Raw genomic sequence first — 228,573 nt, forward strand, 5'->3', positions numbered from 1 at the left:
TGTCATCAGGAATTATTGGCAGATCAAGCTGAGTGATAACATTGTCAGGCAGAACTAGCGAGCCTACACGTATCTTGCTTCGGAACTTGCCCACCTTCGACGCGGTTTTGTAGTCGACTGGAATGTTTTCTCCCTCCCAATAAGGTACCGTGATTCCACCTGAGCGAATTGGTTCCACGTTTACTTTTAGTGAGGATTCATCTACATTGATGATTCTCCACTGGGAGCCACGCAAGACAAATACATTTCCAGGATCGCCAAAATCCCCTACAAATCTCTGATCAAGGCTTCCGATTATCTTTTTTGACACAGTATCGATTACCTTGAATTTTAGAATGTCAGGTATAGTGGACAGATTTTCAAAATAATATCTATAGCACTTGGAGGTTTTCTTAAAGGTCATCTTTTCCTTGTCAAAAAATATCAGATAGTTAGATTCCAGCAGCTCAAGGACGCCAACCAGATCATCTAGTGTGAGGTTTCTGAAGAGGAATGAGTTTCTGAAGAGATCCAGTGCATCACTAACAGACATGGAGCCAAGCTGCATCGATAGTCCCACCAAGTGATGTGCGAGGACATCAAGGGATCCATCATGGATCAGTTGATCCTCAATAGATCCTTCATGAATTCGCTCCAGAATTGCTTTTGTTTCTAGTTCGTCATCCACATTGTTTGTTACGATCAGGCCTTTTGCGGAAGAATGTTTGTTGTGTTTGCTTCGGCCTATTCTTTGCATAAATTTGGAGACCTGCCTTGGGGAGCCATAGTGTATCACAAGCTCAACTGAGCCAATGTCCAGTCCAAGCTCAAGAGATGATGTGCATACGACTAGTCGCGATTTGCCGGACTTGAGGTTGTCTTCTGTCTCTTCACGTACTTGTTGTGACAAAGAGCCATGGTGTAATTCAACTGAGACGGGGGATTTTTCACGCAAAACTGATGCTAAAAATTCCGCTTCGCCACGCGTGTTTGTAAAAAGCAACACGGGAGAATCTAGATTCAGTTTGGCAAGATATTCTACTATAAAATCAGCCACATCGCTAATGGTTCCATTTACGTGCTTGATCTCTACATCATATTTTCGAATGGTGTTGTCACGGATTATTTGGTATTTCCTTTTGGTTCCAACTAGGAATTTCGCCGCATCATCAGTATTGCCAACTGTTGCGGAAAGGCCTATCCTTGTGATTGGATGATTTGTGTTTATTTGCAGTCTCTCAAGACTAAGCGACAGCTGAGATCCCCTTTCATTGGATAGCAAATCATGGATTTCATCAATTATGACCCATTCCAGCTCTGATAGTGCATTTAGCATTTTTTCCTGCGTCAGTAAAATCACCAATGTTTCTGGTGTAGTAATCAGAATGTCTGGAGGCAGAGCAGTTATTCTTTTTCTGGCTGCCTGTGATGTGTCACCATGGCGAATCTCTATTGACAGGTTTTCTGATTCTGCATACCTGATTATTCTTTTGAATACATCTCGATTTAATGCCCTAAGCGGAGTAATGTATAATGCCTTTATCTTGCCTGTCTGCCTACTTGATGATACAAACGAAAATACTGGGATCACGGAACACTCGGTTTTTCCAGAACCCGTTGGCGCTATGATTAATGAGTCTTTTTTCTGAATGATTAGTGGTACTGCCTTTTTTTGGATCTCCGTTAGATGCGTAAAACCTAGGCTATGGAATTTGTCTAAAACAGAGTCAAGTAGTTTGTTGTGTGTTTTTTCTTGACTTTGCTCGCTCATACACCATTATTCCGACAACTCCAATTGCAAACAGCACCACAGAAATTATAGGTATGGAGTCGAAAATTCCTGCCATGGTTTGTAGATATATGCCAGAGTTAAATAGCTTAAGGCAGATCAGACAAGCCTTGTTTTGTTATTGTATATAGAAAATGATTTTTTTTCATCGGGTTAATTACTTGGCCTTCATAGTTTGCTTGCTTTCTAGCAAGCTTGATCTTGATGTGCGTGTATAATGATATAATGGAATCCATGTTTTCTTGTTCAAGTTCGTCAACTTTGCGCATCATGTTTGTAATTACAATTGGAATTTTTGTTTGCGATGTAATTTGAGATAGTTTTTTCATGTATGTGGAAAATTGTATTGTCTTTTCGAGAATTTGTTCCTCTTTTGGATATTCAAACGAGAACAGATCAGTAACATTGTCAATTATTATTAGGGAAAAATCAGATTCCTGAATTTTATCAAGACTGTTTTGTTGTTCCATTACATTTGTTATTCTTCCAACAGTAATTTTATCAAGAAAGTCTGCGTTCATTTCTTTGCATTTTGCCATTTCCACTAATCGTTCGGGCCGAAAGTTTCCCGTTGTGTCTTGATAGAAGACTTTGTTGTTCTCAGACATAGAGTTTAAGATAATTTGTAGTGCAAGCTGGGTTTTGCCTGTTCCACTTGCACCAAAAATATCAGTAATTGTCGAGCTTTTCAATCCGCCACCAAGAATTTGATCCAATTTTTCAAGTCCGGTTCTGATCATGCCAATAAAATCTACAAAAATACAAAAAATAAACGAATCCAGCATTTTTGCTATAAAATAGGCAAGGCTTTTATTCTGGTTACCAAGCTAGCAACTCAAGAGAACAACCATTGTCACAAGTAAGCGCAAAAAGACCTTTAACAACACTACAAAAAAGCACTAAAAAGAAAGTCACCGTACGACTAAAGAACGAAGTAGAGTACAAAGGCAAAATGGACAATGTCGATTCATACATGAACCTGATTATGACTGATGCTGAAGAACTACACGACGGCAAAATTGTTGCAAATTACGGCAGAGTCATAGTTAGAGGAAATAACGTACTATTCATCAAACTAGAAAACGACCTGTAGGTAATCTCAATGGCACGAAGTTTCCTTTTTACTTCTGAATCAGTAACAGAAGGACATCCTGACAAGATTTGTGATAAGGTTTCAGATGCACTGCTTGACGAGTTTTTGCGACAGGATCCAAACTCACGAGTCGCAGTAGAAACAATGACTACAACAGGAATTGTAGTAGTTGCAGGCGAGGTAACAACCAAAGCAAAATTCGATATTCAAGATGTGGTCAGAAGAACAATTAAAGAAATTGGATACGACAAACCGGAATATGGTTTTGATGCAGACACATGTAGCGTCATGGTTTCAATCCATGCACAAAGCCCAGATATTTCACAAGGAGTAACCGCAACTGAAAACAAGGACCAAGGCGCAGGAGACCAGGGATTGATGTTTGGTTATGCAGTAAACGAATCAAATGAACTAATGCCACTGCCAATACTACTTGCACACCAGCTTACGCGAAGACTATCTGAGTTGAGAAAAAGCAAGGAATTACCATGGGTAAGACCAGACGGCAAGTCCCAAGTCACAGTAGAATATGAGGACGGCAAGCCAAAAAGAATAGAGGCCATAGTGATTTCGACTCAGCATGCCCCAGAAGTCAGCAATGATGAGATAAGAAAGCAAATCATTGAAAAGATCATCAAACCAGTTTGCGGCAAATGGTGGAACGACAAGATCAAAATTCACATAAATCCAACAGGACGATTCGTAATCGGAGGCCCACCTGGGGATTCCGGCCTAACAGGAAGAAAAATCATAGTAGACACATATGGTGGTGCTGGTAGGCATGGTGGTGGAGCATTTTCTGGCAAAGACCCCTCCAAAGTAGATAGATCAGCTTGCTATATGTGCAGATACATTGCAAAAAACATTGTTGCCGCAGGCTTGGCTGAAAAATGCGAAGTCCAAGTTGCATATGCAATTGGTGTTGCAGAGCCAGTCTCCTTAATGGTAAATACTTTTGGCACAAGCAAAATTCCAGAGGAAGAAATCGAAAATCTAGTGCGTAAGCATTTTGACATGAGGCCGGCAGCAATCATTTCCCAGTTAGATCTAAAGCGACCAATCTACAAGGACACTGCAGCATTTGGTCATTTTGGAAGAACCGATGTTGCCTTGCCATGGGAAAAAACTGACAAGGCAGATACTCTCAAAAAGGCAGCAGGCCTATAATACAGGAAATTCTAGTTTTATTCCAGAGAGCTTTTCGAGTTTTTTGTGACTAGACGTAAAGTCGCCAATCATAATATTGAGATCATCAATTCCATATGGGATCTTTTTTGGGTTATTGAGTGCGGCAAAATAGGCCTCTTCCAGAGGGATTTTTTTGATTTTAGCTTTTTTACCTCTGATAAACTTTTTTACATAGCTTTCAAAGCTGATTGTCCTTGGGCCAACCAGATCAACTATTTGGCGTGAGAGTTTTTTGTTCGTAACACAATTAAAAATTATTTTACAGACATCACGTATTGCGATAGGCTGTAGCCTATACAGTCCAGAGCCAGGTATTTGTATCGTCCCTTGCTTGATTTGCTTTGAGAGGTTTTTTGTCAGAGGATCATCCGTCCCAACAATATATGATGCTCTAAGAATTGTGTAATCAAGGCCTGATTTGATGATTAGTTGTTCTGCCTTTAGCTTTGATATGAAATATCCAAATGTTGTAGAATCGCTAACGCCTAGGCCACTTATGTAAACAATTTTGTGTATGTGCGATCTTTTGCACAAATCAACAATTTTTTGTGTTTGCCTGACATTAACCAGTTCATAATTGGCATCCTTGGTTTGAGCACCGATGCCAATTAAGTGAATTAGTGCATCACATTTTATTTTTGGAATATCATCCAAATCTGAAAAAACAATGTTTTTTTCTGATTTGAAATGCTTGTGTTTTTTTCTAGACAAGGAAATTACCGAAATGTTTTGATCTGCGAGGAATTGTCTGAGATTTTTCCCTACAAATCCAGTAGAGCCAGAGATCGCAATTGTGAGTTGTTTTGCCACAAACTTGGAAAATCAAATATAATTTTAAATGTTAAATCAGACTAGAACACACATTGAATGTAGCTCAGTGCTATGAAATTCTTGAACTACAAAAAGATGCATCGCACAAGGAGATAAAGCAAGCGTATAGAAAACTATCACTTAGGTATCACCCGGACAGAAACAAAAACAGCGATGCTGAGAAGAAATTCAAGGAAATAACGCACGCATATCAAATCCTAAAACTAGAGCAGAAAAAGAGCAACTCTACACATAAAGACGTAGAAACAGCGCAGGCCGAGTTTTGGAAATATTATGACAAAAAGACCTCTGAAGAAGTCCATTTTGGCTATGAGGCATATAGAGAAGGGCTCAAACGTAATTTTGGAGTCAACGTCGACGAGTTAAGAGAGGCGCAAGAGAGGCCGGTATCACACAAGATGACTCATTTGCTGCTATATGGAGGTCTTGGCGCAATAGCAATATGGATAATCATTTCAGAGATACTCAAATAATCCAACAAGAGTTATTATCCAAAAATAGAATTATTCATTGTGAGTGAGACAGAAAAGCCTCGCCAAAAACTGAGAACGGGTTTTACTACAGGCACATGTGCAACAGCAGCTGCAAGGGCAGCACTGATATCAATAATTACAAAAAAGAAGATCAATTCCATCAAGGTTTCACTGCCAAAAGAAAAAGAAATAACAATCAATGTTGCAAGCTGCAAATTTAGCGATACCACATCAAGATGCTCTGTAATTAAGGATGGGGGAGACGATCCAGACGTTACACATGGTGCAGAAATATTTGTCGATTTGGAAATTACAGATAACATAGGCCAGATCGAAATTGACGGTGGAGATGGGGTTGGGCGGGTGACAAAGCCAGGACTAGGCCTCGAAATCGGTTCTGCTGCAATAAACCCCACACCGAAGAAAATGATAATTCAAAATTTGACAGAAGTTGGAAAGGAAGTTTTGCGAAAAAATGGAATTAGGGTTGTGATTTCTGTTCCAAAGGGAAAAGAGATCGCGCCAAAGACAGACAACCCAAGACTTGGAATTATAAATGGAATATCGATTCTTGGCACCACTGGAATAGTAATTCCATATTCTACAGCATCGTTTGCTGCTTCAATACGTCAAAGCCTTGATGTCACCATTGCAATGGGAGACAATACCGTAGTTCTGACAACAGGTGGAAGATCTGAGGATTTTGCGAAAAAAGAGATCAAACTGCCAGACCATTGTTTTGTTCAGATGGGTGATTTTTCCGGATATACAATTCAGCAATGTGCCAAAAAATCAATCAAAAAAGCACATGTTGCTGGATTCATAGGTAAGCTAACCAAGATCGCAATGGGTGTAAAGCAGACTCATGTAAAGGGCTCCAAAGTAGACATGGATTTTTTGGCAAAAATGGCGCAGAAATGCAATGCAGGCCAGGAAGTCATACAAGAGATAAAAAAAGCAAACACCGCAAGACATGCCCAAGAAATCATAATCAAAAACAAGATAGATGGCTTTTTTACTGCCATTTGCAAGGAGGCCCATGAGCAGATGCGTGCTCACTCTGAAAATAAAGTTGAGATTGACGTAATTCTCTTTGACTTTGATGGTTGCGCACTAGGTAGATATCCCTAGCAAGAAATTTTATCTAGCAACAAAAAACGGCAAGACATGGACAAGGTTGCAATTTTGGCAATTACAAAAAACGGCATCAAAATTGCATCTACAATCAAACAGCTTTTTCCAGGCTGGGAAATCTTGGCGCCATCAAAATTCCAAGACAGCGCCATTTCTGCGACATGGTATGAAGAGCAAACGTCAGTCAAGATGGCAGAACTTTTTAGGAAATTCGATGGACTGGTTTGTCTATTTTCCCTTGGTGCAGTAATAAGGCTGATCGCGCCATTTCTCAAGGACAAAAAAACAGACCCGGCGGTAATAGTAATTGATGACAAGGCAAGCTTTGTGATTTCCGCCTTGTCCGGCCACCTAGGGGGGGCAAACGAGCTAACAGAAGAGATTGCCAAAAAGATTGGCGCAACACCAGTAGTAACTACGGCAGCAGATGTAAACAAGACCATACCAGTAGACTTGGTTGGCCGAGAGTTTGGCTGGGAAATAGAAGACGACTCTAATGTTACCAGAATCAGCGCTCTTATGGTAAATGAGGAAAAAATCGGAATATACCAAGATGCTGGAGAGAAAAACTGGTGGAAGTCAGAGCTACCAAAAAACGTCACAATCTACCAATCAATCGAACAACTCACGCAATCAAATTCCAAGGCATATTTGATCATATCAGACAGAATAATAGACGAGGTTATTGCAAGAAATTCTGTAATATACAGACCCAAGACACTTGTTGCCGGCATCGGGTTACATGGAGACACCTCAAAAGAAAAGATCAAAGAATGTCTGAGCCTTACTCTGGCAAAACACAATCTTGGTGCAAAATGCATAGCAAGACTTGTTTCAATCAAAAAACCAAAAGACGTTCAGGGATTAGTTGATGCTGCAAAAGACATGCAAGTACCACTAGAATATTTTGATAGGGAGGAGCTTGCCAAAGTTACCATTCCAAACCCCTCACAGATGGTGGAGGCCTATGAGGGAACCCCAAGCGTATCAGAAGCTGCTGCAATCAAGAGCTCAGGTGGAAGACTAGTCGTTGAAAAGCAGAAATTCCCACCAGATCTTACAATTGCAATAGCAAGGATTGAAAAATGAAGCGCGGACTATTACTAATTGACAGAGGAAGTAGGGAACAAGAGGCAAAGGACGAGCTAGAATACATTTGCAAAAAGGTCCAGCAAAAGGGAAACTATGTCTTTGTAAATTATTGCTTTTTGGAGGTGGTTCCGCCGTTTATTGAGGAAGGAATCACAAACTGTCTCAAAGAAGAAATCGATGCACTGACTATAGTTCCATATTTTCTATATCCAGGAAAAAAAGTCAAAATTGCAGTAACAGAGGCAGCAAAACTCCAGGCAAAGACCAAGGTCAAGTTCGCAGTGACAAAACCAATGAGCATGCACAAGACCATGGTAGACATTGTCAACTCCAAAATAGAATCGGCCTTGAAGAAAAACAACATTACACTATCAAACAATAAAGTAGATGTTTTGGTGATAGGCCATGGCAGCAAGGACCCAAACGCCCAGATATCAATGAAATACGTAATTGATAATCTCAAGCCAAGCTACAGAAATGTCGAATATTGTTTTTTGGAAATAGAAGAGCCAAACATTGCGCAGGGAATACAAAAATGCGACAAGAACAGTCCAGAAGTCCTAGTAATTGTGTTTTATTTCCTGCACGAGGGCGCACATGTAAAAAGAGACATTTACCAAGATCTCAATCCGGCACTGGAAAAATCCAGTCTGAGAAAAACCATCATAACAGAACACATTGGAACAGACGACAAGATGATCGATTTTGTTTTAGAGCGAGCACGTGAGGTAGAGAATGCAAACTAGGAAAGGCCAGTCTATAGAAGACGAAAGCATGGAGATAATAGAACGTGAGATCGGCCCTCATCCCTACAAAGGACACGAGTGGAAAATAGTGCGCAGGGTGATTCATTCTACTGCTGACTTTGACTTTGCAGGCAAAAATGGATTGGTGTTTCATAAAGATGCGGTATCGTCGGGTCTTGACGCCCTAAGGTCAGGCAAGAACATCATAGTTGATGTAAATGGAATAATCGGCCTTCTCAACAAGCAAAACCTGACTGACTTTAAGACAAATGTAATTTGTGACATTTCAAATCCAGACGTTGTAAAAGAAGCAACAAGACTGGACAAGACTCGTGCCCAGACAGCCATGCGAATTAGGGCAAAAGAGATGAACGGTGCAGTGGTGGTGATCGGTAATGCCCCTACTGCCCTCCTAGAAGTAATTCAGATGATAAAAGAAGGAATAACAAGTCCGGGCCTAATAATTGGCGTACCAGTCGGATTTGTCTGTGCAGCAGAATCCAAGGATGATCTGCAAAAGATAGACATTCCGTTTATTACAAACAAGGGTAGAAAAGGTGGAACTCCTTGTGCTTCTGCAATTGTCAATGCCCTCTTCAAGATAATTCGAGAAGGTTAGGTTCTAGAAAATTTCACGCAATTATTTACAAAGTTTTGAGCATGTGCTGCCCTATCAAAATAAAGGTGCATGTATGACGCCAGAGTATTATCTTGAATCAGTCCGTCTTTTTTGTTTTTGATTCCAACTCCAATTGAAAGATCATATGCAAATTTGGCATCCTTTGGTATTGAGCTTATCTCGGAATAATGGAATTCATGGCCAAACAGCCTTGTCGCACTTTTTGCAATTACACAATTTGAGATTACATTTGCCCTAGTATAGTTTAGTGTCATTTTCTTTTCCATGCTTGTTGTGGCGTCAAATAGGCCTACCATTGGATATTTTTTAGAATCATATTCAATTGATTTTGTAAGATACATCAGTCCTCCACATTCGCCGTATATCGGCATGTTTTGCTCTGCCAGTTTTTTTATTGATTTTTTCATTGATTGGTTTTTTGCAAGTGGCTGCCCTAGCACCTCTGGAAATCCTCCGCCAATGTAAATTCCAGAACATTCCGGTGGAGAATCATCAGAAATTGGGCTGAAAAACTCTATTTTTGCTCCATTTCTGCGCAGCGAATCAAAATTATCATAATAATAGAAATTAAACGACTTGTCAAGGGCAACGGCGACTGTCACCTTGGGCTTTTGCGGTTTTTGCCTAGATGGGTTTGATATTGCGCCGGCACGATTTGCAATGGAAATTATCTTTTCAATGTCCAGATTAGCACAGATTGTCTTTGCTATTTTTGTGATTTTCTGCTTGAGATGTGCTTGCTCTACTGCAGGAATTAATCCAAGATGACGTGACTCTAATGATAGTTCGGAATTTTTTGGAATGCAGCCAAGAATTGGGATTTTTAGTGGTCCAAGTGCTGCCTTGCACATGTCTTCGTGTTTTTTGCTTCCAAGCTTGTTAAGGATTAGTCCCGCAATTCTAGAGTTTTTATGAAATTTGACATAGCCTAACACAGTTGCCGCAATAGAGCGAGCCGTCCTGCTTGTATCCAATACCAGAATAACTGGAGATTCCAGAATTGTTGCAATGTGATGAGTGCTGGACTGGTTTGTTGTCCCGGAAAAGCCGTCATAATACCCCATCACCCCCTCTATAACAGAAACATCTGATTGGGAATTTTTTGCAAAACTCTCAAGTGTTGCATCCTCTCCCATTATCCAAGAGTCCAAATTTCTTGCAGAATTGCCTGATATTGCGGAAAGATATGTCGGATCGATGTAATCTGGGCCAACCTTGAACGGTTGGACTGAATATCCCTTTTGTTTGATTCCATAGATAATTGAACATGTAATCGAGGTCTTGCCAACACCACTTGTGGCACCCGCAATTACTATTCTGGGAATATTCATTTTCTTTCCCTTAAAGTTGGAACTATACCAATCTTTTTCTAGCCTAAAATGGTTTTTCGATTATGGATGAAGGTCTTGTTATTGTATATACAGGCAAGGGTAAGGGAAAAACCACTGCCGCACTAGGCATGGCACTAAGAGCAATAGGCCACGACTATACAATCTGCATGATCCAGTTCATCAAAGGATCTTGGCATTATGGCGAGATGAGCTCATCAAAAAGACTAGAACCAGAGTTTGAACTAACGGCGGTAGGAAAGGGCTTTGTCGGTATTTTGGATGACAAGACACCAAAAGAGGTACACCAAAAAATAGCAAAAGAAGCAATAGAGATTGCCAGGCAAAAAATTCTCTCAGAAAAATACAACATCATAATTCTGGATGAGATCAACTATGCAGTAAACTTGGAACTAGTCGATGTGGATAATGTGTTGGATTTGATAAGAATTAAGCCACAAAAAGTAACCTTGGTGCTGACTGGAAATCATGTAAAACAGCAGATAGTTGATGCAGCAGACTTGGTGACCGAGATGAGAGAAATCAAGCATCCGTTTCAGAAAGGAATTCGCGCAAAAAAAGGCATTGACTTTTAGACAACATTAAATTATGTAGCCCAAGCCAGAGCTGCATTGGTCACTCAAACTCAGGAGCTTCCAGAAACAGGCGAGATTGTTCTTGCAACAATCACCAAGCTGACTGATCACGGTGCATACGTAACCCTAGACGAATACGACAATATGCAGGGCTTTTTGCACGTATCTGAGATTGCTCCAGGATGGGTTCGTTCTGTTAGCAAGTTTGTGCGTGAGGGCGAAAAAAAGGTTCTCTTGGTAAAAAAGGTAAATCCAGGCCGATCCGAAATTGATCTTTCACTAAAACAGGTATCAAAGGAACAACAAAAGAAAAAGCTCCTTGAGGTAAAAAGAATTGAAAAAGGGAAAACACTGCTGGATGCGGTAAAGACATCGGCAGAGCTAACAGACAAGGACATTGAAAAGCTAGAGGATGCGATTTTCTCAAAATATGATTTTGTTTATGACGCGTTTTTGGATGTAGCAACAAAGGGAATTACTGCATTAGATGAGCTCAAGCTGGCAAAAAAGACCGCATCTGCAATACAAGAGACAAGCTCCAAGATAAAGCCGCCATCTGTTGAGATACGCGGAATTTGCGAGCTGACATGCAGCCAGCCAAACGGTGTTGAAGTAATCAAGAACGCAATCTTGGATTCTATTGGTGACCAGACAGCAAGTATTTCTGTTACCTACATTGGCGCGCCAAAATACAGACTAAGTGTCACAGGTCCCGACTTTAAGACAGTAGAAAGAATGCTCAAGCCGGTTCTTGACAAAATTCAGAAGATCATAGAAAAGAGCAACGGCACGTTTAGCTTTACCAGGGAAGAGTCAAAAAAGACCAGGGAGGGTTAACTTGAAGTTTCAGCTTCGCAAGTGCCCAGAGTGCAAAAAATACACACTAAAGGAAGAATGTCCCGCTTGTCAGGCAAAAACCGTGACGGCTCATCCTGCCAAATTCTCGCCAGACGACAAGTACGCTCGCTACAGAATAATGAACAAATTCAAGGACTAGGAAATTCTAATACTCTTAATTCGTGCCGCCTCAAAGTCAACCGGCCTATCATTTAGATCAGTTTGTAGTGATGCTATTTTGTCAACTACTTCTTGGCCTTGGATAACTTTACCAAATATCGTGTACTTGCCATCTAGGAATGGCGCATCGCCAGTCATGATAAAGAACTGCGAGCCTGCGCTGTTGATGTCGGTTCCACGCGCCATCGACACTACATATTTTGTGTGCTTGAGATTACTGATTTCTGCATCGATGGTATAGCCAGGTCCGCCTGTTCCCCATGTTCCCGGTGGCTGGTCCTTTGTGTTTGGATCTCCTCCCTGTATTACAAATGTGGATATGATTCTGTGAAATAGGGTTCCGTCATAGAACTCCGAGTCGGCCAATTTTACAAAGTTTGCAACCGTGTTTGGCGCAATTTCTGGATTTAGCTCAACTACAATATCACCAAAGTTTGTAGATATTGTCGCAATTGGATTAGTTGATTCTGTAGTTTCAGTTGGGGCTACTGGCGTCGTGGCCGGTACGGCTGGAGCTTCTGACGACACATAGTTCTTGTTTATTTCATAAATCAGAACACCATTGATTGCCCCAGTTTCCTTTATGAAAAAGCCAGGAGACATGTATGCTAGCTTTAATGGGCCATTTCCTTCTTTTGGATACTTCATGTCATCAATATACACTGGTGTGAATCCTGAAACATAAGCGTCGGCTTGTCTTTGGCTTGCAAGATCAACATAGCCATATACGGTAAATGGAATCATTCTACCAAGTAGAGTGTTATTCCAAAACTCTGGGGTAGAGCTTACACCATCATCGTACAGGAATTGTTGTACATCGAAACCGCCAATTCTCATAAACCATTGTTTTTTGCTCTCATCTCCACCACCATTTACAAAGAACAGTGGAGGATCTTCCGTGTTGATTCTCTGTGCTGCTACATAAATCAGGACATAGTCTGCGTCCATTTCTTGCAGTATCTTCCATCCTTGGTCAGGCGTGCTCAAAAACGCCTGAGCCATCTGCTCTATTCTCCAGTCAATCAAAGTAGCATTGTCTGCAATGGATCTTCTCTCGCCTAGTGTCGTAATCCAATAACCATAATCCCACCACGACGCCACAACTGCATCATCTGGAGTGTTTTCCCTAAGCCAGGCCATGGCATCAAGCCAGTCACTTGTTGCAATGTTGTAGTTGCTTCCGCCGTTCAGTATTGTTGGCGGTGCCTTTCCACCGTTTATCCAATTTGCGCTTGCCGGCACCATCATTGGTGTGATCAGAAATATTGTAATTACAACCAAAAATGAAATCTTGATTGTTTTTGGATGAGATTTGACTAGTTTTTTGCTTTCCTGCCTTGTGGGTTTGAAGATTTCTTTTGTCAATAACGCAAGGCCTACAGAACCCAATATCACAAGTGCAAGAGATGAGAACAATTCCAGTCTGATAAATGCGGAGCTAATGTATACGCCAAGCAGGCCAAAGATCAGTGCAAATACTTGGACGTCTCTTCTCTGGTTTGCGTCATTTGTGAGATTCTTAAAGACAAGCCAGACTCCGATTCCAGCAAACACCATAAAAACAGAATTGAACAAAAATGACTGAAATACCGTGGTTGTGGCGTGCTCTGCTACAGAGTCAGTTAACGGATCAAGTGTGGTCAAAAACGGATTTACTGCATTAAGGTATCTAAAGCTAGGCAGGCCAAACACGTTTGCAGAGAGTATTCCAATTCCGGCAAGTATTATTGCAATTAAAAACAACGCAGTATAGCGTCGCGCCTTTTGCTCACCAGTAATTTTTTGGATAAATGACGATGCTATCAGGAATAATGTCGGGCCGATTATCATAAGGCCGCTTGCCTTGCCAAAGAACCCAAGGCCTGGTCTTTCAAGAGGTGCAAGTGAGATCGCCAGGCCCAATATGAATAGAGGTATTGCCCATCTCAGAAAATTGGTATCCTTTCTGGTAAATGGCAATGATAAAATGAAAAGTCCTATTGGAAGGACAAAAAAGTCGGTTCCGCCCCACGCTGAAAATGCAAAGCCAAGAAGTATTCCTCCGCCAACTAGTTTTGCTGCGGCTATTTTGTGCGAGGATGATTTTATTCCGCTCAAAAATAGGTATACCGCAAGCAATCCATAGAACAGTCCCAATGGTTCAGACTTGAACCAGCCAAGCGAGCCCCTTGAGATTATTGGCAACGATACAGAATACATAAGTGACGCAAACAAGCCAGCGGTGGTTCCGCCAATTACCCGAACAAGTGCAAATACGACAATCGCAGTAAGCGAGCCAACAATCAGAGGAAACACAATTGTAAATCCATACAAATCCCCGCCAAACGCGCCATAAAGCACTGCAGTGGTTATATGCAACATGACCTGGGATGTTCCTGCAACATCTCGTCCAAACGGATACCAGCTCATGTCGTCGTGCCATTCAAAATATGCAGGGATTCCGTTTTCTACTATAAACTGGGTTGCCCGGTAGTTGAAATACGGATCAAACTCGTTTAGCTGAAACCCATAGTCTGCTGGCTGGCCTCGAATCATTGCAGATATGGAAAACGATAATGACAAAACTCCAATTATGAGTAAATGGTGTAGGTAAAACTCAAAGCTGCCTACAGAAAACAGTCTTTTGTTAGAAAGCAATTGTGTTTTTTGCCCAAAGTGTGTTTATTACTCTTTTGTGGGTATTTGAACTTGGCATGTACTAACAAGTTTTTTGAACGACTCTGCATCATCTTTGTTTCCAATAATGCTTCCATAATGCATCGGTATTGCAAGCTTGGGCTTTACTCCAAGAACAGAGCTTGCCGCCTCCTTTGCAGTCATGACGTATGTTCCACTCACTGGCACAAAGAACACATCTGGTGCCAGTCCATTCATTTCAGGGATATAGTCAGTGTCTCCCGCATGATAAAACGTCGAATTGTTAATTGTTATTATGAATCCGACCTTTTTGTCCTGCTTTGGGTGAAACGGCTGGTTTGTTTGTGGGTTTATCTTGTCAAGATTGTACGCAGGAACAGCTCTTATCTTGATGCCTGAAACAGTCTTTTCCTCGCCTGGTTCTATTCCAATTATCTGATTGTTTTTTGCCTTGATTTGACCTAGGCATTCCTTTGCTGCAATGATTGTGGTTTTCTCGGTGGATATTTTTTTCAGATCGTCATTGCTTAGGTGATCAAAATGATTGTGTGATACTAGAACAATGTCAGCGTTGATTTTTTTTTCTAGCTGGTATGGATCAATGTAGATAGTCAGGCTGCTATATGATAATGTAAAGGTGTCATGGCCGTACCACTTGATTTGCACTCCATTGTACTCCATGGGTATTATTCTGGAATAATCAAGTTAAACCTTTGCTGGCTTCAAGCACTATTCTGTTGTTTGCTATGGATATGACAGAGCCGCCGTGGTTTTTTATTTTGTGTTTTAGGGCCTTGTCTATTGTTGCGATTACTCCACCTGTATCTTTGACATAAGACAAAATAGAGTCATCTGCAAAACTTCCGCCAATTTTGATTGTCTGGAAATTCCTGATGTATTGTATGGTAGCGGTTGCCTCCTTGGTCTTTTCTTCTTTTTTTGCTAGATTTTTTAGCTCTGCAAGAACAATATCTGGCACCAAAAACTGGATTTCCCCAATGTCTGTATCAAGTGTGGCTAGATTTTTGATTCGGTGATTAGCTAGATGGATTAGAAAGCTCGTATCGCATATTACCTTAACCAACTATTCCTGCACCAATTAGTCTCCATCTGTCCTCTATTTTGCGGCTCAGTGCAACATTGCTTTTCTCAAAAAGGCATACTGGTCGCTTGAACTGGACCTCGATTTTTTCTGATTTGACTTTGGCTACTTTTGCCAAGACCGGGGCTGTGCCAATGTTTAATCGCAAGGATTCTCCTACCTGTATTGGCAGTACTTTGATGTCATTCATTGTTCCAACTGCAGAATCAAAGAGGCTTACCTCCAGTCGTGCATCGGATGCATTCTCTGGTAGTGTTTCTGGCTTGCCAATAACGCTTCCGACAAACGAGTCGCTTCGCGTCATTGATGGATCAAGTTTTGTGCCAATTGCCACTAGGCCTCCAGGCTTTACATTATCTACAATTCCTGCAGCCGTGCCCAAAGAGATGATTTGGGTTCGGATTGGCTCGTAAGAGTTCTTTTTGGGATTAAGGATTCCTGGCTTTATCTCGATTTCATCACCTATTGAGAATGTTCCCTGTGTGAGGCTTCCTCCAATTACACCTCCTTTGATGTCTTTTATTTTGGTTCCAGGCTTGTTTACATCAAATGATCTTAACACGTGCATTACCGGCTCTTTGGATTCTGCCCTAGCCGGAGTAGGAATTGTTTCCTCTATTGCGCCAATTAAAGCATCAATGTTTAGTCTTGATTGGGCAGAAATTGGAATTATTGGGGACTTTGCTGCCTTGGTTCCCTTGACAAACTTTACAATGTCGGCATAATTTGCAGTCGCATCCTGATATGATATTAGATCAACTTTGTTTTGAATAATGACAATTTGCTGGATTCCAAGAATTTGCAATGCTAGGAGGTGCTCTTTTGTCTGGGGCTGAGGGACCTTTTGGTTTGCCGCAACTAGCAATAGTGCGCCATCCATTAGTGCAGCGCCAGAGAGCATGTTTGCCATGAGGCTTTCGTGTCCAGGACTGTCCACAAAACTGACTACTCGGGACAGCTCGCTTTCCTTTCCGCAATTTGGACAGGTCGGCGTTGTGGAATAGCCTAGCGGCACCTCGCACTTTTTGCACTTGTAAAATGCTGCATCGGAATAGCCAACGCGAATAGTGATTCCTCGTTTTAGTTCTTGACTGTGAACGCTAGTCCACTGACCTGTAAGTGCCTGGATTAGCGTTGTTTTGCCGTGATCTACATGTCCTGCAGTGCCAATGTTGACACATGGTTGGTAACCATATTTTTTTACATACCAATCAGGTAAAGTTTCACGCCAATGCAATGAAAAACTTCGAAAACTGTACTATGTTAAGTTATGCCTTGTTTTCTGCCGGAGGTGCTTCTTCTATTTTGAGCTCGCCATCATAGGAGCAGTTCAGCTGATAGATCTCTTCGGAAATTGTGTTTCCTCGCATTAGTCGTCTTTTGCGTTGGCCGTCGCTGACTCGCTTGAGGCCGACTCCCTTTGAGATGAGGACTTGCTTTCTTGCAGAGCCATAAATGTCTGCGCGCATTGGAATTCCGGACTTGTCGCTGCCTCCTGTGATTTTGAGTTTTCCTGCAAGGCCTGCAATTGCCGCGTCAACCTCTCCGCCAAGATGCAGTCCAATGAAGGCATTTGCCTCTTTGTCCTTGATTTCTTTGGAGACTGACTTTCCCTTCTTGTCCGATATTGTTAGCTTAAAGTTAGCCAAGTATTGCTCAGTTTTTTTGGCCTGCTAATAAACCATGTGAAAAAATAAAAGCAAATGATCCACAATAAACACCATGAAAGAAGAAATCGCATGCCCCAGATGCAACAACAAAATGGACGACATGCAAGCATGCCACATGGTTTGTAGTAATTGTGGTGCTCACCTTGACTGCTCAGACAAGGGCTCTTTCTGGTAGATTATAGTCCTGGCCTTTTTGGCAGATAATCAATCGACATGTTGACTGCCTTGTCCTTCATTATTTCCAAATAAGTGTCATAGTCTGCTTCAAAATTGCAGTGCGGGCATTTTACCTGCGTTACATCATCGTCTAGCTTTGCAACCCTGTCGCATTCTGGGCACTTTGCATCCATGGTAGTGTAATATTCTCAAAACTATATTAACGCTAATTAGAAAAACTCGATCTGCGCGGTGTTAGTCCAGCCTGGCAGGACGTCAGCTTCCCAAGCTGAAGGTCGCGGGTTCAATTCCCGCACTCCGCACTAGAGTTCCTTTATTGCTTGTAGTATGTCTGCTTTGTCTTTGGCGTTTGGGGAATATTTTAGATAGTTTTCAAAGTCCTGTTTTGCTTGCTTGTTTTTGTTTTGCGACATGTACACAATTCCGCGGTTTTTGTAAATTGGGCCAAACCTGCTTTCGTTTATTTCTATTGCGGAAGAATAGTTTGATTCTGCCTTGTCGTACTGTTTTGTTTTGAGGTAATAGTTGCCTAGGCCCCTATACGCCAGATAGCATTTTTTGTTAGAGTCTATGCTTTTTTGGTAATATGAGACGCACTCTGCCAAGTTTTTCTCATTGTATATTCCGCCTAAAAGGCACAATGCAGTAGAGTTAGAGGCATCAAGTGTGATTGCCTCCTTTAGTGATTTTATTGCCTCGTCTGGTTTTGCCTGCAAGTTTAGCTTCTCAGATACAAAGCAGAGCCGGTTTGATTTTTCCTTGGACTTGTTTTCTACATGTATTTTGGATATGATGTCTGGCGGGGCAAGCAGTATCATCAGCATGCCGTCTTCTTGCCAGAGTTTTTCAAATTGTTTTTGAGGTATTGCGCCAATTTGGTCCTGCTGTGGGATATAATGGATGATTGTCTTTTCAGAATCATCATAGCCGGAAATCACTGATGCGTGCTGGACTGTCTCGTACAGTCCTGGTAAAATAACAATTGGTGGAATTCCCATGTCGATTATTTTTTTTAGCTCTGGTATGGTAGAGTGCAGAATTAGGCTGCCTAGGCCGTGTCGCTCTGCAAGCTCGATTCCCTCAATTAGAATACTTCCCCGGACGTTTGGGTATTTTTTTGCAATTTCCTTTGCCTCCGATATTGGCAGGTTAACGTTCCAATATTTTGAGACAGCACTTATTGCCAAAGGAAGACAAATGTTTTCCTCGGTTACCTGTGGAAGTAAGAGTTCGTGCTCACTCATTATTTTTTGAGCCTGGTGTTTTGTATTAATACTGATCAGAGTTTGATGAATTTCTCAATTAGGAATAGTCCGTCGTGGGTCATTTCTGGATGGAATTGTGTTCCATAGATTTTGGAATTCTTGTATTGGATTATCTCATATTTGCAGGAATCAGAGTGTGCTAGCTGTATGAGTGATTTGCCTAGTGTGGATATCTCATAGCTGTGGCTTTGGTACACTTGCACCATACCACTACACAGAGGATTTTGCTGTGTTACTTGTATGGTGCTTGGTCCCTTTTGTATTGAGGACATTTTACGAATGGTGCCACCTACCGTTAGTGCAAGAATTTCTGCTCCGTAACAGATCCCAAGCATTGGTTTGTTTTGTACTATACAATGGTTGATGATTTTGGAGTTTAGTGCATTCATTTTCTGGTCGTTGTGTCGTCGCCCGGAAAGAATTATGGAATCAGATTTGTTAAGATCATTTGGGTTTATTTTATCAAATGGCGAGGAAACATGATCTGTTTTTGCAAAATCCAAAAACTCGACAATCTTTTTTGTAAATACGGATCCATTATCCACTAGTAATAACATTAGAGAAGTTTAGGAAAATACTTCTTTTATTTGTGATTACTTGCCTACAATCACAGAGATATAGTGGAGCTCAGGCACGCCTTCGACTGTGGATAGGACACCAATGTTGATGGTGTCTTGTTCTTGCCATATCAGGACTCGCCTTGTCTTTTGCAGGACAAATTCGTCTAGGAATTTATCTAGTAGCTTGTCTGTTGCCTCGGCGTCAATTTGTGAGAACAGTGATACTTCACCCTCCTTAAACGACAAAGGAACAGATAGGCTTGTAGGTGTGACTATCTCCAGTCCTTTTTCCTCAAATGCTGACTTTAATTTCGCAATTCTTGCCTCTTTGTCAAATCCTGGCTCTGGCTTGGATGCTGTAGATGACGGAACTACTCCTGCCAGCTTTTGCAAATATGCCTCAAAGGCCTCTTGTTGCGTACTGCCCAACCCGACATAGTATTCTCCGTTAAATGCGGCGCCGACTGCGGCAATTGTTCCTAGCTGGGCCACTACTCCTTCTCCAGAGCCTGCTGTATACACCGGAATGAAATACACGTCATGCTCACCCACCTTGTACAAGATGTTGTCGCCAATTCTTGGGGTTCGAAGCAATGTCTTTAGCTGTGCAAAATTATTGTCTTTTTCTAGCGCTTCTCTTACTGCTGTTGGGCCGATAAGCTTTGTAGTAGAGTTGAGCGGGACTTGATAGAAATGCATGTTGCCAAGTGTTGGCAAGTCATTTTCCACTATCATGTATCCAGAGAGGTTTTTTCCTCTAGAATCTCGGAGCTCCAAAGACAATAATCCTAGGAATTGAGTACTGTCAAATCCCGGCGGTTTTGCCTGAATATAGTATGCGTCTATTTTTTCTGGAATCTGGAAGAACGTGTTTGCCTGGATGAACGTCTCAGTGTCAGTTACGTGGTAAATGTTGAACATCTCTGTCTTCCACGTGAATAGTTCCTGCGGATAGCGAATCTGCTCGGTAAGCCAAGACGGAATTGGCAAAAACTTGTCTCCATATTGGGATTCCAATATATCTGCAAAATAATCATCGCCGTGCTTGAGCAGAGTAATGTCGCCGTCGTATGTATCAACAAGGGCAAAGCCTACCAATCTGAGATACGGATTGCCCATGGACCAAGGTACCGAATGAGTGTCAAATCCGATTATTAGCGGCACTAGCCAATATGTGCTTGTGCCATCGGTGACTGGATAGATGTCTAGCTTTTGTCCAAATAGATTATACAGGAAATACGGATATAGTGTTTCCATTCTGTCATAGACGTCCTTGTATCTCATGACATGGACTGATGTGTTTGGATATGAGAGCAAAAAGTTTGGCTCAAAGACCCAGCTTAGTGGCGGAGCTAGTGTTATTCCGCCTGCGCCTGAGTACAAGGCATTGGTAATTTCTGCACTTGTGCCTTCACGATTGGTTGGAAATGCAGACCATGTTTCTTGGAACAGGCCGCCCTCTCCATAATAGATGGACCTTTGTGAAAAGAGGTCCTGAGCTTGAACCGACTGGCCCGTCGTTGCCTCCAGAGTAAGGAATCCTTCTGGTACGTGTGTGTAAACTAGGTGTTCGTTGTACCACCGATTTTCAAGACTTACTGTGCTAGGTATTACTGGCTTCATTGATGCAGTCCAGTACAGGGTATTGTTGAATCGCAAAATGTCATTGTCTCCAAATGTGATATACGGGATTAGACCGATTTCCGGCTTTAGCTTGGCAAACGCAGCCTCCCAGTCCCAGATCCTAACAGAATCCAAGACATCTCGGTTTTGCTCCATGTAGGACTTGATGTTGTTTGGAGAAATTGATGTAAGCTTGACATCATTTGTTGTTACAGTAATTTTGTCTAGCTCTCCTAGGTATCTGTTGAGTGTGATTTGTTGCTGGGTGTATGGGCCTAGGTACTCGATTTTGCGGGTATCTGCAATACTGTTGTTTACCGCCATTATTGTTCCAGCGATGATTCCAATCGCAATTAGCGCAAAAACCCTGATGTAGATGTCGCGCTTGATTGGGTGAGTCAGGACCTTGGAGCGAATCTTATCATAGATTGCAAATGCAATTAGGATAAAGCCTGCACCTAGTGTTCCGCCAATTACATATTTTGTGTTGTAATCGATTTGTTCTGTAAAGAACATGTTGATTCCGGCCCAGATTATGCCTATTCCTATGACTGCCTCTATAGTGGAAACATAATTGAGGAACTTGGGCTTGCCTTGGGACGAATCAGAAATGTAAGACGTAATTACCTTGACTATAGAGTGTAGCCCGACGTATAGTCCCAGCCTTATTCCAATTACTCCTAAAAGGGGTGGGACTAGAATCGTTAGTGCCGGAATTAGTTCTATTACTGTGAGTGCGGCATTGGATGATTGCGGGGTATTAAACGGCAGTGAAAACAGATTTGGAAGCTTGTCTACTCCAAGATCGTTTCCATCTAGGAGATGTGTCAGTGCAAGGCCGAACATGATATTGACAAAGAATGCGCCAAAGAGGAGGATCTTGGTGATCTGCCAAATTGCAAACTGCGGGACACTTAGCTTGTAATCCCTAAAACTGGAAATGTTTTTTGTTACCGGATCGTGTGTTGTTCTGTTCAGGAATGTCACCATCACATGAATTGAATACCATACAATTGAGGAGCGGTTCTTGGCATCTACGTTGACTAGCGCTATTGCGGCCAAGACCACCGCAGAGATCAAGGAATATTGGAGTGGTTTTGTGAACTGGTCGCCAAACTCTGTCATGTTCATTGACAATATGACGCCCTGATTTCCAACCATGACTAGCACAATAATTCCAATTATGCCGACTATGCCAAGTCGGATTAGCTTGCCTGCGCCTGGGGGCGATGAACTAGACTGCGAGGAACTGTACAAATTCAAAATTTGCTCAATTTTAGATAAATTAATGTCTTGGGGATAGTTTTGCGCCTAGGAAACACTGGCACAGCCCTTGCAAATCATGTAGACTGCGGCGTATTTTGGCACGCTTGTCCGCTCTTTGTGGTAGGGCCCGAACTTTTTGTTTCTGAGCCTAAACGATACTGGACAGTCGGCAAGCACGGAAACTTCGCTTTCGTCAATAAAGCAGGCGTCCATACCTGGATTGAATTTGGCAATATCCGTGCAAAGCGTCTTGGTTAGTCCTGACTTGGAGTTGATTGTGCCGCCCAGTCGAAATATTCGGTGAACATCGATTGTGACATTTGGGTCTATTTGCGCACCCAACTCTTTTTGTAGTGACTCTATCTTTTTTTTGAAAGGGAAATATCCTTCAGATATTATCTGCTTTGATATTTTGGCCTTGTTTGATTTTGCTCCAAAGACTGCCTTTGATACTCGGCCCAGCCAGCCCTTGTCGTCAAGGTCTGGGAATACTGACTTTGCGAAATTTGTCCGGGCGCCAAAGGTTTCTGGAATTGCTCCGCGAAATGTCAGATAATCTACGAGCTCTGCTCTGTGCCTGGAATCTAGGGTTTCATATGCTGAAGTGACATGGACATGAAACCCCTCGTTTCCTGAAAAATACACAGTAATGTTTTGCCTTGGTATGCCAAGATCATTTGTCAGAATTGTAATCAGCTTGTTGAGCTCTTTTTTTGCCCCGGCAATGCAGTCATTGCACAACACCGATACTGTGTCAAACTTGGTTGCATTGCATTGTGTGCATGATTCGGAATTGCCAATATTACCGCAAGAGGTGCATTTTTTGATGGTGTGGTTTTGCCTGCAAGGCAGCTGCAGGTCTTTTGCGTCAATGTCAAATATTAGATCGGCATTTTGCCAGTCTTTTTCTGCCATTGGCAAATTTGGGAATGAATAACGCGCATTGGAGCAATACACATCAGACGGAATGTTTTTCATCAACAACAGATGCAGTTCCTTGTCTGATTTTAGCGAGATGTGCCTAGTCATGCCGGAATTGAATTTTTGATAGCCAAACTCGCGCATCTCGGGGTTTTTTGGCGTATGAATCAGATCAAAATGATCAAAATAATATTTCTTGAATGCATCCTCTAGGAATTTTACGTCTTTGTCATGCATTTGGGATCTTTTTCCTCCCAAACTGTAATGGATTGATTATGCCTGCGCATTCTGGCGTGGCAAAGCAAAGATTTTCGCTTTTTAGCTTTTCGCATGAAGGGCATGCGTATTTGGTGCCACTTCCAAAGTTTCCTGCCAGGTGCTTTAGCTGGTATAGTGTGATTTTTTCGTTATAGTCTGGCGCATTTTTGAAAAGCGGTGCGATCTCCTCTATTGTTTGGCCCTTGTTGAGAAGATACGTTGCGAGCATGAACCTGCCGGAATGCGGTAGGTTTTCACTCTTGTGTAGTATTTCTAGGGCGTGCTTGATGCATGGAGGCTGTTCTGTCGTTTCCACAATTTGGACTGTGAATTTTTTTGCCAGTGTCAGTAATGTGTCAATTGGTTTTCTAAATGACTCTGGTATACTAGGAATGCTTGCGGATTGGATTTTTTTTGCAATAAAATTGTCAAGCTCTTTTCGTATCAAGCGGACGGTTTCATGTGCGGAAAGGAAGACCTTGCCGCCATCGACTAGCCTGTTGACCAGCTTCCATTCTTGTTCGTGAAAATGCACCGAATGCATCAGATAATCAGATGCAGGTATGACAAAATAATCTCCGGACTTTGTGACATTCATTGAGAACAGATCTTTGATTATTTTGATTGCAAGCTCCTCGTTTGTATGGGAGTTGATTAGGTCTTTTTCTAGGAATTTTTCTGCACGTCTTGCCTCTGCCAGAGAGAATCTTTTGATTAGCGTATTCATGTTGGTCTGCTTGAGCAGTATTACTGCTACAAGAAAGGAAAAGACTTCAATGTCTAGGTTTTTGATGGAAAAATCGGAATTGAATATTTTGCCGTCTGCTGCTGTCTGGATTCGAGATAGCGCCAGATCAATTATTGGCTTGAGATCCGCATCATTACCAAACTGCTCTAGTGTGAATCCTTTTTCGCGCAGGTAATTTCCTGCCTCTGTAAGAAACGGATATTTTGCAATCTCTTCTGTTCCGAGCTTCACAAATGATATAACATAATTTCTAGTTAAAAATCAGAGCCTGATTTTGGTTTAAATTATGATGGTATAGGAAAACAATATGCGAGTGGGACTTCATGTATCCATTTCTGGCTCGCTTTCTGCAGCAATTGATAATGCAGTAGAACGTGAGTGTTCTGCATTTCAGATATTTACTCGCAGTCCAAGAATGTGGACTGCAAAAGACATTTCAAAAAAAGATGCTCAGGAATTCAAGGACAAACTATCTGCAAGCAAAATAGACAGACTTGCAACCGTTGCTCACATGCCATACTTGCCAAACTTGGCATCGCCAAACTCTGCTACACATGCAAAATCCGTTTCTGTCTTGGTAAAAGAAGTACAGAGATGCGGGGAGATTGGTATTCCATATTTGGTTGCACATTTGGGAAGCCATATGGGTGAGGGAGAGGAAAAAGGGATTTCTCAATTGGTGAAAGCATTTGAAAAAGCAGCCGAGGTGAAAAACGATGTCACCATACTACTAGAAAATACCGCGGGGCAGAAAAACTCTGTTGGCTCTGAGTTTGCCCAGTGGTCGGAAATATTTTCCAAGTTAAAGCCAAAGAACAGATTTGGAGTTTGTCTTGATACGTGTCATGCGTTTGCATATGGGTATGATCTTCGAACAGAAAAAGACGTGTCTGAGACATTCAAAAAATTTGATGAAACAGTAGGATTTGAGAACTTGAAGATCTTGCACCTAAATGACTCCAAGGGCGAACTTGGATCAAATCTGGACAGACATGAGCACATTGGCTTGGGCAAAATAGGCGAGCGTGGAATGGCGGCTGTAGTCAAGCTTGCAAACAAAAAAGACATTCCAATAATTCTGGAAACTCCGATTGATGGTACACGTGATGATTTTGGCAATATTAAAAAGGTAAAAGAGATTGCATAGCTTGAAATTTATTCCGACATAGGATAGTATAGCAATGAATTATGATAGTGTAATGCAGCTTGCGCTGGAGCGTGGATTTTACTTTCCTAGCTGTGAGATTTATGCAGACGCACAGGCCGGATTTTGGGAATATGGTCCGTCTGGCGTATCAATGAAGACCAAGTTCATTGAATTGTGGAGACGAGAACTACTAAGGCGTGATGGAATGCTGGAAATAGATGGCTCGCAGATAATGTCAAAGTCTGTCTTTGAGGCATCAGGTCATCTGGCAAGCTTTGCAGACCCTGTTGTACGCTGTATTAGCTGCAAGCTGAATTACAGGGTGGACAAGCTTATCTTTGAGCAGACAAGAATAGAGATTCCGGAAAGCGCTGACCTGCCAGAATTCGACAAGGTTGTAACAGAGAAAAACATTCGATGCCCAAAATGCAAGGGCGAGTTTGAGCGGGCACGAAAGTTCAACATGATGTTCAAAGTAGAGATTGGTCCTGAGGCAGAGGCTGCATATCTACGACCAGAGACATGTCAGTCCATTTTTGTAGATTTTCCAAGACTCTTCAAGACAATGAGGGGTAAATTACCACTAGGTATTGCCCAAATTGGGAAAAGCTTTCGAAACGAGATCTCTCCTAGACAGTCATTATTGAGATTGCGCGAATTTTATCAGGCGGAAATTGAGGTGTTTTGCAATCCCGCCAAGCTGAACGACTTGGATAGATTCACCCAAGTACAAAACACCACGATTCGACTATGGATTGACAATTCGCTCAAGGCGATGACATGCCAGGAGGCAGTTGATTCTGGAATTCTGCCAAACAAGTTTGTTGCGTATTATCTTGGCTTGCTGACAGAATTCTACGAAAAAACTGGAATCGATATGACCAAATCAAGATTCCGTAGACTGGGAGAAAAGGAAAAGGCGTTCTATGCTACAGTTGCCTTTGACTTTGAGGTGCAGACCACAATAGGCTGGCTGGAGCTTGTTGCATGCAACTATAGATCTGACTATGACTTGACCAGTCATGCTACAAAATCCAAGGAAAAATTCGAGGTGCTAGACGATGAGCAAAAGGTCTTGCCGCATGTGTTTGAGATATCAATGGGGATTGACCGTTCCTTGTATACGATACTAGAGCATGGTTTGCGAGAGGAAAAGGAAAACGACAGAATTGTGCTTTCTATTAGGCCGTACTTGGCGCCAGTCCACGTAGGGGTTTTGTCTTTGGTCAAAAAGGACGGTTTGAAGGAGAAAACTGACGAGATATTTCTTGCAATAAAACGAAAGTATGATGCGTTTTTGGATCATTCTGGTGCTATAGGCAGAAGATACCGGAGGTTAGACGAGGTTGGAGCCCCATTTGCAATAACAATAGATCATCAAACATTGGAAGATGAAACAGTAACTTTGAGAAGACGTGACTCTATGAGTCAAGATAGAATAAAGATTTCAGAGCTTGACTCAGTATTATTAAAAGAGACCGCGTTTCCTTAGCTCATTCCAAATGATGTATCGATTCTAAAGTTAGACTCGGTAGTTTGTCTTTCTGCAAAGAAGATATCCATTTGGTATGTTTGTCCAGGAGTTAGGCCTAATGCTACTAGATTAGCAGAGGTAATTGTTTTGGAGCTCTCTGGATGTACACCACCAAGATCCATTACAAGTTTTTTGTCTACAAAGACCCACAGATCATCGTCTCCTGTGAACTTGAACATTTGTCCATTTTGGAACTGGAATGTAGAGTGCAATTCTAGAGTAAAGTGATAATTATGGTTCCTTCTCTCATTTCCAAACAATTCATCATCTATTGGGAAGAATCCATCACCGGAATCGAATGTGTAAATGTTAGGATCTGAGTTTGATTGTTTGAGCGTTACTGTAAATGGCTTTGCCATGTTGGTTCCAGAAACATCATTGTACCATTTGTTAAAGTTCGTAGCTCCGTTTGTTGACGGTTTTTCTTGGTTGAACACTGGTTTGTTGTCTGAGCCAAGGGTATTCTTGACTATTCCGAGTTCAACTCCATCACACAATAAACCACTACATCCTTGTTCCATGTCTGGGAAGGATGCCTTGAAATCCCTAATTGTTCCTGTCAGTCTTTTTGTGCTTCCAGTATTCTGATCTCCCTTTTCACATTGCAGTATGGTATTGTTGCCATTTCCACCCTTGCACTCGTCCTTGTTGTTTCCTCCATCAATTAGGTCGTCTCCATTTCCGCCTTCTATTTTATCGTCATTGTCTTCACCGTACAAACTGTCATCATCATTATTTCCTGAAATGTTGTCTTTGCCAGATCCGCCATAAATCGTATCGTTTCCATTGTTACCGTTTAGTTTGTCATCTCCATCTCCTCCATAGATACAGTCATCTCCTCCAAGTCCTTCTATGTTGTCCTTGCCTCCATTTCCTAGGATCAGATCATTTTGTTGTGTTCCAACTAGGTTGTCGTTACCGTTTGTTCCTCTTATTACCTTAAAGTATGATGATTCTGGTAATCCACAATAGAGCTGTACTGGTGGTCCCACAGTGATTATGATGGTTGCAGTGTCTGATGCACCACTGGTGTTGACACCCTCGTAAGTAAGATATTCAGTTCCTGCAAATCCTGAGGCTGGAGTATAAACTATTGATGTTCCAGAGATTACTGCAGTACCACTTGTTGGAGCAGTAATAGAGTTGATTGTAGTTATTCCAGAATCATTGGATAATGCATTAATTGTTACTGGAATTCCATTAGTAGTTGCGCTGTCATTTACAGCATCTACTGCCTTGCATTGTCCTGCTGGGACTGGTGTAAACTGGACATTAGTAGAGACCCCAAGATCTGACTGTGTAGTCTGTCTTTCTGCAAAGAATAGTGCAAAGTCATAAGTTTGTCCAGATGTCAATCCTAGTGTATCAAGTCGTATTGTAGCTGACTGAATAGGATGAACCCCTCCCAAATCGATGACTCGATTTCCATTGATAAAGACCCATATGTCATCATCACCGCTCAGTGTGATGAATTGATTCTGGCCTGACTGGTATGTGAATTTGGCATTTACTTGGTATGTGAAATGGTAGTTGTGTGGTTTTCCTTCATTGCCAAATAGCTGTCCATCAATTGGGAAGAATGAAGTGTTGTTGTAGACAAATATGTTTGGATTGGAAGTTGAGCCGTTTAGTGTAATGTCGTATGTAGTACAGTCATTTATTGTATTTACGTGGTTATACCATTGATTATAGTTGACAAGTCCAGATGTGGTTCTTGTGCCAGTTGTTGGGTTTCCATTGTAAATTGGTTCTTTATCTGTGGCAAGCGCAGTTTGCACTATTCCAAGATCAGTAAAGATTTCATTTTCTTCAAAGTCTGGGTGTGAGATCTTAAAGTCGCGGATTATACCTGATAATACAATATTGTTTGGTACTGAGATGATGGTCAACAGAACCGGTACGGATGGCAAGCTTGTATTTCCTGCTTGATCAACTTGGGTTGCCGTAAATGTATGTGTACCATCAGGCAAGGTCGCGGTGATAAACGACCAAGTTCCATCTGGTTGTACTATAGTTGTACCAAGAGATATTGTTCCGTCAAAGACATTAATTGTTGCGCCTATTTCTCCAGTTCCAGTGATTGTTGGGGTGTTATCAGATGTAGTTGTTCCATCAATAGGACTTGTTATAACTGGTGCGCTTGGCGGAATAGTATCCAGTGTTGAGGTGACCTCGACTGATATTTCGTTGCCGTTGGTGGCAGCATCAATAGCCGAGCCGGCTGGAAGCGATACAGAGTTGAATCCTTCTGTCAGTGTTACTTGGATTTGGTAGGTGGCGCCAGAGCCGGATAAGCTGTCAATTGTCAGTCCTAATGTTGCAAAGTCGGATGCGTCTAGTCCTGTTACCGGCTCGCTAAATGTAACATCAAGTGTGTGAGATATGATGCCTGTTATGGCTGGGAGTGACTCTATTATGACGGTGGGGGCTGTAGTGTCTATTGTTAATGTGATGAATGCAGGAGATTCGTCAATATTGCCTAACGAGTCCTCGCCTGCTGCCTCAATTGTATAAGTATCATCAGAAAGCGGCGTGGTTATTGGAAATGACCAAGAGCCATCAGGTTCTGCGATAGTAGTTCCGATTTCGGTGTTGTCAACAAATACGTGTACTATTGCATTAGGTTCGGTCAAACCTGTGATGGTAGGTGTGGAAATATTTGTAACAGAATTATCTGCAGGTGATGTTATCGTAGTGTCAGGTGCCTGTGTATCTATTGTAACTGTTACAAAATTAGATTGTGGGGATTCGTTGTTTATTGCATCATATGCTCTTGCAACGAATTGATAGGTGTTATCTGCCAGCGAGAGATCCAATTCCCATGTTCCGTCTGGTTGAACTGTTGTAGTGCCATGAGATATTCCATTTACAAATACATCAATTGTAGCTCCTGGTTCGTTATGAGTTCCAGTTATACTAACTAGATTAGTTCCAAGAAATGCACCATTACTTGGAGTCGTGATTACTGGTGCGCTTGGCGGAATAGTATCCAGTGTTGAGGTGACCTCGACTGATATTTCGTTGCCGTTGGTGGCAGCATCAATAGCCGAGCCGGCTGGAAGCGATACAGAGTTGAATCCTTCTGTCAGTGTTACTTGGATTTGGTAGGTGGCGCCAGAGCCGGATAAGCTGTCAATTGTCAGTCCTAATGTTGCAAAGTCGGATGCGTCTAGTCCTGTTACCGGCTCGCTAAATGTAACATCAAGTGTGTGAGATATGATGCCTGTTATGGCTGGGAGTGACTCTATTATGACGGTGGGGGCTGTAGTGTCTATTGTTAATTCATTTAGTGTATTATCAGTTCCAACATTTCCAATAGAGTCTGTTGCTGTTACTTGTACATCATAAGTACCCTCCAAGAGAGATGTTGCAAAGTCAATTGTCCATGTGCTGCCTTCATTGGTGGCTGTATGAGTATTGCTATTTATTGTAACTGAGATGGTAGCTGATGGATCATTAATTGTGCCAGTAAGAGTTGGGGTAGAATCATTTGTGAAGATATAGTCCACCGTTACTACTGGTGGAGTAATGTTTACAGTAAACGATTGTGGTGTTGCAGTACCAATATTTCCCGCCTGATCTACTGCTGATGCGTTTATGGTAAATGTGCCATCACCAAGCGGTGCAGTTGGTCCTACTGACCATATGCCTGATGGGGCCACCGTTATTGGTCCAAATATCTGTGTTCCAACCGTCACTGTGAGTATGGAGCCAGGTTCTGCAGTACCAGTGATTGTCGGGGTTTGGTTGCTTGTTGGGGACGTCACTGGATCAATTGTTACTGATGGCTGGATGGTATCTACAGTAAACGATTGTGGTGTTGCAGTACCAATATTTCCCGCCTGATCTACTGCTGATGCGTTTATGGTAAATGTGCCATCACCAAGCGGTGCAGTTGGTCCTACTGACCATATGCCTGATGGGGCCACCGTTATTGGTCCAAATATCTGTGTTCCAACCGTCACTGTGAGTATGGAGCCAGGTTCTGCAGTACCAGTGATTGTCGGGGTTTGGTTGCTTGTTGGGGACGTCACTGGATCAATTGTTACTGATGGCTGGATGGTATCTACAGTAAACGATTGTGGTGTTGCAGTACCAATATTTCCCGCCTGATCTACTGCTGATGCGTTTATGGTAAATGTGCCATCACCAAGCGGTGCAGTTGGTCCTACTGACCATATGCCTGATGGGGCCACCGTTATTGGTCCAAATATCTGTGTTCCAACCGTCACTGTGAGTATGGAGCCAGGTTCTGCAGTACCAGTGATTGTCGGGGTTTGGTTGCTTGTTGGGGACGTCACTGGATCAATTGTTACTGATGGCTGGATGGTATCCAGTGTTGAGGTGACCTCGACTGATATTTCGTTGCCGTTGGTGGCAGCATCAATAGCCGAGCCGGCTGGAAGCGATACAGAGTTGAATCCTTCTGTCAGTGTTACTTGGATTTGGTAGGTGGCGCCAGAGCCGGATAAGCTGTCAATTGTCAGTCCTAATGTTGCAAAGTCGGATGCGTCTAGTCCTGTTACCGGCTCGCTAAATGTAACATCAAGTGTGTGAGATATGATGCCTGTTATGGCTGGGAGTGACTCTATTATGACGGTGGGGGCTGTAGTGTCTTCTATTGTTATGATTTGAGTAGCCGTCGAAGAATGGCCCGAAGTATCTGTTGCGGTCCATGTTATTGTTGTATCGCCAAGCGGGAATTCTGATGGAGCATTGTTTGTTATGGTTACTGGTAGAGCATCTGTTGCTGTTGCAGTGCCATAATCTGTCTCGTCAAGTGGAGTTAGTATGTCGGTTGCTTGGAATGTTTGATCTGGGGGCGCCTGAATGATTGGTGGTTGTGTATCTTCTACAGTTATTGTGAACGATATGGTTGCTTGGTTTCCGGCAGCATCCTCCGCAGTACAGCTCACTGCGTAGTCCCCTAATGCAGATACTTGGACTGGTGGTGCTGGGATGCTTCCTTCAACTAGGATACATGCTACTGGGACTAATCCATCAACATCATCATTAGCTTCTGGAGTTACAAAGATTACTTCGTTATTTGGTGGAAATGCCTCTACTGTAAAGCTTGCAGGTACAGTTAGAGGATCAAACACTGGAGGAGTTACATCAACATCGCAATCATCTTCTTGTGGTGCAGAGCCAATTATGTTACCACCTATTGGGCTATCACAATCTACGCTAATTGTTCCATTATTTTCAATGGTACCATCATTTACAAAAGTACCTTCATTTCTCATGTCACCGCTATTGGTAATTGTGCCAAAATTGTTAAAGATTCCATAATTATTTAGATTATCCAAGTTGGTAATGATGCCATAATTATCAGTAGTCGAAGTATTGTCGTTATCAAAAGAACCATTGTTATTGTTTAATTGCGCGGTATTGATAAAATGAATGCGAACTACAAAGTTTTCTTCGTTTGTTATCACACCATGGTTGATAATATTATCGACGGTAAGATCGGTGAAAATATTCACAGTACCATAGTTGAGGATCTCATCAGCAGTCACCTGTCCCTGTATTTCTATTGTACCATCATTTGCCAAGTCACCGTTTGATAATACAAGATTGTTTACTGTCAGAATAGCTCCACTATCAACGTTAAGGGTAACGCCTGGATCAACTTCAAGAATACTGTCTACTGTAAAATCTGAAGTCATGTTGACAATTGGACTTGAAGGAACAAATGGGATTCCAATTATTTCTCCACTATCTGGAAGTCGGCCTAGATCCCAGTTATTGACATTAAACCAATCAGTGTCACCACCTGCTCCAGTCCAGATTATATCGGGATCTTCGTTTAGAGCAAAGACATTATGAGCTGGCATTACAAATGCAGAAGATAATATCAAGTAGAGTAACGCCCAAGACTTCATTGTATGTGAGCTCCTACGGAATCTATTAAATCTGTGTTATCAAATCCCAGAATTGGAAATGCCAAATTGGGCCAGTCAGACCTCATTACGCACGATTACAACCTAGGTAATATAGGATCTACGGAATTGCGACTAGATTTTTGGTTCCAAAACGGAAAATTTAGGAGCCATAGTCCGAGGTCAGCGTGATCGGCTTGGCAAACAATGTCCTGTACTTTATCTTGATTTGAGTGTCCTCTGAGGCATGCGCTTCAGGTACAATGCTATCCGATTCTAGTGATACACTCCAGACTCCCTCGATTGGGTCAACTGAGGTGATGCTGAATCTCTCCAGCGGGCTGTTTTGGCCGGAATATCTTACTCTGAAGATTTGGCCGTCAATCTCGATGCTTTCTGCATTTCCTCTCTTGCCTAGAGTGGAGTGTTTTACCATGCAAGAGTCAGAATCTCCAATGACACACTTGCCGTCTGGTGATACTACTCTATAATGCAGATTTGGATTTGCATCTGATGAGTATAGCAATCCAGCTCTTGCCACTAGCTTTTGCTGCTCATCTACTATAGACTGGACATTTATCACATCAGATATGGAATATGACTTTGTAGACTTGAATGTGTTGACTGTTGTGGATCCAGTGTCAATCTCTTTGTCGTAGAGGTTTAGTCTTGCCTTGATGTCATAGCTTGTCTGTGAATCTAGTTCCGGTACGTTCCATGCAAGGTCAATTGCAGTGATATCTTTAAAGACATATTCGCTTGATGTGAATTCTACCTTGCCATTTACTAATAACGACACTGAGCCAAAGAGTGGCTTGCCTTCATTGTATACATATGCAGATGGTCTAAGAGTTGATCCTTGTGACTTTGCAATTGGTGTGTCTAGCTCTAGTCTTGCATCTAGTGGATAGGTTGGCTTGACGCCTAGATAGTATTTTTCTGATGCTTGGATCTTTTCTTCCTGATTCACTACATGTATCCAGTAGATTATAGCTGGAGTTTGCAGGAATGTTGTTGGCAATTCTGCAGATACAATGTACGTGTTTGCAACACCAGCTAGTGGTGCAACATCCATCTTTACTGCCGCATAGTCGGTATAGTTGTTTCCGCCTGTGACTACACGTAGTTCTGCACGTCTAAGCTCGGTTTGTGAGTCAATTATGCCTGTTACTGTGACTTTTTCGTTGCCTTGGATGTACTGGTTTACTGCAGTGGATGGCACTGGCTTGCCAGATTCTATCTGGAATTTAACATCAAAGATGTTTGGTCTGCCCTCTTCGACGACAGTATCCACACGTATTTTATCCAAGTCAGTCATTGGGTTGATGATTATTGTGTCAGAACAACCATAGATGTTTACCAAGTATGATGTAGATGTTGCAATTCTTCCGTTGACCTGCTCTGCGGTAATTACAAAGTATTTGAGGTCTCTATTGATTGGTGCTTCATAGACATATCTGCTTACTTGGAGTATCTTGTTGTGTTCTAGGTATGGCTGGTCCTTTGCTAGTGTTGCTGAATATACCTCTCTGTCTGGGGTTCTTATCTTGACATGTGGTGGTGGGGCTTCAGAGCCATAGACACCTGCGATGATTCTGACCATGTTTCTATCACAAACATCGTATTGTGCTTGGTAGAGTACAATTGGGTTTGCAACTGTTCCTGGAGCACCAACTGTGCCTATAGATCCACCACTTGTTCCTCCTCCACCTCCGCTTCCACCTGCATCTCCTCCCGATGTACTTGCTCCACTTGATGTGCTTGCCTTTGTCTTTGATGATAATGCAAATTCGCTAAAGTGTGGAGTTGATAGGATTACATCACAGCTGTTCGAGTTTACTGAAGATGGTGTTGTAATCGATATTCCAGTTTGTATCCAAGTGCTAGTTGCTCTGTTCAGAGTGTATGCAGTCATAATTGGACATCCATTTGCATCAGATTCTACTGTGCTTGATTTTGCAACTCTCAATGTGAGTGTTGGTTTTGTAGCAAAATTGTTTTCAACACTCCAGTTGAATCCTTTATTGCTTATTTCGTATTGATAGCTAACATCCACAAATAGATTAATGCGATCATTTGAAATTCCTGAGGTTCCAAGTGTACTTGGAATTGTTGATGCAGTTTCTACTACAAACCAATCGTTTTTGGCATTTCCAATTGAAGATGATCCATCAGCTGCATCAACTGAAAGCTGGACCAGTCCACCATAGGATGGTAAAAGAGATGTTTCTACCGGTACTACTACTGCCTGACCAGGTACGAAACCAGTCAATGGTGGAGTTGCCACAAATTGTGAAGATGTCCCTGAGGGTGCTGTTACCATACTTGGAATTACTGATGTAGTAAATGGTGAGGTTGAAACGGTGTAATTTTGTACGCCCAAAGAATTGATGATTGTTTGGCCTGATGTCTGTGATGTAAATGAGGTACTGAGCCTAATTGATGCTTGTTTTGTGATTGCGTCACTTAGTTGACTAGTTGCATTTCCTACAGAGACAATTGGTGGCAGTTGATTTACTGCGTTAATGGTTGTAGTAGATGAGCCATTAACTATGGTTGCACTAAATGTGCTAGTCCAAGCAGTGTAGGTAGTACTGTTTAACATTGGAGCGGTTGTAATTACAGTTGGCGCCAATTGAGATAGTGAAGAGCTTTGTAGTGCTACTCTGAATACAGATGTTCCATGAATGTTTGTTGCATGTACTTCGTGCATGGTACTGTTACCAAGCACATTGTATGCCGAGGGTATTATAGTCATGGTTATGTTATAGGTGCCAAGAGGTGCTTGCGAGAATCCAACTCTACCTACGGTAGAATCAAGATCATTTGAGTCATTGTCTGTTACAATGAATGCTGAGCTTCCACCATTTGGATTTGGAGATATTCTGTATGTTGCTCCGCCGATTAGTGCATTTGTTGTATTTCTTGCCTCAATTTCCCATCCTCCCTTAAATGCAATTGTATCTTTGAAGCCAAGTTTTTCTGTTAATGATTTGACTGTAGTTCTTGTTATAGTGTCTGTGAATCCTAGGTTTTCTGTTAGTCGCTTGGTTGCTGTCCTTGCGGTGTTGTCAGTAAAGCCGAGGTTCTCTGAGAGTGTCTTGGTTGCTGTCCTTGCGGTGTTGTCTGTGAATCCTAGGTTTTCTGAGAGGATCTTAGTTGGGGTGCGAGCTGTGTTGTCTGTGAATCCTAGGTTTTCTGTTAGTCGCTTGGTTGCTGTCCTTGCGGTGTTGTCAGTAAAGCCGAGGTTCTCTGAGAGTGTCTTGGTTGCTGTCCTTGCGGTGTTGTCTGTGAATCCTAGGTTTTCTGAGAGGATCTTAGTTGGGGTGCGAGCTGTGTTGTCTGTGAATCCTAGGTTTTCTGTTAGTCGCTTGGTTGCTGTCCTTGCGGTGTTGTCAGTAAAGCCGAGGTTCTCTGAGAGTGTCTTGGTTGCTGTCCTTGCGGTGTTGTCTGTGAATCCTAGGTTTTCTGAGAGGATCTTAGTTGGGGTGCGAGCTGTGTTGTCTGTGAATCCTAGGTTTTCTGTTAGTCGCTTGGTTTGTGTTTTTCCTGCAATGTCTTGGAAGCCAAGTTTTTCGGAGAGGGTCTTAGTTGGAGTTTTTACTATGGTGTCTTTGAAGCCAAGTTTTTCTGACAATAGCACTAGTTTTGTTTTTATTCGTTGAGTGTTGTCTTTGAGGCCAAGTTTTTCGGAGAGGGTCTTAGTTGGAGTTTTTACTATGGTGTCTTTGAAGCCAAGTTTTTCGGAGAGGGTCTTACTTTGTGTTTTTCCTGCAATGTCTTTGAGGCCAAGTTTTTCGGAGAGGGTCTTAGTTGGAGTTTTTACTATGGTGTCTTTGAAGCCAAGTTTTTCGGAGAGAGATTTTGTCAAAGTCGTTCTTATAGTGTCTTTGAAACCTAAATTCTCTGATAAAGCAGCGTATTTTGGCTGATTCCTAAAAGCAAGAGAGTACAGATCAAATGTAGATGTTTGAGTATTAGTTGTGATACTTCCATCCCCATAGGTCGTGGCATTTAGATTGAAGTTGATTCTAAATCCAGACAGAACGTTTACACTGTTTAGTCGTATGCCTAAGATATTTGCGTTAGAATCACCTGCATCATAGTTTGTATATAGGGACATCCATCTTCCAGTACCAGAATACGTAGCATTCGATTGTTGTGTTGCAGTACATTTAGGAGAACAGACTACGAATTCAACGTTTGTTCCAGTTCCATCGGTTTCCCATGCAAGAATACCTCTATTCAAAGTCGGCATCCAAGCAAAGTCTGCAACTCTTGTACCTGCATTATCAACCGCATTGTCATGTCCAGCAAGACTTGTTGGAATTGCAGTCCACGCTCGACCATCCCAATATGCCGTAGCCAAGTCAGAACCGGTATATTGCAACACGGCCATTACATCATCAGAATTCGGATCTGCCTTTAGTGTAACCCATTGTAAGTCTAATGTGCCACTGAGAGGATCAAAGCCAGAGTGAACTGACCATGTGGATCCGTTCCATGTAGCATTGACTATGTTTCCACTAGCACCAGAACCTGCAAGAACTATGGCATTTCCACCATCAGACTCGTACTCTACTGCCTGGCCTTCTCCCCTTGTAGCTGGATCAGTTGCAGCGTTTGTTATTTCTTGTTGATTGCCCCAGCTGTTTCCATTCCACACCCATGCATTTACATCATCATTAGTATTATCAAATCCCACCAAAGTTAACTCCTCACTGTTTGATATAGGATCTCTTGCTACATCAAGCCAGGTATATTGAACATCTGCTGCCTCTGTAGAATCATTGATGTATTGTTCTGAACCCCATGTTGTAGATCCTGCAGGAAGAATCCTATAGGCCAGATCCCTTGATGCATTAGTACTTACTAATGAATAAACGAGGATGGCATCTCCAGTGGCACTCTCAAATGCAAAATCAAATTTCTTTGCTGACACAGATGTTGCGGCTCCGATGTTATTTGTCACAGACCAGTTACTGGATGTTGTACAGTTTCCGTCACAAACATATGCATCCAAGTTATCATCCGCGCTAGAAGTAATTAGTACTAGCCTGTTTGCAGCAGGTGAATATTTGAGCTCCACAAATTCAATATTAGATCCAGTAGTGGGAAGCTCTACCTCATTTCCCCATGTTCCTTTATTATCCGAAGTCCATGCCCTGATTTTGGGAATTGCTCTGGAAGATGCTGCACTTGATCCATATGCAATAAATGCGTCGTCGTTTGATATTATGGGTGGATCAGCTGCGACGTACCAGTTTCTTGCCTCTGTGAATGCGACATTTTCTTGTTTGATTTCCATTTTGCCTAATGCATATAATCTTGGGAATTCAAGCGGTATGGAATATTCGTACGAAACACTGGTCTTATTTTGATCTAGGTTTCTAGTCCAGGCGATTATCTTGGTACCGTTGATTTCTTGTACTAGTCCATCAGTAGTTACATTCAGTTGTGCTGGAACAAATTCACGAATGGTTACTTGTTGGCCCCCAACAAACGATTCAATGTCGATTTTCACTGCAAAAGAGTTGGGATTTGTGATTGGATCGATTTTGCTTTGTGCAGTTCGGATTATGTCATATTCATAGAGTGATTTTACCGCAAAGTCAGTCTCAAATGTAGTTATTCCAGATGGCGTGGTTGCTGAGATTTCTATTTGGTGTGTTCCTTCTAAGGATGTTTGATATTTAGCATCATAAACTCCGCAATCTTCATTTGGAATAATTCCATCATGACTGGTTAGTGTTTGATTGTTCAGTAATGGATCAGTTACTATCAATGAAATATTTGCGTCACATACTGGATGTCCTTCGTTATCGAGTACAACAATTTCCAAATTGGCGATTTCACCAGGCTTGTAAATGCTCTTTTTGGTGTTTAGTGATACAAGACCCCAGGCAAATTCGCCATACACTACAAACTGTTGATCATCTACCTGAAGAATTGTTGCTATTTTGTATACTCCAGGAGTTATGATTTGTTCAGGATTTAGTTTAATGTTGAATTTGCCATCTCTGAGTTTTTCGTATTTTGTACTAGTCTGTATGAGCTGTCCCTGTGGTGAATAGATCTGGGTTGTAATGGTGCTGTTGTCTTGCTGCCATATTTCATACTGGACTTCTTTTACTGTTTCGGTAGTGTTGAGATATTCATTGAGATCATCTGTTCTTTCTGGCAAAACAGAATCTGTGACATTTTGGTTTATGATTGTCAAGTCATTTGAGATTTCCTTGATTTCATCCTTAAGATCCGATACCACGGTGTTGTTTTGTTTTGTTTGTACTAGTTTTTCACGCAGTTGTTTGAGTTTTTGTTTTGTCTGTACAATTTGTTCCAATACCGCGTCTTTTTCAGTTTGTTCTGCGTCGGCGAATGGCAAAAATGCCGCAATCAAGTATCCGATTGGGTCTATTGCAGTATTGTTTTGACTTGACACAGCATCAGTAGAGTTTGCTTGTTGTTCTACTGAGGTTGTAATGTCATTTGATGTTGAATTTGTTTGCGGCAATACAATGACGTTATTTGTGGGGTTGGTGTCAATCTGCTCACTGTTATCTGTTTCTTGTTCTTCAATAAGCTCAGCTAGTGTGTTTTCAAGTTCTGCTATCTGCATAAGCAGGATTTCAGATTCATCATAGTATTCTAGCTGGAATTCAACTTCCTCGTTGATTAGATAACTTGGTTTTGTTTGTGTAAGTGTTGGATCTGCAATAATGTCTACGCTGGTCTTGTTCGTATCCAGCATGATATCGGTTTGATTGACATCTTGGATTCCAGTAACATTGTATAACTTGACATAGTCTTCTGTGATGTCAATTGATTCCAGAAGATCAAGGTTGTGGTTTTGTGCAAATCTGATGTTGTACATCAGTCTGATCTCATCAGCGCTTAGTGCTCTTGGATAGACTGTTGTAGTGTCTATTATTCCTGCAAATTTGTTTTCCAGTTTTGGCTCTGAACGCAGTGTAGACTGATACGCGCCTATTATAACTTGAGAATCAGAGTCAGCGACTCCACCCACTCTTGGTTGAATTCTATGTTCCGTTATCTCAAAGATGTCATCAAGAATTTTGTTGTTTTGTTTTGTGCCGTTCACGTACAGCATAATTTCTGTTCCATTGATAACTGCGGCCAGATGACTGGTGCTTTGAATTTCATCCAAACCAAAAATGTCAGTCCATTTGAAACCATCAAAGACGGAGAATTTTGCGACATGTGTTGGCTCCAGAATGTTGTTTATGGATAGTACAAATGATTTTTCTTTTGATACTATGGTCATTTCGTCTGATGCTGCAGAATAATCCGGATCAACCCATGCAGTTATGGTTAACTCATTTGTGACATTCACTTGTGGAGCTGTGATTATTTGTGTAGCGTTGGCGTTCAGTGTTCCATTGATGTTTAGTGTTCCATTAAACGAAGTGTTGTTGAGCAGATTAATTGGAGCTAATTCAATTGTAGGGATTGTTGCATTGATTATTGGGTTTGTGAGTTTGGTAGCTAGCATTTGATTATAAATTTGGAAGATTTGTTCTTCTGTTAGATGTTTATCATAGATTTGCAGTTCATCTATCTTGCCTGAGAATAATGCATTTCCAGTATCTACTGTTCTTGAGTCAAGAGAAGCGCCCACTATGATGTCAGCATTCGAATCTGGAATTTGTACAAACATTTCTTCTACCAATCCAGTAGTCGTGTTTAGTGACTTGATTTTTTCTGATTTTGAGAGCGTTCCATTTGTGAATATGGAAATGTCGGAGCCGTTAAATGAAGCACCTATGTGCGACCAACCGCTTCCCAACTTGTCATTTCCTTCTATGCTATGCCATTTTATGCCATCAAATATAGAAAATGATGCTATTTGTTGTGGATCAAGTATGTTGTTTAGTGTAAATTTGAATTGTCCTTCTTTTGAGATTATGGTAAATGTAGACGAGCCAGAAGTATAGTCTGGCTTGATCCATGCTGTGATAGAAAGTGATGTGGAGTTTGTTTCAGTCGTGTTTGATTTGACAAATCCTCCGTCTAGGATGATGCCTGTTTCATTTACAAAAACGTCTCCAATCAGTTCGGAGCCATTAACAGAATCCCAAATCGGCGTTGTAGGTATGATTGTGATATCAAATACATCATCTAGGTTCAGATTTTCGGCTAGTATGATGGTCTGAGTGGAGTTGGTGGCTGGGATGGTCTGAGTGGAGTTGGTGGCTGGGATGGTCTGAGTGGAGTTGGTGGCTGGGATGGTCTGAGTGGAGTTGGTGGCTGGGATGGTCTGAGTGGAGTTGGTGGCTGGGATGGTCTGAGTGTCTAATTCAAGAACAGTCTCAATATTTTCAATGGCAGGCTGAGCATCAGGAATTAGTTCTAGCGGCATAACAGGTTCCAGTGTAGTCGACTCTTCAGTGTCTATAGAGGCCGGTTCTTGCGGACCAAACGAGGTGGAGGATGATCCCATAGCCTCAAGAGAATCTTGAGCCTCCTGGGCATACGCATAGTAGCTATCAGATATTGATAGAGGAATAGTAACGGTAGACGAGAGCAGAATTACCACAAATGCAAGACAGAGAATCTGTCTGTAACTTTGAATTTTGATTTTATGATCTTCAGATCTAATAATTAGATAACAGGCCGAAAGGGCAAAAATAAACAACACCGGTGATGTCGGATGTAGTGTTTTTTGGATTAGCTCCAACTGCGGTCCGATAATAGATAGATCATCAATATCGACAGATATGAGATTGTAAAACGAGGGTTGCAATGCAGCAACATGATTAGTTAAAGCTAATGAAATACCCCATAGAGACTCTATGTTGGTATCACGGTATACACCCATACCATCATCAGATTGCATGGGTGCATCATCAAAGGATAGATCAATTGGACCAGTATACTGTGATATACCAATAACATTGTCCAGTTGATCCTTTCTCTTACCAAAGATTCGATCAAGCAATGCAAGATTGTTTTCTTTTTTGATTAGGTGTAGTGATGTTTCACCATCTTTGGTATTTGTCATCGTCATTTTCTCCGTTACAAAAATTGTTTTTGTGATTTGAGGTTTTTTGACAATTGAAAGTGTTACTTCGTTAAATCTAAACTTAGTAGGCTTTTCTTCCAGGTTGATCATTGTGTTGATTGTCGGTTTTTGTGTTGAAATCACTGAATCAGAAATTTCAGTTTTTTCTTGATTAGTTATTTCAATAGAGGAATAGGCCGGGTTAAGGAATTGTATTGCAAACATTGCAAGTAATGCAGCTACCACAAGTTTTTGTCTAGTCAATTTTTACACCGCAGAAATTACTAAGTCAACAGAAAGTATCTGATGTTTTGAGAATAGCAAAAGCTGGGACAGTTTCGTCGAAATTTTCGTCAAATGATGTTGTAACATTATTAGAATAACTTTACAAAAAATTCAGATAAGAAGTGAGGAAATTATATGCAAATGTCTCTTCCATGTTGGCAAAACACCTAACCAACACTTGCCAACATGGTTCTATCGATTAGCTACAATAAGATCGCAATTTTTTACAAAAATCTGCAACACGTAATCAAATTAGAAAATTAAAATGTCAATGATCTTACTTTGGTTTTAATTTTTAGTTTCATAAGATTTTTTTCTAGTTGTTTCGTATCGCCAGATGAAAATACTCGTAGTGAGTTTTTTGTTGATGCAGAAAAAAATTTGTTATTTACAAGCTCAGTGGCCACCTGTATAGATGGATCCAGAAACATTATTTTTGGAAATAATTTTTTCAAGATAGGCAACAAGAATGGGAGATGTGTGCTGGATAATGTAACAACATCGATGCTATGTTGTAAGATTTTCTTTGTAAGTGTTTGATCAATTATTGCTTTACAATATTTTTTATCAGAAAGGAATTTGCCTGATTCTACAAGATCAATAAGCTTGCTTGCATCAATCATAATAACACAGATTTTTTTTACGAGATTTTTTTGTATGAATTTTTTTGTTTCCTTGCTTGTTATTATGGCCCTACTGCCCAATATTGCAATAGAGTTTGTTTTTGTTTTATTTTGTGCATCAGCAATAGGGGGCAACACCCCCATGATGGTCTTATCATCAAACAAGCTAGGAAATAACAATGTAGGTGTGTTTGAACCAATCACAATTACACTTGGATTGAATTTTTTCTTTAGTGATTTTATAGTGTGTTTTATTATCTTCAATAGTTCGGCATTTGTTTTTGTTCCATATGGATAGTTTTTTTGATCAGCAAAATAGATGACATCTACTTTGGTTGTTTTCATAATTGCTCTAACAATTGATAACGATCCTAGGCCAGAATCAAAGACAACTACTTTCCTCATGACACCCACTACCTCCCTGAGGATTTACATTTTGTTAGCTAAATTTACTCTATAGTTGATTATTCTGCACTACCCCAATTAAGAATTAAATCCTAAACGGTTCCGCATGACCGGCTTCGAGAAAAATTGGGCACGTCAGGACACTGCAAGTGTGGCAGACAGACTTCGAGACTCTGTTAAACCACAGGGTGCATTGAAACCAAGAATTCAAACCGCAGTCAACAAACTGCAATTGCAAATCTCAAAAATGGATTCAATGTTAAACAAATTGCACGAACGTGACGCTCAACTATTCAAACGAATCGTAGCTGCAATGCAACAGCATGACACCAGCGCAAGTCGTGTCTTATCAAACGAACTAGCTGAAATACGCAAAGTCACAAAGATGCTAGGCAATGCAAGAATGGCACTAGAGCAAGTACAGTTGCGCCTGACCACCATCCATGACCTGGGTGATGCTATGGTAGCAATAGGTCCAGCAATGTCGACAATGAAGGGCCTCAAGTCCTCACTAGGACGCTTTATGCCAGAAGCAGATGCAGAGCTAAACTCTATGACACAAACACTCAGCGGTCTGATGATGGACTCACTGGCAGGCGATGCATTCAATGTCGGATCTGACATTTCAAGCGAAGAAACTGAAAAGATCTTGCAGGAAGCATCAGCAGTTGCTGAACAGCAAATTGGCGACAGATTCCCATCTGTTCCTTCACCATCTGGACTTTCGTCCCAATCAAGCTCCTCTACTTACGAGTAGGTTGATCGGCGAAATTCTTTTTGTTTCTTTAATTACACATGTTTTTTGCTAGTTTTTTAGCTGCAACAAATATAGAATTCCACTGATCCCACTGTAGCCTACCTGTCTGAGTGTTCTGCCTACTTGGATGATAACTACACACGACAACACAGTTTTGTGCATTCACCACATTCCCATGAGCAAACTTTGCCCTTTTTATGCCTAAAATCTTGCATACCGCATCAAATGCAATTTTTCCTAGGCATACAATCACACGAATACTTTGTAAATATTCAATTTCTTTTTCTAGATAGATAGAACAGTTTTGCATTTCTTCTCCAGTGGGCTTGTTATCTGGAGGCGCACACCGAACTGCTGCTGTGATATAGCAATTAATTAGAAAAAACCCATCATTTAGATCTTGACTTGTCGGCTTTGTCGCAAGCTTATTCTCGTATAATACTTTGGCTACCCAATCACCTGAGCTGTCACCTGTAAACATTCTACCTGTCCTGTTTCCACCGTGCGCGGCAGGCGCTAGGCCAACAATCAGTATCTCGGCATTGGCATCACCAAAACTTGGTAGCGGCCTACCCCAGTACACCTTGTCTGAGAACCGCCTGACTTTGGTTTTGGCAATTTCCCTAGTATAGTGATAGAGTCGCGGGCATTTTTTACATTTTATTACTTTGTCGTTTAACTCCAGTAATCTTGATTTTTTCATTGTCAGGCATATTGTCTGAATAGTTTTGATCTATTCATAGATATCACAAGTGCAAACCCAAGGACAATTATCAAAAATGGCACATAGAACTCAGGGAGGGATTTATCTGGAGAATATATCTCACCCCAAGTGTCCGGTGTAGAGATCTCGCCGTCGGAAGACAGTTGGATTGGATATGAATAGTATTTTTGAGTATGAGCGTCATAAACTAGAAAATAAAATCCATAAATGTTATTTCTTCCTATCAAGTCGGTTGGAATTCTGAACTCGTAGCTTGCATGCGGCACGCCTGAGTATCTGTCATTTTGATCAGAAGTTCCACCTATTGCTATAAGATCAGGATGGTTTTCTACTTGCTTGAATTCTTCTTTCTGATCCCCCTGCAGTGTCACAGCAGTACTACTGCCAAGTATTGCCGTAAAACAACGATCATCAGAGTCCGGAATTGTATTTTTATCATTTTTTGAGTCAAAACATATTGTTGCATAGTCCAAATTTTTATCCAGTGACTCATCCGTTACTACATCAATGAAAAAATAAACATAGTTTTCTTGATGTGCAGATCGCAATATGATGTTCTTGTTTTGGTTTTCATACCAGTATGTATTTAGGCTTGATTGTTTCCATTCCTGCTCAAAGGTCCATTTACCATCAAAGATGATTTTATTCATGGTCCCAGAAAGTGTGATTTGGATGGACTCCTCTGCATCTGCAAAAACAGATCCAAATCCAATCAACAATACAAGTATTGATACGAGTTCTATCATATTTCCGTCATGCGGCATATTTGAATAAAAACTACTTAGTCGTATTTCAATATACCAACACACGCGAATTCAAGGTGATTTTTGCCAAAAATTACCAATTTGGAGCTATTTGTCAATAAAAAATTCCATCATTTCTATATACAGGAATTGGATCTGATGAATAATGAAAACTAGTAGGAATACTCTATTTCTTGGAGTTGCCTTAGCAGTAGTTGCAGGAATGTTCACAGCCAATGTTTCAGGCTTAATGAGTATCAGCCCAGTCCAAGTATCAACTAATACACAGACTGGTGCTTACATGATGGGACATGTTGAAACTATACTAAGAGATTCTGAAGGAAATGTTAAAGAGTATAGACAAAGCGACAACGTGATTACCAATGTTGGTGAGAACTGTGTTGCCAAGCTCTTGTTCCAAGATGACGGCGCAGGTGCTGGTCTAGGTTCTGGTACAGGCACAGGTGCATGCACAGGTGCACTGAGTCAACCATGGCATGTAATTGCTATTGGTGTAGGTACTACAGCTGCAAACGGCACAGATGTTGTTTTGGGCACGGAACTAACTTCACCAGCAGGACTTGCAAGGGGAGTAGCTACAACCAAAACATGGACAAACTCAACAGGAACAGCAGGTAATACAGCTGCCACAGTAGTTCTGGCTAAGACATTTAGCAATACAGGATCTTCTGTTTCAGTTTCCGAGTCTGGATTGTTCAACAGCACTACTGTAGCTGGAAGCGGATTGTTTGCAAGACAACAATTTACTGGAATCACAGTAGGTAACGGCGACTCTTTGACAGTACAGTGGACTATCAACATAGGCGGAACTCAGTTCAACCTAGCACAATAGTCACATATTTTTTCTTTTTATTTTTGATATCTCGAGCTAGTCAAGTGACTAGTTCTTTTTGGCCTTTCTGTATCCATGGCTAAATGTCTTATCATAGAGCTTGGAATATTCATACGACTTGGGCTGTATCACATCACCAATTATAACAATTGCAGTTCGCGTAATTTTTTGCGCCCAGACCTTTTTGGTTATGTCTTCTAGTGTTCCTGTAATGATTTTTTGGTCCGGCCAGCTTGCCCTGTACACAACGGCCGCAGGCGTAGTTTTTGGATAACCCCCCTTGATTGCCTCCTTTACTATGTCAGATAGCAAATGCACACTCAGATAGAAAATCATGGTGGACTTGTGCTTGGCCAGTTCAGATATTTGCTCTTCCTTTGGCACCTTGGTGCGCTTTTCTGCGCGTGTTATAATCATAGTTTGAGTAACACCCGGCAGTGTCAGCTGCAATCCCAAAGCGGCAGATGAGGCCAAAAACGACGTCACGCCTGGAATCACAACACACTCTATTCCTTCTTTTTGCAAATTGTCTGTCTGCTCGCGAATGGCACCATAAATTGCAGGATCGCCGTCGTGGAGTCGTATTGTAAGTTTTTTTTGGATGGCGCCTTGCTTTAGGATCTCAAATATTTCTTCGCGCACTAGGCCAGCTGCGTCGTGCATCTTTGCCTTTTTGCAAATCTTCAGTATTGCATCCGGAATCAAAGAACCAGAATACACCACAATGTCTGCCCTTTGCAGTAATTTTTTTGCCTTGACTGTTATGAGATCGGGGTCGCCTGGGCCGCACCCAACAAAGTAAACCCTAGACACGCTTTACCACCATTATGGAAAAATATTTTGTAGTCATGGTATTTTCGTTTACCTCGCCTAGCGTCATTTTGCGGACTATTTCATTTGGTGTTCCCAAGTCTTGGCCTATTGCAAATATTGAATTATCTGAAAAGCCAGCCTCCTTGAGTAATTTTATTACCTGATCAAAATATCTGCCATCCTTGAGAAATATCATAGTGTCACAGTTCCTTGCTGTCTCTTTAACTCGCGACAGATCATAACAAGATGGGATTACCGCCATGGTCTCCGCTCCTTCTGCCAGACTTATTCCGGCCTTTGATGCAAACGTAAACATCGATACTATTCCAGGAATGACATTGATCTTGATGTTCGGATATTTTGTCTGCAATTCCCGATGTAGGTAAATCCAGGTGCTGTACAGGTACGGGTCGCCCACTGTCAGATATACGACCTTTTTTCCCTCCATGACTTTATTGGCTAAAATTTTCGTGTTTTTCTCCCAGGTTGTTTCAAGTGTGTCCTTGTCCTTTACCATTGGAAAGACCAGATTCACAATTTCTGGCATTTTTGATTTATCTAGTAGTGATTCTACTACCGAAAGCGCAATGCTTGGCTTGTCTTCTTTTGCAGTGGGACACGCAATGATTTCTGCGTCTTGAATTGCCTTTACTCCTTTGACTGTAAGCAGCTCAGGATCGCCAGGCCCGCATCCAACACAAATCAAGTCATGCATGTAAGACCAAAAAATTTTCCTAGTTAAAAGCGAATCTAGGTCTTTGTTGCAGAAATTATTGTCACCGGATTTCTTGCAAGCATCATTGTTCCGGTGCTGGTCTTTTTGCTTTTGGATATTGTGACTTGAATAATATCAACATCAGATAATCCCAGCTTGTATATTACATCCAGCACAGCATACAGGGTTTCAATCAGTATTACTCCGATTACTATTCTTGCACCTGGCTTTAGTTTATCATTGCACAATGTTACAATATCCTTGGTGTCGCCTCCCGTTCCCCCGATGAAGATTGCGTCAGCTGGTGGTAATTCTGGGATTTTCTGCTTGGCATCAGATAGTATTAGCTCCACATTTGCAACTCCAAATTTGTCAAGGTTTTTTCCGGTAAGCTCTATTGCGTTTTTGTCAATGTCTATTGCGTAAATTTTGCCGGACTTCCCTATTTGGATGCCGGCCTCTACTGTTATGGAGCCACTGCCGCACCCAATGTCATAGACAGTATCCCCCTCTGACAGCCGTGCCTTGCTGATCTGTATTGCGCGCACCTCTTCTTTTGTTATTGGGACATCTTCTGTTCTGAAAAATTCCTCGTCAGGTATTCCGTGGGTCTTGTGGTTCCACATGTTAAATTGGGTTTAGCGGGGCAGCGCCGGTTGCCGGCAGGTGTACCAGTGTATATGATAAAATCCACATGAACAAGTACAAGAACACGTACGTTCCCATGCCTGTAGTCACTAGTTTTTTCCTATCAGAGGATGGTAGGCCTATCTTCATGCTTTTGCCAATTACGGCAGATGCAATAAACACTATAATCATAAATCCAATTGAGGCCCATCTTCGCTCCTCGCCCTCGATTGACTCGAAGAGAAATGTCGCAATCACGCCGCCAATTGCAGCCATCCCTATTCGTATCCAGAATAATTTGTCCAATAGTTTTTTGCGCCTGTCAAGCTCGTCTTGGCTGTCTGTTGGCGATGCGACCTCTGGTTTTTTATCGTCAGCAGGATCCGAAGGATTTGGCGATTTCTTTTTTGGATGCTTCAATGAAATTTCTAAGGGTGACTCGAGCAGGTCTGGTTTAAAACGTTTGGTCGCACTCAGTTCATTAGTGGAGCACGGCTGGGATATACATGGGACTAGCTGGAATAGAGCTTGCGTTTTTGGTCAAGGACATTGCTGAGAAAACTCGAGATTACTATGTCAACAACATTTATTCAATAAACCAGAACAGTGTACTGTTCAAGCTGCACCATCCCGAAAAGCCTGACTTGTTCTTGGTGGTCTCGTCAATTGGGATGTGGTTTACTGGAATTAAAATCGAGGCATTAGAGGAAAACAAGCTTGTAAAAAGGCTGCGCGATGATCTCTTGCGGCTAAAGCTGGTTAAAATAGAGCAGATTGGCGTTGAGCGAATCGCATATCTGACGTTTTCCGGATTTGACAAAGAGTTTGTCCTGATTTGCGAGTTTTTTGGTGACGGAAATATTTTGCTTTGCAACAAAGACCTCAAGGTTTTGGCACTACTTCATTCAATACAGGTGCGACACAGGGAGCTCCGTGTAGGTACAATCTATACACCTCCACCGCAAAAAGGCCTCAACATTTTTGAAATCAGTCCAGAGAATTTTGCCGAATTAAAATCAATTACGACGCCGATTGCAAAATGGTTTGGCAGAACATTCGGCCTGCCGACAAAATATGCAGAGGAAATACTGCGCACGGCAAATGTAAGTCCTGATCTTGCTGCAAACGCAGTCACGGATCAAAACATTGCAGATTTGGTGTCAGCTGCAAAAACCCTAATTGATACAATAATTTCCGGCAACCACACGCCTACAATTGTAAAAACAGAAGACGGTCTAGACGTGTATCCAGTTTCCGTTGCAATACCAAATTCTGAGCAAGAGCCGGCCCCAAGCTTCATGGAAGGCCTAGACAGAATATTCTCAAAGATAATACTGGAAAAGGGTAAGGAGATAAAATCCGGCTCGTTGGACAAAAAAATTGCAGACATCCAGTCCACAATAGACGAGCAAAGCAGGGCAATATCGCTGGTAAAGGAAAAGGCAGAAAAGATCTCCAGCGTAGCAAAATCCCTGTACACATTTTCCTCTCATGGTATAACAAACATCATGGATCCCGCGGCATCTGAAATCCTAAAGTCACAAAACGCAGAACTAGTCAAGGACAGGGGAATATTGTTCCTCAAAATAGACGACGAAAAAATCCAGATAAGGGCAGACTCATCATTTCCTGCACTAGCATCCACTTTATTTAACGAGGCAAAGAGGCAGTCTTCTGCAATAGAATCAATTGAGTCACTGAGAAGAAAAAATCAAAAGGAGATTGACAAGCTCAGGTCCAAGTCGCAAGAGACCAAAAAGGCAGTCTTCTTTACGGAATTTAAGAAAAAGGAGTGGTTTGAGAGGTACAGATGGTTTTACACCTCTGACGGCCTGCTGGCAATCGGCGGCAGGGACTCGTCATCAAACTCTGCCATAATACGAAAGCAGCTTGCAAAAAACGACAAGGTCTTTCATGCAGAGATCTTTGGCTCGCCTTTTTTTGTTCTAAAGGATGTTCCAGAGTCGTTGCCGTTTGATTCACTAAACGAAGTAGCTCAGGCGACTGTCTGCTTTAGTCGGGCATGGCGCGAGGCAATGTACGGCATGAGCGCATACTGGATAAATCCGGATCAGGTAAAAAAGGCGGCACCAAGCGGACAGTTCCTCTCCAGAGGATCGTTTGTCTTGGAAGGCCACAAAAATTTCATCAAGGCGCCAAACCTGAAGCTGGCAGTTGGGATATTGTATCACGATGAGCGATACATCATAATGTGCGGCCCCCCAGAGCCTGTCAAAAAAATCTGTATCTGTTATGCAGTAATAGAACCTGGACTAGATGAAATGACAGAATGCGCAAAGAGATTGCGAGTGGAATTCATCAAATTGCAGGAAGACATTGCAAAACAGTTCACCATTGACGATTTTGTGCGGGCGCTTCCTGCAGGCGAGAGCCACATTACGGAATCAGGCAACAGCAAAGTTGAATCGCCCTAGCTTTTTAGCGGATGCAATGCTTGGAACAATAGCAAAAAAGCTACGAATTTTTGGCTTTGACTGCAAATATCACAGCACAATGTCTGATGATGACCTGATACTTGCTGCAAAAAAGGAAAACCGCATCATAATAACCAAGGATTCCAGGCTTGCGACAAACGCAGTCCAGCATGATATCACAACAATAAAGCTGGAAACCAGTACAGAAAAAGAACAGCTAGTCGAGATTGCCCGCAAAATAGGCTTGGAGGAATTTGCTATTGACTATTCCAGATGTTCATTATGTAATGGTATGCTAGAACAAATAGAAAAACACACAATATTGAAAAAAATTCCTCCAAGAATTGCAGAATCTGTGGAAAAGTTCTGGCAGTGCAAGGACTGTAACCACATCTATTGGGTGGGAACTCATATTAGAAACTTGGAAAAATTAATTGCAGAAATAAATGGCATCATTTAACATAACAGACCAGGACGGCCAGCTTCTAGTATCTAGTGCAAGAAAAATTGTAACGGAATTTGTCACTACTGGCCACAGACTAGCTCTGGGCAAAGACATTGAAGCAAAACTGTCCTTTGATGCCGGGATCTTTGTCACACTAAACTCTAGAAATGATCTGCGGGGTTGCATTGGATTTCCCCTGCCAAGAAAGATCTCCGAGGCATTGCCAGAGGCGGCAATTGCAGCTGCAACAGAAGACCCAAGGTTTCCTCCTGTACAAAAAACAGAGCTTGATACCATCACATTTGAGGTGACGGTGCTTACCCCTCCAGAGCAAATACACGTAGATGATCCTGCCACGCTTCCAGACAAGATCAAAGTGGGGCGACACGGCCTGATAATAAAACAAGGATACAATTCTGGGTTGTTATTGCCGCAGGTACCGGTGGAATATGGTTGGTCAGAAAAAGAATTCCTAGATCACACTTGCCAAAAGGCAGGCCTGCCCTCAAAATGCTGGATGCAAAAACAAACCAGAGTATTTGCATTTGAGGGAATAATCTTCAAGGAAACAAAGCCAAATGGAATAATAATTAGAGAAGAGCTATAGCTTGCCAGAATCAGTATCCAGTGTAAGGCTAGAGCCGTTTTGCAGTCTGTCATATTCCTGCTCGCTTGCAATTACAAGCGGGATGTTTGCAAGAGCACATCCAGAGGCAACAGTCAGGTCGACTTTTTTGCAGATCATGGCAGCCGGCGCAGAATGGTTTGATTTTATTGAATATATTGTATAGGCACCGACACTGCTTCCAACTCCGTTTGGAAAAACAAGAATAGAGTCCTTCATTGGCATGTTAAACAAGTCATGCTTTGAATCATGAATTATTCCTGTTTTTTTGTCGACTGTGCCAAGAAAGTTAATTGGAGTGTTTGTCTTGAGAATTTTCCCCTGTGCCTTTCCTGCAACGATAACCTTCATCTTGTTTCATCTGATATTATTTGCGACAGTGGCTTGAGGTTTACGCCAACGCCATTAGAATTATTCAGATAGTATGCTCCCTTGATGCTGTTTGTAGTAACAGAGTCTATCTCGTTTTTGTCTACAAGTGGAGACAGACACGTACAACAGTCAGAGAGAATTTCGCAGCCTGCCCTCTCTATTTCGTTTGTGTATCCTAGCTTTCTTGCCTGCTCTTGGACTGACCTTGGGCAAAAAACCATGCAGCGCTTTGAGAACTCTCGTCCCTTGAGCATTGAGGAAAGATCGGCAATTTCCTGCAGTCCTAGCTGCGGGCTACCCAGAGTTATGATATCTCCCTTGTCTGCTGTGTTTAGCTCATCATGGATTTTTTGCATTTCCTTTTTGTCAAAGTCGACTTTTTCTGCGCCCGGCTTTTCCTCTCCTAGAATGAACTTGCCGCACCTGCCGGATGTGCCCATGCCACCGCACAATGCCTTGCATTTTCGCCTGTCCATGTCTGAAATACCCGATAGTTGCACTGCATTATCAGCTGTTTTGCCTGCAAAATAGCCAAGCATTCCAAATTCAAGCTCGTTTGGGTTTTCTAGCTTCATTCGTATTGTAAGATTTGGTGTATCGTCAATTCTAAGATCCGAATATGGAGATTTGCCTGTCAGTGCGCTAGCTAAAGCAGAAAATGCGCTTTCCTTGTTTGTCTTTAGGTTGCCAATCGAATTTGCATAGATTGCCGCATTGCTTTCCGCAAAAGAGACCTGTGTTCCCTTTTCCGGCAGATCAAATATTTCGTATGGGATGCATGAAAAAGAAGGGATAACTCCCATTTTCTTGTACGAGTCTGCAATGCTTTTTTGTTTTTGCACAAATTCGTCTGATAAATTATATTTTGATACGGAATCAAAGTCAAAGCCCATTGGGTTTACTGTAGTCATCACTTTTACCTTGGCGTCTTGCGATAGTTTTGATAGAAATTCTTCTCCTGCATCGCCTATGGTGTTATAGTTGACGCCAGAAAGGTGCGCCCACTGGATTGGAACTAGTTTTTGCGCATTTGTTGCCTGGCCTGTTGCAACCAAGATTCGATATGCAGTCTCTAGTGTTTCTCCATATTCTCCCTTTAGTGCAAGCTCTTCTTCTTTTGTTAGCTCCATGGTATGAATTGCGCCTTAGCAGTATAATACTTGTTGCAGGTTTATTATTGGATTTGCACAAAAAAAATCATGCAAAAGATTCTCTCCGGCATGATTCAAACCATGAATGCAGTCAAGCCCCCAAGAATGACTGCACTGCGGGAGTTGCGCGAATCCGAGCAGGGAGATCCGTTTGCAATATTGATTGGCACCATTTTGTCGGCAAGGACCAAGGATGAAAATACTGCTAAGGTAGTAAAATCACTGTTTTTGCGCTACAAAAACGCAAAGGAATTGGCAGGGGCCAAAGTAAAGGACGTTGAAAAAATAATCCACTCCATTGGGTTTTATCACGTCAAGGCAAGGCGAATCATACAAGTAGCAAAGATAATTCATGCCCAATACAAGGGCAAGGTCCCAGAAAACATGGATGCACTGGTGGGCCTGCCAGGGGTAGGCCGAAAGACAGCAAACTGTGTCTTGGTGTATGCGTTTGAGCAGCCGGCAATACCCGTAGACATTCACGTGCACCGAATCTCAAACAGGTTAGGGCTCGTCCAGACCAAGACGCCAGAGCAGACAGAGCAAGAACTAATGGAGAAAATCCCAAAAAAGTTCTGGCTTCAGATAAACGATACCTTTGTCATGTATGGCCAAAACATTTGCAAGCCAGTTTCCCCAATGTGCAATGTCTGCAAAATAAAAAATCTCTGCAAGTATTATTCTATGAAGAACGGCGCTTAGTCAGCAATAGCACGCCGATCAGGGCGCCAACTCCGCCTGCCACAAAGAACGGATAATAATGAAATGGATTCTTTGATGCGTCACCAGACATAATATCCATAGTAAACGTTCCAGAGTTTATTGCCGGAGGATCGGTTGGCTCGTTCATTCCATATACGGAATAGCTTCCAATTACAAAGTTTTTCAGATCAATTCCGCTGACTACAACTCTTTGGCCGTTGTTCACCGTGATTCCCTGCGAGTCGCTGTATGCTGCAACCACTTTGGCTCCATCAAACCATCCGTTCTTGTCCAGTCTTGTTGCTGGCAGATATCCTTCTTCTGGAAAGTTGAGTGCAACCCAGAACTTTCGCTCAGGCGGACTTCCCATGCCTATTTCGACGAACTTGTTTTCTATTTTTGCATCGTATAGCCGCAGTATGGCGTTTCCGTTTGGATTTGAATAAAGAAGATCATTTTTGATGGTGACTTGCCAAGACACAGGATGTTCTTCTTTTAGTGGAATTATTGTAATGTCTTCTTGTATTTTGTTAAAATCACTTGCTGGAACGCTGATGTTTTCTAATAACAACGATGGATTGCTGTGTTCCTGTGCATATGCAGGAATGACCAAAGACATTGCAAGGAAAGATAAAGCTAGGAGTTTCATTCTACAAACGGCTTTTTGAATGACTGGATTACCTTGACCACTTCGGGCCTCATGATAAATTCGGATGGAGACTTGCCCTCATCTATGATTTGTCGGAGCTTGGTTCCGCTGATTTGCTCATGAAAGTCTGGTGAGTGAGGGCATGCGCGCTCATTTGTAAATGCAAGGCATTTTTTGCAATAATAAAATGCCGGGAAGAACAAGGGCTTGATGTCCAAGTCTGGATAGTCAGAGAAGATTTCTTGTGCTGCAAACGGGGAATAGTATTTGCCTACTCCTGCATGGTCTCGGCCGATTATGATATTGGTGCAGCCATAGTTTTGTCTCATTATGGCGTGGTGAATTGCTTCTTTTGGCCCTGCATATCTCATTTCTGTGTGCAGGGTTGCAAGCGTGCACCTGTTCTTTGGGTAATAATTCTCAATCATGGCAATGTATGACTCCAAAATAACTTCGTCTACAAAGTCACCGGATTTTTTCTTGCCTATCAGTGGATTTACAAATACGCCGTCGCATGACAAAAACGACTCTTTTTGAAGCATTTCGTGCGCAACATGTGGTGGATTTCTTGTCTGAAATGCAGCTATGGTCTTCCAGCCAGCGTCTGAGAATGCCTTTCTTGTATCAGTTGGAATTAGTCTGTATTTTCGAATTGGGTCTGCGCTTGGTCTTTTGATATAGTCGATTTTGCCGCCGACAAGATAGTCATTCATGGACATTGTTTTTGCAACGCCTGGGTGATTCACATCAGTTGTGCCATAGACTGCCTGTGACGTTTTTGTTTTATCAAAGGTGTAGATTTCCTCTACGTGCAATACGGCAAACTCGCCATGAGTTGTCTTTAACGCAACATCGCCTGAATCCTTTGCCTTTTGCGCGGTTTCCTTGTCCACATCAAGCACTATTGGAACGGTCCATGCAAGATCACTTGCCAGCCTTCCCTTTGATACAACACCATCAAAGTCTGATTTTACCAGAAATCCCTCCAGTGGGCTGAAAATTCCGTCTGCAATGTTTTCAACGTCGTTTGCCAGATCTTCGCTGACAGAAATGGAAAATATTCCTGCCGTGTTTTTTTGCGAAATTCGGCTTACCAGTCTTCCGCCGTGTGGTCGTATTGCGTCCATGTCTTCAGTGTTTCATGTGCAAGCCACACTCTTTATGTGTATCAGACTCCCACCACCACCTCCCTGCACGGAGGTCCTCGCCTGGCTTGATCGCTCTGGTGCACGGCTCACAGCCAATGCTGGTGTAGCCGCGGTCTAGGAGTTTGTTATATGGCAAATTGCGCTCTTTGATGTACGATAACACTTGGTCCCATGTCCACTCTATGATCGGGTTTACCTTTACTATTCCGCCATGAAGGTGGTCTAGCTCCACCATTGCTGCATGGGATCGGTTTTCGTTTTGGTCCCGTCGCAGGCCTGTAACCCAGGCATCCAGCGTTGAGAGAATTTTGTTCAAGGGGCGGACCTTTCTTATTTCACAGCAGAGCTTTCTGTTTTCTACCGAGTCATAGAACAGGTTGATCCCCTTTGTGCGGACCATTTCTTCTACTGCTGCCGTCTCTGGGAACATTACCTCAAAATTGATATTGTATTTTTTTGCTATGGCGTCCATCACGTCATAGGTTTCCTGGTTTAGTCGGCCAGTATCCAGTGTGAAAAATCTCGCCTTTGGGTTTATTTTTATGATCATGTCGGTGACAACGCTGTCTTCTGGGCCAAAGCTTGATGCTTTGGCAATTTTGTCGCCAAATGTTTCATACGCCCACCTTAGTGCATCTTCTGGAGTTTTGAGTCGGGCGTTTACCTTGTCGATTTCTTCTTGCGTGTACAACTGTAGGTAATGGTCGAAATTTGTCTTATAATTATTTGGAGGGATCATTGAGAATTATAAGCAGGGTTTTGGCATGAAAAAAAATGAACGAGCCTGCATTTGTCGTTGTTTTTCCGTCGATTTTTGCCAAAAACAAACAAAGCCTGCTAGTATCAAACATTAAAAAAATTCTCAAAATTCAGAACCAGAGATATTCCACAATTACAAAGGACGATGATCTCATAATAATAGATGCAAACGATCCAGTCTTTGCATCGTCTGCAATAAATCAGCTTTTTGGTGTAGGCCAAGTCTCCATTGCAAGACGAACTGAGAACAAGTTCAATGGAATAGTGTCCACTGTTGCAAAAATCGGTACCAGCCTTTTGTTGCGTGGTGAGGTTTTCTATGTCAAAGTGGAAGGCCATGCATCTGGTTATTTGCCAAAAGACGTAGAGATTGCTGCAACATCTGCACTAATTGAAAAGACTGTAGACATGGACTGCAAGCCGGGAACTGAGGCAAAACATGACAAGTTAATCCATTGTTATCTTACCAAAAAGAATGCATATGTTTCGATATTTTTGGAAAAAGGCCACGGCGGAGTTCCATACAATTCCCAAGAGGAACAGATTTTGTGTTGTATTTTTGATGAGCTTTCTGCGATTTCCTGCCTTGAGGCAATAAAGCAGGGATTTGATGTTAGAATCTTGGTTTGCTACACCACGGATGCAAACTTGATGGAGCTAGTCAAGATGACAAATAGGATCATCCCAAGACTGCCAAGCTCGTCAGTAACACTTGACTTTTGCCAAATTGCAATAAAAGATACTGCAAAGACGCTGCAGCAAAAAATTCTTGTGACATCTGGAGTTTTGTGCCAGCTTGCAAAAAAGCAAAAGATCCAGCGGGTTTGCCTTTCCCTATCGCCACTTGTGTTTCCAGTTTGGCTAATTGAGCAAAGCCTAGACATTGTGACAAAAAGCAAGTTGATTCCGTGGATTGCGCTTGCCGGGCTGGATCAGGCAATCATAGACACTGCAAAAGAAATCGGCCTTGGAAAATATCTGTCCAGAATAGAAAAGCTTGGCTCACTCAGATTCACCAAGAGCAAAGACGATGTATCTGGAATCATACAAAAGGCGGTCAAGTCACACCAATCAGTCACAGTCAAGATTGGCCCAAACAATATTCACGACATTTTGGATTCTCTTGAGCACTGAAAATTTATTGTGCAGAATTTGAGGTGTTGCAATGAAAAAGATAGGCCAGTTCATCTATTCGTGGGGAAACGGTCACTATTCCCGGATGATGTCTCTAAATGAGGAGCTGCCAAACTTTATTCCACAGTATGAGGCTCATTTTGCAAGTAAGGACGAAATCTACCAAAAACTGCTGCAAAAATTCCCCAAGGAAAATGTGCATAAAGCACTTGCCCCGACCCCAATTGACGGCAAATATGGGCCTGACGTGTTCTTATCAATGGTTAACGCATTATTGCCAGTACGAGGCAACCCACCAGTAGTAAAACAGGTTGCAAGCTACCTAAAAGAAGAGCGCGCACTTTTTGATTCGCTAAAATTTGATCTTGTGATTAATGATGGAGATATGGGCCCAAACGTTTTAGCAAAAAACAGAAACATTCCCTCCATATTCATAACAAACCAGTTTAGGCCAAGGCTTTGGAAGTCCAGATTTTACTTTTATCCAGGAGTATGGTACGTATCAAAACAAATTGCCAAGGCAACAAAGATAGCAGTTGCCGACTCACCGCCTCCATATACCATGTGCGAATATAATCTCAATTTTCCAGAAAAACTCAAAGAAAAAGTAGTGTATGTGGGCCATTTTGCATCTGACAAAAAGAAAAAATCCGACGTAAAATCTGATCTTGAAAAGCTGATTGAAGGCCATAAGTTTGGTTATTGGATGAGAACTGGCAACAAGAGCACAAACGACATCACCGGAAAAAAATATGAGGAAGCGTTTTCCCAGATGAAAAAGGAAAAGCGAATCATCTCGCATGCAAGAGCAGACCAATCAATTGACAAAGTAAAGGATGCAGACGGCAAGACACATTCCATTTCAGAGGCGCTGGAAAAGAAAATAGACTGGATTCAAATCGACGTAGGATTCCTATCAGAATCGCAAAAAGAAACAGTCTTGGAAGAATGTGACTATGCAGTAATCAACGGCTCACATACCGTGATGGGCGAAATTATTGGAATAAAGGCAAAGCCAATAATCGGCATCCCTGTGTATGACGAGCAGACAAACCAGATCCAGTGGGCGCAAGAGCACAGACTTGGCATATTGGCAAACAACACAAAGCAGCTTGTTTTTGGCATTTCGCATCTAAAGGAAAACTATGATTCCTTTGTGGACACAGTAAAACAATACCAAAAGAACTTTGTGGCAAACGGCGCTAGGACCACTGCCAAGCTAGCTGCAGAGATGCTAGAATCACGATAAGAGATAATAGCTTTTTTGATCGCAGTAGAATGGTCTGGTACGCGGTATTTCGATGGGCGAAATGACCGAAAGGGATGATGATAATGATCCGCGTACCAGATTTTGGCTTTCCAGTGGGAACGCTTTTATGGAAAAATTTTCTGGCAAACTCATTGGTTAATTGCCCAGAATGTGTAGCAAGAGAACGCAAAGCAGTAATTGAGCGAGAGGCTGCCAGTGGAAGCCAGGAAGGAGTCCAAAAGCTCCTAGAGCAAATAGAAATCCCCATGAAGTTTGATCCAGTAACAAAGCACTACATCTGCAAAAGATGTGGTCTGTATGCCACACGAGAGCAAGTAGGCGACATTCGCGAAAAGGTGAACAGACGAGATCCAACCAAAGAAGACAAGCACTATGACTACTTGGATTGGTGGCAAAAAAGTAAAAAAGACAAGCTATAGGATTGGTGTTTCTTGGTAAAAAAGAAGGACGAGCTCCCAGACTGGGTTTTAGATGACATAAAGAATGCCAAGTTTGCCAAGCCAGAACTGCTAACAAGAATTGGCTATATTCTTGAGGTGTATGAGGCTGACAAAAAAATTGATGCGCAATTATACGAGGCAGTAGAGGACGGTCGCCACATAGTGACGCTTGATTTGCCAAAAAATGTCAAGCCGGCTGAGTGCCAGACAGGAGTCGTGTATGAATTTGCAATAAACATGCTCAAGGCGCCACTTGCAAAAAAGACAGTTGAATTTCTAAAAAAGGAAAAAGAAATTGAAATGTCGGCAATATACCAGTTTGAGCTGCAAAAGCTAACACCGATGGATGTCGCATCAGATGATTCTGGCTCGGAAGAATCAGAAGAATAGGATTATTTTTGCAGTTTTCTAAATGCCGCACCCATGACTGGATTTATCACAAACGGAATTGTGTGTTTTAGCCAGACTCCGATTCGCACTATATTTGGTACAATGATTTCCAGTCTTGATGATTCGGATGCTCTCAGAATTGCCTTTGCCACTATTTTTGGATCTAGCGAGGTTGGGGAATATTTTGGCATTTTGCTAAATGACTCATGATCAAAGAAATGGGTTCTAACCATTATTGGGCTGACTACAGTTACACCAATGTTTGTTCCCTTTAGTTCGTGTTTTAGTCCCTCAGAAAAGCCAAGCATTGCAAACTTTGATGCGCAGTACGAGGCAATCCCTGGCAGGCCAAACGAAGCTGCAACAGATGCTACATTCACAATACGGCCGGAATTTTGCTTTTGAAATATTGGAAGAAAATTCTTTGTGCAGTATACCATTCCTAGATAGTTTGTCCTCATTTGGGATTCAATTTCTTCTATGGAAAGATCCGATACTGTCCCGTAGATTGCAAAGCCTGCATTGTTTACTAAAATGTCGACTTTGCCGAATTTATCCAAGACTTGGGCTGCCATTGTCTTGACTTGGTCCTTATCAGAGACATCGCATGGACAGACTAAGGTATCAGATTTTAGCAATTGTTGCAGTTCTTCTAGCTTTTCCTTTCTTCGCGATACCAGAACTAGCTTTGCACTCTTGTTTGCAAACTCGATTGCAGCTGATCTGCCAATCCCACTTGATGCGCCGGTAATCACTACGACTTTGTCTTTGAATGGCATGTTTTGTGGAATTATACAGTAACGATATGTTGCTTTCTATTCAGATGGTTTTTGGTATTTGCGCAGCGCCATCTTCATTAGCAAAAACCATGCAATCGGAATTGGCAATTGATATGTCGCAATTCTCCAAGCAATGATTGCGTCCCATTCTACGCTGTCGCTTGGCAGCTCCAGCTTGAACTCATCTAAATGCGATAAATACGCCCACGTTCCAAATTCCGCAAGACCCGAACCCCCAACCGTGATAGGCATGTTTCCAATTGCGTTGCCTGCCATTACTGCCAAAATAGAGTCTATTGCGCTTACTGTCTGCTCGGTTCCAAATGAAATGAACATGAACGAGATTCCAAAGACGAGCCAAGACGCAAGTGAGATCAAAAACGATATCACAAATGCCTTTTTTGCGTGTGGTGCACGAATGTTTTGGCGCGTCATGGTACATACATCGGCCATCCACTCGTTGGTCTTGTCCAAATATTCCTGGCCTTTTTCCTTGCGTAATCGCAATACCAGATTTACAAAGATTTTTGGCACCTGAAAGTCTCGCTTGGCAGTCAAAAAGAATAATCCCGTCCACAATCCAACAACTGGAATCGTGGTGCCTAGGACAATTGCGCCAATTATTGCATGTCCAGCTAAAATGGCTACTATTCCAGCAGTCAATGACAAGACGCCTGCTGCCAAGACCTCTGTTACAATCTCAAATATTCCAAGCCAGGATGCCTTTGATGTGGGCATGCCACGCTTGTTCATCCAGTAGATTCTGACCACTTCTCCACCGACAAACATAGGTGTAGTCATTGTTACAAATTCAGAGCCAATTCTCACAAAGATGGTTCTCCAAAGCGATTCTATTTTTCCGTGAAACACACCTATGATATAATGGAACTTTATTCCCTGCAGGAATAATTTTCCCATCATTGCCGCAAAGGCTGCAAGAAAGTTCACAATTCCTACCGCAAAGACGTCCTCCGGCTTTACATCAAAGGATATGGCAATTATCAAAAACGGAACAAGGCTAGCTGCAAATGCAACGATTCGCCATTTCATTTTAGCAGGTTTCTAACTGAATCAAATATAAGCCAACAACTCTGACATTTACAAATTGAAAGCAATTTTTGTTGCGGGAACTGCAGGCTCTGGAAAATCACTGCTCACATCTAAAATTCACGAATATTACACCAGAAACGGAGCGTTTACCGCTATTTTGAATTTGGATCCAGGTGTGATCTCACTACCATACACGCCAGATATTGACATCAGGGATTCTGTAGATATTGTATCCATAATGAAGCAGTACGATCTTGGCCCAAATGGTGCACTGATGATGGCAAACGATTTGATTGCGTCCAAGCTTGACGAGCTGCAAGAGGAAGCGGACAAGATAAATCCGGATTATTTGATTGTTGACACACCAGGACAAATTGAGCTGTTTGCATATAGAACAAGCGGCCCGTATTTTGTGAATAATTTTATGGCAGATCAAAAGTCGGCATTGTTTTTGTATGACGGAGTCCTAGTCACAACTGCGGTCAATTTTGTGTCCATGGCACTTCTTGCCACATCCATCAGACTGCGAATGGGAATGCCGACAATCAATGTACTAACAAAAACAGACTTGATTGCAGACAAGATTTCCGAAATATTGCGCTGGACTACAAATCTGAAAACGCTGGAAAATGCTATCTCTGCAGAAGCAGACGGTGAGACCTATGTGCTTGTGACAAACATTTTGCGCAGCTTGAACCTGTCTGGCTTTGCGCAGGGGCTGATTCCAGTATCCAATGCAACAGGTGAGGGAATGGTGAACTTGGAAGGCTCGCTGAGCAGAATTCTTAACCAAGGAGAGGAGATTGAAGACTGATGAACTCTATTACTGCTAAAGCGCCATCATCTACTGCCAATTTGGGCCCAGGCTTTGACGTGTTTGGCCTTGCACTGGATGCATTTTATGATACGGTTACTTTGACTAGGCAAAAAAATGGCATTTCAATAATTACTGGCGATTCCATTCCTGTTTCCCCAAGCAAGAACACCGCAGGACTGGTAGTCCAGTACATGAAGAAAAAATTCAAGATAAAAAGCGGAATCCAAATCAAGATCAAAAAAGGAGTCCCGGCCGGATTTGGGATGGGAAGTAGTGCGGCCTCTGCAGCCGCCACTGCGATTGCGTTTGATAGGTTGTTTGGCCTAAAGCTGGACGGAAACACCTTAGTAGAATGTGCAGGGGTTGGCGAGCGTGCAAGTGCAGGCTCTATTCACTATGATAATGTGTCTGCGTCTGTTTTGGGTGGATTTGTCATAGTTAGGACCAAGCCTCTTGATGTGCTCAAAGTTTTGCCTCCGTCCGATCTGAGACTGGTTGTGGCTGTGCCAAAGATGGTGGTTCCTGCAAAAAAGACCCAAGTCTCCAGAAGCGTTGTGCCAAAGCAAATAGCGCTTGCAGATTCGGTGGTTAATCTGTCAAATGCAGCTGCAATCGTTGCGGGATTTGTGAGTAAAGACTCGGAGCTGATTGGTCGATCAATTCAGGATATCATAGTAGAGCCCGCAAGAGCACACCTGATTCCGGGGTTCAATTCGGTCAAGAAAAACGCTCTGAGGGCAGGAGCACTAGGCGTTACAATTTCCGGCGCTGGGCCTTCTGTTATTTCATTTGCCACAAAAAAAGCAAACTTGGCCAAAATATCAAGTGCAATGAAAAAGGGATTTGCTTCTGCAAAGACAGATTGTACGGTTGTGATTTGCAAGCCAAGCGGCGGCGCAAAGACGATCTAAATTGAAAAAAGCAGTCCTGGTTCTCAGTGGCGGACTGGACTCGTTATGTCTTGGGGCTCATCTGGCCAAAAAATATGACTTGTATGGAATCACGTTTTCATACGGACAAAGAGCATCAAAGGAGCTAGAGGCGGCAAAAAAAGTAGGAAAGACACTTCACCTCAAAGAACACAAAATAATTCCACTTGACTTTATGAAATCACTCTATGGGACAAGCAATGTACTTACCAGCTCCAAAAGGGCGCTCCCATCAAAATTTGAATATTCCATTGTGGTGCCAATCAGAAATGCAATTTTTGTAACAATTGCAACTGCGTGGGCTTTTTCACTCAAGGCATCCCTTGTCGCATATGGCGCCCACACAGACGATACAAAATACCCAGACTGCAGGCCTATATTTGCAAAAAAACTGGAATCTGCCCTAAATCAGGGAGAAATTGATGGAATCAATCTAGGAATTAGAAACAAAATTCAGATCTGGTCGCCGTATTCCACAGGCATATCAAAGAGCACGCTAATCAAGTCAGGCTATGAAAAATTTGGCGGCAAGATATTTCAGACGTGGAGTTGTTATGCAAACGCAAAACATCATTGCGGAAAATGCGAGTCCTGCAATAACAGAAAGTCTGCATTTGTGCAGGCAAAAATTAAGGACAAGACAAAATATCTAGTATCTGGTTTCTAGGACTTTTTTGCGCAAAATTCCGTGTCGTATTCCCATGTACCAGCCAAGAACAATTGCCGCAATTATTCCAAAAAAGTACCAGTTTTGCATTGCAGGAGCTGCATCTTTTGCTATAATATTTGTAAGCTCACGTGAACTCAGGGCTGCTATTGCCAGAACGACAAAGAACTCTATTGCAAGCCACGTAAAGTGAGGCCAAGATTCCCCTGGAACATGAACGTTGTTGTGTACTCCCACAAAAAGCTAACCTCGCACTTGATTATTTATCTTTTTCAAAGAAGCGATGATTTAGAATTGCGAATTATGGCGACAACATCCTCGCGGTTTTCCTTTCTTTCATAGTATCCTCGATATGCAGCCGAAGTCATTGTTGCATCGTTTTTGACTCCTCTCATTTTCATGCAAAAATGTTCTGCATCGGATAATACCATTACTCCCTTTACTCCCTGAGCATATAGCTCATCTGCAATGTCTTTTGTCATGCGTTCCTGAATTTGGAGACGTTTTGCGTATTTTTCCACAAGCCTTACTAGCTTGGATACGCCAAAGACTCGGCCATTTGGAAGATACGCGATGCTGATTTTGCCAAAGAATGGAAGCATGTGATGCTCGCACATGGAATAGAACTTGATGTCTTTTACTACAACTGCGTCCGAGTCCTCTGAGAATTGGACAGATAGTTCCGAATCTGAATCATAGCCTGAAAAGATTTCCTCATACATGTCTGCAATTCTTTCTGGTGTTCCTCGTAGTCCTTCGCGTGTTGGATCTTCGCCTAATTCTATGATTAGCTCGCGGACTAGCTTGCGCACTCGTTCTTTGTTCATGGTGCACCTATCAGCTTGTGTAGTTGCGGTACGACACGTACGTCACTATAGTAAGAATAAACTGCATCGTAAAAGCTCAAAAGTTTCTGCAATGTTGGTTCTGCTATTCCGTAGGTCGGTTGTATTATAAAACCCTTAAGATCCCTAGTGCCAACAGTTTTGAAAATTTTCTTCACTAAATCTGAAAATGTTTCCAGTTCTGTTTTTGATGAAACGACAATTTTGATGTATGTTGGTTTTTTTGCTACAACTGATTGTCTTAGGCAATCCAGTGCATTTTCTATGAGCGTAGAATAATGTTTTGCATCGACAAATTCCGAGTCTTTGGTTTTGAGCTCAATTTTGATGTAATCAATAAACGGCAGAACCTTGGCAAATTTTTTTGAATCAAAGCATGATGATTCCAGATATGTTGGGATTTTTTTTGACTGGATGAATTTTGCCATTTCTGAAACTGCCTCTGCCTGCACTAGTGGATCACCTCCTGTGAAATTGACCTTGTAGGTGTTTTCTGCGAGATTTTTTTCAATCAGTGCGCAGGCATCTGCAATTTCGTATTCTTGCCCAGAATCCATCGGAAGTGATTCCTTGGTATCGCAGTAAAAGCAGGTAAAGGGGCATCCTGCCAGCCTTACAAAGAGGGTTTTTGTTCCGTAAAGAATTCCTTCTCCTTCAAGGGATGTGAATATCTCATAGAGCCTTACTTTCAAGTAGACGATCTAATTACAATCATTATTTAATTCAGACTAGGTCAGAACAGGCTGCTTTGTATACATGAGGCCTGCCACAAAAAAGATAACGCCAAGAATTCCAATTAGGCCGCCGACAAACTCGATTGTCTCAATCCATTCTGCGTTTGTTGGTGCCCACAAAAATGCCATCAATGCGCCCACTATTATCATCGGTATGCCGACGCCAACAGAGATCTGCTTTGATGCCATGCAAATTTGCTGTTCTTCAAAATCTATATGAAGTTTTGTTAGGGTCTGTCAGAGTCTTCAGAATCTGCCGACTCGATGTGCTCTACAATCTCGTCAATTAACGCGTTGATTGCCCGGATTGTCTTTTTTGACTCTGCACCGGTCTCCTTGAGCTTAGCAAGCATTGATTTCGCAGAATCGAACTTTGGTTTGATGGAATCATCTATTTGTGGTTCTAGTTCAGCTAGCTTTGCCTCTAGCTTTGATATTTCGGCTGCGTTTCTTTGCGATTTTTGGTCCTTTGCCTTTTGTTTTTCTTGTTTTAGGGCCTTTTCTTGCTGCTTTGTGTCTGCTTTTAGCGCTTCAGGTTCTGATTTTGGCGTCTCTGATAACTGGAATGTTTCCTGTTTTGGTGTCTCTTTTGGCGCCTCTACTTGTTCTGATGCACTTTGTTCTGATGCAGCACTTGTTGGCTGGGTTTGTGATAAAAAGTACGACTCGATTGATTTTATTGTAGAGTCTAGCGCCCTTAGTAGTTTTATTGGATTCTCATTGGATGTTGGGTCTTTGAGTAATGCCAGAATTGATTTTGCTTCATCAAACTTGGGTCTGATGGTATCATCGATTTTTGGCTCTAATAGTAATAGTCTGCTTTCAAGCTTGGATATCTCTGAGATAATTTTTTGGTTCTTGGCGTCAAGCAGGTCCAAGTTGATTTGGTAGACTCGCTTTATTTTGATGACGATTTGGGATGGATCGCCTCCACTTGATGCCAATTCTTCTTTTGCCTTTTGGAGTTTTGTAATTTGTTCCTCAGATAGGTTTAGCTCCTTGGCTTGTGCGAGAACTGCGTCAATTTTGGTTATGTACTTGTTTGCAAAAGAGACTGCCCTTGTGTTGGAGCGCTCTGTTACCATGTTTTTGATGGTTGCTTGGAGCTCAGTTCCGGTTGTCTTTAGTTCTACGAATGTTTTTTCAAGTGAGGCCATATCTCCATTTGCGAGATGTGTTTTGGCTGTCTGCAAAAGACTGTCGAATTTGGTAAAGTCAATTGGTAGATTATTTTTGTTGGCACTTGCTTTTAGTATGTTGATGTTTGACTCGAATCTTTTGAGTGCATTACTATAATCAAAATCAGCTACTGGTGCTGCCATCTTTGATGCTGCTGGTTCAGGGGTTGGGATTGTTTCAGAGAATACTTGGGTTACTTGTCTGAATGCCTTCATTGCAGCCAAAAAGTGCTTTTTTGCATCTACGGCATCATCTGCCTTGACAGCTGCGATTAGTTGCTCAGTTTCTGAATCACCTTGCGCATACAATGCCTTGGCCTCTTCTGATACAGAAGGCATTCTGTCTAGCTGGATCTTTACTTGGTCTCTTGCCTTTGTTGCTAGATTTACAAACGAGTCTAGTTTGGAATCTGCAAATGCAGGTGCTGCAATCATGCTAGCAACTAGGGCAAACAATGCAAGTGTCAGTACGGTTTTCATGCGGATTCCTCCTTTTTCTTTAGTCGAACCAAATTCTGAAAGTCTTTTTTCTCTATCTCTATAACACCTTGTCGTTCAAGTCGTTTTACTGCTCGCCACATTGTGGTTCTAGGTAAGAGGAATTTCTTTCGCAGGTCACGCTCAAAGGCTTGGCCTCCGTTTTTCTCCAAATACGCTACTAGCTGCTTGTCGTCTTCTCTCATTTCCTGGGTTACTAGCTCGTCTGAATCTACCTCTGGTTCTGGCTCTGAATCCTCCTCGTCTTTGCTGAGCAGTGGTCCCATTGTCTTTTTGACTGCGCTCTTGGTCTTTTTGAGAAGAAGTGTAAGTACAGAGACTGCGCCGCCTATTGCCACAATCGAGGTTGCGATTCCTGCGATATTGTCTTTGAACCAGTCTACTGGGTTTGTTACCGAGTTTTGGCTGTTTTTCTCAAATTCGTCTATTTTTTGCTGTGCCAGTGCACTTGCTTCTAGCGCCAAATCCTCGGCATCGACGTATTTTTTGTTGTCATATGCAAAGATCGCCAGATCTAGCTTTTCTTGTGCTGATGTTACATCAATGTTTTTAGTAGTAGCTTCTTCAAGAATTGATCTTACTTCGTTTATTGCGTTTAGTGCAGAAAGTGCTGGACCTGACGTGCTAAAGAAATACTCTATCTGGTTTTTGCCTTTGAGTAATGAGATGCGTTTTTCATCTATAGTGTCAATGCTGTCTGGATTTGCAATATCGACTACAGTTGCCTCGTCCGGCATTGTGATGGTATAGTCGATTGGAGAATCTATTGCAAATGTCCAGATCTTGCCCTTCTTTGAAACTAGGTCATAGCTGTCATATTCGATAGAAACGGAGGATGCGCCAAAGGTCTGGATTGTGGCGCCCTTGCTATCTATTTCAAACGATAACAGCAAGCCATCCTCGTCTTGGACTACGAAATTATCAATGGATTTGCCAAAAAGCGGGACCTTTAGTTCTGGTTCTGTTGGGTCGGCAGACGATTGTTGAGAAATATGAGTAGTGCCATCTGGGTAAATTGTAAAGTCAACGGCTCGAAGGGAACCAAAAGATTGCGTAGGCAGTACTACTGTAAGAAGAAGTCCTATTGCCAGTAGCGGTGCTTTTACCATTCTAATGAGGATATCTGTAATCCTTACAAAAAGCATTCCTTCTAGATTAGGAACGATTTCCTCTTGGATACAGAGTACTGCCTCTTGGTTATTCATGGTTAATACCTCAAATTCAGTGTGTCTAGGATGGACTGGAACTTGCGGAACTCTTGGACGAACTCGATGCCTTTTTCGGTGATTGTATATAGTCGGTTCTTGTCGGTTTTGACGGTTTGGACCAAGCCTGCGGTAGAGAGCTTTTCACACTTGTCAATTACGGCATAGTGCGAAAGGTTTGCTCTTCTAGATATTGCAGAGACAATAGTTCCTTGTCTGCCCCCTTCCATGGTGACATTGAGGATATCTCCCATTATGCCCATTTCGGACCTGTATTGTTGTTTTGACATGGTATGGTAATACACTGCAGTCTAGATTAGGGACATTTTGAAACCTCAAAGCGGAACGCACGGCGGAATGGGTGTTTCATGTGTCTGAAACGGCTGGAATTGGGCATTTTTTGATGCGGGGGAGCAAAAATGGGCCTCAAAAACCAGGGTTGGAAATTTTTGCCACTTGTGGGATTTTGTCTTACTTTATCTTTATTAGGAATAAAATGGCAACATTATCATAACCGATACAAAATGTTTGAAAAATTTAAGAAGACGGAGGAATTTGAACAGGATACTGGTATGTTAGAGCAGGAAAAACCACGAGTTGAAGCGGAACGCACAGCGGAACAGGCTCCATCTGGCTCTGAAATCGGCATTGCAGACCTGATGAACAAGCGCGCAAAGCTGGAAGAAGCCATTGATTATGTGGGATTAATGATAAAGAACCTAAAGGACAAGCGAACCAGGCTAGTCAAGGAAATAGAGGACGAATCCGTAGATATTCAGAATTTAAAGGATAAACTAGTCAAAGTTGGCGAATACATAGAAGAAGAGGGTCGCGGAATCCGGGATCTGTCCAACAAGCGTGCCCAGGTAGAAAAGCAGGCAGACGAGGTTGGCGCCCTAATAGGCAACCTACGAAGCAAACTTGCCAGCATCGACAGCGTAGTCGAAGGCGAGGAAAACAAGGTCAAGTCCATCAAGGAATCTAGGCAAAAACTATAGCCATTTCACAGCGGAACACAGTTGGAACGGGGTATTTTTGGCACAAATTGGTGTAAAAGTAGGCAAAATTGCAGGTTTATACCATAACTAGACAGAACTAGACAATTTTGGGATTGTAAACTATGCAGAACTAGGCAGTTTTTGGAATAAAAGAAGGAAAAGAGATACTTTAGAGGTATCTTGTTGAGGTTGCTGTCTTGGAGCTTACTGGCGTAGATGGGAATCTGTCGCCCACGGACGCTTCGGCTACGGCTGCGGCTTCCTCTAGAATCCTTTCGGACTCTTCGTTTGTGCTTTGATCCATGCCAAACGCTCCCTCGCCTGAGAAGGACTCCGCCATTAGTCCGTTTAGCATCTCGGTCATCATACCTAGTTCGTGGTCTGCCTCTGGCATGAACTTGCCCAGCGAAGACTTGAGGCTTCTCATTAGGCCGATTGTCGGTGCTATTGTGACTACGGTGTCTCCTAGGTCGTGGAATGTTGTTAGTCTTAGTTCGATTTGTTCTAGCGCCATTCTGCAGTTTCCTAGCATCTTGGTGACCTTTCGGACTTCAGCTAGTTCGTTGGCTAAAACTTTGCTAGTGTGAGTATCGTGTTTTTGGGTTGCTTGGACTACTCTTTGGAATAGTTTTTCCTCCCTTTGCTTTAGTTTGGTCAGCATTCCGTCAAGTTTTGAGATTTGGTTCTGTAGGCTTCTTGTTGCCTGCTCAATTCTTGGCTTTAATGCGCCTTTAGGCTTGAGGACGTCGCCCAACTTTTCAGATACGCTTGGTGTTGTTGGTTTGGACCAGGAATTCTGGAAGTTTGTCATGGCTGACTTTTAGTAGTTTATTGAAATTGAAAGGTGTGAAATCTATTTTACCAAAAGATCTAATGGGTAACTTTTGAGGCTAATTCTGCCTCGTACAGCGTAGGCTAGGAGGCATTAGAAAATAAAAAACAATTCGCCTAGTTTACTGGGCTAGAATGCTTTGCGGGTGCATTTTCTTGATGTGAGAATGCACTCCGTGTGATGCTGTGACTGCTTCGCCACATAATGGACATGTTTCCATTTTTATAGTAGTCCGTTCTATATATAGTATTTAAGGTTTACGTTTTTCGAATCTGTAGAGCTCTAGAATGCGGATCAGGACTCATCTTGAGATAGAGCAGATCAGTGAAGATCGTAATCTGGAAAAAATCTTGGCGGGAAAATTTTGGCAATAGAATTTTCACGGGAAAAAAATTCTGCAAAATTAATTTTTCAAAATGCAAAAATTTTTTAATTTCATTAAGGTAGGAAATTCATCCTGTAGTATATAGAAACAATCTGTTTGGAACCATGATTTCTAGTCCAGACGTAAGGGAGCCTAAAAATCGATTTTCGTATGTCTGTTCATAGATAAATCTTGTGTAATGTTTATATGTAGAGTCCAAAAATGCATTACACCTTATGACACAAACAGCACGAAATAGCGACCGTTGTCCTCGTTGCGCAAAAGGTGCAATGCTAACTGATGGCAGCACAGGCGAGATGTTTTGTAACACATGTGGATTTGTTGCAACAGAGCGAGTTGAAGAAGAAGGACCAGAGTGGCGTTCCTTTTCCAAAGAAGAGGGAGAGAACCGAACTCGAACAGGTACACCGACTTCACTTGCGATGCACGACATGGGTCTTGCAACAATTATCGGCCAGGCTGACAAAGACGCATCTGGAAAACCACTGACATCTTCGATGAAGAGCACCATTGAAAGGCTACGAACTTGGGACTCGCGAAGCCAAGTCCACGAACCAGTGGATAGGAACTTTAGGCAGGCATTCTCGGAGCTGGACAGACTCAAGGACAAGCTGGCACTTTCTGATGCAGTCATTGAAAAGACGGCATACATCTACAGAAAGGCACTTGACAAAGGGCTTGTTCGAGGACGTTCAATTCCTGGACTAGTAGCTGCTGCCCTTTATGCGGCATGCAGAAACACAGAGACCCCAAGAACTCTAACCGATGTGGCAAACGGCATCAACATCAAGCGAAAAGACGTAGCTCGATGTTATAGATTGCTCCTTCGAGAACTGGACCTAAAAATGCCAGTAGTCGATCCAATCAAGGGAGTCGCAAGAATTGCAAGCATTGCTGACTTGTCTGAAAAGACAAAGAGAAAGGCACTTGAATTCCTAAAGGAGGCGAGCCGAATTGAGGTATCTGCTGGAAAGGACCCAATGGGTCTTGCGGCAGCTGCTTTGTACTTGGCTTGCGTGATGCTAGGCGAGAACAAAACCCAAAAAGACATTGCCCAGGCAGCAGGCGTAACTGAGGTTACCATCCGAAACAGGTACAAGGGCCTCAAAGAAGCATTAAAGCTCTAAAACCTCTCTTTTTGTTGTTTTTTGCAAATTTTAATAGGAATTGCATAAAGCTAGATTTTGTGAAAAAGAAAAACATCATTGGCCTTGGACTGGTGGGAATTGCAATGGCGGTTGTGTTTGGCCTAATTTTGACTGCCCCTTCTGGGGAAGGCGGGCTCGAGAAGATCTATCATGCAAGACTAGCTGATCCAAAGCAATACCAGGACGGAGTTTTTTCTGACACGTTTTTTATCAAGCAAGGCAAGTATGAGTTTCGATTTGTGCCAAACGGCGACAGCCCGCAAAAACTGTCAATTGCACTAAAGGGGCCGTCATTTTCGTTTGCAGAGGACTTCATCTTAGAGTCAACTGAACATGGAGACGTTGGAAAATACTATACTTGGGAGTATTTGGGCCAGGACAAAATCGAAATACCTGAAGACCAGGAACTGCAAATCAGAATCAATCCAAATGGCAATGTGCTAGGACCGGTCTCTGTGTATTTGGTAAAATAGGACTGGCGTGACCCCAAGCGCAGAACCATGAGAGAACACCTCTCTTATCCATAGCGCCAATGCGCTTTTTTGGGACACAAATCAGTTCTGCTGGGTCACGCGCCCATTAGTCGATAGGATTTATGTCCTTTCGCATCATTTTGTATAGGAATTTATCTTATTTAAGATTTAGCGTGAATTTTTACATCAAAGATCTACATATAATAAAATTATTTTTGGCTGGATTTTTCAAACAGCCATATTAGCTGGAATAATCCTAGACAACAAATGAAGCTCTCAGGCAAAATCGCAATCATAACTGGCGGAAGCAGGGGAATAGGAAAGGCAATTGCAAAGGAATTTGCTGTAAACGGCGCAAGCGTTGTGATTTCTGGGAGAGACCAAGAAAAGCTGGACGAGACAGCAAAGGAGATCGGCGCAGTTGCCATACAAGCCGACATTAGAAAGGAATCTGAAGTTAAAAACCTCATAGAAAGAACAGTGGAGAAGTTTGGCAGACTGGACATTTTGGTAAACAACGCCGGGGTTTTTCCCAAGATCAAGCTCCTCCATGAGATTTCGGATTCGGAATGGAGGGATGTCTTGGATGTCAATCTCAACGGCCCATTTTATGCCACAAAACATTCCATACCGCACTTGCAAAAAAACGGGGGCGCAATAATCAATATTGCCTCGTCTGCCGGCATAAAGGCATATGAGAACTTTAATGCGGATGCATATTCTGCGTCAAAGGCTGCTCTGGTTTTGCTGACCAAATGCTGGGCTTTGGAATATGCAAAAAACAAGATTCGTGTTAACTGTATTTGTCCAGGCGTTGTGGAAACGGACATGACGTCGGAATTTCTCTCAACTCCTGCAACCAGAGAGATGATGAACTATGCATATCCCATAGGCAGATTTGGGACAGTAGACGATGTTGCAAAGGCCGCCCTGTATTTTGCATCAGAGCAAGACGCGCCTTGGGCTACTGGCGCTGTTTTGCCTTTGGACGGCGGCGAATCCCTAAAGTAAATCAATTTAATACACAAAGATTCAGGCAGAGACATTGGAATCAATAAAGAAAAGGCGCGCAAAGACACTCATTTTGCTTTCAGCCATATGGTTTGCAGTCGCCATACCATTGCCGTTTTTGTTTAGTGTGCCGGAGGAAGCAACACCGCAATATTTCACGCTGATTCAGATTTTGGGCTTCATCTCAATTCCATTTGTAGCACTTGGAATTGCATGGACACTCAAGCCAGAGCTAGCGCAATAACATGTCCAATAGCCTACCATTCTCAAATCCCATCAGCGAAGCCCGTCTTGCCTTGGATGCTGCAAAAAAGGCAAGCACAGCTGTGATGAGAGTGTATGGGGAAGAATTTACGTCTCACCTAAAGGATGACGATTCCCCAATAACAAAGGCAGACCTGCAAAGCAATGAAATAATCAAGCAGGCTTTGGCATCATCTGGTCATCACGTTCTATCGGAAGAAGATGCGGACGATACATCTAGGCTTGGCCAGGAAAAGATTTGGATTGTGGATCCGCTTGATGGGACAAGCGACTTTGTCAACAGGACTGGTGAGTTTACCATTATGATTGCCCTAGTACACAACAAGGTTCCAGTTCTTGGTGTGATTAGCAGGCCCACAACCGACACAATATTTTTGGCGCAGAAAAATTCCGGCGCATTCAAGCTTGAAAATGAAAAATGGTCAAGACTTCAGGTCAGCAATACAAGAAACTTGGCGCAATGCAAGGCTGTAGGAAGCAGATTTCACCTAACAGAACAAGAAAAAGAGTTTTTCAAAAAACTCGGCGTTGCAAGCTTTGAGAGCCGGGGCAGCTCACTGAAAGTAGCGGAGATCTGTCAGGGCTTGGCAGACCTGTATCTTACCACATCAAACAAGATAAAACAATGGGATACGTGCGCCTCGCACTGCCTGATTACAGAGTCTGGGGGAAAAATTACCGACATGTATGGCAATCTGGTATTATACAATACTGAAAAGCTAAACCATGAAAACGGCCTAGTTGTGACAAACGGCTTGGTCCACGAAGAGATAATTCGAAAATATAGCAGCTAGACTACGTTTTTTGATTTTAGAAAGCTTAGCATTTTTTGCACCGACTCGTCCAGTGTTTCCTTGTCTGTTTCTACCACAAAGTCTGGGTTTGTCGGTATGTCGTATGGGTCTGAAACACCAGTGAATTGCTTGATTTCGTTTGCTCGTGCCTTTTTGTACATGCCTTTGACGTCCCTAGTTTCGCATTCCTCTAGGGAGCACTTGACATAGACTTCAAAGAATTTTGAGTCGTCTCCTACAATTTTTCTTGCGTCTGCTCGATTCTCAAAGAACGGAGAAACCAGAGACACTCCTACTGGTACGTTGTGCTTGAGCAATAGTTTTGCTAGGTGGGCGACCTTTTTGTTGTGCTCTACTCTTCCTTCTTTTGAAAAGTCCTTTGGCGAGAGCCATTCTCTTAGCTCATCTCCATCTAGAATGGCAAGGTTTGGTACGACTTTTTGCATTGCGCGAACTATGGTTGTCTTGCCAGAGCAGGGGAGTCCTGTCATCCATACTACAAATGCCATTTTCAGATTGCCTGCCTTTTGTAGCTCTTAAAGACTTTACGACACAAACCAGTCCTGTTTTTCCAGATAGTCGATCTGCTGCAGTATGGTCTCCATTTTTGTTGAAACTGCCATTACTGACTGGAACTGCTCATACATTGCCTGCTCTTCTTCTTTTGATATGATTTGAGCTTCTGCCTTGTTAAAGAACTCGTCTTCTTTTTTTAGGTGGTCCTCTAGGTATATGGAATAAGTTCTAAGGAATCTAGCTACTGGCTCGCGCGAGTCTTTGCCGTTCTTCCACTCTTGGAGATATTTGTTGATGTTTTTTGCAATCCTGCGGGAAAACTCGTGCTCTATCATGAATTTTCTGATTTCATCCTTGAGAGAATCATAGCTTGCAACACAGGCAAAATACGAGTCCTCCTCTCTAGAATAATGGATTGAATCCAGAAATTCAGCAATTACAAAGTTGATTTTTTCTATATCAGATAATGGAATGTTTCTTCCTGCATAGAGGTCTTGGTAGCACTTTAGAATTATTTTTTCTAGTCTCTTTATTTTGAGGTGGTCTTGCCTTAGGATGTCTGTTGCGCTCATACTACAAAATTAGAATTTGCACCGTCAAACGGAATGGTAACACCAGAGAGATACTTGATTTTGTTTTCAATTATACCTTTTACAAAATCTCCAATTTCTCTTGGCTCGCCAAGTCTTTTCATTGGAATGTTTTTTGCCATGTCTACCGCATTGCCAAGGTCGCGCACCCGATCTGTATTGATCAATCCAGGCGCAATGTTTACACAGCTTACCTTTCTTGCTGCCAGCTCCTTGCTTGCAAGCTTGAAAACGGCGGTAAACGCCAATCTGTATGCACTAGAAATAATCAGCCTTGGATTTGGCTCCTTGATGACGCCAGACGTTATCACAAAGATGTACCCGCCATCTCGTACCTTTAGTTTTTGAAGCAAGAGGCAAAATCCCAAAAACAGTTGGTTGTGGTATTTTTGCCACTCTTTTTCGGTTACCTCGGAGAACTGCTTTGGTGGCGGGCCACCTGTGTTTAGAACCAAGATGTCTGTCTGCTTTTGTTTTTTTATGAATCGCTTGACACTTGATAGATTTGCAGTGTCGATTTCTTTTCTGGATGTTGCTACAACATCACATCCAATTGATGATAAAGAATCTGCAATTGCCTTTCCTATTCCCTTAGATCCACCAAGAACAATTGCCTTCATTGTATCAGGGTATAATCATAATTGATTTTAATCTAGTGGCTATTCCAGCTCAAAGAATATCACTTGTCTTGGATCGTCTTGTATGATTCCAAAGTGAGGCCTGGCAAATCCTCCTCCATAGTATCCTTGTGGGCCGCCAAGACCCGTCCTTACCAGATAGTTTGAATTTTTCTCAATTGGGATCTGCCTTTTTCGTAGAGTGTATTGTGAGATTTTTTCCGTTTCATATCTGGACGGCAAAATGTTCGTGATTTCATCCCCGGTTTGCCTGATGGCTGCCTCCATGTGCTGGTGTCCGCACAGAATTAGGAAATTGTCCAGCTCGGCCTTTGCCTCGCCAAATGCAGACTCTGCCTTGTAGTGATACCCGGAATAGCTGAAAAACTCATAGTCTTCTTCTGAGAGTCTCTGCCAGGTTCGCTGGTACAGCCATGGATCATCTCCTTTCTTTGCTATTTTGTCCGGATTTACCGGTCCACCGTGAACGCAGAAAAGTCTGTCCTTTCTGTCTATTACAAACTGGTCCCCAAATGTGCCGTCCTTGTTTTGCCTAAAGAATTCCGTATCCTGGTTTGACAGTAATTCATGTTCCTTGAGGCTTGCATAGGAGCTTCCAGAGAGGAATTTTTTGTACAAAAACCCCTCATCATGATTGCCCATGACAGAGATCATCGGAAATGACTTGGCAAGCTCGCTCATTTTCTGCAGTACTTGCTTTGGGCTTGTGCCACGCTCTAACAGATCTCCCAGATTGATAATCCTAGATGCTTTGCCGTATTTTTCTTCAAACTCGGAGGAAAATGCAACGTCCAGTATTGTCTCTAGTCCCTCAATGTCTGCATGAATATCAGAAAATACTAGATCCATTGGTTTGGATTTTAGTTAGCTATGTTTATTCCGTTTTCTTTGGCTTCTTGTTTTATCTCTACTATCTGGTTGTTAATTTCTTCAATTTCAGCTACTAGCTCTGCGCGTCTGTCGACTAGTGTCTTGAGCATAGCGCTGTACAGATTTGTTAGTGTTTGACTCATTTTTCTTCGAATCTCCTTTACGGTTTTAGTCTTAAACCCTTACTAATAATTTGTACTAGTGTGTTTGTCAACAATCAGCTCATCATGAGCTTATTGCGCACAATCTCCAAATTTTCCACATTGGAATGGTGGGAATTTGCGCAATGCCAAAACGGTCTTGGTTGTTTAATAAACCAAGTACGCACAGGTTAAAGACTAAGCTGCTTCGTTGTCGCTCAGAATGTTTGAGGATGTAGTAAAGGAGGCAATCAGGGGCCAGACAGAGGCAAGGGCTGGCGCAATAATGCAGGAAAGTGTACCAGCAGAAATTCATGGCTTTATTCCTGATTTGGTCTCACAGCTGGACCAAGGAGTAGACTCGAGTGTAGTGGCAGATCAGGCACTAAACAAGACATTTGATATTGTGGAAAGCGTTGTGCTAACGGACGCTACGGCCCATGTGTTGGACAAGTTCTCGGACAGAATTGTGGATCTGCTCTTTGGGCAAGCATTTTTGAATGTATTATCACAGGCAGCCACACTTATTGCAAACAGCACATCGCCAGTCTAGGTAAAAACAGTACAGCGACAGCCCTTGACTAGGCATTTTCCTGAGCCGTCATGTAATTTAGAATCATGAAAACAACCTGCATGGAGGTTTTTGCAGTTCAATGATCTGGATTTGGTCTTCTTACTAATCCGCTTTGCTGTTCTATGCTACAGCTATGCGAATTTGGCGGGATTCGTGGTTGCAAATGTTTTGGTGCAGATCTGCTAATGACTCCTCTTTGAATGTCAGATCGCATCTGTAACATTTCCATGCAGTTGTTGTCATGATATCACAAATGTGAATTTTGTATTTAACGCGCGCGTAGAATTTGTATGGATAATTTCTACTAGCCCAAAAACAGGGCTAGATCACGCCGGTACTTTTAGCAAGCTCCAGTGCCTTCTTTTCCGTCATCTTGACCCGCTTTAGAATGGTGTATCGCTCAGGCCGCAATGATTGCGCAATGACTAGCGCCTGAGCTAGTATTTCCTTTTTGAGGCCAATCTGCTTTGCAGTGGTTGGTGCGCCAACATTTTTGAGCGTGTTTGCAATTTTTTTCCAGTCCTGGCCTTGGAGTTTTGCCATCAAAATGGCCCCAATTCCGCATTTTTCTCCATGAAGGCCAACATTTGGCGCTAGCTTGTCCAGCGCATGAGAAAATAGATGTTCTGATCCAGAACAAGGCCTGCTACTTCCAGCAATGCACGAGGCAACTCCCGCACTGATCAGGGCTTCGACTATTTCGCGAACGTCTGGCCGCTTTTTCTTTTCAGTTGCCTCTAGCAGAATTTTGGCACTCATTGATGCTAGATTTGATGAATAACGGCCATAGTATTCGCCGGTGTTGTCGCGTCCAAGCTGCCAGTCCTTTACTGCGGTGATTTTTGCAACCAAGTCACCGCATCCAGCTGTCAAGAGCTTCTTTGGCGCCTTTTTGATAACATCAATATCCACAAAGACCCCAAGCGGTGCAGTCGCAACTAAGGAGTGTGGTTTTTCACCCTTGACAGATACAAATGGACTTGCTATTCCATCATGTGATGCAGCAGTCGGCACACTAACAAACGGCTTGCCCAAGTTGTAGGAGATCATTTTTGCAATGTCTACTGACCTTCCGCCCCCTACTCCAATTATGAGATCAGCCTTGTCCTTTCTTACTTGGGCCTCTACTGCCCTAATTGATTTCTCATCGTTTGTGCTGGGCACATGCCAGGCTGACTTGATTTTAGAGCTGGCCAGTGATTTTGCAATTTTGGTTTTGACAATTTTTTGAACATGATTTCCTGCAATGATAGAGACCTTTTTTGTTGGGCCCAGGTCCAGTAGGAATTTCCCAAAATTTCCAATGTTTTTTTCTCCAACCAAAATCAGGCGTGGAAGCTCCATTGTGTGAGATGGAGAATTGCGCATTACGTCATTGACTGAGCCTACCACTTATCAAGTTGACCCCCCAAAGTTATTTAAAAGGGTCCAAGCCTTTTCTGATCATCTAGGAGTATTTTCTGTGTCAGCTAATAGCGTAGAAGACAAAATTCTACATGGAACAACCACGGTAGGTATCAAGGCAAGCGACGGCGTAGTCTTGTGTGCAGACATGCGTGCAAGCGCAGGCTATTTCATTGCAAACAACAACACAATGAAAGTGCAACAGCTAGCAAGACATGCAGGAATGACAATGGCAGGAGGAGTTGCAGATGCGCAAAACATCACAGATGTTCTGAGATATCACGCAAACATTCACTTGGTACAAAAAAATGAAAACATTCCAATCAGATCACTTGCAAGACTCTGCTCACTGATGTTCCACCAAAACAGGGGCTATCCGTTCATTGCGGATATTCTCATTGGCGGATACGACAAGCAAGGACCGCAGCTGGTAAACATTGACGTGTTTGGCTCTGTTGAAGAGAAAAAATACGTCACAACAGGTAGCGGCTCACCAGTGGCATACGGAACCCTAGAAGACGAATACCGAGACAACCTCACAGTAAATGAGGCAAAGGTAATCGCATTGCGTGCTGTAAAAGCAGCAATTGTTAGAAACATTGGAACCGGCGACGGAATCAATGTCGCAGTTATCGATAAAGACGGCTATCGACTTTTGACCAAAGAGCAAAAGAAAGCCATCATTGCTTTGTAGTGATTTAATGCAAAAAAGACAACAGGAAAAGGATTCATCTACAGCCCAAAGTGTAATGGCAACAATACTGCAAAGTATTCCAAAAGAGGCCCAAGTAAGCAAAATCGACTATGAAGGCCCAAGAATAGCACTATACACAAAATCACCGTCCTTTCTGATGGAAAACAACCAGATTGTATCTGATCTAGTAAATGTAATCAAAAAAAGAATCGTAGTTAGAACCGAAGAGTCCATCCGCAAAAACGAGGAAGATGCCCGCAAGGTCATAGCTGAAGCATTGCCAAAAGAGGCAGAGCTAGGTGGTACATTCTTTGATACAGCAACAGGCGAGGTCTCTGTTGAGGTCAAGCGACCCTGGCTGCTCCAGAACAATCCCGAATTTAATTCGGCAAAGCTGGCAGAGCAGATGGGCTGGAGAATTCGAGTAAGAAAGGCAACCACAATCCAGTCCAGCACAATTCAGCAAATCAATTACAATCTCAAGCTGACATCGTCCGAGCGCGCAAAACACCTAAAGCAGATTGGCGAGAGCATCTTCCGATCAAGGTTAGCCCAGAGATCCGAAGTATCGCTGATGACATTGGGCGGATTTGGCCAGGTGGGGAGATCAAGTATGATTCTGACCACGCCAGAAAGCAAGATTCTCATTGACTGCGGCGTAAACCCAGGGGCCAGAACCCCGGCTGAGGCATTCCCAAGACTGGACTGGGCAAACATAACACTAGACGAGCTAGACGCAATTGTAATTGGCCATGCACACCTAGATCACACCGGATTTTTGCCAGTGCTGTGCAAGTATGGCTACAAGGGTCCCATCTATTGTACAGAACCGACATTGCCAATGATGAACCTAATTCAGCTTGATGCAATTCGTGTAGCATCCGCACAGGGGCGAGCCCCGCTATATGCAGAGCGCGACGTAAAGCAAATCATGAGACAGACAATCACAATACCATACGGAACAGTAACCGACATTGCTCCAGACATCAAGCTGGTATTTTCAAATGCAGGCCATATTTTGGGCTCTGCCACGTGTCACTTTCACATTGGCAACGGCGATCATAATTTTGTATACACTGGCGACATCAAGTTCGGCAAAAGCATTCTCTTTGATAGCGCATCATGGAATTATCCACGAGTGGAGACCCTACTCATAGAAAGTACCTATGGAGCACGAGAAGACATCCAGCCAACACGACAAGAAGTAGAATCAGCATTCATCAATGCAGTAAACAACACTCTAGTTGACGGCGGAAAGGTCCTAATTCCAATTCCGGCAGTCGGTCGCGCCCAGGAAATACTGATGGTAATTGATCACTACATGAAGGCAGGCCAAATGGTTGAAGCGCCCGTATTCACAGAGGGAATGATCTCAGAGGCAACTGCAATCCATGAGGCATATCCTGAATATTTGGCGCGCGAGCTCCGACAAAAAATTCTGGAAACCGACGACAATCCATTTGATTCTGAATATTTCACAAATATTGAACACTCAGACGCTCGAGAGGAACCGTTGCGTGACAACACGCCATGCATAATTCTGGCAACATCTGGAATGCTAGAGGGCGGTCCAGTCTTGGAATATTTCAGAAACATTGCGCCATCCAACAAAAACAAGATAATCTTTGTTTCGTATCAGGTCAACGGCACATTAGGCAGAAGGGTCCTTGATGGCTCCAAACAGGTCTCGCTGATGGGCAAGGAAGGCAAAGTAGAGGTAGTCAACGTAAATTGCTCCATGATAAAGCTTGACGGATTTTCAGGCCACAGTGATTTCAATCAGCTAATGTCATTTGTCCACAAGCTAAGGCCAAAGCTCCGACGTGTACTGGTAAACCACGGAGAGCGAAGAAAATGCGAAAGCCTGGCAATGAACATACGAAGGCAATTCCGAGTTCCGGCTCATTACCCCCAAGTCCAAGAAGCAATCAGATTATTCTAGAAACAGATACAGTTGCGTGGTTAAACTCCGTCAATCCCAGTCCAGTTTAACCTCGATACCACCGGTGTTAAATTACGACATCCACAAAATACACACAAAACTGCCTAGTTCTGCATAGTTCTATATCATCATACAATCAAAATTGTCTAGTTCTGTCTAGTTCTTTCAATAATTTTCCATTTTGGCAGATCATATGACTAGTGACTAGTCATGCTTTTAACCGTGAATTGCCAAAATTATCCGTGAAGGAAGAAAAGGCAAAGAAAAGCCAGACCAACACATTTCGGCTTCCGTCATATTTGGTAGATGAAATGAAAAAAGAGGCCAAGCTAGAAAAGATAAATCTCAATGCACTTGTGATAAAGATTCTCTCCAATCATGTTCTCTGGGAAAGGTACGAGAGAAAGGTAGGACTCTTGCCCATGACAAAGCCGTTTGTCAGAGACGCAATCCACAGACTAGATGAAAACGAGATAGTCAAGCTAGCAAAGGAAGTCGAGCGCGACACATTCTCAAACATTTTGGCCTTTATGAAAGGCGAGTATACTGTTCACGATTTTGTAGAGATTTTGCGTACCTGGCTCAATGTCTCCTGGATGCAGCACAACATAGAGCAGACAAAGGACTCGTACGTTTTTAAAATTCAGCACGACCTCGGGCTGAAATGGTCCCTGTACGTAGAGACGCTAATCACAGAACTATTCCACGACATAATCAAAAAAAGCTTGCAAGTCAAATCAACCAAAGCCAACATTGTGCTGATCTTTCCAATAGAATAATACTTTGTAACACATTGTCTTAGCTAGTTTAATATCTTGAAAAAAATTGAGCCGCTTTATTGGAAAGTTCCGCAAAGATCTCAAGTCTTGTAAATAGCAAAAGGTTCGGCCTGGCAATCACCGCAATCATAGTGATACAGGCAATAGTGCTTGGTCTGGAGACGTTTTCCGAGCTTGCCGATTTTAGCAATGTCTTTGAATTCATTCATTGGTTTGTAGTAGGCGTCTTTATTGTCGAAGCAGGCCTAAAGATGGCATCGCAGTATCCACAACCCCAACTATATTTTAGGGACGGATGGAATGTCTTTGATTTTGCCATAATTGTATTGTCGCTGGTTCCATTTACAGGAAGCTTTTCGACTGTGGCAAGATTGGTGAGATTACTGAGAATAACCAGGCTCACAAACAGGTCCAAGGAAATGCGAATAATGGTTGCAACAATAGCCAAGTCGCTTCCAAGCATGATGAACATAATGTTCCTCCTGGGAATTTTGTTCTTCATTTACGGCGTGGCAGGATACCATCTCTTTTCGCAAATCGATCCCGTACACTGGGGAACCCTGCCGGATTCGCTAATCACATTATTTAAGATAATCACCCTTGAGGGTTGGGTCGAGTTGATGAATCCAGTCACCAGCGTAAGCATGTTCAATGTTGCATTTTTTATCAGCTTTATTGTAATTGGAACGTTTGTAGTCATCAATCTTTTTGTGGCAATAATTGTCAAAAAGACAGAAGAGGCCTACAAGCAGATACAAAATCAGACAACCCCGTCCCAACACGAAATACTAAGCGAGATAAAGGAAATCAGGCGGATGATAGAGGATCTCGAAAAAAGAATCTCAAAGGCTTGAGGGGTTTAGCTCCTTTTCTAGTTTGTAGAGCGCCTCTATTCTTTTGTATGTAAGTGGATGCGTTCTGAACAATTCGCCAAACTTTGAGAAGCTGTTTCTTCTCTCCCAGTCCATTGCCTTTTTGACTTCGTCTTCTGAGATGTGCATGTCGGAATAATATGACGCAAATCTTGATACCTCAAGGCTTGACGCAACAGGATCCACCGCATAAAATGCACGTAGTGATGAGTTTTGGACCTGTTGTTTTTGTACGGCAAGACCGTATGTAATTTTGGCAAGTGCGCTTGCCAAAAACGACGGCTTGATCTGGTTTCCCGCAAACCTGTCCGCCTCAAATTCACGCAGCCTTGAGAGGTACAGTATAGCAAGATTTGTGATAAAGTACACGGCAAATGCGCCAATTCCTATCAGTATTGTACCTCCCGCGTTGTTTCGCTGGTTTCTTCCGCCAAACATTGTCGACATGGCAATATAGTAAGCAATTGTTGGAATCACAGAAACTATAGTCATTACCAGCATGTCATGGTGTTTGATGTGGCCTATCTCGTGCGCAATTACTGCTTTTGTCTCGTCTTTTGTTAAATTGTTGATCAAGCCTCGCGTTAAGCAAAGTGTTGCACTTTTGCTTGTTCTACCAAAGACAAACGCGTTTGGCATAGGATTTTCTGCCACTGTTATTTCCGGAATCTTTACCTTGTTTTTGATGCAATATTCATGGACTGTTTCCTCAATCCAGGGCATTTCCTTTGGATCAAGGCGTCTCATTTTGGTGCTCCACCTAATTATCCTTGGGCCAATCAACCACTGGATAAATCCCATGGCGGCGCCCATTCCAACCATCGCAAATATTCCTACGTTTAGGTAAAATCCGATTGCCGCAATCAGGGCAAAAATTAGGCCAAATATCAAAAACATGGTTAGGCCCATCGTGGCCACTAGTTTAGATGACATGATCTTTATTGTACAATTTCGGTTAAGAGGGATCTGTTTATTTTGTGTTACATTGTGTTGCTACCGATATATCTGCAGCCTGTGCGTACTATACCCTAATGAAAAAGGAGGGGATAATGGAGAAAAAAGAACCCAACTAAGCCGGTGCCCCAATCGGCTTTTACTTTTTTATGGTTGGGTTTGTCCAAGAAAAATGCGTGGAGAATCATGTAGAAAGTGCGGTGGGAGTCTGATCACAGTTAAAAATTGTCCCGAATGTAGAGAGATAATTCAAGAAACATGCAAGAGCTGCTGGACCGTCACGGATGAGAAGATTCATGCAAGTTGCATGGCAGTAAAAACCATAGTCTAGTTCCATTTACTGTCGATAACACATTCACAATTGTTTTGGCAGCTTATGCTTGCCAGTCACAATATAGTTTATTGCGTCACTCATAAACAACGCATGATCCGCAATTCTCTCAAGATATCTCAGTACCAAGGCTTCTGCTAGTGCGCATTTTGTGTCCTTGGAGTTGATCAGCATGGGTAGTCTTTGTTTGTATAATTTATCCACAAACTCTTCGTTTTCCTGCATTGCGACTGACTTTCTTATGTCCAGTTCTGCAAAATACAGAACCGAGTCTTTGATCATGGTCTTGACCTTGTCTGATACTTCGATTAGCCAAGACTTGTCGCATTCGGAAATGTCTCCAAACACTTCCCTTACAGATGCAATGTCGTATGCGTATCTGCCAAACCTGCTAAATCCATAAGAGATCTCAATTGATGAGCGAATCAATCTGAAATCGTCTGCCACTGGCTGATACTTGAGAAAAATATCAAATGTCAGATCTGCCACCTCAAAATATCTCTTTGAGATTTCATTTGAGATTTGGTGAACTTGTTTTACAGTATCTTTTCCATATAGATACGAATCAATCGCAAGCATTATGCTCTGCGTTGCAAGCTCGCCCATCTCCGACATCATGCCGGAGAGCTTCTTAATTGAGGGATCAATTAGCCTAGTCATCCAAACTGCCCCTGAACATATTTTGCCGTCAGCTCGTTTTGCGGTTGCGTAAAGATCTTTTTTGTTTCGTTAAATTCAACAAGATTTCCCAGATACATAAAGGCAGTATAGTCAGAGACGCGAACTGCCTGCTGCATGTTGTGTGTAACTATTATTATTGTGAATTCTTTTGCAAGCTCCAAAATTGTCTCTTCTATTTTTTGGGTGGCGATTGGATCCAGTGCAGATGCCGGCTCGTCCATGAGTAAAACCTCGGGTTGGATTGCCAATGCTCGTGCAATGCAGACTCGTTGTTGTTGGCCTCCAGATAACTCCATTGCTGGCTTTTTGAGGTCGCCCTTTACTTCGTCCCAGAGATACGCCATTTTGAGTGAGTCCTGTACAATTTCGTCTAGGATTTTTTTGTCACGTACTCCATTTAGTCGCAGGCCGGCAGCAACATTATCATAAATCGACATTGTTGGAAACGGGTTTGGCTTTTGAAAAACCATGCCTACTTTGCGCCTGTGATAAATGGGATCCACATCTTTGGAATACAGGTCTTCACCATCAAGCAGAATTTTGCCTTCTACTCGGGCATTTTTTGTCATGTCATGCATTCTATTTAGGCAACGCAGAAACGTGGTCTTGCCACAACCAGATGGTCCAATCAACGACGTTACGCTTTTTTCCTTGAACTTCATTGTGATGTTTTTGACCGTATGTATTGTGCCATAATACACAGAGACATCTTCTGCAATCATTTTGTATTTGCGCTCATCTGTTGGTTGTTTTTCTGTATTTTGCACATTCATCACCGCAGTCATTGTTTTTTGCCTCCCATGATTCTGTAGAACAGTTTACCTCTAGAGCTGCTCTTTGTGGCAAAATAATATCGGACTCCAATGTTGATTGCCAGGATTATCATGATCAAAACACATGCAGCCCCCCATCCTTGGAGTTGCGCGCTATCATATGGAAGCAAAGACAGTCTCCAAATTCGAAGTGGAAGCGCATCCATCGGGGAATCAAAGCCTGCAAAGAACTGGCTGCTTCCAAGAACTGTCATTATTAGTGGTGCAGTCTCTCCAGAGATTCTTGCCACTGCAAGCAAAATTCCAGTAATCATGCCGTTTTTTGCAGCCGAGAGAACTATACGAAATGTTACTACCCATTGCCTGAGGCCCAGGGCAAGGCCTGCTTCTCTGTATGTCAGCGGGACTAGCTTGAGGGATTCTTCTGTGGTTCTAGCAACAATTGGGAACATGATAAGCGATAGTGCAAATGCGCCGGCCCACAACGAAAAATGCCCTAATAACAAAACTATGGTCAAAAACGCAAAGATCCCCAAAACAATAGACGGAAACTCCATGAACACGTCATTGAAAAATCGAACTGTTCTACCAAGCTTGTTGTTGCCAAATTCCGACAGAAATATTCCAGACATCACTCCAATTGGAATGCCAATCAGGCTAGACATGCCTATTATGATCAGTGTACCCTGAATGGCAGGCCCAATTCCACCCTGACCAGTTCCTATTGCGCCTGGAACTTGGGTCAGAAATTCTATTGAAATAGCAGCTAGGCCGTTTTTGAAAACCTCTACCAGAATGCTGCCCAGAGGTATGATCGCAATTACCACACATGCAAGAACTATGCCCATTGCAATTTTGTCAATGATTAGTCTACCCCTGACATTGTGTCTGAATAATGATCTGTATTCCGCCCTTTTCTGAATCGAGGACATCATGTGTTTATCACTCCTTCTTTTACTTTGAGCATTCTAGATACCAACAAGTGTGCTACAATGTTGATTGCAATTGCAACCAAAAGCAACGTGAATCCAATTCCAATTAATGCAGGCAAATGCAACGACGCAGGAGATGCCTCGATGAACTCGTTTGCAATGATACTAGACATTGTTTGGCCCGGTTGGAACAAAGTCTGCGGAAACGCATTAGGGCCTGTCGCATTGCCGATCAGCATTGTTACTGCCATTGTCTCGCCCACTGCTCTGCCAAGACCCAGAATTGCTGCGCCAATCAAGCCAGTCTTTGCATAGGGAAAGATTGCCAGTCTGAACATTTCCCACTTTGTTGCGCCAAGCATGTAGGCAGCCTCTTTTTGCATGTGGGGAACTGCGATCATTATTTCCCTAGAAACTGCAGAGATGGTTGGTATGATCATTATTGCCAAAATTATGCTTGCACTAAAGATGTCTAGGCCAAACGGAGCAGATGAAAAAAGCCAGATAGTTTGTCCAAATGTATCATAGAGCGGATACTCTATGTTGTATAGTAAGAAATCTCGAAAAACTAGCAGGCCCCAAAATCCATAGATAATGCTTGGAACTGCCGCCAGCAGATCAATTACTATTGCAAGTGGATTTGCGATGAATTTTGGAGCCTGGGAAATGAACATGGCAATTCCTATGCTAATTGGAACGCCCATTGCCATTGCAAGGCCTGCTGTAGCCAGTGTTCCTGCAATGTACGGAGCAGCTCCGAAGGCCTCTCTGCCCTCAACTGCATTCCATTCCGAGCCAGTTATGAAGCCCAGGCCCTCGTGTTCCCAAACAAGATGAGACTCTGAGTACAGCTGAAACACAATCAATACAATTATGGCAAGAACATAGACTCCAGCAACTGTTGCTGTAATTTTAAAAATTTTATCGGCAGAAATTCTTGATTTTTTGTTTGTCAGCAACAATTATGACTTGATTTGTTGTTGCTTTATCCGAGATCCACATATTCTACTGAGTCACTATAGTTCTATATTGATCAATATATTATAAAGACCAAAACGGTATTTACTTACTTTATTTCTGTTAATCATTGCAGTCTCTGGAAGACACTAAACAGACACGCCGAATACAGATCAGTGGCGGCTCCACATACACAATTTCATTGCCAAAAAAATGGATTGACGAGCTTGGAATCAAAAACGGCGATAACATGACCATTATAAAAAACGCAAACCGATCCATGACACTATTTCCTGGACTTGGCAGTGAAAAGCCAGCAAAAAAAGTAACACTTGCCATAAGCCAAAAGGACTCTGAAGAATCAATTAGGCGTAGAGTCATTGCGTTGTATCTAGGCGGATACAAGACAATTCAGATCAGCTCCAAAGGAGTAAAGATTCCTCCGGAATATTCTAGACTGATAAAAGATCTTGTGCGTAAGTCCATGATTGGCACCGAAATTGTCGAGTCAGATTCCGAGTCAATCACAATTCAAATTTTGACCAGGCTGCCAGAGCTGACATTTGATGTGGCGTTAAGAAGAATGTATCTGATGACTGCCAACATGCATCGGGAGGCAATGGATGCGCTCAAAAAATTTGATGTGAAATACGCTGAAGAAGTGGTGAAAATGGATGACGAGGTGGACAGGTTCGGCCTATACATGATGCGGACTCTTATCATGGCAATACAAAATTCCAGCATGATGTATGATGTCGGCCTCGAACAGCCATCAGACTGCCTTAACTATAGAACTGTAATCTCCAGAATAGAAAGAATTGCTGATCATGCAGCGCTAATTGCAAAGAGAATAAAATTCCTAAAAGAGCCATTGGAGCCTAAATTACTAAAGGAATTAGAGTCACTGAGCAATGACGCAATTGCATGCTTTGAGAATTCAATTTCCGCTCTGACAAAAAAAGACCACGTTCTGGCAGAAAAAGTAGCAGTAAACATCTTTCAAGTCGTAGAAAAAGAAAAAGAACTAATGTATGGAATGAAGGAGTTCAAAAATTCCACCATAGTCAAATTCACACTAGAAGACATCAGAAGGACTGCGGAGTACTCTAGCGATATAATAGAGACTGTAGTTAATGAAACCATTCGCGATGTTGTGAGTGAAAAATAGACATAAATTTCTCAAATTAAAAATAAAGAAAAAATTCTTTATTGGTATGGTTTTCGGTTTTGCTTTTCTTCCATCATTGCGTCAAACAGAGGAGATTTTGGTGTAAATCCATTGCAAATGAATGTATATGTTTCTGTAAGTGCAAAGCCAGTCTTTCCACCTGTTGTGTATGCTTCTTCATTATCTGTTCTTGTGTTTATCTTGTAGTTTTGGATAGAGCAATCCTTGTATTCCATTGATCTTGATGATTGTCCTGCTTGAACCAAGTCTACGGTGACATCAAAGAACTTGTATGGATATTCCTGTATCGCACCCCTTCCGCCCCACTCAAAAGTTTGGTCTACTGCTTTGTGCAAATATGGCGTATCACCAACAATTCGAATTAGCGTGAATTCCGGTGCTGTTTGTTTTGCAGATGCAAAGTTGGCTCCAGCTACTGAAGCGCTAAAGAGATTGCTAGTTGTATCATATAATTGGAAATCATATGTTACAGTTGCGTCCCTGAACTTGAATGTCGCTTGTGGATACACTCCCTCTGCAAAGACATAGACACTGTTTCCTGTTGGTGCACTTTGTGCAGTGATGTTTTCAGTCTGTGACAGGCCAACCACCAAAGCAATTGATGCAATTGCAAGTGCTGCGATTACCGAAGTCTTTTTCATATTTTGTGTGTTCATTGTGTAAAATTGGAATCTGCATTTACTAAAGAAGAATCTTTATTGATTTGGTAGAATATGGTGATACCCATACACTATATAGTTGAGCCAGGAATTGACGCATCGGTCTTGTATCATTATTAGCACGTCGTTATTCCTGTAACAGCTCGGCACGTCGTAATTTTGGAGGAAAAAAATGGAAAATATAGGCTTGGATATGTTCACCCAAATCCTATTCGGGATAGCCTTGTTTTATGCAGGCTATTACTATCGTGGCTATTCTATGGGTAAGCGTAGGAGGAACGAGCCCTGACTCCACTACCTAGAATCATCGCACCTACTGCGAATATTGTAGCCTTTATCCCAATATCCAGTAGTTTTTCACCGAATTCTATTGGTGATGGTATTATCGGTGCTTCTCCCATAGCGGGCATTCCTGCCCACATTGTAGTGAGTAGAAGAAATCCTCCAACACCAGTAAGTACCGAGCCAAGAATTATTCTAAAAACCATTAGTCTGTTTTCACCTCCTTTTGATGTGTTCTTGCCAGACCATGTGGGGAGTGTAATACTTGGATTGCAAACATTCGACTATATTTTACCTGTTGCTTTTGCAACTAATCCGAGAATCAACGCAATCGGTAATCCATATATCAGAAGATCAAATGACGCTTTGTTTGGATTCTTTGTTATCTTCTGTAAATTTTTAGCATCTTCTAGATTGTCTTGTTGTTCTTGTGCTTGTTGTAGTTGTTCCCAAGTTTGTTGTCCATTAGGTGTATTTTGTATCAGCGATGAGTTTTCTAAAACACTCATACTTTGTGTATATACAACGGCACCAATCACTGACGCTATTATTGCAACAAAAGCTGTGATTATTGCTTTTTCATCTACCATATTTTCCGTGATCACCACTATCACTGAGTTATTACTTAAAAAGCTGATCATAACTGCGTTATTGTCCAAAGGTAGGTGATATTTTGACAAAAAAAGAATTAATCATTGTACACCTTGCGAAGAAAGACGGAACATTACGTGTCGTAATTCCAAAACAAATCAGAGAAGAATTAAAGATTAAAGCTGGTGATACAATGCTTGTAAGTCATACTGGCCATAGAGTGATTTTCAAGAAAGTAGATCTGTCAGTTCTTTCTTAGATGCTCACTCAAAATGACCCGAATAGTTTCTGGCACGGTTTCAAGAAGTCGTTCTTTTCTTTCTTTTTCTAGTGCTTTCTCCATTTCCTCAGGCACAGAAACTAAGATTCTTTTCATTACCATGTATCTTATGATATCTATCGATATATTTATTAATATTGGTCTGTATATCATAAGATATCTAATGAAATCAGATAACAACACGCGACAAGAAAAAGGAAAGGCATTAGCTGAGAAGCCGAATCAGATAAGGCGTATTGATGATAATTGGTATCAAGTTAGATCACAGTCATTAAAACATGAATCATGGTATGATGTAGTACAAACTGAAACAGGTTTTGTCTGCGACTGCCCTGATCATCAGTGGAGAAAGGTAAAATGTTATCATATCTACGCAGTTGAATTTAGCCAACTAATCAGAAACGAAGTTTTTAGAACAGTATGTATAGAAGAACTAACAACAAACAAGTGTATTTTCTGCTATTCAGGTAATATCATAAAGCGCGGAATTAGAAAAAATAAAGTTGGAGATTTACAGAGATTCTATTGTAATGATTGTAAGAGATGGTTTGTTTTCAATATAGGATTTGAGAAAATGAGAGCTAGCCCAGAAACAATAACGTCAGCTTTACAACTTTATTTCAGCGGAGAATCCCTAAGAAATGTCTGTAATTTTTTGAAGTTGCAAGGAAACAAGGTATCACATATGACCGTGTATCGTTGGATCAAAAAATATGTCAATCTAATGGAATCTTATTTGGAAAACATTCCTCCTACACTGGGCAACAAGTGGAGAGCTGATGAATTATACCTCAAAGTAAAGGGTAATACAAAATATCTCTATGCAATGCTTGATGATCAGACGAGATTCTGGATTGCAAAACAGGTAGCGGATACAAAATACACAGAATGTGTTCAACCGTTGTTCCAGAATGCCTCCAAATTTGCAGGTGCAAAACCAAAGGTATTGGTTACTGATGGTGCACCAAATTTCGCAGAGGCTTACAGAATGGAATATTTGAAAGAAAAACTAGAATCTCCAAAACACGTCAGGCATATTCACTTTAACAATGATAGAAATAACAACAAAATGGAACGCCTAAACGGTGAGATCCGAGATCGAGAGAAAGTCATGCGTGGTCTAAAGAACCCAGACACACCTATTCTAACAGGATATCAAATCTATCACAACTATGTACGCCCTCACATGGCATTGGAAGGTAAAACACCAGCAGATATGGCGGGAATCAAGGTTGAGGGAAACAACAAATGGATTACATTAATTCAGAATGCGAAAAAGAGCCAGATTGTTACAGGTGGAACAACGTGCCAGTAAAGATACAGAACCGACGCATCCAAATGAGAAAAATTAACTCCAGATAGACTTTCAACTATATAGATCACGTAAAAAATGTAATCTATGTCGATTATTTGTAAATAACAAACGAATTGATTTACAATCAATGAAGAAAACACTATCTGTAATACTAGGTGTAATTTTGATGGCAGGAGTTTTTGCTCCTTTAGTCGAGGCAGCAGAGCCAGCACCACCAAAGTCTGATAAACAATTTCAGATAACTGGTGCAGGAGCTACATTTCCATACCCCCTAATTGATACATGGAGAGTAGAATACAACAAGATCTATTCTAATGTGAATCTGAACTACCAGTCAATCGGTAGCGGTGGTGGAGTAAAGCAGCACACGGAAAAAACCGTGAACTTTGGTGCAACAGACGCACCTCTTACTATAAAAGAGCGAGAACTTGCACCGGGTACACTACACATACCAGAAGCAATTGGTTCTGTTGTACTGGCATACTATATTCCAGAAGTTCCAAAAAGCGGACTAAAGCTAACTGGTGAAAACGTAGCAGACATTTATCTTGGAAAAATCAAAAAATGGAACGATCCAAAAATCCAAGAAAACAACCCAGATCTAAAATTGCCAGACAGGCCTATTCTTGTTACAAGACGATCTGATGGTTCTGGCACGACCTACGTCTTTACCGATTATCTATCCAAGGTTAGTGCGGATTGGGACAAACAAGTAGGAAAAGGCAAAAGCGTTGCATGGCCAACAGGAGTTGGGGCAGCTGGAAATGAAGGTGTTGCATGGGCTACTCGAAATACAAAATATGCTATTGGTTATGTAGAGTTGGCATATGCAAAGGCAAACGAAATGACTGTTGCATATTTGCAAAACGGCGACAAGACAGCCTTTGTAGAACCAACATTCGACACTGTCTTTGAAGGCGCCAAGGCGTACCCAGTAGAAAGAATACCAAAGCCAGAGGCAGATTGGAGTCAAGTGAGTATGGTTTTGGCACCTGGCCAAAACTCGTATCCAATTGTCAGCTTTACGTATCTGCTAGTCTATGAGGATCTCAATCAAGCAGTATCCAACAAGGATATGGCTCAAACTCTAGTCCACATGTTGTACTGGATGATTACCGACGGACAAAAATTCTCAAAGCCATTGGGATATGTACCGTTGCCAGAGAACATTCAGGGATTAGATAAACAAGGGCTATCTAGACTCAAATATGATGGAGAACAAATCTGGAGTCATACTTCAGATTCTGTCAAATCCGATACAACAAAATCTGATGTAAAGTCAGATACAAAAACTGACGATAAAAAGAAAATCAAAAAGGACACCAAGAAAACTGAGAAGAAGTCAGACAAGAAAACTGAGAAGGAGGACACCAAGAAAGTCAAAAAACCAATCAAAAAAACAACAACTAAAACAATCACCAACAAATAACTTCAAATTTTTCTTTAATATTTTTTAATCCAAGATTAGCTTTGCTCAGCTAGTTTTTTCATTGCAAGCACTGCGTTTTTTAAGACAGGCAGAAACTGCAAGTCAAGATCTTGCACTTCGGGGTTTTTTGGCTTCCAGTCTTGTGTGTATGTCAGAACCAGCTCGCCGCTTTTGTTTTCAATTTTGTTTAGAAAATAACCATCAAAGATTTCATTGTCTATTAGGACAAATCGGATTTGCTGATTTTTTGCGTCTATGGTTATTCTTTCTTTAATGTTGAGGCCAACCGCACTCATTTCTCGTAAAAATCCGTCAGGATATGTCTCCAGAATTTTGGATTCCGTGACCTGTCTTATGGTTCGCTCCGGATGCTGAGCTTTGTCCAAAAGCAACCCCCATAGTTTTTCCTGCGAACAGTTGACTTTTTCTGAATGCGATATTACCAATGTTGTTCTGGTGTATTTTTGCTATTTATGGTTAGATTTGCATGATTTTGTTTTTAATCAGGTAGCTTATGCTGTTGACATATTCAGAATCAGAGATCTTGCCTTCTGTCCACCACTTTACTGGGTCTTTTACCCAAGAGGGAATCCGCATTCCTTGATATTGGATCTCTATTTCATCCACAAAGGCGTTTGTATCTGTGAGTTCTGCGCTCCACTGCGTCTTTTTGATCCTGTCCTGGAATTTCGCAAACAAGACTATGCCGGTTTTCTTGTCAATTACCTCTTGGTACTGCTTGGTTTTATCCCAAGCAATCACTGCATCTCTTTGCTGGTTTTTGTACGGAAAGACAACCTCGCTTATGGTCTGAATTTCGTGCTCGGATTGGATTGTCATGCCTAACTCCACTGGGATTTTGTGCACAAATCTATAGTATTGTTTTGTGTGGTCCACTAGGCCTTCCGAGTTGATATGAAAGCTGTCCAGTATTTTTTTGTCCTTGGTTATCTCCACGGAGGCTATTGCTATGATGCCTCCAGGCGTTCCAAAGGTGTGGGTCAGATTTGTTATACCATCTTCGTCTTTGATCGAATATCGGATGTAGTTGTTTTTTGCAACACAGATCTGGTCTTGCATGCAGATTTGCTGATCGGATTTACTGATCGGTACATCGATCATCTTAGAGTTTATCAGAAATCTAATTCCATATGAGAAAATGTTGTCGCGCTCTTTTCCTTGGTGCCAGCGTGTCGCATCGTCTTTGATCCACTGTGGGATTGCATCGGTGCGATCAAAACGATCGCGAACTGTCTTTTTTGTGATCGGCTCACCCAGCAATGCGATCAGTCGATCAGTTCTGTCCGGTTCTTCTGCAAACCAAGAAATGTCATTGTACAAAGTAAGGCAGCTTCGAACATTTGGATGGTGCATGTATCGCTCCAAGAACTTGGTCTTGCCAAGCGTTTCTAGTTCAGGGTATAAAGTCTCGCATTCCCGTATGGTTTTTGTGGGATCTGCAAATGCTAGCGGCATTCCAATTGCCAGAATAAAAATTCCTGCAAGCAATATTTTGTGCAATTTGTAAATTTGAAGTTGACTCGATATTAAGAGGGCGTAGAATTTATCCGTGAAATTTTAATATTATTTCAGATCGTATTCCGGCTTCCAGATTTTGACACCTGGCGGCGTGACGATAATTCGCTCCTCGCCAAGTCTTGCAATGTCCGCATTGAAGTTTTTTGCTTGGGTGTACAATTCTTCTACTAGCTTGCGGAGCTGCTCAACGTCTTTTTGCGCAAGTGGTGTTACTCGTAAAATCAGGATCATGTTTTTTTTCATGTCGTCTTTGATAGAGTGAATGTCGCTCTGATCACGAATTGTGATTGCCTTTAGATAAGTTGGGCTTTCTGTCTTTTGCATTATACAACAATACTGCTAGGTGATCCCTCAAAAAGCTTTTCGCAGAAAATTACGCACAAACGTACAGTTTTGTTCCTAGATTCTAAACTGGATATAGTCAGACTCGGATGCGCTTTTTGCAGAGATTTCTGAGATGGCATCACTATGCTGTATTGTAACAATGTTTTCAGAGTCTTTTGGTGCATCGGAATATCGTAGTGTCACTGCAGCACACAGGGGTTTGTGTTGCTCTAGATTTTCTCCACGCAGTATGGAGACTGGGCCCATATGATCACGAGCTACAAACAAAATATCATTTGGTAATGCGAGTGCTTTTATCACATCATTTTCGTCCTTGTTTCTTCCAACAATTAGTTTTGTTTTCTCATCCAGTCTGAAATGTCTGCCAATTTTTAGCAAGTCAATGTCATTTACAGTCGGATTCTCCACATGTGAGAACAAGTCTTTAGCTCGTAATCCAAATGCCGGATCAGTTAGCAGACAGCCTCCGCCTGCGTTTGGTGGATTTTCAATTCCAAATTCCTTTGCCATATCTAACTGAGTTCTTCTAGTTCTGCCGCGAATTTTGCCCATGTCTTCACGTTTTATCAGGCCCTTTTCTTCTGGGATTGTTTTCCCAAGAAGTCCAGCAGACAGTGGTCTAACAATTAGTCCTTCTAGGCCGGATTCCTTTTCTATTGTTTTTAGTGCAGGCCCGTGCTGACTCATTGGCCTTTGGCCCAAGACTTCGCCAGAAATGATAAACTCGGCGCCAATTTCTTCCATGTGTTGTTTTGCTGCCTTGAACATCATAGAGCGGCAGTCAATGCACGGATTCATTCCTGCACCAAACCCGTATTTTGGATTCTTTAGCATCTCGATGTATTCATCTCCTAGGTAAACCGTCTTTAGCTTGACATTTAGTGCGTCTGCACGCTCGCGAATCTCAAATCCACAGCCACGACCACAATCAAAATCACAAAACGGAGTCTTGATTGCAACCGCAGAAACCTCAAAGCCCTGCTTTTGCATCATTCTGACAGCTAGCTGGCTGTCAAGGCCTCCAGAGAGCAACGCAACCACTTTTTTCTTTTCTTCCAACGAGGAAAAGCTTGTTTTCCAGTATACAAATGTTCCAACAAAGATTAATTCACCATCATGCGTCAAAACACGCATGAAAACGCGCCGAAAAACACTTCTACTCCATGCGCAAAAAATCGGCTGCGACACCCTTGTTTGCTTTGAGCCAGAAAACCTGTTTTATCTGACTGGGTTTTGGGGCGAGGCGATCGGGGTTTTAGAAAAAAACGGCAGCACCACCATAATTGCACCAGAGCTTGAAGTTGGTCGCGCAAAGGACGACGCCATAGATTGCGATGTGATAACATCAGAGCGCGGAGTTGGCTTGCTATCTGCTCTGATCAAAAAAATTAAGGGCAAAAAGGTCTGCACCGACTGCCAAAATTACGATACCATGGAATTACTCAAAAAATCCATGCCAAAAATCAAGCATTCCACTGATCCTTTCTATCGAGCCCGCGAAATAAAGGACAAATCCGAGATTACAGTTCTTAGAAAAGCATCCAAAATCCTAGACGACATGTATGAGCTTTGCACTAAAAAAATAGCAAAAGGAGTCCGCGAGTCTGAGTTGCAGGCAAAACTAATGGCGTTTGCAATGGAGCAAGACATGTTTGCAACAGGCTATCGCTCTACTCTGAATCCGCTAATTATTGCCGGAGGTCCAAATGGTGCATTGCCGCACGCCCAAGTCACGGATAGAAAATTTGCAAGTGGTGATCTCATAGTAGTTGATCTTACACTGCGGTACAAGGGCTATGTCAGCGACTCCACAAGAACATTCGGCCTGGGCAAAATCTCAGACCAGGCAAGAGAAGTCTATGAAATTGTAAAGGAATCGCAAAGACTGGGCCTGCAAGCTGTAAAACCAAATGTTTCATGCAAAAGCGTAGACGATGCATGTAGGGATCACATCAACCTGAACAATTATGGAAAATATTTCATTCACTCAACCGGCCACGGGATTGGCCTTGAGGTACACGAGTTCCCAACCATTTCTCAAAAAAGCACCACAATACTGCAAAAAAACATGGCAATCACAGTAGAGCCTGGGATCTACATCCCAAACAGATTCGGCGTGCGAATCGAAGATTCTGTGATTGTGCAGCAAAAACCGATTAACATGCACAAGTTCACAAAAGAACTGATCGTCCTGTAGGGCACGAGTGGGCTGTCCACTTTACACATACACGCACCTAACTACGATACCAATACAACAAGATCACGTGGAGTCATTTTGTTGGGGCATGTGCTTCCAATAAAAAATTGGAAAAACACCCAACAATTTTTGTTACGGTTTTTGTGCAGAAAGAACTAGAACCTTCCAAGGGAACCTAATTATTCCGTTTCTTGTATAAGATATGGTTTTTTCTAAAACAGTTTTTCTCAGCTCTGCTTTCTGTTTTTGATCTAGCTTGTCTAGCTTTTCCCGCAAGGGCTTTGCCAGATATTTGTGATAGTCAGACCAGTATTTTGCAAATGTGCCAGGCGAATACCAGAACTTGTGCTCTTTGATCACAACGTTGCTAAATCCAGCCCGTACGATTGCCTTTTTGAGATTTTCTTTTGTCCCAAATCTATCCAGGTCTGGCGCCCCGGACGGAAGATAGTCAGGGATGAATTTTTGCACAGAATCCAAAATGCTTGAAAAATACGGAACCGAATCCCCTGCGCCGTGGACAGCCAATGCAAGTGTCCCGTTTTTCTTCAGGGCTTTTTTGATATTGGCCAATGCCTTTGTCGCATTTGGGAAAAAGAACAAGGCGTACTGGCACGTAACGGCATCAAACTTTTGGCTAAACTCAAAGTTTTCTGCATCAAATATGGCAAAATCCGCATTTTTTTCCTTGATTGATTTTTTTGCTATGGCAAGTGCTGCCTGCGAGCTGTCAAGGCCAATCACATGCCCAGATTTTCCTATTTTGGCCAAGATCTGCCTGGTTACTGCGCCTGTTCCGCACGCCAAGTCAAGCACGGTATTTCCACGGCGGAGTTTTGCCATGGAAACTAGTTTTTGCGTGCTTTGGAATGGTCCCGTACTTTTGCCGACCCATCTCTTATGGTAGCGAGGTGCGATTTCATTCCAGGTTTTGATTATTCTCTTTTTGTATTCTATGTTATTAGAATTTGCCAATTTCTCAAGAGTAGATCAGTAGAACCTTTTATTATATCGTCAACGGGCCGAAATACCAATGGAAGCTAACATCAAGGAAGGAAAGCTCAATGACATCACTCACCTAGGTCTAAGACTGGCAGTCGGTGTGATATTTCTGGTACACGGACTAGGTAAGGCAGCAAATCCAGGCTTTGGCGGATTTGTAAACAGTCTCGGCATGCCAGCAGAAATGACAATGCCGATCATTCTTGCAGAATCCGTCTGTGGAGTTTTGTTAATTGTAGGCGTCCTAAACAGAATCTCTGCGTCAATACTGTCAATCATAATGCTTGGCGCAATCTTTCACGTCAAAAAGGCGGAAAACTTTACAGGCCAAGGCGCGTATGAGTTTGATCTGATTTTGCTTGCTGCAAACCTGACTATCATAACCATGGGCCCAGGAAGAATCTCTATTGCGCATATCGCAAAAAAGATTCCGAGGTTTTTGCACTAGCTCCAAAATCTATTTTTTATTTTCACAATTATTATGGCAGGCATAACAAAGTACATACCAATGTTTAGCAGTATTACTCCAATGCCATAGCCCAGCATTTCCTGCTCTGAGTCAATATCGGCATAGCTTAGAATCGACATTGTAGACAGCATTGGGGTGATTGTCGCCTTTACTATTTCCCTGAAAATAGGGCTCTGCCTCTCTAGATCAGCTATTGCAGGACTAAATGAATAATAGAATTCGTTGAATCCAGCCATGAAAGTCGTGCCTGAGCTAGTTCCAAGCAGAACATTCTGCCTTATTTCTCGCAAGGCTTGTACTTGGGGAGCAAGTTCAGATCCAAATGCAGCGGTTGCAATGGCACATTCGCCCACTGGTTTTGGATCATTGTCTTTTGGACCCAGATCAGTTGGCTGGGCACTAGTAGAAAATGACTCTAGTACGGCATCAAATTTCGGCATTGTAGCTGCAAAATTATTTTCGCTATTAGTATATGTCAGAGTATAAAATTTGTCGCCAGAATGTATTACAACTTCTTTGAACTTGACTTTGATTTGTGTTCCAGTTACATTGAATGTACCTAATGCCTCTCTAACATAGCCTTCATTTCCTCGGATAGTGGTTTTTTCTTCATTTTGAATGACGAGTACTCCGGAATCAATTGCTGGTTGCAATGTTTTCATGATATTTTCAGAGTATTGTTCCAATGTTGTACCATTTCCGGATTTAACAGAAACAGAAATTGCTGGTGTGAATCCGCCAATTTTATCGCCAACAGCTACTACGTCTGGTGTTTCGGCGTTTCGCTTTTGTGGCTCTTGTGTAAACCATCCTGCCGGTGGAACAAACGAGAACCCTAGTTTCTCATTGGAATAGGGAACTTGTTCTGTGGTTCTTGGAGTGACTCTTTCCGGCTCGCCTTGCTCAAGCAAGTCTACAATGTCGGATCTGTTTTTGACTTCGGCTTTGAGAATTTCTGCATTGCCCCATTGGAAAGGAATGTCATTTGTTCCTTCACCGCCGGTTTCCAGATTTGCAATCTTGTCCAAGGTCTCAAAGCTTGCCTGCGTTGCCAGCCTGCCAAACACGGCATAGTTCTGATCCAAGGAAGGCGTGTCCTGATGCACTATGAAAAATTGTGAGCTGCCACTGTCTGGATCGCCACCCCTAGCCATGGAGACAATTCCTCTTTTGTGTTTGATTGTATTGAACTCGCCTGGAATTGTATATCCAGCATCACCGGTTCCCCATTCAGTTAGCTTTTGGTATTCACCCGGTCTTGTTTTTGGATCACCACCCTGAATCATGAAATCCTTGATTATTCTGTGAAATACGGTTCTGTCGTAAAATTTCTCTTCTGTTAGTTTTAAAAAGTTCTCTACTGTCTTTGGAGCGTCTGCTGGAAATAACTCTATTACCATTTCTCCAGATTGTGTGGTAAGTACTACAACTTTGTCAGAGATTTCTGTTTCGGCAAATACAGGCGCTAGCCCAACAATCAACAAGCCAATTACAGAAATAATGAACAAATGTCGCAACAACGGAGGGTTTTGCCATCTCAAATAAAAGCTAATGCCATTAGTTTTTAACAACGGCCGAGGTTTGGGATTTTATGGATTCTGATGAGAAGATAAAGACTCATCTATTGTCAGTATGGCTTGAAGAAAAAAAATTATTCGCACGAGGTAAAGAATGCATGTTTTTTGTCACCAACAAGGGCTTGTATTTTGTATCAAAGACACAGGCAAAGCCTCAGTGGTGGAAGTCAACTGTTCAACGCCAAACTCTAATGCTTCTCAAAGACCCAGAGAACACAATTTGGGTTCATGATGGATATGACGAAAAAAATCTTGCACTAGATCTAGAAAACGAGAAAAACACAAGATATCGCATGTCCGATGTAATCAATATAGATACACAAGAAAAGCCTTGGGGCTCCATCCTGGTGTTAAAGCTACGGGATGGTGAAAAAGAGAGAAAATTCCATCTTTCCATTGTGCGTGATTGGGTCAGCTATCCAGCAAAGGCACCAATGAATTTTCTGAAAATAAACTGGGTTCCCATAGTCCAATACATAAAATCAAGGATGGAATCATGACGAATGTTTTTGCGGTAGGAGTAGGGCCAGGATCGCCAAAATATGTCACAGAGTTAGTCAAGCAGATAATCCTTGACTGCGATGTCGTGATTGGCTACAAGTATACTATGCAGACAATCGAGTCTCTGCTCAAGGGAAAAGAAGTACACGAAATCACAATGAAAAATCAGGAAGAGGCCTACCAAAAAGTAGCAAAAACTCTGGGCCAAAAAAAGCTAGTAGTTCCATTTACTGGTGACGTGAATTTCTCCGAGTCTGAAGTGGTTGATAGATTAATTGAGATCTTTGGCAAAATTACCATAATTCCTGGAATCTCGGCAACTCAGGTAGCTGCATCCAAAGCCCAGGTTCCCCTTGACCGCTCCAAAGTAATCACAATGCACATCACAACTCCAATTGAGGAGAAAAAACTGGAACTCCAAAAGGCAATACTGGACGGATTCTCTGTTGTTCTAGTGCCAAGGCCCTGGCCACGCGACCCAACCAAGCATTTTATGCAGTCAGAAATCGCCCATTACCTTAGGAAAAATGGTTTTGATACCAAAAGGTTGCGCGTCCATGTGTACGAATTCCTGACCACAGACAAAGAAACCGAGTTTGTCGGGTTTGTCTCGGATTTGGAGGGAAAGGAATTTTCTGATCTGTCCGTGATGGTAATCAACCAGCACAAGTTGGAATCCTACATTAATTTCTAGTTCAGCGGTGTCTTTGTTTTTGGAATCTTGGATGTGTCAAAGACAAAGACAGTAAGGTCGATGTGCTGGTAATCCTCATCAAACAGTCTAAAGAACCCCTGATCGTCAAATGTCACGCTCCAGGATTTTCCTGGTGCAATGGCACCGCTTGAAATCTTGCCGTCCGCCGTGAATGTCTTTTTATGAGAGTTGTAATTTGCAGTGCCAGACTTTAGTGAGTGGGCAACATCATCTTCATTTACAAATGTGATGGTGCCGCCCGGCGGAATTGTTATTCTGTCTTCTGATACAAAATTGAACCTAAACCCAGCAGTCTGGGTCTTGTATGTAGCGTCCTGGGGATTTGCAGCTCCCTTTAGAATCTTGATGGTAACGTCAGATTTTGGAGTCTTGTCTATTGGCTTTACTAAAAACTCGGAAACCTTGCTGGTGTAGACCAGTTTTGTTTTTTGTTTTGCCGAGTCCGTTATTGTTCCACTAAACGTATAGATTGATTCAGTTGCTGTTTTGTCGATTAGTTTTGCAATTCCGGTGATGGTTGCTTCTTTGCCTTGCTGGTCTGTTGCCTTGGCACTGAATCTGAAGAGCTTGCCGTTTTGCAGTACAGAGCCAGTAAATTCAGACAGATCCCAGTCTTTTTGGTCAACCATGATCACGCCGTCTTGGAGCGTAAAGTCTGATTTTGTTTTTGTCTGGGTTATGGAAAATGTGATTTCTGCGCTAGAATCGGAAATTGACGTGCTAGATACTGCAAAGCCGCTTCCAGAAAACGTGAATGCCTTGTTGCCTGAGACCTGTGCCTCGGCATTATTCATAGATGCGGCAAAAACTATGCCTACGAGCACGGCTAGAATGGCTAGGTACTTCACAGTATAGTCATGTCCTGATTTTGTTTATAATTTACTACTGAATTATTTTTGGCCAAGCCACAAAATTTAGTCAATTCTTGATTTCATTGAGTTTCGGCATTAGGTCTTCGCCCCCAAAACTCTCTATCATGTAGGCTTCGATAATACCCCCCACCAAAAGAAGGCCAATCACAATTCCGATTTCTATTACCAATGGCTTCCACTGCTCCTTTAGTGGGGTTTTTCTGAACAACGCCACAATCAGAATAAAGCTCCTAGACATTGCAAGTGAGTATGCCGCAAGCTCCATCAAGCCAAACGGGGTCGCAAAGATCAGCGCAAGTGGTGGAATCTCACCTAACAGGGGAGTAGTAGTAGCTAGTGCGGCAAACGCAAAGCCAGTAGACACTGCCGAAAACACACCCCAGCCGATTCCAAACCCAGGAATGAACATTGCAAGTGCGATCTGAGTGTTGTGCATAAAGATCTCAAACCCAAAATTCTCGCCCTTTAGAGACTCGATAAGCTTGTTGAATTCTTCTAGGAAAATTTTTGCCTCTTCCTCTGGGACTTGCATTTCTGCACCCAAAGAAAATGCCGCAGAAAACACACCCAAAAACACAAAGAACAGAATTATTCGCTTGTTCAATTGATCTCTCAGTTTTGCGCGGTGAATAAGAGTCTGTTGATCTGAGGCAGAGTTAATTAAAACGTGTTTTGATGTGATGGTGTTTATGATTAGCGATGTTGGTGCCGCATTAAATTTTGTAATCAACAAGGGCTTTCAAATTCATCCAGACGCGCTAAAGATACTAGAGCAAATAGACGTAAAAGAACTAGAGAGGATCATAAAGCAAATCGTAAAGGAAAAGGAACGCCAGCAACTATACCTAATTTCGCAAAAAGACTTGGAGTCATTCCTAGGAATTAAAGAGGATGAATCAATAGAGGACAGACACGAAATTCTCTACGATCCCACGCCTAACCTTGCTTCTGCGGAAGGAGTCCAAGGATTTACTGCCCTTTTCTCTAGTAGGTACGCCAAGCTAAAGCGAATCATGTCCAATAGACCCGAGGCAAAGATGGTCAAATCCATTTCTGCCGTAATTTCCACCAAGTCCAAAGATGAGGTCTATGTGTGTGGTTTGGTAACAGACAGGCGAACCGACAGAAATGTCACCAAAATAACACTAGAGGACCCCAGTGGAATAATGGAAACTATAGTAGTTGACGAGGAGCTCCAAAAAACAGCCTCTGGCTTGCTAATGGACCAGTTTGTAATGGAAAAAATTGTCACAAGTAAAAACGGCGGCTTTATTGTCAAGGATATCATTTTGCCCGACATTCCAGATCATGCAGCAAACCGCTCAAAGACAGAGGCCTATGCCGTATTTGTCTCGGATCTGCATGTTGGCTCTAAATATTTCATGGAAAAGGAATTCTCGGATTTGGTTGCCTGGCTTTCAAGCCCAGATCCAATAGCAAAAAAGGTCCGATTTTTCATCTTGGGCGGCGACGTGGTGGATGGAATTGGAATCTACCCAAACCAAGACAAGGAGCTAGTGGCGCTAAACACCCAAGACCAACTAAAACTATTATACGAGATTTTGGACAAAGTCCCAAAACACATCAAAGTATTCATCGCGCCTGGAAACCACGACCCAGGGAGAAGGGCGTTGCCCCAACCAGCAATTCCTGCAAAATATAATCCAGATTTGTGGGGCAGGAAGAACTTTTTCATGGTAGGCAATCCGGCCATAATATCGCTAAACGGCGTCAAGGTCCTAATTTTCCACGGCCAGTCAGTGGACGATATTGTAAAGACCACGCCTGGCCTAAGCTACGACAAGCCAGCCAAGGTAATGCAGTATTTACTAAAAGCTAGGCATCTGAGCCCAATTTATGGAGCGCAAACCCCCCTTGCGCCAGAACTAGAAGACCATATGGTAATTGACGAGGTGCCAGACATTTTCCATGCGGGACACGTCCATGTAATAGATCTGGACCTGTACAAGAACATACTAATTCTGAACTCGGGTGCCTGGCAATCACAGACTCCTTTCCAGTCAGGAGTAGGAATTACGCCAACACCGGCAGTCGCAGTCTTGGTAAATCTGAAGACCTTCAAGGTCTATACCAAGGATTTTTCTAAATAATATCTTCCAGTGTCGCTTCCGACTTGAATGTCTCTTTGACAGTCTCTGGCGAAATCGTCAGTGTGAATTTCTTTGTCCTTCCATGAATTCCTTGGTGGACAATTTTGCCGGAAATAATCCCAGACATTTCAATTTCAGATAGCATTTGAGTAACTCGTCTTTGAGTTAGCTCTTTTTGGCGTATTTGCTTGCAAAGGGTCTTGTATGCGGAATAGATCTCGCCCGTAGAAAGACCTGACGCCTTCATTACTGCCACGATTAAGAGTTTTTCATGCAGTGGGTAGGATTGGAGTGCTGTTGTTTCCTTGTCTTCTTCTATTTTTGATGAGGCAGTCCTGATGTGTTCTTCCGTTACTTTGCTTGCCTGAGCTCGCTCGGCTATCTCGCCTGCCACTCGGAGTAGGTCGATTGCACGCCTGGCATCGCCGTGCTCTCTGCCTGCCATTGCAGCACAAAGATTTAGCGCCGAGTCCTCTACTGTACCTTCAGCAAACGCCTCCTTGATTCTCTCCTTTAGGATCTCTTTTAGCTGGTCCACGGAATAATTGGTAAAGATAATCTCTTCTTCAGATAATGAACTAATTACGCGTGGGTCCAGCCTTTCTTTGAAGGTAAGGTCGTTTGATATTCCTACAAGGGTCAGTGAGCCGTTCTTTAGGCGCTCATTTGCCCTGGTTAGTTGATACATGACGTCCTTGCCCGTCTTTGAAATTAGGTGGGCTAGGTAGTCGATTTCATCTATTACAAAGACAATGTTGTATTGGTTTTTCTCTATTGCCTTTAACAGCCTCTTGAAAACCTCCGATATTGAAAGCCCTGTTGCCGGAATCTGGTCTTCATCCAAGTCCAACTGCCTGCCAATGCTTACAAACAAGCTATAGAGGGTTGCCTCATCCTTGGCATTAGAATAGATTAGTTTGATTGGGAATTTTGATTTCTCTACCCGTTGTTGTATTTTGTCCAGTATTTTTTTTATAACTAGGGTTTTGCCGGTGCCTGGCTTGCCGTATACAATTAGGTTAGACGGTCTTGACTGCTTCAAAATAGGTGATAATGATTGGGTAACCTTTTCGAGCTCCTCGTTTCGGTGCAGGATCAATTCCGGTAAATAAGAAAAATGTAAAACCTTGCGGTTTTTAATTATGGACTTGCCGCTTTCCATATTATCCAATAATCTGTCGACTGGGTCTTCGGTCAACTCTCACACCTCAATTTCCAGTCCATTACAACTTTGACTATTCATGAAGTGTTTAGAATGAATATGATAGTTTGAGTTTAGTTGGTAATTAATTATTTTTAATTTGATTTTCATAAAAAAATTTAGAAAGAAAAAGAGTGGAAATGATGGTGTGTGGGAAATTCACAAAAAGTTAACGTTGTGTTAAGAAAAGGACCAAAAAAGGCAATTTTGACCCCATTATTTCGAGTCCAGGCGTGAAGGTTGCCATTAACATTGTTAACGAGCCAGAATAGACCCAATTATTTCCACTCCAGGCATGGAAAATAGGAGTTTAGGAGTCTGAAAAGGGGGTTAGCCTGTTAACATGTGAATTTTGGCCAGGCGTGGGCTACGTAGTCAACGTTAACAACGCTGGGAGTTAACAAAGCTGGCCGGATCCGTTCATTTGTTAACCAGTTAACACGATCGATCACGAAAATGGCAAAGAAAAGGATACGAATAGACCTCGAAGACTCGGATGGAGCCAAGTACAACTTTAACATCGAGGGCAACATAACCCGGGACAAGGTCATCAAAATATTCGAATTAATGAACCTCATGAATATAGAGGACCAGGACGAGGCACCCCAATTGGACTCAGTAGGGGCTAAAATCTGGCATATTGTGGACAAATACTTCCCAATGGGCAACTTTACCTCTAATGAAATACTGGAAAAATACGAAGACGAATACAATGAACCCATTAAACTAAGCATAATTTCGACCTATTTGGCCAGATTCAACACCAAAGGAAGGATTAACCGCCTGCGTCAGGGCAAAGCCTGGGTATACCAAATAGCCAAAATTCCTCAGAAAACCGACTAGGAGATATTTACTCGCTTTAGTATGAGCGAGTCTCCTTGAAGGCTGACTTTGACATAATCACCCTTCTGAATGCCCAAGTATTTGCGGAATTGTTTTGGTATTGAGATGGTTCCTACAGCCGTGATCTTGACTAGTTCATCATTTTCTGTAAGCATCATATTAGATTATTAAATTAAGATATTTAAAACTTCTTGAATTAGTAAAACATAATAAAATTTTAGTGGAAAAGTAGGAAATTAGGTTAAACTAATGAAAATATTACCATCTGTGTATTTTATTAGGAAAGCCTAATGAAAATATCTAATGAAATTCCCTTTGAAAACTTAGGCCGTAATTGGTTGTTCTTGGTTTCCTAGTTTGGCCTTTCCCTTTTCTGTGATCTGATACGTAAATGGCTTGGTCTTGTTGTTTCTCTGAACAAAACCTTCCTCGAAAAGCCTCTTCATTAATCTGGATGTGTGTTCTCTACTTCTCCCTATTGTGATTTGGATGTCACGTGACGTCATTTCCTTGGCTGTGATTAATCCTAAGACGTGTTCTGCTATGCCTTCAAAACCCATATTAGGCATTCTTGGCTTTGGAGCAGGCTTGGTAGACTCGATTTTGACCTCTTCTGGCTCTTTTTGGACTTGTTTTTCCGCCTTTTTCTCCAAAATAGGCTCGACTTTGGTCAAAAGCTGCTCTTCGGGTAGTTTTTCCTCGAGATCCATGGCATCTAGGCGTATTTTCATGTCAATTAACTGCCTTTCATAATATTCTAGGCGTGACAAATAGGCAGGATCTGAGGTCTTTTGTGTGCTCAGAGTCTTGATTTTACCATAAATCATCATACCAAAGACCCCAACTGCGAATGCAACTACGACATATGCTATGACCTGAGGGTCGGGAATCTCTACTAACATCACTTAGTTGTGAAGATCTATGTGATTTATCATGATTGGCCAACTAATCTTCACACTTTGTATCAACTTACATATCATAACTAATCACTATATTTCAAAACAGTTAGAGTTGGGTTGTGATTCGTCACATTCCACATGCTTGACGAACCAATTTGTCTATAACATTTGTCACTTGTTCCTCTCTTTCTGGGAAAACATCACTATTTTTTATCACAGAAACCTGCTCTGCGAGCCTAGATATCACATCAATGTCATCTGGAAGTAATATGCCTAGGCCACGAAGCAGAATTATCGAATAAAATAATCCCATCAACTTCTCCCTGGATTGGTTTACTTGGCGGAAATATGCGCCCTTACTGATGCCGAACTCGAACTCGGCGAGGTTCTTTCGATTTAAAATAATTTGAATTTGTCGCTCTGTAAACAATGATTTTTTGATAATTTGCTTGATAATATTGTTAAAATTAGACTCATCAATCTCTGCCATAGCTATACAGTTCTGTATACCACATTTTAATTAAACTTTAAAACAATTGGTTCAAACCAAATTTCATGGGTAAAGTAGAGCAATACCTGAGCGCAACACGCAAGAAAAAGGGCGCATTACTGTTTGTACTAATTGACTCTGAAGTATCAAAGATGAAGGAATCTGCTAGGCTAGCAAAGCAGGTTGAAAAGATTGGCGCCTCTGCAATATTGGTAGGCGGTTCCTCGGCAATTGACCAGCTAGAAATGGCACAGGTTGTAAAAAACATCAAAAAAGCAGTCAAAATTCCAATAATTCTGTTTCCTGGAAACGTTACTGGCGTGGTTCCATCGGCAGACGCTATACTGTTTAGCTCGCTGATGAACTCGGAAAATCCATACTATATCACCCAGGCTCAGGCACTTGGAGCCCCAAGTGTGCTCAAGTTCGGCCTAGAGCCATTACCGACTGCCTACATCATAATAGGTGAAGGAACAACTGCTTGGTTTGTCGGCTCTGCCAGGGGCATTCCATTTGACAAGCCAAACATTGCAGCTGCCTATTGTTTGGCAGCCCAATTCCTAGGTATGAGATTTGTGTATTTGGAGGCAGGATCCGGGGCAAAGGAAAGCATCCGACCCCAAATGGTTGCAACCGTCCGCAAACTCTTCAAGGGATTTCTTATAGTGGGTGGGGGCATTCGTGACGCCAAAACCGCCTCAGAACTAGTAAAAGCAGGAGCCGACGCGCTAGTCATTGGAACAATGCTGGAAAAGGAAAAAAACAGCCTCAAAAAGCTAGCCGAAATAGCAAATAGTATCAAGAATATAGGCTAGACATGTCAGAGAATGCGGCGATCTCCCGAATTCAGGGAATCCCAATGCCAAACCACTACCTTGATTATTATTCCAAAATATCAGAGCAGGTCTACCAAATCTTTGAAAAGGCTGCCGAGGCAAAATCGACCCTAGTTGATTCCTCTGGAATAGTGGAACCTAAGATAGCGTTTGATCTGGCAGATAGGGTTGCCAAAATGCACGACATTGACATCGCCGAGCCCTTGAGGGAATTATTAAAGACCAAGGGAAAGGAGCTTGCGGCACTGGAATTATCAAAAAGCATTGCCTTGGGGCAATATCTTCCAGAGGACACCACACTGGAGCAAAGACTAGACAATGCCGTGCGCGTAGGCTTGGCCATAGTAACCGAAGGCGTCACAATTGCGCCCCTGCAGGGAATTTCAAGCGTTACTATTAAGAAAAACAAGGACGGAACCGACTATCTTTCGGTATCCATTGCCGGCCCGATGCGTTCTGCTGGGGGGACAGAGTCTGCAGTTACCATGCTGATTGCAGACCATGTAAGGCAAACAGTAGGGCTAGCAAAATACCAGGCAAATGCCTTTGATGACGAAACAGGCAGATTCGTAGAGGAATTGCGCATCTATGAGAGGGATGTTGGCAGCTTTCAGTATCACGTCCAAGACCAGGACATTATCACAGTAATTGCTAATCTGCCAGTAGAACTTGATGGTGTGGATACGGACCCAAACGAGGTGGTCAACCACAAAAACATGGCAAGAATCAAGACAGACCGGGTTCGTGGCGGTGCTCTACGCGTACTAAACGACGGCCTCATTGGCAGGGCAAAAAAACTGCTAAAGAGAATAGAACTGTACAAGCTTGACGGATGGGATTGGCTTGGCGAACTCAAGGGAGCAGTCCAAAAGGGAGAGGAGGGCGACTCGGCGGCAAAGCGCCTCAAGGAGGTAATTACCGGAAGATCTGTTTTATCAATGCCAAACAAAATAGGCGGATTTCGCCTAAGATATGGCAGGTCTTGCAACACGGGCTTTGCGTCTGTAGGGATTCATCCAGTAGTGGCAGAAATCCTAAACCATACCATAGCGGTTGGAACCCAAATAAAGCTGGACGTTCCAGGCAAAGGCGCAACGGTTGCCTTTGTGGATTCCATTGACACGCCTATTGTTAGGCTCAAAAACGGCAATGTTGTCAAAATACAAACAGTAGAGCAGGGAATTAAAATCAAGGACGACATTGAGCGAATTCTGTACCTTGGCGACATTCTGATCTCATTTGGCGACTTTTTGGAAAATAATGCGCAGCTCATACCTTCTGGATATGTAGAGGAATTCTGGCTAGAGGAGCTGGCGCAAAAAATCCAACAATATGAGGCAAAGACGGAATTGCAGGAATTTCTGGTAAAAACCCCGACACTAGAAGAAGCCTTGGAGATATCCCTGAATTTTCAGATTCCACTGCATCCAAAGTATCTGTTTTATTGGGAGCAGATCTCGCCTGCTGAGCTGGAAATATTACTCAAGCCAACTACAATAGAAGATGAGAGAATAATCTATTCAATGCATGCAAAGCCAATCCTTGAAAAAATAGGCGTGCCGCACACAATACAGGATGACTCTGTGGTATTATCGGAAATAGAGGCAGATGTGTTTTACCAAATTCTATTATCAAACCAGGTGCAAATAGACCACACAGACTCGGTTCCACAAATCTTGAGTCGAACAACCGGCATCAAAATTAGGCCCAAGTTTTCTGCCTCTATAGGTGTTCGAATCGGCAGGCCTGAAAAGGCAGCAGCTCGACTAATGAAGCCCCCAGTGCATACTTTGTTTCCGATTGGCGACAAGGGTGGTAGCACTCGCGACTTGCTCAAGGCAAGCAACGGATCTGAATTTTACTGCAACATCTACAATAGAATTTGCAAGAACTGCAACATTCCTTCAATTAGCATAAACTGTCCAAGGTGCTCAAACAGAACCGTAATAGAGCACACATGTCCACTTTGCAGGTCTGTTCTGGATTCGACATTTTGCCAAAAATGCAAGAAAAAGGTCCCAACCCATTCGTTCAAGCCTTTCCCGCTAAAGGAGAGAATCATCGCCGCTCAGGAAAAAATAGGTGTCCGAGTCCAGGAGCCGTTCAAGGGAGTAATGGAGCTGATAAACCAAGACAGAATTGCAGAGCCATTGGAGAAGGGACTCATACGACAGAGCCTTGACTTGACTGTATTCAAGGACGGAACGGTTCGCTTTGATGCGACAAATTCCCCCCTGACCCACTTCAAGCCGGCATGGATTGGCACATCCATACAAAAACTACACGAGCTTGGTTATGACACTGACATTGACGGAAGACCACTGACCAGCCCTGACCAAATTATAGAAATTAAGATGCAGGATATCATAATACCGCACGAGAGCGGAAAATACTTGGTTCAGACCTGCAAGTACATTGACACCGAACTTGCAAAATTCTATGGCAAGTCCTCATTCTATAATGTCAGAAACACGGACGAGCTAATTGGGCATTTAGTGATTGGCCTGGCACCTCACACGTCTGTGGGAATAGTTGGCAGAATAATCGGATACACGGAAACACATGTCTGCTTTGGCACGCCAAACTGGCATTCCGCAAAAAGACGTGATGCCGACGGCGATGCCGACTCTATTATGTTACTAATGGATGCTCTCTTGAATTTCTCAAGGCAGTTCCTATCTGATAAAATCGGCGGACTGATGGATGCGCCGCTTTTGGTCCAACCAGTCGTGTTGCCTCATGAATCCCAACCGCAGGCGCACAACTTTGAGGTGACAAAAAAACTCCCGCTAGAATTCTTTGAAGATACCATTTCTGCCAAAAAGGCATCCGAGGTCAAAAGCGTGGAGATAATAAAATCACGACTGGAAACGGAAAGGCAGTTCTATGATTATTATTTTACTCACACTACATCGACACTTACTACATCACGATCTAGAAGCGCATATTCCACACTTGGCTCGATGCTTGACAAATTCGACATGCAAATACGAAATGCAGAGCTGATCTCGGCAGTAGACACTACAGAAATTGTCACCAATGTTATTACGACACATCTGGTACCTGATATCATTGGAAACCTTCGAGCATATGGCAGGCAGAAGTTCCGTTGCACTGCCTGCGGTCGAAAATACCGAAGGACTCCATTACTGCAACACTGCATTTGTGGAAACAACCTGATCCAGACAATTACTCGGCCTTCAATTGAGAAGTACCTCAGACTTGCAAAGCGCCTAGTTGAAAAATACGATGTGGGGCCTTATCTAAAGGGCAGAATTGGCACACTGGAAGATGAAATCAACTTGGTATTTGGGAAGCGTAGTGGCGACCAGTTGTTGTTGACTGACTACAATTAGCGCAGTTTTACGTATTCGTAGGCGCCCAACTTGTTATCAAAGCAATAGTGGACCTTTTGGTAGTCCTTTCGGAATGACTTGACCTTGGATGCAAGCTTCTTTGGATCCTTTTTGTCTATTACTATGCTCTTGATGAATCCGGCAATCTCTTTCATTTCTGGTGTTTTCATGCCCAGTCTGGTTAATTCTGACACGCCCAGTCTGATTCCTCCTGGGTGGAAATAGTTGCGGCCTGCCTTGATATCGCCCGGGATTAGTTGTCTGTTTACTATGATGTTTGCCTTTTCTAGGTCTGCTTCCACCTTGCCGCCGTCGGAATAATCCAAGACATTTACTGCAATTTGGTGTGACTTTGTGTAACCTCGCTTTTCACCTAATACCTTGAATCCTGCAGCAGAGAGTGCATCAGCTAGTGCCTTTGCGTTTTTGATCACATCCTTTGCATATGCTTTTCCAAACTCTAGTGCTTCTGCAAATGCAATTGCCTTTGCTGCCATGTGGTGGATGTGGTGACTTGATGTCAGTCCTGGAAAAGTTGCCTTTTTGATTGCCTCGCCGTGCTGCTCTCCGCCCAATACTAGACCGCCCTGTGGGCCGAACAAGGTCTTGTGGGTGCTCATTGTCATGGTGTCGGCTCCCTCTCGCAGTGGATCTTGGAACTGGCCTCCTGCAATCAGTCCTGCGACATGGGCTGCATCATAATTGATGTGAATGTTGTATGATTTGAGAAAGTCAGAGAGTTCCTTGACTGGGTGTGGGAATAAGAATAATGAGCCGCCAAACATTGCCATTTTCGGCAGTCGGTTTGCCTTTTTTAGCTCCTCTATCTTTTCCTTGGTCTTGTCTACGTCTATTGTCATCTCTTCTGCGTCAAATGGATAGAATTCAATGTCCAATCCGTGGACTAGGCCGGCAGTACCGGAATGCTCCTTTTTGCCATGAGAAATATGTCCGCCTGCCGGAATGGACGGCGCAATCATTACGTCGCCTGGATTTGTAAATGCGGAATAAACTGCTAGATTGGCAACCACGCCTGAAATCGGTCGAACATCAGCAAACTTTGCCTTGTAGAGCTTTTTTGCCAAGTCCATGCACTGGACTTCGACTTTGTCGATATAGACACAGCCTGCGTAGACGCGCTCGCCTGGCCAGCCTTCGGCATAACGGTTTCCAAAGTCTGATAACAATGCCTCCTTTACTGCCGGAGAAGGCACATTTTCGCTTGCAATAAGAGGTATAGAATTTTCAAACCACTTGTTGTGCTCTACTAGGTCTGCTAGAATTTTTTTGTACGAATTTTTGTAGGCAGAACCGGCCATGTTTTGGCAGTCTTTTATCCCAATTTAAAAACAGCGATTGGTTTTGATTCTGAAATCTTTGATCGCTGTTTTAGTAGAGCTTAACAAACAAGGTATAAAAAGGGAAAAAATGGAATGACGATCGAATGAGCGTCCAAGTGCCAAAGGGAAATTTGCCCGTAGTTTTACTAAAAGAAGGCTCGACTGAAAACAAAGGTCGCGAAGCCCAGAAAAACAATATTGCAGCTGCAAAAATCATTGCAGAAATTGTTCACTCTAGCCTAGGTCCAAGAGGAATGGACAAGATGCTAGTTGACTCTCTAGGCGATGTTACCATTACAAATGACGGTGCTACTATACTCAAAGAAATTGATGTGCAACATCCGGCAGCAAAGATGCTAGTTGAAATTTCCAAGACAACCGACAGCGAGGTAGGCGATGGCACAACATCTGCAGTTATACTTGCAGGCGCATTGCTAGAAAACGCCGAGTCTTTGATTAACCAAGATGTACACCCAACCGTTATAGTTGATGGATACAGAAAAGCGCAGAAAAAGGCACTACACTTCCTAAAGGAAATTGCCGAAGAGGTAACTGCAAACGACAAGTCAATTCTGATGAAAATCGCAAAAACATCCATGCAGACAAAACTAGTCAAAAAGGAATCTGATCATTTAGCGGAATTAATTGTCAAGGCAGTAGTCTCTGTCGCAGAAAAAGACACTGGCGCATTTACAGTTGACGAGGACGACGTCAAGGTAGAGAAAAAGGCAGGCGGCTCCATGAAGGACTCTCTCCTAGTGGAGGGAATTGTGTTGGACAAAGAAGTAGTCCACGGAGGCATGCCAAAGAAAATCACCGAGGCAAAAATCGCACTGATCAACACTGCACTTGAAATCGATAAAACTGAATTTGATGCAAAGATAAACATCTCTAATCCACAGCAAATGAAGACATTTCTGGACGAGGAAAACAGAATGCTCAAGAACATGGTAGACAAAGTAATCGGCTCTGGAGCAAATGTATTGTTGTGCCAAAAAGGAGTCGACGACATGGCTCAGCACTATCTGGCTCGAGCAGGAATCCTGACAGTCCGACGTGTAAAAGAATCTGACATGACAAAACTTGCAAAAGCAACCGGTGCAAGAATTGTAACAAACCTTGATGATTTATTTGAAAAAGACCTTGGCGCAGCAAACCTAGTTGAAGAGCGCAAAATAGAGGAAGACAGATGGGTCTTCGTCGAAGGATGCAAGAACCCAAAGGCTGTCACACTCTTGCTTAGAGGCGGCTCGCAAAGAGTTGTTGACGAAGTAGAAAGATCAGTTCATGACGCACTAATGGTTGTAAAGGATGTAATGGAAAACCCATCAATTGTAGCAGGCGGTGGGGCACCAGAGACATTTGCTGCAACAAGACTGCGCAACTGGGCAAAATCCCTAGAAGGACGAGAACAACTTGCAGTAGAAAAATTCGCAGACTCGCTGGAAGCAATTCCGTTGACACTATCAGAAAATGCAGGAATGGATCCAATCGACACACTGACTAATCTGCGCGCAAAGCAACTCAAGGGCGAAAAATGGACCGGAGTTGATGTAATGAAGGCAAAGGTTGGCAACATGAAGTCAAGCGAAATTATCGAGCCACTAGCAGTAAAGAACCAAATTGTTTCTGCTGCAACAGAGGCCGCATGCATGATACTTAGAATTGATGATGTTATTGCCGTCGCCAAATCTGCCGGACCACCAGGAGGAGATATGGGTGGAATGGGCGGAGGCATGCCAGGAATGGGTGGCATGGGAGGTATGGGTGGAATGCCAGGAATGGGTGGCATGGGCGACATGGGCATGGACATGTAACCATCAAACGTTTATTTGCTAACAATTTTTACAAAACACAGTTTGACTGGCGCAACCAAGGTCTTAACATCCGTCAAATACGCGTATCTGATCGCGTTCTTTGCGTTGCTCTCTGGCATATTCTATCCATTTATTCAGGGCGGAACACTTGACTATACCATTTATGGTGTGATTGTTTTGTTTGTGGGCCTGGCAGGTACTATTATGATCTACAAAGCGGCAACGTCAGACAAAAAGCGCGGATTCTACATCGGTATAGGATTTGGCCTGTTTGCTATTTCGCTGTACTATATTTTGCAGCTTACTGGCAGACCGTTAATTTAGACGTCAAAGTACAGATAGAACTCGTGTGGGTGTGGACGGATTGATATTTCGCGGTGGTCCTTTCTACCCAATTCAATAATTTTGTCAATTACTTCATTAGAGTAAATTGGGTTGAGGAACTTGCGGTCATTTTCCAGCTCGTCTATTGCCTCGCCTAGATTAGCTGGTACTGTCTTGATTCCGCGCTTTGTTCTTTCCTCTTTTGTCATGTGGTAAATGTTTTCCAAGACTGGGTCGCCCGGGTCCATCTTTTTCTTTATTCCATCTAGGCCTGCGGCCAATACTGCAGAGAAGACCAAATATGGGTTTGATGATGGGTCTGGTGCTCTGTATTCAAATCGCTTGAGATAGGCATACTTTTCTCCCCTGAAATGTTCCGGCACACGGATTGCAGCTGATCTGTTACTTGGACTCCATGCGATATACACCGGTGCCTCATAACCTGGGACTAATCTGTGATACGAGTTTGTAGTCGGGTTTGTTATGGCGCAGAGTGCCCTTGCGTGATTTAGAATTCCTCCGCAGAAATACCTACCAGTCTGGCTTATCTCGTTTTTGTCGTCTTTATCGTAAAATGCGTTCTTGCCGTCCTTCCAGAGGCTGACGTTTGTGTGCATTCCAGAGCCGGCATCCATGGATATGGGCTTGGGCATCATTGTAGCTACTTTGCCGAACTTTTGCGCGATGTTCTTTACGACATACTTGTATGTCTGCGCGCCGTCTGCGGCATTTGTCATGTAATCATATTTGATGTCGATTTCACACTGGCCTGCGGTTGCTACTTCGTGGTGGTGATTATCGCACAAAATTCCAAAGTGCTCATTTAGCACATCAACGCATTCGTTTCTAAATTCTGTCAGTGTGTCAGACGGTGTGCTTGGATAGTATCCTTCTTGCAGTCCCATTGGATAGCCGGTTCCTTCCTGGCTCCACGGAGCTTCCTTTGATTCTATGGAATAAGACTGGCCCTTGTATGGAGTTAAGACATCCCACTGGACTTTGTCAAATACGAAAAACTCTACTTCTGGGCCCCAATAGCTGAAATCAAAGCCCTGTGTTTTGAGATATTCCTCTGCCTTTTGCGAAATTGCTCTTGGGTCGCGCTCTAGTCTTCCTCTGCCCCTGCCCCAATACACGTCACAGATTAGTCGGGCCGTCTTTTTTTCAGTGACCCATGGAATTATGGCAAATGTGCTTGGGTCTGGCTTGAGGACCAGATCTGAATCATCAACACTGGTAAATCCCACAATGGATGAGCCGTCGAGCTTTGGCAGGCCATCCTTCATTTGGTCTGGGGTAAATGTGTCTGCAGAAATTGTTGTGTGGTGGTATCTGCCTACTAGACTTGAAAATTGTAAATCGATGAATCGAATGTTTTCGTGCTTTATTTTTGCAAAAACTTCGTCAGGGGAATACTTGACCTGAGTTGTTTCACCGTGAATTACTTTGTATGGCAATTGCTCCTTCAGATTTCAATCGGATACGCCTTGGATTTAAGGCTTAATTTTTGGCTCTTCTTGGAATAGTGCCTGACTGACTAACCAAAATCACAGCAAAACAGGAATGAAAAGTTATGAACCTAAATATCCTAATGGGCCCTAGATAGCAAATGTCGGAAGCAAAAAAAATTGATCTAAGCCTGTTGTATTCTACACTAGTTCGGGAAATAGAAAATGACACCGTACAGGAACTAGAGCCACAATTTTATAGAAATCTGTCTGAATATCTTGGCAAGCTAAAAAGCGAAGGATATGACGGAATTGAAAGTAAGATCAAAACCAGACTAGTAGAGATGATTACCAATATAGTGACACTACTCGTCAAGACTAGAATAAACAAGGTAAGCCATGGGGGCTTGAACCTGACTAACCTGCTGGACGAGGAAAAATACATCATTGAATCAGTGCAGGACCAGCTGGAGAGAAAAGAGATGATTTTATCTGCAACACTGAACGGCAGGACCAAACTATTGGAATCTGTGTCAAAAAAGCACAAGACCAAGCCAGTTTCTGTTAGGTTCCTCAAGGACTTTGACCAGTTTGTGGGCGCTGACTATACCAAATATGGCCCATACAAGGCAGAGGAAATTGCAACAATTCCAAACGAGAACGCTCAGGCACTCATTGCCAAGAACATCACAGTAAAGATAAGCGTGGACTAATGTCACACATAGACGTAGACGTAATTGACTTTGTTTTGCTGACTGTGTATCCAGTTGCCGCACTCTTTGTAATAGAAATGATATTTCGTGTAATCAAACTCAAAAACTGGATCAAACTTGCATTGCAGGCAGTGGTATCAATTGGATTTGGGGTTGCGTATCTTACGCTGATTACTGCACACTGGCTTACTGCATTTGTTTTGTTTGCGCTGGCTGCTGCGTTATTGTATCAGGCAAGACTCTCCAAGATAAAACCGGGCAAGTCGATATACTAGTTTTCATTTATATGCTAAAATGGAAAATAATGGTAAAAACTAGTTCTGACAAATGCACAAAGAATTAAAACAATTATCGCAAAATCTTACAAGATTGATTGGAAGGACTATAGCGCTTGCATTTTTGTTTGTTGTACTTGTTGTCGGCACGCAAGTAGTTTTGGCGCAGGAATTTCCACAGCATGATCTAAAAGTGGAAACAATAGCGGAAAACCTGGATGTTCCATGGGCAATTGCGTTTGCGCCGGACGGAAGAATTTTTGTGACAGAAAGAACTGGCGCCTTGCGGGTAATCGATGACGACTCTCTCCAAAATTCCCCGGCCCTGAAGCTAGATGTGGGGGGAGCGGAAGGCGGACTTTTGGGGCTGGCACTGGATCCGAACTTTGAGGAAAACCACTACCTGTACATTTACTATACTTATTCTGAATTTCTCTCAACATACAACCGCGTCTCTAGATTCACAGAATCAAACAATTCAGTATCTGATGAGCTGGTATTGATTGACAAAATCCCGGGAGCTGCAATTCACGACGGTGGGAGAATAAAATTCGGCCCTGACGGCAAGCTGTACATAACTACGGGCGATGCCGCAAACATGTCGCTTGCGCAAGACCTCGACTCACTTGCCGGCAAAATACTGCGAATCAATCCTGATGGAACAATACCACATGACAATCCGTTTGCGGACTCGCCAGTGTACTCGTATGGGCACAGAAACCCGCAGGGACTTGACTGGGATCCTACCAGTGGAATTTTGGTTGCAACTGAGCACGGCCCGTCCGGAGACAAGGGATTTGCGCGCGATGAGATAAACATAATCTCTGCAGGCAAAAACTATGGATGGCCGGAGATCACTGGAGATGAGAAAGATCCGAAATATGTCTCACCAATATTTCACACGGGAGATGTGGCGTGGGCTCCGTCAGGTGCTGCATTTTATGATGGGAATAGAATCCTTGACCTAAAGGGAAAATTCCTTGTGGCAAACTTGCGCGGCGTACATTTGCATGCATTTGAGATAGATACGACACAGGGCAAAATTCTCTCAGAGCAGTCATTATTTTCTGGAACCTTTGGTAGATTGCGCGACGTGCACATCAACGACGGCTACATCTATCTTTTGACTAGCAATCAAGATGGGCGAGGATCTCCAAGGCAAAACGACGACAGAATACTAAAGGTGATGGCACTTGATCAAGGCCTGCAAAAAGAAACACAAGAAGAAATCTGTAGTGCCGGCCTCGAGCTTGTAATCAAGGCAAGCAATGGCAATCCGGCATGTGTCAAGCCCGCAACAAAACTCAAGCTCATAGAGCGTGGATGGGCTCGCAACTAGACAGAACTAGGCAGTTTTGTGCGTGTTTTGATGGTATCGTAATTTAACACTGGTGTTGCTGGGGTTAACCACACATTACCTTCCAAACATTCTAGAGAAAAATCCCTTTTTCTGGCGGATTACCTTTTTTTCGCCAAAGCGTTTTGCGCGAATTGAGCTTAGCTTGACACACCTATGCTCTTCTGGAAGTCTGTGCTCTGCACAAAACTCGTCTTTGCAGTAATTGCACTCAAAGGGCAGATCTGTCTCGTTTCCGCAATAAGCGCAATTTACTTTCTTCATGATGTTATTATTGTGGAACTTCTAATAAACTAAAAACATAAAACAATCATCTTGAAAAGTGGTATCATGCTTGCAGGCAAAGTCGCTATTATTACTGGCGCATCAAGCGGAATAGGCGAAGCAACCGCTCGGGCACTTGCAAAGGCAGGCGCCAAAGTAGCAATCGGTGCGCGAAGAACAGACAGACTAGAGCAAGTAAAATCACAAATAGAAAAAGACGGTGGCGAGGTCTTTATGCAAAGACTTGATGTGACAAAAAAGACAGACTGTGATTCCTTTGTGGATGCCGTGGTGAAAAAATGGGGAACAGTCGATATTTTGGTTAACAATGCGGGCTTGATGCCTCTAAGCTTTTTTAAAAACTTGAAAGTCTCTGAATGGGACCAGATGATTGACGTCAACATAAAAGGCGTGTTGTATTGTACAGGAGCTGTGATTCCTCATTTGGTTGCAAAAAAATCTGGTCATATTGTGAATCTGTCATCGGTTGCCGGAAGAATCGTGTTTCCTGCTGGATCGGTTTATTGCGCAACAAAACATGCGGTTGCGGCATTCTCTGAAGGATTAAGGCAAGAATTTAGCGTCAGGTACAACATTCGTGTTACTTCCATAGAGCCTGGGGTTGTTGCAACAGAACTCAACGACACCATTACCGATGAGTCTTTGAAGGGGTTTGTCGAGTCGGCCAAGAAAATGGTGGCACTACAGGCAGAAGACATTGCAAATGCCATTTTGTTTGCAGTCGAGTCGCCACCACACATGAATGTCAATGAAATTTTGATTAGGCCCACCACGCAAGAACGATAATGCAGAAAATTCTGATTTTGGGTGGTGGATTTGGGGGCTTGGCAGCTGCCAATGAGTTACGAGCTAATCTGTCTGACGTCTCTATCACAGTTGTAGACAAAAAAGACTACTTCATGATGGACTTGGTAAAGCTGTGGATAATCAAGGGTGTTCGCACATTTGAGAAATCAAAGCGACCGCTGCACACCATAACAAAAAAGGGGATTGAATTTGTAAATGAATCCGTAACTGGAATTGACTTTAAAGCAAAAAAGGTCAAAACCACAACCAAGGAATTATCCTATGACTATCTGATTGTTGCGTTAGGTGTCGAACTTGCGCCGGAGAAAATCTCTGGACTGCCTGAAAATGGATATGTTTTGTATGATTTAGAGCATGGACCAAAAATTAGAGAAAAAATTACGCAGATGAAGTCTGGCAAGCTAGGCTTTGTCATTACTGGAATGCCGTACAAGTGCCCACCTGCTCCATTTGAGGCTGCACTGATCATAGATTCCATGCTAAAAGAACAAGGAGTGCGTGACAAAATTGAAATTGATTTTTACAGTCCCGCGCCAATTACACTTCCTGCGGCTGGGCCTGAGGTGAGCAACCAACTATTACAAATGTTAAACAAAGAAAACATTCGATTCCATGGAAATAAAAAGACAACGTCGGTTGGGAAAAATTCCATACAATTTGAGGATGGCAGCTCTGTACCATTTGATGTTTTAATTGCTATACCTCCACACAAGGCGCCAAAGGTTGTGTATGAATCTGGCCTAGCACAGGAAGGTGGATACATTCCAGTAAAGCGCGACTGCAAAACAGCAATTGATTCCGTTTATGCAATAGGTGATGTCACCACAATGATGGTGACTGGTACAATATCTGTGCCAAAGGCTGGAATTTTTGCAGAAGGGGAGGGAATTGCAGTTGCCCGAGATATTATATCAAAAATAAAACAAAAGGAAAACCCTGATGTCTTTGATGGCAAAGGTGGATGCTTTGTGGAAATGGGCAACACTGCGGGCTATGTCTATGTGGACATGTTTGCATCGCCAAATCCTATAACGAGACTGGATGAGCCAGCACCGAAACACATGATAGAAAAGGAAAACTTTGAGCAGGAGAGAATTGCAAAATGGCTATGACTCTTTTGTCTTTTCTCTGCTCATGTGGCCAAGCAGTGCCTTGAGATCAGAACTGACATTGTCTGCGTTTTTCATAAAATCTAGCTTTTCGGTGATGTTCTTTTTGAAGTCTTCTGCCTCTGTTTCTATTCGCAGCTTTTCCTGGCAGTCCAGATGATCTTGATCAGTACCTGAGATTTTTTTGCAAATAGAGCAGATCTTCATGGAATTAGTATATCGTCAGGATTTAATAATTTCACGTCTTGCCTTGCTTTTTAGGGGCCGTAGTCCAGCTTGGTTAAGATGCTAGCCTGGGGTGCTAGAGATCGTGAGTTCAAATCTCACCGGCCCCACTTTAATTTTAATCACATTTGATCATTTATCGACCACAACAAAACTCAAGCTGGGGGGGGGGCTTAACGGAGAAATCCATGACCATGAAAAAGTTGTCAGAGGATTAAAGAAAGACGATTCGCCTTTGATTTCAGGCTATCAAATCTATCACAACATAAGACCTCACATGAATTTACAGAACAAGACACCAGCCGAGGTTTGCGGAATAATTATCAAGGGACATGACAAGTGGAGGACTAATCGAGAACGCAAGCCTATGAGTGATTGGTTTTCTTTTGAATCAATAATGATGTTATTCTATGGATTTTTTTCGGGAGCAACGTTCACGTATTTTATCAATAGACCACGTAAAGAAAACTATCGAAAGAAGCCCCAAGAGAACAATGGGTAAAATGGCTGAAAGATCATTAATACGGTATAATTCATTTTGTGTTGACTCGAATATTGCATATCCTAACTCCAAAAACCCCGATCCAATAAAACCGATTAGAATGAAGTTATGTTTTCTTAAAAATTTGAAAATGAATATTGGAGCTATACTTGCAAAAACGCCAAAAGAGCCACCCATGGCCCAAGATACTTCTTTCATATGTTCAGGGAATGGATCACAAATCAATGCCAAACGAGTAAAAACCCAAGGCCAGAAAACATCTCCACCGTTAACCCAACAGACTATTCCATGTCCTAATTCATGTGCGATTCCAGCTGGCCAGAATAACCCCAACATTATGATTGTGGAAAGCACTCCGCTAATCCAAGCCCTGTCAAAACCACCACGATTCCATAATTCACGAAAAGTTTTTCGTTTCCTCAATAAACGATTCAAGTTTTACTCTAGTTTAAACTCAAATGAGCTGAGACTTGACACGAATAAAAATTGGAGATGTGAGCCACAAATTTGACAGCACCTAGAATAAAATTACTTGATAAGAACCAGAAATTTAAAATCTCAAATCAAGATCTATTCCCAATTATGAACAATCTGCCCCCATTTTCCACACAAACCATGCCTGACCCCCCACCATTGTAAAAATTTCAACTTTCTACCAAGTGCGTCCATTTTGAACAGCATGCTGAATAATAGCTAGACATACGTACACATACTAGGCGTTTGAGGTTGTCGCCAACATGCCTGCCGGAGTTGACCTTAAGCCTTAGATGCCTGTTCTAGTTTCTACACTTGCAGTTTGACTCGCCGCAAAGACAATACACCTGGAATGTAAACACCTTAGTCTTTGATGCTATTCCATCAGTTACATCCACGTACACCAAAAATGTCTCTATATCGGTAAAATCCTTGCTTAGTTCATACGATATCGAATAATCACCATTAGAGTCTGTTTCTCCCTTGAATTCCTCTAGAATGTTTTCCCCATAATCCTCAACACGCACAAAAACAGTAGCGCCTTCTACATTCCCTTCAAAATTCTCCACATGGATTTCCAAGTTTTGTGCAGTTCCGCGCCTTACTGCCTTTTGGCCCTGTATGGTAACATCTAAGCCGAGATCTATCTGGCTTGAATTTACCACCTCTAGTGCTATGATTTTTTTGTCAATTAGATACTGGATTCCATGCAAAAAATCCGAGTCCGATATTTTTCCCTCTGACCACCATTTAGCAGATAATTTTAGCCAAGAAGGAATTATAGAGTTTTTTTGCACATGAAAATAGTACGGCATTAGTTCCTTTCCTGCATGATATACAGAAACTTCGTATGTTCCCGCAGGAGAATAATGATGCAATGGAATAGAAGTAGAATATGCGCCGCTTTGCAAAACTGGAATGGTGTATTCCGCTCGTATACCGTCTGGACCTGTTACAATCAGTGTTACAGGACTAGTCTGGCCAAAATCTCCAGTTCTGCCAGAGATCTTGACAAATGCAGTCTCACCGTATTTTGGCAGATTATACGTTGTCTGGACAGGCTTTAGTTTTTCAAATTGTATGAAATCACGTCTACTCAGCTCCACTAGTGAATCAATCAGGCTTTGATCATTTACCTTGTCAAAGGCCCAAAGCTTGATCTTGCTTTTGATCCAGTTTGGGATCTCTTCCGCATTAGCTGTCTGTACTAGTGATAATACCATTGCAAAAACCAGAATTGCAAATAGCTTGTACAATGTATTCTAGAGTACATTTTTGATAAAAAACGATTCTATCCAATGTCAAACTGATTCAGGCTGCGCCACAAATACCACGTAGCCACGCTTCTATATGGACGCCATTTTTCCGCAATTTTTTCCATTTGCTCCTTTTTTGGCAGATCTGATAGCGAATACAGCTTCTGGATTCCCTTTTTGAGCCCCAAGTCCCCCACAGGTAAAACATCCTGCCTGCCCAGAGAAAAAATCAAAAACATTTCTGCAGTCCAGCGTCCAATCCCCCTTACTTTTGTTAGCTGCTCAATTACCTCTTCGTCTGTGAGATTTCTCATGTATGACAGTCTGATCTCTTTAGATTCTACTCTGCTAGACAAATCCTTGATGTAAGAGACCTTCATGTACGATAAACCATCTTTTCGCAGCTTGACATCAGATGTCTTTAGGACATCAGCTGGTTTGGGGAATCTTCCATAAATTTCTCTAAATCTAGTGGAGATGGAATCAGCTGCCTTGCCAGAGAGCTGCTGTGTTATGATTGCCTCTACTAGTGATTCATATGGATTTTTTGTAATTGGTAGATTGTACTTTCCTATTTTGTCGATTACCTTGGCTAGCTTTCTGTCTTTTTTGAGGTGTTTTAGTGCAGCTGTCAACTCAGCTTGAGAACCTCTAGTACGTCATCAAAGCTTTGTTGAGTTCTAATTTCCTTGTAGTTGCGCAATGCAGAAATGATTTTTTGTTTTGGTGGAAGCTTGTATATTCTATTTACCATTTTTGCAAGACCCGAGCCAATCAGGATGGCTTGGGAAGCTGAAGTGACATTGGATGCCTTGCGCTCCAAGCTGGCGCTCTCAAAGTCGATCATGGTGATGTTTTTGCCTACAATAACATGCTTTGTTATGTTGCTTAATTCCCCATGGTCAAGGCCAGCTTCATCTAATTTGTAACAGTCAGTTAGAACTTTTTTTATCACGGTTTTTAGCTTGGCAGCACTTCCTTTGCCTTTTAGCTCAGAGACCCAGTCGTAGATTTTTACGCCTGACAAAAACTCCATTACGACAAAATTCTTGCTGCTAGCTATCAGCTTGGGCCCTACGCCTGCCTTGTTTGCAGCTCCTAGCAGTATAGTCTCATTTTTCATGTCTGGTCTTGGCGAGTCTGTTCTGCGAATTTTGAGTGCAACTTTTTTTGTGCCCATTTTTGCCAAGACTACTATTCCTGCATAGCCCTTGCCCAAAACGCAGATCTTGTCAAGTGTCATTGGACCCTCAAATGACACACCGTCTATGCCTAGACTCTTGAGTTCTTTTACTCTTGATTGGAGCTGCGCTCTAGTCGCCCTTGGGTATCCAAGTATTGCAGAATATGGTTCCTTGACTAGATCACTTGCTGGAAAAAATTGTCTCATCTGTTGAGACGAGTTTCCGTGCAGCCTCTTTAATGGATTTGCCTTTGGCGGCACTTGCAGTTGTGATTTTGAATTTTTTAATTTCTGATTTTAATCCAGCGGGAACTCCAGATTTTTCTATATTATATTGGATGAGAAATTTTAGGAATTTTTGTGCATCTACGTTTTGTCTTTTTTGCAGAGAACAAACCTTTCCGTCATCATTAATCCACATCGCTAGACTTTTCTTTTTGTTTGCAGCAATGAATTTTTCCACGTGATCTGCTACAAAGAACTCTGGCCCTAGCCTTGTCTGCAGGTCATCCAGCTTTTTTGATTGCAACAAAAACAACAATGACGCAACATTATTCTCAGATATGGTAGCTGATCTCTTCAATACGGAAAACCCAGCCTGATTCATTTGTGTGGCAAGAGATGTTGCCGCGCGCTTTATCTGGCCCCAAATTATGTCTGGGCTGCGTGGCTTGTACCTAAACGATAACACCAGAACATTTTTTGTGTCTAGCTTGGCGCTTTTTTTCTTTATAGTGAAAAATGACAAGGCTGGTTTGCGCAAAAACGCACGCGCAGCTAGGACAAATCTTCCAATGTTTTCATTGGATATTGCAGCGCCCAAGTTTCTGTTCTCATCTATTGGATCTATTATGACAATTTTTGTATCAAACTGCTTTGTCGTCTTTCCAATTACTTGGCCTGCCTTTAGCTGCGCAATCTCTTTTAGTACATTTTCAAGCGAGCCGAAATTGAGAACCAAGACCTCTGCCACATAACCGGAAAATCCCTGCTTGGCAATCTCTGCACCATAGATGTCATCTGCCTTCAAGAATGCCTTTAGCAGTCTTACCTCGTTTTTCATTGTGCCAGTTAACGATTTTATCATGAATTTTGTGTGAAACGGGGACCTGTCTGCTGAGCTCTTCCAGGCACCTTCCTGCACGTCATAGCAAGGGACCACGTTTACCTTGGTGTCACGGATTTGCGCTTCCACGAACGGGTGCTCGGCATATCTGACATAGGGCTTGAACTGGTGTAGTGCGGCAAATCCGATTTTTTTGCCAATATCTACAAACTCTTTTTCTGGGGTGTCGGAGTGGAACTTTACAAAAACATCAATGTCTGCTCTTTTTGGAAGCCACGTCCCCTTGGCATAAGATCCGACGATCTCAATTCCTGTTACCTGGGAATACTTGGATGCCTCTTTTTGCACTAATCTGACTGACTGCTCCACAATCACATCCTTTTGCTTTTGCAGCTTTTCCGATGGGATGACGTACTTTTCTGCCTGTTTTAGGATGTGGTTCATTTTGCGTTTATTACTCCTATATCAGAATAGATTGGCCCGCTAGGTGTAAGAACGCTTTGCTTGAACTTGATGGAAGATACCTTTTGTGTGCCAAATTTTGTAGAAGAATATTTTGAGATTTGGTCTGTAATGTCGCCTGTCTTGTTTTTTATTCTAAATATGGTGGCATGAGGCTTGAGTGGCTTGTCCGATCTGAATCCCAGTGGAGCTAGCTTTTCCTCTACTAGTTTAGCAAGCTCGACCAGCTTTTCTCCTCCTTGGTCTAGGCCGATCCAGATTACTCGCGGAAACTTGGGCTTTGGGAAAGCACTCACCCCGATAAATCCAATATCAAATGAGGAAAATTGTATGGTATCCAGCTGGGCCTGAACTTTTTTTGCCATTTCCTCTGTTATCTCTCCTAGAAACATTAGTGTAAAGTGCATGTTGTGAATTTCAACTGGCTTTGCAGGAATTTTGATTTCAGATTGTACTTTTTTGATTGAATCCAAAACTGTACCATCAGTAATCTCTACTGCAACAAATGTTCGCATTTGAGAAATGATGTACTTGTCTTTTTAATGGCTTGCGGTAATTCTATATCGGGCACAAAGGGTGCAAAAACATGACAAAGCTGATTGTGTGCCTGACTGGCATGCCTGGCGCAGGAAAATCCACCATTGCTGCAGGCTTGCAAAAAAAGGGATTTACAAGCATAAACATGGGCGATGCAGTGCGGGCGGAGGCAAAAAGACGCAATCTAGAACCAACCGGCCAAAACTTGGGCAAACTAATGTTAGAACTAAGAGAAAAAAATGGCCAGGGTGCAGTAGCGGAATTAATCAAGGATCAAATTGTAAATTCTAAATCCGATGTTGTGGTAATTGACGGTGTTCGATCCAATGCGGAAATCGAAGTGCTCAAAAAACTTGCCACAGTAAAATTATTGGCAATACATGCATCAACTGACACACGTTACACATTTCTGTCTGCACGACACCGATCCGATGATCCACAAAACAGACAAAGCTTTGATGAGCGAGACAACAGGGAAATCGGTGTTGGAATCTCTGCTTCTATTGCATTAGCTGATGAGACACTATCCAACAATAATTTCACAGTAGACCAGCTAATCGAGACGGCCCACCAAATCATTTCCAAGTGGCTTGCATGATTCCTCTAGTTGACTGCAAAATCGAGGCGGTGTGTTCCATTAATCCATCAGAAGATCCTGCCAAAGTAGAGCAGGCAATATCCAACATCTTGGATAATGTAGAGATCAAGGCAAGCAAATACTCGCTACAGGCAACATCAAAAGAGCTGGAATCATTCTCAAAAATCCACGAATCCATTACAAATCACAACACCAAGAAGATCTATTATCGAATTCTAAACGAAAATCTCGAAGGAAACTCTACCTGGTTTTACCTAAACAAGCAGGCGGCGTTTGCAAATAATGTTGCAGTATGTGAGCATGATGACGAATCTCCTTTGGGCCCAATCAAGATTATTCTGTCATCGAAGAATATAGAGCGCGTAATAGAGTGGCTCATCTCTTAGTCATCTTTTTTCCCTAGTTGCTCAGCTGGATTTGTTTTCTGATTTTTTATGACTTTTCCAATATCTATGCCTGTTGATAGGAAAATTACTGGCAGTAGGCATAATTTTGGCAGTAGCCGGAGTCCTAGTCTATTTCCAGCAGGACAATCTAGGCATCAACGTAAATCCCACAATTAATGCCGTAGCAGAGAACATTGACGGACTAAAGGATACTACAGTCAAGCGAGTCTCCTATGAAATAGACAAGACATCCGATGTTGTTGGCGACAAAATTGATAATGTCGTGCCAAATGTGGACCAGCTAAACCCGATTACAAAAATTGAAGACCAGCTAGTCATTCCGCCAAAAAAAGAAGTATACTCTGGCCAAGTCTATGAAAGAAACGAGAATGAAAAAACATGCAAGGTTTCCGTTCCTAAAATGGCAAAGACAATCAACGGAGTAAAAGAGCTAACACATACTATAACACTAAAGGACTGCCAATATGAAAAACACAAGCCAGTCCAAGTAACAGTATTAACTGATCCTATAACTGGTGAGCAGACAGTAACGGTAGAGCCGACTCCGCAAACCAAAATCTTTGAAACATTACAATTAACCACGACAAAAAACGATGACAATACAGTATCGATTCACTATGAGGATTCTTCTGGCAAGACACTCAAAGTCACAGTGACACTAAGCAATTCTGAAAAACAATTATTCTCTGGAGAATTTTTTGCATCAAAGTTTGATACAAGTGTTGATGACGTCTCTGATACTCCGCATATAATAGAAATGATAGTAGAGCATGCAGAATACGGCACAGTAAACTCGTCAGTGTACAATCCGCAAGGAAATAATGAAAACACCATTTATGGTGTGTTTAGCCAGTAGACACTAACTCTACAAGCTTTGGTAATGCATTTGCAGAAGTCTCTCTAACTGAAAGATCCATTTCCGATGACATGACTGTTTTTTCCGGATTTACCTCGATTAAGACAGCTCCGTTTTGCTTTGCGTATAGCGGTAAAGTATTTGCAGGCGATACCACCAAAGACGTGCCTGCAATTATCATCACATCGCAGGTTTGTGCGTGGGAGATAGCCTCATCCCACACATCCTGTGGCAATCCTTCCCCAAACCAAACAACATCTGGGCGCAAAATGTTGCCGCACTTGCACTTTGGCGGAAGAGAGTCAAATGAAGTTGTGATGTTGTCCTTGAAATCACAAACGGTGCATTTTATACGGATTATACTGCCATGCAGTTCCAAAACATGCCTGCTTCCTGATCTTTGGTGGAGACCATCGATGTTTTGCGTCAATACGATTACTTCTTTGAATTTTGCAAGCTCAGATATTGCAAAATGTCCTGCATTTGGCTTTGCAGCCAGAATATTTGTCCGTCTTTCCTCATACCATTCCCAGACTAGCTTTGGGTCTTCATAGAATGCGTCAATTGTTGCAAGCTGCATCGAATCGTATTTTCTCCACAATCCATCTTTTCCCCTAAATGTAGGAATTCCGCTTTCTTGGGATATGCCGGCACCAGTGACAAAGACTATTTTCTTTGCGTCCTTGATTTGTCTGGATAAAGAATCAAACATTATCTTATTTCAACTTCGAGCAGGTCTTTTGCAGCAATCACAGAGCCATGAATTATCTTTGCTTCTTGGACCAGCTCGGACTCATCTTTGTATCTTGCAGAAAAATGAGTCAAGATTAGATTTGCCACATTTGCATTTTTTGCCAATGTTGCAGCTTCTTTTGCAGTAGAATGATTAGTCTCTATTGCTTTTTCTTTGAGCTTGTCAGAAAATGTGCAATCAAATGATAGATAGTCGCAATTTTTGAAAAACTCCTCTAATAGTTTGGTAGGCCTGGTGTCTCCAGAGATTCCGATTTTCTTGCCAGGCCTTTTTTCTCCAACTACTTGTGATGGTGTAAATGTCTTGTCACCAACTTTGATCTCTTTTCCTATCTGCAGGTCATGCCAGAGTGGGCCTTCAGGTATTCCTAGCTTTATTGCCTGGTCCCTGTCGAATTTGCCAGGCTTGTCTTTTTCCTCAAATAGATACGAGAACGCCAAGACAGAGTGTTCCGCCTTTTGCGCACGCACAAGGTACGTCTTTTCATCACATATTGTACCGGGGCTTACTGCAGTAATGATAACAGGAAATGACAATCCAAACTGCAAAATTCTAATGTTTTCCCCAATGAATTGTTCAATTCCGTCTGGGCCGTAGATCTCCACTGGCTCTGTTCTGTGCTGTAATGTCATGGTTTGGAGTAATCCAAGAACACCAATGCAGTGGTCTCCATGCATATGCGTTACAAAGATCTTCATTTTCTTGTTCCAGCCAAGGCCCGACTTCAAATACGATACCTGTGCACCTTCTCCTGCATCAAACATCAGAATTTCGCCTTCCCGCTCAAGGCAGATACATGACAGTCCTCTGTCTTCTGTTGGCTGCGCCGCCGATGTGCCCAAAAATACTAGCTTCATTTTACCAGAATCATCCTCGTTAGGCTCTTGTGTCTGTATATCTCATATTTTTTTGTCAGGTTTAGCTTGACTCCGTCGTCCAGGCCTTTCTTGCACATGATGGCAAATTTTGCCTTTTTTGGCATCTTTGAGATGAATTTTTTCATGATTTTCTTTGGCGGCTCGGAAACCTTGGATGCCGTGCCATATGGCAGATCAGTTACAATTCCATCAAAGCTCAGCTGGTCCATGTAATCATAATTTTGGTTGTACACCTCGGCAGAAAATCCGTTTTTCTTTAGATTATCCTTTGTTATTTTGCACATTTTCTCATCAAAATCAATTCCAATTGACTTGATTCCCATGGACTGCGCCTCAAGCAGAGTGCTGCCAGTTCCGCAAAACGGATCGCAGACTGTTTCATCGTCGTGAATTTTTGCCAGATTTATCATTGCTCGGGTGAGCTTCCAGTCCAGCTCATGATGGAATTTTGTGAGCTTTTCAGGTCGCTTTGCAGGCTCAAATTTAGTGGCAAACCCAAAAAAATTCTCTTCTTCTGTGAAAATCATGTATATCACAACGTCTGGGTCTTCCAGCGATACCTTAGCATTGCAAAAAGTAGAGACCATGCTGCCTAGCGATCTCTCTATTTCCGGAATGTCTACTGGTCTATCTGAGAGATTGATTGCCTTGCACATGAATGACTTTGCGCCAAACAAAAGAGAATAATTATTCTCATCAAAGAATACATTGGACATTTTGCGCAATAGCTGTCCTGCAGTTTTTACAAATGTGGCGCGTCTTGCAATTTTCTCCCAAGGAGTAACGCTTTGCACCAGAATCAAATTGGAAATGGTCTTGACTTTGGCAAATCTGTCGTACATTTTTACCAGTGTGACTACCTCGTCTACTGCTAATTCTGGATATTCTTTTGAAACTAGAAAAAAGCTTTCTGGCATTTAGATTGCCTTTGCAATTACTCCAGAGACGTCAACTATTGACGTGTTGCCAGGAATTGTATTTGCAGATATGATAGCAGAGACGCCAGATTTTTTAATTTTCTTTTCAGCATTGTCAATTAGTAACGCATGGGTGCATGCTACATAGACTCGTCCGCACTTTTGCTTTTTTAGAAACTGCGTTGCCTTGACAATACTTCCACCGGTGCTTATCATGTCATCCACTAGTACGAGGTCTCGCCCCTTTACTCCGTCAAGGTTTGCAGTCATGATCTGGACTTTGCCTGTCTTTCTGTCGCGCTGTTTTTGCAATGCAATGTAATTGGTTCCATAGAATTTTGCAAATTCCTTTGCCCGCTCTTTGCCACCCAAGTCTGGTGAGACCACAAGTGGGTTTTTGAGCCTGAGCTTTTTGAGATAGTTAGCTAGTTCTGGTACCGCAGAGACATTTTTGATTGGAATGGTAAAATGCTTGAGCCCAAGCATACTGTGCATATCAACTACTATAATTTTCGATGCGCCTGCGGCCGAGAGAAGCTTGGCAATAACCGATAACGTGACTATCTCTCCTTGGAGGAATTCTCTATCCTGTCGTGCGTATCCCATGTATGGTATGGCACAGATTACCTGCCTTGAGAACTGCCTTGCCTTTGAGATAAGTGACAATGTCTGCATCAGGTTGGTGTCAACGGGTGGGTATGTCGAATTTACTACAATGATTTTGCCTTTGGGTTTTGCAGAAATTGTAACCTTGCTTTCACCGTCTGGAAAGACTCGCAGCTCAGATGAAACAAAATTTGCCTTTAGTTTTCTTGCCAGTTTTCTTGCTAGATCTTCAGATGCCTTTCCGCCAATTACTGTAACTGCTGACAATAAATCAACAATCTAGGAGGGACTCTTAAGTTTTAGGAGAGACTTATTTTTTTGCTGGAGCAGCTGCAGCTGCCTCTTGTGGCTTTTCTTCTTTCTTTTCTGTCTTTTTGTTGGCATATGTCTCAACAAAGTTGATCTTCTCCAGTGTTGGGACAAACTTGAAGGCGTCCATCTGGATAAAGTGCTTGATAATTCTCAGGCTTTCTGCGCCAAAGATCTCTTCTGGAATTGTAACATCAAGTGTATTGCCGTTTAGCTTCGATGATATTTTCGAATCCTCCACTGGCAGGTGTCTTTTTAGAATGCCGTTGATCTTGTCTTCAGGTGTCTCTAGTGCCTTGAGCACGTTGACATCATAGACTACGGTCTTTCCTGCTAGTCGATGGTTGAAGTCAACTTGGACTCTGCCAGAGCCGACAAATCTTACGACTCCTGTTTTCTGATCAACTTCAATAGTATCGCCGACGCCGACCTTGTCTGCGTCTTCGCCTAGCTTTCTTAGTGGAATCATGCGGACTTTTCCAGAGTCGCGCTCGCCAAAGCCCTTGTCTGGTGTCACATCTACTGTTAGCTTGTCGCCCGCCTTTGCATTTGCTAAGGCATCATCAAGTCCTTTTAGGACCCAAGACTCGCCTACTGAGACCAGTTTTGGTTGGTACTTGATGTTTTCCTGGAATAGATTGTGCTTTTTTGCCTCATCCGCAATGGTGGTCTCTACTACTTCATTAGAGTCCTTTACCTTTGCAGTATAATCAATTAGAATCAATGAGCCTTTAGTGAATGCCATGCGATCGCTCCTCGAATTTCCTAATATTAAAGCTGCTTGAGTTTGTCTTCGGCAACTTTGAGGGCTTCCATCTGTTTGGTCTTGTAGCCCATCATTTCTAGTGTGGAGCCGATTGAAGAAATTGTTCGCATGACGTGGTATTTTTGGACCTCGCCCATGCAGCCAACTCGGAATACTTTGCCCTTTAGGTTTCCAAATCCACCTGCAACTAGAACTCGGAATTTGTCTGCAAGTGTGTTTCTAAAGGTCTTGTCCTCTAGTCCTTGTAGGTAGTTTAGTGCGACCACAACTGTTGATCTTGCGTCTTCTTTTGCAAATGGAGTCAGGCCAAGCTCGGATAATCCAGAATAGAGTGCTTGTGAGCATACTCGGTGTCTTCTGATTCTGTTGTCTAGGCCTTCTTCTAGTATGACGTTCATTGCCTCTCTGTATGCATATAGCAACGGGAGGGCTGGCGTGAATGGAGTGTGTTTTGCCTCTTCGTAATAGTGGAAATATCTTGATAAATTAAAGTACATTGTCTTTGGCGGATTTGCGTTCATGTATTTTTTGGCCCGCTCGTTTACCACAATTGGTGAGATTCCCGGCGGTGCCGCAAATGCCTTTTGTGCTCCAGTCATTGCAACGTCGATTCCCCACTTGTCCATTTCTAGGTCTTCGCCGCCGACAATGGAAACGCCGTCTACTACATAGAACGCGTCGTTTCTTGCTGTAAGATCCTTGATTTTATCCAAATATTTTATCATGGTTCCAGTTGAAGTCTCATTCCATACGCAATAGAACGCCTTGACGTCCTTGTTGTTATCAAATGCTTCCTTTACTTGATCAAATGTTACGTTTGTTCCAGGGGTGCTTTCCAGTTTTATGACTTTGGCGCCGGCCCATTCCAGCATTTGCGCCAGTCTTCCGGAGAACTCTCCGTTTGTTGGGATGATTACCTTGTCCCCAGGCTTTACAATATTGATAACGCTTGCTTCAACAGCTCCTGTTCCGGATGCTGAAAGCAAGACTGCCTCGCCGCTACTCTTGAAAACTTTTTGAGTTTTTTCTACGGCGTCTTGGTATAATTCTACAAAATCGTCACTTCTATGGTTAATCATTGGCGTGATCATTGCGCGCATTACTCGCTCTGGTACGTTTGTTGGACCAGGCAACATGACTAGATATTCCATAAGCAGTTTGACCTGTTTTGCGGGCTTTATTTAAAACTAAAGTTTGGCCAGGCGATCTTGTGCATTAATTTTCAGCAAAACCTTTGCGGTTCCTTGCGGCACAAACTCGGCCCAGCTTTGTCCTGTTGCTATTTTTTGCCTAATGTCAGTTCCGGACAGGATCTCTCTTTGCTTTAGTGGAACTGATATCACTTTGATTCCGCGCTTTTTGTACAATTCGTGCGTAAAATCATCGTTTGAAAACACCACATCATATTTTGGAATTATGCTATCAACATGATAAGTCCACTTGGCATGATCGTTTACGTCTGGCACAAAATAGATCTTGCATTTCTGCAAATCAGATTTTTCCACGGATGACTCTATCATTTCTTTTCGCTCTTCTGCTGAAAATGGATTTCTTTTTTCATTGAATCGATTAGAGCTGCCAATTCCTATTGCCAAATTGTCCACTTGGGTCAGTGCAAATTTTACTGCGGCTAAATGCCCCAAATGAAAAGGCTGGAATCTGCCTATGAGAAGACCATCCATGATTTTTTTCCTTGCACTTGATTTAAAAACTAAACAATGAAACCAGAACAAATGGAAGCACTGCGAATCGACGGCTCGCACGGCGAAGGCGGAGGACAAATCTTGCGCTCCGCACTAACGCTTTCTGCCATAACGCAAAAGCCAATCAAAATAGAAAACATTCGTCACAATCGCAAGATACCAGGCCTCAGACCATCACATCTATCCACGATCAAGATTCTCGGCAAAATTTGTAACGCAAAAATTGACGGACTGTCAGTAGGATCTACCAGTATAACATTTTCGCCAGGACAGATCCAAGACATAAAACTGCAGGAAAATGTAGGAACAGCTGGCAGCATTTCATTGATTTTGCAGGCAATAATTCCGGCTGTGGCACTTGCAGGAAAAAAACTGGAATTGTCAATTTCTGGAGGAACAGATGTTCCGTGGAGTCCCACATCAAATTACACGAAGTTTGTTCTAGGCGAAGCATTTTTGCGCCTTGGCATAAAATTTGAAATGAATATCAAAAAACGCGGCTATTACCCAAAGGGGGGAGGCCAAATAGACCTCACAGTTTTTCCATGTCGGAAGCTAATTCCAATACATCTCTCAAAGAGAACCACAAAGAACGTAAAAATTCTCTGCTCTTTTTCTGGGTTAAACCAAAATGAAATATCAAATTCAATTGCATCTGCAAAGGATGTTTTACAAAAGCAAGGATTCTCCACACAATCACAAATCACAGAAGACCGAGCGCTAAATCCCGGAGCATCCTTTCTGATGTATAGTCATGATTCTGATTCAATTAATGGTGCAGACGAGCTGTTTGATCCCAAGGAAGAGTTTGGCAAAAATTCCACATCTGCATTTGTATCGTCGAATTTTGGTGCAGATACAAATCTGTCTGATATGCTAGTAACGCCTCTTGCTCTTATCCGAGAAATGTCGATTTTTACTGTACAGCAAATCTCAACACACTTGGAGACAAATCTCTACATCACATCAAAGATTACTGGCTGCAAGTACGGCGTAGGCAAAATCAACAGTGGCTATGAAATACGAATAACAGGCTTAGAGACCAGCATCTAGTATTGCGGCAAATAACAACACCAAAACGGACAGAACAACGGTTACTTCGCCTACAATTATGATCTTTTTGCGCAGCTTGGTTATCTGTTCCTGGCTAAGCTGGCCCTGCATTATCTTGTCTTCTACTTCTTTTCTGATTATTCTCACATGTAATGCAAATGAACCCAAAAGGGCAGCTACTAAAAACATCTTGATTATCAGCATCATCCCATAGCTGGATGTAAACAAAAATTCAGGCCTATTCAGAATCTGGTGGGAGTTCCACACGCCAGTTGCAATCAAAATCAATAGGGCAGGTATTGCAATTTTGTTAAATCGTCTACCAACTTTGATCATTATCTGTAGTCGTTCTTGCATTGTTGGCACCATCGACTTGAGAATCGGAGCAAAAACTATGGCAATGAATAATGAGCCGCCAACCCAGATCGCCGAACAAATCAAGTGAATCCACGTGATGATTGCCTGCTCTAGTGCCAATGAACTCTTGCGCTTGCTTTCAAATATTATCTAAGTGAAACCAACATTTTTTAGTTCAGATAATTTGGTACCATTCGTTGGCGCTTCAAAGCAAAATGATTCTGTATGTAGCAATAGGCGGCCTACTTGCAATGCTTGGCGGTATCACTTGGTATGCAAGTCTTGACAATCCCAAACTAGCTCAGGTCGAAATAGACATGGGCACAGTCAAACTAGTAAGTGAGAATACCATAGAGGGTAAAGCAAGACTTGACGTGGGATTTGTAATAAAGAACCCAAGCGACAAGACATTTACCATATCTAGAATCGACTATGAATTATTTGCAAATGGCGTCTCAATTGGCAAAAGCCAGTATTCCACAGAAGACGTTGCAATGCCTGGACGCGCAGCATTCTATCCAAATGCCGAAATCGAGCTTCCAAGCCCATTTACTCTTACTAAAACAACAGAGAACGCAGACGCATACACTGCTATAACATCAAAAAGTCCAGTCGTGTATTCAGCCAAAGGCCTAGTCGTAGTAGAATCTGCTTGGAGCCTAGTCGAAAAAGAATTCAACGTTTCTCAATAATTTTGTAAAAGGTGGGCCGAGAGAGATTCGAACTCTCGATCACCGCCGTGTCGAGGCGGTATCCTAACCAACTAGACTACCGGCCCAATAAAGTACAGGCCATGAGCTCTACATTATTAACCTTTAAGCGGCATCAACAGATTCATGAGCGAATTCTCCAGCCAAGAAAAATCTGGACTCTACAAGGCAATCTACACAAGGCGAGACGTAAGATCTCACTTTAACTCAAAACCAATTCCTGATGAGACACTAGCCAGAATTCTTAATGCAGCTCATCACGCACCGTCTGTTGGGTTCTCCCAGCCATGGAATTTTGTTTTGATTAGAGAAAACACCACAAAACAAAAGGTCAAAGAATCTTTTGAAGCTGAAAAATCCCGCTCATCAAGTGATGTAGATGATCAAAAAAAGGAAAAATATCTCTCACTAAAGCTGGAAGGAATTTTGGAATCTGACGTGAATCTATGCATCACCTATGATCCAACTAGGTTCGGCCCGTTTGTGATCGGCCGATCCAGCATCCCAGAAACAGGAATCTATAGTGTTTGTTGCGCAGTGCAGAATCTGTGGCTTGCAGCCCGTTCAGAAGGAATCGGTGTGGGCTGGGTCAGCATTCTATCCAATGAAACCCTAAGGCAAGCACTGAATCTGCCAGAGCACATTGTACCGGTTGCATATCTATGCCTTGGGCATGTGGAAGAATTTGCAGAAAAGCCGGACTTGGAGACTGCCAAATGGCTTCCACGCCTTGAGCTCAAGGACGTTGTATATTTTGAAAAATGGGGCCAAACATCAAGTGATCTCTGGAACAAAATCAACGAGCTAATCAGAACAAATCTTGATTATGTTTTTATGAAGTAAAACCTTCGGTTTTGTGCTGGGCTTGTAGCGCAGAGCCAATTTCGGCGCGCAACATGGATAGCGCAGTAGCCTCCTAAGTTACAGGTCGAGGGATCGAAGCCCTCCAAGCCCGCTTACCATTATTTCACCAAGTATTGCCAAACTTACTTTCTAATTTAAATAAAGAACAGAGAAACCTAACCTGATGAAAATAGTTGTAATCTCTGGCAGCCCACGAAAGCAGGCAGTAACACAAGTAATGATGAAGTTCGTTTATGACTACGCCAAATCAAAAAACGCAGAAACAAAATTCATCAATTTGTCCGATGGCATGGTTGACTGCTACAAGGGATACGACGTGACCTATTCTGATACAACGACACAGGCGGCAAAGGACATCATGGATGCAGACGTCTGGTTGGTTGGCACGCCCATCTACAACTCATTTTTCAGCGCCGCACTCAAAAATCTCTTCGAGTATGTCAACTACAAGTCCACTGCCGGAAAAACCGCAGGACTTGCAATTTTGGCCTCAGGACAAATTGGCTTTACGGACGTGCAGACACTGCTGACCCAGCTGATGTCGTACTTTAGGGTCATAACAAACCCCAAGGCAGTATTCATGACAGTAGAACAAATCAAGGATGGAATAATCGACGAGGCAGGCAAAGCCAGGCTCAGGGAACTAGTTGATGAAACATTACTTTTGGCTTCTAGACCGAAGTAGAGCCAGCAGGTAGGTACACTACCTTGAATATTTTGACGATATAGTCACCATCAAAGATTTTTGTGATCTTTGATCCGCTGACATCTCTTACTCGGAACTTGTACTCATAAGAGCCGTCTTCTTTGACATCGGTTTGTGCAAAGTGGACCGGATCACCGTTTTTGAATATCTGTATGATTACTGGATGGCCCTCAACTGGGTTTGCAATTTTTCCCTCAACAAATCCCCAAGGAAGCTTGTTGTTTTTTGGAGCAGAAAATGGCACTTCCGTTTTTTCTAGTCCAATTGAAGAATTTATTGGAGTCAGGCTTGTTTCTGCAAATGCAGAATTTACGGTTGCCATTACAATTGCAAATGCAAGTGTTGCAATGACTGCCTTGACGAACATTAAGCAACTTCTGCCCAAGTCAAATATTAAGATGACGTATCAATGATACACATGGAACAGCTAAACGATGGTTGTGTCTGCAAGTGCCATTTTGGCGGCGCAATAAGCTGCCCTGGATGCAAGAAAAACCATCGCGGAGCAAAAACCTGCGCTCACTGCAAGTGAGTTATCTTTTCTTTGCGGCAGCCGCTTTCAAATTTGCAAGTTCTGCCTTTAGCGCCTCTATTTGGACAAGTGTCTCTAAATTGGCAATTTCCTGTCGCATCCTGTTGATTTCATTGTCCTTGAGCTTCACCTCATCTTTGAGCTCGTTTAGCTCAGCAGTAAACGACTCACGAAATCGATTTAGCTCGTCTACAGAGATGTTTGTTGTTCTAGTCGAGCTTTTTTTTTCCTCATGCGGATGGCTATGGGCGTGTTCTGCATGAGAATGCTCGTGGCCGCCATGCTTTTTGGTCCAGTCAGCGCTTTTTTGCGCCAAATAGCAGATTGCAACCAAAAACCAAGTAACTATGAGAGAAACTAGGAGCAGTTGGTTCAGCGCCGGAGGCATGTAGAAGTATAGGCCAGTTAAAGATACTGCAAAACAACCAGTAACGACTGTTGCTAGGTGGTTTCGCAGATAACCCATGTTTTAAGGCTAGAAAAGTCGAATATAACGTTAATGCTGAATCCCATAATAATAAAAGAAAAGATAAACGAAGTTTATTCGTCTTTTTCTGATACGATAATCTCTTGCGGGACTTCGGATTGTAAAATCTTTATTTTTGACAGAAGCTCATTTCTGAGATCGCGTGCAACCCTTCGCACAGTTGGTCTTGGAACGCCGAGTTCTTCGACAACTTTGCTGTAAATGTCTTGCTTGTCTGTCAGCCCCTTCTCAAGGTAGGTGTTGATTGCTGCTTTGATAACGGTGCTTTGATTTGTGCGATTCACAAATTGTAATTTTTCCCGATCTATATAAGACTATAACTTTTCTTGGGAAAAAATTGTAGAGTTTTCCGAGCTGCAAAAAATTATTATAATATGTAAAGTCGTAACGATCCCCGGAGCATTACAAAACGATTTTCGATTCGGACAAAAATCCAAAAATTAAAAATTGTAATTTTTACAAAACACTTTCAAAATAATTCAATAGCAAGACTCTTATGCTCAGAGGCGAATCGTGGTATAATTGACCCAGGCAACAATAGAAACCAAGTTTGGAAAAATTGTATTTAAATTGCTGCCGGAACTTGCGCCAGAACACGTACGAAACTTTGTAAAACTTGCCCAGTCCGGATTTTACGATGGAACTTTGTTCCACAGGGTGATTCCCGGGTTTATGATTCAGGGTGGAGACCCAAACACAAAGACCGCAGACAAGTCCAGGTGGGGTCAGGGCGGCCCAGGCTATACAATCAAGGCGGAATTCAACACAAGATCACATCTACGAGGAATAGTATCTATGGCAAGAGCAATGGATCCAAACAGCGCAGGCTCGCAGTTCTTTATAGTAACTTCAGACAGCACGTTTTTGGACAGGCAATACACCGTCTTTGGCGAAGTCCTAGAGGGAATGCCAGTAGCCGACCAAATTGTTTCCCAACAAAGGGACAGAAATGACTGCCCTCTGCAAGAAGTACGAATGACAAAGGTTACAATCTCTGAATAAACATGAAAGCAATTCTTGCAATATTGTTGATATCTGGTATATTTTCATATTCGGCGTTTGCGCAAGAAATCAAAATCGGCGAGCCGGCAGTCCAGCAGGTCTCCATTAGAATCTCAGAAAATGGGGACGTGCACGTAACCCATGAAGTCGAAAAATCAAACAGTCCAAAGCAAGTCGAGTTTCTATCACCTGACTTTACCAATTTTACCATAATTGATGATGAGGGAGAAGAGCCAATGTATGCAGAGGCCGGCGGGGAAAATCCAGGAATTGTCCTGTTCCCGACGCGTGATGATGTCACAATAGAATACGACGTTGAGGGAATAATACAAAAAAAGAACGGTCTGTGGACGTGGGACTATGTCTATTTGGCAGAAACCGCATTTTATTTGCCGCAAGGAGTGGATTTGTTCTACGTAAATGAAAATCTAGTCAGACTGGGAGACCAGAGGGGATTCCTCTGCCATGGATGCCAAATGAAGCTGGAATACGAACTAGAGCCAACTGTTATAACAAAACAAGTAACATGGGAAGGCCAAATATTTGATGTTAAAATCATAACCCAGACAGAAATTTCTGAGCTGACTCTAGATCAACCAAACAAGATTCTCAGCTTCGATATTACAGAACCAAACAAGTACATCACACTGATAATTCCGCAAGACTTGTTGTGGAACCCATATCAAGTGTCACTCAACGACAAGCCAATACTAAAGCAAGAGCGAACAAGCCAAGACGGCAATGTCTGGCTACATCTCTATCCGCATGAGGCAGGAACAATAACAATTCTAGGTGTATCGGTTGTGCCGGAATTCCCGCTTGCCACAGTTTTGGTGTTGAGTGCAGCAATGGTTGCCGTGGTTTATTCCACCAGGCTCAGTCGCCGCTAGAGCCACAAGAGCAAAACCCATACTCGTCAATTCGGACATTGCACATGGGGCATTTTTCCCCATAGTCGACCTCCCAAGGTTCCTTTCCAAACAATTTGTAGTGATCGTCAATTTCCAGCGGGATGATTCTTTTTTTACCCAACAAATTTCCTAGTGCATTTTGGTATAATAATGTGAGTCAGAATTATTAACGCAAATCATTTTGTATCAAACAATGAAGTGCGATTGCGGATGCCATTGTATCAAATGTAAGAGCCCAAATTTGGAATCATTCCAGGTGGGAGAAAAAGAATCAGACGGATATTTTGAGATGCACCATACTTGTCTTCAATGTAATACACACTTTGATCATCTGGACGGAACTATCTTCCAAAAATGCGACATCTGCAAGTATTCTAGTTGAGCAGTACCTTGTGGTAAAAGGTCTTTTTCTCTTCAGAGCTCTTTTCCAGCTCCTTGTTAAATGCCATCTTTGCTAATATCTTTGATACTGCAAGCGGGCTTGCAATCATTCCGTGCTGGAGCAGCTGCTCTACGGTCTCTGATACTGTTCGTGGCTTTGAGAAAAATCCATCTAACTCCAATCCTTCAATCTTGCTTGGCAGCTCTTCTGGCGAGATTTGCCTTGGCGCGGTAAACTCTGGCTCGTGTACTTCTGCGTCCTTGAGCATCTTGAGATAGCTCAGGTTTGATTCGTATGTTGCGGCAATGTCTTGCGCTTCCAGTGTTGGTTCCTCGGTCACTACTTTTGCCGAGTTTTCCTGCAGTCTGAACGCCAAGTCGGCAATCACCTGGGATGCAGTGTCGTTGTCGATGTAAAAGTCACGCGAGTCAATCTCGACTTCGTTTGCGCCGAACCTGAGCCTTATCTTTGCCATTATACTAAAACTGCTGCAGAATTCGATTTATCTTGCAAGCTTAAATGAACTCAAAGGGCGGATCAAAACTTTTACACACCAAATGATGATCTTTTTGCCTCCTTTGCACAAAAGCCAATTTCAGAGTATTAGGCATGGCAAAAAAGGCAGCAGCCGTAATCATAGTGATAGTGAGCCTGATGGTATTTGGCTATACGCAGTACGCATCTGCCTCGCAAATCAATGCCAAGATAACAGAAAGCAAGCTATTGGAAAAATCAGACAAGGGCTCGCTGTACAATTTGCAGCTGGAATTTAACAACCCATCATTGCTGTTTCTCACTGCAGGAAAAACTGAATTTACAATAATTGCAAACGACAAGACAATTGGAGCAGGCGAGCTGGACCCATTTGCATTACCGGCACTGGGCACTGCAACAACTAGCGGAGTCTGGCTAAAAGACCAGGCAGCATCGGAAAACTCACAGGTAAAGATTTCCGGCGTTACAAAATACCAGCTATTGTTTGCGTCAATAGATGTGCCGTTTACGTATTACCCAACATACGACCAGACTAGGGAATTTATAGCAGACGCATAATTTTTCAAACAATGCTTACTGTTTTTGGCTCTACTGCCCTAGATACGATTCGCACGCCAGATAAAATACTAAAAGATGTCCTTGGCGGGGCTGCAACATTTGCAGGAATATCTGCCAGCTTTTTTGTAGAGACTGGTCTGATAGCAGTGGTTGGAACCGACTTTCCAAAAAAATATCACAATATTCTAAAAAAATATCTGGACTTGGAAGGCCTTGCAATACACAAGGGCAAGACATTCCGTTATGACGGCAGCTACGACAAAACTCTGTCCACTAGGACCACAAACAAGACAGAGCTTAATGTTTTAGGATCGTTTCAGCCAGTGGTGCCGGAAAAATACAGAAAATCCCAATTTGTGTATCTGGCAAACAACGACCCAGACCAAAACACAAAGATCATCCGCGAATTTGACAATGTAAAATTTTCCATGTGTGATACAATTGAATTTTGGATAAACTCCAAGCGAAATTCCGTAATCAAGATGATCGGCTCAGTTGACGCCGTTGTGATTAATGACGAAGAGGCAAAACTGCTCACAAAAGAACACAATCTGATCAAGTGCGCCAAAAAAATGATGGGCTGGGGCGCAAAATACGTAATTATAAAAAAAGGAGAGCACGGCTCGCTTCTATTTTTTGACGATGTCATATTTCCTTCAGTTGCGTTCTCCCTGGAAGATATTGTGGACCCTACAGGCGCAGGCGATTCCTTTGCGGGCGCAATGATTGGATATTTGGCAAGCAAAAACTCCACTAGTCTTTCTGAAATCAAAAAGGCAGTAGTATATGGAAATGTCATGGGCTCTTTTGCCGTAGAAAAGTACGGCCTTGACGGATTAACCAGCACAACCAAGGCCAAGATCCAAAACAGAATAAAAAAATACCAATCAATGATTGATTTCTGAAAGGTTATCTAGCGGATCTACCCGTGGGATTTTGATGGACAGACTAGATGAGATATTTGCAATGCAAAAGGGACTAGCCGAGATGATGAACTTGGATAGATACCCAAAGGACTCGGAAGGTCGAGTATCTGCACTGGCCACTGCCATAATGCATGAGGCAGTAGAACTACAGCGCACAACAAACTGGAAGTGGTGGAAAAAACCGACTCCGTTTAGTATAGATGACGCAAAAGAGGAGCTAATCGACATTTGGCATTTTGTGGTGCAGGCATCTTTGGAGCTAAACCTCACGCCAGACGATATTGTATCAGAATACAGAAAGAAAAACGAAATTAATCGAAACAGGCAGAAAAACGGCTACTAGATTATAATCTGTTCCAGCTTGGTCTTGCCAATCAGATCAACTAACTTTACTTTTTGAAAATTTGCAATTTCTTTTTTTGATATTGTCAGTACTGGATCAGGGGAGACTGAATTTATTATCCGATTAGAGTTATCCGTTCCATATTTGTGCAGGCAAAACAGTGCGTGGCCTGTCTTGTGGCCTGACACTTCTTTTCCGCAAACAATGATTGTGTGCAGGCCTGGATTCTGATTTACGTATCTTACCAGCTCATCAATTCCCTTGTTCTCTGAGAAAAGTCTTGCAGCAACTGCAATTTTGTCCATCATATCAGACTGTGAGATTTCCTTTAGCAGATCTATGCTGGACAATGTGCAGATTGCAATGCCGCTTGATTTTCCGACGAACTTTTCCTCCGGAATAGGAAAAACAACTTTGCAGATTTCGCCTGCAATTTGGCCCAGATTCATAGTGATTTTATTATTCTAGCCGTGGTCTGCAGGTGTTTTTGCGTTATTTGTGGCTGTACGGGCAGTGAAAGGACACTTTTTGCAGCCCATTCCGTGTTTGGCAGCTTTGCCTTTTGGTTATAATATGGAGTCTTGTGTACTGGCATGCCATAGTATACTGTGGCGCCAATTCCGTTTTCGTTTAGTGCTTTGGAAATCTTGTCCCTGTTTTTGCTAGCTATGGTATACAAATACCAGTTTACCTTTTCGTGCTTTCTTGGTATGGGTAGTGTCACATCTGCGCCAGAAAGCAATTCTGTTAGAATTTTGGCGTTCTGTGATCTTTTCCTCAAAAATCCTGCAAGCTTTTTCATCTGTACTTTAGCAATTGCTGCATTGATTTCCGGCAATCGCAAGTTTAGGCCCAGAATTCTGGTATCATATCCATGAACCATCCCGTGGTTTCTAATCATCAGTAATTTGTCGCGAAGCTTTTCACTTGATGTAGTGATTACTCCACCTTCGCCAGATGTCATTACTTTGGCAGCATAGAGACTAAAGCAACCAAGCTCCGAGAATGTACCTGTCTGTTTTCCTCGGTATGTGGAGCCCATCGATTGTGCGGCATCCTCTATTATTGGAATGTGGCTTTTGCGCGCAATTTCGGATATTTCATCAATGTATGATACATTTCCGTACAGGTGTACGGGGATGATCGCCTTAGTCTTTTTTGTGATTTTTTTTCGTAGGTCTTCTGGATCCATGGTGTAATTGTCACGTCTGATATCTACGAAGACTGGCTTTGCACCAACAGAGACTACAGAATTTGCGGTGGCAACAAAGGTAAATGACGGTAATACCACCTCATCGCCAGATTTCACATCAAGGGCATAAAGGGCAGCTTGCAGTGCAGCAGTGCCAGAATTAACAGCAATTGCATATTTTGATTTTACAAAAGAGCATACCAATCTTTCAAATTCCTGGACATTAGGCCCACCGTCTCTAGCAGCAGATGTCAGTGTTCCTTTTTTTAAAACGGCAGTGACTTCGGCAATTTCCTCTCTGCCAACTATGGGAATGTTGACTGGAATCTTCATGATTTGTCGTTTTACATGGATGGTAATTAAACCTCATTTCATAAATGGACAATTCTTATATCCAAATCACAATTTTTGGCAATTACATGTCTCGTCACTTGCAGAAAACAGATCCGGGATACAAGGTCTACCTGTACATTTTCTATGTCTGCGCTTTTGTGATGTTATCTATTATGGCCTATGGAACATGGGCAATGCTTACTGAATGGCAGCAAAAGGGCACCTATGTGATGGGAGAGGTACTAGTCACCACACACATTCCGTTTCCTCACTTTGCAAAACTGATCACGTGGCTTTTCTTTGCGTGTATTATAGGCTGGTACTGCGTTTCCAGAATTGGCTGGAAAAAGGCAGTACGACTCCATTCCTGGCGAATGTCTTTGTTGCAGCTGATGCTTTTGGGATTTGCAATCATAAATCTGTACGAGGTATTGTACAATTTCACGGTCCTCAATGCACTGATATCTGCAGGAACAGTAAACGGGCACGTGCCAGACATTGACAGGCTAACCATTGCATATCCGGATGGTGCAAGACCATGGAACCTGATCTTTGCTACAAAGATTTTCCTCGTTGGATTTCTGATTTCAGCTCATGCCTTTTACTTGTCCACTAGGCCGAGAAAATCACTTGATGAATTAGAAACGTAACTTTATAGGATTATAATCAAAACCCAGTACCATTGGATGTAACAAGCAAAGTCGAGCTGGTCTTGCGGCCCCCAACAGAAGAAATAGTAACGCAGGAAGAGCTGACAAATCTGTTCTCGACAAATTCCAAGCCGCGACATTACATAGGATTAGAGATTTCCGGATTTTTGCATCTTGGAAGTCTGATTAGTACAGGATTCAAGATTAATGATTTTATCAAGGCAGGCGTTGAATGCAATGTCTTTTTGGCAGACTGGCACACGCTAATCAACGACAAGCTTGGCGGCAACTGGGATACCATATCCAAGGTATCGCATTATTACGAGCGCGCATTCAAGCTGGTCTGCCCTGGCGTAAACATAATTCGCGGAAGTGAGCTGTATGATTCCCACAAGGAATACTGGAAGGACTTTGTGTTATTTACAAAACACATGACTCTTGCCAGAACAATGAGAGCAATGACAATCATGGGAAGATCAGAAAGCGACGAGAAAATCGACATGTCAAAATTATTGTATCCTCCGATGCAGGCAGTCGACATTCATACTATAGATGTCGATATAGCGCATGCGGGAATGGACCAGAGAAAAATCCACATGCTAGTCCGAGAAATATTTCCAAAGATGAAGTGGAAGGTCCCAGTCGCCATCCACCATGGTTTGTTGCCGGGACTAACAGAGCCAATAACTACAGGTGAAGAAGGAGAAGGCACCAAAATGTCAAAGTCAAAGCCAGGCTCTGGCGTTTTCATTCATGATTCTGATGATGAAATAAAATCCAAGATAAAAAAGGGCTGGTGCGAGCAAGGAAAGACAAACAATCCTATACTCCAAATAGCAAAGCACATCTTGTTCCATGAAATGCCCGAGCTCAAAGTGGAAAGGCCGGAAAAGTTCGGCGGAAACGTGAGCTATTCTAGTTTTTCCCAGCTAGAATCAGACTTTGGCGCAGGAAAACTGCACCCAATGGATCTCAAAAATGTTGTAGCAGAAAATCTGGTAAAAATCATCGCTCCAATACGGGATAAGCTGCAAATGGACGATGACACTCGAGATGTAATAAAAAATTCTGTCTAGCTCTGTAGATTATACTTTGATGTGTATCCTCGCGGATTTATCATCAAATTCTTGAAATTATATGTAGAAGAATTGCCGATTATCACGGTACTAATCATGCCTAGCTTGTCTGCGTGCGATTCCATGTTTTCCAGATCAGTAATTACTATTGTTTGAGATTCTCTATATGCGCCCTTTATAATGGCAACAGGAGTGGTCGGCTTTCTGTATTTGAGTAATAATTTTCTTGTGTCTTGTAGTTGGTGGATTCTTTTTTTGCTTGACGGATTGTAAATCACAATTACATAGTCGCCCTGGGCTGCAGCTTCGACTCGCTTTACTATTATTTCCCATGGTACCAGCAAGTCACTCATAGATACTACGGCAAAGTCTGTCATCAGCGGCGAGCCAATCAGGGAAGCGCATGAATTCAGGGCAGACACTCCAGGTATCACCTCTACTTCCAGGCCAGTCTTTGGGTCCCAGCCGGCCTCTGCCAGTGTTTCGTAGATTAGGCCTGCCATTCCGTAAATTCCTGGGTCTCCGCTGCTAACCAGAGATACAATTTTGCCAGACTGGGCAAGCTCGATGCATTGCTTTGCCCTTTCCACTTCTTGAGTCATGGCGTATCGGTGGATTTCCTTTCCCTGGATTAGATCTTCTACCAGTCCAACATAGGTGTCATAGCCCACTATGGTGTCGCTTTGCTCAATGACCTCTTTTGCGCGAAAAGTCATGTGGTCGTGCGCTCCGGGGCCTACGCCAACAATGTAGAGTTTTCCTGCCAAGTGATTTTTTTTTCTAAAATGCTAATTTATCCCTTGTTGGATTTTGGCGACTCTATAATCGGACAGTTCACAACATGGTCTTCGCTTTGCGGCCTAGCCAGTGTGACAAAGACAGAGCCGTCTGACTTTTTGGATTCTATATCTGAAATTGTCTGCAATGGAATGGCGGATTTTGCGTCCTTCCACTCTACTATTGATATTCTGCATATTGGAACGTACCTTTCATCCAGCGCTGAACTCAATACGCTAGGCTGAAATCCAAGCGGTCCTGCGCCTTTTACTCCATTTTTGAACTGGTACATTTCCGATATTGCATTTGATGTGGCAACCTTTGCAAGCTTGCCAGACACTGGAACCTTCATGATATCAGCTGGGCCTTTTGGTGTTGCATCCGGAATGATATAGTAGGTGATGCGGCCGTCAGGACCCCAAGCCCGATGAGCTACAAATGTCACCTTTTTGGAATCCTTGTTTATTTCCAAGACTTGGGCATTATCCAACACAGTGCTGTTTGTAGTCTGGATCTGCCCCCCCGGCCAAATTATCTGAGGAACATTCACTGTAACGTTTGTCTTTGTTAGTCTTAGTCTTGAATCTTTTTCTGCCTTGAGAATGTCTTCTGCTGATTGCAGTTCCTGAGGCTTTTGGCCTGCCTTCCAAGATACTGTAACCAGACTAGCTAGTGGTGTGTATTCTTTATGTGCAGGCGTTACGCCAAAGACTTCTCCCTGGAACCCATAGATTCCGTCTCCCTTGATTCCGTTTGTGAATGCGTATATGGTATCCTGAGCTGATGCCGGAGCCCATCGAAGCTTTGGCGCAAACTTGACATTCCAGCCATGCTTTTGTGCGAGCTTGTCCGATATTGTCTTGTTGCTAGAATCTGTAATGATGTAGTTGACAGGGCCTTTGCCGTAGAATCCGTCGCGCATCGGAATTACAACTGGAATGTTTTGGTCTAAGAGTTCTATTTCTTGTTCTTTGATTTCATATGTTTGTGATATCAGCTCGACTGGCTGTCCGCGAATCCACCCGTCAACGCTTGTTGTTACAACAAACGGAGAAGAACTGCGAAATGCAACTGCCGAGCCCGTAAAGTCGAATGTTCCTGCCTTTTTAGCCTCAATTTCTGTCAATCCGTAAATGGTATTTCCGTCAACGCTCCATGTTGGCTGGCCCCGAGAGTCCTGGCTTGGAATCTGGTGCAGTACCAGAATCTCAACTGGATTATTTGCAGTAAACGTCAGAGATCCTGTGTAAATGCTGTCGCGGTTTGGCGCAAGTACTAGTGCGAACTGGCCGTTTCCGCTTCCGGGATCAGTAGATGAGACAAACGTCTTGGTAAAGTGGACCTTGCTTTGTGGCTTTGCAACGGCAAATGGGTCTGATACCAAAAACGAAACAGCAAGCGCTGGAATAGCTATTATTGCAAAAATGACAAACTTGTTCACTGGTATCTTGGATTCTGCAAAGATGTTTAAGCGTTTTTAGCTCCCAAGCTTGAACTCATCATGTAGCGCTTGAACGGCAGCTGCACAGTCAGAATCCTTGACAACAAACGCTAGGTTCAGCTCAGACGATCCCTGTGCAATCATCATTACGTTTGCCTTTCTTTTTGCAACTGAGCCAAAGACTCGCGATGCGACGCCGACTGTTCCGCGCATTCCAGAACCGATTAGAGCTATAATGGAAACATCTGTAGTGACATCAATTTTTTTGATTATCTTTCCTAATAGTTCCATTTCCATTGTGTTTACTGCCTTGTCCAGATCGTTTTTCTTGACCACAATAGAGATGCTGGATTCTGACGGGCTCTGAGAGATCATCATGATATTGACGCCGGCCTTTGCAAGTGTTGTAAATATTGTAGCAGCTGTTCCCGGTGCGCCAACCATGCTTCCGCCACGCATATCGATTAATCCATTGTGGCGAATCACCGATACGCACTTGACAGTCTTGTTTGTTTTCTCATCAGGATTTGCAGTTACTAGTGTGCCGGGATTATTAACATTAAAGGTGCTGCGAATTCGCATCGGGATTTTCTTTGATAACAATGGTTCAAAGGAGCGCGGGTGGATCTGCTTTGCGCCAAATAGAGCCATCTCCATTGCCTCCACGTATGATACCTCTGGGATCACCTTTGCATTTTTGACCATCTTGGGGTCTGCGCTCATCAGGCCGTCAACGTCGCTCATAAGCCAAACCTCGTCTGCTTTTATGCATGACGCAATGATAGTAGCGGTATAGTCAGATCCTCCTCTACCAAACGTTGTGACGTGGCCGTGCTGGTCAGCCCCTGCAAATCCGCCAATAACTGGGATGAATTTCTTTGATAGCAATGGTTCCAGATTTGTAGAGACGCGCAGTCGTGTTGTATCCATTAGCGGCTTTGATTGGCCGAAATTAGAATCAGTGACAATTCCTACTTCTTTTCCTGTCAGTGCGATTGACTTTGTCTTGAGATCCAGTATGGCATGCGATACTATTTCTATTGATAATCGCTCGCCAAATGAAATAAGATAATCCAGCGACTGCGGAGTCACCTCGCCCAGCAAAATCATCCCGTGCATTAGGCCTTTCAGCTCATCAAGTATGGATTCCAGTTTTTGGATCAGCGCCTTTCTGATTATAGAATTCGATATGGTGTCCTTTGAAATTTGCAAATGCTGTTTTCTTAACCTTGATAATATGGAATCTGCCTGTGCGCGGTTTTCCTTTTTTATTGAATCGGAAATTTCTAGCAGATCATCCGTGGTGTCGTTTATTGCAGAGCACACCATCACAACTTGGTTTTTCTTGGAATTGTTTTGGATGAATTTTGCAACGCCCTTGATGTGCTTGGGTGATGCAAGTGATGTTCCACCAAACTTGATTACTAGTCTCATTGGATTCCTCTCCCAAAATGACTTTTTATGCTTTTAACTTTCTACTCGCGGTGCTAGGTAAAAGTGGATTCTGCCCATGTTTGCAACCTTGAATTCTATTCTTAGTGGCTTGGCAGAAGAATACTCGCATACTATGGTGCCGGTTGCCGCACCCACTGCCTTGACTATGGGGTTTAGGTATTCGAGGCTGTACGTGCCTGTAGATTCTACCTTTGATGAAATCTCTGTTAGCTCGTCTGGCTGCTTTTGAAGTGATATGAGGACCTCGCCGGAATCGCCTTTTCCGGAAAACTCTGCCTTGGACTCGTCTGTCTTGATGGTAAGATAGTCAGATACGACCTGTACGTCGCCGAGAATTTTATCAAATAGAGTGTTTGCAAGGCCTATTTTTGCGTCATATGGAATTTTTGGTAGTGGTGTGTCGGTTGCCGAAGACTCGATTAGTCGCATTTTGTATTGCTTGTTTTTGCCAATTATTATCAATAACATGGAATCTGCTATGCTGATTTGGATGGACTCTGACTTTTCTGCCCTTTTGATCAATTTGGAAAATTCATCAATTCTGACTCCGAACTTTATTGGGCCGTCGCACTCGTATTTTTCAAACGCCGAGTTTGGCCAAGAAATGTCAATTAGCGCAACATGTGAGGGATCCATTCCGCGAAAACTGATTCCTTCCACTGTTGCCTCAAATGTGGCCTCTTCTACAAGTGTGGATATGGCGGACAAAATTGCCTTCCATTCATCAGATCCGCTTGTCTTTGCAGAAAACACCATTTAGCTATCTGTCTTGCGCTTCCAGTTAAAGGTTATTTTTTATGAATAGTCACGCCAAGTGTGCGCGCATTTTGAACATCTGTAGAATTGCGTTGTTGGTTCATCTGCAGATCTTGTCTGTAGCATCCACCAGACCGCTTCATCGTTGCCGCACTTTTCGCATTCCTTTTTGATTGTTGGTAATGTTTCTTTTCCCTCGTCTTCCTCAAATACAGTAAAAGACTTGTCCATTTCTGCAGAAGATTTTTTTGTTTCAGTTTTGGCAGCTTCGGAATAACCACATTTTGTGCATGTACCTTTCTTTAACCGCAGATTGCACTTGGGGCAAAATTGCATCTAAACACCTTTGATTTTAGAGTGGATTAGTGATTTTAGTTCCTGGGCCGATTCTATTGCTGATTTGGTTGCCTTTTCCATTTCTTTTAGAGGACTGCCCTTGGAGGAATTGATACGCATTCTGTATTCGGCAGTAAGTGGGTGTCTTAGAATGACACCTGCAAACTCGACTTGGTTGTCCTTGAGCAGCTCGTGCTGGACTATATACAGAGTTCCAATGTCGGTGCCCTTCAAAGCCAGTTCGGTCTCTTTTGAGGAGGACTTGACTACCTGTACGTTCATTCTATCGGAAAACCACTTATTGTGGATATAAATCATCGTCAAGCATGGGAAGCGCAACGACCCTCTCGGAAATAATACTAACAGCGGACAAGCCGGAATATTCACCATCGGACGATATCATAATTACGGCATCGTTTCAGATCAAGGGCGATCTGCGAGATGCGCTAAACGAGAAAAACTGGACTGAATCCTACAACAAATATGACAATTTGTTCAAGCTCAAATACGGAATCAAGGTTACCTCCGGCGGATTTAGAAAAAAGGAGCTCAAAGACATTGACACTTATCGCAAGGCATCGTTTTTCTGGACTCGCAATCCCAAATTAGTAAACCCAATGAAGGAAAAGCGGGTCTGGGTACAGGTAGCAAAGAACTTTGAGCCGTTCATCAAGCTAACCGAGGAAGAAGTAAAATCTGAATTGCTAGACTTTAATGAAAAAATTACAATCAAGGCATCCGAGCTTGGATCTGGCAAACACAAGATAAGTGCAGAAGCCTGGGTGTCCTGGCAAAAACACCTCTGGACTGACTCGGGCGACGCCAAGGGATCATCCAAGGAAATCGAAATAACAGTAAATTAAAAAATTATAAGCAACAATTTTGGGATCATTTCATGGCAAAATATGACGGCCTTTTGGGCCAGCCAGTTTTGGAAGTGGAAGAGCCAGACGCAGAAGGCGGAGTAACCATTATTTTCAAGGACAATAGATTCTTGTTCATCAAAATAGTTGATGGCAAACTCGATACAATATCAATTCCGGAATAATCTTATTTTGATTTTAGAAATTTCTCATAACTGGAGACAGCTATTTCCTGTGATGTTGACTGGATAGAGCCAGGCCTTTCCTTGCGTACGGTTTCAATTGCCTTTTGTGCGGACATTTTCTGGTATTTTATCAAATAACTGGCAAGTATTGTTCCGGTTCTTCCTATTCCTGCGGCGCAGTGAACCATTACTGGTTCGTTGTTCTTGATTCGCTCTGCGATATAATCAACGGTGGAGTCTATCTTGTCAATGTCTGGCGCTGTGAGGTCTTCTGTTGGGACATGGAGATATTCTATTCCATCAATCCAAGCTTTAGGCAGGCCGTATTCTGTCATGGTTACAATTGATTTTACTCCCTGCTTTTGAATCCAGTTTATCTCTTCGATAGTAGTTGGCATTCCAGATCCAGCTAGCTTGCCATCCAAAAGCCATGAAAAGTTTGTAGGGCGTTTTGTTATTTTGCCGTGAATTTTACGCCAAATATTTCCCGGTTTACTCATTTGTTGGTTTTGGCAATTATCAATATTTAGACACTAAGATTTGTTTATATTACAAAATTGTATAACAATACGGTTTTGAACAAAGAAGCAATCCTCTATGAGAAGCTGCCTGACAATAGAGTCAGATGTACTGCATGTGCCAGATACTGCGAAATCAAGGACGGGCAAATTGGCCTGTGCGGGGTTCGCGGAAACGAAGGCGGCAAGCTGGACCTGTATGTGTATGGTAAAGTAATCACGGGAAATGTAGATCCAATAGAGAAAAAGCCTGTTATTCACTACATGCCTGGAACTAGGATCTTTTCAATAGCCACTACTGGCTGCAACTGGCTTTGCAAGTATTGCCAAAATTATGATATCTCTCAGCGAAGAAAAATCGAGGGCCAGGACTTGACGCCAAGCCAGGTAGTGCAGATGGCACTGGATAATAATTCACAGGGAATTGCATACACGTACAACCAACCGTCAATTTTCATGGAATTTGCGCGCGATTGTGGAGTTGAAGCGCACAAAAAGGGGCTCTTCAACATTTTTGTCTCTAATGGATATGACACGCCGCAGTCTGTTGCAATGATGAATGAATTTCTGGATTGCATCACGGTTGATTTTAAGGGAAGTGCAGAACCCGAGTTTACGCGAAAGTACATTGGTGTTCCTGACCCAAAACCAATCTTTGATACTTTGATAGAAATTAAAAACAAGACCAAAATTCACGTAGAGATTACTGATCTGATCGTGCCACAAGTTGGCGATAGCCTAGAACATGCAAAAAAACTCTGCAAGTTTCTCTATGACAATTTCGGCCCTGAAATGCCGATTCATTTTCTGAGATTCCATCCAGATTACAAAATGATGGAGTTTCCGCCAACACCAATACAAACACTGGAAAAACACTATGATATTGCAAAAAAGGAAGGACTAGAATACGTGTATCTGGGAAATGTTCCAGGCCACAAATATGAACACACCTACTGTCCTGGATGTGGTGGTATAGCAGTAGGCAGATACGGATTTGACATTGTATCATGGAATCTGGATGAATCCAACAAATGCAAGACTTGCGGCCACAAAATCCCAATCACAGGCCAGCTGGACAAAAACTACAAAAAAAGCAGATTCCAGTTTGTAGTCTAGAACGCTATTGCGCGAACAGGCGAGCCTGTGGCGTTTTTTAGGTTCAGCGGTAATGCTACCAAATTGAAGTTTCTGTCTAGTTTGGACAAATTGCAGAGATTCTCCAGAATCAGAACGTTATTTTTTAGCAAAACATGGTGAGCTGCAAATTTTGTATTGTTTCCGGCATCAATGCTTGGTGAATCGATTCCTACCAAGTTTGTCCTCTTTGACACCAGGTATTTTGCGGCAGATTCGGAAATTCCCGGATTTGAAAAGAAATCCTTTCTGGATGGACTGTCGTTCCATCCGGTGGCAAAAATTATTGTCGCTCCACTTGGAATCTTGCCGTGCTTTTTCTCAAATGATACAATGTCTGACTTTGTTATGGAATAGTTTGGCTTTGATTTTATCCTAATCAGGATGGCGTTTTGCAAAAATCGGGACGGGTCCAGCTCGTGAATTTTCTTGCCCGACTTTACAAAATGGTAGGGAGCATCTATGTGAGTGCCTGTGTGGGTGCTAAGAAAAATCATCTCCAAATTGTAATCGTCTTGCTCAAGTGAATCCCATTCTATGAAATGTGGAGCAGGAGATCCGGGAAAGGTAGGAATCTTTTCTGATACTGGTAATGTCAGATCGTGTACTTTCACGAAAATTGTATGGTTGGCACTTTTATTTTTGGATGATCAAAGATGTTAAATAGATCTCGCCCAAACTACATTCTACATTGCCTATTGCATTCATTTTGTTAAACTCGGATCTGGGTTCGGACCAGGAAATAATCACAAAGCTCAAGGAGATGCTGGCAGTAGAAAAAGACCTCAAGTACGAGGTTCAGGGCGTATATGGGATCTATGATATTGTAGTCAAGATCGAGGCTGCAAATGCCGATCTGTTGCGCAGTATTATCACAAGCAAGATTCGCAAAATAGACAAGGTCCAGTCCACTCTTACCATGATGGTAATAGAAGAACAAGAGCGACTATAGTCTTTTTAGCAGATCTACTAGTTTTAGCAAATCTGATTCTGTGTTGAAAAAGTGCGGCGAGGCGCGCACGAGTTTTTTCTCTGATATTTCCCGCACAGCCAGGACAAATCCATTTCGCTCTAATTGTTGTACAATTTCCTGCGGGGACTTGGCACCTATGGTAAATGAAACAATGCTTGTTCGCCTGCCCTGATCTTCTGGGCCGTACAATGTGACATCTGGTATTTTTGCTAGCTCTTCCCGTAGGAGATTGGCCAGGCCGATTATCTTTTCTCGAATGTTTGCAATTCCTAGGCCTGACAAAAATGAAATTGAATTCTGCAACCCGACAATTGCTGCAAAGTTTCTAAATCCTCCCTGGAATTTGTCTGGAATGTCCTTGTATGCCAGCTTGGAATCATTGTATGTCATTGCGGATTCCCCCGCTAAATTGACTGGCTCTAGCATAGAAGCAGCTTCTCTTTTGCAGATGAATATTCCGATTCCCATTGGACCGCAGAGCCACTTGTAGCCATTAAAGGCGGCATAGTCTGCGCCGGTCTTTGCAAAATCAAACTCTGTACACCCTACTGTCTGGGCCGCATCCAAAAAGAATGGGATTCCTCGCTCATTGAGAATTTTTCCAATCTCTGGTATTGGCAAAATGGCTCCCGTATTGTACAGGCCGTGGCTTAGCGATACCAGCTTGGTGTTTCGGTCCAGTCTTTTTTCCAGCTCTGATATTTCGAAAAACCCGTTGGAATCGTGCGGAATCGATCGAAGCTCGACTTTGCTTGCCAGTCTCAGCCATGGATAATAATTTGCATGATGCTCGTGTGTTGTTCCGCGAATTACAACATTGGAGTCTTTGGCAAAAGACATGCCATTTGCAACATTGTTGATTCCTTCTGTGACACTGGATGTGAGAATTACCTCTTCTTGCCTGCAGTTTACCAGCTTGGATATGGTCTGTCGCAGCTCGTTTGATTTTATTGATAATAACGAGGCAAAGTCAAGCGAGTCTGGGCCCAACTCGTTGTATCGTACAGTAAAGTCAGTCATGGTCTTTATGGTGGACAGCGGAATCAGGGACGATGAGGCATTGTTCAGGTAAATGCGGGAAGACCTCACAAAAGAATTCTCGATTAGTTCCTTGTCTAAATTCATTATTATATCACAGAAAAGACTAGTCTCTGTTGCATAAAAACCAACGATCCGTCAGTGCAGAAAAAATTTCCAAGCTGGTATTTGAGCAAAACCTCTCTTCCATAACATTTGATGATGCCATAACAAAGACATATTTTTTTCACAAGCTAGGCCTAGTAACGGATGTTCCGGTGATCTATGTCGACTTTGACTTGCTGTATAGTGGGTATCTGGCTGCAAACATTTTGTCGCAAAACGAAAACGTCGAATTGTACACACCAAATGAAGACTGGCGCGACGTTTTTGCGCAGCTCACAGACAAAATTTCCACAAAAAAGCATCTTGTACTAATTGACTCACTAAATGGATTCTTTGCTACATTGTCTGGGAGCAAGGATTCTGGAAGAATAATCAACAGCGTTCTGGTGTTATTGGCAAGCGCTGCACAAAAAGCAGACTCGGCTGTTTTGTTTGGAAGCACCGCCAAACTCAAAGAGGACGGATGGGTCTTGCCGGGAATTGGAAGAAAAATTGTGCAAATCCAGAAAATGAATTTTCTTGCATTGCAGCAAAAAAACCAAACACTGAATCTTGTATCATTGAATTCTGACAATTCTGTGAAATTAGTAATACCAATTTCGGATCTTGATTTGGTGTGATTGCGATCAAAAATTATAACAGCGTTAAAATTTCTCTAACGCCGTTATAATTCGAACTTTTTAGGGAAATTATATTAAGATCCAAAAGGTAAGAAATTCGATTAAAATGCCAGTAGCAATTTTACCAGACATTGGTGAACAGATGTGCATTGGATGCGCACTATGCGTTGAAATCTGCACAACACTGGGACCAGATGTACTCAGAGTAAAACCAGTCGAAGGCTGGAAAAGAGGTAAGGCATTTGTCTTTTACCCAGAAAGATGCATCTCCGACGGAGCATGCATTGGCGTTTGCCCAACAAAGGCAATCTTCTGGATGAGACCAATGGACTTCACAGTAGGTCAACCAGTTCCTCTATACAAAAACTCAGTCTTCGTTAAGGGCTGGACTGAACTTATCGATTAAGCTCAGTCATCATAATTTCTTTTTACTATCATATCCTAGTGGATACTGTATATGAAATCAGTCACAGAATCGTGTGTTGTACAATATCCAAAGGATGTCGTCTTTGATTTTCTGTCCAACTTTGAGAACATGCCCAAATGGAGCACCCAGTTTGTCAAAAGCATCAAAATAGAAAATGGCAAGAAAAAGGCAACAACTCCGCTTGGCGAAGTCTATATCCGAATAGACTCTGACAAAAAATCTGGCGTAATCGATATTTTTGCAGGACCGACAGAAAACCAGATGAATCCTGCATTTATGAGAGTGATTTCATTTTCAGAAAAATCATGCGGCGTTACATTTACTTTTTTCCAGTGGCCTGATACCACGGATCAGATGTGGGAAATGTTTTGTAATTGGATAAAAATTGAGGTAGGAAACATCAAAAAATTATTTTCCTAGGCAACTGCTGGAAACTTTGTCTTTGGCTTTACCTTTGCTGTAGCATCGACTAGGTCCTGTTGCGTTATTTTGATTTCCTTGACTGCCTTTGTCTGGCCTCCGACATGTCTTCGCAAAGCTGCAATTGCCGCCCTATTGCATACTGCGGCTAGCTCCGCTCCGGAATAACCGTCGGTGAGCTCGACTATTTTTCCTAGGTCGACATCAGATTCTAGTGGCTTTTTCTTTGTGTGGATTTGCAGAATGTGCAGTCTTCCCTTTGCGTCTGGCTTGGGGACTTCAATAATCCTGTCAAATCTTCCTGGTCGAAGCAGTGCCTCATCTACTATATCTAGCCTGTTTGTGGCACCAATGATTAGGACGTTGTTTAGCTCCTCTAGGCCGTCGATTTCGGTTAGGATTTGAGATACGACGTTTTCTGATACGTGCGATGAATCTCCGCCACTGCGTCTTGGAACCAGAGCATCTATTTCATCAAAGAAAATGATGCATGGGGCTGCCTGTCGAGCTTTTCGGAAAATCTCCCTGACTCCTTTTTCGGATTCTCCTACCCATTTTGATAGCAGCTCGGGTCCTTTGACTGAGATAAAGTTGGATTCTGTCATCTTTGCTAGCGCCTTTGCGATCAGGGTTTTTCCTGTTCCTGGTGGGCCGTGCAATAAAATTCCCTTTGGCGTGGCAACATCGACATATTCGAATGCCTCCTTGTGCTTTAGTGGCCATTCTACTGCTTCCTTTAGTTCTTCTTTTAGTGCGTCTAATCCTCCTACGTCATCCCAGGTTACATTTGGAATCTGCACTAGGACTTCGCGTAACGCAGAAGGTCTTACTTCTTTTAGTGCTTCCTTGAAGTCGTCTTCGCTGATCTTTATTTTCTGCAAAATCTCTGCAGAGATCTTTTCCTGCTGTAGATCGATGTCTGGCAGAATTCTTCGCAGAGAACGCATTGCGGCCTCTTTGGCCAGTGATTCTAGGTCTGCACCTACAAATCCGTGAGATACTCGGGCAAACTGCTTTAGATCAATTTTTTCATCCACTGGCATTCCCCTGGTGTGGATCTGCAAGATCTCTAGTCGTCCTTCCTCGTCTGGAATTCCAATTTCGATTTCCCTGTCAAATCTTCCCGGTCTTCTCAGTGCTGGATCAATGGAATCTGGCCTGTTGGTTGCAGCAATCACTACTACTTTGCCTCTGGCCTTCATTCCATCCATTAAGGTTAGAAGCTGGGATACGATTCTTTTTTCCACTTCGCCTGTTACTTCGTCTCGTTTTGGAGCAATGGAATCGATTTCGTCAATGAATATTATGCTTGGAGTGTTTTCCTCTGCCTGCTTGAATATCTCTCTGAGTCGTTCTTCTGATTCGCCATAGTACTTGCCCATTATCTCAGGACCAGATATTGCAGTAAAGTGCGAGTTTGTCTCGCCGGCCACTGCCTTGGCAAGAAGGGTTTTTCCTGTTCCTGGAGGACCGTACAAAAGCACGCCTTTTGGCGCCTCTATACCCAGTTTTTCGAATAGTTCTGGGTGGCGCATTGGCAGCTCCACCATTTCGCGTATCTTTTGGACCTCTTTTCTGAGTCCGCCTAAATCGTCATAGGTAATCCTTGGAATGGAATTGTCCACCGCCTTTGTCATTGAGCCTAATTTGAACACGGTCTTTGGGGTAACAATTACAGGTTTTTGGGGGGTCGTGGCTGTAACAATTAGTTGGGTTTTTCCTCCCAAAGACGTGTTCACTATAATGGTGTCACCTGTGGTAAAGACATGGCCCTCATACAATGTGGACATGTATTCCTGGAGTCCTTCAACAGAGATTTTCTCAATTGGAGATAGTGTGATTTGTGTGGCTTCTGCGGAATCTACAACTTTTAGTGCGGCCTTTTCTCCTATTCCAGCTCCAATGTTGTGTCTTGTCAGGCCGTCAATGCGTATGATTCCAGAACCATAGTCTTCTGATGGGCCTGGCCAAACTTTGACGTGGGATTTTTTATTTGCAGTGATTTCTATTATCTGTCCTGTTTGCCACTTGTTGTCCTTGACAATTTTTGGATCGATTACTCCGAGGCCCTTTCCGACATGGCGTTGCGCCGTCTCTTCAATTTTTAATGTAATTTCGCTCATTTTATCACCATAAAAAATGGAGGATTAGTTTACCTCCACGGTCTTGCCTTTTGGTTTGTCCTCGCCTTTGAGCTTGAACTGTACTTCCAGAATTCCATTTGTGTATGTAGCCTTTACAGAATCTGCATCAACTTTTCTCTTGATTGGGACTCTGCCATGGTACTTTTTGTCGCCATGTTCTGCGTCTACATTTACAACATTTCCTTCGACTACTACCTTGATGTCTTTTTTCTCAACGCCAGGCATTTCTGCAACTAGCTTGAGCACTCCTTCTTTTTCATCTACGATAGTGTCGATGAGTGGCTCTCTGGTTTCTGCAGTTGGAAGCAAACCAGGTCTGACATTTCCGTATTCCTGTATTTGCGGCTTGCCGTCTGGGCCAACGGTCATGGAATAACCGTAATAGAATGGTCCGTATGTCTTGCCGTCTTGTGACTTGACATTCTCAAAGACGTCGTCAAAATCCATGAAGGATCTTGACATTCTCTTGAAGATTCTGTCAAATTCGTCATCAAAGAACATTTGTCATAACACCTATGTGTATGTAATAGCTATGACATTATATAAGGATTTAGGTGTTTTGTATGAGCTATGACATAAGGCTCTTATATATGACATTAGATGATAGTATTGTGCGAACAAGTAACCTTTCTGTTCCAGAAGCCGTGCGTGAAATCATCACCAAGAATAGGTCCATCTATGACTGCATGAAGATGGATGTGATAAATTACACGGCGCTTGCCGTCAAGATTCAGCCCGACGTGGAGCGACAGCTTGGCAATCCTGTTAATCTCAATACTATAGTGGTTGCAATCAAGCGATATGCGGATTCGTTTTTGGAAAAAGAAGAGATCAGGACAGAGTCTGTTCTCAAAAATGCCAGACTGTCCCTGACTGATGGAATCTTGGATATCAAATTTTCAACCAGTGACATGGGCAAAAAAGAGGCCGCGTCATTACTGGACAAGTTCGAGCAGTATGACTCCGATTACGAGTTTTTCAGAATGGCGGACTCGACATTTCGGGTTCTGACAGAGGATCTGGCGGACATTAGGAGAATGTTCGAGTCGTTTCCGTCAGCCAAGAACTTTTTCAGCACGGGCCTAGCTAAAATAGAAATTCGCATACCCCAAGAACAAAATAGGTCCGATGTAGTGTCCTATGTGGCTGAAATCCTGCACAACAATGGCATTGAGCTGCAAAACGCGTTTTTCTCGCAAGACAATATCATACTGGTATTGCGAGAAGAAGACGCATCAAAAGCATACGAAGTACTACGAGCAGAAATCTCTAGATAACTAGATTCCCGAAGTCTCGGCCTTGGAGATCTCCAAGTATACCTTGTCGCCAACAGACAATGATAGCTCCTTGTATTCTCTCATGTCTAGCTTCATGCTAGTCATGTTTCCCGGCATTCCAAATCCTCCACCACCAAGCATCTTGTTTAGCGATTTCATCATGTCGTCCATGTTTGTAAAGCCCATTACTCCAGTGCCTCCGCCATAAGGAGACTGGGGAAATCCCTGGCTTTCCTTGAAATCCTTGGTTGCCTGCAATGACACTATTACATATGGTGCGCCGTCAGGTGAGGCGTCAATTCGTACCACGACATATTCCTTTTTCATGTGATTTTTGTGCGTGTTTTTGCGATATTTTACTCTAACTGGCGTCAAAATTTACAAAAACCGTACCTGATTTTGGTAATCAAACGTTATATCGGCTTATTTTGGAGTAATTAGGTGACGCACAAAAGAATACTTGTCCTTGGCGGGGGATTTGCCGGAGTAGAGTGCACTGAAAAGCTGGAATCGTACTTTAAGCGAGACTCTGAAGTGCAAATAGACCTGGTCTCAGAAGACAATTTCCTGCTCTTTACGCCAATGCTTCCACAGGTTGCGTCCGGCATGATAGAAACAAGACACATTGTAATTCCAATTAGGACCATAATCAAAAAGGCCACATTCCATGAGGGCAAGGTCAAAAACATAGACCCGTATGGAAAACGAGTAACGCTTTACGGCACAAACGAAAAAAGAGGAACCTCACTTGAATATGATTATCTGGTAGTAGCACTTGGAAGCCAGACCAACTTCTTTGGAAACCAAACAGTAGAGAATCATGCCTATACGATGAAGACGCTAAACGATGCCGTAGTCCTTCGAAATAGAATAATAGACATGCTAGAGCAGGCCGACAATGAAAAAGATCCAATCCTAAAACAATCGCTCTTGACATTTGTCGTGGTGGGTGCGGGATTTGCAGGAATAGAGACCGCAGGAGAAATTCATGACTTTTTGCTTGATGCAAAAAAATACTATCCAAACATCACGGAATCTGACATCAAGGTCATAGTATTGGAGGCACTGCCAATTGTGCTGCCGGGATTTTCAGAAAAACTGGCGTCATTTACAAAAGACAAGCTAATCCAGAGGGGAATTGAAATCAAGCTAAACACGCAGGTAGTGACATTTGACGGCTCTGAGGTAATCATCAAGGATGCAGTGGATCCATCCAAGACCCCGGTAAAAGAGCCGACAATGGATGCAATAGAAACCAAGACGTTAATCTGGACTGCAGGCGTAACGCCGGTTGACACTATCAAAAATTCCATGTTCAAAACAGACCGCGGCAAAATCATTGTAAATGAAAATCTAGAGGTGCCGAACTTTCCAGGGGTGTATGTGGTTGGCGATTGCAGCTTGGCAATTGATCCTAGAACGGGCAAGCCCTATCCACCGACTGCACAAAATGCGGAAGGCCAGGCAAAGACTGCAGCGTACAATATTTTTGCAGAAATGCATGGAAAACCAAAGAAGAAAATTGACTTTGTATCAAAAGGACAAATGGCAATCATTGGAAAAAGAACTGCGATTGCGTCACTTTCTGGGCTGAACATTCATGGATTTTTGGCCTGGTGCATTTGGAGGACGGTATATGTCAGAAAGATACCAAAGCTGAACAAAAGGCTCAGAATCTTGCTTGACTGGACTGCTGATCTGTTCTTTGATAGGGACATTTCCAGACTAAAGATAATTCGCAAGGACCAGCCAATTGACTACAAGGAACTAGACGAAGTAGATGATGTTTGGTAAAACTAGCCACAATTACGCTGATTAGCTGAAAATTCAGCTTTTCAGCTGAAAAAATTTTTTAAAATTCTTTGCATAATTATTTCTCTGTGATGCAAAATGCCCTTCAAAAACACAACAGCTAAATACATTGCCACCACGATGGGAGCTGTTACAGCGCTTTTACTCTCATTTGGATATGTGGCATCTTTCTAAGATGGCGTCAACTGCGCCATTTTTTATTATGTTTGCAAATGATCTTTCTAACAAGTACAATTATGAGCCATACAATTTCTTAAAATCGCATTTTGTGCAATACAGTTCCTTTCTGTCGACACCTGTATTATCTATGATATCTCGAATTTCCAGATGTATACCGCATCTGGGACAGAATATGAAAGGCATGAGGCGTGTAAATCAGGCCATGTTATTATTTTGTATGACGATTTTCAATACTCCAGTGTATTTGATTACATCTAAACGCTTATGATGCTATGTTGAAGAATGATTTCATGGGAATGATGAATACTCTGCGCAAATTCTGCGTTATGAAAAGCGTCAGAGACAAGGCAAAAGAAGAATCAGACGACGATAAAAAAGACTAAATTTTTTAAAAATTTTCTAGTCGCATTTAGGAGAATGTTTTAGACCTTCAGTAAGTACGCAGTTGATTATCTCTGAAAAACTCCTATGTTCATTTGTTTTTAGAATTTGCTCTGCTTGCAATTTGCGCAGCTTGGTCTCGTTCTTTCCGTCTAGCATTATGGTGACTCGGCGTATTGCCATAGTTGTATCAAAGATGGTTTAGTTAAAAACTCAATTAACCTAGGTTAGGAACCGAATTATATCATAAAGCCGCATTATACTGTGATGCATGACCTTAGATACTATGAAATCAAGCTAAAGATGCGACGACCCGAAATTGCAATTTATTCCGACATCATTGACGGCATAATACAGCACGGCCCAAAATCAAACACAAAAATCCAAAATTCCGCAAATCTAGAATACGAAAGAATGAAGAGACTGATGAAAAAGATGCAAAACTATGGGCTTCTTGATGATAATCTGCACATTACTGAAAAGGGGAAAAATTTCAGAAAAGAATTTGAACCGCTAAGAAAGAGCACTGCTCACATATTTGACAAGTATTTCATAAAATAATCCTCTGAATCATCGATAGCGACTTTTTACTTTTTGCTCATGTTCTTCTCTTGCGTGGTGCAACCTGTCCTTTTCGTGGATGAATTCCTTTCCACAGCCGGTGCACTTGGTTATATGTCGATGGTGTATCTTTCTTGCATGGGAAATCAGGTCTGAGTAGCTTGGAAACTTTTCCTTACAATCCTCACAAGTGTTGTTGTTTCGATTGAAGAACTTCAATCTGCTCTAATACGGTATCATACTATAAAAGAAATTCCTACACTGATCGCTAATTCTATGATCTAAGGGAAAACTTCTATGTCTCGCTTGAAATTTGGAAGGCTGTATGTGCACTCTATTGAGCAATACTTGGAATCTGGCGGCAAACCTGCCAGTGAGCCTCCGCATGTCTTGCATGTTTGTTCCATATGTGAGCATCACAACTCTATTCTAATAATGGATTATGCTTTTGAAATGAACAAACACAATTTTTGTGAGTAATTCATACTAGAATAACTGTCGTTATTTTAGGAACCCAAAGAATCCTGCAAAGATGCTTCCGATCTGCTCAATTACGTTTGCAGTTTTTGGTGCCTCAAAGGTTTCCTTGGCATAGCTGGCCTTGGTAGTCTCGACTTTTGGAATGGAATCATCCAGATTTACTGATGTAGAGTCTTCCTTTACCTGCAGTTTGGCAATTTGCACTAGCTCCTCTCTTGCCTTTTGCAGATTTTGTTTTGCTATTTCATGCGTTGGTTCGTTGTCTAGTATTTTGTTGTAGATTGTAATTGCATCTTCGAGCTTGCCCATCTCTGCCAGAGCATTTGCTTTGTTGTTAAGAGCTGGGACAAACTTGGGATCTTTTTTTAGCGCCAAATTGTAATGTTCTAGGGCTGCGCCAAATCGGCCCTGCTTTGCAAGAGATGATCCCAAATTTGTCAGAACCTCTGTACTGTCTGGGTCCTTGGCAAGAGCGTTCTCAAAATATGATTCAGCCTGATTGTAATTGCACAGTCTCATCAGGGCAGCTCCCATTCCCTGTCCATAAATGATGGAATCTGTATAGTGGGAGCTGTCACATTCTAGAATGATATTGTTTAGGACGCTACCAATTTCCTTTTCTTCTTCCGTGAGTGGATTTGGCTCACTTATCTGCGATGCAACCTGAGTCTGGGTTGGTTGGGAATTCTGGATTACTGGTTTTGGCGCAAAGACTGGCTTTGCTGGAATAAATTGTTCCTGTGGTGTGGGAATTGGTTTTGGTTCGGGTTTTGGAGCTGTATTTAGAATGATTTGAGGTGGTGCGGAAACTGGAGGAGCAGGTGTTGGCTCTGGTGGCGGGTTTTGTGGTGTGTTCTGAGCCAGAGGCTTGTCGGTGAATCCAAATGTGGTTGTCGTCTTTGATGTTCCATAGTTTGCCTTGACTGTGTATGTGCCGATTTTTTTGAAGTTGACGCCGTTTTTTACCAAAAAAGATGTCTCAAATTCCAAGTCTGGGCTGATCTGTGGCGTGTAAAATCCTGCAGGAAAATTGTCCGGATCAAAAATCCCGATCAGTATGGTTGGGTCACCAATCTCGGAGACCATGCCGGAAATCTTGACAAAATCACCGTCCCTGTATGTGCCCTTGTCGGCAACTACCACTAGGACCTCGGGGGCGGAGCTTGGCTGGGGAGCTGGCACTGATTCTGGCTCTGAAATCCCAATCACCTCAAAGAACAGATCGTCTGTCTGGTCTCCATAGGTAAACTCGATTATGTACAGGCCTGACTGGTCATAAGAAGGAGAATCAAGCGGGACAGTCCTTGTAAAGCCGTCGTCCAGCTCCAACTCTACTGTATATGCGCCTACTATGTTGTTCTCTGGGTCGTAGATTTTGATGCCAATTTCCGGAATTATCGCATCTAGGACAAATCCGGAAATCTCCATTTCTTGGCCTGTATGGTATTGGTCGCGATCTGTCTGAGCCAGGAGCCAGTCAGATTCTGCAAAGGCGGGGATAGTTGCAAATAGGCACAATATTCCGCAGAGCAACGTCTCCCTTTTGATGCTCAATTCGTATCAACGGGTGATCATTTTGTATTTAACAAATTAGTATGAATTATACCAGCACCTTTTATGCAACCAAGCACATTGGTTATTGTAGTGAGCAGTACAGCTTGCAGTCTAGCTGGCAACATCGATGTAGATCGTGCTGTAGAGGAGACTGTAAGTTCTACTTGAAAAAAATTCTCATTTTTCTGTGCGGTATAATGATTTGCACAATTTTTGCCCCACATGACGCATTTGCAAAAAGCTTTACAGTCAAGCTGTTTGAATCCATGACTCTGGATTCTGGCGATACAAAACCAGACGAGAAAAAAAATACCAAGAAAGACACAAAGAAAGAAACCAAGAAAAAGACTGCCGAGAAAAAAGAAGTCAAGAAAAAAGAAACCAAAAAGAAAGAACCCAAAAAAGAACTCACAAAGGCCAAAGGAAAAAAGACATGGAAGAAGATAGTGAATCCACCAAAATACCAATTCGTCCCTGAATGATCAGATAAGAAAATTAATCATTATACAATCCAAAAAACATTGAAGATCCGCAAGGCAAAAAAATCCGACAAGGCCCAGATCCTGTCGTTTTGCCAGCACACATTTCGATGGGGCGACTATATTGATAGGGTCTGGGACAAGTGGCTTGCAGAAAAAAACCTGCTTGCAATAGAGCAAAACGGCAAGGCAATTGGAATCTGCAACGCGGGAATCTCTCAAAATCAGGTCTGGATTGAGGGAATCCGTATCAATCCTGACTTTAGAAGAAAGGGCTATGCAAGCAAGCTGGTAATTACTGCAGAAAAACTGGCTAAAAGGAAAAAGCTTGGAATCTCTCGCATGATTATAGCTGATAACAACAAGCGCTCCCTTTCCATGGCAAAAAAGCTTGGATACCACATAGAGGACAAGTGGTGGCTCTACAATCTTTCTCCAAGAAGACAAGAAACAACGGCAAAAGTTGCCACCAATCCGCAAGGCCTCGACGGGCTGATCCAGTCCAGCACCTTTTCGGAATCCTGGAACTGGTTTTCACTGGACAAAAAAATTCTACAAAAGCTGGTTAGGCAAGGCCGCGTCATTGCGTACTACAAAAACAAAAAGCCACAGGCAATGGGAATCTGGAACAAGACATCCAAGCTAGACAACGATGTAATGCAGCTTGGTTACCTTGGCGGAACCATGCCTGGAATCAGGCAAATCCTGTACTTTATGCAAAACAAGGGATTCGAGGAAAAAAAGGACCGAGTCCAGCTCCTAGTCCAGGACAGAATCAAGCCAAAGATGCCAGGCCTGGACAAAAGGATGCTTTTCTGTCTGGTAAAAAAAGAACTGTAAGATCAGGCTTAATTAATTCTGGAGCAATATAGTATCATGCCGGAAGAAAAAAAGAAAATCAACACAACAAAGGATGATTACGACAAAGCCCTAGTATCTAATGATCCAACAAAGACCAACATTGATCTGGAACAGCTGGCAAAAGAGGCAATGAAAAAGTTCAAGTCGCTATGAACATAGAGTGGACAATTACTGGAATCATACTTTTAGGTGGAATGACTGCAGGCGGAATTAGTCTGTATTTGAAGAAAAGAAAAGAAGCTAAATTATCTGATTCGACAAACATGCAAAGCTAGTTCCTTGGAATTCCTTCACATGCATCCATGAACCATTTTGGCAAATCGTTTCTCTGATGGTATATCATGCGCTCTGCCTTGGTGTCCAAAACATATGTCATTGCACTATCGCCGACATGCCGGATGCTTCTGCCTGCCATTTGTAGTAATCGAAATGCGGATTTTAGATAATATCTTCGGTGGTCTGCCTCGGAATCGTAGATCTTTTTCATTCGAAGATCGTCAACTGTTGGATAGTAGGGAGCTTTTACAATAATCTGGAACCTGCTGTCGTCATCTGGCAGATTAACGCCGGATTCCAAGCCAGGCGAAATCAAAACTGAATTTGGCGTGCCCCGGTGAACGTCTATTGCCTCTGCCTTGTCCTGGCCTCGCTCTAGTGGCAATAATCTTGGTCTTAGCTCAGGCGATATCTTTTCCATGATATAATCAAGCTGTGAATAGCTGGTAAGTAGTATGATTCCCCGCTGGGTGGGCCTGATCTTGAGAATGGCTTCTATCTGTGAGATTATCTTATCTGGCAGGACATTTTCCGATGTCGCCTCGACATATTCTGTTTTCAAGAATACTACTTTGCGATTTTCTAGTGGAATGTTAGAGTCTTCGTTTATGAAATAGACCTCGTCCTTTTTGAATCCAGTCTCTCTACAGAATAATTCCAAGTTTATGGTAGCTGACATGTACAAGGACAGGTCAAAACCTGAGCTCATCTCTTCCATGAACCAGTGGAGGTGCCACGGTTTTATTGTGACCTCATCAAAGTTTCGGCCGCGCCTGTCATCTTGCGATTTTGACTGGATGTCAGTGATGATATAATTTTGGTCAGCTGATTCCAGCCCCTTTTGCAGAATCTTCATTTTTGTGGTATAGTTTTTGAGGTCGTTGAGGACAAAATGGTTGATATGCTTGTGGTCAAACTTGCAGTCAACATGATCTTTGCACTTTAGGAATTCCTTGGTCTTGATGTAATCTCGGATTTTGTTGCAGTCAGAGCAGCTAAATTGTAGCTTGATTCCATGTTTGATACATCGAACATGCTTTTTGATGTGTTCCTCTGATTGTAGGAATAACGAATGCTCTGCGCACTGCTTTATGACGGCTTCTCGTTTTTTGAACGCCTCTGAAAATGAATTGACGTATTGCTTTATTGCGCCAAGATTAGAGTTGACTGAGAACTTGGGCATTTCCACGCCAAGCAACTCGCCGTAAAATCCGGACAGATTTGTTGCAAGCTGGTTTGCAAGCTCCTCATCCAGTTCATGTGCCTCATCACACACTAGGAGCTTTCTTTGTGGCATTTCCTCACCAGATAACAAGTGCGAAAGATACGATGCGTAGGAATAGGCAACAAAGCTTGCCTTTTTGCCAATTTCTATTTGGTCATAATACGGGCACTTTCTGGGTGTGTCTTGGCCTATGATTTTTTCAGCAATGGTGCCTTTTTTGAGAATATTATATGATTCTGATTCTGGCTTGAAAGAGCAGTCATTGCAATAACCATGGGTACAGTCAAAGACGCGGTTTGTCTGCTCGCAGAGGAACCTTCTCTTTCCGCGAACTGTATTGAAAAAGCCAAACTCGTTTCTGTACTGGTCTTGGAGTAGTACTGTTGATGTAAGTATGGTGGCTGATCTAAAGTATAGAGACAATGCAATTGCAATCCAGCTTTTGCCTGTTCCGGTAGGAGCTGATAGGAGAATTTTCTTGTAGCCGGATTCTATTGCATGCTGGATCTTTTTGATTACCTCGTATTGCTTTGGGGTGGGTTCTTTTCCGGCAAACTGTCCAACTAGTTCCAGTGCCTCGACTAGGGAAATTGGCTCTCGGGGGTTTTTGAGGTTGATTTCTGGATAGCTGGAGCGCATTCTGCGTCCTAGGGCGTCAAATTGCAACATCTAACCCCTAGATGTAGTGGATATAATTGTAGAATCAGAATGAATCTGAGCTAGCTTTTGGTTAGTGGTGATTCGATCATACAATTGATTATGTTGTGCATGATACCAAAACCATGAAAGCAAAATTCGCTACCTCATGTTCAGCATGTGGGGATAAAATAGCACCTGGAAAGGAAATCTCAAAAAACGAGTCAGGAAAATGGGTCCACAAACACTGTGCCCCAGAAATAGAGCTACTCTAAGTCATGGCTTAGTATCAAGATCTCTCTTGATTTCTTGTTATTTGACATTCCGTATTTCCAGTCCGGATATAGAATTGTGTAATCGGAGTATATCTCGTGAATTTCCCTAGAATTGTTGTATGATAGAATCCAATTGTTTCGTTTTTTGAGAATTTCTGCCAAACCTGCATGATCAAAGTTTTTGTGCAAATCTCCCTTTTTGCCGTAAAGCTTGCTCTGAATTAGGTACGGCGGATCCAAGTATAGAAGCGCTTTTTTGTGCCTGAGAATTGATTTTTTAAAGTCTAGTCGTTGCACTGTGAGATTTTTGATTCGAAATATTCTTAGCTTTTCAATTGATGATTTTGTAAATCTTGGATTGTTGTCTATACCACCACTTGCCATTCCGCCAGACAGTGTAGAACCAGAAAACGAAGTCCTGTTTAGAACAAAAAATATTGAGGCTCGCTCTAACTTGCTTTTTGATTGTATCTGGAGCTTTTGTAATTCATAGAATTTTTCTTTTTTTAATGGATGGTATTTTTTTACACTAGCTGCAAGTTTTTGCGGATTTCTCAGCAAAACCTGCCAAAAATCAACTAATGGTCCAAAGATGTCATAACCATAAACTCGAATTCCATTTTGCGCACAATAGATCTCCAGTGAACCTCCACCAAAAAATGGTGAGCAAAGATGGGTGGTGTCTTTGGGAATGTATTTTGATATGATTTTGACTGCGCGAGATTTTCCACCAGGATAGCGCAAAGGTGATTTAATCATACTAAATCATTTTATTTGCTAATCCAGTATATCATTTACCTTTGATTGAAAACGAAAACACTTGGGCAAATGCAGTAAAAACAGGCACCCAAGACGATTTCCACAAGAAATTCGATTCCGCACTAGAATCCCTAAAATCAGAATTTGGCAAGACCTATCCGTTAATCATAGGAGGAAAAGAAGCATACACAGAAAAAACATTTGATGTACGATCCCCATCCGACACCAGAATCATCCTAGCCAAGTTTCCACTGGCAACAAAAGAGCAGACAAACCAGGCAATCGAGTCAGCCAAGGACGCATTTTACAATTGGAGCTCCACACCATACCGGACCAGAGCCAAAGTTTTCCGCGAAGTAGCATTACAGTTTTCTCAAGAAAAATTCACGCTGGCTGCCATAGTGAGCCTAGAAAACGGCAAAAACAGGCTCGAGGCAATGGGAGAAATGGATGAAACAATTGATTTTCTGCGATTTTATGCAGACCAGCTAGAGGCAAACCAAGGATTTGTCAAACCAACAAAAAACGCAAACCCAAACGAAAAAACCCAATCCATCCTAAAACCATACGGCGTCTGGGGAATAATTTCTCCGTTTAACTTTCCATCAGCAATAGCAATTGGAATGAGCAGCGGTGCACTAATCACAGGAAATTCCGTGGTACTAAAGCCAGCAAGCGACACGCCACTATCAGCATTCCAATTCGTAAATGCAATTTACAAAAAAATCACACCAGGCGCAATCAACTTTGTAACAGGACAGGGCAGCATAGTGGGCCAAGCCATAGTTGAAAACCCAAACGTCTCTGGTATAGCATTTACCGGTTCCAAAGAAGTTGGGCTGTCAGGATTTAGGACGTTTACACGAGAATCCCCAAAGCCATTCATCTCAGAGATGGGCGGCAAAAACCCAGTCATAGTGACCGAATCAGCAGATCTGGAAAAAGCAACCGACGGGGTTTTGCGTGCAGCATTTGGCTATGGTGGACAAAAGTGCAGCGCCTGCTCGCGGGTATATGTCCAAAAACAAATTGCGCCAAAATTCCTAGAAAAACTCGTAACAAAAACACAAAACCTCAAGATCGGACTTCCCTGGGAAAAAGATACGTACTTGGGTCCAATAATTAATGATTCAGCCAAAAAAAAATTCGAGTCGGCAGTGGAGCTTGCAAAAAAGGACGGCAAGATAATTTTCGGCGGTGAAATCCTAAAGGACGGACTGTACCAAAACGGCTACTATGTCAAGCCTACAATAGTTACCAATTTACCAAAAGACCACAAGCTAGTAAAAGAAGAATTATTCTTGCCGTTTTTGTGCGTCCAGGAATTTGAAAAATTCGATGATGCAATAAGGGAGGCAAACGATTCCGAATATGGCCTCACTGCAGGCATATTTTCGCAATCCAAGTCAGAAATTGACGCATTTTTCTCTAAAATCGAGGCTGGAGTAACATATGCAAATCGAGCCCAATCTGCAACAACTGGCGCAATGGTGCAGTCACAGCCCTTTGTTGGATGGAAAAATTCCGGAATTTCTGGCAAAGGAGCAGGCGGCGCATATTACCTGACCCAGTTCCTCCGAGAGCAAACGCAAACAATTTGCAATGAGCAGTAATATAGCTAAAACACCACAGGTCATCGTCTTTTTTGGCTTTGTTGTACTAGCTGTTGTCATTATAGCTGTATCGATTGGATTTTTGCAACCAATGAACAAGTCTGATACCAGAGAAAAAATCCTCATCTCAAATCTGAAAAATGAAAAAATTCCTGCAAAAATCTCAGAAATTCCTCCAAACAAATCATATCATTTTGCATACCCATCATCCTATGACATTAGCAAATCTGAAAATTCGCACCAAATGTTCATCTTGATTAGAGTGCCAAAAGAGCTAGGAGGAGACAAAGATGACATTTCATCATTTAGAGCATATTCAGCTGTTGCATTGGAATCGGGCTGTTTGATGAAACACTGGCCTCATGAAGGACGAAACACAGTAATCCAAGAACCATGCCATAATGGCGTATATCGAGTCCAAGATGGACTGCTGATAGGAATTGAACTACTCTACAAACATCTCTTCAATGCCTTGCCATATCTAGAGCTGTCTGCCGACGAACAAGGATACATTTACGCAGAACCACCAATCTGGGAGCTTGACAAAAACGGAGTTGTTGGAATCGGAAGGAACGTATCTGAAGAGCTTTACAGAAAAACTGCAATTGCAGAACTAAATGATTACCTTACAAATTCTGGCAAGCCGCTTGACATTCCATTGCAGCTAAAGGATGGTTCAATTCTAACACCTGGAAAGACAAACCATGACTTTGTGTACAAAAACACGCGTGACATTAGGATCTATCATCATTTGGAAATATTATACTGTAATTGCAGTGCGCCAACTGACACCAGTATGCTAGATGAAGCGTGGCTACTAGATGATGAATTATTGTACGTTGAGGGATTTTATCCCCCAAGCGGCGAGTATCAGTATTATTCTGTAACATTCTTCAGAGATGGATATCAAATCAAGTTCCTATCATCAGGAAGAAGCTTTGAGGAATTGCTAACACATGTCTTGGATAATTTCTATGAAAACAAGAATTATTCCATGCTCAAAAAAGCCTGAAAAACCAACTCTGATTTAAGCCGATTCGTTAAAGCGGAATTTAATCAAACCTCTTAAAGCTTTTTTTCGTATGGTAGTACAATGTCTGCGCAATACTTAATTGCAAATTCTAGTCGTGGTGCATATTGAATACTAAAATCATTATAGCTGTTGTCGCAGCAATCTCTGTAGCTGGATCATTTGGAATATTTCTGACTCTGATGCCTACCAATACACCACCTTCTACTCCATATGTTGTTTCGCCAAACGCATTTGATGACACACCACTAGTATCTCTTGAGGGATCGCAGGAGCTCAAAAAATTCTCTTCATATGAAGAGCTCAAAAAATACCTTCAAACAACACAAGCTCAAGATCAATACTATCGAGACTATGGTGGCCCAATAACTCTTGATAGAACAGTTTTCCCAACTCCTTTCTCTAGAACCGATGCACAATGGAATATGGCTGAAGAAGCAGCACCGGCATCAGCTCCAGTACCAACGCCTACCAATGGAGGAGTTACCGATTCTTCCAAACCGGGATATTCCACTACAAACGTCCAAGTCAAAAATGTAGACGAGCCAGACTTTCTAAAAAACGATGACAAGTACGTATACATCGTAACAGGCGACAAACTGACAATAATAGAGGCCTATCCAGCAGAGACAGCAAAAATCATACTAAAAGTTGGAATCGACATTCCACAAGGCCAGTCAATACAAAATATTTTCCTAAACGGAGACAGGCTGGTCATCTTCTACCAAGACTATCAGGAAACCGACTACATCCCACAATACAATTTTGCACCATCAAAAATCTACACAAACCTAACCCACATTGTAATAATGGATGTCTCTAGCAAGGAATCACCAAAGATAATCAAAGACTATTCCGTCAACGGCTATTACCACAATGCCAGAATGATCGGAAATCTTGTCTATCTGATATCAATAGCAGAGGTTAATCATTTCCAGCCAATCATTCCACTAATAAGAGAAGACGCAAGGACCATCATTTCTCCAGACGTTTTCTATTTTGACAATCCAGAATCCTACCATAATTTCAACACGGTAACTGCAATCGATGTTTTTGCAGACAAGATAAAATCAGAGACTTTCATGATGGGCGGCGCAGGAACAATCTACATGTCTGAAAATAACCTGTACATTACATACCAAAAGAACCTGCCATATCGATATTACCAAGTCCACGAAAAGACCAGATTCTTCGAAGCTATAGTGCCAGTGTTGCCTACTAACATCCAGACACAAATCAAACAGATAACAAACGATTCCACATTAAGCGAATCCGAAAAATGGAGCAAAGTATCCGATCTGCTCCAAAACACCTACAATTCCATGTCACAGTCGGAAAAATCAAAATTATTTGAGAAAATCCAGTCAGCAATCAACGATTACGAGCTGAAAATACAACAGGAAACACTAAAGACAGTAATCCACAAAATAGGCCTAAACTCTGGCGAGCTAAAATATCTAGCAAAGGGCGAGGTCCCTGGAAGGCTGCTCAACCAGTTCTCAATGGACGAGTCGGAAAACAGATTCCGAATAGCAACCACATCGGAATTTTATTCAAATCGCTCGTATCTGCACAATAATGTCTACGTTTTAGATGAAAATCTGATGCGCGTAGGGGCACTAGAACAAATAGCAAAGGACGAGTCCATTTATTCCGCAAGATTCATGGGCGACCGACTATATCTGGTGACATTTCAAAGAATGGACCCGTTCTTTGTAATTGATCTGTCCACAGACACGCCAAAAGTACTGGGCGAGCTCAAAATTCCAGGATTTTCGCAGTATCTCCACCCATATGACGAAAATCATGTCATTGGTATAGGCAGGGACACCAAGGAAAACCAGTGGGGCGGAGTCCAGACAGAAGGAGTAAAGCTGGCGCTATTTGATGTAACAGATGTGTCCAAACCATCCGCAGTAGACGTGGAAATAATAGGAAAACAAGGAACAGATTCCGAAGTGCTAAACGACCACAAGGCAATGCTCTTTGACAAGCAAAAGGGAATTTTGTCAATACCAATTTCCAATTACAACTATAACATAGAGCCGTACTACAAGGATGGCAGATATGTCGAGCCAACAACATGGAGAGGATTCTATGTGTATGATGTCAAGGATTCCGGCTTTGATCTAAAGGGAACTATAATGCATTCAAACGGCACCGGCTACGAGTATTATGGGTACGGAAGCAGGTCATTTTACATTGATGACACACTGTACACTGTAAGCTCTAATCTTATGAAGATGAATGCGATATCTGATCTGCACGAGGTAAACCAGATAAAATTCAGGGATGAGGCAAAGCTAGTACGCTATATCGACTAACTTTTGAAGTATTTTCTAACTCGAATGATCACTAGAGCCGGCGCTACAAAGTAAATTCCTGTATTGAGCAGTATCATTCCAATTCCATAGCCCAGTATCTCTGATTCCGAGTCAATGTCTACATAGCTCAGAATTGACATAGTGGAAAGCATTGGAGTTATGGCAGCTTTTACAATTTCTCTGAAAACTGGACTCTGTCTTTCTAGGTCTGCTATTGCAGGACTAAATGAATAATAAAATTCGTTGAATCCAGCCATGAATGTTGTTCCTGAACTTGTCCTAAACAGGACATTGTCTCTGATTTCTCGTAACATCTGGACTTGTGGTGCAAGTTCCGTTCCATGAGCTGCAGTTGCAATAAGACATCCACTTGGAGCTGCTGTTTCTTCTTCTTTTTCATCACTTTCTAGCATTGGAACTTCAGCATGTTCCTCTGGCGGGGCTACAATAGGAACTACAGTCTCTTCAGATTCGCGTTCTTCTTTTGCCTGCTCTTCAGCTTTTTCTATTCCTTCTAGGATCTCTTCTTGTTGTTCTGGCGCAAAGTCGCCTTCTTGGTGTGGAAGCTTGCCTAGCAGCGCCTTTGATTTTCGTATTGCGTCATCGTCATATCCAAGCTCGTACATTGCAGAGTCAAATTCTTCTTCGGTTATCTCTCCTTTTTCAAATGCGTCCATTAGGGCCTCACTTGGGTTTTCCACATCACCTTCGACAATCTCTGTTCCCTTTTCTGTTACGGTAAATGTCATTGTCTTTCTAATGTCAAATTTATCAGAGCTCTGGATTCCCCATGCAAATTTAATTTCATAATCGCCCAAAGGCTGGTCTATGGTATGGCAGACTGTGCCGTATCGCTCTATTGTCTTTTCATTTACCCGCACGTCACAGACAGATTCTTGAAATCCTCCCTGTATGGTTGCCTTTGGATTGTCGGTACTAAACAATGAAAATCTGATTGTCTTTGGCGCTAGCTTGTCAGCTGCAATTTCCTCAAATGAATAAACCGGAAAGCAGTGCTCGCCGTTGCAGTTGTTTGCAACATTGTCACCTAGTGCGGTAACAAACGGAATATATGCAAACAACTCTATTCTTGGATCAAGCCCTTCTGGAACAGGGGGCATGTTCTTGATTGTAATGGCGATTTCCGTGCCTGGCGGGCCGGAAATTGGACTCATTGAAATGTTCGGCATTGGCAAATTCATGGATTCAGAGTCAAATTCCTGTGCAAACGAGTCAGGCAGATTCACAATCAAGACAGCAATTGATAATGCAAGAATTATAGTAACATTCAAGCGAGTTTTTTCTCGATTTGCTTTCTGATAAACTTTGATATCTCTTCTTTCTTTTTACGTCCCGAGCTTGCAATATTGCCTGATTTATCCACAATAATGACTTCGTTTAGCTCGCGGTTTTTCTGATATTTTGTCCCTATGTCGTTTGCAACTATAATATCTGACTGAGATTCTCCGAGTTTCTTTTTTGCCAGCTGGACAAGCTTTTTCCTTGAAATGTTGGTTTCCGCCTTGAATCCAACCAGAAAAATGTCTTTTTGGATTTTCTTGATATTGTCTATTATTTTTGGAGCTCTCTGCAGCTTGATAGTAATGCTAGCCTTGTCACTTTTTATTTTTGATTTTGCTGGTATGGTAGTATAGTCAGCAGGTGCCGCAGACAAAATTGCAACATCATATCTCCTAGATTGTAGTTCTTTTTTTACTGCATCAAACATTTGCCGAACTGTCTTTACCGGTATGGTTTTAGCTCCCTTTGGCGGTTTTTCGGTTCCAGGCCCATACACAAGTGTGACTCCGGCGCCAGCTGAAATCATTTCCCTTGCAAGCAAAACACCAGTTTTTCCTGAGCTCTGGTTTGTCAAAACCCGGACAGTGTCTATTGGCTCGGCGGTGGGGCCTGCGGTGATGAGTATTTTTTTGCCGGACAAAACAGAGGATCGGCCAAACCTGTCCAAAACATAATCCAGCACGTCCTCAGGCTCGGCCACCTTTGCCTTTCCTTCTATAAAATTAGGCTCGATAAACTCGACTCGCTCCTTGAGAAATGAAATATTTCGCAATACGGCGACATTCTCATACATTGCCTGGTGCATTGCAAGTGCCATTATTATGGGAATTTTTGCACCAAATCCTACAGTCAACACTGTAGAAATCGGCGTGTCATCAATTCCGTTTGCAAGCTTTCCCAAAGTATTTGCAGTTCCAGGATATACTATGATGCAATCGGATTTTTTGTAATCGGCCAACGCAACATGTTCCATTTTGCCTGTGAGTTTTGTTATGACTCTATTTCCTGTTGCCCACTTGAAGTAATCTGGCTGGATCAGTTTTGTAACAGCTTCACTTGCAACGCAGGTAACATCAGCACCATGCCTCATCAATAATCTAGCTAATTCTATTGCCTTGTATGCAGCAACGCTTCCTGTAACACATAGGACGATTTTTTTCCCAGCCAGTTCTGTTCCGTATGATTCCACTATGTCCAAGGATGGATGCTTATTCAATTTCCTTCATGAGCTTATCCAGCTCGGATTTTTCCATTGTAAACCAGTTTTCCTTTGCAGGAAATTTCCCAGCTTCCACATCTGATTTGTATAGTGATATGGCCTTTGTTATCTGGTCAGATAATGTCATGTATTGCTTTACGAATTTTGGTTTTAGCTTGTCATACATTCCCAGAACGTCATGCACTACCAAGACTTGGCCGTCACAGAATTTGCCAGATCCTATACCAATAGTAGGAATCGATACCGATTCGGAAATTATTTTTGCCACTTCAGATGTAACCATTTCAAGTGCTATAGAAAATGCACCAGCTTTCTCCAAGGCTTTTGCATCTTCTATTAGTGTAATTGCAGCGTCCTTTGTCTTTGCCTGGACTCTATATCCTTGCGCAAGCGTGGTAGTTTGAGGCTGAAATCCAATGTGGCCCATAACAGGAATGCCTGTCTCCACTATTGCCTGAATGGTAGGTGCAACAATTTTGCCGCCTTCTAGTTTTACAGCATCAGCTCCTGCCTTGATTAATCTGCCAGAGTTTGCGAGTGCATCCGATGCGCTTGCCTGGTATGACATGAAAGGCATGTCGGCCACTACAAGCGAATTTTGTCTTGCACGAGATACTGCCTCTGTAAATAGAACCATCTGGTCCATGGTAACAGGTATTGTATTTTCATATCCAAGCATGACCATGCCGGCGCTGTCGCCAACTAGCATGATGTCGATGCCAGCTTTATCGCACAATGACGCTAGGGTATAGTCATATGCAGTAATGACAGAGATTTTCTGGCCATTTTTTTTCTTGTCTAGTATGTCCTTAACTGACTTGTGCATTGCGAGCCCTCCTAGTCAGATTTGCTTTGATTTCTTGTATTGCCAATGCAAGATTTTTGGAATTGTCAAATTTTGTCTTTTTGGGGTTTTTGCAAGATTTTATCAATAGTGTTATTGCGCGAATTACATTGTCCACTATTGTAATATCAGCAGTCTCTGCGGTTCTAGACATTGGGTTTAGATCAAATGTAATTACTTTTTTTCCGGCCTTTTTTAGCGCAAGTGTGCGATCGCCGTCTTCCAGTGGAACAACAACCACATCCGCAGAATAAATTCCGTCCCTGTCCACAATTCTTCTAGCAGAATCCAGGCCTGAAAGTTTTGTAGAGTTTTTCCTGTCCATTCCATAGATCTTGGATGCGCCATTTTTTTTCAATACGCGAAAAATGTTTTGTCGCCTGGCCTCTGTTGCATAAAACAGGTTTACCTCTATTTTTGCGCCAGAGGCTTTTGCAAGCTGGACTATTTCCTTTGGGCACAGCCCTGCAATGTTGCCGTTTACAGAAATTACGGGATTTTGTGCCTGTTTTAGCATAAAGGCAGCAGCCAAAATTGCCTTTTTGGCAGATCTTGATGTCTTTTCCCCAATCAAATAGTCAAATGCCTCGCCACGGCCGTGCGCCATGAGGCCTTCCTTTGCGACAAGACCTGCATCAAATGCTTCGACCAGTTTTTCCCGAATGTACAGCGATTTTGCCCGCGGATGGTTTGATGGAATATGATTCAATGTACTAGTCTTGCACCGACTTGGTCGATTTTCGATCTGATTATGATTCCGTCAGGATATTTTTCCAAAATAGAAATCACTTTTTCCTCCATTTCTGGCTTTACCAGTGTAAATATTGTCTCGCCAAAAAGGGCGACACCACACCTAATTCCGTTTTGTTTCAGATCGTCAATTACCGATTTCATCTTTGGTGTTATGATATCCACATAGTTTGCAAATTCAATGGAATAGTCATGGAACTGGTCGATATTTTTTGTCTGCACAAGCTTGTCCACCATTTTTCCGCCAAGGCCGTTTATCGATGCAAGTCTGTCCTTGAGGAATTGCTTTGTGGAAATTGGCGAAAAGCAAATCATTATTGCACTATGTGACTCTGAAGGTATTTTCTTGATTTGGCCAATTCCTGGCGCGCCGCCCTTTACTCGAATCTCAAATCCACCGTGATATGACGCCAAGACATCGCCCAGGCCTGTCCTGCACATCACCTCGGCATTGTGCGCCATGGTACCAAGTTGTTCTTTGGTATAGTTTGTCCTAAATGCAGAGTTTAGCGCATACGCCAATGATAATGCAACTGCCGCAGAACATCCTAAACCATAGCCCACTGGGATCTTGATGTCGTGGTGTATTTTGAGAAAATAATTTCCCTGCATGTTTTTGAGAAATTCGGAAATTACAAATTCAGAGACCTGCGTATTGTCTGGCTGGTATCCAGAAATTGTAATGGAATGATCAGAAAATTCAGAGTCTTGCACTTCGACTGTTGTGGTGACTCCTTCTTGGATGGAAAAGCCCGCACCCAAGGAGCCTTGCATTTCAGGCCTTGCTGTCTGGTCTAGTTCTGCCTTGAAGAATCCAGTTATGTGTGCAGGGCTAAATGCAATCCCCTTCATCTGATCTGAGTTTAAATTTGAATAAAAATATAAGAATATGGCTTAAATTAATTAAATCAGTATAAATTGCCTAAATTCATTCGACGCCTGCAAAAGATAGGAAGCAGCATCCTAGTATCATTGCCAAAGGAATGGGTCGAAGCAAACCACCTAGACAAGAGCGCCGAGGTAGAACTAGAAACATCCGACAATACAGTATCAATTACCGCAGGCAAAACAGAGCGACCGTCAAAGGAAGTCGTAATATCCTATCCATTGCCGCAGGACGAAAACATTGTTGCAAACATTACCGGCGCATATCTGATTGGCTATGACATTATTCGAATAAAGGCAAAGACTACCATTCCAGCAGAAGACAGGGAAAAAATCCGCAATTCCATGAGAAGGCTTGTTGGAATGGAAATTGTAGAAGAAGACTCGTCAAATGTAAATGTCCAGTTTCTGCTTGACGCTGCCACACTAAATCCACAAAAAATTCTCAAGCGAATCAGCTCTATTGCACTGGGAATGTTCAATGATATATCATCCTCTTTGATATCAGACGACAGATCAAATCTACAGACTTTATCACACCGAGACGACGAAGTGGATAGGCAGTATTTTCTTCTGGTCAGACTAATCAGAAGCACCATATCTGACAAAAGGCTTGCAACCGCATTTCATCTAGAAAACATTGATGTTCTGGATTACAGAATTGCAGCAAACATTCTAGAGACAACAAGCGATACTCTGGTAGAAATTGCAAATTCACTGTCCAACACAACACTATCAAAAAACGACCTCAAAAAAATCTACGAGCTAACCAAAGACATAGAGTCAATTCACCAAAAATCAATTGACGCGTTCATCGAGCAAAACAGGAGCTTGGCAATTGACGCAATAGCAAGCCACAGGAAATTCCAGAGAAAAATATCTGACATCAGATCCTCAATAGAGCAAAAAAACCAGCTCCAAATTGATCTGCTGGATCTAATCTACATGTTTGAGCGAGTCTCTAGGTCCTGGGCAGACGTTGCAGATCTGGTCAAGCCAGTCTACTAGAATATCATCTAGTACAGCTTGTTCTTTGCAGCATAGGTCAGAGCAGCACAGATTGTCTTGGAGTCGATGATTTTTCCTGCCTTTATCATGGATATGAGGCGCTTAAAATCCATCTTTACCACAGACATTATCTCGTCTTCATCCAGTGCCTGCCCGCTTGCCTTTTTGAGGTTTTTTGCAACAAAGCAGTGGATTGCCTCTCTGTTATACCCAACAGACGGATAGTACGTCAAAAAGTGCGTCATTTTTGCCGCCTTGTAGCCAGTTTCCTCTTGGATTTCGCGAAAAGCACATCTGATCGGCTTCTCACCCCTTTCCAGCGTGCCTGCAGGAATCTCCAGAACGTATCCGTGCGGAAATCTGTGCTGTTTTACTAGTATGACCTTGCCTTTCTCATCAAATGCCAAAATTGCTGCAGCCCCTCGGTGTTCTATAATTTCGCGCTTTACTTTGCGTCCCTGAATTGTAATATCATAGAGGCTCAGGCCTAAAATCTTGCCGTCATAGATCTTCTTTTTTCTCATCTGTACAGCCCTGGATTTTGGATGGATTTTAATGATATGCCAGGTGCAGTTTTTGGGAAGCCTTTGCTTCCTTGATTGCATTTGTAATCCATTTCTGGGGGAATGTTATCTTTTTTGGAATGAACAGGTCCGCAGATCCGACCCCCTTGATTCCACGCACCCTTTGCGTTATGGAATCCAGCTCAAAAATATTGTTTGAAAACAAGAACAGTACAATCTGGTTTTTTGACAAAAACGGCTTCATCAAAAACGACTCGGAAAACTCTTTTTTGAGTGACTTGAGGGTCTCATTAAAGTCGCCTGCAACCCAAGCCAACACCACAAAAGGAATGTACTGGCCAAACTTGGTAGGATCGTAAATCATGGTAAACTGGATTGCCTCGTCGTTTTGCAGTTTCTGCAAAGATCGCGTAATGGTTTTTGTGGAGAGTTTTGTCTTTTTTGCCAGATCGTCTATCTTTGCCCGCGGGTTCTTTAGCAGCTCGCTAATGATATCGACATCGGTCCTTGTAAGATCCGATCGTATTCCGGGGTTTTCTGCTTCAAATATTGACAACAGCCTGACATCTTTCATCAATCCCTTTGCAAGCTCTATTTTTTGAGAAACATTTTCCTTAACCACAATTCCACAAACCGTGATTCCGCCAACAATTGGCACAACCAAGAACGGCTCGCCAATCAATTCCACCTGTTTTAGGATTTCATTCATGTTCTGGCCTGTCACCACAATATACAACAAGCTGTAACCAAAAACGGGCGGCTCTATTTTCAGGGTATAGTCCTCGATGATTCCGTTTTTTGTCATCTTTGCAATTCTAGACTTTACTGCAGCACCGGAAATTCCTATTCTAGTTCCTATTTGCCTGTCGGATTCGCGGCAGTTGTCCAGCAATGCGTGCAAAATGTCCACGTCTAATTTGTCCAATTTGCTACAGTTAGGCACTAGTTTCTTATTAAACACTACTATTCTTTGATCGAAATGTCCGATTTAGGCATTTTAGGCATATAATACATTAAATATCAGACTAAATTACTATACCCATGGATTACCGAGTCCAGCTGGCAAAAAGGATGCTCTCCAACAAAAAGGGCTCCCTGATTGGCGCAGTGCTCGCCGTGTCAATTGGAATTTTGGTAATTCATGTGAATTTTGTAATTTTCCAAGGATTATACGATGCAATTGTCCGGGATCTGTCCAGCTATAGATTCGGAGATGTCCTGGTGACAGACGAGGAGAGCTTTATCACAAAATCCGATACTTTTCTGGTAGGATGGTTTGAGCGAATCCCATATGTTGAGGCCGCAACGCCCAGGATGCAGTCATCCGCATCAATTAACGTAACAAAAAATGGAAAATTAGTCGAGGAGTTCCGAGTTCCAGTCATTGGTGTAGATCCGATGCGGGATCCAAGGGTATCAACAGCCTATCAAACAGTAAGTGATGGCCAATTTGTCTTTTCAAGAAACTCACTTGTTATCGGATCCAGGGTAGTCGATGATCTCGGCGGAGCCAGAGTTGGTGACAGCGTCAAAATAAAGATCACCGACAGGCGAGGCGAAGACCAGGTCCGAAGATTCCTTATCACTGGTATAACAACATCGCCTGGAGGCCAGGGCCTAGACTCTGAGATAATAATGCACATTGATGCATTGCGAGACATGCTGGACAGAGACGGAGAGACGGGAGAAATTCTGGTAAAGCTAAATGATCCAAAAAAGGCATCCGATGTGAAAAATTATTTTCTCAGGACTTTTCCAAATGATGATTTCAAGGCAGAAACAATAGAGGAATCTGCAGAGGCAGCACTTAGCGGTTTCAGATCAGGCATTGCCATGATAAACATGATTGGCTATTTCGGGTTAATGTCATCTGCATTCGCAGTTGTAACAATCCAGATGATGCTAGTATCCAGCAAGACAAGAGAGGTAGGTGTCATGCGTGCAATTGGCGCCAAAAGAAAGGACATTCTGATTATCTTCATTGTCCAAGGTATGATGATTGGCGCAATCGGCGCCGGAATAGGCACGGCAATGGGCCTAGGATACACGTTTTACGCAAAAGAGACCAAGATGACCTTTGCAGGGTCCATTCCACTAGAGGTAAGCTACGACTGGGCAAAAATCACCCAGACTGCAATCATGGCATTTTCATTGGCAGTAGTGGCGTCGATTTACCCGTCATACAAGGCAACTAAGCTGCAACCTGTGGAGGCAATGAGATATGTCTGATATTGTGCTGGAATTAAAAAATGTCAACAAGGTCTTCGGCCAGGGAGACACTCGAGTCCAGGCACTAGACAATGTCTCATTTTCTGTAAAAAAAGGAGAGTTCTTGCTAATTGTTGGCAGCTCCGGCTCTGGCAAGTCTACACTGCTTAACATGATTGGACTATTGGACAGGCCAAGCAGCGGCCAAGTAATAATTGATGGAAAAAATACTACCAAGCTATCAGATGGAAAAATCTCGGAATTTAGAAACTCCAAGCTAGGCTTTATCTTTCAATTTTCAAATCTTATGGCAGACCTTACAATTTTGGAAAATGTATTGCTGCCAAGAAACATACAGAGATCAGATCAAAATGCATACAAAGAAGCAACAGACCTGCTCAAGGCAGTGGGATTAGAATCGCAAATGAACAAGAGAGCAAACAAGGTCTCTGGCGGACAAGCCCAGAGAGCGGCAATCGCAAGGGGCCTAGTGAATCATCCAACAATAGTGCTAGCTGATGAGCCGACAGGAAACCTAGACTCTGTTACTGCAGAAACAATCGTACAGCTAATGAAGTCAATGGCAAAAAAGCTAAACCAGACATTCATCATAGTAACGCACGACAGACACCAGTTCGGCGAAGTGGACCGAGTCATCACTATCAAGGACGGGCGCGCATTTGAGGGAGAGGACGTGCCGCCAAAAATGGAGCTGACAGTATGAAAACTCTGGTCTATGTCATGATATCTCTGATTGTATTATCGCCAGTGTTGGATGCCTATGCCCAGCTAGGCAAAGGCGACTCGCCATTTGAGCGTAATTTTGGCGATGTCAAGTTCCTAGATGCGTATTTTGGCACTCTGGATAACAAAATCGAGGTAACGCCAGGCGACAAGAACGTTCCACTTACCGTGGTATTTGCAAATGTAGGTTCGCAAGACATCACTGGAATCAAAGGACAGCTCCTAATGCCGATGGGCTTTAGCTCATCAGATGGCAAGGGCGCACTAATTTTTGCGGACAGCGATTCCGAGGCAACTGCAGGAAAACACTTTTCGCTGACATTCTTTGTAAATCTGGACAAGGGCGTATCTGTACAGCAATTTCCTGCAACTGTCAAGCTAGATTATACCAGACTGCGAGAGTCTGGCACCAGAAACTCGTTTTTTGACTTTAATTTCAGGGTCACTGGAGAAAGCATCCTGAATCTCAAGGCTGATAATCCATTTTTAACATCTCTTAAAACAAATGACGTCACAGTAGAGATAACAAACACAGGAACTGCGCCATTATCGAATGTCAAGGTTGTATTGCAAAACAGCCAGTTCCAGTCAGACAGATCCACTACCTTAACAAACATAGAAAATGTTGTCTTTGATCAAAACGAATGGGACATTGGCACAATAGATACAAAGTCGTCCAAGAAATTTTCTTTTTCTGTCTATGTTCCTGAAAATGTCAGAACAGAAACACTTCACACACCATTGCTGGTGTCGTATTTTAACGCGCATGGAGACAAAATAGAGGACACAAGGACTGTAGACTTTTACATTAATGGTTTGATCGACGCAAGGATCTACGACATCAAGGTAATAGAGCTAGGAGACCAGCAGACCATAATCGGGGATATCATAAACGAAGGCAACATCAATGCCCTTTTTGCGTTTGTGACACTAGAACCACTGGAAGGCTCTAATCTCAAAAAGGTAACCCAGTTCATTGACGAGCTAGAAACAGACTCGCCAGTGCCGTTTAACATCCCAGTAGAGTTTGACGGCGAGCCAAAGTACGGCGACCACAAAATCAAGGTTACAGTTCGATACAAGGATGATCTGAGGCAAGAACACCTAGTATCGGAAATTGCAACTGTGACACTCAAGGACATGACCATAAAGCCAGAGCCTACACCAATGGACTTTGCGCCAGGAATCATCGGCCTGACAATAGCTGGTGTGGCAGGCTATGTCATATTCAAGAAAATCAAAAAGAGAAAGCAGGCTCAGGCAGAAGAAAGCCAAACCCACTAGAATTATTAATCAAGTGATGGTATTTTCAATCCATGTCTTCTGATGAAATCGAAATCCCAAAAGAGATTCGACCATTCATGCTAGAGCAGGCCCAAGAAACAAAGCTTGGCCACAAAAACGGCGCACAAAGGCAATTCCGATACAAAAACCTGCACATTCGCGAATACAAAGACAAGTACCTAGTCCACATGGACAGGGTCAACCCACATGACGATCCACTAGGACATCTAGTCTATGACGCTCAAGAAGTCCTGGTGGGCCTGGCAAGCGGGGCAATTGGCGGTGCCAAAATAGCATCACACATTTACAAAAAATCTGGCAAGACAAAAAAAGACAAACAGATTGCAGCTGCCGCAGGAATTGTATCATCTATAGCAATTGGCTATGTTGGCTACAAGCTAGCAAAAAAGGCTAAAGGCCAGTGATGTTATGAGCACAGCTCGAACCATCCATGTTTTGATAAAGCTAGTCCCACTAATTCTGGCATTAAGAAAGGACAGAAAAGCCTGGGTCCGCTCTGAGGGAAAAAATCTGGATCTGGCAAGATTTCAAAAAAACGCAAGCAAGGTCCTCAATACTTTTGTCTCATTAGGTCCTGTCTACATCAAGCTGGGCCAGTGGCTTTCATCACGAGCTGATATCTTGCCGCAACCATATTTAGAAGAGCTCTCAAAGCTGCAAGACGACGTTCCGGCAGAATCCTTTGAGAAAATAAAGCCAATCATAGAGCAAGACTTAGGATCTTTGGACAAGTTTTCCACAATAAACACAAAGGCAGTCTCTGGCGCATCGCTTGGCCAAGTGTATCTGGCAAAAATAAAAGACCAAGACGTCATTGTCAAAGTAAAGCGACCGGGAATTGAAAAAATCATAACACAAGACATCCGTGTCCTAAAAAAAGTCCTGCCAATTGCAATGCAATTTGTCGATCCTAATCTGAGATTTTCCGCGCAATCAATGCTGTCGCAGTTCATAGAAACCATACATGAAGAGTTAGACTATACTATAGAATCAAAGAACCTCAAGACAATCAAGAAAAATCTAGCTCGACACGACAATGTGCGGATTCCCGAGGTGTATGACGATTATTCAACAAAAAACATCCTTACCATGGAATACATTCCTGGAATAAAAATAACAAACATTGAAGATCTGGACAAGGCCGGAATCGACAGGCAAAAAATAGTCATCGATGTCCACAAGGTCTTCTTTACAATGTTGCTTCGTGATTCAATATTTCATGCAGACCCGCACCCAGGCAATATCTCAATAGCAAATGATGGCTCTCTGATTTTGTATGATTTTGGTATGGTTGGCAAAATCGACAATGAAACCAGAATGAGAATTGTGCGATTGTACCTAGCACTGGTAGAAAAAGACCCACCACGAACAGTAAACGCCATGTCGGAGCTAGGAATGCTGACGCCTGACTTCAACCGCAGTGTCATAGAGCAGGGAATTGACATGTCAATTAGGACAATGTACGGCAAAAAGCCAGACGAAATGGAGGTAAAGGCCTTGATGGAGCTGGCAAACAAAACTATGTCAAAATTTCCATTCATGCTGCCAAAGAATCTGGCACTGTATCTTCGAATGAGCTCTATCATAGAAGGAATCTACAAAACCCACAAGGTTGACTTTAAGTTCGTCAAAGTCCTAAAGAACATTCTAGAAGAAGAACAGCTAATCAAGGATGCATATATCGAGGAAATCAAGCATTCCTTTACTCGATTTGCAAAATCCCTTGATGCAACCATATCTATTGCGCCAGAGCTAAAAAAATTCCTAGAAGAAAATAGGACACTGCAATTAAACAAAAAACCAAAGCGGGACACTCTGCTTGCAGGAAGTATCTTGTCTTCGGCTGTATTCATTGGCTCTGCCGTTTTGTATGCACAAAATGCTACGGCCGCTACTGCCGGCATGGTTGGCACATTTGTAATAATGGGAATCTTTGCTGTATTTAGGAAAAAATAACTATTCTATTGGAATTTCCTTTTTGGAATAGGGAATTTTTACTGTCAGTACGCCTTGTGCAAATTTTGCAGAGATGACGGCCTCTTCCTTGGTGTGGATGGGCAAGAGAATTTTTTTGTCTATTGTATTTGGGCGCTGCCTGTAGATTGCGCCTTCTACTTTGGATTCTGGCTTTTGCGCAGAAATCGATAGAACGTTTTTGTGAATTGCCAGCTTGATGTCTTTTTTCTCAAATCCTGGCAGATCAATTATCACGGTAAGTGAGTCATTTTCCAAGATCATGTCTACTGGCGGCAGGACAAACTCGTAGAATTCGCGCGACTTGTTGCCGATTTCTTTTGTTATCTCCTTTGCCATGTTCTTGACTAGGCCCATTTGGTGTGTTTAGCGATTTTTGGTTATAAGTTTTGGTCGTGGTTTTATGGCTAGTCTAATCTCAGGAACGCCGGAATTATTCTTGACATAAAATAAAAATCCAAAGCATCCTATAATCCCAAACCAGTGTCTGGTTCTGCCTAGTTTACAATTCCAAAAAGATACTCTAAGGTTGTGGATTGTTATTCTGAGTTTAAATAATAATGTAAAATTAGCCGACCTGTGAATAAGACTTTTCCCATAGTTGGCATAGCAATTGCAGCAGCTATAATCATAGGTGTTGTTGGTTTTATGGCAATACCAAATAATTCTGATAATTCCATGGATAGTGACAGAGTCACCACTGCCGAAAAACCCATGGCATCTGATACTGTCACAGAAAAACCCACGGAAACACTCACAGTTGACGAACCTGAATCTGAAACTGCAGAATCTATGGATGCAAAAGTCATTGATGAACCAATCGAAATTGAGACCGCAGAAGAAACCATGGCCGTCGATGTAACACCGCGACAAAACCAAGTCCTGACAATATATTCTGGCAGAGCAGAAACTCTGGTCGGACCTATTATTGCCCAATTTGAGCAAGACACTGGCATCAAAACCCAAGTTCGATATGGAGATACAGCGGCTATGGCTCTGGCAATAATGGAAGAAGGACAAAATAGTCCAGCTGATGTATACTTTGCTCAAGATGCAGGTGCACTTGGGGCTTTAGCTAAAGAAGGACGGTTACTTGCATTATCACCATCAATTCTAGAAAAAGTAGATTCTGATTATCGCTCATCTACTGATGAATGGGTCGGTATCTCTGGTAGAGCGCGAGTAGTTAATTATAATGTAAATCTGGTTGACCAATCCGAACTGCCAGATTCTATTTGGGGCTTCCTAGATCCAAAATGGAAGGGAAAGATTGGCTGGGCTCCATCTAATGGTTCATTCCAGTCCTTTGTCACTGCACTTCGAGTCTTGGAAGGCGAAGACAGAGCAAAAGAATGGCTAGTCGGAATAATGGAAAATGATCCAGTTGTATTTTCAGGCAATGCCCCAATAGTCGAGGCAATTGGCCGAGGGGAAATTCATGTTGGCTTTGTAAACAACTATTATATGCACAACATCAAAGCAAAGAATCCCAGTCTTCCAGTTGCAAACCACTATACTAGCGGGGATGCAGGATCTATGATCAACATTGCAGGAGCTGGCGTAGTTGACACTACAAAGAACAAGGCACTTGCTGAAAGATTCATCCAGTATATGTTAGAGGAAAAGGCCCAGACTTACTTTGCTACAACAACATACGAGTATCCATTGGTGGCAGGAGTTGACGTTACTGGTTCCCAAACCCCGATTACAGAAATAGTCAAACCGCAAATTGATCTTAATGACTTGGATGATCTGCAAGGCACGCTAGAGCTCTTAAAAGTTATAAGAGCACTCTAATGATCCATGTAATTGAATCTCTTAACATCTAATTCTAAATTATCTAATCCCCTAACACATACATCTTTTCCACTTGTTATAGCTGGAATAATCATAGCGCTCTCAATGCTTGTGCCTTTGGCATATCTTGTGGCTCGTGCATCAGATGCAGGTCCAAGAATAACGAACATTTTGATATCTTCTCGCACACTAGAGGTCTTTGCAAATAGTACCGTTCTTGTACTAGTTGTCACTGCACTTTCTGCCGTAATTGCAGTCATCGCGGCTTTTCTTACCGTCAAGACTGACCTGCCTGGAAAAAAATTCTGGTCTGTGATTTTGACTTTGCCGCTTGCCGTTCCAAGCTTTGTAGGAAGTTTTGCTCTTATTGCCACATTTGCACCTAAAGGCAGCGCACTTCAAAATCTACTTGCCCCACTTGGGATTGATGTGCTTCCACCAATCTATGGCTGGCCAGGAGTCATACTTGCACTAACGCTATTCTCATATCCATACGTGTTTCTGACTACAAGGTCTAGCTTGCGTGGAATGGATCCTGCAATAGAAGAAGTCTCACGATCCCTTGGATACAACATCCGCTCTACTTTGCGTCATGTCACACTTCCACATCTTTACCCATCTATTGCTGCTGGTTCCCTACTTGTTGCGTTTTATGCATTGAGTGATTTTGGTACGCCAGGCCTAATGCGGTTTGACTCGTTTACACGAATGATCTATGTAGAATACCAATTGGGCTTTGATCGTAGCTCAGCCGCAGTCCTCTCATTGTTATTGGTGACACTTGTTGCTGTCATCTTGTTTTTTGAGCATCGGGTCAGAAGCAAGGCGTCATATTATAGTCTTGGGCCTGGAACAAAGCGCCAACCAGTATTGCTCAAGCTGGGACGTTGGAAGGGAGTAGCTCTTGTCTTTTGTGGTGTAATTGCAACCTTGGCGCTCTTTATCCCGATTGGCGTTATGTTCTACTGGTTTTTCCAAGGCGTAGCAGTCGGCGAATCTTATCCAAATATGGGCATTATCACTTTTAACACTGTTTACGTAGCAGCCCTTGCCACTTTGGTAATAGTTGCATTTGCATTACCGATGGCACTTTTGGTAGTAAGGTTTCCAAGAAAGTCAACTAGTGTACTTGAAAGGATCTCTTACATTGGGTTTGCAATGCCTGGAATAGTTGTGGCATTGTCTCTGGTGTCTTTTGGCGCAAATCACCTTCCAATGTTTTATCAATCCATGGGAATGCTAGTTTTTGCTTACATGGTTCTCTTTATCCCATTGTCGATCGGCGCAATTCGTTCTTCATTATTGCAGATTAACCCAAGAGTAGAAGAGGCAGCAAGATCTCTTGGCTTGGGACAAGGCAGAACACTACTGACTGTGACAATACCGATGGCAAAAACGGGGCTGCTTGCAGGAGCTGCATTGGTAATACTGACAATTATGAAAGAACTGCCCTCAACACTGCTTCTCTCTCCAATAGGGTTCAAAACGCTTGCCACACAGGTCTGGACTGGCGCCGAATCAGCATCATTTCCATATGCTGCCGCATCTGCACTTGTACTTGTGGCCATATCGGCAATTTCCGTAACTATTATACTCTCTCAGGAAAGAAATGCCTCGAGGAGATAGCTTGTCTCAGAAAACATATCGCGGCGTTTCTGGCATAAAAATAATTGGAATTTATGGAGTTGTGAAAAATCTCGGTGCGGACAAAGTCCTTGCAGTAGATGAGCTGAACCTTGAAGTTAACAAAGGCGAAATAGTAACGCTTCTTGGACCTAGCGGATGTGGCAAGACAACCACACTTAGACTTATTGCCGGATTTGAGTCACCCGATTCAGGTGAGATCCTAATTGATGGGATCCAAGTTGCGGGAAAAAAAATATTCGTCCCGCCTGAAAAAAGAAACGTCGGCATTGTATTGCAAGAATTCGCACTATTCCCTCACCTTAATGTGAGGAAAAACATTGCGTTTGGATTACGAAATCTAAACAAGTCTGAGGCAGAAGAGCGAATCAAATCAATGATCGAGCTTACTGGACTGCAGGGACTAGAGGAGCGATATCCATATCAGCTCTCGGGAGGCCAACAACAAAGAGTAGCTCTTGCAAGGGCCTTGGCTCCGTCACCCCTAATTGTTTTGTTTGATGAACCGTTTGCAAGCATAGATCCGGATCTCAGATCAAGAATGCGAATTGAACTAAAAAAAATACTAAAAAAAGCCGGAGTAACAGCTGTTTTCGTAACTCATGATCAAGAAGAAGCATTTTTGATTGCAGACAGGATTGTGGTAATGAACAAAGGCATGATACACCAAATAGGCACTCCAATGCAGGTATATCACAATCCGCAGGATCGCTTTGTTGCTGAATTTGTAGGGCATGCCGATTTCATATCTGGCAAGATTGCATCTACCAAAATTGTAACTGAAATTGGCGAGCTCCCACTGAAAAGTAACACTGTAAAAGAAGGCTCTGATGTAATTGTAATGCTCAGACCAGGAGACGTTGAAATAATACCAACAAAGTCTGGAATAGGAGTCATTGAGACCATAGAATTCAAAGGTAAAGAAACACTATACTCGATCAAACTCAAATCTGGCCAAATCATACATAGTACACAGAACTCATCTTACGTGCCTGCCGTTGGAACAGAGGTAGACGTAACTGCCAATCCGACACACCTAGTAGTATTCAGAAATGATGGGCAGTCGGCAAAGAACGAAATCCCAATTGAACTTTAGGGTTGCATTATATTTGATGTAATTCTAGAATGATAAAACAGCAAAATATAATCATAAAATCATTCTAATATCAACTTCAGATCCAGTCAAAACTGTTGTACAAAAAATTACTAATGACACTATTTGTGTTGCTTGCAGGAACAATATACATCACATCTGCAGAAGCAGCCACACCAAAAGAAACCTTTGGCAAAAACCTTGTCTATGGAGCAGATTCTGAAAACACAAATCTTGGCCACAGATGGGCCATGTTAAACACAGCTCTGACTGAAACAGCAAACACAAACTATTACTGGGCGCAAAGAAACCTCGGGGATGCTCACCAAATCTATAATGATTATTTCAAGGAGGCTGCATTAGAAGTTGATCCGGAATCAGATCAAATCATAGAAGACAAACTTTACTATAATGCTGAATACATAAAAACAAGACAACTCACAGAAGTGGGACTTAATCGACAGATAATAGACAACACTATTAACAAAATTGTCTACATGAAACTAGAAAAAGCACTAGATGAAGGAGATGCTGATTCATTTCTATATTGGTATCCAGTGATGGAAACCAAGTTTGGCATCTCAAAGAATACTGCCCTGATGACAAATCAGGCAATAGCAGAAATCAAGGAAAGCCCAGACAAGATTCATTATTATAAAAATACAATAAAATCAGAGCTACTAACAATTTTCAAAAACAAAATCGTAGCAGAAGTAAGAAAGGCCGTTACAGCAGCTGACCAAGGAAAGACAAACGATGCTATCACCGCTACACATGTAGCGTATTACCAATACAGATCTGTACACCCAGATTTGGCAAGCAAGATAGGTCAAGATAATGCAGAAAAAATTGAATCTAACATAAAATTAGCCATGGATACTGCAAGATCTGGCGTTCCAAACACTACCATGAAAGCACAACTATCAAAAATCCTCAAAACAGTAGAGCCAGTCTCTGCAGAATTTCTTTTCAAAAACGATAACTGGAGAGATTGGTGGCATCAAAGCAGCATCAAAACAGAAGAACCAACAAGGTTCAGCAATTACGTAGGAAAATACTGAATCAGTCATATAGCTAGCTTCCATTAAGCCGAAATAGATAATGTAAAGATAGGCAAGTGTGCATCTATTCTAGATGAAATTCTATTAAATCGAATTATGCCAGATTTATTCTAGCAATGTAGAACATTTCCTTGTAATACTTTGTTGAATTCTTTGGACGGTTTATTATTCAACTGAGAAGTTTGTGATATAATGAACAGCAAATTAACTGCAACAACTGCAATTTTGGCACTTGCAATAGCTTCAGTCACACTAGTGTTTGGACTATCACAGGCAGACAAAATTACCGCAGCTGATGCACCAAAAGGAAATGCAATGTATCCGTTTGCAGAAGATGTCTACCCAACAGCCACATTTGAGTTCAGGGATGCAATAGTAACTTATGACTTCCAGACGTTTGATACAACAAACAACCTATTCACTGCTTCGGCAGCAGGTTCGAACTTTCTCACTGCAAAACAAGTTGCTCCAGAGTTTGTCCTCCAAAAAGTAGTTGGTGAAACTCCACATCTACATGAAGCAGTTGACCAGTCATTTGAATGGGGAGGAAGAAACGCTCTACAGGACTACCAATACAAGGAATTTGATGTCACCATAGACATGGTACAAAAAGGCCAAATTCTCAGAACCTTTGAATACTCTGACTGTGGAGTCACAAACTACAAAATATCTTCACAATTTGACAAAGCAGAGAGCTTTACTGGAAGAGATGCATTTGCAATTCTTGAACAGTACACATTTGTCTGTGCGGGATACCAAATGGCAAATCCTGTGTATGATGCAATGATGAAAGAACAACAAAACAGAAAACCATACCAGTAAAACCTGGTCTTTTCTTTATTTTTATGATAGATTTTTAATTACTGTGACAAATCCCAATACGTTATGATTATTGTAATTGAGGGAAGCGATCAGGCTGGAAAAAAAACCCAGACGGCACTCTTGGCCCAAGCCCTCAAAAAAAGTAAAATCAAGACAAAGACCTTTAGCTTTCCAGATTATACCACACCACTAGGAAAAGAAATCAACAGATTTCTGCACGGAAAAAGAAAATTCCCGTCCCAGGTAATCCATTGTCTTTTGGCTGCAAACAGATGGGAAAAGCTAGACCAAATCAAGTCCGCCCAAGCCCAAAACTCGGTTCTTATCATGAATAGGTACTACCAGTCAAACCTAGTATATGGTGTGGCAAACGGCATGTCGCTGTCTTGGCTTGAAGGCCTCGACGAAGGACTGCCAAAGGCAGACCTAGTCATAGTACTAGACGTGTCGCAAAAAGAATCATTTTCTCGCAAGAAAGCAAATCGCGACAAGTTTGAAAAAAACGCCCAGTTTCTCAAGACTATCTCAGCCACATATCGAAAACTGGCAAAAAAATACCACTGGAGCATAGTTAATGCCTCACAATCAAAGGATCAAGTCCATGCAGACATCATGAAAATACTATCAAAAAAGCTAGCAAAACTATGAAACAATTCCTCGACATAGTAGACCCAATTCACGATTTCATCAGAGTTTATGATACTGAACTCAAAATCATCGACTCACCAATATTCCAAAGGCTGCGAAGAATACGACAGCTCTCAGGAGCACACCTTACATATCCATCCGCGCAACATTCCAGATTCGAGCACTCACTTGGCGTAATGCATATTGCAGGCCAAGCGGCCACTGCACTCAAAGAAAAAGGATTTCTAAAATCAGATCAAATCGCAGAAATCCGCCTAGCTGCACTGCTCCATGACGTAGGCCACGGCCCATTCTCACATCTATTTGAAGAAGTATTGGAAATAAAAAAGAAAATCTCACACGAAGAAATCGGCAAAAAAATCATCCAAGAGTCAGAAATCGGCGACATTTTATCCAATGCAAACTATGACAAAAAGAAAATCACCAAGCTCGCATTTGGCTATCCAAAGTACAGATTTGTAAATGAGATCATCTCTGGCTCACTTTCTGCAGACATGATGGATTATTTGCAGCGAGACGGATATTTCACGGGAGCCGAGCACGCAAAAATCGACCACAAAAGAATAATCCAGTCTATGGATGTCTACAAAACCAAGCTCGCACTGGAAAAATCCGCACTGTACTCTTTTGAGTCCATGATACTATCGAGATACCAAATGTTCAAGGCAGTCTATTTCCACAAAACAGTCCGCTCAGCCGAGGTAATGATGCTAGAGTCAATCAGGCTAGCCGATGAATATTGCGATTTTACCGACCTGGACTTGGACAATTACACACAGCTCACAGACGAATTCGTGATATCTAAAATTCTCTCACTTGGTGATAACTCAGAGCAGAGGCGAGCAAAGAAATTCGCATTGGATTACCAGAACAGAAGGCTGCTCAAGTGCGTATACGAAAAAATCATGACAAAAAAATCCCACAACTCTGAGCAAATTAGAGTGCAAATAGCAAAAAAATCAAAGCTAGGCCTAGACGAAATTTTTGTCGATACTTCTGGCACATCCTCACTGCCCCTGACTCCTGCCAAGGAAAAAACAAAATCAATAACACTAATCACTCCCAAAAAGCCAATAGAAATCTCATTTTCCAAAATCCCAGTAGTGTCATCGATGGCCGAATCCATGAATATTTTGCGGGTCTACACGTCCCAATCCAACAGAAAAAAAGTTGAAATGGCAGCAAAATCGATCCTTGGTTGATACAATGAAAAAAAGAATCGTCCTAAAATTATCTGGCAGAATCTTTGGCATGGACAATAACGAAAAACTGCTCAAGGATTACGCAACGTTTCTAGTCAAAATCAGCAAAGTCTGCCAGCCAATTGTGGTTGCCGGTGGAGGCAAAATTGCGCGACACTACATTTCCCATGCAAGATCTTCAGGCGCAGACGAATCTACACTGGACGAGCTCGGAATTGAGGTATCAAGGCTAAACGCAAAACTGCTCATCTATGCATTGGGCGGCAAGGCTTATCCGCACCCACCAACCACACTTGCAGAAACAAGACACGCAGTCGATTCAGGGTTAATTGTGGTGACAGGTGGTCTTCATCCAGGACAAAGCACAAATGGAACTGCGGCACTGATAGCGGAAAAAGTTCACGCATCCGAGTTTCTCAACGCAACAGATGTTGATGGAATTTACGATTCCGATCCAAACAAAAACCCCAGGGCAAAAAAATTCAAAAAAATCGAGCTGAAAGCCCTGCGTAGTCTTCTAGTAAAGGAGGATTCCGTGGCAGGCGGCTATGATCTCATGGATATTGTTGCCCTCAAGGTAATAGAGCGCTCTAAAATCAAGACGCGCGTAATCAAGGCAGAAATCCCAACAATAGAAAAGGCAATCCGCGGCCAAGCAGTCGGCACAGAAATCGCTCTATAGTTCTTTTTGGACTGCGCGATACTGTTCTGTCCAAATCTCAACGGTACTTCCGGAATATTCCTCGATTCCAGATTCGCGTGCCTTTTTGAAAATACTCAATGCCTCTTCTTTTTGAAGTGGCTTTGACTGCGCCTTTGTGTATCCGTCTTCATCAACTAGAATCGTGACATATCCGTCGGGAGTCTGTATTATTGCAGTATAGTTCTGCTCGCCCACAGGCACAAAGACTCCGTCCTTTTTCTTTGTGGTAAGCGTGAGCATTGCAAATCCTCCCAAATTAAAGAGGATCATCTGGGATTTGCTAGCGCGCTCTTTTCCAATTCTTACTGCTTGGAAATACTGCATTGTGTATTGGTGCTGTATTGAGAATTTAATTGCTAACATTTATGACCGGATTTTTTGCAAACCAAGTCGTTGAATTCCAAAGTTTTGCTCGGAATAATTATCGGCGTTCTGGCAGGCGCAATAGTAATAATTGCATTTTCCGGCTCGCAAATCTTCAATGATGTCACAAAGGGAGGCCTTGGAAAGCTATCTCCAGACCCAATCACAGTGCAGCCAATCCAAGTCGAGCTTGCCAAGCTAGAGGTATTATCCGTCACAGAAGAAGAGGCACAGATTGAAGTTGACTTTGAAATAACAAACCCAAACTTCAAGTCAGTCATGCTACAAGTAATCAAGTTCGATCTGTATGCAGGAGACAAGCGAGTAACAATTGCACAAATTGGAGATAGGCCGGAAGGCGCAATCGAAGGCTCTAACTATTACACAATCCTTAATACAGCGCCACAGATAATCGGCGAGACAATCACAATCAAGAACACCGGAAACGACCCCGAATTCTGGTCCGCACTGCAAAACAACTCTGTGTCCTGGAAGATAATCGGCGAGGCCAACTTTAACCTAAGCTCAATGACTGCAGGCCACGAAAACGTTGTTTCATTCGAATTTGTTCCGTAGGATCGTTTACTTTAGACAAACACATCTTTAGTATGACTATGCAGCAATCTAGCTAATGCTAAGCTCGTATTCTGTAAATAATCTGGCACACGCTGCAGAATTTCTGCTAAATCTGGCAAAAACCTTGGACCTAGAACAGGCAACACTGCAAAAGCTAAAGGACGAAGTATCTGAGCAACAGCACGAAGCCCACAAGGAAGGACAGCTAGTCAAAAAAATGACAAACTATCTAAGCGATGAGCTTGGCAGGCTGGAACTGCGACCAGAGTCGTTTGTTGGCTCTAATCTCGGCAAGCTAGGGGAAACAGAAACAAAGTTGCGACTCCTTCGGGGAAGACTGGCAGAATTTGTGGACTCTGATGATGAGACCAGTCTGAAAAACTCTGATTCGACTCTGGCCTCTGATCTAAAATCATACGAGTCATTCCTTCAGGATCTCACAGTGCAGCTAAACGAAAAGATTCCCCAACTTGAAAAAATAATCAGCCGGCTAAAGGGAGAGTGCAGAGAAGCCCAGCAACAAAAACTGTTGTTGCGTGAGATGACTGAGCTTTTCAGCCAGGAGCTAGACGAGCTGGACTCTGCCTTTGCAGAACTAAAGGGAAGGCAAATAGTATCATAGAATTCCAAAACTATGATAATTTGCCTTTATGAAAAAAATTTTGGCAAAATTATATAAGATTTGAGCTCAGATTCCTAGCAAATGGCAGAAGCAAGTCTAGCAGCATTTGGCTCAGCAGTAGGCGTCTTTATTGCTCTAGCAGTTGTGTTATTCGCACTGCGAGGCAAAGGACACAAAGAGTCACTAGAATAAGATCACTAGATCTTTTTTACTTCTTTTTACTACCAAACAATTCAGAAATTGACAATTGTTTTTCTTCGTGTTTTTTGATATAGCATCTCTCATAGTACTGGCAGTGAGAACACTCAGATGACGGCTCCAGAATTGGAGTCTTTTTGTCTGCTATCAAATTTGAAAACACCCTGACGCGACGAATGACTTCTTCAAACATTCTTTTCTCCCTGGTTAGTGCAAATGATGTCTCTTTCCCGTCGCCTGTCATGTATACAATTACGCCTTCTGTTTTGTTGAAAATCCACATGCAGCCGTTTAGATACAAAATATCCGATGCGGAAGGATTTTCAGGCGACTCTTTTATTGTCTTGAATATTATGACAATGTCTTCTGTTATCATGTCTGCTTGGCCCTTTAGCTTTATCTCATCTATTGCAAATTCCCCTAGCTTGGCACCATAGGGAAGCTTGCGTATTAGTCCACCAAGAACGACATCAAAGTTTTTGCCTTCAGGCTCTAGCGAATCAAACCTGTCAAAATAGGATCTTCTCATGCATCTGGTGATCTCATGCAAAAACACCTCGTTTTTGTTACTGGGGTTTGTGATCTGTGGCGTACTTTCCTTGGCAAGCGCATCAAGCGCACCGTTAATGACCTGTTTGTAGTCTTTATCGCCCATCATGGTGTTATCGCCTAGCTTAGAATCCTAGTGAGTTTTTTGGATATTCTATCAGAAAATGCCAATGTGACAAAATGCAGACCAAAGCCGACCACGGCGCCTGCTACCAAATTTCCAGTACCAAAGTAAATTCCCAAAAATACCGCCAAAGCCGGAATTGTCAAGACCAGTGCCAAAAACGTGCTGACCCAGACTGTGTTTACTAGGGTTTCAGTGGTGATGTCTTGCTTTTTTTTGTGCAGTCGAATCAATGGCTGATTTTGGCGCCCCTTTCCATATATAGCTTGGAATTATTCTTCCTGCTCTACTATTAGGCGAGACATGGTAGTCTGCGGGTCTATTTTCTGCTCTACAGCAAATGCGATTGCCGCAATGTTTCGTACCTCGTATGCAGTAAGTTTTGTAATTCCAATTATTGTGGCAAAGCTGAACATCTTTGTAAACGACCTGTTTACAGACCTGTATGTTGCCATCTCAAATGCATGCTCAAACGCAGCTACTGCTTCCATATTGTCTTCTGTTTGCGGAATTAGGTCTCGGTATCTAGTGGAGGCAAGCTCGTCTAGCACACTTCTAACAGAATCTGATGAGATCAGTTTTCCCAGCAAGTCCTTTGGAATACTTGGCGTGTGAGTCACTATGAGATTTTGGATTTGGTCCTCATCTAGGCCCCAGAATTTTCCTCGCAATATCGATAAAATATTGTAATAATCAATATCCATTCCAACCAGCTTCATTGTTTCGCGGTCTCGCGAGTTTCTCATTGCACGACCTAGCTGTTGGTATAAAATTTTGTCAAGCAACACATCGAAAATCTGGACATTTTTCTTGTCATTGTATAGCGCTACTGCCTTTGCCAGCTCCTCGCCAAACTCAATTGTGTTGAGGCTTGCAATTGCTTCCTCTAGGTCCTTGGCAGTAAGCGCCTTTATGATGACGTCTCGCTGGTTGATCAGCTCCTCTGCATGCAAGTTCAGATGCGGCTCCATTTCTTCCTGGGACTTGCCAAGGGCTTTGCCCTTTAGTATGACTTTGAGATTAGTAATTAGGAATTTTAGGTAATACGCATCTAAAATGTCAGACTTTCCGGCGGTATTTGCAATGGAATAGTGAATCTCTGCAAGCTCGCTTCGCAGGGCAGACTCTATTTTGCCTGCCGTAAATGGCTTGGTTATCTTGGATACGGCATCGACATATTTTGTGTTCTTTATTCGAGTAATTAGCTCATCCAAATCTCTTGCTTCTGCCAATGTCTGCAGTTCTGCCTTTGTGAGCAGTTTTCCTCGTTGCGAAAATGATTTTACAGACGCAAAGACCTTTTGCGATCCACCAGAGCCCATATTTTTGCCCCCTTTGTAATGGATTTTAATGTTTGGGGCTCATTTTTTGCAATTTTTTTGCCGATCAGCGCATTTCTTTGAGGAACGATAGTGTTTTTTCCTTTTCCTGCTTTGGCATGTTGATAAACGACTCTAGGAACTCTTTTTGGATTAAAATTGCCTCATCGGAGACTGCCATGAATCTGGCTTTTTCAAATGGAAATAGATCGGAAAATTTACCATCGCAATACGCCTTGACATAGCTCCTAAACAAGGAATAGACAAACCTTGGCGCAAACTTTGCCAGAACTTGGATCTCACCATCAAATTCCTTGTCTATTTTTGCTCCGGCAAAAAATCTCTCCAGAATTTTCTCTCTGCCTATTATCTCATCAAGTGAGATTGCTACAAGCAATCCCCTCTGCGTTAGCTGGTAAAATGGAATTCCTTTTTCCTGCAATGCCTTTGGGCCGCGCCGCAATGGCAGACGTCCGGCCTCTTCTACTATGTTTAGTGGGATCAGAATTTCGTCAAGATCGCGAAATATTCCAGAGTAGATGTTCTTCCAAACAGTATTGTTCTCTTGCGCAATTCTTTGCGCAATGGCAGTCCTTGTCATCTGCGTGGGGTTGTTCTCTGTTGCCAACGTAACAATGATTGAGCGTTGCCTCATCGCCTCGCCTGTGAGTTCCTCCTTTTTTGTCTTGAATGTCTCAAATATCGCTAGTTTTGGTTCCATCTTAGCCATGTTCTATAACATAATCCTTTGATTTTATGATATTATCTTAGGATTAATCTATTTAACAATTTACATCTTTTCTGCCCAAAACTTCTCTACGCTTAAATAATTTTCACCTTTCAAACCTCCAATGAAGAACAGGAATCACAAGTATGCTCTATTACTTGTGGTAGCAGTTGCCGCAACTTCAACAGGCGTACTGTCTACAGCCTATGCCCAACAAATCGATGATGGCATGGACGGATATACAGCAAGAGGAACAGGAATCGACACTGGTAATCCAGCAGAATGCTGGTATGAAACAGAGCCAGGTTCTGGAACTTTTGCACCATGCATGATTGATACGGGTGACACCGCTTGGATGCTAACTGCAACAACATTGGTCCTATTCATGACCCCTGGTGTTGCATTCTTCTATGGCGGATTGGCAAGATCAAAGAACATGGTAAACGTACTAGGCATGACACTAGTTGTAATGGGTCTAATCTCAGTACAATGGGTGTTGTGGGGATACTCTCTAGCATTTGGTCCAGTGAACAATGATGCAAACTTGTTCATGGGATCACTAGATTATGCTGGATTCAACAAAGTATCTCATGTAGCTCCACTTGGCTCTCCAAGTGCATGTACTGACCAAGTTTACTATACTCTGAGGTCGCCATATGTCGTAAGCACGGATGTAAAATGTAGCGCAATTTGGCCTGGAACAATTCCGCACCAACTCTTTGCAATGTTCCAAGCAACTTTCGCAATCATCACTCCGGCACTAATCATAGGCGGTATCATTGACAGAATCAAGTTCAGCGCATTTGTTGTCTTTATCTTGCTATGGGCGACCTTTGTCTATGATCCAGTAGCACACTGGGTTTGGGGCGGAGGAATCATCTATGCAGGAAAGTTAGACATGAATCCTGATTTGGCGCCGTCGTTCGCGCTTGATTATGCAGGCGGAACAGTAGTCCACATCACCTCTGGATTCTCAGCTTTGGCTGGAGCCCTAGTTCTCGGAAGACGACTTGGATATGGCAAGGTTCCAATGGAACCACACAACATTCCAATGGTTGTTCTAGGAACAGGTATGCTCTGGTTTGGCTGGTTTGGATTCAACGGTGGAAGTGGAGTTGCAGCAGATGGTCTTGCTACAAGCGCATGGGTTGTAACAAATACAGCTACAGGTATGGCTGCATTAACATGGATGTTAATGGCATGGGCACATACTGGTAAGCCAAGTATTGTCGGTACAGCATCAGGTGCAGTTGCAGGCCTGGTCACCATCACACCAGCATCAGGTTTCGTTGGACCAATGGCAGCATTGATCATTGGTATTGCAGCAGGAACTGTTTGTTATGGTTGTGTTGCATTCAAGAACTCTCGCAAATGGGACGACGCACTCGACGTTTGGGGAGTACACGGAATGGGTGGTTTCACAGGCGCAGTTTTGACCGGAACCCTTGCAAGCCCACACATATGGGACACAGGCCTGGGAATCGGCGCATGGACTGGAACACCAGAAGGCTATGAGCAACAAGCTATCAACATCATGGGCGCTCTAATGTCAGTAGGCTATTCGTTTGGTGTAACTATTGTCATCCTCAAAGTAATGGATGCAGTATGGCCAGGCGGAATTCGAGTCACTCCAAAAGAGGAAGAAATCGGATTAGATCTAGCCCAACACGGCGAAAGAGCATACGTAAACGAGTAAACAACTCAAAAACCCTCTCTCTTTTCCTTTTGTTTTCAAAATAGATTTAATGGATGCTGGATTAGCTGATTCGTGCTAATCTCTACTGCAAATCTGGCAAAGGAACTCCAAAACCAAAATCTAGTTCTAATTGATGCAAGATCATACAAAGAATATTCCCAGGGACACATTCCAGGCGCAGTAAATCTGGACCTGTTTGCATATCATTGGTTTGACACAACACCACAGGGGATGCAGATTTTCAATGAGCAAACAAAAAAACTTCTCTCGTTTGTTGGCGTGACTATGTCCAAGAAAATTGTTTTCTATGACGATGTCTCTGGAATGCTTGCGGCAAGAGGAGTCTGGTTGCTGATGTATTTTTCACACCAAAATGTCTTCATGCTTGATGGCGGAATAAAAAAATGGCAAGCAGACGGCCTGACACTTGAGACAAAAACAAACGGATTTTTCCCAACAACCTTTGACGGCAACCCAAACCTGCAAATCTTGGCAGACTATGAACATGTGTTGCAAAACATTGGCAAGTCTATACTAATTGATGCAAGATCCAAAGAAGAATTCAATGGGGATGTGATCCGCGGCGCAAGGCGTGGCCACATTCCAAGAGCAATCAATGTCGATTTTTCTGCAAACATCTCTGAAGACGGCACAATAAAAAATGAAAAACAGCTGGAAGAACTATACAAAATTCCAAAGGATGCACAAATCATTACGTACTGTCAGGGTGCATATAGGGCGGCAAACTCTTTTTTGGCACTCAAAAAACTTGGCTTTGAGAAAATCAGAGTCTATCTTGGTTCTTGGGGCGAATGGTCAAACAGAACTGAATTGCCTGTAGAGTGAATTATTTTTTCTTCCAGATTAATTGATTGTACAATAATTCTGGTACTACTTGCTTGAATGGCTGAGAGCCTCCGTCATACCACTTGGTAAAGAATTCGTACAAGTGTAATCTCAAGGACTGGATGTACACAATTAGTCCTTCAATCATCATGATTCCCAAGTTTCCGCCAACAATCATTGCAATTCCGCCAGGTGAGGACCAGCCTCCCATTGATGCAAATGCATTGTTGACTGTCATTAATAATGCAGCGTGCACAAGCAGCATGATTCCAAGTCGTGCATAGCTGATAGTATGTGCAAGGCATTCTACTGTTTTGCCCAAGAATACCTCCATGACTACGTTTGCTGCACTTCCACCGTCTTCTGGGTGATGTTTTGCGTGTAAAATTCCGCCAACCATCATTGTTGCCATAGAGCCAAGTACGACAATTACTGCAATTCTTGTGACAATCCAAACTCGAGCCCAGTCACCCAAGAATATTGTGACCCATGGAACAACTTCGGTGTGTGTTCTAGAATACATGTTCATGACATCATAGCTTGCACCAATTGCGCACATCATTATCACGACAATGCCGCCGTACAGTGTAAGGTTTGGAATTGCTTCTGTGATCATCATTTGTTTGTGACCTTCCTTGTGCAGTCGTCTGATTCTCAGTACGAATGCCCAAATTAAATGAATAATTCCAAGGAATAGTGAAACCTTGAGTATGTTGATTACCTGCTCAAATGTCAGTTCCGCAACGGACAGGGTTCCAACCAGCCAGGACACTGGCTGTAGCGGCCCGTGCAACAGATCCTCAAATGGCTGCAAGTGATCAATGTGGAAGCCAAACATTTCTCCAGCACCTACTCCTGCAACTGCTGCAGATGCCCCAGAAATGGCAATTAGCATTCCCCATCTTGCCATGACACCCTGGCCCTTCATCTTGAACAGCAAGCCAAGACCCATGAGCAACAAGCCATGGCCAAGATCTGCAAACATTATTCCGTAGAATATTGGCCACATTAGTGAAATCATGGGCGTTGGGTCTGCCTCGCCGCGTCTTGGAATGCCCTGGCTTTGCGTAATTACCTCAAAGGTTCTGACCCATCTCTTGTTTTGGAAGAGTGTCGGCCTGTTTTGCACCATCTTTGGATCCCTGATATCTTCGGTAACTGACATCCATTGCTTTGTTACTTCTTTGAATTTTCCTTCCATGTTTTTTGGAATGTATCCCTGTATGACTGCAAATCTCTTTGTTCCGCCAGGCTTGCGAAGCGTTTCTAGTACTTCTTTGGCAACAAACGCGCTCTCATGCAATGCTAGTATGTCCCTGCGAATTGAGACTTTGACTTTGGCGATTTCTTTTGCAAGTTCTTTTTCCTTCTTGGTTAGCTCTGCGAGCTTGGATACAATCAGTGAATATGCCTGTGCAGGAACCTGTGGCAGTCCCTGCGGTATCACAAATGGATTTGAATTAAAGCCACGAAACACCTTGAGTACCTTATCGGAATCGTCAGAGCCAGCAACCACGATTACTGCCAGCTTGTCCTTTGTGTCCAACTCATACTTGTAAATTGTAACACCTTCAAGCGTTCTGCTTACCTCGGCAAATTCGCTTGTGTTTATGACAAAGAGATTTGTGTAGAAATATTTCATAAAGCCAAAGCCCCCAACATCGACGTTTAGTTTTTTGACCACATCAAGAGTTTCCTTCAGAGTGGTGTATTCATCCAGTGAACGCTGGGTTGCAGCTATGTCTTCGAGTAGTTTTGCCGGACCGTCAACAATTCCTGGGCTCTTTTTCTCCAAGTCGTCAACCATTGTCTGCATTTCGTCAAGCTCGTACTGTTTTTTCTTGATGACAGTTCCCTTGAATAATACTTCCATGATTCCAACTTGTAGTGGAATCTGCAAGCCCTTTACCACGTCGTCTATTGCTTGGTAGGATTTTTGCGCGCGCAAAAGTAAATCGTCAACTTCGGGAGTAACGATGTCGTTTTCCGTCTCTATTTTGTGAAACCATTCAAATTCCGCAAGACGGGAAACTGCAAGTGGAGATTCCGATCTAGGTAAAATTATGCTACCAAGTTTTAGATCGGCTACTACCAAGACAATTATTCGGTTTTTTGGACGATTTTAAAATCTTTCCAAACATTAAAATCCATTAGTCTATTGGAGCCAGATCAATGGGCGTTGATTCTGCACTAGAGAGAACTGTAGAAAAAATCCTTCAGAACACAGAACAACAGATCGTCTCAAGCCTAAAAGAAGCATTAAAGTCCTCACAAACAACCCTTGCAAACTCGCAAATCACGCTGGAGCAGGAATATGACAAAATTCTAGCCGAGGGCAAAAAGGAAGCAGAAAAACTCGAAAAACAAATCATAGGAAACGCCGATCTAGATTCCAGAAACAAACAACTCTTGCTGGTAGAAGAATCAATAGAAAAAGTCTTTGAGAAAGCGATCGCAAAACTCCAAAGTGCAGATCGTGGCTCTGACTATTCCAAATTAATCTCGTCATTATTACAAGAGTCAATTGACACAATTGGCACATCCGAGATAATTGTTCAGACAAATTCAAAGGACAAGTCTGTCGTCCAATCATTATTATCCAAATTTCCAGGAGCAACGCTCTCATCTGATACAATTGAATGTCTCGGTGGAATTCACGTTCAATCAAAGGATGGCACCATGAAATTCGACAACACAATTGATGCAAGACTAGATCGCCTGAAGCCTTTAATAAGGAAGGATATTGCATCAAAATTCGGAAGGTAAAAGGGAATGGTAGCAAAGGGTCGAATTGTTTGGGTTAGTGGTCCTGCAGTAAAAGCAGACGGCATGTCTGATGCAAAAATGTACGAGACAGTCTCTGTCGGCGACGCAAAACTAATCGGCGAAGTAATTCGTCTTACAGGCGATGTAGCATTTATCCAAGTTTACGAATCCACCAGCGGATTAAAGCCAGGCGAGCCAGTAGTAGGTACTGGTAACCCACTGAGCGTTTTGTTAGGTCCAGGCATCATTGGCCAAATTTATGATGGAATCCAGAGACCACTAAAAGACTTGGCAGAAAAGTCTGGCTCTTTTATTGGCAGAGGAATCACCACCACGCCAGTTGTTATGAATAAAAAATACAAATTCACACCAAAGGTAAAGATTGGCGACACTGTGCAACCGGGAAGCATCATCGGCTCTGTGCAGGAAACCGACCTAATCGAGCATGGCATAATGGTTCCACCAGACCATGCTGGCGGCAAAATCACAAAGATTGTTAGCGAAGGCACTTATGATTTAGAAACAGAGCTTGCAACCACAGATAATGGCAAGACACCGATCAAGATGTATCATTACTGGCCAGTAAGAAAGCCAAGACCATACAAATCAAGATACGATCCAACCATTCCACTATTGACTGGCCAAAGAGTAATTGACACATTCTTCCCAATTGCAAAGGGTGGAACAGGCTCCATTCCAGGAGCATTTGGTACAGGAAAAACCGTAACACTGCACCAAATTGCAAAGTGGGCAGACTCTCAAGTTGTTGTGTATATCGGATGTGGAGAGCGAGGAAACGAAATGACCGAGGTGCTCGTTGAATTCCCACACCTCAAAGACCCAAGAACCGGAAAACCACTCATGGACAGAACTGTCCTTGTTGCAAACACTAGCAACATGCCGGTGGCTGCAAGAGAGGCAAGCATCTACACTGGAGTAACAATTGCTGAATATTACCGAGACATGGGTAAGGACGTCGTCCTTGTTGCTGATTCCACCTCAAGATGGGCAGAAGCACTAAGAGAGATGAGCGGAAGACTCGAAGAAATGCCAGCAGAAGAAGGCTATCCATCATATCTAGCATCAAGATTAGCAGAATTTTATGAAAGAGCAGGACGTGTCCGAGCGCAAGGAAGCCCAGACAGGGACGGCTCTGTAACACTGATTGGCGCAGTATCTCCATCTGGTGGAGACTTTACAGAACCAGTCACTACACATACAATGCGATTCATCAAAACTTTCTGGGCGCTTGATGCAAAACTGGCGTATTCTCGTCACTATCCGTCAATTAACTGGATGAACAGCTATTCCGGATATTTAGCAGACATTGGAAAATGGTGGGGCGAAAATGTGTCAAAGGACTGGTTTGAGCTAAGACGCGAAGCATACGGAATTTTGCAAAGAGAGGACACACTAAAAGAAATTGTCAGACTGCTAGGCCCTGAAGCACTGCCAGATGAGGAAAAACTAATTCTCGAGGTAGCAAGAATGGTCAAAATCGGAATCCTACAACAAAACTCTTTTGACGACGTAGACACTTACTGCAGCCCACAAAAACAATTCAAGCTCTTGACATTACTAGTTGACTTTTACAGAAAAGGCCAAGCGGCACTGCGTGAAGGCGCATCCCTTGCTGACATTAGGGCGATGCCAGTAATTGCAACACTACTCAAAGCAAGAATGGAAGTAAAAGAGGACGAGCTTGCAAAACTAGATGCACTGTCTGGTACTATAGAATCTGAATTCAAGAACATTTCCGGAGTAAAGGTTTCGGCATGAGCGCACAGGGTGGAGTCCAGTATTCAAAAATTGCAGAGATCAAAGGACCACTAGTAATTGTTGACGGAGTAGAAAGCGTTGCATTCGATGAGCTAGTTGAAATTCAAACTACCGATGGACAGAGAAGACTAGGCAAAGTCCTCGAAGTAGGAAATAGAAAAGCAATCGTCCAGGTATTTGAGGGAACAACAGGTCTCTCAGTTTCTGGAACAAGCGCAAAGTTCGTAGGCAAAGTCATGGAAATGCCAGTCTCCGAACAAGTGCTAGGCAGAGTCTTTGACGGACTGGGAAGACCAATCGACGGACTGCCAGACCCAATTGCAGAAAAATTCATCGACATCAACGGCGCACCAATGAACCCAGAACAAAGAGAATATCCTAGAGATTTCATTCAAACAGGCGTATCAGTAATTGATGGAATGCTAACGCTAGTCAGAGGCCAAAAGCTTCCAATCTTTTCCGGCTCTGGCATGTCACACAATATCTTGGCAGCACAAATTGCAAGACAGGCGGCAGTAGTTGGAACATCCGATGAATTTGCAGTAGTCTTTGCAGCAATCGGCGTGCAATATTCCGAGGCAGAATATTTCAGAAGAAGCCTAGAGGAGTCTGGCGCACTAAAGCGTAGTGTATTATTTTTGAATCTAGCAGACGATCCTGCAATTGAGAGAATCATCACGCCAAGAGTAGCGCTAACCGTTGCTGAATACTTGGCGTATGACCTTGGAATGCACGTACTGGTAATTCTAACAGACATGACAAACTATGCAGAGGCACTAAGAGAAATCAGCGCAGCAAGAGAAGAAGTGCCGGGAAGAAAAGGCTATCCTGGATATCTCTACACTGACCTATCGACAATCTACGAAAGAGCAGGAAGACTGCGAGACAAAAAGGGCAGTGTGACTCAGATGCCAATTTTGACCATGCCATCAGACGATATCACTCATCCAATTCCAGACCTTACTGGCTACATCACAGAAGGACAAATAGTGTTGGGTCGTGACTTGTTCAGACAAGGAGTCTATCCGCCAGTAAACATCCTGATGAGCTTATCGCGAATCATGAAGGACGGAATTGGCGAGGGAAGAACAAGAGCAGACCACCAAGAAGTCTCCAATCAAAACTATGATGCTTATTCCCGTGCACAAGAAGTTCGCGCGCTGGCAGGAATTGTAGGAAAGGCAGGCCTCACAGGTGTGGACCTCAAATATCTCGAAGTAGGCGACGGATTTGAAAAGGAATTCCTCACCCAAGGAATTGACGAGAATCGAACCATAGAGGAAACGCTGGGACTCCAGTGGAAAGTAGTGTCATTATTGCCAAAGAACGAGCTAACCAAAGTTAAAGACAAGTTTATCGACCAATACTACAAGGAACGATAGCTAAATGTCGTTTGGCCAAAACGTTGCAGCAACAAAAATTGAGTTGCTCAAGTACAAGCGTTCAAGCCAAGTTGCGACAATGGTGCAAAAAATTCTTGACGACAAAAGAAAGGTCTTGCTAAAAAACATTGAAGAAATGATCACAGAAGCAAACAAGGCTCGCGGCGGAATCTGGGAGCCACTCCAAGACGTCTACAAATCAGTAAACGATGCTTATCTGTCACTGGGCACTGCAACAGTGGACTCGGTAGCACAATCCACTCCGGCAGTAATGGAGGTAGACACCAAGGTAAAGCGAGTAGTGGATGTCACAATCCCAACACTAAATGTTACAGAAAAAGACACAAAATCAATGCCTTATGGATTTGCAGACACCAACTCTTCAATAGACAGGGCGGCAAAGCAGATCAAGGTATTGCTCCCAAAAATCTGCAAGGCGGCCGAATATGAAAATTCCATCTTTGCACTTGCAAAGGCGCTAGAAAAGACGCAAAAACTCCTGAATGCGCTAGAAAACGTCATTATTCCGCAGTATAGGCTGCGAATCAAGTTCATCTTGGCAACACTAGAGGAAAGAGAAAGGGAAGAATTCGCAAGACTAAAAAAAGTCAAGGCAGTAATGGAGAAGAAGAAGTAAAATGGCAAAACAAGACATCAAAAGATTACTTGATCAAGCAAGCAGCGCACTAGAATCCGAAAATGATTCTCAGCTAGATTCCATCCGATCAGATCTAAAACACTTCAAAACAAAAACGTTGGACAAAATTTCAAAATCCACACCATGATTTAAATAAAGGAGTCCTTGGAGCAAATCTGAAAATGAAATCCTTCGCGTTATTGCTTTTGGCAACAGTTGTATCACTTTCAGCAATGACAGGCCTTGCATTTGCAGCAGAAGAGGGAGCACCAGCATCTGGTGATTCCGGATCACTGAAAATTCTTGGCGCAGGTTTAGCATTTGGTCTTGCAGCATTTGGTGCAGGAATCGGATTAGGCTATGTGGGATCTGCAGGTCTTGCCGTAATTAGTGAAAACCCAGCATTACAGTCAAAAGTATTCATCTTCGTAGGTATGGTCGAGTCAATCGCAATCTACGGAATCGTCATGATGTTCATTATCTTGGGACAATAAGCCCCAAAAACTCTTTGTTTTAATTATATTTCAGCTGGTTTACGTCCAAAATCCTTGCGCAATACTTGCATTTTAGGACAAGGCCAGTCTTGTCGATTACTTCCATGACTGATTCAATGTCTTCTTTGCTGTTTGTGATACAGTCTGGATTTGAGCATCGAAATATCTTTTCAATTTTGTTTGGGAGTGTGACTCGGCGCTTTTCTACCAGCTTGTAGTCCTTGATTATGTTAATTGTCGCCTTGGGCGATATCACTGCAAGCTTGTTGGTGTCCGAGTCCTGGAGGTATCTGTTCTCTACTTTGATTATGTCTTTTTTGCTGTATTTTCCGCTTGGGACGTTGAGGGCTACTGTTATGACGTCGCCTTCCTGGCCAGAGATGCCTATTGCCTCTAGCACCTTGAGGCCCTTGCCGCCCTCGATATGATCAATTACTGTGCCGTCCTTTATTCGGCGAACTATGAGATTTGATTCCTGCATCAGAATACTTTGTATACTAACCAGTATATATCATTGAAAGAAATGAACGATTTTTATCATAATGACATCATATCTGTGCGGGATTTTGACAAGGCAAAATTCGAGGCAGTATTTTCAGCAACCAATAAAATCATAAAAATGGATCCGACCCAGCGCCGCGAGGTTGGCCGCGGCAAGACACTTGGATATCTCTTCTTTGAGCCAAGCACCAGAACCCGACTGAGCTTTCAGGCGGCAATGGCGCTAATTGGCGGAACCTCGCTTGGAATAGCAGATGTTTCCCTGTCTTCTACAAAAAAGGGCGAAAGCCTGGCAGACACAATACGGATGATCTCAATTTACTCTGATGTCTTGGCGCTGCGCCACCCCCTTGATGGCTCTAGTAGATTTGCATCTGAAATCTCTGACAAGCCAGTCCTCAATGCGGGAAGTGGGACAGAGGAGCACCCAACCCAGGCAATCCAAGACCTCTACACAATAAAAAAGGAAAAAAACAAAATTGACGGCCTAAAAATCGGCATAGTAGGTGATCTAAAATACGGCAGAACTGTCTATTCTCTTTTGTACGCTCTATCAAACTATGATGTGGATATTAAGCTGATATCGCCAGAATCGCTGAAGATAAGGTCCGACTCTATATATGAAATACAAAAAAAGGTCTCACTCAAGGAATCCACAAATCTGGACGAGTTCATCGACGAGCTTGATGTTGTCTATGTTACTCGAATCCAAAAGGAGCGTTTTCCAGACGAGGAGGAATACCAAAAGGTGCGTGGCAGCTACAAAATCGGGCTCGATGTTGTAAACAAGATGAAGGAAAACGCAATAATTTTGCATCCGCTTCCGCGAGTAGATGAAATCTCTACTGATGTAGACTCGACAGCCCAGGCAAAATACTTCAGGCAGGCAGAATATGGGAAATTTACGCGCGCCGCACTGCTTGGCCTAGTCCTAAATGAGTCTGGATTTTAGTTATTTTTCGCAAACAGTTTGGCTGTCTGATTTTGCATTGTATAGATTTACGATTGCGTCAATGTTGCAGTCTGTGATATATGGGATGGTCATGTCTATTGTTGGCGCCATCAGGTCTTCTGTGGCAGTAGAGTGGCCCAGGCCTAGTGCGTGGCCAAACTCGTGTCGCACTATTGTTTCCAGCTGATCATCAGACAAATTGGAAATGTCGTAAATTGTGATAAATGACTTTAGGATTTCAGTGTCTTCTGTAATTGATTTTGTATAGCCTGTGTACCCGTCAGAGTCCTTTATGTTGGATAATGTTATGATGATGTCTCCTTCGCCGCCATTGCTGCCGACAAACTCAAAATTGGTTGGAATATTGTATTTTGTCTCTTCTTTTGCAGCTTCCTTGAGTGCTCCTGCCCACCCAACATAATACATTGACTTTGTTCCCTTGGGGCCCTTGTGTACTAGGGAATCGTCAAATTCCTCTGTCTTCTCTGATATGATTGCGTTTTTTATCACTTCTAGCTGGTGCTCTGTTACGCGTGGCGACTTGAGAATGTTGATGCTCAGCGTGTTGTCGACTAGTCTCCATGACTTCCAGGTGTCTATTGTGTCGCCTCGAAGGTTTTCTGTAAAGTATTTTGTCCTGAGCACGTTTGGCGTCTCTTTTGATTCAAAGTTGGAAAAAATTGTGTCAGTTACGCCAGACATTAGCAATATCAGAAACATTGCGGGCAAAACGGCAAGCTCTGCAATGAGCAGTATCTTGGATCTTGATTTTTTGATCTCTTTTTGAATTTTGGATATTTCCTGTATTAGGTCGGCTTCCTGATTCTTCAGGGACCTGATGGCAGGCTCGTCGATTTTCTGCATGGACTTGCGCTCTGTTTTGTTTTTTGTCTCTATTTGCTTGATTTGCGATGTGGTGGAATCAAGCTCTTTTTTCATCAAGTCTAGGTGATCTTTTAGACGTGCAAGTGATTTTTCCGACATGTGTTACTCCCTGCACAAGACTTCCAAGACATCGCGCGCAGTAATTATTTTGTCCTGTGTCATAACGCACGGATGCTTTGCATTCAGCATTATCCTGCAGATCTCTGCTAGGCTAAGCTTGTCTGATATGAGCATCGGAGTAATTGTCTTGAGCGTGCTTGCGCTAAGGCTTAGTAGGTTTTCGTTTGGCGTGTTGTTTAACTCCTTTAGCTTTTCCAGTATTATGTCATAGTTTACAAATGTAAATTCGTCTTCCAACAATGCAAACTCAGTCTGGTCCTTTCTGAGCTTTTCAATTATGTCTGATATGGTGTTGTCGCGACTAAATCGCGGAGTGCGCTTTTGTGCAAATGACGAGGCGTCAATGTTTGTCTTACATAGGGCACCAATCTCTAGTACCTGCCTGACTGAGAACTGTGAGAAGCTGGTCTTGTCGTTCTGAACTATGCTAAAGGGGTTTTTGCTTTTTCCCATCCTGTTCAGTATTGCAGAAATGTTAACTGTCCTAGAATCAATGTAAAAGTCCGGGTTCATTATTTTGATAATACTCTCTGAGAAAAACGAGGAGGTGGGATTTTTCTGTAAGCCCTCAATTATCTCAAGTGCGCTGATCGTGCCTATTGGGAATTCATCCTCTATTACCACCAAATTATTTGTGACATCTGCAATCCTTGATAGCATTGATGAGGCGATCCAGACATTATCGTGAGGAGTTATGGTTGATACCGGAATTGACAGCAAAGAATACGGTAGGACTTCCTCAAATGAGCATACGTCTAAAGTGATGTCCTCACCATTTAACAAAGACTGAAACACCAGCGACTTTGGCTTGTTTTTTCCAAGCATTTTTCCAAGATTAATTTTTAGATTAGCTAATTCACTCACGCCCTAATTATTTTCTAATTAGGATTGATTTGGAAATTTGATAATCAAGCTGATGTTCGAATTGAACATACGAATTTTTTGTTTTTTAATAAACAGGAAATTCTGTTTTGTGCAAAATGAAAACTAGTTTCTGATTTTGAGCTGGCCCTTCTTCTTTAACATAAATCCAGCAGCACCAATTGCGACAGGAACTATGATCAAGATTGGATCGATTCCAAATATCTCAATGGAATAGTCTTCCTTGGTTGGCTGTTCTTCTTCTCCAAGTATTGCTACTGGGTAGTTTACTGTTACGGACTTTGATACTGAGGCAGGTGAATACCACTGGCCGCTGGCCGTGGCCACTATGTTTACTGACTGGCCGTTTGGAATTATGGATATTGTAGCATCGCCGGTCGTGCCTGTCTGTGAGTCTGATATCTGTATGATTCCGCCGCTTACTTGCCAGTCTACTTTTAGTCCGACAAGCGGCTTTTCGTTTGCTTTTGCGGAAACTGTCGCAATAAACGTCTCAGAGGAATCAATCGAGTCTGGCGCCGTAATTGTAAGAGTTGGGGTAAGGCTGGTAATTGTTATTTCTTCTGATACCAGGGGCAGCTCCTTTGATAATAACGAGATTTCTGTTGTGCCTGCTGCCTTTGGAGCCACATCGAACAGTGCATAATAGCTTCCAGTAGGTATTGTAATGGATGATGGCATCTCGACTAGTCCCCGGTCTTTGGCAACCAGGCTAATTACAACATCGCTTGTTGCATAGGTGGGCAGCCCTTCAGAATTTACCAGTTGTATTGAAAAGACATCATTGTTTCCAACAAAAATCGACTTGGAATGATCCAAGATCATGTTTGCAGGATCCGATGAAAGATTGTCTATTGTGGTAGTGTCCTCAAAGTCCCCTGACTCTACTGTCAGATCCACGGATCCTTTCTTTAGAGATTTAGAGTCAAATAATACCAATGTGTCTTTTTGAACAATTTTTTTTGTCTGGATTTGCACAAACTCGTTTGGCGATACAAACACCTCGTTGTCTTCTGGGAAGCTGGTAAGCTCTTCTCCGTCCTTTAGGTACATTACAGTTGGAAATGCAGTTCCAGTTAGAACTTCTGGTATTAGTGGCTCCACTACAAATTCCAGCGAATCCTTGTCTGGCCCAAACACCTCGACTGTTGTCATCTCTCCCTCGTTTACTGCTGGTCTTAGCTCAAGGTCTGTTGGAACACTATGGCCTACCTTGCCGTAAACTAGGGCAACCTGGCTGCCTCCCTTCATTATTACATCTTCTACTGTCAGAGATTTACTGTCTGACGAGTCTATTTTGATTGCAAGCTCTTTTTTTGCTACAACTGGGTTCCCGTCTTCGTCTTCTAGGTACAGCACCCCGATCAGCTCTCGCTTACCTGTAGCAAGGACTGGCAGTGTCTGAAACTGGACCAGCTTATCGTCCATTATCTCAAGGTCCTTGGCCTCTATTTCCTGAGTTTCGACTACGAGCGGATCCTCCGTGGTTATTGATATTTCGTACGTGTCTTCTAGTCCCTCAGGAAGCGAATATTGCGTATAGCCCCAGTACGAGCCCTTGGGAATCTGGAAATAGCCAGTTGATTTTTGTTTGTAGTTTGAGCTATAGTTGGTCGCTTCCTCAAAATCCGAGTCTGCAACTCTATAGTATACGGTAATGTCTTTTTGCGCAATTATTGGCTTGCCAGAGGAATCCTGCAGTTGCGCAATTACAAATCCTTGGGTTGCATCATGAATAGACATTGTAGTTGGATATGTGTACATTTTGACTGTAATGTCTTCGTCTTCTTGTACGGTTATGGTGCTAGTTGCGGTCTGGATGTCTTGTGCTGTGAGATAGACACTGGCTTCGCCGGAATTTTTGATTGTAAATTTAGTGTGGGCAAAATACTCACCTTTTTTAATTAGTAAATTTTGTGATGCAATTTCTATTATGTCCCTGTTTGCAGTATTCAGGGATACCACGGTGTCCTCTTTTGCGATTACTGGAAAGCCATCCTCGTCTGCCAGCTCTACTGCAATGTATCCTTCGCTAGGTCCGCTGGTTGTAAAAGTGTCCGGGGTTATCTTGACTAGAAGTGTAGATGCGTGATTTTTGTTGCCATAGATAGTAACTGGGATTTCCTTTGATCCAAATCCCGGCGCTGCCAAATATAACGTGGTGGTTCCTGGTTTTCCTGCCTTGACAGTAACCTCGCTTACAAAGGAGCTGCCATCCTGAATCTTTTCTATGTGTAAAATAGAGGAATCAAGCGATGTAATTGTAAGGTCCGTTATCTTTTTTGGTATTATTTGCTCTCCTTCTGTTACAAAGACCTGCATCTTTGCCTGCGAGCCTTCGACGAGCTTTTGAGGCAGGAACCTTATGTCAAATTCCTCGGCATAGGCTACGCTAGCTGTTATGGTATACACTATGAGTGCAGCTAGGATTATTCCTATTCTCAAGCCTAGTAGAATTGGATTAAAAAAATCATATAAGAGAGTGTTTGGACTTTTTGAACAAATACTACGATAATTACAAAAAATTTCTAAAACTTTTGATGTTATGGGTGCCTCAGACAGTATCGTACAAAATCAGATTGTTCTTGTAAATGGCCTACTCAAACGTCTGCTAGAGAACAACGGGCTAAAAAAAGAATTAGGAGCAAATTTTGAGCTATCCTCTGATGTAAAGTCAAAAATATCCAGCATGGTAAAGGTGCAGGAAAAACTCCAAGAACGGCTAACAAAACAAGAAAAACAATCCTCAGACAAAGATCTTGACATTCTCTTGGGAAATTTTTACTATTATGACAAGCAGTACTCAAAGGCAATCGCATCATATGACAGACTGATACGTGCAGATCCGCATGACGCAAGAGCGCTTGTAAACAAGGGCATAACGCAATCTAGGCTTGGCAACCACAAAGAAGCAATTACGCTGTATGATCGAGTCTTGGAAATTGATCCCGAATATTTTGACGCGTTGCACTGCAAGGGTGACTCGCTTGCCGTACTATCAAAGCATAACGAAGCGTTATCGTGCTATGAGCAGACGCTTGCAATAGATCCAAACTATTTTGATGGATTGTACAAAAAAGGACTTGCACTAGCAAACCTGCAAAACCACGACGAAGCAATATCGTATTTTGATAGGGCATTAGAAATAGAGCCGGCCAACATTGCTCTGCTTGTTAATCGAGGAATCTCTGCATCACAGGCTGGCAACCAAACAGAGGCAATCTCGTTTTATGACAGAGCACTGGAAATAGATCCGAATTATTTTGATGCAATACACAACAAGGGTCTTGCACTAATCAAAACAAAACAATACGAATCTGCATTGTCTTGCCTTGATAAAACACTGGAAGTTGATCCATATCATGCAGAAGTATTATTCGCAAAAGGCGTCTGCCTGGCAAACCTTGGCAGGCACCAATTGGCAATATCTTATTTTGAAAAGTCACTGGAATTCAACCCGCAAGAGCCCTCGACTCTGTATACTCTTGGATGCTCTCTGCTCCAAATTGACAAAAAATCTGAGGCCCTAGAATACTTTGATAGGGCAATAGCTGTTGACTCTGGCTTTGAAGATGCCTTGCTTCAAAAGGCAATCGTACTGTCTTCACTGGATGATTACAATTCATCAATAGATAGCTGCAACAAGATTCTCCAGAAAAATCCGGCAAACGTTGGTGCGCTTTATTGCAAAGCAATCTCACTATCTTATCTGGGAGTACATGATCAGGCAATCTCATCATATGATAAAATCCTTGAAATCATACCGGGACACTTTGATGCGATCTTTAACAAGGCGCAAATTTTGCGCTTGCTTGGAGAACATGAAGAAGCACTGGAATGTTTTGATGTTGCAATAAAGATCAACCCAAAACACCATGACAGCATTTTTGGAAAAGCGTCTTGCCTTTTACAAGTTGGAATTCACTCGGATTCACTAGAATTCTTTGACAAGGCACTTGCACTAAATCCAAAACACATAGACAGCATCGTAGGAAAGGCATCGTGTCTTTTGCATTTGGGCAAATACACGGAAGCACTGTCTTATTTTGACAAAGCCCTTGCCATCCATCCAAACAATGCAAATGTGCTTTTTAGCAAGGGCATTGCGTTATCACATCTATCCAATGACACGCAAGCCTTGGCCTACTTTGAAAAAGCACTAACAATAGATCCCAACAACGACATAATTCTAGCAAACATAGGAAAATCAATGTGCAATCTGGGCAAAGCAACAGAATCGTTGGTGTACTTTGACAAGGCATTAACGCTAAACCCATCAAACATATCTGCCCTGCATTACAAGGGCCTAGCACTACTTGCACTGAGCAGACATTCTGAGGCAATGGAGTACTTTGATCAGATACTGGAATTTGCCCCAAATCACTTTGAGTCTATTTGCCGAAAAGGCGATGCATTACTACATCTGTCAAACCCCACAGAAGCATTGTCCTATTTTGATAGGGCACTTGTCATCAATCCAGGCCACTTTGACTCTATATTCAAAAAGGCAGTAACCCTTGGCAAGCTGAGCCGATACACAGAAGCATTAGCATATTTTGATGCTGCACTCTCTATTAACACGCAACACTCTGAGGTGTACTACCACAAAGGGCAGACACTTGTCAAGCTGGGCCAAAAAGAAGACGCAATATCCTGCATGGACAAAGCACTAGAGCTCAACCCGCAATACTATGACGCACTATACCACAAGGGCTCACTATTATCACAATCAAACCCCACAGAAGCATTGTCCTATTTTGACCGGGCACTTGCAATCAACCCAAACAGCTCAGATGCACTATACCACAAGGGCTCACTATTATCACAATCAAACCCCACAGAAGCATTGTCCTATTTTGACAAAGCCCTTACTATTAATCCAGGCCACTTTGACTCTATATTCAAAAAGGCAGTAACCCTTGGCAAGCTGAGCCGATACACAGAAGCATTAGCATATTTTGATGCTGCACTCTCTATTAACACGCAACACTCTGAGGTGTACTACCACAAAGGGCAGACACTTGTCAAGCTGGGCCAAAAAGAAGACGCAATATCCTGCATGGACAAAGCACTAGAGCTCAACCCGCAATACTATGACGCACTATACCACAAGGGCTCACTATTATCACAATCAAACCCCACAGAAGCATTGTCCTATTTTGACAAAGCCCTTACTATTAATCCAGGCCACTTTGACTCTATATTCAAAAAGGCAACTACTCTGGATAGACTTTCTAAATATGCTGATGCAATATCTTTGTACAACAAGGCACTAACAATAGATCCCAACAACGACATAATTCTAGCAAACATAGGAAAATCAATGTGCAATCTGGGCAAAGCAACAGAATCGTTGGTGTACTTTGACAAGGCATTATCAATTAATCCTAAGAACACAACTACATTACACAACAAGGGAGTAGCGCTTGCAACAATAGGAAAACACAATGATGCACTGGAATGTTTTGATCTAGTATTGCAGATTGCCCCAACCAACTTTGATGCTCTGTGCCGAAAGGCAATGACATTATCGGTATTATCAAGGCACAAAGATGCCTTGGTGTATTTTGACAAGGCACTAAAAATATCACCAAATGATATCCAAGTTCTAGTCAACAAAGCAATTTCACTATATGGGATTGGTAACCATGAAGAAGCCATATCGACTCTAAATTTTGTTTTGGAGGCAGAGCCACAAAACAGCTATGTCTTGTATTACAAGGCACGAGCACTTGCGGCATTAGGAAAAGATCAGCAGGCAATATCGTGTTATGATCTGAGCCTAGAAAGTGATCCAAACAATCTGGATACATTATGCCACAAAGGAAAATCGCTATCGGCACTTGAGAAATATGCAGATGCCATAGTCTGCTTTGATCATGTCTTGGAAGCAGAGCCAAACAACCATGATTCACTTTACGGCAAAGCACTTGCGTTAGACAGGCAAGGTCTTTTTGCTGATGCAATTTTGTTCTATGACAAGGCACTAGAGATTACTCCATCGGACACAGATGCGTTATACCACAAAGGAGCCGCTCTTGCAACAATAGGAAGACACGCAGACGCACTAGGTTGTTTTGATCAGGTGTTACAAATTATGCCGACTAGCTTTGATGCCTTGTATCATAAGGCAATCTCACTGTCTGCTATATCAAGACACAACGATTCCCTGCTTTGCATTGATAGCGTACTTGCCATCCATCCAAACAATGCAGATGCCCTATATCACAAAGGCTTGACCCTGTTAGAACTATCAAACCCAATAGAGGCACTGGCCTATTTTGACAAAGCCCTTGCCATCCATCCAAACAATGCAGATGCCCTATATCACAAAGGCTTGACCCTACTAGAATTATCAAACCCGACAGAGGCATTGTCCTATTTTGACAGGGCACTTGCCATTAATCCAGGCCACTTTGACTCTATATTCAAAAAGGCAGTAACGCTTGGCAAGCTGAGCCGCTATACAGAGGCACTGGCCTATTTTGACAAAGCCCTTGCCATCCATCCAAACAATGCAGACGCGCTATACCACAAGGGATTGCTATTGTCAATGTACAATCACACAGAGGCATTGTCCTATTTTGACAGGGCACTTGCCATTAATCCAGGCCACTTTGACTCTATATTCAAAAAGGCAATAACGCTTGGCAAGCTGAGCCGCTATACAGAGGCACTGGCCTATTTTGACAAAGCCCTTGCCATCCATCCAAACAATGCGGATGTATTGCATTACAAGGGAGTCTCGCTTGGCGCACTAGGAAAACACTCTGAAGCGATTTCATTCTATGACAGATCTTTGCAGCTAAACCCAAAATCTGCAGAAACACTAAATGACAAAGGCTGTTCACTGCAAAAGCTTGGATATTATGAAAACTCGCTTTTGTATTTTGATAGGGCAATAGCCCTTGATCCAAGATGCGTTGGCGCACTGTACAGCAAAGGAGTGTTGCTAGCTGATCTTGGAAACCACGCAAAAGCACTAGAGTACTACAAGGCAGTATTGAAGATAATTCCTGACGATCAAGACGCATGGATTGCAAGTGCAAAATCTCACTCTAATACAGGACAATATGGAATTGCTGTCGAAATCTACGACAAGATATTGGAAAAAAATCCAAGCCACATTGTGTCGTTATTTGAAAAAGGATTAGCATTAAACAAACTATCAAAACATTCTGATGCATTGTCATGCTTTGAGAAGGTACTGTCCTTTGACAAATCCAACATTCCTGCTTTGTTTGAAAAGGCAAAAACGCTTTCTTCATTAAACTTTGATGACAAGGCAGTGGTAATCCTTGATAAAATACTAGAAAAGAATCCACGGCACGTACTTGCACTATACCACAAGGGAGTATCTCATCTAAAGCTTGGCTTGGCTACTAGTGCAAATTCATGCCTTGACAAGGCGCTTGCCATCAACCCAAACAATGCAGACATTTTGTATCACAAGGGCCTGGCCTTACTTGAGATATCCAATCCCGTTGATGCATTATTGTATTTTGACAAAGCCCTTGCCATCAACCCAAACAATGCAGATGTATTGCATCACAAAGGCCTAGCCCTATTTTCATTATCAAAGCCCAATGAGGCGCTTGGCTGTTACAACAAGGCGCTAACATTGTCCCCAAACAATCCTGGTATATTGTACCAAAAGGGGCACCTTTTGATGAAAATTGGGCGTAGCCAGGACGCACTTGGAGTCTTAGATCTGGTCCTCAAGTCCAACAGGAATCACATCGATGCGTTATTTGACAAGGGTCTCATCCTGGAGAGTCTTGAAAATTATGAAGAGGCAACAAGCTGCTTTTCCCAAATTCTGGACAAAAAATTCCACATCAATTCACTGTACCACAAAGGCAAAGCCTTGTTCCATCTTGGCAAATTAGAATCAGCAGTATATCACCTGGATCAAGTGCTAGAAGCAATTCCAAGTCACAAAGAATCGTTATTGTACAAAACAAAGTCGCTTTTCGGCCTTGGACTACTAAAAGATGCGCAAGAAAACTGCCAAAAATTACTAAAACTGGATGAAAACAACATTGAAGTCTTGTATCTTGATACTGAAATTTCAATTAAAACTGCAAAATACGAAAACGCTCTAATGCACATTGAGAAAATTCTGTCACAAAATCCGCAATACAAAGAAACATTGTACTATTTTGGGTTGTGCCTTGCTAAAACGGGCAAAAAGGAACATGCAATAAGCATATTTGATAATTTCCTTGCAATTTATCCTACTCATTTTGATGCATTATTCCACAAAGGCATCGCACTACAACAATTATCAAAATTCGAAGAAGCCATATCGTGTTTTGAGAGGGTAACGCCACAAAGACTGGATGTGTTGCGTTACAAAGCAGAATCGCTTGTCTGTCTAGGAAAATATGAGGACGCACTTGGCTGTCTTGAAAAAACAGAAAGCACAGATAATGATGTATTGCTCCAGAAAGCAACAATTCATTCCATTTTGGGTAGCTATGAAAAATCATCCGAATGTATTGGCAAGGTTTTAGAAAGCGATTCTGGCAATTATTCCGCACTGCATCAAAAAGCAGTTCTTTTACTTTCACTTGGTAAATACAATGATTCTGCAGAGTATTTTTCCAAATTATTGGAGGTAAATCCAAACAATACTGATATCATGACGCAAAAGGCAAAATCATTGCAGCTAGCAGCAAGGCACGCTGAGGCTCTGGATATGTTTGATCAAGTCTTGTCTATTATGCCAACAAACAAAGACGTACTATATCACAAGGCAAAATCACTCGCATTGTTTGGCAAGGTCTCTGACTCTCTGGGCACACTAAGATCTGTAATAGAGCATGACTCTGCCTACAAGAAAATTGCAAAGACAGATCCTGCCTTTATACTACTAGGTGCAAATCCAGACTTTAAAGAATTGACTGGATGATTTTTTAAAAAAATTATTCCAAAATTACATCAATAATTCTATTGATTTTGCCTTCTTCCAAAGATGCGTACAAAGGCTGTACATGTTGTTAATCATCTCCGAAGAATTGGTGTACATTATGGAGTCGTTGTCGTCATTAAGATCCATGGACTCTTTGATAGAGCCAGACATTATCAGCTGATTTCCTTCTTCTACTATCATTCGGGACTTTGATGGAAGCTTGCCGATTCTTGTCTCAGACGCGTTTAATCTGTTGACTAGTGGAAGCAGATTTTCGCTATTTGTCCAAGTCAGGACTCGAACTTCGCCTTTGTTTTGCTTGCACATTTTGATCTTTTCTGGAATGGCAGTATGATACATTCTCAGAATGTCTTCAACTGTAGTGACAATGTAGATTGTCTTTGTGGATTCTTGGATGAGCTTGCCGACTCTTGCATAAATGTTGGCCCGACCCTGAATAATAGAAAATGAAGATATCTCTGTTGTGGCCTCTGGTCGTGTGATTTGTTGTAATTGCTCAACAATGTTGCGTGAGAGCTTTTGCATTGTGACAATTTCATCTTCTCTTCTCTGCATTATGGTAGTTAGCCCTTCTTTTGGATCAACTGCCTTGCAAATTGTTGGATTGGAAAATGTTGTTGTGATCAATCCAAGGTTTCGTAATTTGTTAAGTGAGCGATATGCCTTTCCTCTGTCGATGTCCAGCTTGGCAGACATTGTTCCTACTGTGACGGAGCCCATCTGGAGCAGGCCTAGATACACCATGGCATCAGTTTTTTCCAAACCAAAGTATGACAGTGACGTTGATAATTCTTCATGAATGCTCATTGGAACTCACCTGTAAAATTGAAATGGGAATTTTGATTTTGCTTTCTGACACTATGATTATTTTTTGTGAACATGTACAATCAAAATTATAATAATGATTTTAGTTGTTGTCTGTTTCATTCAAACAAACATCTAGTTGTAATTTTTTTGGGCAAAAATTTGCAAAGTCCGCAACTTCTGATATTTAATAAGAGAATCATACTCATTCAATGTTTGCACATCCTGATCACACTCTAGGATATACCGTAATGCAATAATACAAAACCAATGAACCTTATTAGAAAAGGACACAGACAATCCCACAGAGGAGTCATAGGCGTCGAGTCTGCAATAGTTATGATTGCATTTGTAATCGTGGCTGCAGCCTTAGCTTTTGTCGTTCTCAACATGGGTTTCTCTACAACACAAAAGGCAAAGACCACAATATCTGCAGGTCTAGGTGAAGCGTCAAGCAGCCTAGAAGTCTCAGGCAAAGTCACAGGAGTAGGATGTACATCTAGTGCAAGTGATACCACATGCGCTACAACACCAAAACTGAATGTTACTTCAATTCCAATTAAGGTAGCATCTGGTGGTGATTCCATTAACTTGGCATCTGCTACTGCATCGATCAAATACTTGAGCAACACAGTACAATACGATAACATCTATGCTGGACCAATCTCCAGTGCAGAATACTCTAGTACTACTGCAGCATTCACACAAGCTACAGCTGAAACTGGATCTGCATTTGATGCATTCAACAGTGCACATCCAGTAACTGGTGCAGTGCCGTCATCAACAAAAGCAATCGTATACTGGTCAGTACAAAGCAATACAAATGCTATTCTTGATCAAGGCGAACATGCAGTAGTTGCAGTAGCATACTCATCTGCGGACAGACCATCAGCGCTTGATAAAGTCCGAGTTGAAATAGTAGTGCCAACCGGTGCTCCATTGACTGTTGAACGTCAAGTACCAAACATCACAACCGCTGTTGTAGATCTAGGATAAGTGTGATCTAAAAAATCACTTCTTTTTCTTTTTATAATTCACACAATGTTTGTCTGATCTAAACAACAAAAATATCATTAAATTATTAATATCAAACAAAAAACGTGCAGCTAGTAAGACATCGACGAGGAATATCTGGAATAGAGGCGTCGATTTTGGCAATAACCATAGTAATCGTGGCTGCAGCCTTAGCTTTTGTCGTTCTCAACATGGGTTTCTCTACAACACAAAAGGCAAAGACCACAATATCTGCAGGTCTAGGCGAAGCATCAAGTACTATACAAGTAGATGGAACTATCTTTGGTTCAGGCCATGTCTCAGCAGCAAAGCTCAACTATACTGCAGTCCCAATCAAGATTGCATCTGGAGGAGACTCTGTAAATCTTGATGATGCAACAGCGGCAGTCAAGTATCTGAGCAATTCCATCTCATACGATAACATCTATGCAGGAACACTCACAACAACCACACAAGACAACGATGATGGAACCGCAGATGGCCAGTGGCTATCACTAGAGGAAGCATCAGAATCTGCCAAAGATGAAGGATACATAAGCGATGATCCATTTGAAGCAGACGGAAGCAGCTTCCCAGCAACCACCAAGGCATACGTCTATTGGACTGTCAATGACAACAATAACGAAATCTTGGATCAGGGCGAGCATGCAGTACTAGCTATTGCATATGCAAGCGCAGACAGACCAGCAGCACTAGACAAAGTCAGAGCTGAAATTCTGATCCCAACTGGTGCAGCATTGACCATTGAACGCCAAGTGCCTTTAATAACAAATGAAGTAATAAACATGAACTAGTATTAACGCTGGATTCTTATCAATAATGTTTGATCATCCTGATCACACTCTAGGATATACCGTAATGCAATAATACAAAACCAATGAAACTTGTTCAAAAAGGACACAGACAATCCCATCGAGGAGTCATAGGCGTCGAGTCTGCAATAGTTATGATTGCATTTGTAATCGTGGCTGCAGCCTTAGCTTTTGTCGTTCTCAACATGGGTTTCTCTACAACACAGCGAGCAAAAACAGCAATCGTAGCAAGTCTGGACGAATCTAGCAGTGCAGTAGAAATTGCAGGTAAAGTAACAGGTGCAGGCGACATTTCACCCATAGGCAAACTAAACGTCACGGCAGTGCCACTCAAGATTGCATCTGGAGGATCTTCAGTAAACTTGGGTAACACAACGATGGCGGTGAAATATTTCAGTCAATCTGTTGAATATGACAATATTATGACTGGTGTTTTGTCATCTGGTACATATGAAAACCTGACAACTGCATCAACTGCGGCAGTCAATGCAGGATACATCAATGTGAATCCAATCACTAGCAACACTGCAGCAAGTGCAACAAAAGCATTCATCTACTTTGGCGTAAATAGAAACAACAACAGCATCTTGGATCAAGGTGAGCATGCCATACTGGCTATAGTGCATAAGGGTAGTGAAAGACCAACTGCTCTTGAT

The 228,573-nt window shown here is 42.5% G+C and carries 243 protein-coding genes, 4 tRNA genes and 1 pseudogene (2 of these 248 cut by a window edge); 119 read left to right on the top strand and 129 right to left on the bottom strand.

From position 1 onward, the window contains the following. Positions 1-1,750: the 5' portion of a DEAD/DEAH box helicase gene (locus tag NAQ_RS06650; RefSeq protein ID WP_100182791.1), read on the bottom strand. 998 nt of this gene lie to the left of the window's left edge; the window shows 1,750 of its 2,748 coding nt (coding positions 1-1,750); its start codon is at positions 1,748-1,750; the stop codon falls past the left edge of the window. 107 nt (positions 1,751-1,857) lie between these two features. Beyond that, entirely contained in the window at positions 1,858-2,553 is a 696-nt protein-coding gene (locus NAQ_RS06655) for an ATPase domain-containing protein (RefSeq protein ID WP_320410611.1), read from the bottom strand. Between the two features lie 65 nt (positions 2,554-2,618). Between NAQ_RS06655 and NAQ_RS06660 the strand changes: the two genes are divergently transcribed. Together NAQ_RS06660 and metK are read left to right on the top strand one after the other, a co-directional pair. Further along, positions 2,619-2,861 carry a U6 snRNA-associated Sm-like protein LSm6 gene (locus NAQ_RS06660; RefSeq protein ID WP_100182792.1) on the top strand — a complete coding sequence of 81 codons (243 nt, stop codon included), beginning with the start codon at positions 2,619-2,621 and terminating at the stop codon, positions 2,859-2,861. Positions 2,862-2,870: 9 nt separating this feature from the next. Then, positions 2,871-4,028 carry a methionine adenosyltransferase gene (gene metK / locus NAQ_RS06665; RefSeq protein ID WP_100182793.1) on the top strand — a complete coding sequence of 386 codons (1,158 nt, stop codon included), beginning with the start codon at positions 2,871-2,873 and terminating at the stop codon, positions 4,026-4,028. On the opposite strand, the gene NAQ_RS06670 is transcribed toward metK, so the two are convergent. Next, positions 4,023-4,859: an SDR family oxidoreductase gene (locus NAQ_RS06670; protein ID WP_100182794.1), complete on the bottom strand. Its 837-nt coding sequence runs from the start codon at positions 4,857-4,859 to the stop codon at positions 4,023-4,025. The genes metK and NAQ_RS06670 overlap by 6 nt on opposite strands. A gap of 53 nt (positions 4,860-4,912) precedes the next feature. On the opposite strand from NAQ_RS06670, the pseudogene NAQ_RS10340 reads away from it, so the two are divergent. The 5 genes and pseudogenes from NAQ_RS10340 to NAQ_RS06695 form a co-directional block, all read left to right on the top strand. Then, a pseudogene (locus tag NAQ_RS10340) lies at positions 4,913-5,104 on the top strand (DnaJ domain-containing protein); the annotation flags it as partial. A 288-nt stretch (positions 5,105-5,392) separates the two neighbouring features. Beyond that, positions 5,393-6,484, top strand: coding sequence for a cobalt-precorrin-5B (C(1))-methyltransferase (locus tag NAQ_RS06680; protein WP_100182796.1), 1,092 nt, complete (start codon positions 5,393-5,395; stop codon positions 6,482-6,484). 36 nt (positions 6,485-6,520) lie between these two features. After that, the gene (locus NAQ_RS06685) at positions 6,521-7,576 is read left to right on the top strand and encodes a cobalt-precorrin 5A hydrolase (RefSeq protein WP_100182797.1); all 1,056 of its coding nucleotides are present in this window, start codon (positions 6,521-6,523) and stop codon (positions 7,574-7,576) included. Beyond that, on the top strand, positions 7,573-8,325 hold the full coding sequence (locus NAQ_RS06690; protein WP_100182798.1) for a sirohydrochlorin chelatase: 753 nt from the start codon (positions 7,573-7,575) through the stop codon (positions 8,323-8,325). The genes NAQ_RS06685 and NAQ_RS06690 overlap by 4 nt, the downstream gene beginning before the upstream one ends. Continuing rightward, a complete protein-coding gene (locus NAQ_RS06695; RefSeq protein WP_100182799.1) occupies positions 8,315-8,944 on the top strand; it encodes a precorrin-8X methylmutase in 630 nt (209 codons plus the stop codon). The genes NAQ_RS06690 and NAQ_RS06695 overlap by 11 nt, the downstream gene beginning before the upstream one ends. Here the strand turns inward: NAQ_RS06695 and NAQ_RS06700 are convergent. Next, positions 8,941-10,296: a cobyrinic acid a,c-diamide synthase CobB gene (locus NAQ_RS06700; protein WP_100182800.1), complete on the bottom strand. Its 1,356-nt coding sequence runs from the start codon at positions 10,294-10,296 to the stop codon at positions 8,941-8,943. The genes NAQ_RS06695 and NAQ_RS06700 overlap by 4 nt on opposite strands. Before the next feature lie 62 nt (positions 10,297-10,358). On the opposite strand from NAQ_RS06700, the gene cobO reads away from it, so the two are divergent. From cobO to NAQ_RS06715, 3 genes are read left to right on the top strand one after another with little or no spacing between them, the layout of a single operon-like run. Beyond that, positions 10,359-10,889: a cob(I)yrinic acid a,c-diamide adenosyltransferase gene (gene cobO, locus NAQ_RS06705; RefSeq protein WP_100182801.1), complete on the top strand. Its 531-nt coding sequence runs from the start codon at positions 10,359-10,361 to the stop codon at positions 10,887-10,889. A gap of 36 nt (positions 10,890-10,925) precedes the next feature. Further along, complete coding sequence (locus tag NAQ_RS06710) at positions 10,926-11,726, top strand: translation initiation factor IF-2 subunit alpha (protein ID WP_100182802.1); 801 nt, start codon at positions 10,926-10,928, stop codon at positions 11,724-11,726. A 1-nt stretch (position 11,727) separates the two neighbouring features. Then, positions 11,728-11,886, top strand: a complete 159-nt coding sequence (locus tag NAQ_RS06715; protein WP_100182803.1) for an RNA-protein complex protein Nop10 — start codon at positions 11,728-11,730, stop codon at positions 11,884-11,886. On the opposite strand, the gene NAQ_RS06720 is transcribed toward NAQ_RS06715, so the two are convergent. Genes NAQ_RS06720 through NAQ_RS06740 form a run of 5 tightly spaced genes read right to left on the bottom strand, consistent with a single transcriptional unit; the run spans position 11,883 to position 17,294 of the window. Then, positions 11,883-14,543 (bottom strand): peptidylprolyl isomerase, encoded by a 2,661-nt coding sequence (locus NAQ_RS06720; protein WP_245871562.1) that lies wholly within the window; start codon positions 14,541-14,543, stop codon positions 11,883-11,885. The two genes, NAQ_RS06715 and NAQ_RS06720, sit on opposite strands and share 4 nt — an antisense overlap. Before the next feature lie 27 nt (positions 14,544-14,570). Beyond that, entirely contained in the window at positions 14,571-15,224 is a 654-nt protein-coding gene (locus tag NAQ_RS06725; protein WP_100182804.1) for an MBL fold metallo-hydrolase, read from the bottom strand. Positions 15,225-15,243: 19 nt separating this feature from the next. Further along, entirely contained in the window at positions 15,244-15,627 is a 384-nt protein-coding gene (locus NAQ_RS06730) for a PIN domain-containing protein (protein ID WP_100182805.1), read from the bottom strand. Next, positions 15,620-16,882, bottom strand: a complete 1,263-nt coding sequence (locus NAQ_RS06735; protein ID WP_100182806.1) for a translation initiation factor IF-2 subunit gamma — start codon at positions 16,880-16,882, stop codon at positions 15,620-15,622. The genes NAQ_RS06730 and NAQ_RS06735 overlap by 8 nt, the downstream gene beginning before the upstream one ends. 31 nt (positions 16,883-16,913) lie before the next feature. Then, a complete protein-coding gene (locus NAQ_RS06740; RefSeq protein ID WP_100182807.1) occupies positions 16,914-17,294 on the bottom strand; it encodes a S6e family ribosomal protein in 381 nt (126 codons plus the stop codon). A gap of 73 nt (positions 17,295-17,367) precedes the next feature. Here NAQ_RS06740 and NAQ_RS10430 point away from each other — a divergent pair, with 73 nt between their 5' ends. Next, on the top strand, positions 17,368-17,490 hold the full coding sequence (locus tag NAQ_RS10430; RefSeq protein ID WP_256387147.1) for a hypothetical protein: 123 nt from the start codon (positions 17,368-17,370) through the stop codon (positions 17,488-17,490). 1 nt (position 17,491) lies between these two features. On the opposite strand, the gene NAQ_RS06745 is transcribed toward NAQ_RS10430, so the two are convergent. Beyond that, complete coding sequence (locus NAQ_RS06745) at positions 17,492-17,665, bottom strand: zinc-domain-containing protein (RefSeq protein ID WP_100182808.1); 174 nt, start codon at positions 17,663-17,665, stop codon at positions 17,492-17,494. 55 nt (positions 17,666-17,720) lie between these two features. Here NAQ_RS06745 and NAQ_RS06750 point away from each other — a divergent pair. Next, a tRNA-Gly gene (locus tag NAQ_RS06750) sits at positions 17,721-17,794 on the top strand. On the opposite strand, the gene NAQ_RS06755 is transcribed toward NAQ_RS06750, so the two are convergent. The 5 genes from NAQ_RS06755 to NAQ_RS06775 are packed head-to-tail and all read right to left on the bottom strand — an operon-like array spanning position 17,795 to position 24,364. After that, positions 17,795-18,736, bottom strand: a complete 942-nt coding sequence (locus tag NAQ_RS06755; protein ID WP_100182809.1) for a C39 family peptidase — start codon at positions 18,734-18,736, stop codon at positions 17,795-17,797. A 35-nt stretch (positions 18,737-18,771) separates the two neighbouring features. Beyond that, positions 18,772-19,314 carry a type 1 glutamine amidotransferase gene (locus tag NAQ_RS06760; RefSeq protein ID WP_100182810.1) on the bottom strand — a complete coding sequence of 181 codons (543 nt, stop codon included), beginning with the start codon at positions 19,312-19,314 and terminating at the stop codon, positions 18,772-18,774. A gap of 36 nt (positions 19,315-19,350) precedes the next feature. Continuing rightward, positions 19,351-22,197 (bottom strand): UPF0182 family protein, encoded by a 2,847-nt coding sequence (locus NAQ_RS06765; RefSeq protein ID WP_100182811.1) that lies wholly within the window; start codon positions 22,195-22,197, stop codon positions 19,351-19,353. Positions 22,198-22,251: 54 nt separating this feature from the next. Then, positions 22,252-23,364 carry a DNA primase small subunit domain-containing protein gene (locus NAQ_RS06770; protein ID WP_100183502.1) on the bottom strand — a complete coding sequence of 371 codons (1,113 nt, stop codon included), beginning with the start codon at positions 23,362-23,364 and terminating at the stop codon, positions 22,252-22,254. Further along, positions 23,357-24,364 carry a DNA primase gene (locus NAQ_RS06775; RefSeq protein ID WP_100182812.1) on the bottom strand — a complete coding sequence of 336 codons (1,008 nt, stop codon included), beginning with the start codon at positions 24,362-24,364 and terminating at the stop codon, positions 23,357-23,359. Before NAQ_RS06775 ends, NAQ_RS06770 begins: the two co-directional genes overlap by 8 nt. 76 nt (positions 24,365-24,440) lie before the next feature. Here NAQ_RS06775 and NAQ_RS06780 point away from each other — a divergent pair, with 76 nt between their 5' ends. After that, the gene (locus NAQ_RS06780; RefSeq protein ID WP_100182813.1) at positions 24,441-25,280 is read left to right on the top strand and encodes a deoxyribonuclease IV; all 840 of its coding nucleotides are present in this window, start codon (positions 24,441-24,443) and stop codon (positions 25,278-25,280) included. Between the two features lie 34 nt (positions 25,281-25,314). Next, the gene (gene glyS, locus NAQ_RS06785) at positions 25,315-26,772 is read left to right on the top strand and encodes a glycine--tRNA ligase (protein WP_100182814.1); all 1,458 of its coding nucleotides are present in this window, start codon (positions 25,315-25,317) and stop codon (positions 26,770-26,772) included. Here the strand turns inward: glyS and NAQ_RS06790 are convergent. The 3 genes from NAQ_RS06790 to NAQ_RS06800 all read right to left on the bottom strand — a co-directional run bounded on the left by NAQ_RS06790 (position 26,769) and on the right by NAQ_RS06800 (position 43,031). Continuing rightward, positions 26,769-32,699, bottom strand: a complete 5,931-nt coding sequence (locus tag NAQ_RS06790) for an Ig-like domain-containing protein (RefSeq protein ID WP_100182815.1) — start codon at positions 32,697-32,699, stop codon at positions 26,769-26,771. The genes glyS and NAQ_RS06790 overlap by 4 nt on opposite strands. Positions 32,700-32,859: 160 nt before the next feature. Next, positions 32,860-41,982: a laminin G domain-containing protein gene (locus NAQ_RS06795; protein WP_162858686.1), complete on the bottom strand. Its 9,123-nt coding sequence runs from the start codon at positions 41,980-41,982 to the stop codon at positions 32,860-32,862. A gap of 281 nt (positions 41,983-42,263) precedes the next feature. Further along, a complete protein-coding gene (locus NAQ_RS06800) occupies positions 42,264-43,031 on the bottom strand; it encodes a glutamate racemase (protein WP_100182817.1) in 768 nt (255 codons plus the stop codon). A 106-nt stretch (positions 43,032-43,137) separates the two neighbouring features. On the opposite strand from NAQ_RS06800, the gene NAQ_RS06805 reads away from it, so the two are divergent. After that, the gene (locus NAQ_RS06805; RefSeq protein WP_100182818.1) at positions 43,138-43,788 is read left to right on the top strand and encodes a Snf7 family protein; all 651 of its coding nucleotides are present in this window, start codon (positions 43,138-43,140) and stop codon (positions 43,786-43,788) included. 28 nt (positions 43,789-43,816) lie between these two features. Here NAQ_RS06805 and NAQ_RS06810 read toward each other — a convergent pair whose 3' ends face one another. Both NAQ_RS06810 and NAQ_RS06815 read right to left on the bottom strand, forming a co-directional pair. After that, on the bottom strand, positions 43,817-44,491 hold the full coding sequence (locus NAQ_RS06810; protein WP_100182819.1) for a uracil-DNA glycosylase: 675 nt from the start codon (positions 44,489-44,491) through the stop codon (positions 43,817-43,819). Positions 44,492-44,493: 2 nt separating this feature from the next. Continuing rightward, a complete protein-coding gene (locus tag NAQ_RS06815; protein WP_162858687.1) occupies positions 44,494-45,258 on the bottom strand; it encodes a hypothetical protein in 765 nt (254 codons plus the stop codon). A gap of 163 nt (positions 45,259-45,421) precedes the next feature. Here NAQ_RS06815 and NAQ_RS06820 point away from each other — a divergent pair, with 163 nt between their 5' ends. Beyond that, positions 45,422-46,108, top strand: coding sequence for a hypothetical protein (locus NAQ_RS06820; protein ID WP_162858688.1), 687 nt, complete (start codon positions 45,422-45,424; stop codon positions 46,106-46,108). A 48-nt stretch (positions 46,109-46,156) separates the two neighbouring features. On the opposite strand, the gene cobM is transcribed toward NAQ_RS06820, so the two are convergent. The 4 genes from cobM to NAQ_RS06840 are packed head-to-tail and all read right to left on the bottom strand — an operon-like array spanning position 46,157 to position 48,683. Continuing rightward, positions 46,157-46,921, bottom strand: coding sequence for a precorrin-4 C(11)-methyltransferase (cobM, locus tag NAQ_RS06825; RefSeq protein WP_100182822.1), 765 nt, complete (start codon positions 46,919-46,921; stop codon positions 46,157-46,159). After that, a complete protein-coding gene (gene cobI / locus NAQ_RS06830) occupies positions 46,914-47,636 on the bottom strand; it encodes a precorrin-2 C(20)-methyltransferase (RefSeq protein ID WP_100182823.1) in 723 nt (240 codons plus the stop codon). Before cobI ends, cobM begins: the two co-directional genes overlap by 8 nt. 35 nt (positions 47,637-47,671) lie before the next feature. Then, positions 47,672-48,262, bottom strand: coding sequence for a precorrin-6Y C5,15-methyltransferase (decarboxylating) subunit CbiT (cbiT, locus tag NAQ_RS06835; protein WP_100182824.1), 591 nt, complete (start codon positions 48,260-48,262; stop codon positions 47,672-47,674). A gap of 1 nt (position 48,263) precedes the next feature. Next, positions 48,264-48,683 carry a Rab5-interacting family protein gene (locus NAQ_RS06840; protein WP_100182825.1) on the bottom strand — a complete coding sequence of 140 codons (420 nt, stop codon included), beginning with the start codon at positions 48,681-48,683 and terminating at the stop codon, positions 48,264-48,266. An 86-nt stretch (positions 48,684-48,769) separates the two neighbouring features. Between NAQ_RS06840 and rqcH the strand changes: the two genes are divergently transcribed. From rqcH to NAQ_RS06855, 3 genes are read left to right on the top strand one after another with little or no spacing between them, the layout of a single operon-like run. Continuing rightward, entirely contained in the window at positions 48,770-50,698 is a 1,929-nt protein-coding gene (gene rqcH, locus NAQ_RS06845; protein ID WP_100182826.1) for a ribosome rescue protein RqcH, read from the top strand. Continuing rightward, positions 50,685-51,158, top strand: coding sequence for a Mut7-C RNAse domain-containing protein (locus NAQ_RS06850; RefSeq protein ID WP_162858689.1), 474 nt, complete (start codon positions 50,685-50,687; stop codon positions 51,156-51,158). Before rqcH ends, NAQ_RS06850 begins: the two co-directional genes overlap by 14 nt. Beyond that, complete coding sequence (locus tag NAQ_RS06855; RefSeq protein ID WP_100182828.1) at positions 51,145-51,750, top strand: TIGR00296 family protein; 606 nt, start codon at positions 51,145-51,147, stop codon at positions 51,748-51,750. The genes NAQ_RS06850 and NAQ_RS06855 overlap by 14 nt, the downstream gene beginning before the upstream one ends. Here the strand turns inward: NAQ_RS06855 and NAQ_RS06860 are convergent. Together NAQ_RS06860 and NAQ_RS06865 are read right to left on the bottom strand one after the other, a co-directional pair. Next, positions 51,745-52,119: an aconitase X swivel domain-containing protein gene (locus tag NAQ_RS06860; RefSeq protein ID WP_100182829.1), complete on the bottom strand. Its 375-nt coding sequence runs from the start codon at positions 52,117-52,119 to the stop codon at positions 51,745-51,747. The two genes, NAQ_RS06855 and NAQ_RS06860, sit on opposite strands and share 6 nt — an antisense overlap. Beyond that, positions 52,116-53,270: an aconitase X gene (locus NAQ_RS06865; protein WP_100182830.1), complete on the bottom strand. Its 1,155-nt coding sequence runs from the start codon at positions 53,268-53,270 to the stop codon at positions 52,116-52,118. Before NAQ_RS06865 ends, NAQ_RS06860 begins: the two co-directional genes overlap by 4 nt. 69 nt (positions 53,271-53,339) lie before the next feature. Between NAQ_RS06865 and NAQ_RS06870 the strand changes: the two genes are divergently transcribed. Then, positions 53,340-53,993, top strand: coding sequence for an endonuclease III domain-containing protein (locus tag NAQ_RS06870; RefSeq protein WP_100183503.1), 654 nt, complete (start codon positions 53,340-53,342; stop codon positions 53,991-53,993). Here the strand turns inward: NAQ_RS06870 and NAQ_RS06875 are convergent. The 3 genes from NAQ_RS06875 to NAQ_RS06885 are packed head-to-tail and all read right to left on the bottom strand — an operon-like array spanning position 53,974 to position 56,529. Then, positions 53,974-54,642: a hypothetical protein gene (locus NAQ_RS06875; protein ID WP_100182831.1), complete on the bottom strand. Its 669-nt coding sequence runs from the start codon at positions 54,640-54,642 to the stop codon at positions 53,974-53,976. The two genes, NAQ_RS06870 and NAQ_RS06875, sit on opposite strands and share 20 nt — an antisense overlap. Further along, complete coding sequence (gene sat / locus NAQ_RS06880) at positions 54,639-55,769, bottom strand: sulfate adenylyltransferase (protein ID WP_100182832.1); 1,131 nt, start codon at positions 55,767-55,769, stop codon at positions 54,639-54,641. Before sat ends, NAQ_RS06875 begins: the two co-directional genes overlap by 4 nt. Before the next feature lie 4 nt (positions 55,770-55,773). Further along, positions 55,774-56,529: a phosphoadenylyl-sulfate reductase gene (locus NAQ_RS06885; RefSeq protein ID WP_100182833.1), complete on the bottom strand. Its 756-nt coding sequence runs from the start codon at positions 56,527-56,529 to the stop codon at positions 55,774-55,776. Positions 56,530-56,564: 35 nt separating this feature from the next. On the opposite strand from NAQ_RS06885, the gene NAQ_RS06890 reads away from it, so the two are divergent. From NAQ_RS06890 to NAQ_RS06905, 4 genes are all read left to right on the top strand, one after another. Further along, complete coding sequence (locus tag NAQ_RS06890; protein WP_100182834.1) at positions 56,565-57,683, top strand: thiamine biosynthesis protein; 1,119 nt, start codon at positions 56,565-56,567, stop codon at positions 57,681-57,683. A 31-nt stretch (positions 57,684-57,714) separates the two neighbouring features. After that, positions 57,715-58,932, top strand: coding sequence for a glycosyltransferase (locus tag NAQ_RS06895; protein ID WP_100182835.1), 1,218 nt, complete (start codon positions 57,715-57,717; stop codon positions 58,930-58,932). A 152-nt stretch (positions 58,933-59,084) separates the two neighbouring features. Next, complete coding sequence (locus NAQ_RS06900) at positions 59,085-59,372, top strand: hypothetical protein (protein WP_100183504.1); 288 nt, start codon at positions 59,085-59,087, stop codon at positions 59,370-59,372. A gap of 12 nt (positions 59,373-59,384) precedes the next feature. Further along, positions 59,385-59,783, top strand: coding sequence for a hypothetical protein (locus NAQ_RS06905; protein WP_100182836.1), 399 nt, complete (start codon positions 59,385-59,387; stop codon positions 59,781-59,783). Positions 59,784-59,785: 2 nt separating this feature from the next. Here the strand turns inward: NAQ_RS06905 and NAQ_RS06910 are convergent, their stop codons facing one another. Together NAQ_RS06910 and NAQ_RS06915 are read right to left on the bottom strand one after the other, a co-directional pair. Continuing rightward, positions 59,786-60,562: an SDR family NAD(P)-dependent oxidoreductase gene (locus tag NAQ_RS06910; RefSeq protein WP_100182837.1), complete on the bottom strand. Its 777-nt coding sequence runs from the start codon at positions 60,560-60,562 to the stop codon at positions 59,786-59,788. Positions 60,563-60,598: 36 nt separating this feature from the next. After that, positions 60,599-61,612: a lysylphosphatidylglycerol synthase transmembrane domain-containing protein gene (locus NAQ_RS06915; RefSeq protein WP_100182838.1), complete on the bottom strand. Its 1,014-nt coding sequence runs from the start codon at positions 61,610-61,612 to the stop codon at positions 60,599-60,601. Between the two features lie 55 nt (positions 61,613-61,667). Here NAQ_RS06915 and NAQ_RS06920 point away from each other — a divergent pair, with 55 nt between their 5' ends. From NAQ_RS06920 to NAQ_RS06930, 3 genes are read left to right on the top strand one after another with little or no spacing between them, the layout of a single operon-like run. Then, positions 61,668-62,426 carry an ATP/GTP-binding protein gene (locus tag NAQ_RS06920; protein WP_100182839.1) on the top strand — a complete coding sequence of 253 codons (759 nt, stop codon included), beginning with the start codon at positions 61,668-61,670 and terminating at the stop codon, positions 62,424-62,426. Next, positions 62,426-63,340 (top strand): homoserine kinase, encoded by a 915-nt coding sequence (locus NAQ_RS06925; RefSeq protein WP_420887479.1) that lies wholly within the window; start codon positions 62,426-62,428, stop codon positions 63,338-63,340. The genes NAQ_RS06920 and NAQ_RS06925 overlap by 1 nt, the downstream gene beginning before the upstream one ends. A 1-nt stretch (position 63,341) precedes the next feature. Then, positions 63,342-64,025: a 7-cyano-7-deazaguanine synthase gene (locus NAQ_RS06930; protein ID WP_100182841.1), complete on the top strand. Its 684-nt coding sequence runs from the start codon at positions 63,342-63,344 to the stop codon at positions 64,023-64,025. On the opposite strand, the gene NAQ_RS06935 is transcribed toward NAQ_RS06930, so the two are convergent. Genes NAQ_RS06935 through NAQ_RS06965 form a run of 7 tightly spaced genes read right to left on the bottom strand, consistent with a single transcriptional unit; the run spans position 64,008 to position 68,775 of the window. Beyond that, positions 64,008-64,262, bottom strand: a complete 255-nt coding sequence (locus NAQ_RS06935) for a hypothetical protein (RefSeq protein ID WP_100182842.1) — start codon at positions 64,260-64,262, stop codon at positions 64,008-64,010. The genes NAQ_RS06930 and NAQ_RS06935 overlap by 18 nt on opposite strands. Positions 64,263-64,297: 35 nt before the next feature. Further along, the gene (folE, locus tag NAQ_RS06940) at positions 64,298-64,852 is read right to left on the bottom strand and encodes a GTP cyclohydrolase I FolE (RefSeq protein ID WP_100182843.1); all 555 of its coding nucleotides are present in this window, start codon (positions 64,850-64,852) and stop codon (positions 64,298-64,300) included. Next, positions 64,849-65,562, bottom strand: a complete 714-nt coding sequence (locus NAQ_RS06945; protein WP_100182844.1) for a 7-carboxy-7-deazaguanine synthase QueE — start codon at positions 65,560-65,562, stop codon at positions 64,849-64,851. Before NAQ_RS06945 ends, folE begins: the two co-directional genes overlap by 4 nt. A gap of 36 nt (positions 65,563-65,598) precedes the next feature. Continuing rightward, positions 65,599-65,793, bottom strand: a complete 195-nt coding sequence (locus NAQ_RS06950) for a hypothetical protein (protein ID WP_100182845.1) — start codon at positions 65,791-65,793, stop codon at positions 65,599-65,601. A gap of 38 nt (positions 65,794-65,831) precedes the next feature. Beyond that, positions 65,832-67,262, bottom strand: a complete 1,431-nt coding sequence (locus NAQ_RS06955; protein WP_100182846.1) for a hypothetical protein — start codon at positions 67,260-67,262, stop codon at positions 65,832-65,834. Beyond that, positions 67,259-68,485 carry a helix-turn-helix transcriptional regulator gene (locus NAQ_RS06960; protein WP_100182847.1) on the bottom strand — a complete coding sequence of 409 codons (1,227 nt, stop codon included), beginning with the start codon at positions 68,483-68,485 and terminating at the stop codon, positions 67,259-67,261. Before NAQ_RS06960 ends, NAQ_RS06955 begins: the two co-directional genes overlap by 4 nt. A 2-nt stretch (positions 68,486-68,487) precedes the next feature. Beyond that, positions 68,488-68,775, bottom strand: coding sequence for a winged helix-turn-helix domain-containing protein (locus tag NAQ_RS06965; RefSeq protein ID WP_177585570.1), 288 nt, complete (start codon positions 68,773-68,775; stop codon positions 68,488-68,490). A 234-nt stretch (positions 68,776-69,009) separates the two neighbouring features. Between NAQ_RS06965 and NAQ_RS06970 the strand changes: the two genes are divergently transcribed. Continuing rightward, positions 69,010-69,483: a transcriptional regulator gene (locus NAQ_RS06970; RefSeq protein ID WP_100182849.1), complete on the top strand. Its 474-nt coding sequence runs from the start codon at positions 69,010-69,012 to the stop codon at positions 69,481-69,483. A 169-nt stretch (positions 69,484-69,652) separates the two neighbouring features. On the opposite strand, the gene NAQ_RS06975 is transcribed toward NAQ_RS06970, so the two are convergent. Further along, positions 69,653-70,294 (bottom strand): Snf7 family protein, encoded by a 642-nt coding sequence (locus tag NAQ_RS06975; protein WP_100182850.1) that lies wholly within the window; start codon positions 70,292-70,294, stop codon positions 69,653-69,655. A gap of 621 nt (positions 70,295-70,915) precedes the next feature. Here NAQ_RS06975 and NAQ_RS06980 point away from each other — a divergent pair. The 5 genes from NAQ_RS06980 (at position 70,916) to NAQ_RS07000 (ending at position 74,390) form a co-directional block, all read left to right on the top strand. After that, a complete protein-coding gene (locus NAQ_RS06980; protein WP_048186678.1) occupies positions 70,916-71,827 on the top strand; it encodes a transcription initiation factor IIB in 912 nt (303 codons plus the stop codon). Positions 71,828-71,886: 59 nt separating this feature from the next. Further along, on the top strand, positions 71,887-72,321 hold the full coding sequence (locus NAQ_RS06985) for a hypothetical protein (protein WP_245871563.1): 435 nt from the start codon (positions 71,887-71,889) through the stop codon (positions 72,319-72,321). Positions 72,322-72,588: 267 nt separating this feature from the next. Continuing rightward, positions 72,589-73,332 carry an SDR family NAD(P)-dependent oxidoreductase gene (locus NAQ_RS06990; protein ID WP_100182851.1) on the top strand — a complete coding sequence of 248 codons (744 nt, stop codon included), beginning with the start codon at positions 72,589-72,591 and terminating at the stop codon, positions 73,330-73,332. Between the two features lie 34 nt (positions 73,333-73,366). After that, positions 73,367-73,576 (top strand): hypothetical protein, encoded by a 210-nt coding sequence (locus NAQ_RS06995; RefSeq protein WP_177585572.1) that lies wholly within the window; start codon positions 73,367-73,369, stop codon positions 73,574-73,576. Between the two features lies 1 nt (position 73,577). Continuing rightward, entirely contained in the window at positions 73,578-74,390 is an 813-nt protein-coding gene (locus NAQ_RS07000; RefSeq protein ID WP_100182852.1) for a 3'(2'),5'-bisphosphate nucleotidase CysQ family protein, read from the top strand. Here the strand turns inward: NAQ_RS07000 and cysC are convergent. Genes cysC through NAQ_RS09900 form a run of 5 tightly spaced genes read right to left on the bottom strand, consistent with a single transcriptional unit; the run spans position 74,387 to position 77,147 of the window. Next, entirely contained in the window at positions 74,387-74,899 is a 513-nt protein-coding gene (gene cysC, locus NAQ_RS07005) for an adenylyl-sulfate kinase (protein ID WP_100182853.1), read from the bottom strand. The two genes, NAQ_RS07000 and cysC, sit on opposite strands and share 4 nt — an antisense overlap. A gap of 36 nt (positions 74,900-74,935) precedes the next feature. Next, positions 74,936-75,478: a hemerythrin domain-containing protein gene (locus NAQ_RS07010; protein ID WP_100182854.1), complete on the bottom strand. Its 543-nt coding sequence runs from the start codon at positions 75,476-75,478 to the stop codon at positions 74,936-74,938. Next, positions 75,475-76,116 carry an SDR family NAD(P)-dependent oxidoreductase gene (locus tag NAQ_RS07015; protein WP_100182855.1) on the bottom strand — a complete coding sequence of 214 codons (642 nt, stop codon included), beginning with the start codon at positions 76,114-76,116 and terminating at the stop codon, positions 75,475-75,477. The genes NAQ_RS07010 and NAQ_RS07015 overlap by 4 nt, the downstream gene beginning before the upstream one ends. A 39-nt stretch (positions 76,117-76,155) precedes the next feature. After that, a complete protein-coding gene (locus NAQ_RS07020) occupies positions 76,156-76,983 on the bottom strand; it encodes a metallophosphoesterase family protein (protein ID WP_100182856.1) in 828 nt (275 codons plus the stop codon). Positions 76,984-76,994: 11 nt separating this feature from the next. After that, complete coding sequence (locus NAQ_RS09900) at positions 76,995-77,147, bottom strand: DUF2312 domain-containing protein (RefSeq protein ID WP_162858690.1); 153 nt, start codon at positions 77,145-77,147, stop codon at positions 76,995-76,997. A gap of 208 nt (positions 77,148-77,355) precedes the next feature. Here NAQ_RS09900 and NAQ_RS07025 point away from each other — a divergent pair, with 208 nt between their 5' ends. Next, a complete protein-coding gene (locus NAQ_RS07025) occupies positions 77,356-77,697 on the top strand; it encodes a hypothetical protein (RefSeq protein WP_100182857.1) in 342 nt (113 codons plus the stop codon). 342 nt (positions 77,698-78,039) lie between these two features. Here NAQ_RS07025 and NAQ_RS07030 read toward each other — a convergent pair whose 3' ends face one another. Continuing rightward, positions 78,040-79,086 carry a sn-glycerol-1-phosphate dehydrogenase gene (locus NAQ_RS07030; protein ID WP_245871772.1) on the bottom strand — a complete coding sequence of 349 codons (1,047 nt, stop codon included), beginning with the start codon at positions 79,084-79,086 and terminating at the stop codon, positions 78,040-78,042. Positions 79,087-79,180: 94 nt separating this feature from the next. Between NAQ_RS07030 and NAQ_RS07035 the strand changes: the two genes are divergently transcribed. The 4 genes from NAQ_RS07035 (at position 79,181) to NAQ_RS07050 (ending at position 83,391) form a co-directional block, all read left to right on the top strand. Beyond that, a complete protein-coding gene (locus NAQ_RS07035) occupies positions 79,181-79,816 on the top strand; it encodes a proteasome subunit beta (RefSeq protein ID WP_100182859.1) in 636 nt (211 codons plus the stop codon). A gap of 7 nt (positions 79,817-79,823) precedes the next feature. Next, the gene (locus NAQ_RS07040) at positions 79,824-81,758 is read left to right on the top strand and encodes a beta-CASP ribonuclease aCPSF1 (protein ID WP_100182860.1); all 1,935 of its coding nucleotides are present in this window, start codon (positions 79,824-79,826) and stop codon (positions 81,756-81,758) included. Between the two features lie 242 nt (positions 81,759-82,000). Beyond that, a complete protein-coding gene (locus tag NAQ_RS07045) occupies positions 82,001-82,537 on the top strand; it encodes a hypothetical protein (protein WP_100182861.1) in 537 nt (178 codons plus the stop codon). A gap of 59 nt (positions 82,538-82,596) precedes the next feature. Further along, entirely contained in the window at positions 82,597-83,391 is a 795-nt protein-coding gene (locus NAQ_RS07050; protein WP_100182862.1) for an ion transporter, read from the top strand. On the opposite strand, the gene NAQ_RS07055 is transcribed toward NAQ_RS07050, so the two are convergent. The 5 genes from NAQ_RS07055 to pstC form a co-directional block, all read right to left on the bottom strand. Continuing rightward, positions 83,380-84,342: a zinc metalloprotease HtpX gene (locus tag NAQ_RS07055; RefSeq protein ID WP_100182863.1), complete on the bottom strand. Its 963-nt coding sequence runs from the start codon at positions 84,340-84,342 to the stop codon at positions 83,380-83,382. The genes NAQ_RS07050 and NAQ_RS07055 overlap by 12 nt on opposite strands. Positions 84,343-84,718: 376 nt before the next feature. Next, complete coding sequence (locus tag NAQ_RS07060; protein WP_100182864.1) at positions 84,719-85,354, bottom strand: phosphate signaling complex PhoU family protein; 636 nt, start codon at positions 85,352-85,354, stop codon at positions 84,719-84,721. Next, positions 85,351-86,148 carry a phosphate ABC transporter ATP-binding protein PstB gene (gene pstB, locus NAQ_RS07065; protein WP_162858753.1) on the bottom strand — a complete coding sequence of 266 codons (798 nt, stop codon included), beginning with the start codon at positions 86,146-86,148 and terminating at the stop codon, positions 85,351-85,353. Before pstB ends, NAQ_RS07060 begins: the two co-directional genes overlap by 4 nt. An 8-nt stretch (positions 86,149-86,156) precedes the next feature. Next, positions 86,157-87,083 carry a phosphate ABC transporter permease PstA gene (gene pstA, locus NAQ_RS07070; RefSeq protein WP_245871564.1) on the bottom strand — a complete coding sequence of 309 codons (927 nt, stop codon included), beginning with the start codon at positions 87,081-87,083 and terminating at the stop codon, positions 86,157-86,159. Beyond that, positions 87,080-88,042: a phosphate ABC transporter permease subunit PstC gene (pstC, locus tag NAQ_RS07075; RefSeq protein ID WP_245871565.1), complete on the bottom strand. Its 963-nt coding sequence runs from the start codon at positions 88,040-88,042 to the stop codon at positions 87,080-87,082. Before pstC ends, pstA begins: the two co-directional genes overlap by 4 nt. Before the next feature lie 125 nt (positions 88,043-88,167). Between pstC and NAQ_RS07080 the strand changes: the two genes are divergently transcribed. Beyond that, a complete protein-coding gene (locus tag NAQ_RS07080; protein WP_100182866.1) occupies positions 88,168-89,205 on the top strand; it encodes a phosphate signaling complex PhoU family protein in 1,038 nt (345 codons plus the stop codon). A gap of 38 nt (positions 89,206-89,243) precedes the next feature. Here the strand turns inward: NAQ_RS07080 and NAQ_RS07085 are convergent, their stop codons facing one another. The 3 genes from NAQ_RS07085 to NAQ_RS07095 form a co-directional block, all read right to left on the bottom strand. After that, positions 89,244-89,882: a hypothetical protein gene (locus NAQ_RS07085; protein WP_162858691.1), complete on the bottom strand. Its 639-nt coding sequence runs from the start codon at positions 89,880-89,882 to the stop codon at positions 89,244-89,246. A 260-nt stretch (positions 89,883-90,142) separates the two neighbouring features. Continuing rightward, the gene (locus tag NAQ_RS07090) at positions 90,143-90,373 is read right to left on the bottom strand and encodes a hypothetical protein (RefSeq protein WP_100182868.1); all 231 of its coding nucleotides are present in this window, start codon (positions 90,371-90,373) and stop codon (positions 90,143-90,145) included. A gap of 78 nt (positions 90,374-90,451) precedes the next feature. After that, complete coding sequence (locus NAQ_RS07095; RefSeq protein ID WP_100182869.1) at positions 90,452-90,826, bottom strand: hypothetical protein; 375 nt, start codon at positions 90,824-90,826, stop codon at positions 90,452-90,454. A gap of 14 nt (positions 90,827-90,840) precedes the next feature. Between NAQ_RS07095 and NAQ_RS07100 the strand changes: the two genes are divergently transcribed. Continuing rightward, on the top strand, positions 90,841-91,017 hold the full coding sequence (locus NAQ_RS07100) for an AbrB/MazE/SpoVT family DNA-binding domain-containing protein (protein WP_162858692.1): 177 nt from the start codon (positions 90,841-90,843) through the stop codon (positions 91,015-91,017). Here the strand turns inward: NAQ_RS07100 and NAQ_RS10435 are convergent. Continuing rightward, positions 91,003-91,134, bottom strand: a complete 132-nt coding sequence (locus NAQ_RS10435; RefSeq protein ID WP_256387148.1) for a hypothetical protein — start codon at positions 91,132-91,134, stop codon at positions 91,003-91,005. The two genes, NAQ_RS07100 and NAQ_RS10435, sit on opposite strands and share 15 nt — an antisense overlap. Positions 91,135-91,147: 13 nt before the next feature. Between NAQ_RS10435 and NAQ_RS07105 the strand changes: the two genes are divergently transcribed. After that, positions 91,148-92,353 carry a DDE-type integrase/transposase/recombinase gene (locus NAQ_RS07105; RefSeq protein WP_245871566.1) on the top strand — a complete coding sequence of 402 codons (1,206 nt, stop codon included), beginning with the start codon at positions 91,148-91,150 and terminating at the stop codon, positions 92,351-92,353. 127 nt (positions 92,354-92,480) lie between these two features. After that, positions 92,481-93,782 (top strand): phosphate ABC transporter substrate-binding protein PstS, encoded by a 1,302-nt coding sequence (gene pstS / locus NAQ_RS07110; RefSeq protein WP_100182871.1) that lies wholly within the window; start codon positions 92,481-92,483, stop codon positions 93,780-93,782. A 35-nt stretch (positions 93,783-93,817) separates the two neighbouring features. Here pstS and NAQ_RS07115 read toward each other — a convergent pair whose 3' ends face one another. The 4 genes from NAQ_RS07115 to NAQ_RS07130 form a co-directional block, all read right to left on the bottom strand. After that, complete coding sequence (locus tag NAQ_RS07115; protein ID WP_100182872.1) at positions 93,818-94,228, bottom strand: AtaL-like protein; 411 nt, start codon at positions 94,226-94,228, stop codon at positions 93,818-93,820. A gap of 31 nt (positions 94,229-94,259) precedes the next feature. Beyond that, positions 94,260-95,303 (bottom strand): hypothetical protein, encoded by a 1,044-nt coding sequence (locus NAQ_RS07120; protein WP_100182873.1) that lies wholly within the window; start codon positions 95,301-95,303, stop codon positions 94,260-94,262. A gap of 63 nt (positions 95,304-95,366) precedes the next feature. Continuing rightward, complete coding sequence (sepF, locus tag NAQ_RS07125) at positions 95,367-95,645, bottom strand: cell division protein SepF (protein WP_100182874.1); 279 nt, start codon at positions 95,643-95,645, stop codon at positions 95,367-95,369. 75 nt (positions 95,646-95,720) lie between these two features. Next, positions 95,721-96,800, bottom strand: a complete 1,080-nt coding sequence (locus tag NAQ_RS07130) for a DUF814 domain-containing protein (protein WP_100182875.1) — start codon at positions 96,798-96,800, stop codon at positions 95,721-95,723. Between NAQ_RS07130 and NAQ_RS07135 the strand changes: the two genes are divergently transcribed. After that, the gene (locus NAQ_RS07135; RefSeq protein WP_100182876.1) at positions 96,799-97,863 is read left to right on the top strand and encodes an aminopeptidase P family protein; all 1,065 of its coding nucleotides are present in this window, start codon (positions 96,799-96,801) and stop codon (positions 97,861-97,863) included. The genes NAQ_RS07130 and NAQ_RS07135 overlap by 2 nt on opposite strands. Positions 97,864-97,995: 132 nt before the next feature. Here NAQ_RS07135 and NAQ_RS07140 read toward each other — a convergent pair whose 3' ends face one another. After that, entirely contained in the window at positions 97,996-98,838 is an 843-nt protein-coding gene (locus tag NAQ_RS07140) for a class I SAM-dependent methyltransferase (RefSeq protein WP_245871568.1), read from the bottom strand. Positions 98,839-98,896: 58 nt separating this feature from the next. Between NAQ_RS07140 and NAQ_RS07145 the strand changes: the two genes are divergently transcribed. Then, positions 98,897-99,313, top strand: a complete 417-nt coding sequence (locus NAQ_RS07145) for a DoxX family protein (protein ID WP_100182877.1) — start codon at positions 98,897-98,899, stop codon at positions 99,311-99,313. On the opposite strand, the gene NAQ_RS07150 is transcribed toward NAQ_RS07145, so the two are convergent. Beyond that, a complete protein-coding gene (locus NAQ_RS07150) occupies positions 99,310-100,851 on the bottom strand; it encodes a peptidylprolyl isomerase (protein ID WP_100183511.1) in 1,542 nt (513 codons plus the stop codon). The genes NAQ_RS07145 and NAQ_RS07150 overlap by 4 nt on opposite strands. 74 nt (positions 100,852-100,925) lie before the next feature. Between NAQ_RS07150 and NAQ_RS07155 the strand changes: the two genes are divergently transcribed. Next, on the top strand, positions 100,926-101,411 hold the full coding sequence (locus NAQ_RS07155; RefSeq protein WP_100182878.1) for a hypothetical protein: 486 nt from the start codon (positions 100,926-100,928) through the stop codon (positions 101,409-101,411). After that, positions 101,408-102,106 carry an SAM-dependent methyltransferase gene (locus NAQ_RS07160; protein WP_100182879.1) on the top strand — a complete coding sequence of 233 codons (699 nt, stop codon included), beginning with the start codon at positions 101,408-101,410 and terminating at the stop codon, positions 102,104-102,106. Before NAQ_RS07155 ends, NAQ_RS07160 begins: the two co-directional genes overlap by 4 nt. On the opposite strand, the gene NAQ_RS07165 is transcribed toward NAQ_RS07160, so the two are convergent. Then, complete coding sequence (locus NAQ_RS07165) at positions 102,103-102,975, bottom strand: cupredoxin domain-containing protein (protein WP_100182880.1); 873 nt, start codon at positions 102,973-102,975, stop codon at positions 102,103-102,105. The two genes, NAQ_RS07160 and NAQ_RS07165, sit on opposite strands and share 4 nt — an antisense overlap. Positions 102,976-103,045: 70 nt before the next feature. Further along, positions 103,046-103,603, bottom strand: a complete 558-nt coding sequence (locus tag NAQ_RS07170; RefSeq protein WP_256387149.1) for a stage II sporulation protein M — start codon at positions 103,601-103,603, stop codon at positions 103,046-103,048. Positions 103,604-103,688: 85 nt separating this feature from the next. Between NAQ_RS07170 and NAQ_RS07175 the strand changes: the two genes are divergently transcribed. Further along, on the top strand, positions 103,689-105,110 hold the full coding sequence (locus NAQ_RS07175; RefSeq protein ID WP_100182881.1) for a DNA-directed DNA polymerase II small subunit: 1,422 nt from the start codon (positions 103,689-103,691) through the stop codon (positions 105,108-105,110). Here NAQ_RS07175 and NAQ_RS07180 read toward each other — a convergent pair. Then, positions 105,103-106,272 carry an AAA family ATPase gene (locus tag NAQ_RS07180; protein WP_100183513.1) on the bottom strand — a complete coding sequence of 390 codons (1,170 nt, stop codon included), beginning with the start codon at positions 106,270-106,272 and terminating at the stop codon, positions 105,103-105,105. The genes NAQ_RS07175 and NAQ_RS07180 overlap by 8 nt on opposite strands. A 495-nt stretch (positions 106,273-106,767) precedes the next feature. On the opposite strand from NAQ_RS07180, the gene NAQ_RS07185 reads away from it, so the two are divergent. Then, positions 106,768-107,154 (top strand): hypothetical protein, encoded by a 387-nt coding sequence (locus NAQ_RS07185; RefSeq protein ID WP_100182882.1) that lies wholly within the window; start codon positions 106,768-106,770, stop codon positions 107,152-107,154. Here NAQ_RS07185 and NAQ_RS07190 read toward each other — a convergent pair. From NAQ_RS07190 to NAQ_RS07200, 3 genes are all read right to left on the bottom strand, one after another. Further along, positions 107,151-107,312: an AbrB/MazE/SpoVT family DNA-binding domain-containing protein gene (locus NAQ_RS07190; protein WP_100182883.1), complete on the bottom strand. Its 162-nt coding sequence runs from the start codon at positions 107,310-107,312 to the stop codon at positions 107,151-107,153. The two genes, NAQ_RS07185 and NAQ_RS07190, sit on opposite strands and share 4 nt — an antisense overlap. 165 nt (positions 107,313-107,477) lie before the next feature. After that, positions 107,478-108,056 (bottom strand): MarR family transcriptional regulator, encoded by a 579-nt coding sequence (locus tag NAQ_RS07195; RefSeq protein WP_100182884.1) that lies wholly within the window; start codon positions 108,054-108,056, stop codon positions 107,478-107,480. A 124-nt stretch (positions 108,057-108,180) separates the two neighbouring features. After that, positions 108,181-108,543: a hypothetical protein gene (locus tag NAQ_RS07200; protein WP_100182885.1), complete on the bottom strand. Its 363-nt coding sequence runs from the start codon at positions 108,541-108,543 to the stop codon at positions 108,181-108,183. 65 nt (positions 108,544-108,608) lie between these two features. Here NAQ_RS07200 and NAQ_RS07205 point away from each other — a divergent pair, with 65 nt between their 5' ends. Both NAQ_RS07205 and NAQ_RS07210 read left to right on the top strand, forming a co-directional pair. After that, positions 108,609-109,358: a phosphoglycerol geranylgeranyltransferase gene (locus NAQ_RS07205; RefSeq protein WP_100182886.1), complete on the top strand. Its 750-nt coding sequence runs from the start codon at positions 108,609-108,611 to the stop codon at positions 109,356-109,358. 2 nt (positions 109,359-109,360) lie between these two features. Next, the gene (locus tag NAQ_RS07210) at positions 109,361-112,735 is read left to right on the top strand and encodes a DNA polymerase II large subunit (protein ID WP_100182887.1); all 3,375 of its coding nucleotides are present in this window, start codon (positions 109,361-109,363) and stop codon (positions 112,733-112,735) included. On the opposite strand, the gene NAQ_RS07215 is transcribed toward NAQ_RS07210, so the two are convergent. Then, positions 112,732-114,054 (bottom strand): serine hydroxymethyltransferase, encoded by a 1,323-nt coding sequence (locus tag NAQ_RS07215; protein ID WP_100182888.1) that lies wholly within the window; start codon positions 114,052-114,054, stop codon positions 112,732-112,734. The two genes, NAQ_RS07210 and NAQ_RS07215, sit on opposite strands and share 4 nt — an antisense overlap. A 125-nt stretch (positions 114,055-114,179) precedes the next feature. Between NAQ_RS07215 and thsB the strand changes: the two genes are divergently transcribed. Together thsB and NAQ_RS07225 are read left to right on the top strand one after the other, a co-directional pair. Beyond that, positions 114,180-115,892: a thermosome subunit beta gene (thsB, locus tag NAQ_RS07220; RefSeq protein WP_100182889.1), complete on the top strand. Its 1,713-nt coding sequence runs from the start codon at positions 114,180-114,182 to the stop codon at positions 115,890-115,892. Between the two features lie 42 nt (positions 115,893-115,934). After that, positions 115,935-116,216: a hypothetical protein gene (locus NAQ_RS07225; RefSeq protein WP_245871570.1), complete on the top strand. Its 282-nt coding sequence runs from the start codon at positions 115,935-115,937 to the stop codon at positions 116,214-116,216. Here NAQ_RS07225 and glnA read toward each other — a convergent pair. Next, positions 116,213-117,673, bottom strand: coding sequence for a type I glutamate--ammonia ligase (gene glnA / locus NAQ_RS07230; protein WP_100182890.1), 1,461 nt, complete (start codon positions 117,671-117,673; stop codon positions 116,213-116,215). The genes NAQ_RS07225 and glnA overlap by 4 nt on opposite strands. Positions 117,674-117,825: 152 nt before the next feature. Between glnA and NAQ_RS07235 the strand changes: the two genes are divergently transcribed. From NAQ_RS07235 to NAQ_RS07245, 3 genes are read left to right on the top strand one after another with little or no spacing between them, the layout of a single operon-like run. Next, positions 117,826-118,377 (top strand): DNA replication complex subunit Gins51, encoded by a 552-nt coding sequence (locus NAQ_RS07235; RefSeq protein ID WP_100182891.1) that lies wholly within the window; start codon positions 117,826-117,828, stop codon positions 118,375-118,377. Further along, on the top strand, positions 118,377-118,652 hold the full coding sequence (locus tag NAQ_RS07240) for a hypothetical protein (RefSeq protein WP_100182892.1): 276 nt from the start codon (positions 118,377-118,379) through the stop codon (positions 118,650-118,652). Before NAQ_RS07235 ends, NAQ_RS07240 begins: the two co-directional genes overlap by 1 nt. A 52-nt stretch (positions 118,653-118,704) precedes the next feature. After that, entirely contained in the window at positions 118,705-119,991 is a 1,287-nt protein-coding gene (locus NAQ_RS07245) for a PQQ-dependent sugar dehydrogenase (protein WP_100182893.1), read from the top strand. 75 nt (positions 119,992-120,066) lie between these two features. Here NAQ_RS07245 and NAQ_RS07250 read toward each other — a convergent pair whose 3' ends face one another. Further along, positions 120,067-120,273, bottom strand: coding sequence for an AN1-type zinc finger domain-containing protein (locus NAQ_RS07250; RefSeq protein WP_100182894.1), 207 nt, complete (start codon positions 120,271-120,273; stop codon positions 120,067-120,069). A 66-nt stretch (positions 120,274-120,339) separates the two neighbouring features. Between NAQ_RS07250 and NAQ_RS07255 the strand changes: the two genes are divergently transcribed. Together NAQ_RS07255 and NAQ_RS07260 are read left to right on the top strand one after the other, a co-directional pair. Then, positions 120,340-121,080, top strand: a complete 741-nt coding sequence (locus NAQ_RS07255; protein ID WP_100182895.1) for an SDR family oxidoreductase — start codon at positions 120,340-120,342, stop codon at positions 121,078-121,080. Then, positions 121,080-122,213, top strand: a complete 1,134-nt coding sequence (locus NAQ_RS07260; protein ID WP_100182896.1) for an NAD(P)/FAD-dependent oxidoreductase — start codon at positions 121,080-121,082, stop codon at positions 122,211-122,213. The genes NAQ_RS07255 and NAQ_RS07260 overlap by 1 nt, the downstream gene beginning before the upstream one ends. Here the strand turns inward: NAQ_RS07260 and NAQ_RS07265 are convergent. After that, entirely contained in the window at positions 122,208-122,417 is a 210-nt protein-coding gene (locus tag NAQ_RS07265; RefSeq protein WP_100182897.1) for a hypothetical protein, read from the bottom strand. The two genes, NAQ_RS07260 and NAQ_RS07265, sit on opposite strands and share 6 nt — an antisense overlap. A 53-nt stretch (positions 122,418-122,470) precedes the next feature. On the opposite strand from NAQ_RS07265, the gene NAQ_RS07270 reads away from it, so the two are divergent. Continuing rightward, positions 122,471-122,545 (top strand) — tRNA-Pro (locus NAQ_RS07270). A gap of 293 nt (positions 122,546-122,838) precedes the next feature. On the opposite strand, the gene NAQ_RS10150 is transcribed toward NAQ_RS07270, so the two are convergent. The 6 genes from NAQ_RS10150 to thpR all read right to left on the bottom strand — a co-directional run bounded on the left by NAQ_RS10150 (position 122,839) and on the right by thpR (position 127,893). Beyond that, positions 122,839-123,360 (bottom strand): hypothetical protein, encoded by a 522-nt coding sequence (locus NAQ_RS10150; RefSeq protein ID WP_162858693.1) that lies wholly within the window; start codon positions 123,358-123,360, stop codon positions 122,839-122,841. A gap of 353 nt (positions 123,361-123,713) precedes the next feature. Further along, positions 123,714-124,667: a hypothetical protein gene (locus NAQ_RS07285; protein ID WP_100182900.1), complete on the bottom strand. Its 954-nt coding sequence runs from the start codon at positions 124,665-124,667 to the stop codon at positions 123,714-123,716. Positions 124,668-124,702: 35 nt separating this feature from the next. After that, complete coding sequence (locus NAQ_RS07290; RefSeq protein ID WP_100182901.1) at positions 124,703-125,302, bottom strand: DNA-3-methyladenine glycosylase family protein; 600 nt, start codon at positions 125,300-125,302, stop codon at positions 124,703-124,705. Next, on the bottom strand, positions 125,299-126,057 hold the full coding sequence (locus NAQ_RS07295; RefSeq protein ID WP_100182902.1) for an RIO1 family regulatory kinase/ATPase domain-containing protein: 759 nt from the start codon (positions 126,055-126,057) through the stop codon (positions 125,299-125,301). Before NAQ_RS07295 ends, NAQ_RS07290 begins: the two co-directional genes overlap by 4 nt. After that, positions 126,032-127,360, bottom strand: coding sequence for a CCA tRNA nucleotidyltransferase (gene cca / locus NAQ_RS07300; protein WP_100182903.1), 1,329 nt, complete (start codon positions 127,358-127,360; stop codon positions 126,032-126,034). Before cca ends, NAQ_RS07295 begins: the two co-directional genes overlap by 26 nt. Continuing rightward, positions 127,357-127,893, bottom strand: a complete 537-nt coding sequence (thpR, locus tag NAQ_RS07305) for an RNA 2',3'-cyclic phosphodiesterase (RefSeq protein ID WP_100182904.1) — start codon at positions 127,891-127,893, stop codon at positions 127,357-127,359. Before thpR ends, cca begins: the two co-directional genes overlap by 4 nt. Before the next feature lie 71 nt (positions 127,894-127,964). Between thpR and NAQ_RS07310 the strand changes: the two genes are divergently transcribed. The 3 genes from NAQ_RS07310 (at position 127,965) to NAQ_RS07320 (ending at position 129,776) form a co-directional block, all read left to right on the top strand. Beyond that, entirely contained in the window at positions 127,965-128,513 is a 549-nt protein-coding gene (locus NAQ_RS07310; protein ID WP_100182905.1) for an AAA family ATPase, read from the top strand. After that, positions 128,510-128,899, top strand: coding sequence for an RNA-binding domain-containing protein (locus tag NAQ_RS07315; RefSeq protein WP_100182906.1), 390 nt, complete (start codon positions 128,510-128,512; stop codon positions 128,897-128,899). Before NAQ_RS07310 ends, NAQ_RS07315 begins: the two co-directional genes overlap by 4 nt. A gap of 73 nt (positions 128,900-128,972) precedes the next feature. Further along, entirely contained in the window at positions 128,973-129,776 is an 804-nt protein-coding gene (locus NAQ_RS07320; protein WP_100182907.1) for a hypothetical protein, read from the top strand. On the opposite strand, the gene NAQ_RS07325 is transcribed toward NAQ_RS07320, so the two are convergent. Genes NAQ_RS07325 through NAQ_RS07355 form a run of 7 tightly spaced genes read right to left on the bottom strand, consistent with a single transcriptional unit; the run spans position 129,766 to position 135,688 of the window. After that, on the bottom strand, positions 129,766-130,488 hold the full coding sequence (locus tag NAQ_RS07325) for an SIR2 family NAD-dependent protein deacylase (RefSeq protein ID WP_100182908.1): 723 nt from the start codon (positions 130,486-130,488) through the stop codon (positions 129,766-129,768). The genes NAQ_RS07320 and NAQ_RS07325 overlap by 11 nt on opposite strands. After that, positions 130,488-131,387, bottom strand: a complete 900-nt coding sequence (gene rnz / locus NAQ_RS07330) for a ribonuclease Z (protein ID WP_100182909.1) — start codon at positions 131,385-131,387, stop codon at positions 130,488-130,490. Before rnz ends, NAQ_RS07325 begins: the two co-directional genes overlap by 1 nt. Beyond that, a complete protein-coding gene (locus NAQ_RS07335; RefSeq protein WP_100182910.1) occupies positions 131,384-132,325 on the bottom strand; it encodes a DNA methyltransferase in 942 nt (313 codons plus the stop codon). The genes rnz and NAQ_RS07335 overlap by 4 nt, the downstream gene beginning before the upstream one ends. After that, positions 132,326-133,198 carry a ribose-phosphate diphosphokinase gene (locus tag NAQ_RS07340; RefSeq protein ID WP_100182911.1) on the bottom strand — a complete coding sequence of 291 codons (873 nt, stop codon included), beginning with the start codon at positions 133,196-133,198 and terminating at the stop codon, positions 132,326-132,328. A gap of 43 nt (positions 133,199-133,241) precedes the next feature. Then, positions 133,242-133,985, bottom strand: coding sequence for a peptidylprolyl isomerase (locus NAQ_RS07345; protein WP_100182912.1), 744 nt, complete (start codon positions 133,983-133,985; stop codon positions 133,242-133,244). 26 nt (positions 133,986-134,011) lie between these two features. Next, positions 134,012-135,157, bottom strand: coding sequence for a pyridoxal-phosphate-dependent aminotransferase family protein (locus NAQ_RS07350; RefSeq protein WP_100182913.1), 1,146 nt, complete (start codon positions 135,155-135,157; stop codon positions 134,012-134,014). 36 nt (positions 135,158-135,193) lie between these two features. Next, a complete protein-coding gene (locus NAQ_RS07355; RefSeq protein WP_100182914.1) occupies positions 135,194-135,688 on the bottom strand; it encodes a nicotinamide-nucleotide adenylyltransferase in 495 nt (164 codons plus the stop codon). A 36-nt stretch (positions 135,689-135,724) separates the two neighbouring features. Between NAQ_RS07355 and rtcA the strand changes: the two genes are divergently transcribed. Then, entirely contained in the window at positions 135,725-136,762 is a 1,038-nt protein-coding gene (rtcA, locus tag NAQ_RS07360) for an RNA 3'-terminal phosphate cyclase (RefSeq protein ID WP_245871571.1), read from the top strand. Here the strand turns inward: rtcA and NAQ_RS07365 are convergent. Beyond that, the gene (locus tag NAQ_RS07365) at positions 136,745-137,239 is read right to left on the bottom strand and encodes a DUF4149 domain-containing protein (RefSeq protein ID WP_100182915.1); all 495 of its coding nucleotides are present in this window, start codon (positions 137,237-137,239) and stop codon (positions 136,745-136,747) included. The genes rtcA and NAQ_RS07365 overlap by 18 nt on opposite strands. 77 nt (positions 137,240-137,316) lie before the next feature. Between NAQ_RS07365 and NAQ_RS07370 the strand changes: the two genes are divergently transcribed. Then, positions 137,317-137,811: a hypothetical protein gene (locus NAQ_RS07370; protein WP_245871572.1), complete on the top strand. Its 495-nt coding sequence runs from the start codon at positions 137,317-137,319 to the stop codon at positions 137,809-137,811. A 12-nt stretch (positions 137,812-137,823) separates the two neighbouring features. Here NAQ_RS07370 and NAQ_RS07375 read toward each other — a convergent pair. Further along, positions 137,824-137,897, bottom strand: a tRNA-Val gene (locus NAQ_RS07375). A gap of 58 nt (positions 137,898-137,955) precedes the next feature. Between NAQ_RS07375 and bluB the strand changes: the two genes are divergently transcribed. The 3 genes from bluB (at position 137,956) to NAQ_RS07385 (ending at position 139,378) form a co-directional block, all read left to right on the top strand. Further along, positions 137,956-138,672, top strand: a complete 717-nt coding sequence (bluB, locus tag NAQ_RS07380) for a 5,6-dimethylbenzimidazole synthase (RefSeq protein ID WP_100182916.1) — start codon at positions 137,956-137,958, stop codon at positions 138,670-138,672. Between the two features lie 18 nt (positions 138,673-138,690). After that, positions 138,691-138,784, top strand: a tRNA-Arg gene (locus NAQ_RS10155). Positions 138,785-138,856: 72 nt separating this feature from the next. Further along, a complete protein-coding gene (locus NAQ_RS07385; protein ID WP_100182917.1) occupies positions 138,857-139,378 on the top strand; it encodes an NADPH-dependent FMN reductase in 522 nt (173 codons plus the stop codon). On the opposite strand, the gene NAQ_RS07390 is transcribed toward NAQ_RS07385, so the two are convergent. From NAQ_RS07390 to NAQ_RS07400, 3 genes are all read right to left on the bottom strand, one after another. Next, entirely contained in the window at positions 139,365-139,766 is a 402-nt protein-coding gene (locus NAQ_RS07390; RefSeq protein WP_100182918.1) for a hypothetical protein, read from the bottom strand. The two genes, NAQ_RS07385 and NAQ_RS07390, sit on opposite strands and share 14 nt — an antisense overlap. A 166-nt stretch (positions 139,767-139,932) precedes the next feature. Next, the gene (locus NAQ_RS07395) at positions 139,933-140,397 is read right to left on the bottom strand and encodes a hypothetical protein (RefSeq protein ID WP_100182919.1); all 465 of its coding nucleotides are present in this window, start codon (positions 140,395-140,397) and stop codon (positions 139,933-139,935) included. 74 nt (positions 140,398-140,471) lie between these two features. After that, positions 140,472-140,702: a hypothetical protein gene (locus NAQ_RS07400; protein ID WP_100182920.1), complete on the bottom strand. Its 231-nt coding sequence runs from the start codon at positions 140,700-140,702 to the stop codon at positions 140,472-140,474. A 238-nt stretch (positions 140,703-140,940) separates the two neighbouring features. On the opposite strand from NAQ_RS07400, the gene NAQ_RS07405 reads away from it, so the two are divergent. Both NAQ_RS07405 and NAQ_RS07410 read left to right on the top strand, forming a co-directional pair. Next, entirely contained in the window at positions 140,941-141,420 is a 480-nt protein-coding gene (locus NAQ_RS07405) for a peptidylprolyl isomerase (protein ID WP_100182921.1), read from the top strand. Between the two features lie 2 nt (positions 141,421-141,422). Then, on the top strand, positions 141,423-142,310 hold the full coding sequence (locus tag NAQ_RS07410; protein WP_100182922.1) for a hypothetical protein: 888 nt from the start codon (positions 141,423-141,425) through the stop codon (positions 142,308-142,310). Here the strand turns inward: NAQ_RS07410 and NAQ_RS10160 are convergent. Both NAQ_RS10160 and NAQ_RS07420 read right to left on the bottom strand, forming a co-directional pair. Beyond that, on the bottom strand, positions 142,297-142,452 hold the full coding sequence (locus tag NAQ_RS10160; RefSeq protein ID WP_162858694.1) for a hypothetical protein: 156 nt from the start codon (positions 142,450-142,452) through the stop codon (positions 142,297-142,299). The genes NAQ_RS07410 and NAQ_RS10160 overlap by 14 nt on opposite strands. Positions 142,453-142,705: 253 nt before the next feature. Then, the gene (locus NAQ_RS07420) at positions 142,706-143,188 is read right to left on the bottom strand and encodes a hypothetical protein (protein WP_100182924.1); all 483 of its coding nucleotides are present in this window, start codon (positions 143,186-143,188) and stop codon (positions 142,706-142,708) included. Positions 143,189-143,322: 134 nt separating this feature from the next. Here NAQ_RS07420 and NAQ_RS07425 point away from each other — a divergent pair, with 134 nt between their 5' ends. The 3 genes from NAQ_RS07425 to NAQ_RS07435 are packed head-to-tail and all read left to right on the top strand — an operon-like array spanning position 143,323 to position 145,035. Beyond that, positions 143,323-143,766, top strand: a complete 444-nt coding sequence (locus NAQ_RS07425) for a hypothetical protein (RefSeq protein WP_100182925.1) — start codon at positions 143,323-143,325, stop codon at positions 143,764-143,766. A gap of 11 nt (positions 143,767-143,777) precedes the next feature. Further along, positions 143,778-144,671: a PfkB family carbohydrate kinase gene (locus NAQ_RS07430; protein ID WP_100182926.1), complete on the top strand. Its 894-nt coding sequence runs from the start codon at positions 143,778-143,780 to the stop codon at positions 144,669-144,671. 34 nt (positions 144,672-144,705) lie between these two features. Next, positions 144,706-145,035: a dUTPase gene (locus NAQ_RS07435; protein ID WP_100183517.1), complete on the top strand. Its 330-nt coding sequence runs from the start codon at positions 144,706-144,708 to the stop codon at positions 145,033-145,035. On the opposite strand, the gene NAQ_RS07440 is transcribed toward NAQ_RS07435, so the two are convergent. Next, on the bottom strand, positions 145,032-145,484 hold the full coding sequence (locus tag NAQ_RS07440; RefSeq protein ID WP_100182927.1) for a hypothetical protein: 453 nt from the start codon (positions 145,482-145,484) through the stop codon (positions 145,032-145,034). The genes NAQ_RS07435 and NAQ_RS07440 overlap by 4 nt on opposite strands. Continuing rightward, the gene (locus NAQ_RS07445; protein WP_100182928.1) at positions 145,481-146,560 is read right to left on the bottom strand and encodes a DegT/DnrJ/EryC1/StrS family aminotransferase; all 1,080 of its coding nucleotides are present in this window, start codon (positions 146,558-146,560) and stop codon (positions 145,481-145,483) included. The genes NAQ_RS07440 and NAQ_RS07445 overlap by 4 nt, the downstream gene beginning before the upstream one ends. An 86-nt stretch (positions 146,561-146,646) precedes the next feature. On the opposite strand from NAQ_RS07445, the gene NAQ_RS07450 reads away from it, so the two are divergent. Together NAQ_RS07450 and NAQ_RS07455 are read left to right on the top strand one after the other, a co-directional pair. Continuing rightward, positions 146,647-147,210 (top strand): hypothetical protein, encoded by a 564-nt coding sequence (locus NAQ_RS07450; RefSeq protein WP_100183518.1) that lies wholly within the window; start codon positions 146,647-146,649, stop codon positions 147,208-147,210. 32 nt (positions 147,211-147,242) lie between these two features. Continuing rightward, entirely contained in the window at positions 147,243-148,286 is a 1,044-nt protein-coding gene (locus NAQ_RS07455) for a tyrosine--tRNA ligase (protein WP_100182929.1), read from the top strand. On the opposite strand, the gene cobJ is transcribed toward NAQ_RS07455, so the two are convergent. From cobJ to NAQ_RS07485, 6 genes are read right to left on the bottom strand one after another with little or no spacing between them, the layout of a single operon-like run. Beyond that, positions 148,283-149,053, bottom strand: a complete 771-nt coding sequence (cobJ, locus tag NAQ_RS07460) for a precorrin-3B C(17)-methyltransferase (protein WP_100182930.1) — start codon at positions 149,051-149,053, stop codon at positions 148,283-148,285. The two genes, NAQ_RS07455 and cobJ, sit on opposite strands and share 4 nt — an antisense overlap. A 26-nt stretch (positions 149,054-149,079) precedes the next feature. After that, positions 149,080-150,504 carry a DUF7482 domain-containing protein gene (locus tag NAQ_RS07465; protein WP_100182931.1) on the bottom strand — a complete coding sequence of 475 codons (1,425 nt, stop codon included), beginning with the start codon at positions 150,502-150,504 and terminating at the stop codon, positions 149,080-149,082. A 36-nt stretch (positions 150,505-150,540) separates the two neighbouring features. Continuing rightward, a complete protein-coding gene (locus NAQ_RS07470) occupies positions 150,541-151,938 on the bottom strand; it encodes an aspartate kinase (RefSeq protein ID WP_100182932.1) in 1,398 nt (465 codons plus the stop codon). A 33-nt stretch (positions 151,939-151,971) separates the two neighbouring features. Further along, positions 151,972-152,715, bottom strand: coding sequence for a proliferating cell nuclear antigen (pcna) (pcn, locus tag NAQ_RS07475; protein ID WP_100182933.1), 744 nt, complete (start codon positions 152,713-152,715; stop codon positions 151,972-151,974). A gap of 39 nt (positions 152,716-152,754) precedes the next feature. Then, positions 152,755-153,051, bottom strand: a complete 297-nt coding sequence (locus NAQ_RS07480; RefSeq protein WP_100182934.1) for a transcription factor S — start codon at positions 153,049-153,051, stop codon at positions 152,755-152,757. Next, positions 153,052-153,333, bottom strand: coding sequence for an RpoL/Rpb11 RNA polymerase subunit family protein (locus NAQ_RS07485; protein ID WP_100182935.1), 282 nt, complete (start codon positions 153,331-153,333; stop codon positions 153,052-153,054). A gap of 44 nt (positions 153,334-153,377) precedes the next feature. On the opposite strand from NAQ_RS07485, the gene NAQ_RS07490 reads away from it, so the two are divergent. Then, positions 153,378-153,914: a hypothetical protein gene (locus NAQ_RS07490; protein WP_100182936.1), complete on the top strand. Its 537-nt coding sequence runs from the start codon at positions 153,378-153,380 to the stop codon at positions 153,912-153,914. 32 nt (positions 153,915-153,946) lie between these two features. Further along, positions 153,947-154,099: a hypothetical protein gene (locus NAQ_RS10165; RefSeq protein WP_162858695.1), complete on the top strand. Its 153-nt coding sequence runs from the start codon at positions 153,947-153,949 to the stop codon at positions 154,097-154,099. A 2-nt stretch (positions 154,100-154,101) separates the two neighbouring features. Here the strand turns inward: NAQ_RS10165 and NAQ_RS07495 are convergent, their stop codons facing one another. Continuing rightward, the gene (locus NAQ_RS07495; protein WP_100182937.1) at positions 154,102-154,599 is read right to left on the bottom strand and encodes a dual specificity protein phosphatase 23; all 498 of its coding nucleotides are present in this window, start codon (positions 154,597-154,599) and stop codon (positions 154,102-154,104) included. A 75-nt stretch (positions 154,600-154,674) separates the two neighbouring features. Here NAQ_RS07495 and amrS point away from each other — a divergent pair, with 75 nt between their 5' ends. Further along, positions 154,675-155,733, top strand: coding sequence for an AmmeMemoRadiSam system radical SAM enzyme (gene amrS / locus NAQ_RS07500; protein WP_100182938.1), 1,059 nt, complete (start codon positions 154,675-154,677; stop codon positions 155,731-155,733). Here the strand turns inward: amrS and NAQ_RS07505 are convergent. Continuing rightward, positions 155,730-156,365 (bottom strand): cyclase family protein, encoded by a 636-nt coding sequence (locus tag NAQ_RS07505; protein ID WP_100182939.1) that lies wholly within the window; start codon positions 156,363-156,365, stop codon positions 155,730-155,732. The genes amrS and NAQ_RS07505 overlap by 4 nt on opposite strands. Positions 156,366-156,442: 77 nt before the next feature. On the opposite strand from NAQ_RS07505, the gene NAQ_RS07510 reads away from it, so the two are divergent. Next, entirely contained in the window at positions 156,443-156,703 is a 261-nt protein-coding gene (locus NAQ_RS07510; RefSeq protein ID WP_100182940.1) for an Lrp/AsnC ligand binding domain-containing protein, read from the top strand. On the opposite strand, the gene NAQ_RS07515 is transcribed toward NAQ_RS07510, so the two are convergent. Further along, on the bottom strand, positions 156,698-157,849 hold the full coding sequence (locus NAQ_RS07515) for an aminotransferase class V-fold PLP-dependent enzyme (RefSeq protein WP_100182941.1): 1,152 nt from the start codon (positions 157,847-157,849) through the stop codon (positions 156,698-156,700). The genes NAQ_RS07510 and NAQ_RS07515 overlap by 6 nt on opposite strands. 29 nt (positions 157,850-157,878) lie before the next feature. Between NAQ_RS07515 and NAQ_RS07520 the strand changes: the two genes are divergently transcribed. The 3 genes from NAQ_RS07520 to NAQ_RS07530 all read left to right on the top strand — a co-directional run bounded on the left by NAQ_RS07520 (position 157,879) and on the right by NAQ_RS07530 (position 159,334). Next, complete coding sequence (locus tag NAQ_RS07520) at positions 157,879-158,487, top strand: hypothetical protein (RefSeq protein WP_100182942.1); 609 nt, start codon at positions 157,879-157,881, stop codon at positions 158,485-158,487. 106 nt (positions 158,488-158,593) lie between these two features. Then, positions 158,594-158,893, top strand: a complete 300-nt coding sequence (locus NAQ_RS07525; RefSeq protein ID WP_042684089.1) for an NADH-quinone oxidoreductase subunit I — start codon at positions 158,594-158,596, stop codon at positions 158,891-158,893. A gap of 51 nt (positions 158,894-158,944) precedes the next feature. Beyond that, positions 158,945-159,334, top strand: a complete 390-nt coding sequence (locus NAQ_RS07530; protein WP_100182943.1) for an SRPBCC family protein — start codon at positions 158,945-158,947, stop codon at positions 159,332-159,334. Here NAQ_RS07530 and NAQ_RS07535 read toward each other — a convergent pair. Continuing rightward, positions 159,331-161,457: a CDC48 family AAA ATPase gene (locus NAQ_RS07535; RefSeq protein ID WP_100182944.1), complete on the bottom strand. Its 2,127-nt coding sequence runs from the start codon at positions 161,455-161,457 to the stop codon at positions 159,331-159,333. The genes NAQ_RS07530 and NAQ_RS07535 overlap by 4 nt on opposite strands. A 24-nt stretch (positions 161,458-161,481) precedes the next feature. Next, on the bottom strand, positions 161,482-161,979 hold the full coding sequence (gene hsp20 / locus NAQ_RS07540; protein ID WP_100182945.1) for an archaeal heat shock protein Hsp20: 498 nt from the start codon (positions 161,977-161,979) through the stop codon (positions 161,482-161,484). 110 nt (positions 161,980-162,089) lie between these two features. Between hsp20 and NAQ_RS07545 the strand changes: the two genes are divergently transcribed. Then, the gene (locus NAQ_RS07545; protein WP_100183519.1) at positions 162,090-162,755 is read left to right on the top strand and encodes a hypothetical protein; all 666 of its coding nucleotides are present in this window, start codon (positions 162,090-162,092) and stop codon (positions 162,753-162,755) included. On the opposite strand, the gene NAQ_RS07550 is transcribed toward NAQ_RS07545, so the two are convergent. Next, positions 162,756-163,082 carry a hypothetical protein gene (locus tag NAQ_RS07550; protein WP_100183520.1) on the bottom strand — a complete coding sequence of 109 codons (327 nt, stop codon included), beginning with the start codon at positions 163,080-163,082 and terminating at the stop codon, positions 162,756-162,758. Between the two features lie 114 nt (positions 163,083-163,196). Here NAQ_RS07550 and NAQ_RS07555 point away from each other — a divergent pair, with 114 nt between their 5' ends. Further along, the gene (locus NAQ_RS07555; protein WP_100182946.1) at positions 163,197-164,549 is read left to right on the top strand and encodes an NAD(P)/FAD-dependent oxidoreductase; all 1,353 of its coding nucleotides are present in this window, start codon (positions 163,197-163,199) and stop codon (positions 164,547-164,549) included. Between the two features lie 597 nt (positions 164,550-165,146). Here the strand turns inward: NAQ_RS07555 and NAQ_RS10170 are convergent. Beyond that, on the bottom strand, positions 165,147-165,311 hold the full coding sequence (locus NAQ_RS10170; protein ID WP_162858696.1) for a hypothetical protein: 165 nt from the start codon (positions 165,309-165,311) through the stop codon (positions 165,147-165,149). Between the two features lie 84 nt (positions 165,312-165,395). Here NAQ_RS10170 and NAQ_RS07560 point away from each other — a divergent pair, with 84 nt between their 5' ends. Next, complete coding sequence (locus tag NAQ_RS07560) at positions 165,396-165,689, top strand: winged helix-turn-helix domain-containing protein (RefSeq protein WP_100182947.1); 294 nt, start codon at positions 165,396-165,398, stop codon at positions 165,687-165,689. 9 nt (positions 165,690-165,698) lie between these two features. Here NAQ_RS07560 and NAQ_RS07565 read toward each other — a convergent pair whose 3' ends face one another. From NAQ_RS07565 to NAQ_RS07570, 3 genes are all read right to left on the bottom strand, one after another. Next, positions 165,699-165,908 carry a C2H2-type zinc finger protein gene (locus NAQ_RS07565; protein WP_100182948.1) on the bottom strand — a complete coding sequence of 70 codons (210 nt, stop codon included), beginning with the start codon at positions 165,906-165,908 and terminating at the stop codon, positions 165,699-165,701. Positions 165,909-165,970: 62 nt separating this feature from the next. Then, complete coding sequence (locus NAQ_RS10440) at positions 165,971-166,096, bottom strand: hypothetical protein (protein WP_256387150.1); 126 nt, start codon at positions 166,094-166,096, stop codon at positions 165,971-165,973. 94 nt (positions 166,097-166,190) lie between these two features. Further along, positions 166,191-167,723 (bottom strand): tetratricopeptide repeat protein, encoded by a 1,533-nt coding sequence (locus tag NAQ_RS07570; protein WP_100182949.1) that lies wholly within the window; start codon positions 167,721-167,723, stop codon positions 166,191-166,193. Between the two features lie 164 nt (positions 167,724-167,887). Here NAQ_RS07570 and NAQ_RS10175 point away from each other — a divergent pair, with 164 nt between their 5' ends. The 4 genes from NAQ_RS10175 to NAQ_RS09905 are packed head-to-tail and all read left to right on the top strand — an operon-like array spanning position 167,888 to position 169,338. Further along, entirely contained in the window at positions 167,888-168,205 is a 318-nt protein-coding gene (locus tag NAQ_RS10175) for a hypothetical protein (protein ID WP_162858697.1), read from the top strand. Between the two features lie 39 nt (positions 168,206-168,244). Then, complete coding sequence (locus NAQ_RS07580; RefSeq protein ID WP_162858698.1) at positions 168,245-169,042, top strand: GNAT family N-acetyltransferase; 798 nt, start codon at positions 168,245-168,247, stop codon at positions 169,040-169,042. A gap of 36 nt (positions 169,043-169,078) precedes the next feature. Next, entirely contained in the window at positions 169,079-169,216 is a 138-nt protein-coding gene (locus tag NAQ_RS10180) for a hypothetical protein (protein WP_162858699.1), read from the top strand. Next, positions 169,213-169,338, top strand: a complete 126-nt coding sequence (locus NAQ_RS09905) for an LPXTG cell wall anchor domain-containing protein (RefSeq protein ID WP_119571111.1) — start codon at positions 169,213-169,215, stop codon at positions 169,336-169,338. Before NAQ_RS10180 ends, NAQ_RS09905 begins: the two co-directional genes overlap by 4 nt. On the opposite strand, the gene NAQ_RS07585 is transcribed toward NAQ_RS09905, so the two are convergent. Together NAQ_RS07585 and NAQ_RS07590 are read right to left on the bottom strand one after the other, a co-directional pair. Further along, positions 169,335-171,233, bottom strand: a complete 1,899-nt coding sequence (locus NAQ_RS07585) for a helicase C-terminal domain-containing protein (protein ID WP_100182952.1) — start codon at positions 171,231-171,233, stop codon at positions 169,335-169,337. The two genes, NAQ_RS09905 and NAQ_RS07585, sit on opposite strands and share 4 nt — an antisense overlap. 233 nt (positions 171,234-171,466) lie before the next feature. Continuing rightward, on the bottom strand, positions 171,467-172,234 hold the full coding sequence (locus tag NAQ_RS07590; RefSeq protein WP_100182953.1) for a DNA adenine methylase: 768 nt from the start codon (positions 172,232-172,234) through the stop codon (positions 171,467-171,469). A gap of 41 nt (positions 172,235-172,275) precedes the next feature. Between NAQ_RS07590 and NAQ_RS07595 the strand changes: the two genes are divergently transcribed. The 3 genes from NAQ_RS07595 (at position 172,276) to NAQ_RS07605 (ending at position 177,201) form a co-directional block, all read left to right on the top strand. Further along, positions 172,276-173,847, top strand: coding sequence for an aldehyde dehydrogenase family protein (locus NAQ_RS07595; RefSeq protein ID WP_100182954.1), 1,572 nt, complete (start codon positions 172,276-172,278; stop codon positions 173,845-173,847). Beyond that, positions 173,837-174,859: a hypothetical protein gene (locus tag NAQ_RS07600; RefSeq protein ID WP_100182955.1), complete on the top strand. Its 1,023-nt coding sequence runs from the start codon at positions 173,837-173,839 to the stop codon at positions 174,857-174,859. Before NAQ_RS07595 ends, NAQ_RS07600 begins: the two co-directional genes overlap by 11 nt. A 125-nt stretch (positions 174,860-174,984) precedes the next feature. Continuing rightward, positions 174,985-177,201, top strand: a complete 2,217-nt coding sequence (locus NAQ_RS07605; RefSeq protein ID WP_100182956.1) for a beta-propeller domain-containing protein — start codon at positions 174,985-174,987, stop codon at positions 177,199-177,201. Here the strand turns inward: NAQ_RS07605 and NAQ_RS10295 are convergent. From NAQ_RS10295 to NAQ_RS07630, 5 genes are read right to left on the bottom strand one after another with little or no spacing between them, the layout of a single operon-like run. Further along, complete coding sequence (locus NAQ_RS10295; RefSeq protein WP_177585574.1) at positions 177,198-178,493, bottom strand: CFI-box-CTERM domain-containing protein; 1,296 nt, start codon at positions 178,491-178,493, stop codon at positions 177,198-177,200. The genes NAQ_RS07605 and NAQ_RS10295 overlap by 4 nt on opposite strands. Then, positions 178,490-179,719, bottom strand: a complete 1,230-nt coding sequence (coaBC, locus tag NAQ_RS07615; protein ID WP_100182957.1) for a bifunctional phosphopantothenoylcysteine decarboxylase/phosphopantothenate--cysteine ligase CoaBC — start codon at positions 179,717-179,719, stop codon at positions 178,490-178,492. Before coaBC ends, NAQ_RS10295 begins: the two co-directional genes overlap by 4 nt. Then, a complete protein-coding gene (gene panB / locus NAQ_RS07620; protein WP_100182958.1) occupies positions 179,712-180,548 on the bottom strand; it encodes a 3-methyl-2-oxobutanoate hydroxymethyltransferase in 837 nt (278 codons plus the stop codon). Before panB ends, coaBC begins: the two co-directional genes overlap by 8 nt. After that, positions 180,532-181,275, bottom strand: coding sequence for a 4-phosphopantoate--beta-alanine ligase (locus NAQ_RS07625; RefSeq protein WP_100182959.1), 744 nt, complete (start codon positions 181,273-181,275; stop codon positions 180,532-180,534). Before NAQ_RS07625 ends, panB begins: the two co-directional genes overlap by 17 nt. Continuing rightward, entirely contained in the window at positions 181,272-182,168 is an 897-nt protein-coding gene (locus NAQ_RS07630; RefSeq protein ID WP_100182960.1) for a pantoate kinase, read from the bottom strand. Before NAQ_RS07630 ends, NAQ_RS07625 begins: the two co-directional genes overlap by 4 nt. A gap of 66 nt (positions 182,169-182,234) precedes the next feature. Between NAQ_RS07630 and NAQ_RS07635 the strand changes: the two genes are divergently transcribed. Beyond that, complete coding sequence (locus tag NAQ_RS07635) at positions 182,235-183,209, top strand: phosphate signaling complex PhoU family protein (RefSeq protein ID WP_100182961.1); 975 nt, start codon at positions 182,235-182,237, stop codon at positions 183,207-183,209. 8 nt (positions 183,210-183,217) lie between these two features. Here NAQ_RS07635 and NAQ_RS07640 read toward each other — a convergent pair whose 3' ends face one another. Then, positions 183,218-183,733, bottom strand: coding sequence for an NUDIX hydrolase (locus NAQ_RS07640; protein WP_100182962.1), 516 nt, complete (start codon positions 183,731-183,733; stop codon positions 183,218-183,220). A gap of 28 nt (positions 183,734-183,761) precedes the next feature. Beyond that, a complete protein-coding gene (locus NAQ_RS07645) occupies positions 183,762-184,658 on the bottom strand; it encodes a winged helix-turn-helix transcriptional regulator (RefSeq protein WP_100182963.1) in 897 nt (298 codons plus the stop codon). Between the two features lie 116 nt (positions 184,659-184,774). On the opposite strand from NAQ_RS07645, the gene NAQ_RS07650 reads away from it, so the two are divergent. From NAQ_RS07650 to NAQ_RS07670, 5 genes are read left to right on the top strand one after another with little or no spacing between them, the layout of a single operon-like run. After that, on the top strand, positions 184,775-185,962 hold the full coding sequence (locus NAQ_RS07650) for an ABC transporter permease (protein WP_100182964.1): 1,188 nt from the start codon (positions 184,775-184,777) through the stop codon (positions 185,960-185,962). Beyond that, the gene (locus NAQ_RS07655) at positions 185,955-186,665 is read left to right on the top strand and encodes an ABC transporter ATP-binding protein (RefSeq protein ID WP_100182965.1); all 711 of its coding nucleotides are present in this window, start codon (positions 185,955-185,957) and stop codon (positions 186,663-186,665) included. Before NAQ_RS07650 ends, NAQ_RS07655 begins: the two co-directional genes overlap by 8 nt. Then, the gene (locus NAQ_RS07660; protein WP_245871573.1) at positions 186,662-187,969 is read left to right on the top strand and encodes a COG1361 S-layer family protein; all 1,308 of its coding nucleotides are present in this window, start codon (positions 186,662-186,664) and stop codon (positions 187,967-187,969) included. The genes NAQ_RS07655 and NAQ_RS07660 overlap by 4 nt, the downstream gene beginning before the upstream one ends. A gap of 32 nt (positions 187,970-188,001) precedes the next feature. After that, the gene (locus NAQ_RS07665; protein WP_100182966.1) at positions 188,002-188,394 is read left to right on the top strand and encodes a hypothetical protein; all 393 of its coding nucleotides are present in this window, start codon (positions 188,002-188,004) and stop codon (positions 188,392-188,394) included. A gap of 4 nt (positions 188,395-188,398) precedes the next feature. After that, the gene (locus NAQ_RS07670; RefSeq protein WP_100182967.1) at positions 188,399-189,946 is read left to right on the top strand and encodes an ABC1 kinase family protein; all 1,548 of its coding nucleotides are present in this window, start codon (positions 188,399-188,401) and stop codon (positions 189,944-189,946) included. Here NAQ_RS07670 and hsp14 read toward each other — a convergent pair whose 3' ends face one another. After that, a complete protein-coding gene (gene hsp14, locus NAQ_RS07675) occupies positions 189,947-190,321 on the bottom strand; it encodes an archaeal heat shock protein Hsp14 (protein ID WP_100182968.1) in 375 nt (124 codons plus the stop codon). A gap of 222 nt (positions 190,322-190,543) precedes the next feature. Here hsp14 and NAQ_RS07680 point away from each other — a divergent pair, with 222 nt between their 5' ends. From NAQ_RS07680 to pyrH, 8 genes are all read left to right on the top strand, one after another. Beyond that, a complete protein-coding gene (locus NAQ_RS07680; RefSeq protein WP_245871575.1) occupies positions 190,544-191,761 on the top strand; it encodes an iron ABC transporter substrate-binding protein in 1,218 nt (405 codons plus the stop codon). A gap of 12 nt (positions 191,762-191,773) precedes the next feature. Continuing rightward, positions 191,774-193,387, top strand: coding sequence for an ABC transporter permease (locus NAQ_RS07685; protein WP_320410613.1), 1,614 nt, complete (start codon positions 191,774-191,776; stop codon positions 193,385-193,387). A 1-nt stretch (position 193,388) separates the two neighbouring features. Next, on the top strand, positions 193,389-194,501 hold the full coding sequence (locus NAQ_RS07690) for an ABC transporter ATP-binding protein (RefSeq protein ID WP_162858700.1): 1,113 nt from the start codon (positions 193,389-193,391) through the stop codon (positions 194,499-194,501). Between the two features lie 95 nt (positions 194,502-194,596). Then, positions 194,597-195,559: a hypothetical protein gene (locus NAQ_RS07695; RefSeq protein WP_100182971.1), complete on the top strand. Its 963-nt coding sequence runs from the start codon at positions 194,597-194,599 to the stop codon at positions 195,557-195,559. Between the two features lie 192 nt (positions 195,560-195,751). After that, positions 195,752-196,381 (top strand): hypothetical protein, encoded by a 630-nt coding sequence (locus NAQ_RS07700; protein WP_100182972.1) that lies wholly within the window; start codon positions 195,752-195,754, stop codon positions 196,379-196,381. 63 nt (positions 196,382-196,444) lie between these two features. Beyond that, positions 196,445-197,029: a dTMP kinase gene (gene tmk, locus NAQ_RS07705; protein ID WP_100182973.1), complete on the top strand. Its 585-nt coding sequence runs from the start codon at positions 196,445-196,447 to the stop codon at positions 197,027-197,029. Then, positions 197,026-198,231, top strand: a complete 1,206-nt coding sequence (locus tag NAQ_RS07710) for an HD domain-containing protein (RefSeq protein ID WP_100182974.1) — start codon at positions 197,026-197,028, stop codon at positions 198,229-198,231. The genes tmk and NAQ_RS07710 overlap by 4 nt, the downstream gene beginning before the upstream one ends. 4 nt (positions 198,232-198,235) lie before the next feature. Next, positions 198,236-198,913, top strand: coding sequence for a UMP kinase (gene pyrH, locus NAQ_RS07715; RefSeq protein WP_100183523.1), 678 nt, complete (start codon positions 198,236-198,238; stop codon positions 198,911-198,913). Here the strand turns inward: pyrH and NAQ_RS07720 are convergent. Then, entirely contained in the window at positions 198,908-199,258 is a 351-nt protein-coding gene (locus NAQ_RS07720; RefSeq protein WP_100183524.1) for a hypothetical protein, read from the bottom strand. The two genes, pyrH and NAQ_RS07720, sit on opposite strands and share 6 nt — an antisense overlap. A 54-nt stretch (positions 199,259-199,312) precedes the next feature. On the opposite strand from NAQ_RS07720, the gene NAQ_RS10345 reads away from it, so the two are divergent. Together NAQ_RS10345 and NAQ_RS07730 are read left to right on the top strand one after the other, a co-directional pair. Continuing rightward, positions 199,313-199,873 (top strand): hypothetical protein, encoded by a 561-nt coding sequence (locus NAQ_RS10345; protein WP_245871577.1) that lies wholly within the window; start codon positions 199,313-199,315, stop codon positions 199,871-199,873. Between the two features lie 55 nt (positions 199,874-199,928). Beyond that, positions 199,929-200,495: a hypothetical protein gene (locus tag NAQ_RS07730; RefSeq protein WP_100182976.1), complete on the top strand. Its 567-nt coding sequence runs from the start codon at positions 199,929-199,931 to the stop codon at positions 200,493-200,495. Positions 200,496-200,703: 208 nt separating this feature from the next. Here the strand turns inward: NAQ_RS07730 and NAQ_RS07735 are convergent, their stop codons facing one another. The 4 genes from NAQ_RS07735 to NAQ_RS07750 all read right to left on the bottom strand — a co-directional run bounded on the left by NAQ_RS07735 (position 200,704) and on the right by NAQ_RS07750 (position 203,415). Continuing rightward, a complete protein-coding gene (locus NAQ_RS07735) occupies positions 200,704-201,351 on the bottom strand; it encodes a CRISPR-associated protein Cas4 (RefSeq protein WP_100182977.1) in 648 nt (215 codons plus the stop codon). Between the two features lie 11 nt (positions 201,352-201,362). Beyond that, positions 201,363-201,599 carry a hypothetical protein gene (locus NAQ_RS07740; RefSeq protein WP_100182978.1) on the bottom strand — a complete coding sequence of 79 codons (237 nt, stop codon included), beginning with the start codon at positions 201,597-201,599 and terminating at the stop codon, positions 201,363-201,365. 39 nt (positions 201,600-201,638) lie between these two features. Next, positions 201,639-202,688, bottom strand: a complete 1,050-nt coding sequence (locus tag NAQ_RS07745) for a V0D/AC39 family V-type ATPase subunit (RefSeq protein ID WP_100182979.1) — start codon at positions 202,686-202,688, stop codon at positions 201,639-201,641. 64 nt (positions 202,689-202,752) lie between these two features. Continuing rightward, positions 202,753-203,415, bottom strand: coding sequence for a hypothetical protein (locus tag NAQ_RS07750; RefSeq protein WP_100182980.1), 663 nt, complete (start codon positions 203,413-203,415; stop codon positions 202,753-202,755). 121 nt (positions 203,416-203,536) lie between these two features. Here NAQ_RS07750 and NAQ_RS07755 point away from each other — a divergent pair, with 121 nt between their 5' ends. Continuing rightward, the gene (locus NAQ_RS07755) at positions 203,537-205,108 is read left to right on the top strand and encodes an ammonium transporter (protein WP_100182981.1); all 1,572 of its coding nucleotides are present in this window, start codon (positions 203,537-203,539) and stop codon (positions 205,106-205,108) included. A gap of 72 nt (positions 205,109-205,180) precedes the next feature. Then, positions 205,181-205,954: a sulfurtransferase gene (locus NAQ_RS07760; RefSeq protein ID WP_100182982.1), complete on the top strand. Its 774-nt coding sequence runs from the start codon at positions 205,181-205,183 to the stop codon at positions 205,952-205,954. Between the two features lies 1 nt (position 205,955). Here NAQ_RS07760 and NAQ_RS07765 read toward each other — a convergent pair whose 3' ends face one another. Further along, positions 205,956-208,049, bottom strand: a complete 2,094-nt coding sequence (locus NAQ_RS07765; protein ID WP_100182983.1) for a V-type ATP synthase subunit I — start codon at positions 208,047-208,049, stop codon at positions 205,956-205,958. Positions 208,050-208,126: 77 nt separating this feature from the next. Between NAQ_RS07765 and NAQ_RS07770 the strand changes: the two genes are divergently transcribed. From NAQ_RS07770 to NAQ_RS07790, 6 genes are read left to right on the top strand one after another with little or no spacing between them, the layout of a single operon-like run. Beyond that, positions 208,127-208,720, top strand: coding sequence for a V-type ATP synthase subunit E (locus tag NAQ_RS07770; RefSeq protein ID WP_100182984.1), 594 nt, complete (start codon positions 208,127-208,129; stop codon positions 208,718-208,720). Between the two features lie 6 nt (positions 208,721-208,726). Continuing rightward, positions 208,727-210,499, top strand: coding sequence for a V-type ATP synthase subunit A (locus NAQ_RS07775; protein WP_100182985.1), 1,773 nt, complete (start codon positions 208,727-208,729; stop codon positions 210,497-210,499). Beyond that, complete coding sequence (locus tag NAQ_RS07780; protein WP_100182986.1) at positions 210,496-211,881, top strand: V-type ATP synthase subunit B; 1,386 nt, start codon at positions 210,496-210,498, stop codon at positions 211,879-211,881. The genes NAQ_RS07775 and NAQ_RS07780 overlap by 4 nt, the downstream gene beginning before the upstream one ends. 4 nt (positions 211,882-211,885) lie before the next feature. Then, positions 211,886-212,518, top strand: a complete 633-nt coding sequence (locus tag NAQ_RS07785; protein WP_100182987.1) for a V-type ATP synthase subunit D — start codon at positions 211,886-211,888, stop codon at positions 212,516-212,518. Position 212,519: 1 nt separating this feature from the next. Further along, the gene (locus NAQ_RS10185; RefSeq protein WP_162858701.1) at positions 212,520-212,666 is read left to right on the top strand and encodes a hypothetical protein; all 147 of its coding nucleotides are present in this window, start codon (positions 212,520-212,522) and stop codon (positions 212,664-212,666) included. A 34-nt stretch (positions 212,667-212,700) separates the two neighbouring features. Further along, positions 212,701-213,012, top strand: a complete 312-nt coding sequence (locus NAQ_RS07790; RefSeq protein ID WP_100182988.1) for an ATP synthase subunit C — start codon at positions 212,701-212,703, stop codon at positions 213,010-213,012. A 19-nt stretch (positions 213,013-213,031) separates the two neighbouring features. Here the strand turns inward: NAQ_RS07790 and pyrI are convergent, their stop codons facing one another. Next, complete coding sequence (pyrI, locus tag NAQ_RS07795) at positions 213,032-213,493, bottom strand: aspartate carbamoyltransferase regulatory subunit (RefSeq protein ID WP_100182989.1); 462 nt, start codon at positions 213,491-213,493, stop codon at positions 213,032-213,034. A 42-nt stretch (positions 213,494-213,535) separates the two neighbouring features. Here pyrI and pyrB point away from each other — a divergent pair, with 42 nt between their 5' ends. Next, positions 213,536-214,465 (top strand): aspartate carbamoyltransferase, encoded by a 930-nt coding sequence (pyrB, locus tag NAQ_RS07800; RefSeq protein WP_100183525.1) that lies wholly within the window; start codon positions 213,536-213,538, stop codon positions 214,463-214,465. Here the strand turns inward: pyrB and NAQ_RS07805 are convergent, their stop codons facing one another. The 3 genes from NAQ_RS07805 to NAQ_RS07815 all read right to left on the bottom strand — a co-directional run bounded on the left by NAQ_RS07805 (position 214,466) and on the right by NAQ_RS07815 (position 218,797). Further along, positions 214,466-215,449, bottom strand: coding sequence for a matrixin family metalloprotease (locus NAQ_RS07805; RefSeq protein ID WP_100182990.1), 984 nt, complete (start codon positions 215,447-215,449; stop codon positions 214,466-214,468). A 3-nt stretch (positions 215,450-215,452) separates the two neighbouring features. Then, positions 215,453-216,334 carry a hypothetical protein gene (locus NAQ_RS07810; RefSeq protein ID WP_162858702.1) on the bottom strand — a complete coding sequence of 294 codons (882 nt, stop codon included), beginning with the start codon at positions 216,332-216,334 and terminating at the stop codon, positions 215,453-215,455. Between the two features lie 123 nt (positions 216,335-216,457). Beyond that, on the bottom strand, positions 216,458-218,797 hold the full coding sequence (locus tag NAQ_RS07815) for a hypothetical protein (RefSeq protein WP_100182992.1): 2,340 nt from the start codon (positions 218,795-218,797) through the stop codon (positions 216,458-216,460). A 100-nt stretch (positions 218,798-218,897) separates the two neighbouring features. On the opposite strand from NAQ_RS07815, the gene NAQ_RS07820 reads away from it, so the two are divergent. Further along, the gene (locus NAQ_RS07820; protein ID WP_100182993.1) at positions 218,898-225,266 is read left to right on the top strand and encodes a tetratricopeptide repeat protein; all 6,369 of its coding nucleotides are present in this window, start codon (positions 218,898-218,900) and stop codon (positions 225,264-225,266) included. A gap of 24 nt (positions 225,267-225,290) precedes the next feature. Here the strand turns inward: NAQ_RS07820 and NAQ_RS07825 are convergent, their stop codons facing one another. Then, complete coding sequence (locus tag NAQ_RS07825; protein WP_100182994.1) at positions 225,291-226,094, bottom strand: TrmB family transcriptional regulator; 804 nt, start codon at positions 226,092-226,094, stop codon at positions 225,291-225,293. 267 nt (positions 226,095-226,361) lie between these two features. Here NAQ_RS07825 and NAQ_RS07830 point away from each other — a divergent pair, with 267 nt between their 5' ends. The 3 genes from NAQ_RS07830 to NAQ_RS07840 form a co-directional block, all read left to right on the top strand. Beyond that, a complete protein-coding gene (locus tag NAQ_RS07830; protein ID WP_100182995.1) occupies positions 226,362-227,087 on the top strand; it encodes an archaellin/type IV pilin N-terminal domain-containing protein in 726 nt (241 codons plus the stop codon). Positions 227,088-227,191: 104 nt separating this feature from the next. Further along, a complete protein-coding gene (locus NAQ_RS07835) occupies positions 227,192-227,899 on the top strand; it encodes an archaellin/type IV pilin N-terminal domain-containing protein (protein WP_100182996.1) in 708 nt (235 codons plus the stop codon). Positions 227,900-227,982: 83 nt separating this feature from the next. After that, positions 227,983-228,573, top strand: the 5' portion of a protein-coding gene (locus NAQ_RS07840; protein WP_100182997.1) for an archaellin/type IV pilin N-terminal domain-containing protein. It continues 96 nt past the right edge of the window; only the first 591 of its 687 coding nucleotides appear in the window; its start codon is at positions 227,983-227,985; its stop codon lies beyond the right edge, outside the window.

The organism is Candidatus Nitrosotenuis aquarius, from assembly GCF_002787055.1.
In the GTDB taxonomy this organism is placed as follows: domain Archaea; phylum Thermoproteota; class Nitrososphaeria; order Nitrososphaerales; family Nitrosopumilaceae; genus Nitrosotenuis; species Nitrosotenuis aquarius.

What these genes read in the sequence shown, in the direction of transcription:
- NAQ_RS06780 (WP_100182813.1), top strand. Translation starts at nt 24,441, where the DNA reads ATGCGAGTGGGACTTCATGTATCCATTTCTGGCTCGCTTTCTGCAGCA.
- NAQ_RS06960 (WP_100182847.1), bottom strand. Translation starts at nt 68,485, where the DNA reads ATGAATAACCAAGAGGCAGTACTCTGTATCCAAGAGGAAATCGTTCCT.
- cobI (WP_100182823.1), bottom strand. Translation starts at nt 47,636, where the DNA reads ATGCATGACTTGATTTGTGTTGGATGCGGGCCTGGCGATCCTGAGCTG.
- NAQ_RS06895 (WP_100182835.1), top strand. Translation starts at nt 57,715, where the DNA reads ATGAAAAAGATAGGCCAGTTCATCTATTCGTGGGGAAACGGTCACTAT.
- NAQ_RS06970 (WP_100182849.1), top strand. Translation starts at nt 69,010, where the DNA reads ATGTTTGAAAAATTTAAGAAGACGGAGGAATTTGAACAGGATACTGGT.
- NAQ_RS06910 (WP_100182837.1), bottom strand. Translation starts at nt 60,562, where the DNA reads ATGCCATTCAAAGACAAAGTCGTAGTGATTACCGGCGCATCAAGTGGG.
- NAQ_RS07670 (WP_100182967.1), top strand. Translation starts at nt 188,399, where the DNA reads ATGAGCACAGCTCGAACCATCCATGTTTTGATAAAGCTAGTCCCACTA.
- NAQ_RS07655 (WP_100182965.1), top strand. Translation starts at nt 185,955, where the DNA reads ATGTCTGATATTGTGCTGGAATTAAAAAATGTCAACAAGGTCTTCGGC.
- pyrH (WP_100183523.1), top strand. Translation starts at nt 198,236, where the DNA reads ATGAAAAAAAGAATCGTCCTAAAATTATCTGGCAGAATCTTTGGCATG.
- NAQ_RS07445 (WP_100182928.1), bottom strand. Translation starts at nt 146,560, where the DNA reads ATGAAGATTCCAGTCAACATTCCCATAGTTGGCAGAGAGGAAATTGCC.
- NAQ_RS06915 (WP_100182838.1), bottom strand. Translation starts at nt 61,612, where the DNA reads ATGAAATGGCGAATCGTTGCATTTGCAGCTAGCCTTGTTCCGTTTTTG.
- NAQ_RS07085 (WP_162858691.1), bottom strand. Translation starts at nt 89,882, where the DNA reads ATGAACACACAAAATATGAAAAAGACTTCGGTAATCGCAGCACTTGCA.
- NAQ_RS06760 (WP_100182810.1), bottom strand. Translation starts at nt 19,314, where the DNA reads ATGTTATTACTAGTGGATAATGGATCCGTATTTACAAAAAAGATTGTC.
- NAQ_RS07335 (WP_100182910.1), bottom strand. Translation starts at nt 132,325, where the DNA reads ATGCCAGAAAGCTTTTTTCTAGTTTCAAAAGAATATCCAGAATTAGCA.
- NAQ_RS07720 (WP_100183524.1), bottom strand. Translation starts at nt 199,258, where the DNA reads ATGCAGTATTTCCAAGCAGTAAGAATTGGAAAAGAGCGCGCTAGCAAA.
- NAQ_RS06980 (WP_048186678.1), top strand. Translation starts at nt 70,916, where the DNA reads ATGACACAAACAGCACGAAATAGCGACCGTTGTCCTCGTTGCGCAAAA.
- NAQ_RS06990 (WP_100182851.1), top strand. Translation starts at nt 72,589, where the DNA reads ATGAAGCTCTCAGGCAAAATCGCAATCATAACTGGCGGAAGCAGGGGA.
- NAQ_RS06890 (WP_100182834.1), top strand. Translation starts at nt 56,565, where the DNA reads ATGAACGAGCCTGCATTTGTCGTTGTTTTTCCGTCGATTTTTGCCAAA.
- NAQ_RS07350 (WP_100182913.1), bottom strand. Translation starts at nt 135,157, where the DNA reads ATGGAATATCTAGTCATGTTGCCTGGTCCAACAAACGTACCAGAGCGA.
- NAQ_RS07450 (WP_100183518.1), top strand. Translation starts at nt 146,647, where the DNA reads ATGTCTCGTCACTTGCAGAAAACAGATCCGGGATACAAGGTCTACCTG.
- NAQ_RS07470 (WP_100182932.1), bottom strand. Translation starts at nt 151,938, where the DNA reads ATGAGACTAGTAATCAAGTTTGGTGGAACATCACTTGCATCACCCAAG.
- pstA (WP_245871564.1), bottom strand. Translation starts at nt 87,083, where the DNA reads ATGATGTCCTCGATTCAGAAAAGGGCGGAATACAGATCATTATTCAGA.
- NAQ_RS07385 (WP_100182917.1), top strand. Translation starts at nt 138,857, where the DNA reads ATGAAAATAGTTGTAATCTCTGGCAGCCCACGAAAGCAGGCAGTAACA.
- NAQ_RS07390 (WP_100182918.1), bottom strand. Translation starts at nt 139,766, where the DNA reads ATGTTCGTCAAGGCAGTCATTGCAACACTTGCATTTGCAATTGTAATG.
- NAQ_RS07145 (WP_100182877.1), top strand. Translation starts at nt 98,897, where the DNA reads ATGGAAGCTAACATCAAGGAAGGAAAGCTCAATGACATCACTCACCTA.
- NAQ_RS07325 (WP_100182908.1), bottom strand. Translation starts at nt 130,488, where the DNA reads ATGTTTGATTCTTTATCCAGACAAATCAAGGACGCAAAGAAAATAGTC.
- NAQ_RS07750 (WP_100182980.1), bottom strand. Translation starts at nt 203,415, where the DNA reads ATGGCTAAGATGGAACCAAAACTAGCGATATTTGAGACATTCAAGACA.
- NAQ_RS06770 (WP_100183502.1), bottom strand. Translation starts at nt 23,364, where the DNA reads ATGCATGACAAAGACGTAAAATTCCTAGAGGATGCATTCAAGAAATAT.
- NAQ_RS10170 (WP_162858696.1), bottom strand. Translation starts at nt 165,311, where the DNA reads ATGGCAATACGCCGAGTCACCATAATGCTAGACGGAAAGAACGAGACC.
- NAQ_RS07770 (WP_100182984.1), top strand. Translation starts at nt 208,127, where the DNA reads ATGGGCGTTGATTCTGCACTAGAGAGAACTGTAGAAAAAATCCTTCAG.
- NAQ_RS07240 (WP_100182892.1), top strand. Translation starts at nt 118,377, where the DNA reads ATGTCACACATAGACGTAGACGTAATTGACTTTGTTTTGCTGACTGTG.
- rtcA (WP_245871571.1), top strand. Translation starts at nt 135,725, where the DNA reads ATGAAACCAGAACAAATGGAAGCACTGCGAATCGACGGCTCGCACGGC.
- NAQ_RS07315 (WP_100182906.1), top strand. Translation starts at nt 128,510, where the DNA reads ATGATTCCTCTAGTTGACTGCAAAATCGAGGCGGTGTGTTCCATTAAT.
- NAQ_RS07180 (WP_100183513.1), bottom strand. Translation starts at nt 106,272, where the DNA reads ATGGAAAGCGGCAAGTCCATAATTAAAAACCGCAAGGTTTTACATTTT.
- NAQ_RS07130 (WP_100182875.1), bottom strand. Translation starts at nt 96,800, where the DNA reads ATGCGTGTTTTGACGCATGATGGTGAATTAATCTTTGTTGGAACATTT.
- NAQ_RS07650 (WP_100182964.1), top strand. Translation starts at nt 184,775, where the DNA reads ATGGATTACCGAGTCCAGCTGGCAAAAAGGATGCTCTCCAACAAAAAG.
- cbiT (WP_100182824.1), bottom strand. Translation starts at nt 48,262, where the DNA reads ATGTGGAACCACAAGACCCACGGAATACCTGACGAGGAATTTTTCAGA.
- NAQ_RS06925 (WP_420887479.1), top strand. Translation starts at nt 62,426, where the DNA reads ATGAACTCTATTACTGCTAAAGCGCCATCATCTACTGCCAATTTGGGC.
- NAQ_RS06865 (WP_100182830.1), bottom strand. Translation starts at nt 53,270, where the DNA reads ATGGAGCTAACAAAAGAAGAAGAGCTTGCACTAAAGGGAGAATATGGA.
- pcn (WP_100182933.1), bottom strand. Translation starts at nt 152,715, where the DNA reads ATGGTGTTTTCTGCAAAGACAAGCGGATCTGATGAATGGAAGGCAATT.
- NAQ_RS06655 (WP_320410611.1), bottom strand. Translation starts at nt 2,553, where the DNA reads ATGCTGGATTCGTTTATTTTTTGTATTTTTGTAGATTTTATTGGCATG.
- NAQ_RS10180 (WP_162858699.1), top strand. Translation starts at nt 169,079, where the DNA reads ATGCCGGAAGAAAAAAAGAAAATCAACACAACAAAGGATGATTACGAC.
- NAQ_RS07480 (WP_100182934.1), bottom strand. Translation starts at nt 153,051, where the DNA reads ATGCAATTTTGCCCCAAGTGCAATCTGCGGTTAAAGAAAGGTACATGC.
- NAQ_RS07200 (WP_100182885.1), bottom strand. Translation starts at nt 108,543, where the DNA reads ATGGCAGAGATTGATGAGTCTAATTTTAACAATATTATCAAGCAAATT.
- metK (WP_100182793.1), top strand. Translation starts at nt 2,871, where the DNA reads ATGGCACGAAGTTTCCTTTTTACTTCTGAATCAGTAACAGAAGGACAT.
- NAQ_RS06745 (WP_100182808.1), bottom strand. Translation starts at nt 17,665, where the DNA reads ATGGATGCAAAGTGCCCAGAATGCGACAGGGTTGCAAAGCTAGACGAT.
- NAQ_RS07310 (WP_100182905.1), top strand. Translation starts at nt 127,965, where the DNA reads ATGACAAAGCTGATTGTGTGCCTGACTGGCATGCCTGGCGCAGGAAAA.
- NAQ_RS07775 (WP_100182985.1), top strand. Translation starts at nt 208,727, where the DNA reads ATGGTAGCAAAGGGTCGAATTGTTTGGGTTAGTGGTCCTGCAGTAAAA.
- NAQ_RS07060 (WP_100182864.1), bottom strand. Translation starts at nt 85,354, where the DNA reads ATGACTAGGCTAATTGATCCCTCAATTAAGAAGCTCTCCGGCATGATG.
- NAQ_RS07155 (WP_100182878.1), top strand. Translation starts at nt 100,926, where the DNA reads ATGGATTCTGATGAGAAGATAAAGACTCATCTATTGTCAGTATGGCTT.
- NAQ_RS07040 (WP_100182860.1), top strand. Translation starts at nt 79,824, where the DNA reads ATGCAAAAAAGACAACAGGAAAAGGATTCATCTACAGCCCAAAGTGTA.
- NAQ_RS07210 (WP_100182887.1), top strand. Translation starts at nt 109,361, where the DNA reads ATGTCAGAGAATGCGGCGATCTCCCGAATTCAGGGAATCCCAATGCCA.
- NAQ_RS07515 (WP_100182941.1), bottom strand. Translation starts at nt 157,849, where the DNA reads ATGAATTTAGACAAGGAACTAATCGAGAATTCTTTTGTGAGGTCTTCC.
- NAQ_RS07420 (WP_100182924.1), bottom strand. Translation starts at nt 143,188, where the DNA reads ATGGCAAAGATAAGGCTCAGGTTCGGCGCAAACGAAGTCGAGATTGAC.
- pyrI (WP_100182989.1), bottom strand. Translation starts at nt 213,493, where the DNA reads ATGCAGGAATCAAATCTCATAGTTCGCCGAATAAAGGACGGCACAGTA.
- NAQ_RS07630 (WP_100182960.1), bottom strand. Translation starts at nt 182,168, where the DNA reads ATGAAGGGGATTGCATTTAGCCCTGCACACATAACTGGATTCTTCAAG.
- NAQ_RS07215 (WP_100182888.1), bottom strand. Translation starts at nt 114,054, where the DNA reads ATGGCCGGTTCTGCCTACAAAAATTCGTACAAAAAAATTCTAGCAGAC.
- NAQ_RS10185 (WP_162858701.1), top strand. Translation starts at nt 212,520, where the DNA reads ATGGCAAAACAAGACATCAAAAGATTACTTGATCAAGCAAGCAGCGCA.
- NAQ_RS07295 (WP_100182902.1), bottom strand. Translation starts at nt 126,057, where the DNA reads ATGAGACAATTTTTTCCAGCAAGTGATCTAGTCAAGGAACCATATTCT.
- glyS (WP_100182814.1), top strand. Translation starts at nt 25,315, where the DNA reads ATGAATTATGATAGTGTAATGCAGCTTGCGCTGGAGCGTGGATTTTAC.
- NAQ_RS07745 (WP_100182979.1), bottom strand. Translation starts at nt 202,688, where the DNA reads ATGGGCTCTGGTGGATCGCAAAAGGTCTTTGCGTCTGTAAAATCATTT.
- NAQ_RS07585 (WP_100182952.1), bottom strand. Translation starts at nt 171,233, where the DNA reads ATGTTGCAATTTGACGCCCTAGGACGCAGAATGCGCTCCAGCTATCCA.
- NAQ_RS07780 (WP_100182986.1), top strand. Translation starts at nt 210,496, where the DNA reads ATGAGCGCACAGGGTGGAGTCCAGTATTCAAAAATTGCAGAGATCAAA.
- NAQ_RS06725 (WP_100182804.1), bottom strand. Translation starts at nt 15,224, where the DNA reads ATGGAGTACAATGGAGTGCAAATCAAGTGGTACGGCCATGACACCTTT.
- NAQ_RS07495 (WP_100182937.1), bottom strand. Translation starts at nt 154,599, where the DNA reads ATGAGTAAACCGGGAAATATTTGGCGTAAAATTCACGGCAAAATAACA.
- NAQ_RS07590 (WP_100182953.1), bottom strand. Translation starts at nt 172,234, where the DNA reads ATGATTAAATCACCTTTGCGCTATCCTGGTGGAAAATCTCGCGCAGTC.
- NAQ_RS07710 (WP_100182974.1), top strand. Translation starts at nt 197,026, where the DNA reads ATGAAACAATTCCTCGACATAGTAGACCCAATTCACGATTTCATCAGA.
- NAQ_RS07830 (WP_100182995.1), top strand. Translation starts at nt 226,362, where the DNA reads ATGAACCTTATTAGAAAAGGACACAGACAATCCCACAGAGGAGTCATA.
- NAQ_RS07730 (WP_100182976.1), top strand. Translation starts at nt 199,929, where the DNA reads ATGCTAAGCTCGTATTCTGTAAATAATCTGGCACACGCTGCAGAATTT.
- thsB (WP_100182889.1), top strand. Translation starts at nt 114,180, where the DNA reads ATGAGCGTCCAAGTGCCAAAGGGAAATTTGCCCGTAGTTTTACTAAAA.
- bluB (WP_100182916.1), top strand. Translation starts at nt 137,956, where the DNA reads ATGAGCGAATTCTCCAGCCAAGAAAAATCTGGACTCTACAAGGCAATC.
- NAQ_RS07825 (WP_100182994.1), bottom strand. Translation starts at nt 226,094, where the DNA reads ATGAGCATTCATGAAGAATTATCAACGTCACTGTCATACTTTGGTTTG.
- NAQ_RS07430 (WP_100182926.1), top strand. Translation starts at nt 143,778, where the DNA reads ATGCTTACTGTTTTTGGCTCTACTGCCCTAGATACGATTCGCACGCCA.
- NAQ_RS07435 (WP_100183517.1), top strand. Translation starts at nt 144,706, where the DNA reads ATGGACAGACTAGATGAGATATTTGCAATGCAAAAGGGACTAGCCGAG.
- NAQ_RS06805 (WP_100182818.1), top strand. Translation starts at nt 43,138, where the DNA reads ATGACCGGCTTCGAGAAAAATTGGGCACGTCAGGACACTGCAAGTGTG.
- NAQ_RS07160 (WP_100182879.1), top strand. Translation starts at nt 101,408, where the DNA reads ATGACGAATGTTTTTGCGGTAGGAGTAGGGCCAGGATCGCCAAAATAT.
- NAQ_RS07550 (WP_100183520.1), bottom strand. Translation starts at nt 163,082, where the DNA reads ATGAAAAAGGAATATGTCGTGGTACGAATTGACGCCTCACCTGACGGC.
- NAQ_RS06690 (WP_100182798.1), top strand. Translation starts at nt 7,573, where the DNA reads ATGAAGCGCGGACTATTACTAATTGACAGAGGAAGTAGGGAACAAGAG.
- NAQ_RS07010 (WP_100182854.1), bottom strand. Translation starts at nt 75,478, where the DNA reads ATGAGCGCAACAGACATCCTAAGGCAAGACCACCTCAAAATAAAGAGA.
- sat (WP_100182832.1), bottom strand. Translation starts at nt 55,769, where the DNA reads ATGGACGCAATACGACCACACGGCGGAAGACTGGTAAGCCGAATTTCG.
- NAQ_RS07395 (WP_100182919.1), bottom strand. Translation starts at nt 140,397, where the DNA reads ATGGGTTATCTGCGAAACCACCTAGCAACAGTCGTTACTGGTTGTTTT.
- NAQ_RS07090 (WP_100182868.1), bottom strand. Translation starts at nt 90,373, where the DNA reads ATGGTTTTTAGAATAATTCTTGGCTCGGTACTTACTGGTGTTGGAGGA.
- NAQ_RS07820 (WP_100182993.1), top strand. Translation starts at nt 218,898, where the DNA reads ATGGGTGCCTCAGACAGTATCGTACAAAATCAGATTGTTCTTGTAAAT.
- NAQ_RS06965 (WP_177585570.1), bottom strand. Translation starts at nt 68,775, where the DNA reads ATGTCAAAACAACAATACAGGTCCGAAATGGGCATAATGGGAGATATC.
- NAQ_RS07055 (WP_100182863.1), bottom strand. Translation starts at nt 84,342, where the DNA reads ATGTCATCTAAACTAGTGGCCACGATGGGCCTAACCATGTTTTTGATA.
- NAQ_RS07410 (WP_100182922.1), top strand. Translation starts at nt 141,423, where the DNA reads ATGAAAGCAATTCTTGCAATATTGTTGATATCTGGTATATTTTCATAT.
- NAQ_RS07735 (WP_100182977.1), bottom strand. Translation starts at nt 201,351, where the DNA reads ATGATGGGCGATAAAGACTACAAACAGGTCATTAACGGTGCGCTTGAT.
- NAQ_RS07015 (WP_100182855.1), bottom strand. Translation starts at nt 76,116, where the DNA reads ATGAAGGCAATTGTTCTTGGTGGATCTAAGGGAATAGGAAAGGCAATT.
- NAQ_RS06815 (WP_162858687.1), bottom strand. Translation starts at nt 45,258, where the DNA reads ATGATAGAACTCGTATCAATACTTGTATTGTTGATTGGATTTGGATCT.
- NAQ_RS07785 (WP_100182987.1), top strand. Translation starts at nt 211,886, where the DNA reads ATGTCGTTTGGCCAAAACGTTGCAGCAACAAAAATTGAGTTGCTCAAG.
- cobO (WP_100182801.1), top strand. Translation starts at nt 10,359, where the DNA reads ATGGATGAAGGTCTTGTTATTGTATATACAGGCAAGGGTAAGGGAAAA.
- rqcH (WP_100182826.1), top strand. Translation starts at nt 48,770, where the DNA reads ATGGGACTAGCTGGAATAGAGCTTGCGTTTTTGGTCAAGGACATTGCT.
- NAQ_RS07755 (WP_100182981.1), top strand. Translation starts at nt 203,537, where the DNA reads ATGAAGAACAGGAATCACAAGTATGCTCTATTACTTGTGGTAGCAGTT.
- NAQ_RS06685 (WP_100182797.1), top strand. Translation starts at nt 6,521, where the DNA reads ATGGACAAGGTTGCAATTTTGGCAATTACAAAAAACGGCATCAAAATT.
- NAQ_RS07185 (WP_100182882.1), top strand. Translation starts at nt 106,768, where the DNA reads ATGGCAAAGAAAAGGATACGAATAGACCTCGAAGACTCGGATGGAGCC.
- NAQ_RS06755 (WP_100182809.1), bottom strand. Translation starts at nt 18,736, where the DNA reads ATGAGTGAGCACGAACTCTTACTTCCACAGGTAACCGAGGAAAACATT.
- NAQ_RS10165 (WP_162858695.1), top strand. Translation starts at nt 153,947, where the DNA reads ATGGCAAAATATGACGGCCTTTTGGGCCAGCCAGTTTTGGAAGTGGAA.
- NAQ_RS07345 (WP_100182912.1), bottom strand. Translation starts at nt 133,985, where the DNA reads ATGGCATTCACTAAAGGCTCATTGATTCTAATTGATTATACTGCAAAG.
- NAQ_RS07105 (WP_245871566.1), top strand. Translation starts at nt 91,148, where the DNA reads ATGATATCTATCGATATATTTATTAATATTGGTCTGTATATCATAAGA.
- cysC (WP_100182853.1), bottom strand. Translation starts at nt 74,899, where the DNA reads ATGGCATTTGTAGTATGGATGACAGGACTCCCCTGCTCTGGCAAGACA.
- tmk (WP_100182973.1), top strand. Translation starts at nt 196,445, where the DNA reads ATGATTATTGTAATTGAGGGAAGCGATCAGGCTGGAAAAAAAACCCAG.
- NAQ_RS07525 (WP_042684089.1), top strand. Translation starts at nt 158,594, where the DNA reads ATGCCAGTAGCAATTTTACCAGACATTGGTGAACAGATGTGCATTGGA.
- NAQ_RS07665 (WP_100182966.1), top strand. Translation starts at nt 188,002, where the DNA reads ATGTCTTCTGATGAAATCGAAATCCCAAAAGAGATTCGACCATTCATG.
- NAQ_RS07265 (WP_100182897.1), bottom strand. Translation starts at nt 122,417, where the DNA reads ATGAAGATCTGCTCTATTTGCAAAAAAATCTCAGGTACTGATCAAGAT.
- NAQ_RS07030 (WP_245871772.1), bottom strand. Translation starts at nt 79,086, where the DNA reads ATGCGCAATTCTCCATCTCACACAATGGAGCTTCCACGCCTGATTTTG.
- thpR (WP_100182904.1), bottom strand. Translation starts at nt 127,893, where the DNA reads ATGCGAACATTTGTTGCAGTAGAGATTACTGATGGTACAGTTTTGGAT.
- NAQ_RS06700 (WP_100182800.1), bottom strand. Translation starts at nt 10,296, where the DNA reads ATGAATATTCCCAGAATAGTAATTGCGGGTGCCACAAGTGGTGTTGGC.
- NAQ_RS07260 (WP_100182896.1), top strand. Translation starts at nt 121,080, where the DNA reads ATGCAGAAAATTCTGATTTTGGGTGGTGGATTTGGGGGCTTGGCAGCT.
- sepF (WP_100182874.1), bottom strand. Translation starts at nt 95,645, where the DNA reads ATGCAAAAGACAGAAAGCCCAACTTATCTAAAGGCAATCACAATTCGT.
- NAQ_RS07255 (WP_100182895.1), top strand. Translation starts at nt 120,340, where the DNA reads ATGCTTGCAGGCAAAGTCGCTATTATTACTGGCGCATCAAGCGGAATA.
- rnz (WP_100182909.1), bottom strand. Translation starts at nt 131,387, where the DNA reads ATGAAGCTAGTATTTTTGGGCACATCGGCGGCGCAGCCAACAGAAGAC.
- NAQ_RS07485 (WP_100182935.1), bottom strand. Translation starts at nt 153,333, where the DNA reads ATGAACGTACAGGTAGTCAAGTCCTCCTCAAAAGAGACCGAACTGGCT.
- NAQ_RS10430 (WP_256387147.1), top strand. Translation starts at nt 17,368, where the DNA reads ATGAAAGAAGAAATCGCATGCCCCAGATGCAACAACAAAATGGACGAC.
- NAQ_RS06870 (WP_100183503.1), top strand. Translation starts at nt 53,340, where the DNA reads ATGCAAAAGATTCTCTCCGGCATGATTCAAACCATGAATGCAGTCAAG.
- NAQ_RS07640 (WP_100182962.1), bottom strand. Translation starts at nt 183,733, where the DNA reads ATGAGAAAAAAGAAGATCTATGACGGCAAGATTTTAGGCCTGAGCCTC.
- NAQ_RS07205 (WP_100182886.1), top strand. Translation starts at nt 108,609, where the DNA reads ATGGGTAAAGTAGAGCAATACCTGAGCGCAACACGCAAGAAAAAGGGC.
- NAQ_RS07135 (WP_100182876.1), top strand. Translation starts at nt 96,799, where the DNA reads ATGAAAACGCGCCGAAAAACACTTCTACTCCATGCGCAAAAAATCGGC.
- NAQ_RS07660 (WP_245871573.1), top strand. Translation starts at nt 186,662, where the DNA reads ATGAAAACTCTGGTCTATGTCATGATATCTCTGATTGTATTATCGCCA.
- NAQ_RS06875 (WP_100182831.1), bottom strand. Translation starts at nt 54,642, where the DNA reads ATGAAACTCCTAGCTTTATCTTTCCTTGCAATGTCTTTGGTCATTCCT.
- NAQ_RS06955 (WP_100182846.1), bottom strand. Translation starts at nt 67,262, where the DNA reads ATGAAAACCGTACTGACACTTGCATTGTTTGCCCTAGTTGCTAGCATG.
- NAQ_RS07560 (WP_100182947.1), top strand. Translation starts at nt 165,396, where the DNA reads ATGCATGACCTTAGATACTATGAAATCAAGCTAAAGATGCGACGACCC.
- NAQ_RS06855 (WP_100182828.1), top strand. Translation starts at nt 51,145, where the DNA reads ATGGCATCATTTAACATAACAGACCAGGACGGCCAGCTTCTAGTATCT.
- cca (WP_100182903.1), bottom strand. Translation starts at nt 127,360, where the DNA reads ATGAACCACATCCTAAAACAGGCAGAAAAGTACGTCATCCCATCGGAA.
- NAQ_RS06820 (WP_162858688.1), top strand. Translation starts at nt 45,422, where the DNA reads ATGAAAACTAGTAGGAATACTCTATTTCTTGGAGTTGCCTTAGCAGTA.
- NAQ_RS06975 (WP_100182850.1), bottom strand. Translation starts at nt 70,294, where the DNA reads ATGACAAACTTCCAGAATTCCTGGTCCAAACCAACAACACCAAGCGTA.
- folE (WP_100182843.1), bottom strand. Translation starts at nt 64,852, where the DNA reads ATGAACAAAGAACGAGTGCGCAAGCTAGTCCGCGAGCTAATCATAGAA.
- NAQ_RS07175 (WP_100182881.1), top strand. Translation starts at nt 103,689, where the DNA reads ATGATTAGCGATGTTGGTGCCGCATTAAATTTTGTAATCAACAAGGGC.
- NAQ_RS07245 (WP_100182893.1), top strand. Translation starts at nt 118,705, where the DNA reads ATGCACAAAGAATTAAAACAATTATCGCAAAATCTTACAAGATTGATT.
- NAQ_RS06810 (WP_100182819.1), bottom strand. Translation starts at nt 44,491, where the DNA reads ATGAAAAAATCAAGATTACTGGAGTTAAACGACAAAGTAATAAAATGT.
- NAQ_RS09905 (WP_119571111.1), top strand. Translation starts at nt 169,213, where the DNA reads ATGAACATAGAGTGGACAATTACTGGAATCATACTTTTAGGTGGAATG.
- NAQ_RS07700 (WP_100182972.1), top strand. Translation starts at nt 195,752, where the DNA reads ATGAACAGCAAATTAACTGCAACAACTGCAATTTTGGCACTTGCAATA.
- pstB (WP_162858753.1), bottom strand. Translation starts at nt 86,148, where the DNA reads ATGAATGTGCAAAATACAGAAAAACAACCAACAGATGAGCGCAAATAC.
- NAQ_RS07195 (WP_100182884.1), bottom strand. Translation starts at nt 108,056, where the DNA reads ATGTTAGTAGAGATTCCCGACCCTCAGGTCATAGCATATGTCGTAGTT.
- NAQ_RS07790 (WP_100182988.1), top strand. Translation starts at nt 212,701, where the DNA reads ATGAAATCCTTCGCGTTATTGCTTTTGGCAACAGTTGTATCACTTTCA.
- NAQ_RS07535 (WP_100182944.1), bottom strand. Translation starts at nt 161,457, where the DNA reads ATGAGCGAAATTACATTAAAAATTGAAGAGACGGCGCAACGCCATGTC.
- panB (WP_100182958.1), bottom strand. Translation starts at nt 180,548, where the DNA reads ATGCACAAGTCAGTTAAGGACATACTAGACAAGAAAAAAAATGGCCAG.
- NAQ_RS07355 (WP_100182914.1), bottom strand. Translation starts at nt 135,688, where the DNA reads ATGGATGGTCTTCTCATAGGCAGATTCCAGCCTTTTCATTTGGGGCAT.
- NAQ_RS06860 (WP_100182829.1), bottom strand. Translation starts at nt 52,119, where the DNA reads ATGAAGGTTATCGTTGCAGGAAAGGCACAGGGGAAAATTCTCAAGACA.
- NAQ_RS07020 (WP_100182856.1), bottom strand. Translation starts at nt 76,983, where the DNA reads ATGGATCTAGTATTTTCTGATATTCATGCAGACATTGAGGGACTAGAG.
- NAQ_RS07000 (WP_100182852.1), top strand. Translation starts at nt 73,578, where the DNA reads ATGTCCAATAGCCTACCATTCTCAAATCCCATCAGCGAAGCCCGTCTT.
- NAQ_RS06885 (WP_100182833.1), bottom strand. Translation starts at nt 56,529, where the DNA reads ATGATCCCTCCAAATAATTATAAGACAAATTTCGACCATTACCTACAG.
- NAQ_RS07250 (WP_100182894.1), bottom strand. Translation starts at nt 120,273, where the DNA reads ATGAAGAAAGTAAATTGCGCTTATTGCGGAAACGAGACAGATCTGCCC.
- NAQ_RS09900 (WP_162858690.1), bottom strand. Translation starts at nt 77,147, where the DNA reads ATGAGTCAAACACTAACAAATCTGTACAGCGCTATGCTCAAGACACTA.
- NAQ_RS07440 (WP_100182927.1), bottom strand. Translation starts at nt 145,484, where the DNA reads ATGAATCTGGGCCAAATTGCAGGCGAAATCTGCAAAGTTGTTTTTCCT.
- NAQ_RS06800 (WP_100182817.1), bottom strand. Translation starts at nt 43,031, where the DNA reads ATGAGGAAAGTAGTTGTCTTTGATTCTGGCCTAGGATCGTTATCAATT.
- NAQ_RS07490 (WP_100182936.1), top strand. Translation starts at nt 153,378, where the DNA reads ATGGGAAGCGCAACGACCCTCTCGGAAATAATACTAACAGCGGACAAG.
- NAQ_RS07235 (WP_100182891.1), top strand. Translation starts at nt 117,826, where the DNA reads ATGTCGGAAGCAAAAAAAATTGATCTAAGCCTGTTGTATTCTACACTA.
- NAQ_RS06790 (WP_100182815.1), bottom strand. Translation starts at nt 32,699, where the DNA reads ATGAAGTCTTGGGCGTTACTCTACTTGATATTATCTTCTGCATTTGTA.
- NAQ_RS06695 (WP_100182799.1), top strand. Translation starts at nt 8,315, where the DNA reads ATGCAAACTAGGAAAGGCCAGTCTATAGAAGACGAAAGCATGGAGATA.
- pstS (WP_100182871.1), top strand. Translation starts at nt 92,481, where the DNA reads ATGAAGAAAACACTATCTGTAATACTAGGTGTAATTTTGATGGCAGGA.
- NAQ_RS10440 (WP_256387150.1), bottom strand. Translation starts at nt 166,096, where the DNA reads ATGGAACAAACATGCAAGACATGCGGAGGCTCACTGGCAGGTTTGCCG.
- NAQ_RS07530 (WP_100182943.1), top strand. Translation starts at nt 158,945, where the DNA reads ATGAAATCAGTCACAGAATCGTGTGTTGTACAATATCCAAAGGATGTC.
- hsp14 (WP_100182968.1), bottom strand. Translation starts at nt 190,321, where the DNA reads ATGGGCCTAGTCAAGAACATGGCAAAGGAGATAACAAAAGAAATCGGC.
- NAQ_RS07425 (WP_100182925.1), top strand. Translation starts at nt 143,323, where the DNA reads ATGGCAAAAAAGGCAGCAGCCGTAATCATAGTGATAGTGAGCCTGATG.
- NAQ_RS07600 (WP_100182955.1), top strand. Translation starts at nt 173,837, where the DNA reads ATGAGCAGTAATATAGCTAAAACACCACAGGTCATCGTCTTTTTTGGC.
- NAQ_RS06950 (WP_100182845.1), bottom strand. Translation starts at nt 65,793, where the DNA reads ATGGCATCAAAGCAGATCTCTGTTGGCGTCGGCATACCGATGATAATA.
- NAQ_RS07190 (WP_100182883.1), bottom strand. Translation starts at nt 107,312, where the DNA reads ATGATGCTTACAGAAAATGATGAACTAGTCAAGATCACGGCTGTAGGA.
- pyrB (WP_100183525.1), top strand. Translation starts at nt 213,536, where the DNA reads ATGAACGATTTTTATCATAATGACATCATATCTGTGCGGGATTTTGAC.
- NAQ_RS07805 (WP_100182990.1), bottom strand. Translation starts at nt 215,449, where the DNA reads ATGTCGGAAAAATCACTTGCACGTCTAAAAGATCACCTAGACTTGATG.
- NAQ_RS10435 (WP_256387148.1), bottom strand. Translation starts at nt 91,134, where the DNA reads ATGAAAAGAATCTTAGTTTCTGTGCCTGAGGAAATGGAGAAAGCACTA.
- hsp20 (WP_100182945.1), bottom strand. Translation starts at nt 161,979, where the DNA reads ATGTTCTTTGATGACGAATTTGACAGAATCTTCAAGAGAATGTCAAGA.